Here is a 210,447-nt window from a genome sequence, read left to right on the forward strand (position 1 = left end):
ATTTTCAATGATCGCAAAGAAAATTTCCAAAATAATTTGAATAACAATAATATCAAAAAATGAAGCCGACTCGTGAAATGAGACGGCTTCTTCTTATAGGAGAATTTCTTGCAAAGAAAGGTTTTATAGTGAAAAATGGAGGATACAGAGGACTTATGGAAGCGGTTTCAAAAGGAGCGTTCCAAAAAGGAGGAATCGTATTAGGCTATACTTGCAAAAGCTTTGGTAGTACAGAAGGAAATGCTTATTTAACAGAAAATATTGTATGTGAAAACTTATTTGAAAGACTTGAAAAACTTATAAGCAATACAGATGTTTTTATCATCCAAAAAGGAGGAGTAGGTACATTGTCAGAGTTATTCTTAGCTTTAGATTCAATAAGAAAATTGTCAAAGAAAGAACGCCCTAGGATTTATCTAATAGGTGAACATTGGCATAAACTAAAAGATATATTAATATCATTTAATCTGCAAAATGATGTAGGATTACTGAAAATAGTTGAAAGTTTAAAAAAATTAAAAGAAAGTCTATAGGAATTGGATTAGTGAAAGAACAATTAAATTATTTTATTTTATTAACGAATTAAAAGTATTAGGTTATGAAAATTAAAGTTTTAGATTGCTCTATTATTAATAAATCAAAATCAAATCAAAAAATTATTTTTGATATAAAATTTTAGAGAGTGAAAAAGATGTTTTAGTAACAAAAATGATTTATCATTTAAGGTTTTATCTGTAAGACATATAAACCCTCCTATCGAAAATTTTTACCCTTTGATAGTTGATATTGACAATAGTCATAGTTTTGAAAAATATAAAGGTTTGGTCTTTACAGACGAGAAATAAATAACTTCTATAAACTTAACCGCTTTCTAATGAGAAAGCGGTTTATAATTTCCACATTTTTTGAAACAGATTTCGTTAAATATAAACGAATAATTGGGGCTCCCTCTATTAACCAAGTAACAAAACAGAGTTTTTTCACAAACAACCAAGCTTCTGAACAGAAGACAGTTACAAAAGTTAAAATAATGTAAGAGATTCTATATCAAATCATTCGAAAATTCGAATGATTTGGTGCAGAATTCAAATGATCCTTTTTAGAAAGAATTTACAAGAAAAAAGTATATTTAAACATCTGATTTTTTCAAAATGCTTCAAAAGAGAAAATGGTCTTTGATATTGATGAAAATAGAAATGAAAAAGATATAATTAAGTCTTGAATCTAGGTTCTCAGTTCTTGAATCTTTATTTTTTATGCAGAAATCTTACAGCAGAAATTACGGTTTTCTTCCAGCCTCTGTGGGTTGGAATTTTCTAAAACCAGCTTGGAATTTGCAAGTTCGGGATTGTTGTGAACTTCGTTTGGAGTATAAATCTTGTGTTTGTAACAAGACGATTATTGTTATAATCTTCAATAAAGAATTTCAGTTCCTGATAAATCGTTGTTGAAAGAATTTCTTTAGAACGGAAGTAATATGACTTCATGATCTTGTAAGATCCCTCCACAATGGAATTGGAAAATGTAACATCTTTCAAAGCAATCATCTTGTTGATATTGACCTGGCAATTTTTTTGATAAATTCGGCAATCGTTTTGTTGTTGTTTTCAGATCCACCATCTACAATAAGTTCAAGATTTTGATCTTTCAAATCTACATCAAATTCATTCTTGATGGCTTGCTTTACGGTTTTCATTCTGATCTTCGAGCATTTCTTGATAGAAAATATCCCAAGACAGAATCTTTCGAGAAAAGTTGTCGACTACGGTGTAAATGTAGAAGGTAATATTACACAAACTTTTATATTGGGAAATATCCATATGCCAAGTTTATTCACTATTTTTTTATGTTTCATTAAGGTGTTTATGAATGCTAAAGCATTTCATTCGATCGTTTTGCTTTGTAAGAGCCTTTCTTTCTAGGTTTCTTCTTAGGCTTTCTGACTTCTGAATATCCGAGTTTTCTAGCGTATTTGTACCAAGTTGGCTACTCCATAGATACTACTCCATCACGAATTGCGTTTCCCCCAAATGGAACAGATGCACTAAGTTTTGTGTTTGCTCAGATTCATATATTTTTGAGGACGGAAGTTTCTCTGTTGGAAATCTGCTTGGGTCTTCGTTTGAAGCATTGTCCAACCAAAGACGCGCTACAAGCAAATTTTCTATCGCTTAACCAAAACAAATATTGCCTTTTTGAAATCATCAAAAAACAAAGAATATCTTTTTTAGCAATAGGAAAATCTTCAGAAAGATTTTCGATCAGAGTTACAAAAAAATTTCGATTGGATTTAATGATTCTTCGGATATTTTCCTTTCCAAGAAGAGTAATCAACGTAATGTATATTCTGGCAAATTGAATGAATGCCTTTCGACTGAAATACAATCGGGGAATCAAGAAATACTTTGGTGTCTTCCAGATTATTCCGAATGCTTTTGGAAAATTCAGATCCAATATATTTTTCGGATTTTCATTTTTCCAATAATCAGAAGTAGAAGCCAGAATTTCTCTGATGAATCTTTGTGGCAAAACTTCATTCTGAACTCCTAAAGCATAACAGGTTTTGATATCCGTATGATACTTTCTATATTTTTCATCGTGTGTTTGGCAAAATCTATAATTCTCAAAATTATTATTTCAAATATTCGAATCCAAAACCAACAGGCTTCGAGCCCTGCAAGATTGTAAATCAAGCTAATTTGCTGAATATCATCACTAAGCGGTTCGAGTTCCTGTTAATAGGAGGAGCAAAAAGACTTACAGCAATGTAGGTCTTTTTTGTTTTATTCCACATCCGTTACTTTAACAAAATAATAACAACTCCAACACACCACAACACCATTATTTCATTACATTTGCAGTTTTGTATTTATTTACTTGAAAAATTAAATATTATTGAACCATTACAATAAATCTGCATACTTTTTGTTTATGCAATAGCTTGAAGAACAACAAATGTTAATTAACAGACCGCGATATTATCCCTTTTTAATTTTTATCCTCCTTTCCCATTTTGTACATGCCCAAAATGCAGCCAGCGGAAAAATTATAGACGCCAAAACCAATAAAGAAATTAGCGGCGTAGACGTTTTCATTAACGAAAGCAATAAGCCGGCAATTACAACAACTTCCGGTAACTTCATGGTTCAGTCGGACAGTATTATTTATAAGCTGAAGTTTTTAAGAAAAAATTATTCTTTAGAAACCGTAGATGTTACTCCTGAAAACGCCACTAATATTTTCGTAAAACTTTCACAGGAAAAAGTTAGCAATATCGAAGAAGTTGTCATCCACAACGAAAAACCGAAGTACAAAAATAAAAGGGAAAACCCGGCTTATGCCATCATGCAGAAAGTCTGGGCCAGGAAAAGAAATAACGGATTGGATAAATTCGATACGTATACTTATAAAGAGTATGAAAAAATCCAGTTTGACGCCAACAACCTGGACAGCGCCTTTATGAAACGGAAAATTTTCAATAAGCTTGAATTTATTTTCGATTATAAAGATTCTACCGCCAGCGGAAAAATAGGACTTCCCGTATTCCTGAACGAAGCCGTTTATGAGAACTACGGCGAAAACAAGCCCTCCAAAAGAACAAAAAGACTTTTGGTTGCACAAAAAACATCCGGATTTCAGGATAACCAGATCGTAACGCTTACTGCTAAAAACCTGTACCGTGATATTAATATCTATGATAATACTTTAAATTATTTCGACATCGGGTTTCCGAGTCCTGTGGGAGAAACGGGTTTCAGCACGTATGATTATAATTTAATTGACACCGTTTCTGTTCGCGGAGAAAATGCTTTTAAGATCAGGTATCAGCCGAAAAGAACGGAAGTTCTCGCCTTTCAAGGATATTTGTATATTGATACGGACAGCTATGCCGTGTTGGGCGCCACTTTAAAATCTACCCAGAAAATCAACGTTAATTTTATTAACGGAATTTCTACCGAACTGGAATACGATAATCCTGATGAAAACACCTTCTTGCCAAGAAAATTTGTTACGGAAATTGAAATGACGCCGTTCTCCAAAAAGAAAACTGCCAAAAGTATAGTTGCCAAACGTTCAGTCGATTATTCTGAATACGAATTCAATAAACCTCTTGAAGACAAAGTTTTCAAACGTACGGAAGAAGAATATTCCGATAGTTTTACAGACAAGGATGACGCTTACTGGCTTAAAGCCAGACCGGATTCTTTATCCAAATCCGAGCAGGGAATTTATGATATGCTTGACAAACTTCAGCAGACTCCGAAATTCAACAGAATAGTAAAGCTGTATGAAACATTGGGTTCAGGATATTATAATGTAAAAAAATTAGGTATTGATATAGGTCCGATATTCTCTGTTTACGGAAAAAATGAGGTAGAAGGCGACAGAATACGTTTGGGTGCAAGAACCTATTTCACAAGAAATGACCCATGGAGAGTACAATTTTATACAGCTTATGGCTTTAAAGACCAACAGGTAAAATACGGGGCAGAAGCAAGATTCATGTTTAACAGGGTCAACCGTTTTACAATTGGAGCAGGAACCCGAAGAGATGTTCTTCAGCTCGGAGTACAGCTTACCAACGACGATGGAATTATGGCCAGAACATTTGCTTCATCAACCATTTTTGCGAGGGGAGACAACGCTTCTTTAAGTTCTCTTAATCAGACAAATGTTTTTACCTCTATTGAGCCGTGGAAAAACTTCCAGATCCGACTCGACGGGACCATGCAGAGCATTAAATCTGCCAATCCGGACGGTTTCAGCCTGATGTACTATAAAGATGGTGCTTTAAGGAAAACAACAAACGATTCGCACTTTACGTTGAGTCTGATCGCAAGACCGGGCGCAAAATTTTCCCAAACCGGAATCGATCGTTATGAGCATGGAACTCTGGCTCCGACCATTGTGTTAAAATATACGAGAGGAATTGAAGGATTATTCGGATCAGACTTTAATTATAACAAACTGCAGTTCCTCTTTTACAAGCCGTTCTTAGTCGGAAGCTGGGGAAAGCTGCAGGTTAATTTCGAAGCCGGAAAGAACTTCGACACCGTTCCTCTGGCTTTACAGAATATAATCCCCGGAAACCAGTCGTACAGTCTTGCGCAGAATACTTTTGCCCAGCTGAATTATTATGAATTCGTAGCAGATACTTACTCTACACTTCACCTGGAACATCATTTCAATGGCAAGATTCTTTCCTTTATTCCATTAATTAAAAAACTGAAATTGAGAGAGATTGCTTTTATAAGAGGCGCTTACGGAACACTGAGCGACGCATCTAAAGCCATTAATGTAGAAGGATTTAAATACTCTGCTCCAACCGATCATATCTATTATGAATATGGATTCGGAATCGAAAATATCGGTTTTGGAAACCTGAGAATTTTCAGGGTAGATTTTAACTGGCGGGGCAACTATCTTGACCGTCCTGACATTTCCACCTTCGGCATCAAAGCTGGATTCCAGGTTAACTTCTAGAAAAAAATAAAATCTCCTTCGTAAAGGAGATTTTTTATTGTTAAGATTCTGCAGGATAATCTTTACATCCGTTACAATGTGCTACAATATAAACAATATTGCACGGAGGCCTTTCTCCTTCCGGGATACTGCAATAAATATTACATGGCAAACATTCTTTTACAGGAGCAATACCTCCTGTAACTTCTTTAAGATCCTGTCTTGTGATTTTCTTTAGATTTTTCATATCAGTTAAATTTTGTTTGATTGGATGTTAAATATAAGAAATATATTCGTTTCCAATTATGATTTGATAAAAATAAAAAACCTCAGCAATTTATTGCTGAGGCTGTTTTTATGAAAACGCGTATTAACTATGCGTTTGTTTCTACAGATACGTAAGATCTGTTATTTGCTTTCTTTCTGAAAACTACTTTACCATCTACTAAAGCGAACAAAGTGTGGTCTTTACCGATTCCCACGTTTGCACCTGGGTGGTGTTGCGTACCTCTTTGTCTAACAATAATATTACCGGCAATAGCTTCCTGACCACCGAAAATCTTTACCCCTAATCTTTTAGAGTGAGATTCTCTACCGTTTTTGGAACTACCAACTCCTTTCTTATGTGCCATTTTATTTTAAGGTTTTTTGGTTTAACAATTATTCTGCACTTTCAGCAGCTTCAGCATCTGCCTTTTTTGTTGTTTTTTTAGCAGGCTTTTCTGCTTTTTTAGCTCCTTCAAATCCTGTAATACCAGTAATCTGAATTTGAGTTAATGATTGTCTGTGACCGTTTTTCACTTTGTAACCTTTTCTTCTTTTCTTTTTGAAAATGATTACTTTATCAGCTTTTACATGGTCCAGGATCTCTGCCTCTACAGTGATTCCGCTTACAGCTGGGGCGCCTACAGTGATTGCTCCGTTTACAGTAAGAAGTACTTTATCGAAAGATACTTTACCTCCTTTGTCTCCTGATAAACGGTTTACAAACAACTTCTGGTCTTGCTCAACTTTGTATTGAAGCCCTGCTATTTCTACAATTGCAAACATTGTTTATAAAATTTTTAGTTATTCGAGGTGCAAATATAAGAAATATTTTCTAATCTCCTCAAATTCAATCCAATCTTTTTTAATTAAAATTTTAACTATGTTTTGAATAATTTATCACAATAAAGTGATATTATTTTCCGTTAAATAATATATCTTCGCTAAACCAAAATATTTTATATGAAAAGAAACTTTAATTTCCGTATCCTTGCGGGAGCAATTGCTGCACTTTCGTTGTCAGCATGTAACAACGACACACTGGAAACTCCGGTACAGCCAGAACAACAAATCGAAAGCCAGAAAATTGAACAGCCCAACGCATTAGAAAAAGTGTGTTATTATGTAGATCAAAACTGGAGTTCTTCTGCTGTTTTGCTGACGTATTTACAAAATTCCACGGACACAAATTTTATGAATTCGCAAATGACAAAAATTGCGAGTCTTTGGGGAAGGAGCAATCCCACACTCCGTTTTGTGAACGATCCTTCCAATTATAACTCCACGTATAATGCAATCTCCTACTCTTCGGGGAAAATTTACTATGGCTATGCGATTTACTATGACGCCAAATCTAAAGGCGGGGATATTGTTAACGCTATGATTTTAGCGCACGAATATGGCCACCAGCTGCAATATATCTTTGGGCTTCCCTCTGTTTATGAATCTACGGCGAGACCTAATGAGCTTGAAGCAGACGGGTTTGCCGGATATTATTTGAGAAGACCGAACGGCTACAACCAGACAAGCTTTACCCAAATTGCAGCAGCTTATGAGTTTGCTCAAAGCATCGGAGACTACCAGACGAATAGTCCGGGACACCACGGAACACCGCCACAAAGAAGATCCGCTGTACGTCTGGGTTTCCTTTTAGGACAATATGATCTTACCGCATCAGCATTTGATTATAATTTTTTCTATTATTATCAAGGCGTTTTAAACGGAACTTATAAAACCGCAAAAAATTCTCAATATCCAGAGCTTGATGCATACATGAGCCAATATCTTGATGAATTGAAAAAAATCCAGACAGGAGAAATTTCTGCTGAAGATTTCAAAAATTTAAAGTAACATTCATTTTCGATATATCTTTCTTAGAGGCAGGATAATTCCGGCCTCTTTTCTTTTAAAATATTTCATAAAGTTTATTTACTTTTGATGCATTATCTATAATATAATGAAAAGAGATCTCTATATTGATTTTGCAAAAGGGCTGGCAACACTCTCTATCATATTTATCCATACGGCTTTCTGGTCCGGACAATTTTATATTCCGGCAGAAGTAAGAGTATTTTCTTTGGTTTTTGATGTGGCACTTTTTTATGCATTAAGCGGTATAACTTCAGGCTCCAATATTGAAAAGACTTTTTACAGATTACTGAAACTGCAGATCACGTACATGATCTTCGTTACTTTTCTGTTTTTCCTTGATTATTTCTTTAAAATTTTTGGCCTGAATTTTTTCTCTCTGGAATGGTTAAAACATTTTTATTCCACCTTTGGATCAAAATATACAATTAACAGTATCTCTACCGTCCCACAATGGGAAAATCTCGGCAACTGGTATCTTCATCAATACACCAATGCAGATACTTTTCCCGTAGTCATGGGAAGTTTCTGGTATCTGAAAGTGTATTTTATTCTGACGGTTTTCGGAGTATTGATTTTACGGTTTTTCCCTAAACATATCAACTGGTTTATTGCTTTATGTGTTGCTTTAACACTACTGTTTAATATTTTCCCTGAAATATATCCTAACGGACAGGTAGGTTATGTTGCCTTTTATCTGGCCGTTTTTCTGATTGGCAATAGAATGAAAGGCAAAAAAGTACCCGGTAAAATGATTCCGGTTTTATACGCTTTGGTTGCGGTAGGGTTAATGTGGATGTTCTGGTATTATGGAAATGAGATCTTTTATAAGATCAACAGAAATAAATTCCCGCCTAAAATTCCGTACATTATCTGGGCGATGTTTTCTCTGGTAACGTTGTTCGTATTTTATAACCGGTTAAAAATTTCGGCTGAAAGCTTTGTAACGTATATTGGTAAAAACGCCATCTTTTTTTACTTTGCCCAGGGAATAAGTTCCTCGCTCGTTTATTTTTTGGTAGTTCCCTTAAAAGAAAAAATGTCTTGGTGGGTTTTAATGATACTAATTTATATCATTAATGTTTTTCTGGCATTCGGGATTTCAGCTGTATTAAAGAAAGTAGACAGCTTTGGATGGAATATTTTGGAAATACTAAGAAAAAAAACTGCTATTAAATAGCAGTTTTATTATTTTATTAGTCTCTTCTTCCACTCCTCGCTATCAATGCTATAATAACAATGAGAACAATAGCGCCACCAATAATATACACCGGGTTGGCGTACCATTCCGTAGTGGTGGTTGTACTGTTTTCCGTAGTAACTACCCCGCCGGCAGTATCTTGTGCAAACGAAAAAATAGACATGAATACTGAAAATGCAAATGCAAGCAGAGCGCTCATTTTACTTTTAATAGCTGTAACTGTTTCCATAATGTTTATATTTTTAATTGGTTTTAAAACAATAACAAAAAAAGTACCATCAAGTTTACATAATTCATAAAAAAGATGAATTTAAATGAAAATCTTCAAACAAAATAAACTTCTGTCATATCACAAAATATTTTAATTTTACACAAAATTTAAAGCATGTTTAAGTTGAAACTTCCTACCGACCCAAGGTGGGCAAATATTGCAGAAGGAAACATTGAAGAAATTTTAACGGATCATGCATGGTGTGAGCAGAAAGCGGCTACCAATGCAATCGGACTGATCACAATGCTACCCGAATATCCGGAAATCGTTACAGAACTTCTCGCCATTGCGCAGGAAGAGCTGGAACATTTCAGGCAGGTTCATGAGATTATTAAGAAGAGAGGATACACCTTTGGCCGTACCCGAAAAGATGATTATGTGAACGAACTGGTAAATTTCATCCAGAAAGGAGGAAACAGAGATGATCTTATTGTTGATAAAATGCTTTTCGCAGCCATGATTGAAGCCAGAAGCTGCGAACGGTTCAAAGTGCTTACAGAGAATATAAAAGATGAAGAGCTTAAAATATTCTACAGAGAATTAATGATTTCTGAAGCTAATCATTACACCACATTCATTGGGTTTGCAAGACAATTGGGTAATGAACAGAAAGTAAATGCAAGATGGGAAGAATGGCTGGAATATGAAGCCAAAATCATACAGTCTTACGGAAAAGGAGAAACTATCCACGGATAAACTATATTTAAGTTGAAAAAGCTGACGTTTGAAAATATTGCCAATTTCTTCCTGAAAAACTTCTTTCAGGGGCTTGTCATTATTGGTCCTATCGGATTGACAATGTTTGTAATCTGGTATGTGGTCACATCCATTGACAATATTATTCCGTCACTTGCCAAAGAAATCCCCGGACTGGTTTTTATTTCAACCATAGTGTTCACAGCAATTTTAGGATACTTAGGAAACAAATTTGTAGTTGGGCGGTTCTTTTTTGACGCGATGGATCGTCTTCTTGAAAAAACTCCGGGCGTAAAACACATTTATACTCCCACAAAAGACGTCATGTCTTCCTTTGTTGGAGATAAGAAAAAATTTAATGATCCGGTATGGGTAAAAACCAATGAAAATCCTGAAATCTGGAGAATCGGTTTTCTCACACAGAAAGAAATGGCAGATGTCGAAAAGCATAATTATGTTGCGGTGTATCTGCCGCATTCCTATGCTATTTCAGGATGGGTAATTGTTACGGAAGAAAAAAACATCAAACCGGTAGTGGGCATGACGGCTGCTTCAGCAATGAAATTTGCGGTAAGCGGCGGCGTAGCAGGTTTCCACTCGGATGATAATATCTTTAAAGCTCCGGAATAGCAAGGCTTTAAAACACATTATCTTTTGATGAATTTGAAATTATTTCAAATAAAAAATTCTTACAAAACAATCTAATAAATACTATCATGAACTTACCGTACGCGGAACCTTTCCGCATTAAAATGATTGAGGAAATCCGCCAATCAACAAGAGAAGAAAGAGAACAATGGCTTAAAGAAGCAAACTATAATTTATTTAATCTAAAATCTTCACAGGTTTTCATCGACCTTCTTACCGACTCCGGTACCGGAGCGATGTCCGACAGACAATGGGGCGCTTTGATGATGGGTGATGAAAGCTACGCAGGCTCACGTTCTTTTGAGCAGCTTCACCAGACCGTTCAGAATATCACAGGCTTTAAATATCTTTTACCTACGCATCAGGGAAGAGCTGCAGAAAATGTTTTATTTTCCGTTCTGGTAAAAGAAGGAGACGTAGTTCCAGGAAACTCTCATTTCGACACTACAAAAGGACACATCGAATTCAGAAAGGCCCATGCCATCGATTGTACAATAGACGAAGCGTTCGATATTAATGACCTTCATCCTTTTAAAGGAAATATTAACCTTGAAAAGCTGGAGGAAGTTTATAAAAAGTATCCTAAAGAAAATATCCCTTTCTGCCTTATTACCATCACCTGTAATTCTTCCGGTGGACAGCCTGTATCCTTGGAAAATATGAAAGCGGTAAAAGAACTTTCCGATAAATATGGAGTACCTGTTTTCTTTGATTCTGCGAGATTTGCAGAAAATGCGTATTTCATCAAGAAAAGAGAAGCAGGACAGGAGAACAGAAGCATCAAAGAAATCTGTAAAGAAATTTTTTCCTACGGTGACGGGATGACGATGAGTTCTAAAAAGGACGGCTTGGTAAATATCGGAGGCTTTATTGCTTTAAATAACGAAGAAGTTTTCAGAAAGGCTTCTAATTTCACAATTATTTATGAAGGTTTCATTACCTATGGAGGAATGGCCGGAAGAGATATGGCCGCATTGGCAGTTGGTCTTGATGAAGCGACAGAATTTGCTTATTTAGAAAGCCGAATTTCCCAGGTAGAATATCTTGGAAATAAATTAATAGAATACGGAATCCCTGTTCAAAAACCGATTGGTGGGCACGCTGTTTTCATTGATTCTTTGAATTTCCTTCCAAAAGTTGACCGTTCGGAATATCCTGCGCAAACGTTGGGACTTGAAATCTATAAAGAAGCGGGAATTAGAACCGTAGAAATCGGGACATTATTGGCCGACAGAGATCCTGAAACAAGAGAAAACCGTTATCCTAAGCTGGAATTGGTGCGTTTGGCCATCCCAAGAAGAACATATACCAACAACCATATGGATTATATTGCTGCCGCTATCAGGAACGTTTATGAAAGACGTGATGAAATTGCAAAAGGCTATAAAATAACCTGGGAACCGGATCTGTTGAGACATTTCACGGTTCAGCTTGAAGAAGCTTAAAAAAAAGCGGTTCGGGCTCAAAACGAAGTTTTGAGCCCGAACCTTTATAAAAGACTACGTAAGATTATTTCTTTGAAATTCTGTATAGTTTTCCGCTATCGGTTACTGCATATAAATTGCCGTCGCTGCCATTTAAAACATCTCTGAAACGCTCTTTTTCATCTGTTAAAAGCCTTTCTTCACCAACAACTTTATTATCTTTCATAACAATCCTGTTGATATGCTCTCCGCTGAGACAGCCGATCATCAGGTTTCCTTTCCATTCCTCAATATTTCCGGTATAAAATGTTACGCCGCTTGGAGAGATTACCGGATCCCAATAATAAACAGGCTGTTCGGTTCCTGCTTCTTGAGTAGTCCCGTTATTAATTTTTTCTCCGGAATATTCAATTCCGTAAGTGACATCTCCCCAACCGTAATTTTTTCCGGCTTTGATTAGATTAATTTCATCACCGCCTCTTGGCCCCATCTCAACATCCCAAAGGTTTCCGTTGGTGTCAATCGCCATTCCCTGAGGATTTCGGATTCCATATGCATAGATTTCAGGCTTAAATCCTGTTTTGCCGATAAATGGATTTCCCGGAGCCGGCATTCCATCTTTTGTAATCTTTAAGATCTTTCCTAAATAATTATCCGTGCGCTGGGCATACACTCTTGTCTGCTTATCGGACCGTTCTCCTGTGCTCACAAATAAATTTCCGTCTTTGTCGAAAGCCAATCTGCTGCCGTAATGCTTATCTCCATCATATGTTGGAGTTGCCCTGAATATCACCTTCACCCCAGAAATTGTTTTGAAATCCGGAGACAATTTTCCTTTTCCTACTGCGGTATGATTTCCTTTTTCATACGGTTCTGAAAAACTAAAGTAAATAATATTGTTGGTGGCGAAATCCGGATCTAAGGCTACATCTAGCATTCCTCCCTGACCTTTGGAATCAGCTTTTGGAAAACCTTCAATTTTTGATATTTGTTTTCCGTCAGTGGAAACAATATTCATATATCCTCTTTTATCGGTAATTAGTAGCCTTCCGTCCGGTAGATTAATAATTCCCCAAGGCTTCCCTAAATCTTTACTTAAGACTTCAACCTGATAAGGCGTTGAGGTTTTTACGGCCTTAATTCTTGTCTGGCCGGCAAAGGCAGGCTTATATTCCGGAGAGTTTGGCGCTTTTGTCTCAACGCTTCCGTCATTTCCTGCCTGCTGCGCATTAACTTTACCTTCCTTGCACGATGCAAGAATGAGAAAAAGACTAACTGCTGAAATGTAAAGTTTATTGATTTTCATATTCTTATGATTAAATGATTGTGCTGAAGAATGGAAAAATGATGCCAATGGATACAAAGGCAAGAAATATATAATGCATATTTATTTGCTGAAAACTTTACCGTTGTAAATCGTCTTTGAGGTATCGAATACTTTTCGTTGACAAATATATCTTTCGTATTTTTGTTAGATAAGATCACAATTTTCTATGCAATTCAAACTTCAATCAGAATATAAACCTACCGGAGACCAGCCGCAAGCTATTGAAAAGCTAACCGAAGGCGTTAAAATCGGTGAAAAATACCAGACCCTTCTCGGAGTTACCGGATCCGGGAAAACTTTTACCGTAGCGAATGTGGTTCAGAATGTTCAGAAGCCCACGCTTGTTCTGGCTCACAATAAAACACTGGCGGCACAATTATTCATGGAATTCAAGGAATTTTTTCCTGAGAATGCCGTTGAATATTTTGTCAGTTATTATGACTATTACCAGCCGGAAGCCTACATTGCCACTACCGGAACTTATATCGAAAAGGACCTCAGCATCAATGAAGAAGTCGAAAAATTAAGACTTTCTGCTACCGCAAGTCTGCTTTCGGGAAGAAGAGATGTTTTAATTGTAGCTTCGGTTTCATGTATTTATGGTATCGGAAATCCTACGGAATTTCATAAATCACTTATTTCTATCGCTATCGGAGAGAAAGTAACACGCACAGCACTGCTTCATTCTTTGGTTAATGCTTTATATTCCAGGACATTAAACGAGTTTCAAAGAGGGACTTTCCGTGTAAAAGGTGATGTTATTGATGTTTTTCCGGCTTACGCGGATAACGCTGTACGAATTCAGTTTTTTGGCGATGAAATCGAAAAAATTCAAAGCTTCGACCCTGTTTCCGGAAATGTAACTTCTAATTTTGAGCAGATTCAGATTTATCCGGCTAATCTTTTTGTAACCTCCAAAGAAACCCTGAATGGTGCCATTCGAAATATTCAGGACGATTTGGTAAAACAGGTTGATTTTTTCAATTCGATAGAAAAACCTTTAGAGGCTAAAAGATTACAGGAAAGAACTGAGCTGGATCTTGAAATGATTAAAGAATTAGGCTATTGTTCAGGAATAGAGAACTATTCCAGGTATCTTGACGGAAGATTGCCCGGCACAAGACCTTTCTGCCTTCTTGATTATTTTCCTAAAGATTATTTAATGGTAATTGATGAGAGCCACGTTACGGTTCCCCAGGTTCACGCGATGTATGGAGGCGACCGAAGCAGGAAAGAATCTCTGGTGGAATACGGTTTCAGGCTTCCTGCCGCGATGGACAACCGACCTTTAAAGTTTGAAGAATTTGAGGCAATACAGAACCAGGTTATTTATGTTTCGGCAACACCGGCAGATTATGAGCTGGAAAAAACCGGCGGAGCTTATATTGAGCAGATTATCCGTCCGACCGGTCTTCTGGATCCTATTATTGAGATAAGACCTACTGTTAATCAGATTGATGATTTGATGGAGGAAATTCAAAAAAGGGCAGACTTGGACGAAAGAGTTTTGGTAACTACCCTGACAAAGAAGATGGCGGAAGAATTAACCAAATATTTTACAAAATTCGGAATCAGAACAAGATATATCCACTCTGATGTTGAAACCCTGGAGCGTATTCAGATTATGCAGGACTTAAGAGTAGGTCTTTTTGATGTTTTGATTGGAGTCAATTTATTAAGGGAAGGTCTTGATTTGCCGGAAGTTTCATTGGTTGCCATTCTGGACGCCGATAAAGAAGGCATGCTGAGAAGCCGAAGATCTATGATTCAGACAGTGGGGCGTGCCGCAAGGAACCTTAATGGCCGAGCCATCATGTATGCCGATAAGATAACCAAATCTATGCAGGCCACCCTGGATGAAACTGAATACCGTAGAGCCAAACAAATGGAATATAATAAGCAGCATGGAAAAGTACCTGTTGCTTTAAATAAAAAGATATCTGAAAGTTTAGTGGGAAGAACCAAAGATTTCCCGGACGAAAAATACACTCAGAAAGAGATTCTTCAGAAGGTTGCCGAAGCCAAAGCAAGCTACACTTCCGAAGATATCGAAAAGGCAATTGCCCAAAAGCAGAAAGAAATGGAATCCGCCGCGAAAAACCTGGATTTCATTAAGGCCGCAAAATTAAGGGACGAAATTGCCGCTTTGAAAGGATAAATTTTCGGCGGCAGCTTTGCTGCCGCCGAAAATTTTATATTTGATAAAAAATTTGTACTCTTCTGCTTGGTTTTTTATCTTCTTGTAAGACCGGAACGAATTGGAGCTAATAAATCCATCAGTCCATTCAGTTTTATCTCATAAATAGTTGACAGCTGCATTCCCAGTTTTCCTTTCGGCATTCCCTGTCTCTGGAACCACTCCAGATAGCTTATCGGCAGATCTGCCAGTATTGTTCCCTGATACTTCCCAAAAGGCATTTTCACCTCACAAATTTCTTTCAATATTTCCGGGTTTATTCCGCTCTCCATCATCATACAATTAAATTTATTTTTTCTTCCAGCTCATCATCTTTATCCGGAAGCTTAAGATCCGGGGTATCATCATCTGAAAATTCATTCCTATATACCTGAATCAGAAGCAATGTTAAAGATATTAGAATCGGTCCGAAAACCAGCCCCATGAAGCCGAAAAGATTCATCCCCATAATAATTCCGAATACCGTATTTAATGGATGAATATCCTCTAATTTTTTTAAGAGGGTAAAACGCAAAACATTATCTGTTAATCCTACCACTACCATGCAATAGGCAGCCAGCCCCAATCCGGTTCCCGTATCGCCTTCTGCGATCATATAAATGCAGATCGGCACATAAATGATTGCTGCACCTACTACAGGAATCATAGACGCTGCAGCCGTTAAGGCAAACAGCAGTACAGGACTTGGTGCACCGAAAATAAAATATCCTACAAGAGCAACAACTCCCTGCCCAAGAGCGACTACGGGTATTCCAATCGCATTGGCCATGATGAGCTTTCTCATTTTTTCGCCTATCAGCGATACATTTGATCTTTTCAGCGGTGCAGAAGAGGATAGTATTCTTTCAAAAAATCTTGGTTTTTCGAGCATGAAATAAAGGATAAAATACATGGACATTACCACAGTTAGTGTATTAACAGTCCCACTCAGTGCTTTTGTAGAAAACTGTCCGACATTGTTTTTAAGCTTATCCATATTTTCCTTACTTAAAATATCAAATCCTATTTTTGAATAAATGTAAGTGTGGATTTTCTCAAGGAAGATATTAAACTTATCCATATATGCCTGAGCATTTCCAAGTTTTTCAATTAAAAGATCCCCGATAAAGTAAATAGGAAGAATAAGAACAATAAGGCTCGCAAACATTAAAGCCAGGGAAGAAGCCCAGGGCTTCCACTTTTTTTCTTCCTGAAGGTAAAAATTATACTTTCTGCAAACCACATAAATGGTGATAGCGCCTAACACAGATGGAATAAAAAGTGCAAGATTAAAACAGATCAAGCCTGCCAAAATAAGAATTATGGCAAGCAGCGCAACCTGCTTTATTTTTATACTGCTTATTTGTTCTTCTTTATTCATTATTTGTTTAATAATATTTGTCTTGGTTTTCCCAGGTAAGCACAGTATGTTGAATACATTACTGCAAGGATAAACGGAGCCGTAACAATAATTCCGATGCAGCACAGGATTAATCCCGCAGCACTGATCAGAAGCCCCAAAAGGGATGTACCTAAAAATGTACCATAATTGTCTTTTGCAATATTATATGTTTTGCTGAGTGCATCCATCGCCGTAGCATTTTCAAACAAGAGGATTGGATAACCCAATAAGAAAAGAGGAAAAACAAATAAGAAAGGAAGCCCGCACAATGCTATGGAAATTCCTAAAATAATATTTGTAATCAAACTGTAAACAAGAATATTACCAAAATTTTGCCTGTAGCCGATAAATAAATCCGAAAAATCAATACCGATCTTGCTATTGTATTTATTAGCAATATAGATAAGTCCTACATAAAGCGGAGACAACAAAACATTCAGAATAAATGAAAATGAATAATAGAAGGGAGCTCCCGGCCCATTCCAGTATTCATATTTATAAAAACTGCTGTCATCAAAATCATCAAAACTTCTGAAATCCCTGAAGCCTCCCCAGGAATTATATCCTGTAACGGATTGTACAATAGTATCGGCAATTATGGAAATTATCATCACTACAATCGCATAAAGGAAAATTCCTTTGTACATCTCAAAAGCATGAGTAATAATAGAGCCTGTATTTCTTTCCGGAACCGAGCCCTGCTGATCAAATTCATTAAATTCTGACATGGTATTATGTTTTAATGTTGTTTCTTCCAAATTTAATTTTTTTTGGCAGAAATTCATTAAAAAACTATGCGAAATTAATTTTTCTCTGAAAAAATGACCTTATAAAGTGAATAAATCATTGCATTCCAGAAAGGAAATGTGAACAAGCCTCCAACGAAAAATAAGGTAAATCCGATATATTTAAAAATCACGGCAACTATGACACAAACAAATATTTCCAGAAAATACATTTTCAAAGCTTTAAAATTCAAAGAAATTGATTCGAGGATTGTTCGGTTCATAAAAAACATCATTGGTGCTACAAAAATTGTAATGCAAACCCAGACAACAGGCAAAATTAAAGTATTGAAGATCATGGCATAGATCAAAAACCAAAAAAGTCCGTATGAAATATATCTGAAGAAATTTGTTCCGTTATAACCCGCCAGTAAATCGCTGATCTGCACCTTTTCATTCAGATCAATCTTTCTGAAAATCTGAAAGAGACCAAGATTTAAAGGATATAGAAAAACCAGCGTTCCCAGTAATGCATAGCTAAAATATCTAGAATTATCCGTTTGTCCAAGTTCCGCAGCTTTTGCCAGATATGCATCCATTCCGTTCTGATAGGCTTCGATAAGCTGTTGTTGCTGCTCCAGTACACCAAACCTTTCAGCAAAGAAAAACATCGATGTGAAAAATATGGCAAAGTAAAGTACTGAAAACATCAGCTGAAAAATCAGTGTCTTATTCCAATAGAAAAATGCCTGCTTCAGTATAAAATCAAGACCCGGTTTCTGTGGATATTTATTTTCCATTTAAAAATTTTGTGCAAAAGTAAACATCAATAATTACTTTTGCGGAATGTTTTCAACGAATCATCAAAAATTTATGGAAATGGATGAACTTTCACTTAATAAAGTTCCCTATTTTTTCATTATCGACTTTCTTGCGCAGAACGTTGAAGTATTTAAAGAAGATAAAATTGAAAAATCTGGTTTATTAATTGATTTTCAAAATTTTTCAAATGTAAAAAAACAACAGCCACTATCTAAAAATATTGAATGGAAATCATTCTCAGAGACGATGGAAAGCTTCAAAGTTGGTTTTGATAAAGTACAGAAGAATATTCACTTCGGAAACTCATACCTGGTAAATTATACCCGAAAAACAAAGATTGAGACAAATTTAACTCTTGAAGAAATTTTTTATCATTCTTCTGCCAAATACAAAGTTTTTTATAAAGATTTTTTTGTATTTTTTTCTCCTGAAACTTTCATAAAGATAATTGACCAAAAAATATTCACTTATCCTATGAAAGGGACGATTGATGCATCGGTGGAAAATGCTGCTGAGGTTTTAAGAAATGACATCAAGGAAAAAGCGGAACACTATACGGTTGTGGATCTTCTCAGGAATGATCTGAGTATGGTTGCTGATGATGTGAAGGTGGACAAATTCCAGTATATTGATTTCATTAAAACCAAGCAGAAGAATCTTTATGCTATGAGTTCTGAAATATCGGGAACTTTAAAGCCTGAATTTGAAGGAAAATTGGGCAGTATCATGAGAAAACTACTTCCCGCAGGTTCTATTTTAGGCGCTCCTAAACCGAAAACCCTGGAAATTATCCTTGATGCAGAAGAATATGACAGAGGTTATTATACCGGAGTATGCGGCTGGTTTGACGGCGAAAACCTGGATAGCTGCGTAATGATCCGTTTTATTGAAAGAGAAAACGATCAGCTGTATTTCAAGAGTGGCGGCGGAATTACCCACATGAGTAAGCTCGAAGACGAGTACGAAGAAATGAAAAATAAAATTTATGTACCAATTCATTGAAAGTATAAAAGTTGAAGATCAGGAAATCTTCTTATTGGAATTACACCAGAAGCGTGTAGATGCAACTTTCGCCCATTTTGGGAAAGAAGGAACAACAATCGACCTGGCTAAAATTTATAAGCACCTGGAACATGACGAGGATGGCCTTTTTAAATTTAGAATTGTGTACGACCTCGACAAAAAGATACGAACCCAGATGATTCCTTACGCCATACCGGAAATTGAAAGCTTTCAGCTGGTGGAAAACAACAGTTTTGACTATTCTTTTAAGTTTGAAGACCGAAAGGAACTTGAAAAAATGAAGATGAAAGCTAAGGCTGAAGAAATCATTATCGTTAAAAACAATCATATTACCGACACCTCTTATTCGAACATCCTTTTCTTAAGGGGAAAAGACTGGTTTACACCCAGTTCCTATCTTCTAAACGGAGTACAAAGGCAGCATCTTTTAAGAAAAAAACAAATAAAAGAGACGGAGATTACACTTCAGAATATCAAAGAATTCTCCCATTTCCAGATCATTAATGCCCTGAATGATATTGATGAAAATTTTATCTATCCCATCGACAGAATCATCAATTTACCCGGAAATGAAGAATATGAAGATATTTAGTTTTCTCTTAAAAAATTGAAATACGCTTTCTGTATATCTGCATTGTTTTTACCGTGCGTATTGACTTCCAATATTTTAGGCTGACTATCCGGTTTGAAGAAATTTTCAAGAACTCGGTCTAAAGTAATTTCATCATCCACTTTTGTATAAGAGAACCCGAAATGCTTTGCCAAAAATTCCGCATTTTTGTGGTGTTTGGTTGCAATAAACTCATCCAGTGTATTCTGATTGGCATTTCCCGGCCCCGGAATAATTTTAAAAATATTTCCTTCACCGTTATTAAAAATCATAATCCTTACAAACGGCGGAATATATTGGTTCCAAAGTCCGTTGGTATCGTAAAAGAAACTGAGATCTCCCGTAATCAATAAAGTAGGGTTTGGATTTTTTATGGCAAATCCCATCGCAGTAGAGGTTGAACCGTCAATTCCGCTTGTTCCTCTGTTACAGTAAATTTTTCTTTTCCCGTAATCAAAAAGCTGAGCATAGCGTATTGCAGAGCTGTTGCTGAAGTGTACATTATAATTTTCAGGAATCATCTGCGAAGTTTTATGGAAAAAATAAAAATCGGAAAAATCTACCGTATTGAGAAACTTCTCATGTTTTGCATCCTTTTTATCCCTCAGCACATCCCATAGATTAAAATATGGACTTGGTTCAAGATTAATAAATTTCAGCAATTTGGAGAAAAAAACTTCTGGCTTTACATCCAATTTTTCTGTCAGTGCAAAATAGGTATCCGGCTGCCATACTTCATCCAGATGCCAGTGCTGTTTTGGGTGTGCTTTCCTCAGAAACTGCTTTACTTTTTTAGAAACTACATTCTGCCCTACCGTAATCAGTAAATCAGGGGCATAGGTTTTAAAATCTTCTTCGGTAAAATTAAAAACATACCGGTCAATATGCCTGAAAAACTTCTCATGATGAAGGTTGGAATTGGCTTCACTTAGTACAACCACAGAATGATTTTTAACGAGTTGGGTAAGCTGATTCTCAAGCTCCGGGCTGTAATCTCTTGTTCCTACCAGAATCATGATTCTCTGGGAAGTATTCCATTCTGCCACTAATGTAGACGGAATTTCATATTCTTTCTGCCTGATTGTTTTTTCCACCGTAGGAAAGGTCGGCAGCTCTGAAACCAGCTCATAAAGAGGCTCTTCCAGAGGAATATTGATATGAACCGGGCCTTGTTTTTCAATACACAGTTCAATGGCTTTTTTTATCGTGTCAAAATTGAGATCTTCCGCATTTTCTTTACCATCCTCCAACAGCTGAAAATCTCCGTAAGAATGCTGATGAAAAAGATTATTCTGCCTGATGGTCTGTCCGTCGAAAATATCCACATAATCCATTGGTCTGTCAGCAGTTAATATCAAAAGTGGAATATTGGAATAAAATGCTTCCGTAACAGCAGGGTAATAATTGGCCGCTGCAGAACCGCTGGTACAGGTAACGGCTACCGGTTTTTTTTCACTCATTGCCATTCCAAGTCCTACAAAAGCAGCACTTCTTTCATCTACGATACTGTAACAGTTGAAGCGGTCTGTTTCGGAAAAATGGATCGCCAAAGGGGCGTTTCTGGATCCCGGGGAAATAATGATGTCTGAAATTCCGTACTGCTGAAGAAGATGCGCCAATATCTGAATACTTCTTTTGGAAGAATATTTTTTCATAGCACAAATTTAATTGATAAATAATTAACTGTAAAAAGATTTTCATTTAAAATCTGTAATTTAGCCATTCGTTAAATTTCTAAAAATGGATAAAATACCTAGTGTAGACCTGCGTGATTTCCTTTCGGGTGACCCGGAACGCAAACAGAAATTTGTAAATGAAATCGGAAAAGCTTATGAAGAAATTGGTTTTGTTGCCTTAAAAGGCCATTTTCTTGATGACAAATTGGTAGATGAATTGTATGGAGAGGTAAAAAACTTTTTTGACCTGCCCACGGAAACGAAACAAAAGTATGAGATTCCGGGAATTGGCGGACAGAGAGGCTATGTAGGATTCGGTAAGGAAACCGCAAAAGGCTTCAAAAAGGGTGACTTAAAAGAATTCTGGCATTTCGGCCAGTATGTATCTGAAGACTCCCAATACAAAGACGAGTATCCTGATAATGTAATTGTTGAGGAACTTCCAAAATTCAATGAAGTTGGGAAGGAAGCTTACCAGATGCTTGAAAAAACAGGGAAATATGTACTGAGAGCGTTGGCTTTGTATCTTGGTCTTGATGAATTTTATTTTGATGATAAAATTGCAGAAGGAAATTCTATTTTAAGGCCTATTCATTACCCTCCTATCACACAGGAACCGGACGACGCAGTGAGAGCTGCTGCGCACGGAGATATCAACCTCATTACATTACTAATGGGTTCTCAGGGAAAAGGGCTTCAGGTTCAGAATCATAAAGGCGAATGGATTGATGCGATTGCAGAACCGGATGAACTGATGATCAATGTAGGCGATATGTTGTCCAGACACACCAATAATAAGCTGAAATCTACCATACACCGGGTAGTAAACCCGCCGAGAGAGTTGTGGGGAACTTCACGATATTCCATCCCATTCTTTATGCATCCTGTAAGTTCGATGTCATTAAATGCATTGGAAAATTGTATTGATGAAAATCATCCTAAATTGTATGAAGATACAACAGCAGGAGAGTTTCTTCACGAGCGATTGATAGAATTAGGACTCATCAAAAAATAATAATAAACCGGGCTTTTGTCCGGTTTTTCTTTAACCTAAATTAAAATATTATAAATTTAAATTCATATAAAAATAATATACCACATATGTTTGACTTATTTATTTTTTAATTATCTTTACATAAATATCAAACTTTTAACTAAAACAATATGAAAAATTTAAAAAAACTAAGCAAAGGCCAATTAAAAAGTATTACAGGAGCAGGCATTACTCTTCCTGAACCGGAATATTGCATGTATGCATGCGGCAACGTCATCATCTGCGCAACGTGCAGTAAAGATTTCAAATGCCCGGTAGATGATACGATGTAATTGAATTCAGAAACATTTTTTCATAAAAGAAGCCGTTCCTTTTAGGAGCGGTTTTTATTAATCAAACAGTCTTAACTGCTGATCTTTCGAGCCTGTAAAATTTTTTGTAGTAAGTTTAGGAAATTCCTTGCCCTCAAAAAATTTCTTTCTTCCGATTTTAAAAGTATTGTGAATCATTTCTGCAATATTCCCTTCCCCTCTCTGCCGGTCAAAAAACTTTTTCTCGCCAAGCTTCCCACCACGCATCGAACGGATTAAATTTAAAACCTTCTGCGCACGATCCGGAAAAGCATTCTCAATCCAGTTTACAAAAACAGGCTCAACGGTGTCGTTGAGTCGTACAAGCGTATACCCGAAACTTTGCGCTCCGGCATCTGAAATTGCTTTTAAAATAGTAAGAGGCTCATCACTGTTCAGTCCAGGGATAATTGGCGCCACCATTATATTAACCGGAATACCATTTTCCGAAAGAATTTCTATAGCTTTTAATTTATTTTTCGCAGAGCTGGTCCGCGGTTCCATTTTTCTTCGCAGCTCCTCGTTGATGGTAGGAATACTTAAGGAAACCGACACAATATTCTGTTCAGCCATCGGCCTTAAAATGTCAAGATCCCGCAGTACCAAAGCGTTCTTCGTGAGGATGTTGACAGGATGCCTGTAATCAAGGCACACCTTCAGCAATTTTCTTGTAATTTCGAACTGCCGTTCTGCAGGCTGATAGCAGTCGGTATTTCCGGAAAGAAGAATCGGTTCGGGATGATAGCCTCTTTTCTGAAAGAATTTTTCCAATAGTTCAGGAGCATTTTTCTTCACCATAATTTTTCTCTCAAAATCAATCCCTGCACTGTATCCCCAATATTCATGAGTAGGTCTTGCAAAACAGTAAGAACAGCCGTGCTCACAACCTTGGTACGGATTCATGGAATATTCCATTGGGAGGTCTTCGCTTTTTACCTGATTTACAATTGTTTTCGGAAACACTTCCGTAAAAGAAGTTTTTACGGTTTCATAATCTTCATCTTCCGGCTCATAGGTATACCTGTCGAAACGGTTGATCACATTTCGCTGGGCGCCTTGTCCTTTTATGATATTTTCATTCTGCATTATTATGTAAAGTTAGATTGGAAATTCTGGAAAATAATCAATTTTAACAATAAAGTTTTCCACAAAAAAATCCGGCTGCCTAATGGTGCCGGATCACAAAATTGGATATATCGTGTTTTATTATTTTAATGCATAAAATTCAATACCGTGATAATCATCCTCTGCATTTCTATTATCAAAATGCCTGTGATAATCAGAATAAGAATCATTGTATTTTTTATCTTTTCTGTCTAGTATTTTTTTAATTCCGATGATACTTAATACTGCCAGAAGACCAACTCCACCTGCCAGTAAAACGCCAACTTCCTTTTTCATATTTCTTGATTTATTATGATGACTATTGCAAAAAGCATACCCAATATAACATGTTAAATATAAATTTTTGTTAATACGATTGATCAATTTATAAAATACCATATTGAGATGATTGGTTTAATTATTGTATCTTAAAAGAAAAATATTATTATGGAAGGCACAGGAAATATTGACAAAATGACAACACTGAGTCAGGTTATGACAAGACTCACACAAAGAGGTATCCACAGAGAGTTCAGAATGAATGATGACTGTGAAATGAAACTGGAAAACTCTGAGAAAGTATATCAGCCAAACGAGCTTACTATCATAAAAACGTACCGTTTCGAAGGACCAAGCAACCCAGATGATAATGCTGTTTTATATGTTGTGAAAGATTTGGATGGAAATTTAGGAATGATGATTGATTCTTATGGTGCGGGAAGCAATTATCCAAAAGAATTTGATAATTTCCTTCGTGAAGTTCCTATACTGGAAAGCGACGAATTTGATTTTGATTAATATAAAAGTCCGGAACTATTCAGTTTCGGATTTTTCTTTTTTCCGCAAGACTCCTTTTAGAAAGCCTTTCTTTTGTTTATCATTTTCTTTTACCTTTTCTGTTTCGGGATTCTTCTTCAAAGCTTGTCCAACTTCTTTGGCAGACGCTTTCATCTCTTTCACATCCTGTTTTACATTTTTTACAGTTGCAGCCGTTTTATCAACCGTTTTCTTGGCCTTGTCAATATTGATTCCTATTAATGTTTTCTTTAGTCCCTGCTCAATTCCTTTCCAGAAAAGATTGAAAAATGATTTGGTAGGATCTCTTTCCACATCTTCCACATCCACGTCTTCCGGAAGCTTTCCGGAATCAGATTTCACCAACAGGTTGGCAACCGCTGTAAGAAAACCTTTTTTCTCACGATTGTCTTTATCCAGAATGGTTACTTTAAGATCTTTATGTTTAAGATTGAATTTCCCGTTCAGTCCTTTGGGATTTCCCCTGAAATTAAAAAGCATTTCCTGAATAGTTCCGGTAGCCGTAACGTGAAGGTAAGGTCTGATAAACGGGTTGATTCCTGTAGCCGGAAGATTGGTTGTTCGCCCCGAAATCGCAAAACGGTCGTTCTGGTCTGCAACATCAAAATTCCAGTTTACCGCAAGCGGCGCCAGATTCATAAAAGAACAGTTGATTTTAATATCAACCCGGGTTGGATTTCCTTTGATTTTGGCAGAATTTAAATTTTTAACATTCATACTAAAATTACTGAAGGTCAATTTACCGGGGCCGGCACTTTCAGGCGTATCTTCTTCGTAGACTAATTTAGAATCTTTAAGGTTAAGATTATTAACAACCATCGGGATTTTTATGGATCTCAGCATTCTTGAATATAATGGCTTTTCCTTCGGATCATCTTCCGGAATTTTACTCCTGAAAATATTGGCATCTGCATTATGGATCATAACATTAGAAGCGCGTATGAGCTTCTGATCAGAAAACAGATCCCAGGTCCCGTTTGCCGTGATCTGACTCGCTTTAATATCATATAAATCGCTTTCTACAGGGATCATTCTGATAAACTGAGCTCTTGATACCAAAGGCTTCATTACAAATGAATTTACATTTACCGTATTTTGATTAAGCTTTAAAGATCCGGCGGTCATATTATAGAACTTGGTCCTATAACCGAAATTTTTAGTTGAAATGCTGTATTTGTTTATTTTTGCTTCAATTCCGGAATTATCTTTTTTGGTAATTAATTGAATATCATTAACCGTAGCATTCAGATCCTCAAAACTAAGCGGCTGATTATTTTTAGAATAAATAATATTTGAATTTTGTAACGCAACTTTTCTGATGATTATTGGAAACTGAATTCCTTTGAAATCCGGTTTTTTATGATTCAAAGACTTTCCTGTTCCTGCGGTGATTTTTCCTTTGACACGGCTCATCAGAATTTCATTGATATCAAGATTCATCTTTTTATCCGTAAAATCCCATTTATTAATCGTAAAACGGACATAATCCGTTACAAGATTCATTGAGGTCTTCTCAGGAGCACTCTCATTCGGAATAACAGAAATATTTTTTATTTCACCTTTTCTAGGATTTATAACAATACTTCCAAATTTAAAATCCTGGTGGTTGGAAAACAATACATCTCTTCCGGAAACCTGGAAATTTTTATATCCTACAGGAATGAGCTCTTCTCTTGTTTCTTTGTCAAATCTAAGCTGATTAACGTCAACGTTAAGATGTTTAGCATATAAAAGCTTATTACCATCAGGTTTCATTATCTGTACGGTAGCATTGCTCATTTTTATATTTTCCAGGTTCATCTCAAAGTCGGAAGGCTTCTTTACCTTAATAGGAATAACATCAGTAGTATAAACCAGGAGATTGGGTTCATAAAAACTTGCATTGGCAAGAGATAGCTTATTCTTTTTCAAAACAAGATCTTTGAACTCCATTTTTTTAATGGCAAACTGGAAAAGCTTATTTTTTTTAGGATAATATTTTTTAAACTGCTCAAAATCCAGTACGGGAACGAGCTGAAAATTGTTAATCGTCATTTGCCCGTCTGATGTTTTAATAGAGTCTATCTTGAGTGCATACACATCATCGGGACGAACGAAGAAATTCTTTCCTTTAATATCATATGTATCAAAAACAACGGGAAGTTTATCTTCCACAGATTCTTCGGTAAGCTGAAGATTTTCCACATACAGATCAAGATCCTGAACTGAAAGAAATTTTTGTTTGGTATGTTTGAAAATACTGATATTCCCATCATTGATCCTAATATTCTCAAATTTTACGGGGTTTCTCTTTTTCCCGGTTTTATCATCAACCGGTTTTGCGAGAATTACGTTGAGATTTGGTTTTGAAAGTAAAAGATCAGATGAACTGATCTGCTTATTGAATACCGCATCATAAATCCCGAAACGGCTTATTTTAAGTGTATCAATGGTGCCTTGAAGCCCTATTACGTTATTGTTTTGGGGATTTTTATTATTGACAGATATTTCCGTCGCAAGAATATTTCCCGAAAGCAAATCTACTTCAAGACTTTTATAGGAAACCTTATAATCGGTATTGTTTTTAATGTAATTGGGAAGTTGAGTCTTAAGCCAGATGTTAAGTCCGAAGTTCGCCAATAAAATGATCACCAACAAAACTCCCAGACCAACCAATAGCTTTTTTACCCACTTTTTCATGTTTACATATTTTGCTTATTTAAATCAGCTCCTGACATTGAGCTCTATAAAATACCCTTCATGGCCTCTTACATTCATGAACTCTCCCCCATCAAAACCGAGATACTGTCCTTTTATACCGGTAAGCTTTCCGGTAAATTCCGGTCTTTTATCAAGCGTAAAGGATGTTACTTTTTCAGGCTTTTCGAAAGGATAATCAAATCTCCAGAGCGTTTCGCCTTCACTGTAAAATTTCTGGAAATCATCAGGAAAATATTCTTTTATTTTCTGCTGGAAATCTGCCAGGTCAATATCATCTTCCAGGTCATCCTGGAGCATTTTTTTCCAGCTGGTTTTATCAGGAACATGCTGTTTGAGAGCAACTTCAATCATCCCTGCTTCATACCGATTCTCGGTTCTCGCAATAGGCAGAGCAAAAGTCGCGCCCTGATCAATCCATCTTGTAGGAATCTGCGTATTTCTTGTCACGCCCACCTTTACTTCTCCCGTATAAGCAAGATACACCGTATGAGGCTGAAGCTGAATTCCCTTTTCTATCTCCAAATCCCGTTCCGCAATTCCGAGATGTGCTGTGGAAAGTTCTGGACGGATGATTGTATCGCTTGCATAAGGACTTTCAAAAAAACAGTTTTTGCAGAAACCCATTCTGTAAATCGGTTTATTTTCCTGGCAGTTCACACATTGAAAACCCGTATGCTTTATCGTTAATTCTTTCCCGAATAATTCATTCATATGAATAAGATCACCGGAAAGATTTAGATAATACTGAATAGGCTCATCATTGAAGCTCGTCATTTTTAAAATTTGTCCCTGAAACTGCATATTGTGTATATTACTTTATAAAGTAAAAGTAATGATTATATTTTCAAAAAATAAATTTATATTTTTGCTCCAATAAAAAGTCACAAATGGTCTATCTTGTAACAGGCGGAAGCGGATTCATTGGTTCTCATCTGGTAGAACAATTATTAAAAAAGGGACATTCTGTCATAAACATTGACAATTTTGATGATTTTTACAATTATCAGATAAAAATTAAGAATACTTTAGATTCAATACAGAATTTTTCGGATTTTGAGTTTGTGGAAAAGCAGGAGGATATTGCAAGACTGATTTCCATGACGAAATCAGAACGATACACCTTATATTACCAGGACATCCGTGATAAGGAAGGACTTGAAAAAATCTTCCGGGAGCATTCTATCGACATGGTAATCCATCTTGCAGCTCTTGCCGGGGTACGTCCTTCCCTCGAAAGACCTTTGGAATACGAAGAAGTGAATATCCGCGGAACCATGAACCTCTGGGAACTCTGCAAAGAATTTAAGGTTAAAAAAGTTGTTGCTGCTTCTTCATCAAGCGTATACGGAAACAATGAAAAAATTCCCTTCGCTGAAACCGACAATGTAGACAATCCTATTTCTCCCTATGCAGCAACTAAAAAATGCGGTGAAATCTTAGGTCACGTGTATCATGATTTATATAAAATCGACATGATCCAGCTGCGTTTTTTCACGGTGTATGGCCCCAGACAAAGACCGGATCTTGCCATTCATAAATTCACAAAATTAATCTCAGAAGATCAGGAAGTCCCTTTCTACGGTGATGGTACAACAGCAAGAGATTATACTTTCATTGATGATATTATTGACGGAATATTGAAGTCAGTTCATTATTTAGAAACCCATTCCGATATCTATGAAATTATTAATCTCGGCGAAAGTGAAGTGATTACTCTTAATGAAATGCTGTCTGCTATAGAACAGACTTTAGGAAAATCTGCCATCCGAAAAAATCTGCCAATGCAGCCCGGAGATGTACTGAAAACCAACGCAGATATTACAAAAGCTATGACATTAATCGGCTATAAACCTGACACCAACTTCCAAAATGGCATAAAAATTTTTGTGGAATGGTTTTTGAGAAAATGACTGCAAACAGGCTGACATCACACCAGAACAAAGGTTTGTGATTCACCATGAACAAAAATTAATAAAAAGAATTGAAAATCAGGTGTAAAAAAGCATATAATATAAGCTATTTTTATACTTTTGCAAAAAAATTAGAAAATTATGTACTGGACATTAGAATTAGCCTCATATTTAAGTGACGCACCTTGGCCAATGACAAAAGCAGAGCTTATTGATTACGCAATCAGAACTGGTGCACCTATGGAAGTAGTGGAAAACCTTCAGGCAATTGAAGATGAAGGAGAGATTTACGAATCTATTGAAGAAGTTTGGAGTGATTATCCTACCGATGAAGACTTCCTTTGGAACGAAGACGAATATTAATTAAAAGCAATCAGGCTTTAGGCATCGCTTAGAGCTTTTTTGCCCTTTTTTATACATCAATTTTACACGAAAAGCGTGTTATTTAAAACGCTTAAAGCATACGCTTTAGGCATAAAGCAAAAAATTTATGAGTTTTTTAAACAAAGTTCTTAAAGGGTTTTTGGGAGACAAAAAAGCGCAGGACCTAAAAGAAGTAAAAAAAGTTGTAACAAAAATCAAAGCTGTTGAGCCTACTATTCAACAGTTGTCTGACGATGGCCTGAGAGAAAAAACTGCTGAATTTAAAGAGAGCATTAAATCTGCAACCGGCAAAATCACAGCTCAGATAGAACAGATACAAGAGCAGATAAAAAATTCGAAAAACGTTGACGAAAAAGAAGCGCTTTTTTCAAAAATTGAGGCTCTAAAAAAGGAATCATACGACATTGAGGAAAAAGTCCTCAGCCAGATTCTTCCTGAAGCTTTTGCTTTAGTAAAAGAAACAGCAAGAAGATGGGCACAAAACGGAGAAATCCGTGTAACTGCAACCGACTGGGACAGACAACTGGCTGCAACAGGTAAAGATTTCCTTGAAATCCAGGGAGATCAGGCGGTTTGGAAAAACTCATGGAATGCTGCCGGAACTCAGGTAAACTGGGATATGGTACACTATGATGTACAGTTTATCGGAGGGGTAATTCTTCACAGCGGTAAAATTGCCGAAATGGCAACCGGGGAAGGTAAAACCTTAGTAGGAACACTTCCTATTTTCTTAAACGCACTTCCGGGAAGAGGAGTTCATGTGGTAACAGTAAACGATTATCTTGCCAAAAGAGACTCGGCCTGGATGGGACCACTGTACCAATTCCACGGAATGTCAATCGACTGTATCGACAATCATCAGCCGAATTCAGACGGAAGAAGAAAAGCCTACAATTCCGATATTACTTACGGTACCAATAACGAATTCGGATTCGATTACCTGAGAGATAACATGGTAACTTCTCCTTCAGAGCTTGTACAAAGAGAACTGAACTTTGCCATTGTCGATGAGGTTGACTCCGTATTGGTAGATGACGCAAGAACGCCGCTCATTATCTCCGGTCCCGTTCCTCAGGGAGACAGACAGGAATTTGATGTGCTGAAACCGTCTATCGACAGAATTGTTGAAGTTCAGAAAAAAACCGTTTCTGCCATTTTTAATGAAGCGAAGAAACTAATAGCTGCAGGAAATACTAAAGAAGGAGGATTCAAATTGCTTCAGGCTTACAGAGGACTTCCTAAAAGCAGACAATTAATTAAATTTTTATCAGAAAGCGGAAACCGCGCATTGCTTCAGAAAGTGGAAGCACAATATATGCAGGACAACAACCGTGATATGCCGATTGTAGATAAAGATTTATATTTCGTAATCGAGGAAAAGAACAATCAGGTAGATCTTACTGACAAAGGTGTTGAGTACATGTCGCAGGGTAACTCTGATCCTAATTTCTTCGTTCTTCCTGATATAGGAACGGAAATCGCAGAGCTGGAAGCTAAAAATCTTTCAAAAGAAGAAGAGTTCGAGGCTAAAGAAAAATTATTCTCCGAATTTGCCGAAAAATCCGAAAGGGTTCACACAATGAGCCAATTGCTTAAAGCCTATACCTTATTTGAAAAAGATGATGAATATGTGGTAATTGACGGTGAGGTAAAAATCGTTGATGAGCAGACTGGCCGTATCATGGAAGGAAGACGTTATTCAGATGGTCTTCACCAGGCGATCGAAGCAAAAGAAAACGTAAAAATCGAAGCGGCTACACAAACGTTTGCCACCATTACCCTTCAGAACTATTTCCGTATGTACAACAAGCTTGCGGGGATGACGGGTACTGCTGAAACGGAAGCAGGTGAGCTTTGGGAAATTTATAAATTAGACGTTGTGGTAATTCCTACCAACCGTCCGATTTTAAGACATGATAAACAGGATCTGGTTTACAAAACCAACCGTGAAAAATACAATGCCGTCATTGAAGAAATTGAAAAACTTACTGCTGCCGGAAGACCAGTGTTGGTTGGTACAACTTCGGTTGAGATTTCTCAGTTATTATCAAAAGCACTCCAATTGAGAAAAATCCCGCATCAGGTATTGAATGCGAAACTTCACAAAAAGGAGGCAGAGATTGTTGCAGGAGCTGGACAGCCGGGCGTGGTAACCATTGCTACAAACATGGCCGGACGTGGTACGGATATTAAGCTGACTAAAGAAGTAAAAGAAGCAGGAGGTTTGGCGATTATCGGTACGGAAAGACATGATTCAAGACGTGTTGACAGACAGCTGAGAGGTAGAGCGGGACGTCAGGGAGACCCGGGAAGTTCACAGTTCTATGTATCTCTTGAAGATAACTTAATGCGTCTTTTCGGCTCTGAAAGAATTGCTAAAATGATGGACAGAATGGGTCACAAAGAAGGTGAAGTGATTCAGCATTCAATGATCTCTAAATCTATCGAAAGAGCGCAGAAAAAAGTAGAAGAAAACAACTTCGGGACAAGAAAGAGACTTCTTGAATACGATGACGTAATGAACAAACAGCGTGATGTAATCTACAAGAGAAGAAAGAATGCATTATTCGGAGATCACCTGAAGTACGATATCACGAATATGATTTTTGATGTTGCCAACTCCATCGTTGCTAAAGGTAAAGCTTCAGGTAGCTATAAAGATTTCGAATACGAGATCATCAAAACATTCACGATGGAATCTCCTGTTTCCGAAAATGATTTCAAGAGCAAAAGCATTCAGGATTTAACCAATATCCTTTTCAAAGCTGCTCAGGAAGATTATCAGATGAAATTGAATTTACTGAAAGAAAAATCTTTCCCGATTATTGAAAATGTATATCAAAATCAGGGGTCAATGTTCAAAATGATTCAGGTTCCTTTCACAGATGGCCACAAAACAATGACCATTGTTACCGATCTTAAAGAAGCTTACGAAACGCAATGCGACAGCTTGATCAACGATTTTGAGAAAAATATTACTTTATCAATCATTGATGAAAACTGGAAGCTTCACCTTCGTGAGATGGATGATTTAAGAAGATCTTCCCAGGGTGCTGTTTATGAGCAGAAAGATCCGCTGGTAATCTACAAGCAAGAATCTTTCCACTTATTCAGTGAAATGATCGACAAATTAAATAAAGAAATTATTTCATTCTTATACAAAGGAGAAATTCCAGCTTAAGAAAAATAATTTAATATACAAAAGCCGCTTCAGAATTGCATGGAGCGGCTTTTATTATTTGCTGTATATTAATATTATGATAAATATCAACTCGATTATTTATTTAGAATAATTAAAAACAATATATTTGCAAAAAATTTGAGTTTCATGAAAAATGTACTGATCTGCGCTTCGCTGTTAGGTTCTATGCTAACTTTTGCCCAGGAAAACGATACGATTAAGTCGAATAATATTGACGAGGTTATTGTAACGGGTTATATTACCAAAAACAGTGAATCGGCTAATAAAATGCCTCTAAAAGACATTGAAAATCCACAGGTATACAATACCGTAAATAAAAATGTCATTAAGGAACAGGTTGCAACCAATATTAATGATGCTTTAAAAAACGTAACAGGTATAGCAAGACTATGGGAATCCACAGGGAGAGGCAATGATGGTGGAGAATATTATACCATGAGAGGTTTTTCTTTACAGCCAACATTGCTAAACGGAATGCCTTCATTTAATAATGGAACTATTGATCCGGCTGGAATTGAAACAATAGAAGCCATAAAAGGACCTTCCGGGACATTATACGGAGGAAGCGTGATCTCTTACGGAGGTTTATTAAATGTTGTTACCAAAAGACCATACAATTATTTAGGAGGTGAAATTGGATATGTATTAGGAGGATATGGTTTAAACAGAGTTACAGCAGATGTCAATACTCCCATTGGAAAAAATTTATATGCAAGGATAAATGCGGCCTATCAAAAACAGAATTCTTTTCAGGATGCAGGTTCCTATGAATCAATTTATGTAGCACCTTCAGTAAAATACATTGTCAATGACCGGTTGACATTTACAGTAAATACTGAAATAAAGAAATCAGACGCTGTAAATGCTCCAATGATCTTTTTAAGCAGATACAGCCCACTTTCATTTAATTCAATTGATTTGTTTGAACAGAACTATAAAAAGTCATATACAAGCAATGATTTAAGTATTAAAAATACAACGTTTAACATCCAGGCGCAGGCCAATTACAAAATTTCAGATAATTGGACTTCCCAAACCATTGTTTCAAGAGGAAATACAAAAACGGACGGATACAACCAATACTTATGGGATTCTGCAAATGGTGACGAATTCACAAGATACATTTCAAAATTAGGTGGAGAAACCAACACAACAGGAATCCAGCAAAATTTCGTTGGAAACTTCAATATCGGAAAAGTTAAGAATAAGCTTTTATTTGGTTTAGATTATTTCCAAAGACAATTCTTATTAGGCGGTACAGGATGGGCAGGATTCGGAACGGTTTCTTTAGTTAACCAGACAGATACTAAGGCTGGAGAATTAAACCAGGCTGCGGTCAACACTGCATTGGCATCCACCCAAAATGCAATCGGTACCATGGAAACAAAAATATACAGTGCTTATATTTCAGATGTTGTATATATTCTTCCTAACTTATCTGCGATGCTTAGCGCAAGGGTTGACCATTTTACAGGAAACCCAACCGCATATGCCGTTGAAGAGTCAAAAGCAACAACTACTTTCTCTCCAAAATTAGGATTGGTATACCAGCCTATTCAGGATAAATTATCAATTTTCGCCAATTACATGAATGGCTTCCAAAATGTTGAACCCGTTCAGAATGTAGCTTCAGACGGAAGCAAGTATTTTGCTTATTTCGATCCCGAACATGCCAATCAGTGGGAAGTTGGGACAAAAGCAAGCTTGGTTAAAGATAAATTATCAATTACGGCAAGTTATTACAATATTAAAGTTAAGGACAAAGTAATGCCGGATCCTGCGAATGCCCAAAACAGTATCCAGGGAGGAGAAGTGGAAAGTAAAGGTTTCGAAGTAAGCGCTGTTGGAAGTCCTGTTAATGGCCTGAATATTATTGCCGGATTTAGCCACAATGACAGTGAAGTTACAGTGGGAGACCCTACTTATGTTGGATACCGTCCGGAAGAAGCAGGCCCTAAAAATCTTTTCAATTTCTGGGCAAACTATAAAATACAGGAAGGAGCGCTAAGAAATGTAGGAATTGGTTTCGGAGCCAATTCTGCCAGTGAGCATTATACTTTAAACAGGGCTTCAATAGGAACATTCGCTATCCCGAGTTATGCAGTTTTCAATGCTGCCCTTTCATATAATGAAGATAAATATAGTGTAATTCTGAAGCTGGATAATATTGCCAATAAAAAATATTTCTCAGGCTGGTCCACAGTAACACCACAACGATTAAGAACCGTATCATTAAGCTTAAGTTACAGATTCTAAAAATTTAAAGTTAACCCCATCGAGGGTTAACTTTTATTATGAGGAAGAAACATCATCATAAAAAGAAACCTTCATTTATAAAAAAATGGTCTGACAAACTGCACTTATGGTTGGGCTTGTCCGTTGGGATTATTGTTTTCATTGTTTCGCTGTCGGGAACCCTGTATGTTTTTAAGGATGAAATTCAGGATGTGCTTAGAAAAGATGTTATTTATGTAAAAGCTGAAACAATTACGCATCAACCACTTTCTATTGAAGTTCTGAAGGAAAAAGTTTCTCTGGAACTCAATGAAAAGTTTCCGGTCAGTTCTGTTGAAATTCCTTTAGATAAAAACAAATCTTACGAATTTTTATACTACGAAAAATATAAAAATGCATGGAATTATTTTGATGAGGTAAAGATCAATAAACTGGTATATGTAAATCCATATAACGGTGAGATTCTGGGTGTTTACAATGAAAAATACGACATATTTCCAATCCTGAAATCCATACACTGGAGTTTATTACTAAAAGCAGACTGGGGCAAATATGTTGTGGGAATCCCTGTTGTACTCTTTATCATCATGCTCATTACAGGAATCATTCTTTGGTGGCCTAAAAATAAAGCAGCAAGAAAAGGTCGGTTCCGATTCAACTGGAAAGATATTACCACATGGAAAAGAAAGAACTATGATCTCCACAATATTTTAGGATTTTATGCTTCATTCGTTGCTTTGATATTAAGTTTATCCGGTATTTACTTTTCTTTTCCGTGGGTTAAAAATGCTATCAACTTTTCATTATCCGGATCAGCAGAACTTCCCAAAGAAAAAGAAATTAAGTCTCACGGCACGTTATCATCTGTCAACAGATCTGTTTACGATCTTACTGCAGAAGAGACGAAAAAGTTATACGCTTCTTCATCAAGCTTCAGAATTCCGCTGAACGGAAAAAATAAAAAAGGAAAAGCGCTAAAAAACATTCCGGTTACCGTCTACGGAGAAAACGGAAGATTTGCCATCCGGAGCCAGGTTGTTTTTGACAAATATTCAGGAAAACTATTGATGAATAAACCTCATCAGCAATTAACCAACGCCGAAAAATACGCCAATGCCAATTATGACATCCATACCGGATCATACTTCGGTATCTTAGGGAAAATTATCTGGTTTATCACCGGTTTGATATGCACTTCGCTTCCCGTCACCGGATTTTTAATATGGCTGGCTAAAAAAAAGAAAAAAGGAATTAGAAAAATATCATGAAAAAGACCATTCTGGCAGTTGCTGCATTAGCCTCTGCAACGATTTTCGCACAGCAGAACGATACCGTACAGGTAAAAGATGTAGATGAAGTTGTCATGACCGCTTCAAGGAAAAAGGAAAGCATTAAGGAAATTCCGGGGTCTGTAACAATTGTTAATCAAAAGCAGATCCAGTCACAATTAACGGTAAATTCTGATATTACAAGCATTCTACAATACACAGTTCCGAGTTTGGCAACGAGTTCCGGACAGACTTCCAACACTGGACAAACCTTAAGAGGACGCCAGGTTTTGGTGCTGATTGACGGTATTCCGCAATCTACACCGCTTCGTAACGGCGCACGAGATCTTAGAGTCATTGACCCTTCCGTTATTGAAAGAATCGAAGTGATTAAAGGCGCTTCATCCATCTATGGAAACGGTGCAGACGGCGGTATTATCAATTACATTACGAGAAAAAACAACGGAGATAAGAAAGTCTCAGGAATTTCGCAGGCTGGTATTACAGGTCAGCCTTATGGTGGAACATTAGGATTCAGGGCAAGCCAGCTTTTATCCGGAAAAATTACCAAAAACTTTGATTATGTGGCTTCCTTCGCTTATGAAAGAACCGGCTACATGAAAGATGCAGAAGGGATAAACCTTAGTCCAACTTACAGCACCGCGAAAATGGATAATTACAACGGAATGCTGAAACTGGGATACAATTTTAACGAGAATAACAGGATTGAAGCCTCTTATATCGGATATGCCTCAAAATCGGATCTTAATTTAGGTCTTAAAACCGGAAAATACGGATTTATTCCAACCATTGGAGAAGGCCAGGGAAAAGGACTGGAAACCACACCGCAGGGAACACCCAGAAATCACAACGTGAAACTGAGCTATGACAATAAAAAAATCTGGCAGGGAACTTCACTAAACGTAAATCTATATCTTCAGGATTTCAGAACAGTGTACGGATACAGTGACACTTTCTTCAATGGCGGACAATCGAATGTCATTTCAAAAAAATACGGCGCAAGAGCCAATTTTGACACCCAACTCTGGAACGCAATTCATTCCCAGGCGGAAATGATTTACGGTATTGATGTTCTGAATGACCAGACGGTTCAGAAACTGGAAGACGGCCGTTACTGGACACCGGATATGAATATGACGAATATTGCTCCTTTTATGTTGATTAAAATTGATCTCATGAAAAAATTAACCATTAAAGGAGGGCTTCGTTATGAAAACATTCAAGTAAAAGTCGGCGATTTCAATACCCTGTCAACCATTAAAAATGACGGAACCTTCACCCAAAGTATTTTTGTAAAAGGCGGAGATCTTGAATACAATGCATTGGTAGGAAACGTAGGAGTTCGTTACAATATCAACCCGGCAATCAATATTTTCGGGAGTTTCTCACAGTCCTATTCCATTAATGAATTAGGAAGAATTTTAAGAACCTCAACTTCGGAAACCATCAATAATCTTGAAACAAAACCCATTATCGTCAACAATTATGAATTGGGAGCAACAGGACAAATTACAAAATGGCTCAATTATGAACTCACTTCTTATGTAAGCACTTCAAAACTGGGGGCAACTTTCATTCAAAGTCCGGATCGTGCGTTGACCATTCAGAGAGCTCCTGAAGTTGTATATGGCGTGGAAGGATTCCTACATTTTTCTCCAACAAGATGGATCAATTTTGGAGGAAGCTATAGCTGGATGGAAGGCATAACTTCTCCTAAAGATGATGGAGACTACTCTACCAAAATTAATAACAGTAGAATTTCCGCGCCTAAAGTTTTGGCTTATATTCAGGCAAGACCCATTGAAAAAATATCCGTAGGAATGGATATGCTTTATGCTTTTGAGCAGGACAGATTTCAGCCTAATGCTAAAACCGGACTGTTTGTGTACGGCGAAGGAAGAGTTCCCGCATATACTATTTTCAACTTTAAATCCAGCTATGATCTCAACAAAAACTGGAAACTGTCATTAGGAATCGAAAACCTATTTAACAAAATGTACCAGCCGGCAATTGCATGGTGGGCAGCAAGGGACAGTGATTTTACCAATGCTCCGGGAATGAGGGGCACATTCATCATTGAATATAAATTTTAATCTGATTCTGATTTACATTAAAACAAAGCGTTTCACTTTTAAATATTAGTGAAACGTTTTTATTTAGATTTAGTTAAAAACCTGATGAAAATCCTTAATTGTAAATATTCTAAATAAAAATTAAACCTTATCTTTGCCGCAATTAAGGATGAATATGAGGAAAAAGCATCACCATAAAAAAAAATCAAGCCCTTTTAAGAAATGGACCGGTAAGCTGCATTTGTGGTTCGGACTGGGCATTGGTTTTCTGATTTTCGTTATCTCAATCACGGGAGCATTGTATGTCTTCAAGGATGAAATAGAAAATTTTACAAGAAAAGATGTTATTTACCATAACGAACAGAATATAGACCAAAAACAAGTTCTTCCAATTCGTGTACTGGAAAAAGCCGTTGTAGAGCAGGTAAAAGAAAAATATCCGGTTCATTGGGTAAATATTCCGATTGATAAAAAGATGTCTTATCTTTTTTACTGGTATGAGCATGATCCTAAAGGCTGGAACTATTTTGACGAATTTCCCATCTATAAAGTAGCATACGTTAACCCTTACAATGGAAAGGTACTGAGAACCTACGACGAGAAAAACGGGTTTTTCCAGATCGTAAAAATGATCCACTGGAGTTATCTTCTCAAACAATCGTGGGGAACTTATCTGGTAGGAATTCCCGTGATTATATTCATCATCATGCTGATTTCCGGAATTATTCTTTGGTGGCCCAAAAATAAAGCCGCCAGAAAACAGCGCTTTTCTTTCAGATGGCAGAATGTAAAAGGCTGGAAAAGGAAAAACTATGATCTTCATAATGTGCTGGGTTTTTATGCCTCCATTTTTGCGCTGATCTTTTCAATAACAGGATTATTTTATGCTTTCTTTGTCGTTCAGGCAGCGATTTATTTTATTTTTTCCGGGGGTAAAACAGCTTATCCCGACTTCTCATCCATTAAAACAAAAGCTCCGATTGAATTAAGAACGGAAGGAACTTTAGATAAAATCAGCAATACCGTTAAAGCAAAATATCCTGATTCTTATGGTTTTTCTATTGATCTTGGCCACGAGCATATGGACGATCATGAGCACCCGAATTTTGAAGTTTATGTAAAACATTTATCCTACTCTTATCATAAAAGCAGCAGCCTCATTTTTGATGAAAACTCCGGAGAATTGCTTCATACCCACGATATGAAAGATAAAAATTTCGGTGAAAAAGCAGTAGGCGCCAACTATGATATCCACGTAGGATCTATTCTCGGACTTCCAACCAAAATTATCGCTTTCATCGTAAGCCTCATATGTGCCTCATTACCAGTAACCGGCTTTATGATCTGGTGGGGAAGAAGAAAAAAGAGAAAGATAAAAACAGCTTAATATTTTTTTAAAATAAATGCTGCTTAATCGTCTAATAATAATATCTTTTTTATAATTTTAGCCTTTTAGAATTATTAAGAGAGAAATGTCATTAGTAGATTTGTCAAAACAGGTTGCGCTGGGAATTGATATCGGCGGAACGAACACAAAATTTGGAGTGGTAAACCACAGAGGTGAAGTTTTGGAAAAAGGAAATATCCGGACCGATGCCTATCCTACCGTAGAAGAATATATCGATGCTTTATACGAGGCCGTTCATCCTCTGATAGAAAGCCACGGAAAAAACAAAAATTTTGATGGGATAGGAGTGGGAGCTCCAAATGCCAACTACTATAAAGGAACCATTGAGCAGGCCCCAAACCTTCCGTGGAAAGGAATCGTGCCCTTTACGGAGCTGATAAAAGCCAAATTCGGGCTGCCTTGTACCATAACCAATGATGCCAATGCTGCAGCCATCGGAGAAATGCTTTTCGGAGCAGCCAGAGGAATGAAGGACTTCATTATGATTACTCTGGGAACAGGTGTAGGAAGCGGTATTGTTGCCGGAGGAAAACTGATCTACGGACATGACGGGTTTGCCGGAGAATTGGGGCACACCATTGTAAAACCCGGCGGAAGAAAACACTGGAGTACAGGTTCCGAAGGAAGCCTTGAAGCGTATGCCTCTGCTACAGGAATTGCCATTACCGCAAAAAAAATGCGTGCTGAGTTTCCTGAGTCTCTGCTCAATCAATATCCTGAAGAATCTATAAATTCTAAAACCGTACACGAATGCGCATTGAAAGGTGACCCTATTTCCATTGAGGTCTTCCGGTACACCGGGCAGAAATTGGGCGAAGCATTGGCCAATTTTGTGATGTTTTCTTCTCCTGAAGCCATTCTTCTTTTCGGAGGTGTTATCAAAGCCGGAGATTTTATTTTAAAACCTACAAAACTTCATATGGAAAGAAATTTACTTCCTATTTTCAGAAATAAAGTGAAGCTGGTTTTCAGTGAGCTTGACGAAGCGGATGCTGCTATTTTAGGAGCAAGTGCGCTGGTTTGGGAGAAATAATTGAAAGTTATTTGAATAGATACGAGCATCCTTTTTAAGGGTGCTTTTTTTATAAATATTTTAGCGCAAAGAGGAATTATCATATCGCTGATTTTAGAAGGCAAAAGCAATAAATTGCAACGTTAAGCAAACATCAGCTTTATCAATCAGCTTGCTGATTAATTTTGGCTCGCTTAAAATACCATGCTTTTAAATAATCTTTGCGCTTAAAAAGCTTCCGCAGGTTAAAGGATCTCTTCTTCCAAAATAATTTGTCTGATCTATCAGCATCATTTAGATTTGAATCGGATGATGACACAAAAATTGAAAAAGTTTTCCTTATTTTTGATTAGTTTTTTTTCTCCATTATTCCTTAAAGAAAAAATATTCAAATACAATAATCAACTTAGAATGGATAACAATAACTTAGAACAAATTACTTTCGGAGGCGGATGTTTCTGGTGCGTGGAAAGCTGTTTCAACATGCTGAAAGGCGTACAGTCTGCTATTTCAGGATATTCCGGAGGACATAAAGACAATCCCACGTATGAAGAAGTATGCACAGGAGAAACAGGCCATGCAGAAGTAGTACAGATCACGTATGATCCGGCTGTCATTTCTTATGAACAATTGATGAATGTTTTCTTTTTCCTTCATGATCCTACACAGCTTAACAGACAGGGAAATGACATCGGTACCCAGTACCGTTCGGTAATTTATTATAAAGACGATGCTGAAAAAGCAAAAGCCGAACAAGCCATTGAAACTTCTAAACAGTCCGGAAGATGGCAGGGAACTTATGTAACGGAATTAACGAAATTCGACAAATTCTGGCCCGCAGAACAGTATCATCAAGGATACTATAATGAAAATCCTACACAGCCTTATTGCAGCGCGGTAGTTGGCCCTAAGATCCAGAAATTCAAAAAGCATTTCGGTGAATTGGGAATGCTGAACGAAGAATAAAACAAGAAGTTCAAGCCTTAAAGGTTTAGACAATAAAAATAAAGCGAAGAGAAATTGATCTCTTCGCTTTTCTAATAATAATTAATGATAAGTCTATCAATATCTTAATATCCCGGATTTTGGGTAAAATCTTTTGAAGCATCAATCGTTGCCTGAGGAATCGGGAAAATTCTTCTGTAAGGCTGGGATGCCGGTTTTGCCGTTCCTGGAAGATCAAATTTTCCGAATCTGATCATCGCCTTTCTTCGGTACATTTCCCAATAAAGCTCAAACCCGGATTCTCTGAATAATGTATTGGCATCAAGAGAAGTAAGGGCAACACCCGGAGCATTGTTCTTTAAAGCATCATTCGTTCTGCTGGTTCTTAGTTTATTAACATCTGCCAACGCTGCCGTTATATTTCCGCTTCTGAAATACGCTTCCGCTCTCATCATATAAATGGTTCCCAATCTGTACAAAGGAACGTCCATTCCGCTTGTACCGTTGTTTCCGTATCCCGGATCAAATTCAAATTTGAAATTTCGTACTCCTCTGTTGATCTGAGCCTGAGTAAATACGGCTTCAGAAGGATTATCAAAATTCAGTTCCGGAGTGAAATCGGCTGCGAGCGTCGTATTTTTCTCGGTGAATAATTTATACACTTTAATTCTTCCGTCTGAGGTCATATCAAAATTACCGTTTGAAAGAATTTTAGGCCCATACTGCTGCCCAACCTGCAAACCTCTGTTGAAATGGAACCATGGCTTTCCTGTTCCTTCCACTTTGCTTGTAGACGGCACGCTTACATCGGTTCCGTCATTTCTGAACCATGTTCCGTCTTCGTACTGATAAGATCTCTGGAAACGAGGATCATCATGATTTCCGTTCCATGAATAATAAAATTCAGGAGTTATACATGATGCGTTCGTTCCTCTGTTATCCGGAGAAGGTTTCTGAATTCTTTCCATGGACATATAAGCAAGGTCATTATCAGATCCTTTATCAGAACCTGCAAATTTCTTTTGAACAACCGAGAAGATCATTTCCTTGCTGTTGTCATTATTGATATCGAAATTGTGGAAATAATTGGATTCTAAACTAAACAACGGATTATTAATCAATAAATTGGAATATTGAATTACTTTATCCATATCCGTTCCTCCCCCATTCACAGCCTGTTCCGTAAAGTTGAACGAGCTTGCCGTTTTATTTTTAAGAACAGCCCTGTTCAGATACATATCTGCCAATAAAGCGTAAGCCGCCTGTTTTGTGAATCTTCCTGCATGGGTATTCTGCGTTTTAATATCTGCTAAATTCGGGATAAGACTTTCCACTTCTTTAATCAGCTCATCGATGGTCGTGTCAGCTTTTCTGATCTGGATCGGCGCATTGATATTGTCAGGATCTCTGTACGGAGCCTGCCCGAACAAATCAATCGTGGTATACGTGTAAAACGCTAATAATCCTTTTGCTTCAGCCAAAAACAATGCTTTGTTGCTCCCCGTACTTTTATTGGCACTTGAGATGGCCGTTAAAGATTTTGTAATTCCGAAATTCAGCTGGTTCCAGGTATTTTTTACCACGTCGCTGTTGGCATCCCAGGTAAACTCATGCATTGCTCTCCATTTTCCACCGTCTCCCCAGTCGCTTCCTCTTGTTGGTAAAAGCGCTTCATCCGTAGAATATTCCTGCAAAGCAAAAACGCTTCCGTGGTCTACAAAAGTTCCTTCTCCAAGCTGGCTGTAAGCCGCAGCCAAGGCCGCTTCAGGATCTGCCACTTCAGCACCCAGTACTTCATCGATTACTTTTTCATCCAGATTGGTACAGCCTGTTAAAGCCAATACCGCAACGGAGAGTATGATTTTATTGATTGTTAAAAATTTAGATTTCATAATTTTTTAGCTTAATTAAAATTTAACAGTTGCTCCCAGGATAAATGTCTTTGCAGACGGATAAGTGGTATAATCAATTCCCAGTGACTGATTTCCTCCCACCTGCTTATTGGTGTCAACAAGCGGATCATATCCGGAATAATTGGTAATGGTGAATAGATTCTGTGCGCTGATATACAAATTGATACTTTTCAGGAATTTCAATTGGTTCATATCGAAAGTATAGCCTAATCTTACATTATTCAGGCGAAGAAAATCTGATTTTTCAAGATACAAAGAAGACAGCTGCGGCTGATTGGTGAAGCTTGCTCCGGATTCGTAAAAACTTTTCAATACGTTTCTGTCTGAAGCTAAATTATTGATGTTAAGATCCAGTGCCGTGTTGTTTACCAGATAACCTCCGGTCTGCCCGATAAATGAAAAGGCGAAATCAAACTTTTTATATTTCATGTAAGAATTGATCCCGAAAGTGAAATTTGGAATAGCTCCTTCAAAGATCTTTCTGTCATTCTGATCGATTCTTCCGTCTGAATTCAGGTCTTCGTAAATGTATTTTCCGTTGGCATCAATTCCCAGGTAATTATACATGTAAAAAGCTCCCGCTTCATAGCCGTTTCTGTAAATATTGGCCGTAACCCCGGAAAGTCCCGGTCCCGAAACCTCTCCCGAATAAATAGCAGAAACCGGAAGGTCTTTCACCACATTATTTACCGTTGCCCCGTTTACATCAACATTCCATGTAAAGTTTTCATTTCGGATAACTTCTGAACCCAAAGAAAATTCAAAACCTTTATTAACGATTTTTGCGTCCACATTTCTCCATACGGTACTGGTTGGACTTAACGGGCTTGAAGGAATATTCAGGATAGGATCTTTTGTAGTTTTATGGTAATATTCCAATGAACCGTACAATTTGTTTCTCCATAAACTGAAATCTGCCCCGATATTGCTCTGCTCTACCACTTCCCATTTTAGATCAGGATTTACTGTTCTGTTAATAGAAACTCCGTTAATTAAATTTAAATTAGGATACAAATAATATCCTGAACTCTGTGTAAGAGAAGAACTTGCCTGCGTAATTTTGTTCGGAACTTCCTGGTTTCCGGTTTGTCCCCAGCTTCCTCTTAACTTTAACTCATTAATGATTTGGGAATCCTTCAGGAAATTCTCGTTCGAAACCGTCCAGCCCACAGCAACCGAAGGGAAATATCCGTATTTGTTGTTATTCCCAAAACGTGTAGAACCATCTGCTCGTAAGGAAGCCGTTAATAAATATTTTTTATCAAAATTATAATTAACCCTTCCAAAATAAGACTGCAATTCATTTTCCTGAGCATAGCCCGCACCCGGTACAAAAGCCGTTCCTGAATAGCCCGGATTAATTTCCGGAGCAATTCCTGTACCCTGAGCTGCAATATCTCTTACTCCGAAATACGTTCCCGTATTTTTGAATTTCTGATATGAGAATCCTCCAAGTACATTGAAATTATGCCTGTTGAGGTTAAAATCATACGTCAGATAATGTTCCAAAAGCACATTATAAGAATCCAGATTAGCCTGAACATACATTCCTTTAGGCGTTCTGTCGGTAACATTTGGATACATGGTTGTATTTCTTTCCGACATGGTTTTATCAACTCCTAAATTGAATTTATAATTAAGTCCCGGTAATATTCTCAACGTTGCTTCCGTATTTCCCAATATCCTGAAAGTATTGGTTTTATCATTATACACACTCAGTAAATACAAAGGATTGTAGTGAGCGTTCATATTGAAATTGGTGTAGTTTCCGTTTTCATCGTATACGGAACGGGTAGGATTCGCCATTAGGGCATGGATAATCAGCTGACCGTCTGAACCGGCATTTCCTCCGTTCGGAATTCCTGTTTCTTTGATGTCACTCGCCGTAAGATTTAGTTTTACCTTTAATCTTTTATTATCGAAGAAAGATTCTTCTGCATTAAGACGAGCCGTTGTTCTCTTAAAGCTGCTGTTCAAAACAATACCATCCTGATCCATATGAGAAAGGGATGCAAAATAGCTTCCTGTATCCGTCGCTTTCGAGAAGGAAACCGAGTGATTGGATGAAACGGCATTTCTGTAAATTTCATCCTGCCAGTCTGTATTTCCGCCGTGATCATATAATTTGTTGATTCCGGCTGCCCTGTATTCATCCGCTGTTAAAAGGTCAAGCTTTTTAATCACCGAAGAAAAACCTAAATAAGTATCGTAGGTGAAGATTGGCTCTCCTCTTTTTCCTCTTTTTGTCGTTACCAGAACAACCCCGTTTGATCCTCTTGCTCCATAGATCGCTGCAGCCGAAGCATCTTTTAATACCGTGATGGATTCTATATCAGAAGTATTTAAAAAGTTCAGCGGATTCTTAGCCTGTACATTTCCTAAACCCACATTCGGGCTTTGTGCACTTACCGGATCGTTATTTAACGGAACACCGTCTACAACGAATAAAGGTGTACTTCCGCTTCTGATAGAACCGATTCCTCTGATGGAAACATTTACTCCCGCTCCCGGTTCACCGCTGGTCTGTACAATACGTACCCCTGCGATTTTCCCCTGCATCAGATTATCTACAGAAATATTCATTCCTTCTTTGAAGTTCTCAGCTTTTAGTTGGCTGATGGCTCCTGTTAAATCAGATTTTTTCTGAGAGCCGTATCCTACCAGCGTTACTTCTTCAATAGCGGTTGTATCTTTTTTTGATTTCAGCTGAATCGAAACTGCAGTTCCTGAAATTTTCGTGGTCTGAATTTCATATCCGTCATAAGAAATGGATAAGGTCTGGCCAATATTCGCAGCAATTGTAAAATTCCCGGAATCATCAGTAGTCGCCTGAGCTCCGGTTTCAACAACAGTAACTGTTGCTCCTGCAATGGCAGCACCGTCCTGATCCGTTATATTTCCGGTAATGGTTTCGTTCACCTGGAAAGCTGTAATGTGGTTTGCCGAAAGATTTTCTGCGTAGGTCTGATTTGCCAACAGGAAAATCATCGCAACCGGAATTAGTTTTTTAAAACTAAAAGAGTTAATTTTGTGGTACATATCATTAAGTAAGTAATTACATGACGTTACATGCTTGATAAAAAGCCGCTGTTGTTGCCGCAACAGTGGTTTTCATTTCTGCCCGTCGTTAGTTTTTTATTTCGGGATACAAAGTAAAAACGTTTAACCTGAAATCATTTTAACATAATATTATCTTAAAATCAATAAAATATCAATTCCTTATTGATTATTTAAAATTGACATTTTTAATTTTCAGACACTTAATAATTCATCATGTCATAATCATTTACATAATTTTAAAGAACACTTAACATAATATATAAGCCGCCTAACATAAGACTTCATAATTTCGCCAAAGAAAATTGAAACAATGAAAAAGGTATTTTTCTTAGGATTGTATGTCATATCTATACAAGTTTTCCAGTCACAGACTCAGAATCTTAATAATTTAAAAATAAATCAGATACAGGTAATTGGTTCACACAACTCTTATAAAAAGGCAATTTTACCGGAAGTATATCATTATCTATCCCAAAAGGACTCATTGAATTTCCTGCCTAGGATTCAATATGAACATATTCCTATTCCTCAACAACTGGATCTGGGTTTAAGAAACCTCGAAATAGACGTTTACGCAGACAGCAAAGGCGGAAAATATGCACACCCTAAAATTCTGGATCTGGTAAAAACTTCCCTGCCTTTTGATCCGGAAGGTAAAATGAAAAAGCCCGGCTATAAAATGATTCATATTACAGACATTGATTACCAGACACAATATTATACATTGGAAGACTGCCTGAAAGATTTAAAAAAATGGTCCGACACGCATCCCGATCATGATCCGGTTTTTATTACCTTGGAACCAAAGGATGGAAATGCCAATCAGTTCGGAACAGAACCGGAACATTATACGTCAAAGCTTTTTGATGATCTTGACAACGAGCTTAAAAAATATTTAGGAAAAAATAAAATCATTACACCGGATGACATCCGCGGTTCTTATACAACGTTGAACGATGCTATTGTTAACAAAAACTGGCCGAAGGTGAAAGATGCGAAAGGCAAGTTTCTGTTTGTTCTCGACAACAACAGTGAAAACAGGGACCTTTATATGAAAGATCATCCTTCACTCAAGGGCAGAATGATTTTCACCAACTCTGAGCCGGGAACGGCTGAATCCGCGATATTGTTCAGAAACGACCCTAATCCCGAAATTGCAGAACTCGTAAAACAAGGATATATCATCAGAACCCGGGCAGATGCAGATACGATGGAAGCACGGAAAGAAGATTATTCCAGGTTTGAAAAGGCTAAAGAAAGCGGCGCACAGATCATTACAACAGATTATTATCAGCCAAGCAAACTGTTTAAATCCAGCTATAAAATCAGTTTTGACAATAATTCTTATGAAAGAAAAAATCCCGTGAACGGAAAATAGAGCATTTTTACCATTAGATTTATATTGAAAAGGCTTTCAGATCTATGAATGCCTTTTCTGCTTTTTTCGGTAAAGCATTTCCGTGTGTGGAATGTCATCTTCCAGATATTTCTTCCCGGTATCTTCAAAACCGAATTCACCATAGAATTTCAATAAATAATCCTGTGCAGAAATTCTGACTTCATCCGTATGGAAACGCGCTTCAATAGCTTCAAGTGCATAGGCTATGAGCTGTCTCCCCAGATTTTTCCCTCTTCCCTGTTCAGTAGTCAACACTCTTCCAATCGAGGCTTCAGGATATTTTATGTCTTTATCAAAAAGCCGGCAGTTCGCGAGAATTTCGCCGTCTTTCTCAGCCCAGATATGAACTGCCTTCTGGTCATAATCATCCAGATCAGGATACGGACAGTTCTGCTCTACTACAAAAACATTGATTCTTGCTTTTAATACATTGTACAATTCCGGAACAGTAAATTCTTCAAAAGTTTTGATCTTCCAGATAATATTACTCATCGAAACTTACATTATTATTTGCCAAGAATTCATTGGTTTTTTGAATGAAATCAAGGATTTCATCACAGCCTTCTTTTTTCTCTGCTGAGGTTACATAAATTTCCGGAAGATCTTCCCATGTTTTTTGCAGCTCAGTTTTATAATCTTCAACATTTTTTATGGCAGCATTGGGTTTCAGCTTATCTACTTTCGTGAAAACAATGGAAAAAGGAACACCACTTTCCCCGCACCATTGGATGAACTCCATATCAATGGCCTGAGGCTTGTGACGGGAATCTACGAGAACAAAAAGATTAACCAGATTTTTTCTGTTCAGAATATAGTTGGTAATCAGCTTTTCAAAATCTTTTCTGATTGACTTGGAAACTTTAGCGTACCCATATCCCGGTAAATCCGTAAGATACCAGCTTTCATTCACTAAAAAATGGTTGATGAGCTGTGTTTTTCCCGGTGTCTGGGAAGTTTTGGCGAGATCTTTATGATTCATCATCGCATTAATAAGCGAAGATTTTCCAACATTGGATCTTCCGATAAAAGCATATTCCGGAATATTGGGTTCCGGGCAGTCCTGCCATTTTCCGCTACTCTTTACGAATGTTGCTGTTTTAATAACCATTTTGAAAATATTTTTAAGAAAAACAAGCCATTAAGAAGATTCTTAATGGCTTATTTATATTTAATTTAAACTTTATCTTTTAACCAGCTGTAGAGAATTTCATTGAATTCATCCGGCTTTTCCATCATTGCTGCATGACCACATTGATCAATCCAAAATAAATCTGAATTCGGAATGAACTTGTGCATATCTTCAGCGACTTCAGGAGGAGTTACATTATCCTGTTTTCCCCAGATCAGGCAGGTTGGTGTAAGAATTTTCGGAAGATCGTGAAGCATATTGTGCTTGATTGCGCTTCTTGCCAGCATAACGGTTTTAATTCCTTTCATCCTGTCATTGACTACTGAGAAAACTTCGTCAACCAGGTCTTCCGTTGCAATTGCAGGGTCATAGAAAACCTCTTCCGTTTTTTTCCTGATATAAGAACGGTCATTTTTCCTTGGAAAGCTATCTCCGAAAGTTCTTTCATACAACCCGGAACTTCCAGTGAGAACAAGATTTTTAATGAGATCCGGCCTTGCTAATGTTAAGATAAGCCCTACATGCCCTCCCATTGAGTTTCCAACAATGGTTACAGGTGCATCTATATGCGTTTCAATAAACTTAGCGATATATTTTGCTAATGTTGTAAGATTTGTATTGAGTACCGGCAAATCGTAGATTGGCAACTGGGGAACATATACTTTGAATCCCCTGTCTGAAAAAAAATCAACCATCTTATCGAAATTGCTTAACCCACCCATTAAACCATGCAACAGCACCAATGGATGTCCTTCTCCCGCCTCAATGAAGGTGTATTTCTTTTCTTTTTTTGTACTAAATATCATAAAATGCCTTAATAAAGCCTTGCAAAAATACAAATTAAACCTCAAAAATATTTTGATAAGCCTAATTTAAAATAAAAATAATATACCAAACTCTTTTTTAAAGCATTTTTTCTTAACCACTTTGCTATGGCCTAAATAACAGTTTGACAAGAATCAGCATACCAGTTTAGTATATAGCTGAAATTCAATCACTAATAAAACTTATCAACATTAAGGCAAAAAGTGGGAAAAAGTGGGAACTTTTGGAAATTATTATATAAATTTGTCCCAAATGAAAAATTTCATTGGAACATATGAGTGTAAAATCGATGATAAAGGGCGTTTAAAGCTACCTTCTTCTCTGATTAAACAAATGGAAAACTTCGACGACAAAACGTTTGTAGTTAAAAGATCCGTGTTCCAATCCTGCCTGGAAGTTTACCCTATGAATGCGTGGGATAAAGTGATGGGCAAAATTAATAAACTAAACAGATTCATTAAAAAGAATGCTGATTTCATTAGAATGTTTACGGCAGGTGTAAAAACAGTAGAACTGGACAATGCAGGGAGACTTCAGATTTCAAAAGATTTGGTGACTTTCGCAAATCTTCAGAAAGATATTGTAATTACCAGCGCAGGAGAACTCTTCGAAATATGGGACAAAGATGCTTACGAAAAAGTAATTTCCACCAACGAAGAAGACTTTGCAAATCTTGCCGAAGATGTGATGGGCGCTTTCGATGAAGAATAAACGAAGCTGATTATTAATTAAAAAAGCTAAAAAACACAACTTAGACATGTATCATAACCCCGTTTTGTTGAAGCAAAGTGTTGATGATTTGGTGACGAATCCAGACGGAACATACGTGGACTGTACTTTTGGCGGCGGCGGCCATTCAAGAGAAATACTGAGCCGGCTCTCCGACAAAGGAAAACTTTTCAGCTTTGATCAGGATCTCGATGCGCTTAAAAACAAGATTGATGACCCAAGATTTACATTAATCAATCAGAATTTCAGATTTCTTGAAAACTCTCTGCTGATGCACGGCGTTTCTCAGGTAGATGGTATTCTGGCTGACCTTGGCGTTTCATCCCATCAATTTGATGAGGCAGACAGAGGCTTCTCCACAAGAAGCAATGCTCCATTGGATATGAGAATGAACGTGATGCAGAATCTTGATGCCAAAAGAGTTATCAATGATTATGAAGAGGAAGAGCTTGCGGATATATTTTACCACTACGGTGAGTTGAGAGAAGCAAGAAAGCTGGCACGAGATATTGTGCATCACAGAAAAACAAAAAGCATAGAAACAACGGAAGACCTTAAAAAACTTTTCAGCTATATTCCGCCGCATAAGGTAAATAAATTTTATGCCCAGTTATTTCAGGCAATCCGGATTGAAGTAAACCAGGAGCTGGAAGTCCTGAAAGAAATGCTGCTTCAGGCTTATAACGTTTTAAAACCCGAAGGCAGGCTGGTGGTGATTTCTTACCATTCTCTGGAAGACAGACTGGTAAAAAGATTCTTAAAAAACGGAATGTTTGAGGGAGAACCGGAAAGAGATATTTACGGGAATTATAAAAAAGCATTTGAACTGGTAAAAAGCAAAGCAATTATCCCGGATGATAAGGAAATTGAAGAAAACTCAAGAGCCAGAAGTGCTAAAATGAGAACAGGAATAAAAGTGTAAATGAATGGTGAATGATCAATAGTGAATGAGATTGACGTCCTTGACAGATAGATAAATAATTCCCAACCCCCTTCTCTGGAGAGGTGGCAAAAATTCAAAAGAATTTTTGACGGGGTGGTCAACACGAGTTAAATAATTAACAAATTAGAAAAAGTCTTTGGCAAAAAGAACAACATATCGTCCTCAAAAGAAACTTACTTTTATAGACATTATAAAAGGAAATTTCCTGAACCGGGATGAGATCAAGATCCATTACCGGTATTTTCTTTTGTTGTTTGTTCTGATGATGGCCATGATTTACAGCAATCATCTGGTTAATAAAAAGATCAAAATTGTTAATGCCTTAAAGGAAGAAACAGAAGAATATAAATCACGAAACGCTTATGCACAAAGCAAGCTGATCAAAGTAAAAATGGAATCGGAATTGGGGAAAGAAGTCGCCCGGGATTCTTTGATGACCCTGGAAAGCCATCCTCACAAATTGCTCATAAAACTGGATAGTACAAATGCAAAAACAAAATGAATACGATAACAAGCGTAAAAAAACGTTACGTTGGGGCTACCTCTTTGCAGTGGTAGCTTTGTGCGTGTTTGTCATGTTTTTAGCAAGGATTGTAATCCTTCAGAATACGAATGTTCAGGAAATTAAGGACGATTACATTAATAAAAATTATAGGGAAGCTACTCTTAAAGCTGCCCGTGGAAATCTTTTCGCTTCAGATGGCTCTATTCTCGCGACAACTGTCATGCGTTATGATATTTACCTTGATTTTAAAACAATGAAGGATACCGTTTACACAAATAATATTGGTGCATTGACGGATTCATTAAGCAAAATGTTCGGAAAACCAAGAGGCGAATTCAGGAAAAAGTTTGATGAGCAGAGAAAAAAGAAAAACCAATATTACACTTTGGTAAAAGGTCTTGATTTTGACCAATACGACAGAATCCGCAAGTTTCCAATTTTTAAAAGAGGTAAAAATAAAGGAGGCTTCATTGTTGACAGAAACTATAAAAGAGAGCTTGCCACTTCTGAAATCGGAGCAGGAACAATCGGGATGGATAATGGTGAGTACAGTTCCGGCCTTGAAGGTGCTTTCTCTAAATATTTAAGTGGAACCGACGGAAAAAGACTGGAACAGAGAATCAACTCCTCCCAGTGGAAACCGATTGACTTCTGGAAAGTTCAGGAACCAGTTGACGGAGAGGATGTGTACACAACATTGGACCTTAGAATTCAAGATATTGCACACTCGGCTTTACAAAAACAGCTGGTTAATTTCGAAGCAAAACACGGAACTGTCATTGTAATGGAAGTGGAAACAGGAAAGGTTCGCGCAATGGTGAACCTAAGAAGAAACGATGACGGAGAGTATGTAGATTCCTACAATTATGCTTTAAAAGACAATATCGAACCGGGATCTACCTTTAAAACCATTTCTCTTCTTGCTGCAATGGACGACGGATTCATTGATGAAAATACTACGGTAGATGTAGGAAACGGAATCTGGGTATATGCCAAACAAAGAATTTCAGATGGACATGGCGGCGGAACTTACGACATCAGTGATGTTCTGGCAAAGTCCAGCAACGTAGGATCTGCCAAGCTTATTACTAAATATTATGCTGAAAAGCCTCAGATTTTCCTTGATCATTTAAAGCGCTGGAAACTTTTTGATAAAATGGATATCGAACTTCCCGGTATTACAAAACCCAGAATTGTAACCCCGGAAAGCAAAAGATGGAATGCCGCAACACTAGCATCCATCGCCTACGGATATTCTACCAATATCAACTTATTACAGCTTACAACGTTCTACAACGGCGTTGCCAACAACGGAAAAATGCTGAAGCCTTTATTCATTGATAAAATCATGAAGGACGGAAAGGTTATGTATAATGCAAAACCAGAAGTAATGGTAAGCAGAATGGCATCCGACAAAGCCATTAAAATGATGACCCACGCTTTAACCAAGGCTGTGGAAAAAGGTACTGCAAAAAGTATTTTTACCCCAAATCTGAAAATGGCAGGAAAAACCGGAACCGCAAGATTCGAATACTGGCTTCCGGGACCTATGAAATACCGTTCCTCTTTTGCAGGCTTCTATCCTGCTGATAATCCGAAATATACCTGTTACGTGATGATCAGCGAACCCAATACCTCCAAAGGATTTTACGGAGCAACGGTTGCCGCACCTGTGTTTAAAGAAATTGCAGGAAAAACATTCCTGAAAACGCCACAAAACATTGAACGAGAAATGCTGGTTGATAAAAAGGTAAACCTCAATAAAATGGTTGAACCTAATGTAAAAGTAGCCGTCAACAATAAACAAATGCCCAATGTGGTAGGACTGATTGGGAAAAATGTCATTCCGCAGCTGGAAAATTTAGGATACCGTGTCGATTTTAAAGGCGTAGGAAGAATTAAAGAACAATTCCCATTGGAAGGGACAACCATCAGTAAAAACCAGAGAATTTATTTATCTCTGCAAAATTAAAAGAAAAGAGTCCCGAAGGGACGATTTAAAACAGAATAGGATAAAATCCTATTAAATAAGTATTAGGAATATAAAGCATCAGATAAATGCAATTAATAGAATTACTAAAGAGAATACCGGTTCTGGAAATTCAGGGTAACGAAAACCGTGAAATTTCACAATTGGTTTTCGACAGCAGAAAGGTTACGGAAAGCTCCCTGTATATTGCAGTGAGAGGAACAGTTGCGGATGGACATTCATTTATTGCATCTTCTGTTGAAAAAGGAGCAAAAGCCATTGTTTGTGAAGAATTCCCTGAAAATCTGGATGAAAGGATTACCTATGTTAAAGTAAAAGATTCGTCTAAGGCATTAGGACATCTGGCTTCCAATTTCTATGGAAACCCTTCTGAAAAACTAAAATTGATCGGCGTTACAGGCACCAACGGGAAAACCTCTGTTTCTACCCTGCTTTTTGATGTTTTTAAAAACTTAGGCTATGATTCAGCATTGCTTTCTACAGTTGAGATAAGAATTGCAGATCAGATCATTCCGGCAACACATACGACTCCCGATGTTATTACTATTAATAAGATTCTCGCTCAGGCGGTAGAAGAAGGGTGCGAATTTGCTTTCATGGAAGTAAGCTCCCACGGAATTGCCCAAAACAGGATTGAAGGGCTTCACTTTAAAATCGCAGGATTTACCAATCTTACCCACGATCATCTGGATTACCACAAAACTTTTGATGAATATTTAAAAACTAAAAAAAGGTTTTTTGATGAGCTGGATGCAAACGCTGTTGCCATTACCAATATTGATGATAAAAATGGTAATGTGATGCTTCAGAATACAAGGGCGACAAAAAAGTCTTATGCCCTGAAAACCATGGCCGATTATCATGGAAGATTACTGGAAGTGGATTTTAACGGCATGCTGCTGAATTTCAATGGGAAAGAATTTTGGACGACCTTAACAGGAAAGTTTAATGTTTACAATTTGTTGTTGGTTTTCGGAATTGCTTCCGAGATGGGTTTTGATTCAGATGAAATTTTACAGGCAATCAGCAAACTAAAAAGAGTTTCCGGAAGGTTTGAAACGTTCAAATCAGACGGTGGAATTATTTTCATTGTAGATTATGCCCATACTCCGGATGCTTTAGAAAATATTCTCAACAGTATTAACGACATCAGGACTAAAAATGAAAGACTGATCACTGTTTTTGGATGCGGAGGAGACAGGGATCATGCAAAAAGACCCGAAATGGGAAATATTGCCACCAAAAAATCAACGTTGGCAATAATCACTTCAGACAACCCGAGAACGGAAGATCCGGCAGCGATTATAAAAGAAATTGAAGCAGGTGTTGAACCTCAGAACTTCAGCAAGTACACTTCAATTCCAGATAGAAAAGAAGCCATTAAAATGGCCATAAAATTTGCAGAACCAAAAGATATTGTACTGGTAGCCGGAAAAGGTCACGAGACGTATCAGGAAATCAACGGTGTGAAACATCACTTTGATGATAAAGAAACAATTAATGAGCTTTGGAAATTAATGAGCAAGTAAATATAAATGATTATTGATAATTGATTAATGATGGAAAATAACTACAATCAGATTTTTGCTAAAAGAACAAAAACTTTAGCAATAAATATAATTAATAGTTTATCGGATTTGACATATTCTGATAAAGTATCAGTAATCAGAAAACAAATATTCCGTTCGGCTAGTTCTGTTGCAGCTAATTATAGAGCAATGTGCAGAGCAAGATCAGACAAAGAAAAATATGCTAAAATCTGCATAGTTGTAGAGGAAGCAGATGAAACAGTATTTTGGTTGGAAGTAATTCAGGAAGTTAATATAGCTTCAAAAATAATGATAGATGAACTTATGAATGAGTCTTTAGAGATTTTGAAAGTGACATCAACTTATAAGAACAAATTAAAGAGTAAGATTATTTAATATCCGTCAGATATTAATCATCAATTATCAAACATCAATAATTAAAAAATGCTATACTATCTATACGAATATTTAACCAACCACGGAATCCACATCCCAGGATTAGGATTGCTGAAGTACATCTCTTTCCGGGCGGGGATGGCGGTTCTGTTTTCTTTGACCATCGCTCTTATTTTTGGAAAAAGAATCATCAACTTTCTGAGAGCAAAACAGATGGGTGAGCTGGTACGTGATCTCGGTTTAGATGGGCAGAAGCAAAAAGAAGGTACACCAACAATGGGAGGCCTTATTATTATTCTTGCTACTTTGATTCCCGTATTGCTGTTTACAAAAATCACCAATATCTATATTGTTCTTCTCATCGTATCAGTAGTTTGGATGGGTGCGATCGGTTTTCTGGACGATTATCTTAAAAAAATAAAAAAGAACAAAGACGGCCTTAGTGGTAAATTCAAAATCGTAGGACAGGTGGGTTTAGGTTTAATTGTCGGAGTAACCATGTATTTCCACCCTGACATTACTGTTAAGAGAAAGTACGCGGATGCCAAAGTGGTAAACCGCAACAATGTAGAGCAAAACTTCATGCCAACAGAAAAAATTGCCGTTTCCACCGTTCCTTTTGCAAAAAATAATGAATTCGACTACAGTGGAATTTTGTTTTGGATGAATGATAAAGATGCTCATGAATGGGCGTGGGTTGTTTTTATTCCTATTGTAATTTTTATCGTAACGGCAGTTTCCAATGGTGCCAATATTACCGATGGAATTGATGGTCTCGCCGCAGGAACCAGTACGGTTATTTTACTCACACTGGGACTGTTTGCCTATCTTTCCGGAAACATCATATTTGCTGATTATCTGAACATTATGTTCCTCCCCAATATGGGTGAGACCACCATTTTTGTGGTCGCTATGGTGGGAGCCGTCATTGGTTTTTTCTGGTACAATACGTACCCTGCACAGGTGTTTATGGGAGATACCGGAAGTCTCATGCTGGGCGGCGTGATTGCGGTTTTAGCCATTATTTTAAGAAAAGAATTGATGATTCCTGTACTATGCGGAATCTTTTTAATAGAAAACATTTCCGTCATGCTTCAGGTAATTGTTTTCAAATACCGAAAAAGAAAATACGGGCTGGAATATGCCCAGAACAATAGATTATTCAGAATGTCACCCCTTCACCACCATTATCAGAAAGGCGGTTTTCACGAAAGTAAAATCGTTAACAGAATGATAATTATCGGGGTAATGTTAGCAATTGTATGTCTCATTACATTAAAGATGAGATAAATCGGCAGTATGCAATAAGCAATAAGCATCAGGCTTAAAGCTTATAGCCTACAGCATAAAGCAAAAAAGTATGAAAATAGTTGTTTTAGGAGGAGGAGAAAGCGGTTGCGGCGCTGCTTATTTGGCTAAAAAACAAGGTCTGGAAGTTTTTCTTTCAGACCAGGGATCTATTAAGGATCACTATAAGCAGTTTCTTACAGAGAATGAAATTGAATTTGAAGAGGAAAATCACAATGAACAAAGAATCCTGAATGCAGACTGGATTGTAAAAAGCCCGGGAATTCCTAAAAAGGCAGACATCATCCATAAGATCCATGATAAGGGAATAAGACTTTCTTCGGAAATTGAATTTGCCTCGGAATTTACCGATGCCAAAATCATAGCAATTACAGGAAGTAACGGCAAAACAACCACCACATCCTTAATCTACTATATCCTTAAAAACGACGGATTGAATGTAGGTCTAGGAGGAAACATCGGGTACAGCTTTGCCAAGCAGGTTGCCGACGAAAATTACGACTATTATGTATTGGAAGTAAGTTCATTTCAGCTGGATGATATTCAGAATTTCAGACCATACATTTCTTTATTGCTGAATCTGTCACAGGATCACCTGGATCAGTACAATTACAATTATGAAGAATATGCATTAGCCAAATTCAGAATAACCGAAAATCAGGAAAATGATAATTTCTTTATCTACAATAAAGATGATGAAATGAGCAAAAATATTCTTGAAAAACTGGAGGTTAAAGCGAAAATGATCCCTTTTTCCACCAAAGAAAAACTGTCTGAAGGAGCTTTTGTTGATGATGAAAATATTGTGGTTAAAATGAAAGACGAATTCTCAATGAAAATCGAGGAATTATCTCTTTTAGGGAATCATAATGTAGCCAACAGCCTTGCCGCATCCATTGCGGGTAAAATACTGGAAATCAACAACGAAAGCATTAGAAATTCATTAATGACATTTCAGGCCGTTGAACACAGGTTGGAATTCTTGACAGAGATTAATGGCGTAAAATACATCAATGACAGCAAGGCAACCAATGTCAATGCAACCTATTACGCTTTAGAAAGTATGAAAAATCCGACCGTATGGATTGTTGGCGGAATCGATAAAGGAAACGACTATACCGAAATTGAAGATTTAGTTAAGAGAAAAGTAAAAGCAATTGTATGCTTAGGAATTGATAATGAAAAAATTATAAAATTCTTTAGAGACAAAAAAGAATTTATTTACGATACTTCAAGCATGGAAGAAGCGGTAAAAATTTCAAAGTCTCTGGCCAAAAAAGGAGATACGGTCTTACTTTCACCATGTTGTGCAAGTTTTGATTTATTCAAAAGCTATGAAGACAGGGGACAACAATTTAAACAGCAGGTTTTAAAAGCAACTGGCAATTAGCCAAAAGCTAACAGCATTAAATATGAACGAACAAGATACAGAAAACAGATTTGAATTCCTGAAGGGCGATAAAGTACTTTGGATGGTCATTCTTGTGATCTCCATCTTCTCTATTTTCCCCGTATATTCTGCAAGCTCAAATCTGGAATATATCGTAAACAACGGGACCACCACCGGTCACGTCATCAAGCATATGTTCTTTGTAGTCTTAGGCCTTTCGATTATGAGAGTAGTAGGAATGGTAAAATATGAATATATTGGAAAGCTCAGCAGCATCTTGCTTGGTTTAATGATTATTCTCTTGATTGTCACAATGTTTACAGGACAGACCATCGATGGAGCAAGTGCCTCAAGATGGTTAAAAATTCCGGGAACACCGATTTCATTTCAGCCTTCTTCTTTTGCATTCCTCATGCTGATCATTTATCTCTGCAGGTATTTGACAAAAAAAATTACAAGAGAAAGATTGCCAATTGAAAACATCATGTATATTTTCGGGCCTATCCTGCTTGTTTTTATTCTCGTAGCAAAAGATAACGGATCTACGGCGCTAATGATTTTAATGGTTTCTGTTATTGTGTTGATTATAGGCCAGCTTCACTGGAAATATATTGCAGGATTTATATCCGCTTCTTTTATTGCCATTGTCTTGTTTTTAATTATTGCTTTAAATACAAATCTTATTGGTGGAAACCGGGTACACACCTGGATGAGCCGTATCGAAACATTTACATCAAGCAAAGCCAAATCAGCTGATGTAGATGATGAAAGTGTAAAAGCCAAAAACTATCAGGTCATGCAGGCTAAAGCAGCCATTGTTCATGGCGGAATCACAGGAATGGGACCCGGAAAAAGCGCTTTGAAGCAAATGCTTCCGCAGTCAGCCTCCGACTTTATCTTCGCAGTGATTGTTGAGGAATACGGATTAATAGGGGCCGCTTTTCTCATCAGTATGTACCTCATCATGATGATCAGAATTGTGATGATTGCCAGCAAGATGCCGGCTTTTTTCGGATCGTTGCTCGTACTCAGTCTTGGAGTGATGATCTTTGTACAGCTCTCGGTAAATATTGCGGTGGCAGTCAACCTCATTCCGGTAACGGGTCAGCCCTTGCCGTTGATCAGTTACGGAGGAACTTCCATGCTGGTAACCTATTTACAGTTGGGAATAATTTTAAATATAAGCTCCAGAATTCAGATTTATGATGAAGAAGGACTGGGCAAAAAACAAAGCATTGCCGAAATAAATGACATTGCTTAAAATGGGAGTCCCGAAGGGACGACATAATCAGAACAGGATGCAAATTCTGTCAAAATAAAATAAAAAAAATGAACAATCAGTCAGCCAACAGCCAGAAGCCAACAGCTATGCGTGTTTTATTATCCGGAGGCGGAACAGGAGGTCACATCTTCCCGGCCATTGCGATTGCAGACGAAATCAAAAAAAGATTTCCGGATGCAGAATTTTTGTTCATTGGAGCCAACGGCAAAATGGAAATGGAAAAAGTTCCTCAGGCCGGCTACAAAATAGAAGGCATCGATATTGCCGGGATCAACCGTGGAAATATCCTTTCCAATTTAAGATTGCCTTTTAAAATCTTAAAAAGTTTATCTAAATCTAAAAAGATCATTAAAAGTTTTGCTCCCGATTTCGCGATTGGAACAGGCGGTTTTGCAAGTGGACCGGCTTTGTATGAAGCAAGCAAACTGGGAATCCCGATTTTTATTCAGGAACAGAATGCACACGCAGGGGTAACGAATAAGATTTTAAGTAAAAAAGCAAAAGCCGTATTTACGGCCTATCCGAAGGTAGATGGTTTTCCGGCTGAGAAAATACACTTTCTGGGCAATCCTATTCGTTCCTCGATAGTTTCAGGAATGCAGGAAACAACTCTTGCCAAAGAAAAAATGGGTCTTGACAAAGATAAACTCACGATTTTATCCGTAGGCGGTTCTTTAGGATCAAGAACATTGAATAACGGATGGAAAGAAAATATTGAAAACATAAAACAAAAAGGGTATCAACTGATCTGGCAAACCGGAAAACTGGATTATAGCGAACTATCTTCCAGCCTCCAGCTTCCAACTTCCATCCAGCTAAAAGAATTTATTAAAGACATGGAAACAGCATATTCTGCGGCAGATGTTATTGTTTCCAGAGCGGGTGCCATTGCCATTTCAGAGCTGGCAGTGGCGCAGAAGCCTGTTTTGCTGGTTCCTTTTCCTTTTGCAGCAGAGGATCATCAAACCAAAAACGCCATGAATCTGGTGGAAAAGAATGCCGCAAGAATGGTAAAAGACTCTGAAATGCAGGAAAAATTCTGGAATACGCTTTCAGAGATCTGCGAAAATGAAAATATAAGAAAAGAAATGTCTCAGAATCTGCAATATTTTGCAAAGCCTAATGCGGCAAAAGGAATTGTGGATGAGATTTTAAAAGTGATTAAATAAAGGCTTGTCTTAAGATGCTATTTGAAATTAAGAATAATACTTAAAGTTAACAAGGCTTTATAATGTTAAGATTGAAAAATAAAGCAGTTAGTATTAGAGATGTCACCCTGAGCTTGTCGAAGGGCCAAATAAAACAACACAAATGAATGAAAATATATTATGTATATATTGTGAAATGTTCTGATAACTCTTATTATACAGGTTTTACCAATGACCTGGAGAGAAGAATTAATGAACATAATGGAGGAGTAAATCCGGCAAGTTATACACATACAAGAAGACCTGTAAAACTGGTTTTTTATAATGAATTTAATGATGTAAATCAAGCCATACAGTTTGAAAAACAAATTAAAGGATGGAACAGAAAAAAGAAAGAGGCTATAATAAATGATAACTGGGAATTATTACCTGAATTATCAAAAAATAAAATGAAAAAGTAAAGGCTTCGACAAGCTCAGCCTGACACCGTTAAAATTGATTATTAGTGGTTCATTAGAGCTTGTAGATTATAGCTTTTAAATAAAATAGTATTAGTGATGTTGCCCTAAGCAACTTAGGGAGTCTTTAAAGATTAAAATATAAAATGAACAACTTACAAACATATCAGAATTTTTACTTCGTGGGAATCGGAGGTATCGGCATGAGCGCTCTGGCACGGTATTTCCATGCTTCGGGCAAAAAAGTGTCTGGTTATGACAAAACCAACACCAAGCTTACCCAAGCTCTGATGAACGAAGGAATTGATATTGTTTTTAATGATCATATTGACGAAAAAATTACCTCCTTTCAAAAAGAAGATACGTTGGTAATTTATACGCCGGCGATTAAGACGTTAGGAATTCTGGATTATTTTAATAACCACCACTTTACAGTTTTAAAACGTGCAAAAGTGCTGGGATTAATTACTGAGAATACAGATTGTATTGCGGTTGCTGGAACCCACGGAAAGACAACGACTTCTACCCTGGTTTCGCATTTATGCAAAGAGGCAGATCTACCGTTTTCCTGCTTTTTAGGAGGAATTTCAGAGAACTTCAGATCCAATTTTCTCTATAACGGAGCTCAATATTCCGTAGTGGAAGCGGATGAATATGACCGAAGTTTTCTTAATCTTTCCCCGGATTGGGCGGTTATTACCTCAACTGATGCAGATCACCTTGATATTTATGGTGACAAAAATACCATCGAAGAAGGATTCAGGCAATTTGCGGCATTGGTTCAGGATGACAAACAGCTTTTCGTAAGAAAAGGAATTGATATCAGAAGGCCACACGTTACCTACGCAGTAAATGAAACAGCAGATTATTATTCGGATAACCTGCGTATGGAGAATGATACGATCTATTTTGATTTCCATACTCCGGAAGAAACAGTGAGAGATTTTGCATGGGAAATTCCGGGAATTCATAATGTAGAAAATGCTACTGTGGCGTTGGCAATCCTTCGCAATTTGGGAGTTGGTTTTGAGACTCTTAAAAACGCAATAGCCAATTTTAAAGGGATTAAAAGAAGATATACCAAGCACAGATATGAGACTGGTAAAATTTATATTGATGATTATGCTCACCATCCTACTGAAATTAATGCAGTGATGAGCTCGATCAGAACTTTTTACCCCGAAAAAAAACTGCTGGTAGTTTTCCAGCCGCACCTGTTCAGCAGAACAAGAGATTTTGCAGACGGTTTTGCAGAAAGTCTTAGTAAGGCCGATGAATTGATACTGCTTGATATTTATCCGGCAAGAGAACTTCAGGAAAATTTTGAAGGTATTACTTCAGACTGGCTCCTGGAAAAAGTGACTTTAGATAAAAAGGAAGTTTCAACACTACATGATGCTTTCAATAAGATAAAAGAAAAAGAATTTGATATCCTTCTCACCGTAGGCGCAGGGAATATCGATACGCTGTATGATCCTATCTGTGAGTGGATGGAGGAGAATTAATTTAAAAAACGCTAAGAACGTAAGAGAAATTTTTAGAAGATTCTAACTAGTTCGCAAAGGCGTTTCACTCAGCAAATGATAGCTGAAAATATCATTTAGGAATAGAAAAAACACACAAATGACAGAAAATGAAATATCAAATATTGTTTTTGATGCAGGCATGAAAGTGCATCGAAAACTTGGAATAGGGCTCTATGAAAATGTGTACGAGCAATGCTTAATTCACGAATTGAAAAATAGTGGACTTAGCATTGAGAGTCAAAAAGATATTAGTGTCAATTATGAAGGTTTGATCATTGAGAAAGCTTTCAGAGTGGATTTGTTGATTAATAATAAAGTAATTATAGAAATAAAAGCAGTTCCGGAAATTAATAAGTATCATTTCTTTCAACTTCTTAACTATTTAAGAATTACAGAAATGAAATTGGGAATGATTTTAAATTTCCATTCTACTTTATTTAAAGATGGAGTAAAAAGAGCAGTAAACAAATTATAAATAAGATTATTAAAGTATAAATTAAAGAAGTAAAATATTTTTCAGTTATCATTTGCTGAGTGAAACGCCCTCGCGAACGAAAAAATAACAGATAATTAAAAAACAAAACCTTACGATCATAGCGTTAAAAATTTAACCAGTATGAAAAATAAATACAGAATATTAAAAATTGCCGTCACAGTAATCATTCTCGGATTTCTGCTGAGCTTCTCTTTGAAGAAATTCAGTGGACAGAAGATTACGGACAATAAAATTTCTGTAAAAATGAGTGAGAAAACACCGGTTTATTTTATTGATGAAAAAGATATCCGGGAAATTGTAAAAAAAGAAAACCCATCCGGAAAGGTCGGAGAACTGAATATACCGGCGCTGGAAAAGAAAATTAATGCGCTTCCTGCAGTAGATAGTGCCAATGTATACCTTAATCTGAATGGAAAACTTAATCTGGACATCAAGCAGAGGGTTCCTGTTTTCAGGCTTAATAAAAATGGACGTGATTTCTATGTTGACGAAAAAGGAATAGAATTTCCCATCTCTAAAACATACTCTCATCCGTGCATGCTGGTAACGGGAGATGTTCAGAAGGACGAATATAAAAAATTAGCGGAGTTGGTGGAAAAGATCGATAAAGATGATTTCAGTAAGAAATATTTTATCGGCATTTCAAAAGATAATGGCGACTACAATTTGCTCACCAGCGAAGGAAATTATAAAGTGGAAATAGGAGATCTGGACAATATCGAGTTTAAAGTGAAAGGCTTTAAAACCTTTGTAGAAAAATTCCTGGTCTATCAGGATCCGGAAAAATACAGAATGGTCTCCGTGAAATATCAGAATCAGATTGTCACCACATTAAATCCCAATTTTAAAGAAAATGACAGTATTCTGAATGTAAGAAATAAAGAACTGGCAAAAGCTTCATTAGTTCCGGTAAAGAAAACCGATGATAAGCCAAAGCCAACTGAGATAAAAAAGACTAACAAACCAACCTCCTCTTCATTAAAACCAAAAACAGTAACCAAGCCAAGAGAAATAAAAAAAACAGAGAAGAAATCTACGGCAGCAAAGCCGAAAACAAAGGCGAAAATTAAAATAGAATAAAAAATCAAATCGATATAAACAATGGAAAATCAAGAGTATTCAGTAGGTCTGGACATCGGGACGACAAAAATTGTCGCGATTGTCGGAAGGAGGAATGCACACGGGAAAATAGAAGTTCTCGGTGTAGGGAAGGCTAAGAGTCTTGGTGTTCACAAAGGTATTGTGAATAATATTTCGCAGACCATTAATTCAATCAAGGCTGCTGTGTCTGAAGCACAGTCCAGCGCAGGAGTTCCTATCCGTAAAGTTACGGTGGGAATTGCAGGAAAACACATCCGTTCTCTGCAGCACTCCGATTATATTATGCGTGAACATCCAGACAAATTCATCACAGATGATGACATTGAAGCATTAAAAGATCAGGTCAAGAAGCTGGTCATGCTTCCGGGTGAAGAAATTATCCATGTACTTCCTCAGGAATATAAAGTAGACTCCGAAGGAGAAATCCAGGAACCCATCGGGATGCACGGAAAACGTCTGGAAGCCAATTTCCATGTTGTGGTAGGACAAATGGGAAGCATCCGAAACATTGCAAGATGCGTACGTGAAGCAGGTCTTGAAATGGAAGCGCTTACCCTCGAACCTCTAGCATCTTCAGAAGCTGTTTTAACGAAAGAAGAAAAAGAAGCCGGAGTCGCTATCGTAGATATCGGTGGCGGAACAACGGATATCGCTATTTTTAAAGATAATATTATTCGTCACACCTGTGTAATTCCTTACGGTGGCGGTATCATTACGGAAGATATTAAAGAAGGCTGTTCCATCATAGAAAAACATGCAGAACAGCTGAAAGTAAAATTCGGATCAGCAGTTCCGGAACTCGAAAAAGACAGCACGTATGTAACCATTCCGGGACTTCACGGAAGGCCGGATAAAGAGATTTCGCTTAAAACTTTAGCCCAGATCATCAATGCAAGAGTAGAAGAGATTCTGGAAATGGTCAATACGGAATTAAAAGCGTACGGTGCATTCGAACAAAAGAAAAAGCTTATTGCCGGAATCGTACTTACAGGAGGCGGATCCAATCTTAAGCACCTTCGTCAGCTGGCCAATTATACCACCGGGTTCGACAGCAGAATCGGTTTTGCCAATGAATACATCGCAAACGATAAAAATCAGTATCTTAAAGGACCTGAATTTGCTACTTCCATTGGTTTATTAATGGAAAGTTTAAAAATCAGGGATAAAAAACAGAATGCTGAACTTCAGGAGCCCGTTCAGGAACCTGTAGAAACAAAAGCTGAAACCACAGTACCTGTAGCTGAAACCATTCAGGAGAATGTACAGCAGGCAGAAGCCGTGCAGCCAGAGCATAACGTGAGCGAGCAGCAGTCTAAAAAAGCAGCAAAACTGACTTTCGGGCAGTCGCTCATGGAAAAAGTAAAAAAATTCTTTGAGGAAGTAGAATAAAATATAAATGATAAAATGATAAGCGATGTATGATCTTTTTCCTTATCAGTGATCATTAATCAATTATCAATAATAATTATAAAAGTATAGTTATGGAAAATATAGGGACACAGGGGTTTTCATTTGATTTGCCAAAAGGAAACTCATCAATAATAAAAGTGATTGGTGTTGGAGGCGGTGGAAACAACGCACTAAAACACATGTACGAAAAAGGAATCCACGGGGTAGATTTCGTAATCTGCAATACGGATGCCCAAACCTTGGATAATAACCCTGTTGCCAATAAGGTGCAGCTGGGAACTACTATTACAGAAGGCCTCGGAGCCGGTGCTGATCCTGAAGTGGGAGAAAAATCGGCTATCGAAAGCATCGAAGATATCAAAGCAGCAATGGGCCAGAATACGAAAATGGTATTCATCACTGCCGGAATGGGCGGTGGTACAGGAACCGGTGCTGCTCCCGTTATTGCCAAAGTGGCAAAAGATATGGGTATCCTTACAGTAGGAATTGTTACCGTGCCTTTCAGTTTTGAAGGAAAAAGAAGACTGGAGCAGGCGGAAAATGGTCTTGATAAATTAAGAAATAATGTAGATTCCCTGATCGTTATCAATAATGATAAATTAAGACAGCAGTTCGGAAATCTTGGTTTCAAGCAGGGGTTCTCAAAGGCCGATGAGGTATTGACCAATGCTGCTAAAGGTATGGCAGAGGTAATCACCGGATATTTTGATGTAAACATTGACTTTAGAGATGCTAAATCCGTGCTTCAAAATTCAGGGACAGCATTGATGTCTACCGGAGTGGCCTCAGGCGAAAATAAAGCAGAAGAAGCTGTTAAAAAAGCATTGGATTCCCCATTATTGAATGATAATAAAATCACCGGAGCTAAAAACGTTCTGCTCTTGATCCGAAGCGGTGTAGAAGAGGTAACGATGGATGAGATCGGGGTAATTATGGATCATATCCAGAAAGAAGCAGGAAATACTGCAGATATTATCTTCGGGGTAGGTTCTGATGAAGAGCTTGGAGATTCTGTAAGCGTTCTTGTAATTGCTACAGGTTTTTCAAATGACAATAAAAAATTCTCCGGGCCAACAGAAAAAATTAAAATCAGCCTTAACGATAGTTTTGATACTCCAAAAGAATCTCCTTTCAAAACAAGACAGGAAAGAGAAGATGCACCCGAACAGTCTTATGATTTTGGAGGCAAAAGCCTTTTCAGACTTGATGACGAAGACAATGATGCACCGTTCTTCAGTTCATCTTCTGAAAAAAAAATGACTATTGAAGAGGAACCTCCAAGAGCAGAAATAAAATTCACTGACAGAGAGGAAGATACAATTCATACACCGGAACAAAGCTGGAAAAATGAAGAAGAAGAGTCATTCAGCCTGTTTTCTCTTGATGAGGAACCGGAAGACCCGAATGATCTTGAAATAGAATCCTTCAAATTTGATTTTGATCAGAAAAAAGAGGAACCACAAACCGGAAATTCGTCCAATAGATCCTATTCAGAAGAAAAGCCTGTTGAATTCAGCTTTTTTGTAAATGAGTCGAAAAATACGGAGCCGAAGTCGGATTTCGGGCCAAAAGCGGAATTTGTTTCTTCCAATGAAGTAAACCAGCTTACGGAAGAGCCTCTTCAGAAAGTAGAGCATTTCTTTCAGCATCTGAAAGAAGAACCTGTTGCTGAAACTCAACCTGAAGCACAGGCTCCGAAACCCGTAGAAGAAGAGTTCACGTTTGTAAACAAAACGGTAGACCAGGAAAGAGTAACGGAACGCAGAAATAAGCTAAAAGAATTCAATTCACGTTACCAGAGCTTCGACAGCTCCAGCGAGTTTGAATCGGTTCCGGCTTTCAAAAGAAAAAATATCTCTATTGAAGGCACCAATGCTTCAGACCAGAACATCAATACCTATCTGTCTGAAAACAATGGAAATATGCAGATCAGAGAAAACAGATTTTTGAATAAAGACGTAGACTAAAAATATAACAATGTAGAGATGTACCAATGTAACAATTACTGTATATGCTGCAATTAAAAAAATAATATTGGTAAACTGTTACATTGATACATTGTTAAATTAATAAAGATGAGCTTAGAAAATACCATAAACGAAGCGATAAAAACGGCGATGAGAGCAAAAGACAAAGTGGCTCTGGATTCTCTTCGTGCCGTAAAATCTCAAATATTATTGCTTAAAACGGAAGCCAGAGGTGCAGAAGTTTCTGCAGAGCAGGAAATTGCTATTCTTCAAAGAATGGTAAAACAGCGTAAGGATTCTTCAGAACAGTTTACTGCACAAGGAAGAAATGATCTTGCGGAAGTGGAAGAAGCCCAGATGAAAATCATTGAACAGTTTCTTCCAAAACAGCTTTCTGCCCAAGAACTGGAAGCAGAAATGAAAAACATCATTGCCGAAACGGGCGCCGAATCTATAAAAGATTTGGGAAAAGTAATGGGAGTCGCTTCAAAATCTTTAACCGGAAAATCTGACGGAAAAAGCATCTCCGAGATGGCTAAAAAGCTGCTTTCTTAGTTGTTGGTTGACGGGTGCTTGTTGACAGGCCTTAAAACCATCAACTGTCAACCAAAAAACCATCAGCAATTTTTATAAGGATATTCAACCTTTGCATATCGATTTGATTAAGAAGCCCGGAACCTTTCCAGTTCCGGGCTTCATTTATTTTTTATCCTTAGGAAAAGCTCAAATCATAAGAATTGAACAATTAATTCTGAGGGAATTGGTTAAATACTTTTTTCATGGTATTGTTTTCAGAATCTCTTCAAAGATAATTGTTTTTTAATAAATTATGTAAATAAATGGTACATTTTAATTAAATAACTTATTTCGTGCATATTATTGTTGCTTTTCCCAAGGGAATACACGTTTAAACTTTTTCAAAACATTTATCATCAAATAAAGCCTTTGAAATTAAAATAAATATAATTGAAAATCAATCGATTAAATAAATTAGCGTAAAATAAACACAAATTAATTTTGATGATTAACTAAGAATACATTAATTTTGCGTAATAATAACGCAATAATGAAATATACATTAGAAAATATTGTTGAACGTAGTAAGAAAAATGAAGATCTAGAATTTCTTTTTTTCTGGGGACATACCGTTAAAGATGAAATTACAAAAGCCTGTTTCAGCCAGTGGTTTCCTGCAGAGTTTGAAGAAAACGCAATCATTTACAAAACAACACAACATTATATGATGGCTGGAAGGCAAAATTATTTAATGACCATGAAATTTTAGAGCAAATTTTAAAAGCAGAAATACCAAACCAGGCAAAAAGCTTGGGAAGAAAAGTAAAAAAATTTGATCTGGACATCTGGAACGAACATAAATATGAAATCGTTAAAAAGGGAAATTTTCTGAAATTTTCACAGAATGAAGGGTTTAAAGAATTCCTGCTTTCAACAGATAACAAAATATTAGTAGAGGCGAGCCCGTACGATACCATCTGGGGAATCGGAATGCTGGAAACAGATCCTAACACCAAAAATCCGGTACAATGGAACGGTGAAAATCTGCTGGGATTTGCATTAATGGAAGTGAGAGATGAATTAGGAATTAGTAATAAAAAAGAACAATAATGAACATTGAAATAATAAAAGGCGACATCACCAAAATTGAAGCAGATGCCATCGTTAATGCTGCCAATTCTTCCTTATTGGGCGGAGGCGGCGTAGACGGAGCCATTCATCGGGCAGGAGGAAAACAGATTCTTGATGCGTGTATAGAAATCCGAAACCGACAAGGCAAATGCAAAACAGGAGAAGCCGTGGTCACAACAGCCGGAAATCTTCCTGCAAAATATGTGATCCACACCGTTGGCCCGGTTTGGAATGGCGATGAGGAAAAATGCTCAAAATTACTGGCAAATTGCTATCAGAATTCACTAAAATTAGCAGAAAATCTTGGCCTTAAAATCATTGCTTTTCCCAACATCAGTACAGGAGTATACCGATTTCCGAAGGAACTGGCTGGCAAAATTGCAGTTGAAGAGGTAAAAAATTTCAAATCAGAAATTCTGGAAAAAGTAATTTTCGTTTGTTTTGATGAAGAAAATGAAGAGATTTATAGAAGATTATTAGATGAATAAATTAATGCTCATTTGCTGAGTGATAAGCCTTTGCGAACGAAAATATGCAAGGTAATTTTAAAATAGAATTTTCGTGAGCTTTGCGTTAAAAAAATAACGAACAAATGAAAAAACTAACCATATTAACCGGCGCCGGAATCAGTGCCGAAAGCGGAATAAAAACCTTCAGAGACGGAGATGGTCTTTGGGAAAATCACAACATCACGGACGTGGCCAGCCCGGAAGGATGGAGAAAAGACAGAGCCTTAGTGCTGGAATTTTACAACCAGAGACGCCGACAGCTTCATGAAGTAGAACCTAATGAAGCACACCGGTTATTAGCAGAACTGGAACAATATTTCGATGTTCAGATTATTACCCAGAATATTGATGATCTTCATGAAAGAGCAGGATCTACAAATATTTTACATTTACACGGCGAATTATTCAAATCCTGCCCATCCAACAATAAAAATCTGATATACGATCAGAAAGGCGACATCCATATCGGTGATAAAGCGGAAGACGGGGCACAATTACGGCCGTTCATCGTTTGGTTCGGGGAAGATGTTCCTTTGATGAAGGAAGCCACAAAAATGGCAAGAGAAGCCGATATTTTCTTGGTGATCGGAACTTCATTACAGGTATATCCGGCGGCTGGGCTGCTTCATGATATTAAAGACGACTGCCTTTTAATTGTCATTAATCCGAATGAAACCGGTTTCGGGTACGGACAAAGAGCGGTTGTAATGAAAGAGACTGCAACACAGGGCATGAAACTGCTCTTTGATAAACTGGTTAATCTTGCCTGATGGAAAATCTTATAAAAGCAGGAATTTTTGGAGTTTGTGTGGGTGATGCTTTAGGTGTTTCCGTAGAATTTAAAACCAGAGAAACTTAAAAAATGAAGATATTGAAAGTCTTTTGAAAAATCAAATATTAAACGATACCAATGGAAACAACAAAAAAATTTGATGTTAATGAAGTTAGTAATGATATTAAAAAATGTCTTAATCAGTTAGCTTCGATTGATTACATAGATAATATAGGAAATAGAAAATGGACAGCTTATATTTTAACGCATCTTAAAAAATTGGGCCATGAATATGGTTTTGAAGTGTGTCCTGATGATGATAATCAGAATTCAGGATGGTTATATGATTTAAACTGGTATAAGAATGAAGATGGATTTTTAACTGAGATTCCTTTTATCATGGAATCTGAATGGAGTTATAATCATGATCATATTAAATATGATTTTGAAAAGCTACTGCAAGCTGACGCGGAACTAAAACTGATGGTATGCTGTTGTAAAAGAGAAGGTGATCTTGAATATTTTAATGAATATTTTCCAAAAGCTATTCAAAAGTATAAAAAACAGTCTGCTTCAACATATATATTTGCTATTCTTAAAGATTGGGAGCCTTTTGAATTTATATTTTATAAATACAATTCTGCACGCAAAAAACTGATAGAAGATGAAAAATCAATATAAACAAATAAGCAAATTCCTAAGCCTGGTTCTGAGACATAAACCCGAAGTCATTGGGCTGAATTTAGATGAAAACGGCTGGGCAGACGTGAAAGAACTACAGGAAAAATGCGCAAAACAGAATCAGGATTTCACGCTGGAAGAATTGGATGAAATAGTTGAAACCAACGACAAGAAACGCTTTATTTATAATGAAGACAAAACAAAAATAAGAGCCAACCAAGGACATTCGATTGATATTGACCTGACTCTGAAACCTCAGCAGCCTCCCGAATTTCTGTACCACGGAACCGCTGAAAATAATGTTAAATCTATTTTAGAAAAAGGGATTGAGAAAAGAAGTCGTCAGCACGTGCATTTAAGCAGTGATAAGGATACCGCTGCCAAAGTCGGAATGCGACATGGAAAACCTGTTCTTCTCACGATCATGACAGGAAAAATGTACGAAAACGGTATTACATTTTATCTTTCCGAAAATAAGGTCTGGCTGACGGACTTTATAGATCCTGAATATATCATGATTCAATAAAAAAAGACTGTCTTTTCAGGCAGTCTTTTCAATATTTCTTATTTTGGTAATCCTCTTTTCCAGGCGATTTCCGCTCTTTTAACGGCTTTTTTCTCCTTCCAGTCCATGTATTTCTTTTTGAAATTTTTCTTCATGACATCATCAAATTTTCTCTGTACGGTAAGATTCCACAAAGAATGAGCTTTCACGGCCCAGGATTTATCCCAGGCTCTCAGGGAAATAGAGAAGCTTCCGTCCAGATACTTCATCCAGTGCCACCATCCGGTTGGCATAAACAAGGTATCGCCATGCTCAAGGAAACATTCAATGCCTTCTACACCATCCAAGGCAGGGAACTTTGTAAAATCAGGATTTTCGATATCATAATCTTCCAGCGCATACGTTGCATAAGGAATTTTATAGAGCCTTTCTTTCCATTTATAATCAAAAAGAAGAATATGTTTTCTTCCGTTGAAATGGGTATGGAAAATATGCGCCATATCAATATCATAATGAAGGAATGTCACAGATCCTTTTCCACCGAAAAACATGGAAGGATATTTATCAAGAAAACCTCCCATAAGATCTTTAGGGGAAATATAATCTGCAAGTAATTTTTTAGCGTGCTTGATAGGATCAAAAAAGAAAATTCTGAGATCTGTAGGTTCTCTTTGGATAAGATCCACATAATCTGTAAACTTCATTTTTGCGGCAGATGCATTAATGGGAGCGGCGGGATCAGCCTTGCTGCTGTCATATAACGGAACCTCTACATCTCCTACTACTTCCTTCATGTAATCCATGGTCCATTTTTGATAAGCAGGCCACTTTCTCGCCATATTCTTAATCACCACAGGTTTTCTGGGCTTAAGATATTTTTCAATGAACTCTTCTTTTGTAATGTCATCTACAATATCAATAGGCTTTAAATTGATTCCCATTTGTTTAAAATTTAATGTTACAAAATTATTAAATAAAAATATATGTTAACAGATTTAAGCTTTTTTTAATCTATGATTCAAATCATTTTTACCTATTTATTCTAAATAAAATCTTTTACATAATGAAATACCCTGTAAAGTTTACAGGGTATCAAAACACAATAATGAACAAAAAAGATCCATCTAGTGCTAATATAAAAACTGTATCCGATAAAGCTAATTCACAAAAAGTTAATAAAATATGATTAAAATATATATTTTAAAAATAATTTCCTAAAACATCAAATTGCTGATAAAACCATGAAACGAGAATGTTATTCTGACTTAAATTTTTTCTTTTTAAAAAAAATTTGAAGAGACTATTTAATTTCCAATCTGATACAGCAAATGAGTACTGTGCAAAAAATTCTTACCGAAGCACAATTTATTTCTTATTCAATGGAAATTATCACTATTTTTGTAGTGATAAGTATTTTTAACTTTTCTTATTTATATCAATCTTTATTGTGTAACAAAAAGCTTTAACGACTAACTAATAACATAAATAGTAAATTATGAAATTGAAAATTACTTTATTCGTCATGATTTTTTTCTCCGTTCTTTCTTTCGCACAGAAAACGGTTTCGGGAAAAATTACGGATGAAGACGGCCAGGCAATTCCCAGCGCCAGCGTTACCATAGAAGAACCAGGCAAAGATGCCATCCTTGCTTACGCTATTACGAATTCCAAGGGAGAGTACAAAGTAACTTTCACCTCTTCAGAGTCTAACGTGGATCTGAAGGTAAAGGCATTCAACCAAAGACCGATAACAAAGCAGATCAGCAACAGCGATCAGACCGCAAACTTCAAATTGCAGGGCGAAGCTACTGAAATCAAGGAAGTACAGCTGAAAACAAAAATGATTACGGCAAGAGGTGATACCATCGCTTATGACCTCAAAGCCTTTGACAGTAAAAGCGACAGAACCCTTGCTGATGTAATGAAAAAAATTCCGGGTATTGAAGTGAATACTGACGGAACCATTCTTTATCAGGGTAATGCCATCAACAAATTCTACGTTAACGGAAAAGACCTTATGGAAGGCGGCTACGGCACCATCAACAACTCGCTTCCAAAGGATGCCGTACAAAAAGTTGAAGTTCTTGAAAATCACCAGCCGGTAAAAATTCTTCAGGACAAAGTGCCTTCTGACCAGGCAGCGATCAACATCAAACTTAAAAATTCCGTTACCATGACGGGAAGAGGAGAAATAGGAACCGGCTTTGGAGATCCCTGGCTCTGGAACGTTAAGCTTACGCCCATGTTCTTCGGGCAGAAAAGCCAATGGGTAGTCAACTACAAGACCAACAATATGGGAGAGCAGGTGGAAAATGAAGGAAATATTCTTGCCTTCGGAAACAGGTTTGAGGGAAGAAGAATTAATGCCTCCCAGAATGACTGGCTGAATGTGGAAAACGCAAGCATCCCTAATCTTCCGGTAAAAAGATACCTGATGAATAACGTGCATTATCTGTCGGCTAACTATCTCACCAATATTGACAAGAAAAAAGAATGGGAGCTGAAAGCCAATGCCAACTACACCAATAATGCAGTGGAAAGAGAATCTACTTCCCAGACTACATTCTTCAACGGAACTTCCAATAATCTGAATATTTTCAATAATTTTTATACAGATAAGGCGAAAGGAGAATTAATATTCACCAAAAATGCAAAAAAGGGATTCTTTAAAAACACCACAAGCTTTTCCCAGTTTTGGAATGCAGACAGAGGTATTGTAAACAGAAGAGACGGCACCAATAGTATTCAAAGAAATGGAGAGGAGGCTTTGGAAGCTCCAACCACTTCGTTCCAAAACTCGTTAAGTACGATTGTTCCGTGGAAAGAAAAGATGGTGAATGTGTTGTCTTTCATAAGCTATCAGACAGACAGACAGGATCTGCGTGTTTCTCCTTCATCATACCTTGATATTCCTGGTTTTACGCCAGATCTTTCAAGCAGTTCAGTTGATCAGCGTTTAAGATTAAAAACATTTGAGGCAAACCATTCTGCCAATATTGGATTTTCTACAAAAGGCTGGACGTTCACGCCTGAAGTTGGATTTAATTTCGAATCAACGCATTTGGATTCTGATTTGTATAATATCACTTCCGATGCAGCGGCACCGCTTTCACAATATGGCAATGATCTTACCTACACCACTGCAACGCCTTATGGAAGCATAGGAGTAAATTATAAAAATGATGCCTGGATGTTGTATGCCAACTTCCCGGTGAATTCTAACAATATAAAAGCTGAGGATCCTCAAAGATCGGTATACCGTGAGCTCAATAAAGTAACCTTTGAACCGAGTATTTTTGCACAATACACTTTCGCATCATTCTGGAAAGCATCGGTAAACGCCAACATCAATAATAATTTTGGTGAAATCAATACAGCATATGCCGGTTTTCTTATGACTTCACCGGTAGGAATTAATGCAATGGATCCTAAGAACCCTATTCCCCAGAACAATAACAAATCTGCAGGAACAAGATTAGAGTACAGAAACCCGCTAAATAATATATTCTTTAATGTTAATTACCGATTTTCTGACGCCAAAAGGAACCTGATTTCCAATCCGACTATTATTTCAGGGTATACTGTTATGAGTTATCTTGTAAGAGATAATCATGTTCTTACTAATGGCTACAGTGCTGAAATCGGGAAATATTTCCCTAAATTTAAAACAAATGCTTCGTTAAGCTACAGCAATAACACAACAAAATCCGATGCGATCCTGGACAGCAGGTCTTACACCAATACCAACACAGGCCAGTCCTATGGAGTGAAATTTAATAATACGTATTTCAGCTGGATGAGCATAGATTATAATGCCCGTATTACAAAAACCAAGCAAACAAGTGAGGGAGATGTTGTTACCAACGCGACAACAACAGGATTCAACCATAATCTTGCATTATTCTTCTACCCTATCGAGAACCATACTGTAGGATTCAACTGGGATCAGACCGATACCGATACCCCGGATCAAAAGTACCGTAACGGTTTCTACGATGTTTCTTACCAGTTTACATGGGCTAAAAAGAAAATTGATTTTGAATTGAAATGGATGAACATCGCCAATAAAAAAGTATTTGAAACTTTTGAAATTGATGCTACCAGAACAACCGCCACCAGAATTCTCTTAAGACCAAGCCAGGTAATGTTTACCGTAAAATTCAACTTTAAATAACAGTAAAAACCAATCTCACTGAGGTTGGTTTTTTTATGATTTATTTCCTGTCAGCTTTCGCTTTCCTGCAAAGTGCTGTAAAAGTTCGGGAAACGGAGCTGTACGGTTGTTCCCTGATTTTCGTAGGAGCTTACAATAAGTTCGCCATGATGCATTCTTATAATATTTCTGGCCAAAGGCAGGCCGATTCCATACCCTTCATAGTTCTTTGTATTGGAAGCTCTGAAAAAAGGATCATAGATTTTATTCATCTCTTCCTGCGGGATACCGATTCCGTTATCTTTAACGATAATATAGACATCATTATCAGTAGCACCCAGAGATACTTTTACCTGCTGAAAATTTGAATATTTACATCCGTTCTGGATAATATTGGTAACGGCAAGATGAAGCAGCTGCTCGTTCCCCTGAACCTTTAACTTTTTAGGATTATCGGGCAGCATGCTGATATCGAGAAAAATATTGTTTCTAACATCAATTCTTCGTAAAGTTTCGATAACATCCCAGAGCAGCTGATCTATCCGTACTTTATCCATTTTCTGGATCTTGCCGTCGAAACCGGTTTGTGCGATCATTAAAAGCGCATTGATCTTTTTATCAAGTTTTTCGGCTTCATCAAGGATAATTCCGAGTGTTTCTTTATATTCAGAATTGGTTCTTGAGATGGAAAGTGCCACATCTGCCTCTCCCATGATCGATGTTAAAGGAGTTCTTAATTCATGTGAAACATTTCCGATGAGGTGGTTCTGGGTTTCAAAAGATGTTTCAATACGGTTCAGCATATCGTTGAATGTTTCCACCAGTTCGTTCAGTTCTTTATTATCCGGCTGCGGCTCCAATCGAAGGTGAAGGTTTTCGGAACTGATTTCTTTTACTTTTCCGGTAATTTTCAGGATCGGTTTAAATAATGTTTTAGACAAATAAAAAGAAAAAATCATGCTGAAAAACAATGAAAGCACAATACAGGTGATCAATGTTCTCTTCAGAAATCCGAGATAATATACCACATAATGATTTTTTGCTGAAGCAATTGCAATATAGCTTTTATCATCATGCCGAAAAGTCTGTCCGATATAATAAAATTCTTTGTCGTTGTAATTTGCCTCCCCTTTTCTGACGATATTTTTAAAAAAAGAAGACGGAATATGAATTTCCTGTGAAATTTTATTAAAATTAGAATCTGTGGGAACCGCAAAAACATAATCTCTTTCCATGGGAAGCTCCTCATCATTCAAACCGTTCAGGATGTAGTTTTCGGGAAGATCCAGATTGTCTTTGCTTTTTTCTACCTGGATGATGGTGGTCGTACGGATTTTCAGGAGTTCGTAAAATCGCTGATGAGAAAAATTAACAATAGAAAAATACACCAACCCACTGAACAGCAAAATAATAGCTGTAAAAACCAACATAAGGAGCACCATTGTTTTGGTCTGATTGGTAACGACTTTATTGAACATCTGCTACGGTTTTTTTAAAACATATCCCATTCCGATAACGGTATGGATGAGTTTGTTATCTTCCTGGTTATCCAGCTTTTTTCTTAGATAATTGACATAAACGTCAACAACATTTGTTCCGAGTTCGTAATTAACTCCCCAGACCGCATCCAGAATTTCTGCTCTGGAAATTACTTTCTCTGGATTATTGAGAAAATAAAGCAGCAGTTTATATTCTGTTGAGGTAAGTGAAATTTCCTCTCCGTTTCTTGTTACTTTTTTGGTATAATCATTAAGAATGAGATCCGAAAACTGGTAAATATGTTCCTGACCTGCTTCGGGTTCTTCAATTTCAGCAGTATTTCCGTGGGTACTTCTCCTTAAAAGTGATTTTACGCGGGCAACCAATTCAATAAATTTAAATGGTTTTACGAGATAATCATCTCCTCCGCTTTCCAATCCAAGGACAATATTTTCCGATGTTCCAAGTGCCGTTAGAAACAAGATGGGAACATGCTGATTGGTTTTCCTGATTTCTTTGCAGACATCGAGTCCATTCATTTCCGGGAGCATGATATCCAGAATAACGAGATCAAAATCATTGGACTGAACAAGCTGAACGCCTGTTTTCCCGTCAAACGCCACAGAAACTTCATACCCGCTTTCCTGAAGCCCTTTTTTAATAAAGGACACTACACTGGTTTCGTCTTCAATAAGAATAATCTTTTTCATGAGCACAAGGATTATACAAAAATAGAAAAAAGATTGGGAAGTGTGGGATTGAGATTAGTTCTGCTCTCCAAACAATATTCTTTTCTGCATTTAATATTCTGGAGATTTATCAAAGATAGTAAGTTCAGTACCTCTTTTAAAGGTAGATAACTCTTCTTTATTCAAATAAAAGGTGATGTTCCAGCGTTCTGATCACGATCAGTGTAAACGTCATAGTTCCATCCATCAGGAGAATCATTTGTAAATATAGTCTGTACCCAATTATAATCAGTATATTTATTTGATTCACTTTTAAAAATTAATTCAATTTCAAGCCCCCCTAATTTATTCCCTTCAGGCGATAAATTACTATACGCTCTATAATTTTTAACTTTAATCTTTATAATCACTATCATAGACTTTCACAGAAGAACCTTTCTGTAACGCCTCGGCTTCTAAATGCGCCACATGATAAAGTCCACTTGTAATTATCCCCTGTCTGAAGCCATCCCAGAAATTTCCTCCGGCAATGGTAGAAGAAATACCGACGCCGAGACCGCCAGTGACAATCATAGTGGCTTTCATATAATCGTGTTCCAATTTTCTTCTTTTCAAAAACTTAATTTTTTCTCAAAAACCTTTATTTTTTGGGTTAAGAGATGGACCCGAGCTTCTATTTTATTATAATTTAATTCTAAAATCTGTAATATTAAAATATTCTTCAACCGGGGCTCCTAATTTTGGGCTTATAGGATTGCTTATTCCATGTATTCTAATTATGGTATCTGAATCTTCAACAAGTTCTTTTTTAAATCTTACTTTATAATTATTAATTCTTGGAAATAAAATTGTTACAAAATCTTTTTGATTACTGTGATTTATGCCGTAATGGTTTTATAATATTAAACTCCCGCAGGATTATAATTATATAATCTTGATTCCCAAACAGCAAAACTTATAAATCCTAACTATTTAAAATGAGAATATTGTGTTTTATTTCTTTATTTTAAGACATAAAAAAAGCCCTCTTAAAAAAGAGAGCTGTATGCTGAATGTTTCAGCTAGTACCCCAGGCGGGACTTGAACCCGCACGCCAAAAGAGGCACAGGATTTTAAGTCCTGCGTGTCTACCAGTTCCACCACCAGGGCAGGCGTGGAGCGAAAAACGGGATTCGAACCCGCGACCCCAACCTTGGCAAGGTTGTGCTCTACCAGCTGAGCTATTTTCGCAAACTGTGCGGATGAAGGGACTCGAACCCCCACGCCTCTCGGCACCAGATCCTAAGTCTGGCGTGGCTACCAATTACACCACATCCGCGTGTTTTTTGTTTTACTGATTTTTAATGATCTTCTCTCGTTTTCAGTGGTGCAAAGATAGGATAAATTCTTTTACCTCCAAACTTTTCATAGGAAAAAATTAAAATTTTTACATTTTTTATTTCCGACCCGCTTTATTACATTTCATTTTATTACTTTTACATTCGTTAATTAATATGATATGGAATTACAAGGAACGGTAAAGAAACTTTTTGATGCTCAGACATTTGCGAGCGGTTTCCAAAAAAGAGAAATGGTTATTTTAACCCAGGAGCAGTATCCACAGCCGATAAACATAGAATTTTTGTCTGATAAGATCAGTTTATTGGATAATCTGAAAGAAGGCGAAAATGTAAAAGTAGGAATCAATATCAGAGGAAGAGAATGGGTTTCTCCGCAGGGTGAAACGAAATACTTTAATTCTATTACAGGATGGAGAGTAGAGAAGGTTTCGGATAACGCTTCAGAACCTACACAGGCTGCGCCTTCACAATCAGCATCTTCAGTTTCCAATGAAAATCCTTTCGCCGGGGACGATGATGATGATCTGCCTTTCTAATGATTAAAAAAATACGATTGAAATACAAATCCTGCTTTTTAAGTGGGATTTTTTTTCCTAAAAATGATTCGACTAGACGAAAATGAGATTTCTTTTCCCGATCCGGAGCTGTACGATGGCCACGAAGGGATCATTGCTTTTGGCGGAGACCTATCGGTAGAAAGAATATGGTTTGCTTATCAGCTGGGCATATTTCCCTGGTTTAATCCGGGGGAAGAAATTCTCTGGTGGTGTCCGGATCCAAGGTTTGTCCTTTTCCCCGAGGAAATTAAGGTTTCAAAATCCATGAAAAAAATACTGGATCGAAACGTCTTTACCTTCACTGAAAATACAAACTTCAGAGAAGTCATCAAAAATTGTCGGGATATCAGCCGTAAAGGACAATCCGGAACCTGGCTTTCGGATGAACTGATGGAGTCTTTCATCAAGCTTCATGATTATGGATTGGCAAAAAGTCTGGAAGTTTGGCAAAACGAAGAGCTGGTGGGCGGTTTTTATGGCCTTCAGATTGGCAATGTGTTCTGTGGGGAAAGTATGTTTTCCAAAGTAAGCAATGCTTCAAAAGCAGGATTTATTCATTTTGCCCAAACGTATCAAAACAAGCTGGAGCTTATCGACTGCCAGTCGCATACCGATCATCTGGAAAGCCTCGGTGCGAGAATGGTTCCCAAACGTGAATTTCTTAAAATTTTATATAAAAACAATGAACACAGATAGAGAAAAATGGATTCTTCTGATTCTTCTGAGTATGATCTGGGGATCGTCTTTTATTTTAATTAAAAAATCCCTGGAGCATTTCAATCCCTATCAGGTAGGGGCTTTAAGAGTACTGATTGCCGGAATCATCCTGACGCCGATTGCCATCTCAAAATACAAGCTTTTTCCTAAAAAACATCTGAAATGGCTTTTGCTGGCAGCTTTTACAGGAAATTTCATTCCGATGTTCCTTTTTCCTATCGCCGAAACGGAAGTCAGCAGCAGCATTGCCGGAATCGTAAATTCCATGATGCCGATTTTTGTGATTATCGTTGGTGCGCTGATATGGAAGTTTGGTACAACAAGGCGGCAGATTACAGGAACATTCATAAGTTTCACCGGCGTTTGTATCCTTGCATTCGGAGGAGATGCGGAAAGCGGAACATTTAAGCTGGTTCCCATTTTACTGCTGTTGCTGGCCACTTTATGCTATGCGGTGAGTACAACTACGGTAAAATCAAAATTAATGGATATTTCATCTACGGTATTGTCTGCATTTGTCTTTACATTTGTTCTTTTGTTGCCATCTGTAATTGCGCTTATTTTTACCGGATTTTTTTCAACCTTCAGCCTTGATAAGAATCATCTTACCGGACTAATGTTTGTAAGCTTACTGTCGATTTTCGGAACCGGACTGGCAATGATGATGAATTACCGTCTACTGAAAGTTTCCTCTCCTCTTTTTGCTTCTACGGTCACTCTGCTGATGCCTATTGTTGCGATTATCTGGGGAATTATAGATGGAGAAAAGCTTACCGCGCTCCAGTTTGCAGGAGCAGGAGTCATCATAGCCGGACTGATCTTCCTGAGAAGCAAACCTAAAGTTATCAACAAATAAATCCCGCAAAAATGCGGGATTTTTATATAAATTAGTTGATATTAACCTTCGGAATTTTTCTTTTTCACTCTGGCTTTTGCTTTTTTCACCTCATCTTTAATGAAAGGATATTTTTTCTGCATATCCGAAACCAAAGAAGGATCCAGTTCCAACGCCTGAAGCAGTACTTCTTTGCCTTTTTCCTGGTCTTTCAGGTTGAAATAGCAATTGCTGAGCTGATAATATAATTCTGCTCTGTGATGCGTTTTTACAGCTTTATTTAAAACCAGAATGGCTTCTTCATATTCGCCCAGCAGCATAAGCACTTCAGAGTAAGCGTACCAATTGTAAAATCTTGACGGTTCAGCATCCACAAGCTTTTTTAAGCAGGTAAGACTTTCTTCAAATTTTCCGGCATCAATAAATAAAAATGCCAGTCTTTTTTGATAATCAAGATTATTTTCATTCAGGTGAGTAGCTTCTCTTGCGAAATGTAAAGCTTCGGTCATCCCGCCCATTTCCTCATAAATATAGGATTGCTCCATCATTGCGAGATAAAACTGCGGGTCTTCCCGTAATGATTTCTGGAAAGCATTTAAAGCAACAATTGGTTGTTTTAGGGCTTTATAGCAAAGTCCGATTTTATAAAACGTAAATGCTTTGGTGTATTCCAGTTCAAGCATTTCTTCATAAACGGATATCGCTTTTTTATAATCTCCCAATGCTTCGTAGCAAGCCGCTTTATTGGCGTACACGCCTACTGAGCTTGAGTTGATAGCCAGTAAATAATCGTAGCCTTTAATGGCTTCGTCGTAATTTTTCCGGTTAAAGTAAAATTGTCCGTATTCAAACCAGGCAATTTCCGAATAGGCATATTCGTCAAGATATTCATTCAGGAAGGCAATTGCCTCATCACTCTTATTTAAATCTGAAAAGCAGACCATACAGTTTTCTAATGCATAATCATCAGTAGGGTCTTCTTTAAGGGCTTTTCTGTAATGTTTAAGAGCGTTAAAAGGATCTCCGAGATTTACATATTCATCTGCAATAAAGTTGTGAAGGAAATTCTCTTCTTCTTTCAGCTCTAATGCTTTTTTACAGATATCAATGGATTTTCTTGGGTTTCCTAAATTCGAATAATACTTTGCATAGCAAACCAGAAAGTCTGTGTTTTCCATAGAAGAACCTTTCAGCTCATCGATCAGCTCTTTAGCCGTATTATAATCTTCCCATTCCAAAAGAATTTCAAGCTTTTTGATCTTGATGTCTAAGGAATTCGGGTGAAGCTTGAGCCCGTAATTGACTGCAGTATCTGCATAATTAAAGTCTCCCAGCTCCAGGTAATAAACAATAATGTCTTCAAGCTCTTCTGTATCGAAGTAGAATTCATCATTATTTTCCATCATTTCCTCGAACTTTTTTACAAGTTCATTTCCAAAATATTCTTCCAATATAAAACAGTTTTAAGATTTAAGACCAGAGATATGAGATGTACTAATACTCGCTTCTGAAAATCTTAGTTTTAAATTTAATAATAAATACGATTAAAATGATGAAAAGGTTGTTAACTTTTATTAAATCAAGCTATTGATTTTAGCTATCATTTCATCACCTAACCGGTCGGCTTCCTCCTGAGATTTAGCCTCTGTATAAATTCTGATAATAGGCTCCGTATTTGATTTTCTTAAGTGGACCCAGTTATTTTCAAAATCTATTTTTACGCCGTCTACCGTTGAGACCTCTTCATTTTGATATTCTTTTTCCATTTTGGTTAAAATATCATCCACATTTATTTCCGGAGTAAGCTCTATTTTCTTTTTACCCATAAAATAGCTTGGGTAGCCGGCTCTAAGCTCAGAAACCGTCTTGTTTTCTTTGGCAAGATGCGTTAAAAATAAAGCAATTCCTACTAAAGAATCTCTTCCGTAATGAAGATCAGGATAGATAATTCCTCCGTTTCCTTCACCCCCGATCACGGCGTTTTTCTCCTTCATCAACGTCACCACATTTACCTCTCCTACTGCACTTGCAAAATATTCTGAGTTGTGGCTTTGCGCAACGTCTCTTAATGCACGGCTTGATGAAAGGTTGGAAACAGCTGCTCCGTTTTTATTTTTCAATAAATAATCTGCAACGGCCACCAAAGTATATTCTTCTCCGAACATTTCTCCTTTCTCATCAATCAGGGCCAATCTGTCTACGTCAGGATCCACAACAACTCCGAAATCTGCACCTTCTTTTTTTACCAAGCCGCAAATGTCTCCCAAATGTTCTTTCAACGGTTCAGGATTGTGCGGAAAATGGCCGGTTGGTTCGCAATATAGCTTTACCGTCTCACAACCCAGCTTATCCAATAACATCGGAATGGCGATTCCTCCTGTAGAATTTACCGCATCAAGAACGACTTTGAAGTTTTTAGCTTTAATAGCTTCCACATCTACCATCGGCAAATCCAAAATCTGCTGAATGTGAATATCAAAAGCATCGTCTCTTGTTTCATATTTGCCGAGATCATCTACTTCTGCATAATTGAAATCTTCGCTTTCAGCAAGGGCCAGAACTTCAGCTCCATTTTCTCCGCTGATGAACTCCCCCTTGTTATTCAGTAATTTCAGGGCGTTCCATTGTTTCGGGTTATGGGAAGCGGTAAGGATAATTCCGCCGTCGGCTTTCAGTTCCGGAACCATAATTTCCACCGTTGGTGTTGTGGAAAGCCCCAGATCGATAACATTAATTCCCAATCCCTGTAAAGTAGCGGTTACCAGAGAGGAAACCATTTGCCCGGAAATCCTTGCATCTCTACCAATAACGAGGGTAAGGTCCTTTTTATTGTTATTATTCTGAAGCCATGTTCCGAATGCGGAAGCAAATTTTACCACATCAAGCGGCGTAAGATTATCGTTTACTTTTCCTCCGATGGTTCCACGGATTCCTGAAATACTTTTTATTAGTGACATATTGGTTGATCTGATTATTCTATTAATTTTTGCAAAGATACTCAAATATAACTCTCTATAGAAAAGGAACCCTTTTCTTTACATTATTATAATATTTTTTTAAAAATCTAGGAGGAGGAAAGCGATATCCAAAATATAGTACACTAAAAGTATTGTTGTTGGTAATTTCTGAGCTAGAATCTTCTCTGTAGTAATTTGAACTCAAATTAAATTTTATCCCGAAAAAAGATGTTTCTGAATTATAGCCAAAGTACAATCCTGTTCCTGCCCTGGCTATTAAGTATCTATTATTTTGGGTATCTGAGTTTTGAAGATCATATCTATAAGTAGTCCATCTTATGCCCATCCCAGTAAAGATATATAGTCCAATATTCATTCTTGTTTTGATTACCCAATTGTAATGATAACCTAGATCAATGCCTAAATTAAATTGTGTTTCCCTACTCTTAACTTCCCCATTTTTATTTTTGAATAAAGAAATATTATATTGTAACTCAGGAATAAAACTTCCAGAGCTGTTATTTTGCCATTCTCGTTGGTAAAGAATACTTTTCAATGAAAAGTCTTTATTAAAAACATACGAAGTTCTTGCTCCAAAAGTTTGATACTTTAAATCTGGTAATTGAAAATATGGTTCTTTTCCTTTTTCCCAGTCAGGAAAAAAGTCTTGCATATTTTTAATATAAAAGCCTTTTGCATTTTTGTATTCAATTGTCTGAATAAACCTACCCGGAAAAAGTCTAAATTTAAAGTCTGTATATTTACTTTTCCCTTTTAGATCATTATCACTATTGCCAGGAAGAAAGCTCGGAGTAAAAGACATTGTAGCACTGATCAACTTATAATCAATTGAAAATGACGTACGCAAACTTTCGTTAATTGAAAATATGGTTTGAACATCTTTTGGGGAATCCTTGTAAAAGGCAACAAAATTTTCTGTATTTGTATTAAAACTTATTTTTACTGCTACCTTATCTTCATATGAAAGTAATTTTGCAGAATCTGATCTGCTTTGAGCACTGCTACCGATATAAGAAATTATTGCAGAAAACACAAAATATTTAATCATCATTTGTTTTACACAAAAATAATAAATATTTCAATATGTTATGAACAACCGCAGTCCTTGTCACAGTTTGTTCTCTTGGAGCTGAACTTTTTCGGTGCAAAATTCTTTCTAAGTATTCTGAACAATGAGTAACAGGCAAATGCTACCACAAGAAGAACGATAATATATTGTAAAAGTAGGGAAGAATCCATTATTTTAAGATTTGATATGCAAACATGGACACAAAATAGGCCAAACCTGTCATCATAACCACCTGTAAAGCTGTCCATTTCCAGCTTTTGGTTTCTCTGTAGACTACTGCAAGTGTAGAAACACACTGCATTGCAAATGCGTAAAAAAGAAGAACTGAAACCCCTGTTGCAAAACTAAACACCTTTTCGCCGTTCGGTTTTACATCTCTTCTCATTTTATCAATAACTTTCACCTCCGGTGCATCATCTTCAAGGCTGTACAGCGTAGACATTGTTCCTACAAAAACTTCCCTTGCGACAAAACTTGTCAGGATTCCAACACCCATCTTCCAGTCGTAACCCAGCGGTGCAATTACCGGCTCTATGCCTTTCCCCATTTTTGCTAAATAGGAATGATCCAGTTCAACATTAGTTGCTACCAACTGATCCGGCTTTTGTTTCGGTCCGAAATAGCTTAAAAACCAAATAATAATGCTTACAATGAAAATAATTTTTCCTGCTCCTGTAATAAAGTCCCACACTTTTCCCAGAACCATTTTAAAATCATATCCGAAAAGAGGTTTTTTGTACGTGGGCAAATCCATTACCAGATACGTTTTTCCTTTATTTTTAATGAACCTGTTAAGAACTGCGGCAGATAATAAAGCCACCACAAAACCCAAAAGATACATGGCCATTAATACCAATGCCTTATATTTTATTCCTAAAAACGTTTTGTCTGAGATGATCAGTCCGATAATGATGCTGTAAACAGGGAGCCTTGCAGAACACGTCATGAAAGGTGTTACCAGAATCGTCAACAATCTTTCTTTCAGGTTTTCAATATTCCTTGTTGAAATTACCGCAGGAATTGCACAGGCTGTCCCGGAAACCAGAGGAACGATACTTTTCCCGTTCAGTCCGAAAGGACGAAGAAGCCTGTCCATCAGAAAGACCACTCTTGCCATGTATCCCGAATCTTCCAACAGATAAAGAAAATATAGCAATATTCCAATTTGCGGTGCGAAGATGACAATCCCACCGATTCCCGGAACAATTCCGTTAGAGATGAGCGAGTTCAAAGGCCCTTCCGGCAGGTGTTCTCCTGTAAAGGCAGAAAGCCAGGCGAAAAGTTCATCGATCCAGTTCATCGGATATTCCGCAAGGAAGAATACGCTTTGGAAAATGATTAATAAAATCATCATAAAAACAACGTATCCCCAGAATTTATGAACCAGTACCTTATCCAGTTTCTCGGTTAATAATTCTTTAAACTGAGGTTTTTTCGAAATAACATTTGCTAAAATCCCATCAATATTCTGATACCGCCTTACAGTTTCCTGAACCTGTAATCTTTTAGGAACAAGGCTTTTAGAATCCGGTTCGTTGATTTGCTCAACCACGGAGTTGATTTTTCCTAAATCTGTTCCGAGGGACAAGGTAAGCCATGTTTTATATTCGTTGTCGATCCCTTTGTGTGTAGCAACTTTATGGATAAAATCTTTATGTTCGGAGGGTATTTCAAAAGATTGAGCAGAAGTTTTCAGGAAATTATTCTGGAAAACAGCTTCTTTCAGCTCTTCAATACCAATCTGTTCTTTTGCATTCGTACGGATGATTGTAATCCCTAAGGATTTTGAAAATGTATCAAGGTCAATTGAAATTCCTCTTCTTTCGGCCTGATCAATCTGGTTTACCACCAGAATCATCGGGATTCCCAGATCCTGGATCTGCTGGAACAGAAGCAGTCCTCTTTTTAGGCTTAATGCTTCAAGAATGTAGATTACTCCTGCGTAATCATTTTGGTTTTCCATCACAAACTTGGAAAAAATAGCTTCATCTTCCGAGCTTGGATAAATACTGTAAGATCCCGGAAGGTCTACAACTTCCACCTCTTCATTTTTATAAGTATAAAATCCGGAATGGCTGGCTACAGTAACCCCTGCATAGTTGCCTGTTTTCTGCTTTTTGTTGCAAAGCGCATTGAAAACCGTGGATTTTCCTACATTCGGATTCCCTACTAACAGTATTTGTTTTTTATTTCCCTGCATCAATTCAATTCTTCAACAATAATATACCTGCCCTCTTCTTCACGGAGTGCAATCCTGCTTTTCTCCTCTCCAAACTCAACATACATCGGGCCTTTGAAAGGGGCCTGATACAGAATCCTGAACGAGGTTTCCGGAAGAAGCCCCATTTCAATAATTTTGTTAGGCATTTTAAGGCTGTCGTTATCATACCCTAAAATCTTTCCCATCCTGTTTTTGGGAAATCCACTTAATTTATGTAAACCCATCTCTTTCAAAGCCAAAATTTTGTATGCAAATATACGTTATTTAAATTTAATCTAAATAGCATGTTGATATGAAAGAAATCAACCCAAATACAGAATTGCATTTGGGTTGATTCAATATAATTAGTTAAATATGAATGTCTATTTTTTCTTTTTATCTGTTGAGGAATAAGTAAGTTCTATTGGATTATCGTTGGCATTAAAAAAGTCTTTGTACATTTTTTCCTGTTTTTTCATCATATCTCCAATGGTACCGTCCATTCCCGGTATTGTTTTAGACATGATTTCCTGAGTCATCATGGGTCTTGCGGTAGCAAACGGATCTTTTTTGAAATCACTGAATGTTTTCTCGAATTTCTCTCTCGGCATATCTGTCACCTTCAAAGACATGTTGGAAATTTTTTCAGAATAAGAAAGTTCTTCCCAGTTCTGGACTTTTTTATTTCCCTGCAATGTCCAAGAATAATTTTTGCCTTCATCTTCAATTTTTACAATAAGTCCCGGAAGACCTGAAAATTTATACGGTCCATCCTGAAACGGAAGATCCGTACTGAACCATGCCGTCCATTTTCTTCCTCCGAAATCTGCAGTTGCCTTCTGAGCATTATAAGGACCTATTTTTTCTTTTTCATTGGAAATTTTCCAGTCGAATTTAATGGTTTCATTATAAGCAATCCCCATTGGTGTAAATCCGCTTGCTATTCTTTCGACATACTGCACTTTCATATCAGGATAATGCTTTACGATCTTTTCTGAAAATTTTGGCATCCTGATCGTTTTTGACAGATCCTTGAAAACGCCCGACTTCTGCATGGCTTCAACCTGTACTTTTATAATAGAATCCTGTCCTATTACGGTATAATCTCTGTAAACAGACCGATCTTTTGCGATATCCAGAACTGTAAGAACTTTTTCAAGTTTTGCAGAATCTTTCTTTGGCTTAAAGGTCAGTTCATAAAAAAAGCGGTTGGCCGTTTCTTTAGAATCTTGGTCCTGAGCACTTAAGAAAGCAAAAAGAGCGATAAAAAATATTGAAAATAGCTTTTTCATTGTTTTTCTGATGTTTTATATGGTATTAGTTGACAGCCTCCTGTTTTTGTTACAGTTTTTTGTATTTCTTTTTTTAAAATGCATATTCTAATCTGATTTTAATCTCTTTAATGACATTTTAATTCCATTCCAAAGAACTTCTAATCTGGTCGTTCTAGTTTTGTATCATCGAAAAAGATAAATACGAAACCTAAATCTCAACAATATGAATAAGACGATTTTAATAGCCACAGATTATTCTCTTGAATCTTTGAATATTCTTAAGAAGGTAATGAAAGAGAAAGATGCTAAGGAAGACCAAAATCAGTACAATATTCTTTTGGTTTCAGGATATGATACGGGAGATTCTATCAGAGATCTTCTTTTTAATACAAAAAGTACGATTTTCAATAAATTAAGGCCACAAGAATTTTGTGAAGCATATACTATTATTAAAAATAAATATCCTCACCTCATCAATAAAATCGTGTGTGATATTTTCACGGGAAGCTTCCAGAGAACTTTTAACAATTATGTAAAAGCTGAAAATATCGAGGAGGCTTACTATTCTCCGTCTATCAAAAGTAAAGGAAACGGAAAGTTTGATCTGATTCCTTATATCAGAAAATGCAAAGATCTTAAAAGCTACGAAATCTCTGTAGAACTTAAAAAACATCTGCCTGAAAAAGGAAGACTGGCGGAAATCTTTGTGGAAGTTTAAAATCAGACTCATAAAATTTTAAAAAATGTTAAGGAATTATAGTAACAGCAGGACGTTGGGAGACAACATAAGACTGGGAACGCTGACTGCCTTTACGGCAGGTACTATAAATATTGCTTCCCTGTTGATATTTCTTTCATTTACGTCCAACGTAACAGGGCATTATGCTATCCTAGCCGCAGAAATCAGTAAAGCCAACTGGTCGCAGGTTGCCGTAGTGGGAGGCTGGATTTTTCTTTTCTTCTTCGGAGGTTTTGTATCCAATTTTATGGTCATCAACTTCAACAGGAAAAGCAAATATTTCGCCCATGCCATGCCTTTGGTGCTTGAAATAGCCTGCCTTCTTTTTGTAGGAATCTACGGACAGTTTTATTACCGTAAAACGCTGGAGGAAACAGAATATCTGGTAGCTCTAATGTTATTTGCAACCGGGTTACAGAATGGTTTAACGGCAAGTATTTCCAACTTCTCCGTGAAAACGACCCACCTTACCGGTACTACCACCGATTTGGGAATCCTGTTTTCCATGTTTACCCAGAAACAGTTCAGGAAGAATGGGGAGCTGGTAGCAAGGGCGAAATTGCTGATGAGCATTATGCTTGCCTATGTTTTGGGAGCAGTATTTTCAGGTCTTACCTATTATTATTTGGAGTTTAGAGTTTTTTATGTAATCAGTCTGTGTTTATTGGTAGTGATCGGATACGATGCCTATAAAATCCACCTTAGACATTACAATACTCAATACAGATACAGCAAAATCTACAGAAAACCCAATTTTTTAGCTTTTCTGTACGATAAAATCCATGGAGGTGCCGGAATCAAACAAAAAGGAGAAAAGAAGAGAAAACTTATTTTCGAAGAATAAATGTTCTTATAAAAGAATTCCTATTTAAAGACAATACATATCAGTATTAATTTTGTGTAAACTAGCTGTGAATCAATCCTCTAATTGTGTACTGCAATTGGGGGATTGTGTTTTTAAGAAAATGCTTTACTGGAAGCTGTTTCCAACAAAATAAAAGCCCTGCAGGAATGTTGATATGTTGATAATTAAATTTTAATTCAGGGGTTTATTGTTTTAATTCTTATTCTGAATCCCTATTTTTGTAAGTTGATTTACTTTTTTTATGTCAGATATTATTCAGCTTTTACCGGATCATGTAGCCAACCAAATTGCAGCAGGAGAAGTGGTGCAAAGACCTGCGTCCATTGTAAAAGAACTTTTGGAAAATGCAATTGATGCCGATGCCACAAAGATTGAACTGATTGTAAGAGATGCCGGAAAAAACCTGATCCAGGTGGTGGATGACGGAAAAGGAATGTCTGAAACGGATGCAAGGATGGCTTTTGAGAGACATGCAACCTCTAAAATCAGAGGTACGGAAGATATTTTTAAAATTGCAACAAAAGGATTCCGTGGTGAGGCACTGGCTTCTATTGCAGCGGTATCCCAGGTAGAACTGAGAACAAAGCAGAAAGATGCCACCATAGGAACCAATATCTACATAGAAGGCGGAGTATTTCAGTTTCAGGATCCTGTTCAGACCGCAGACGGTTCCAACTTTTTAGTGAAAAATCTTTTTTATAATGTTCCTGCCAGAAGAAAGTTCCTTAAAAATAATAATATCGAATTCAGGCATGTTATTGATGAATTTCAACGGGTTGCCCTGGCACATGAAAATCTTGAGTTTTCCCTTTTTCATGACGATGAAGCGGTTTTCAGATTGAGAAAAGGAAGCCAGATGCAACGTATTGTGGATATTTTCGGGAGAAAACTTCAGCCCCAGCTCATTCCTATTAAAGAAGATATTATCTGGTGCAAGCTTCACGGATTTGTAGCTAAGCCGGAAGGTGCCAAAAAAACCAGAGGAGAACAGTTTCTTTTTGTAAACGGAAGATATTTTAAAAGTCCGTATTTCAATAAAGCGGTACAGGAAGCGTTTGAAGGACTGCTGTTGCCGGGATATATTCCTACATTTTTTCTTTTCCTGGAATTAGATCCTGAGAAAATTGATGTAAACATTCATCCGCAGAAAACAGAGGTTAAATTTGAAGATGAGCATCTGATCTTTGCATTGCTGCGTTCTACTATAAAAAGATCACTCGGAATTTACAACGTTGCGCCAAGCCTTGATTTTGAAAAAGATCCGCATCTGGATGAAATCATGCAGAAAACATTTCCAAGCAAAAGCAACGGTGGCGGAAACGGATTTATCAAAATGCCTGAAATCATTGTAGATAAAGATTATAATCCGTTTCTGGAAGAAAGAGGCGTAAAACAGGCAGAAATTCAGAATCTCGCCGAGATGTACCATCAGAACATTTCAGCCGAACCTTCAAAAATCAACCTCTTTGAAGATGAAGATTTTGATGAAGATCTTATGAGGCTTCCGAACGGCTACTGGTTATTTAATAAAGGAGATAAAACCTTAATGCTGGATCTGGGAAGAATGCACAGGCTGGTGGTCTCCGAAAATACAAAGCCCGTACGAAAAGGAACAACGAACAGCCATTCATTGCTTTTTTCTCTGGAATACCACATGAATGAAATTGAGAAAAACAAATATAAATCCATTAAGAAATTCCTTCCTGAATTAGGATTTGAAATGAGCATCGCCCATGAAAGCGTTCTGAGGATTGATGCCGTACCGGAAGGTTTAAAAGAAACCCAGGTGATGAAATTCCTGGAAAATCTTTTTGATATTCTGGAATACAAGACGGAAGAGGAGTTTGTGCAGTTTTACCAGAATCAGTGGAACAAAATGCAGTCGAAATCAAGATTTGATTTTATCTATAAAAAAGATGCGGAACAGCTAATAAAAGATTTTACGGCATTAGGATTCCCGGAATTTTTACCGAACGGGAAAAGATGCTTCTTTGAAGTTCCGTTTAATGATTTTAAAAATAAATTTTAAAGTATGTTTAATAGTATTCCTCCTATAACAAGAAATATTATCATCATCAATATAATTGTATTTATTGCGGTTGGTTTTATATTTCCTCAATTCTATGCTTCTTTGTCTGCATTCTATCCTTTTTCTCCCAATTTCAGGTCTTGGCAGATCATTACACATATGTTTATGCATGGAGGCTTCGCCCATATCCTTTTTAATATGCTTACACTATGGAGTTTCGGGCCGGTTCTTGAACAGGCTTTAGGAGAGAAAAAATATTTAATTTTATATTTTTTGAGCGGACTGGGCGCATTTTTCTTATTTAATCTATGGAATTTTTATGAGATCCAGCAACTTACTAATGATCTTACCAATGCCAGTGTTAATGTTGCAGATATTTTTTTAAAAGCAGATCTTAGTAAATTTAATTTTAATCCGGCACCTTACACAAATAATGAAGATGCTTATAATCTCTATATGGCATTAACATCACCAATGGTAGGAGCTTCCGGAGCAATTTTCGGGGTTGTGGCAGCTTTTGCTACGCTTTATCCTGATGCAAAAATCGGGATTATGTTTATTCCGATTCCTATGAAAGTTAAATATTTATTGCCAATTATTGTTATAGGTTCTGTCTGGCTTGGAATTTCCGGTAATGTAGGAGGTATTGCGCATCTGGCTCACGTAGGTGGAGCGTTAGTAGGATGGATTCTTGCAAAAATCTGGAGAAAGCATTTATATCGATTCAATTAAAAATTCGTGAAAATCATTCGTCTTATATTTTTCATTGTACACATAGGAATAGCCTTTCTATTGGTTGGAACTATTTTGAATGCCTATATACCCCCGAAAACATTTCCGTGGCTCAATCTGCTTTCTTTAGGTTTTCCCGTACTGATGATCGCATATGTTGTGCTCACTCTTTTTTGGATTATCAGCTGGAAAAAAAGAGCATTCGTTTTTTTACTTTTCGGGCTGCTGTTTTTCAAGCCGGTCATACGATGGATCAATTATACACCACAGAAAAATGAAACTCCCGATCTTAAAATTATTTCATTGAATGCTAAAGGCGGTTTATACGGAAAAGAGAATATTGAATCATTCGTTAATGCCCAGAATCCTGATGTCATTTTTTTACAGGAATACGGAGCAAACAAAAAGTATCATTTCAACAAATTGAAAGATCGTCCCGAAAGCCATATAATCACAATTTTCTCTAAGTACAGGATTGTAGAGCAAAAACAACTTATTGAAAGTGATTATGAGTATAACAATGCGTATGCATCACAAACCGACATTGAAATCAAAGGAAAAATATACCGGTTTATCAATGTTTATTTACAGCCTTTTAAGTTCCAAAAAAATATGGTAAAGCTTAACGGAAACAGTGAAGAAGATGAGCAGAAAGTAAAAGATGTAGTGAAAAGACTTATTCCAACCTTTAAAATGCACCAGGAACAGATCATTGCAATAAGAAAAAGCATTGATGAGTCTCCATATCCTGTTATTCTGGCCGGAGATTTTAACTCGGTTCCTAATTCTTACGAATATTATCATTTACCTGAAGGCTTACAAGACGCTTTTGTGGAAGCCGGAAAAGGAAGCGGTACCAGTTTCCATGATTATAAATTCCCAATAAGAATTGACTATATTTTCTCTTCGCCTTCAATAAAGCCGCTAAGCTATAAAGTAGACCGTTCCGTAAGACTCTCCGATCATTTTCCTGTTATTGCAACATTTAAATTCGAAAAATAAATTAATATTTAATTTTTGTTTAAATAATTCGGTCTGAATAGAATATCTCTGATAAAAACTTTTACAGGCTGCCATTTAATTACAGAAATTCTGTTAAATTAGTTCTCATGAAAAATGTGTTTTTTATCCTTTTTATTTTTTCAATCGTCTCATGCTCGAAAAAAGAGCCGCAGGATCTTTATCCGGCAGACAGCCCGAAGGCAAGCTATGATACAATGGCCATTGATTCTTTTTCAACCGGAGCCATATCGGTTGATGTTGCAGAACAGATCAGGATGTCTTCCCAAAAATACCAGGACTCTGTGAAAGAGGCACTGAAACTTCAGGAACAGGAGAAAAAAATCAAAGAAGAAATAGAGCAGGAAAACAAGAAAAAAGCAGAAGAAGAGAAAAAACAGAAGGCCTCCGAAACACCTGCCAGCGATGTGAAAAAGGAATAATATTTGAATTTCAATTAAAAATTTTATCAATACGTATGAAAAAAAACTTTTTATCAGGATTAATGATTGCAGCATTGATGATATCATGCACCAAATCAACATCAAAAACCGAAACGGTAGAAAATCCGGACGGAAGCGTTACAACCACCACCACCGTTTCAGAAAGCGGATTGGGAGTTGATACGGCAAAGATTAATGACGTAAAAGAAAAGACGGAATCCAGAATCAATGCAGCAGGAGAAAAGATAGACAATGCCGCAGAAGATGCCAAAAATAAAATTGATGCTACAGCGGATAAAGCTAAAGCAAACCTTCAGAAAGCAGGACAGGATATCAAAACCGAAGCGGATAAAGTAGGTAAAGATGTAAAAGATGCTGCTGCAAAAGGAGCCGGAAAAGTAGAAGATGGCGCAAAAAAACTTAAGGAAGATTTAAACAGATAAATAATACCCGTTAGACATTAAAATAAAACCGCAGTCCAGGGCTGCGGTTTTTGTTTAATTTTATTTATTATTAAGTTCAAGCAAAGGATCAATATATTCTCTGTCATTGCTTAATCTCGGCACTTTATTTTGTCCGCCCAGTTTACCCTTCGACTCCAGCCAGCAATAAAAAAGATTGGGCTTTGCAATGTGCACAATCGGCCTTTTAAGCGTCATATTGTTATAACGTTTCGCCTCATAATCAGAATTAATGGCTTTTAAATGATTATCGAAGATATCAATAAACCTTTCCAGATCATCCGGTACCCGACAAAATTCGAAAATCCATTCGTGGGCACCGCCTTCGTTTTCTTTCATAAAAACAGGAGCTCCCGTAAAATCTGAAATGGAAGCATTGGTTTCTTCACACGCTTTGGTAAGGGCAGATTCTACATTCGTAATCATTAATTCCTCTCCAAAAGCATTAATGTAATGCTTCGTTCTGCCGGTAATTTTGATCCTGAACGGACTGATTGAAGTAAATACTACCGTATCGCCAATAAGGTATCTCCAAAGGCCTCCATTCGTGGTAATGACCATGGCATAGTTTTTCCCGATTTCAACGTCTTCCAAGTTCACAACTTTCGGACTGGAAAGATGAAACTGATCCATCGGAATAAACTCATAGAAAATCCCGTAATCCAGCATCAGCAGCATTTCATCACTGTTTGACCGGTCCTGAATCCCGAAAAAACCTTCAGAAGCATTATAAATTTCGTAATAATTAATATTTTTCCCGATAATCTGTCTGTATTGCTCCCGGTACGGTTTAAAGCTGATTCCTCCGTGAAAGAAAACTTCCAGATTTGGCCACAATTCAGAAATATTGTTGATTCCAGCTTCAATTATAACACGTTGAAGAAGCACCATCATCCAACTAGGAACTCCCAGAATACTGCCTACATCTTCATTTTTAACTTCAGAGATTATCGCTTTCAGTTTGCTTTCCCACTCTCCCATCAGCGAAACCTTTTTGCTGGGTGTGGTTGTTATTTCTACCCAAAAAGGCAGATTATCAATAAGAATCGCGGAAAGATCGCCGAATTTAGTATTAAAATCCGCATACAGTTCCGAGCTTCCACCGAGCCGGAGATTTTTATAATTAAAAAGCTGGTTTTCCGGATGGTTGTTGGCATAGATGGAAACCATGTCTTTTCCTGCCTTCATGTGACAGTACTCCAGGCTTTCTGCGGAAATAGGAATGAATTTGCTCTTGGCATTGGTAGTCCCTGAAGATTTGGCGAAATGCTTTATATAACCAGGCCAGGTAATATCTTTTTGGCCCTGTCTTGCCTTTTCAATATAAGGTTCAATCTCCTCATAAGTGACGATCGGGACTTTGTTTTTAAAATCCTGATAGCTGGAAACAGAATTAAAGCCATACTTTTTGCCATACTCCGTATCTTCAGCATGAAACAGTTGGGAAAATAAAACCCCTTTTTGTGTTTCAATAGGATGATCTATAAAATTCTGAATCTGGTCTATTCTCTGACGAATAAACCAGTTGACCACAGTATTGAAAAGTGCTTTCGTTGCCATTCCAACAAATATAACAATATTTGCATTTTCAGAGAATACTTTATTATGTTAAAATAAAAAAACCGTTACTGATGGGTAACGGCTCGTGTTGATATATAATTTTTTTAGCAGTATTCGTCGTAAGCTGCCTGTAGATTTGCAGCAATTGCTCCTGCAGGATTTCCTTCGATATGATGTCTTTCCAGCATGTGTACTAATTCACCATCTTTGAAAAGCGCTACGCAAGGTGAGCTTGGCGGGAATGGAGCCAGGTGTTTTCTTGCTTCCACCACTGCTTCGGTATCGAAACCTGCAAAAACGGTAGTAAGATGATCCGGCTTTTTATCGCCTGTTAAAGAATATACCACTCCCGGTCTTGCCGCTCCGGCTGCACATCCGCAAACGGAGTTGATTACTAAAAGCGTCGTTCCCGGTTGTTTTAATGCTTCTTCTACCTGAGACGGAGTTGTCAGGTCTTCAAAACCTTTATCTGTAAGTTCAGCCTTCATTGGCATTACTAAATCTGTTGGATACATATTTTTGTTTTTAAATCAGGTACAAATTTAAGCAATTCTTTAGTTTTGTTCAATATATAAAAACTATTAGTCTCTTTGGTAAATGAAATGGTGAATAATTTTTCACGGCCAAGGACATTATTATTTAATCTCAAAATAAAATCCCTGTTCTTCCAGCTCTTTATATTTTTCCTGATTGAAAGTGAAAAGCTTTCCGGGTCTGCCGCTGCCTTCTTTTTTTACGTTTTCGGTTTCATTTAAAAGGCCGTAGCTCATTATTTTTTTTCGGAAATTTCGACGGTCAATCTCTTTTCCGACAATGGTTTTGTATAAATTTTCGAGGTCTGAAAAAGGAAATTCTTCATTCAATAAATTAAATCCTATCGGCTGATACTGAATTTTAGTACGAAGCCTTTTTAATGCCGTGTCAATGATGGTATGGTGATCAAAAGCGAGCTCCGGAAGCTCATTCACACTGAACCACTGGGCATCATCCGCATCGGAATCAGCAGAAAGTTTGTAATAAGAAGGGTTTACCAGTCCCAGATACGTCACGGAAACTACCCTGTTTCTAGGGTCGCGTCCCACATTTCCGAAAGTATAGAGCTGCTCCAGGAAATCCGGTCTTATGCCGGCTTCTTCATATAATTCTCTTTTCACTGCATCATCAAGGTTTTCATCATCCAAGACCAGTCCGCCGGGAAGCGCCCAGCCTCCTTTAAACGGTTCAATATTTCTTTTGATGAGAAGAACCTGAAGATCCTTTTTATCAAAATACCCGAAGACAACAGCGTCTACCGCTACTTTTATATCCTGTAACTTTTTTGGAGTGTTCATGATGCTGATTTGTGTTGTGATTACACAAAATTACAATTTAGAAAAAGAGTATCACATCAAAATAAAATTTATTTGAGTCTTATTTTTTATTACATTTATAAACAACATAAAACGAACTAATTATGAAAAAATTCTTACTTGCTGTTTTTGCAGCTTCGTTAATTATCTCCTGCGATAAAGTGAAAATGGATGTAAAAACTTCATCCGATACAACGGATTCTACAGCTCATGAAGAATGGAAACCCGTAGATTCCGCAACCGCTACAAAGGCCTGGATGGATTATGCAACTCCGGGCGAAATGCAACAAATGCTTGCCCAATCAGACGGAAACTGGGTCGGAGAAACAACCATGTGGATGGAAAACGGAAGCCTGCCTATGATGAGCAAATCTGAAGCAGCCAATAAAATGGTTTTTGACGGACGTTACCAGATGAGTACCCACAAAGGTGATATGATGGGAATGCCTTTTGAGGGAATCAGTATTGTCGGTTATGACAATTCAAAGAAAAAATTTGTAAGCTCATGGATCGATAACATGGGAACGGGAATTATGAATATGGAAGGTGTATGGAATGCTTCTACAAAATCTATAGAATTTAAAGGAAAAATGACCGATCCTTCAAGACCAGGAAAAGATTGTAATGTAAGGGAAGTCTTCACATTTGTAGATGATAACACCCAAAAAATGGAAATGTACGGTCCTGATCCTAAAACTGGAAAAGAGTTTAAAACTATGGAAATAAAATATACCCGTAAGAAATAAATAAGACTGCTTCCGTTGGAAGTGGTTTTATACATTTAAAAATTCATTAAAATTTAAATGAAGAGATATTTTTTGTTGTTAATTGTATTGTTAACGGGGTGCAATGGGGAAAAAAATTTTGCAGATAATATTACTTTGAACTTTCCGAAAGATGAGAAGCTGATTTTTCAAGAGTTTAATGATGATTTGACTCACCCGAGGCACATCACTGATCTATATTGGCGAAATTCGTCCTCATATTGATATAAAATATTACAAATATATTATGAAAATGAAGTTCAAGATTTAAAAACAAGAAAAAAGTTTGAAGATTCTATTGAATTGGTACAACAATCTTTCTTCAGACCAGAAAAGATTAAAATTCTTGAAACCAACGAAGTTTTCACAGACCCATTAAATAGTAAGAATTTATCAGTTCTTGTCAGAGAAAAAGATACAATTCCTCTTTATAAACAATATTACAAAACCAACGAAATAAAGAAATACAAGGCTTTTCCTGTAATTATAAAAAATATTTCCACTAAGATTTTGAAAATTCCTACTGATGCTAAAAGTGTTGATCTTTGGATTTTAAACAATACTCAATTTCGATATGTCAGAAATAGTAATTATATATTACGGGGAAGCGGGTTACAAAAAATTTCATATTTTGAATTAAAGCCTAATGAAATATTAGTTTATTCTTGTCCTTACTTTAAAAAAGGAAAGCATACAAAAGCAAAAATCGAATTTGGAACTGCCGAATCAAAAGAATTCGAAATTTCTGTTGATGAAAATATTATAAGAAAAATGCTTCATGAAGGATTTATTGAATAAAAAAATCCGCAGAAAAATCTGCGGATTTACTTTTATCTTTTGCCTTTACTTGGCTCATTTATTACTAATCATTCAACTTCAAAACAGCCATAAATGCTGATTGCGGTACTTCTACTCTACCGATCTGCTTCATTTTCTTTTTACCTTCTTTCTGCTTCTCCAAAAGTTTTCTCTTTCTGGAAATATCTCCTCCGTAACATTTTGCGGTAACGTCTTTTCTTAACGCTTTAATCGTTTCTCTTGCAATAACCTTTGTCCCCAATGCAGCCTGAACGGCAATATCGAACTGCTGTCTTGGGATCAGCTCACGAAGTTTTTCACACATTTTTTTACCGATGTGATAGGCATTGGAATCATGAATCAGGGAAGATAAAGCGTCTACCATATCCCCGTTGATCAGGATATCCATTTTTACAAGCTTGGAAGCCCTGAATCCGATCGGATGATAATCAAATGAGGCATACCCTTTTGAAATGGATTTTAAACGGTCATAAAAGTCGAAAACCACTTCTGCCAAAGGCATATTGAAAACCAATTCTACTCTTTCTGAAGTCAAGTAACTCTGGTTAACGATTTCTCCTCTTTTTTCAATACATAAGGTCATTACCGGACCAACAAAATCCGATTTCGTAATGATGGAAGCTTTAATGAAAGGCTCTTCTACCCTATCCATAATCGTAGGATCCATCATTTCGGAAGGGTTGTTGATCAAAATAGGAACTTCCGGCTCTCTTTTGGAATATCCGAAATAAGATACGTTCGGAACCGTTGTGATCACGTTCATGTTAAACTCACGGTCAAGACGTTCCTGTACGATTTCCATGTGAAGCATTCCCAAAAATCCGCATCGGAAACCAAAACCTAATGCTGCTGAACTTTCCGGTTCGAAAACAAGCGAAGCATCATTCAGTCTTAATTTTTCAAGAGAGAATCTTAATTCTTCAAAATCTTCGGAATCAATAGGATAAATACCGGCGAAAACCATTGGCTTTACTTCCTCAAACCCTTCAATCGGGCCATCTGCAGGATTTTCAAATGAAGTGATGGTATCTCCTACTTTTACTTCTCGGGCATCTTTTATCCCCGAAATCAAATATCCTACATCTCCACACTGGATCGTTTTTTTCGGAACCTGCTTCAGCTTCAGAGTCCCCACTTCATCAGCTCCGTATTCTTTTCCTGTTGCAAAGAATTTAACCTTTTCATTTTTGGAAATACTGCCGTTTACCACTTTGAAATAGGCTTCAATTCCTCTGAAAGGATTGTAAACCGAATCAAAAATTAGCGCCTGAAGCGGGCCGTCGGGATTTCCTACCGGAGCCGGAATTCTTTCAACGATTTGCTCAAGCAAATGATGAACTCCTTCTCCTGTTTTACCTGAAACTCTTAAAACATCTTCATATTCGCAGCCGATCAGGTTCATGATTTCATCGGTTACTTCTTCAGGATTTGCAGAAGGAAGATCGATTTTATTGAGAATTGGAATGATGGTTAGATCATTTTCCAAAGCTAAATATAAGTTACTAATAGTTTGCGCCTGAATACTTTGTGCTGCATCTACAATCAAAAGCGCCCCTTCACAGGCAGCAATGGAACGGGAAACCTCATAAGAGAAATCTACGTGTCCCGGTGTATCAATAAGATTTAAGGTATACTTTTCTCCTTTGTATTCATAATCCATCTGGATCGCGTGAGATTTGATAGTGATCCCACGTTCTTTCTCCAAATCCATATCATCCAGGGTCTGAGACTGCAATTCTCTTTGAGTCACCGTATTGGTATACTCCAGAAGACGATCTGCCAAGGTACTTTTACCGTGATCAATATGAGCGATTATGCAAAAATTTCGTATATTTTTCATTTAAGAATCTTGTAATTTGCAAAGATAATAAAATGCAGGATAATTCCTTGCTCTAATTTCAGAGGACAAAAATTAATCTACAATACGGTTTTTATTTGTAAGTTGATAAAACTGCTAATTACTTTGATTATCTGGATTTACCAAAATTTTCAGGTAAAATATATTCTCCTGTAAGTCTGTCAATTTCTACTCTGTAATATTTCGCATTTTGTTTGCGGATTTTTGTCGCGGCAACATCTATTACAGAAACAACGAGTCCTCCAATTGCACCTCCTACACCGGCATATACAGCGGTATTGGACTGCGGAAAAATTTCCTCCTCGGATGCGGTGATAAAATAGCCATCGCTCCCCTTCTCCATCTCAATAATATTCACTGGTGTTTTTTTATAAGCAATTCCATTATCAACAATTGCAAAAACATCTTTACTGAGATTATCATAACCATCCAGTCTTTTTACTCCTTTTATCACCCCGTCTTTATTCTTCCGTATTGTAAGTTCTTTATCGGGCTTTTGCTCGGCAAATGACTTATAATCTTTATAAACACCATCAATAAGAGGCTGAGAATAAACCGGTAATTGCTCAGATATTATTTTCTCATAGTTAGAAAGATCAGACTCAGAAACAGCAATATCAAGGCCTTGTTCAGAATATGAATCTTTTACAATATTTGCAATTTCTGAAGATATCCTGGCGGCTATAACTCTTGTGATATAAGCATGATCTTTCTGAGGATAATCTTTTGAAATCATGCTTTTCTTTAGGAAATAATAGTGATCTTTTCTTTTTAAAAATGTAGATATTCGCATCTCCAAATGACCTGTAAGGGTTCTTTCGGTTGGTATATCGCTAACTTTAAGATATTCCAGTATAAGGAAATATGGGGTATTTCCCTTATCCTTATTATTTTCTGAAAACCAGTCTGAGAACAATTTTTCAAGATCATCTTTTTCAAATTTTATCTCGTAAGGTTCTTTTCTATGGGATACTATTCCTATAAACTTATCTTCTCTTTTATCAAGTAAAGTAAGAGATTGAGCAATGTGGCTTTTGTCTTTTATCCCGCTTTTGAGTTCTATAAATTGATTTTTCTGAGCCTTAAATAAAGCTGAAATTACAAGTAAAGTTAATAAAATGCTCTTTTTCATGGTTAATTTTTCAAACAAAACTACGAATAACTTTAAATTAAACGACTCCCACAATAAATTGCAAGAGTCGTCCAACATTAAAAAAATAAACTATTATGGTTTTATCTTTGTCTTGTAGCGTTATTTCCGCGAGGTTTTCTTTCATTTACCTTTTCCCTCATCATACCCTCTGTTTGGAATAGCTTCAAGACTTTTTGGCAAGGAATCACCTGCTGCATTTTATCTGCATATTTTTTTCTGTTATCCAATAGCTTCTGGCCAACTTCAAAGCTTTGCTGAAGCTTAGCTTTTGCTTCTTCATCAGATAAATTATCAGGATTAAAATTAGAATTAAACTGGTTTTTGATCTGTTTCTGGCTTTCGAGATATTCGTTGTAAATATCTGTAAATTCTTCTTTATCACCAGGATCTATATCCAGATTATCCATTACCATATTATTTCTGAATTTAGTCAGAAGTGCTTTTCTTTCTTCCGGGGAAAGACTGTTGATGACCTCTTTTCTTTGTTTGGGGTCCATTTTCTTCCAGTCATAATCTGTTCTTTGGGCATTAAGACCAAACCCGTAGATTATTAAAAGCGTAAATAATATCTTTTTCATCTTTCTTTTTAATTATACAAATCCAAATAAACGTCCTGAGTTGAATTGCTTGCCAGTTCCGAAATTTCAGAACTTGTGAATGAATCCAGATATTCGTTCATCTGAGTTTCCTGCTTCTTGGAAGCTGATTTTACAGGCTGTGTCGCAGTCTTTTGTTGTTTCACCGTTTCTTTCTGTGCAATAAACTTATTATCAACCTGTGTTACAACTGTCTGATTATTATTTTCCACAGAAGTTAAATCTGACTGTAAGGTCTCATAAGCAATTTCGCTTTCCGTCTTTAGCTCACTATTATTTACAGCATAAGCAGCATTTTCATTTCTGTTTTCCTTTATTGATTCATTATCTGAATTGAAAACAAAAGTCGCTCCAAAAATCAATGCTAAAGATGCTGCAACAGCATATGCCCAGTTGAGTTTGAAAACCGGCGCTTGTTTACGTGAGATTACTTTATTTATTACATGATTCTGAACCTCATCATACATACCTTCAGAAACTGTATAAATATTTTTACGTTCCAGGTCTTCCAGATCAAACTCATTCAGCCCGCTCAATACTTTCCCCTGAATATTTTCAAATACATTTTCAGGTACCGTGTAAATATTTTTACGTTCTAATTTTTCTATGTCGAACTCTTTCATTGTCAGTTGTCTCAAAAATTATCTCTCGTAATTTTCTTTAATATATTCTTCAATTTTTTGTTTGGCATAATGATAATTGGTCTTTAGTGTTCCCACCGACATATCTACAATTTTAGATATTTCTTCGTAAGGTAAATCATCATAATACCGCATCATAAATACCAGTTTCTGCTTTTCAGGCAGGCTTTGTATGGCTTTCTGTAACAAAATCTGTATTTCTTCGGCATCTTCTCCTGTGTTATCTGCAACAAGATTCTGCATGTGATATTCCGGATCCTCATCAGTTTTCTGCATTTTTTTCATTTTATTTACCTGTTGCAACGCTTCATTGGTTGCAATCCTGTACAGCCATGTGTACAATTGGCTGTCATTCTTAAACTGATGAAAATTCTGATAAGCTTTAATAAAAGTCTCCTGCAAAGTGTCCTGAGCAAGATCTCCGTCCACAATAATTCTTCTTATGTGCCAATACAATCTGCTTTGATAAGCATCCATCAAAGCGCGAACTCCTTTTTCCTGAGTTCGTGGATGTTGCATCAACGAAATAATTTCCGCGTCCTTAATCTTCATAAGATGCTTTCATTGTTTTGGATTACAAAAATAATTGAAAGTTAAATTAAATATTCAATTTTTAGTCCAATATAACAATTATTTATAATATTTTCCGCTGCAAGAAACACTCAGGATGTAAATTTTTTTTCAATTACTCATCTTGTAATCGGCGATATCATGGCCGTTTTAATTTAGCCCTGTTCAGTTTCAGCGATAAATTAATGTTAATGAAACTAAAAATAATACCGATTGTTAAAAATTAAGTATAAAAAACAACTTTATAAATGCTCTCTCCTCTCCTATCTTCCTCCATAAAATATTATCTTTGTTTCATGCAAACAGTAATTATCGGTTCCGGAAATGTTGCCTATCATCTGGCAAAAGCTTTTGTTCTGAATAGAATTCCTCTGGCACAGATTTTTGGCAGAAATGAAAATGAACTGAGCAAAATCTCTGGTGAATTAAATATTCCGTATTCTACGGAAACGCTGCAGAAGGCAGATCTATATATAATCTGTGTAAGTGATCATTCGGTGGAAGATGTTTCCGGCACGATTACCACAAAAGACTGTCTTGTCGCCCATACTTCCGGGTCTCTGCCTAAAGAAATTCTGAAAGGAGACTACCGAAAAGCCAGCTTTTACCCTTTGCAGACTTTTTCAAAATCCAAAGCTTTGGATTATTCCAAAATTCCTTTTTTCATTGAAGCTGAAAATGAAGAAGACCGTAAAATCCTCTTTGAAATCGCCTCAAAAATTTCGGATAATGTGATGGAAAGCACCCATGAAAAAAGGAAATATATTCATCTCACTGCTGTTTTTGCCTGTAATTTTGTGAATCATCTCTTTGCAAGAGCCAAAGAAATTTCAGATTTGCAGGTCATTCCGTTCGATTATTTTTTACCGTTAATTGATGAAACCGTTCAGAAAATCCATGAAATAGATCCGAAATCTGCACAAACCGGGCCTGCTGTAAGAAACGATACAAGAGTGCTGCAATTGCATGAACAACTTTTACAGGGTGAAAGTCTTGAGATCTATAAAACAATGAATCTTTCTATCAAAAAGATGTATCAATTGCCATAATGTTTTAACTTTGAGAAAAACGAAACATGAATACCAACATTATCCGCTCTCTCATTACCGGAGCTGCAATCGTCACCACAGCACTTATTTTAGGCTCGAGTTTTAAAAACAGGAATTTAAAGCAAGATACGATATCCGTCACCGGCCTTGGCTCCAAAGATTTTATTTCAGATGAGATCAGCTGGAGCGGGAGTTTTGATGCCAGTGCTTTTGATGCGAAAGAAGCGTATAATATCATCTCACAGGATAAAGAAAAAGTAAAAGCTTTTTTCTACAGCAAAGGTTTCAAAGCAGGAGAATTTACTTTTGGTGGTGTTAACTTCTCAAGATCTTACCGTACGGTAATAACCAAAGAGTCTGACGGAACAGAAAAATCCGAGGATATTTTCGACGGTTATAAAGCTACCCAAAGTGTTTTTTTCAGGGCTAAAAAAAATCCTGCGTTAATGAAAAAGATTGAAAGTGTGATTGATAAAACGGCGGAACTCATCAACAATGGAGTACAATTTGCGCCATCTTCTCCACAATATACTTATTCCGACCTTGCTTCATTGAAACATAATTTAATTGAAGCAGGTGCGAAAGATGCCAGACAAAGGGCTGAAAAAATTGTAAAAAGCGCAGACGGAGATTTAGGTAAACTGAAAGATGCATCAATGGGTGTGTTTCAGATTACGGCAAAAGGATCTACTGATGAAGACAGCTATGGAGGAAATTTTGATACGTCCAGTAAAGAAAAGTCGGCAAGGATTACGGTAAGACTTACCTATAATCTTGATTAGATTAAACTTTTAATTAAAATGAGTTATAAAGAAAAGCTTAAAAATATTAAAGCATTTGTGTTTGATGTAGATGGTGTCTTTACAGACGGAAGCGTATATCTGCTGCCCGGAGGGAATATGTCCCGGGTGATGAATGTTCTGGACGGTTACGCTGTTGTTAAAGCGCTGAAAAATAATTACATAATCGGCGTTATTACGGGAGGAAATGACGAAATGGTGAAACACAGAATCAACTATCTTGGCATTGAAGATTATTATGCGAAATCCCATGATAAAATGGCTGATTTTGAAGATTTCAAAAAGAAACATCGGCTTAAAAATGAAGATATTCTGACGATGGGAGATGATATTCCTGATCTTCATATCATGAAAAATTCTGCCATTGCAGCCTGCCCGGAAAATGCCGTTCCTGAGATTAAAGAAATTGCAGCTTATATTTCACCGGTAAAAGGGGGCAGTGGCGCTGTACGCGACGTTATCGAACAGGTAATGAAGGTACAGGGAAAATGGCATGATGATAATACACAATCTATCTAACATACTTTGAATGAAACTATTACTGGCGTCACAATCTCCCAGAAGAAAAGAATTATTGTCGAGTCTCGGCTTTACTTTTGAGGTGGTAAAAATCGACTGTGAAGAAATTGTTCCTGAACATATACAAGTAGGAGAGTCCGCAGCTTATCTTTCTGAACTTAAAGCCAATGCATTCCGTTCTCTTGAAGATGGGGAAGTATTGCTTACAGCCGATACTGTAGTTGCCATTGACAATCAGTTTCTGGGTAAGCCGCAAGATGAGGAAGATGCCAAGAAAATGCTAAGACTGCTTTCCGGAAAGATCCATCAGGTTTATACCGGAATTACCATTAAAACCACTGAAAAAACCATTACAAAAACTGATGTTGCGGAAGTAGAGTTTGATGATCTTACGGACAATGAAATAGAATATTATATCCGCCAGTATCAGCCTTTTGACAAAGCAGGAAGCTATGGAATCCAGGAATGGCTCGGGATGGCAAAAATAAAAAGGTTAAACGGTAGTTTTTATACCATTATGGGACTTCCTACCCATTTGGTTTACAAAATTTTAAAAGAAATATAGCAAGTTCCCACATAAAATTTTATTATTTTTACAAAATTATTAAACCGCTTTATAATAAAAAGCGGAATAGTGAGTTATATTGAAATAATGAAAAAAAATATTTTATTCCTTTTAACACTTTGTATTGTTGCTTCCTGCGCTACGAAAACCAAGAAGCCGGAGCAGCGTTCAAAGTTTATGAAAGGATTTTCAACATACTATAATACATTATTTAACGCCAAAGATGCTTTAAATAATGAGTTTGAAACCAGAGATAAAGCCCATAAAGACAATTTCTATGCGCCTTATATTCCTATTCTCACCTATGAAGATCAGCCTCTGGGAAGCGACCTTGGACAGTCTGCTGCATTTGCAGAAAACTCCATGAAAATGGCTGAAGTAAACCGTCCTTCTGATAACTCTAATAAAAGAGGAGGACCTCCGGGAATGCCACCCGGAATGCCGGGAAATTCGATGTCCGGCGGAACGGGAACAGCTTCCGGAGATATGAACCAACCGGAACAAAAAGGTGCCTCCACACTCGAAATTGCAGAAGCCAAAGCCTTAAAGGCAATCAACAAATATTCTGTTATCAAACATGGTGAAGAACAGAATAAACAGATTTTTGATGCGTACATGATTCTGGCACAGGCAAGAATTTACAGGGGAAAATCGCTGGATGCTCTTGACGCCTTAAATTATGTTTTCACCCATATGAAGGATGATAAGAGAATTCCTCTGGCGAGAATTTACCAGGGTCTCGCTTACGACCAGATTAAAAATTACCATAAGGCCCATGAAACTTTTGCCAAGCTGAAAAGTGAAAAAATCAGTAAGGAATACGAAAAACTACTAAGCATCTATTATTCTGAATCACTATTGGACGCCGGAAAAAAACAGGAAGCAGTAAAAGAACTTGATGATGCCTTCGAACTGAACAGCAACCGCAAGCTTAAGAGCAGGATCGCTTACCTGAGAGGGCAGGTGTTGGAAAGCCTTAACCAGAACGAAAAAGCCAGAGAAAGCTTTATGGCAGCCTACAAATATGCCAATGATTTTGAATTTGAAGTAAAATCACAGATCGAGATTGCTAAAACCTTTAATGGAAACGGAGATTACAGCGGAGCAAGAAAATACCTGGAAGACATCAGTAAAAAAGGAACCTACGGATCAAGAAAAAATGAATTTTATTACGCACTGGGATTGATGGCTAACAAAGCCGGGAAAAAAGAAGAAGCTCAGGAGTATTTCAGAAAATCATTGAGAGAAAAGGTTTCCGACGGACAGGTCCGAGGTCTTGCATACTATGAAATAGGGAAGGGGTACCTCGATAAAAATGATTATATCGGTGCAGGAGCCTATTATGATTCAGCTTTAGCGGTAATGACGTATGAGCCTTCTAAAATTCTTCTTGCAGACCAGTCGGTGTACATTAAAAAGATCTCCAAAAACTATTACCTAATCAAGAAAAACGACAGTATTCTGAATCTTGCTAAAATGTCGCCGGAACAGAAAACAGACTTTTTCACCAAATACATCGCCAAAATAAAGGCAAAGGAAGAAAAAGAGGAACTGGAAAAAAGACGGGCGGAAAGAAGCAAAGGCTTTGATACGGGAGATTATAATTCAACGTCGATTTTTGCTAATAGTTCAAACACTTTTGAGGATTTCGGGGTCGCTTCAAAAGGCTTTTATTTCGGCAATACAGGAACGGTTTCCAAGGGAACGCAGACCTTTAAACAAACATGGGGAGAGCGTGCACTGATAGACAACTGGCGTTTTTCAAAGAAAATGGCAACCATTGAGGATATGAAAAACGATGCATTGGGAACAACTGCTGCGCCCAACCCGAGACGTTTTGAACCTGCCTTTTACATCGAGCAGATTCCTACCGATATGGCCAAGCTGGACCAGCTGAAGAAGGACAGGGATACGGCTTCGTTAGGTTTGGGTGTCATGTATCAGAATTACTTCACCAATACTCCTTTAGCAACAAAAACCCTTTACGATCTTGTTGATGTAAAACCTGAAGAAAAAGTCATGTTGCAGGCTTTGTATGAGATTTTCGCAATGAATTATGAGAAAAATCCGCAGGCTGCCGAAAGAGCAAGACAAATATTATTAAGAGATTATCCTTATACTTCATACGCTGAATTTGCCAGAAATCCGAAGAACAGTACTTTTGTAAAGTCTTCAGCAGATGTTGAGGGACAATACAAACAGGCTTACGCATTATATGAATCTGAAAAGTTTGCGGAAAGTAAAGATCTTATTGACAAGACCATCCAGGAATATCCAAAAGACGCCCTGATCCCGAAACTTTATCTTCTGAATGCCTTTAATTCCGGTAAATCGAGTGGGAAAGAAGTTATGATTCTTCAACTGGAGCAGATTGCTTTAAATTATGGTAAAACTCCTGAAGGCGAAAAAGCTAAAGAAATGCTTACATATCTTAAAAGTGACCTGAGCTTTCAGGCAACGGATAACAAGGGAAATATGATCCCTCAGAATTCCGGAAATATGGCAAATGGTGTTCCGCAGCAACCCAATCAGCAGAATAATGCAACAGCGGTTCCTCAGCAGCCGGGAAATAACTTCATGAACAATCCCCAACAAAGCCAGCCGATGAATAATAACAGTAATAAATCATCTAAAAGACAGAACAACAATCAGCAGCTGCAGCCTACCAATACTGTTCCTGCGAGACCTCAATAAAAATAAAGCGAAGATTATTCTTCGCTTTTATTTTTTTTCTTGACGCCATGAAAGTCTTTCAGATAAAAAGGTTCAAAATAGGCTACATCTTCAAATTCTTTCTTTTCCAGCTTTTCCATGGTTTTCCTGATAAGATATTGTGCAGAAGGGTAGACGTCTTCATTAAAATCAGCATTCGGAAGCTGTAAAATTTCTTTTGCTTTTCTTGCTCCGTCTCCCGCGAACAATATTTTTTTATCTTTAAATTCAATAAAAGAGTTTTCATCTAGAATTTTAGCTTCGGTCTCAGAAAGTTCCTTTCCGGTTTTACCGTCATAAACGGCCGTATAAACCTCCATTCTTCTTGCATCGACTAATGGAATAATAAGGTCATAGTTTTTGTCTAAAAAGGGCTCTATCATACTCTCCATTGAATTAACGGCGATTAAAGGAATTTTGAGTCCATAACAGAATCCCTTTGCCGAGGACGCCCCAATTCTCAATCCTGTGTAAGAACCCGGACCTCTTCCCAGGGAAACCGCTTCAATATCTTTCAACGAAATTTCTGCGCCTTCCAGAGCCCATTCTACGAAGGTATGCAGACTTTCAGACTGTTTATAGTTTTCAGAAACTTCTTCGGTAAGGCAAAGTAGTTTTTCATTATCTGAAATGGCTACTGAACAGTTTCTTGAGGAAGTTTCGAGATATAGGATTTTCATTTTTTTATTTATATACACTGGTGCAAATTTATGGCTTTATTTCCACACTTTGTCTGCTCCAAAGCTTCCACACGGATTTCTCTTTTTTCCAAATCTCCAGTAAACCTAGGATCATTTCAAAATTTTGATTTTTATAAATACCGGAAACTTTTATTTTTCTTCTTACAGAATAAATCTTCCTGTCTTTTTTAACTTCAGAAATTTCGATCTCAATAATGTTTGTATAGATTACTTTCTTTGAATTAAAATCCTTTTTAAAATCCTCAAAATTCTGTATCCAGCCATTTGAATGACCAAAAGAAACATCCGGACAGAGAATATTCAAAATTTTTTCGTCATTATTTTCCATTAGTTGATCCAACTGATGAATGCTTTCCGCCAGTTTTGGTTCGGAAGAAGAAATATTTATGGTCTGGGCATTCCACAAACAGCTAAAAACAATCAGAAAAAAGGAGAAAGCTATTTTCATTATTTTCGGTAAATCGTTCTCGGCTCTGCCTGAGCAGTAGGGTAGATGGTCATATCCGAAATACAGACATGTTTCGGAGCATTGATGCAATAGGCAATAGAATCTGCAATATCTTCCGCTTTTAAAGGCTCATAACCTGCATAAACGGTTGCTGCTCTTTCCTGGTCTCCTTTGAATCGTACTACTGAAAAGTCTGTCTCCACAGCTCCCGGCTGGATGTTTGTAACTTTAATTCCGAATTCGGTAAGCTCAATTCTCATTCCTTCCGAAATAACATCCACCGCTTTTTTGGTGGCACAATAGACAACGCCATTGGCATAAGTCTGTCTCGCCGCAACTGAGCTGATATTGACAATATGCCCTGAATTCCTTTCCTTCATTCCCGGAATAATCATTTTTGAAACATATAAAAGTCCTTTTACATTTCCGTCAATCATAGAATCCCAATCATCGGTTTTTCCGGCAGAAAGAGGATCGAGACCATGTGCATTTCCGGCATTGTTGATCAGGACATCAATATCTTTCCATTTGGCAGGAAGGGAATTAATCGCTTTTTCTAATTCTTCTAAATTGCGCACATCAAACTTTAAACTAAAAATTTCGGTAAATTGAGAAAGTTCCGTTTTCAATGATTCAAGAACTTCAGATCTTCTGCCACAGATGATGATTCTATTACCTTGTTTTGCGAGAAGTTCAGCTGTAGATTTTCCTATTCCGGAAGTTGCTCCGGTGACTAATATTGTTTTCATAAAAATTTAAATTTTAAATATACCAATATATAATCATTGATACATGGGTACATTATTTCATTCTTACATTAATTTAGTTGGAATCAAATGCTTCAAATGCATCCTGAATATGTTCAATGGTCAGGTTTTGTTTTTCATCAGGAAGAACAGAGATGATGTCAAACCGTACTTCATTCAACACATTAAATTCCTGTAAATAATAATCCGCAGCAGAAACCAGCAGCTTAATTTTTTTCTTATTCACCGATTCCTGAGGGAGATTAAAAACATCGGTAGACCGTGCTTTGACTTCGCAAATAATAATCAGGTTATCTTTTGCTGCAATAATATCGATTTCTGCTTTCTGATACCGAAAGTTTCTCGCAAGGATTTTATAGCCGTTTTTTAATAAAAAGTCAGCAGCGAGGTCTTCTGCTTTTTTTCCAAAATCATTGTGTTGTGCCATTGTTGGGTAGGAGAGTATGAGGGTTTGAGAGTATGAGAGTGTGAGAGTTTTAGGGCTATATTAAAAACATTAAATCTTAATTTTCAAATTTAATCTTAATCTTATCCTTAACCTCCATTATTATATTTCCCCCAATAATCAAAGGTCTGTTATCTTTAATATGACCGTTTGGAAATCCGAAAACTGTCGGGAAATCGTACTTTGAAATTCTATCTGAAATAAGCTGATAGGCAAAGTCATCAAAACTTTCATTGTACGCTGTATTTTCTTTCTCATTTCCCATATTGGTCATCCCGCCAATGATTAATCCTTTAATTTTTTTGAATATACCAGCGAGTTCCAGACTCATCATCATTCGGTCTAACCCATAAAAGTTTTCACCAATATCCTCAATAAAAAGGATTCTGTCTTTAAATTTAAATGAATAATCAGTCCCCAGAAGCGCATAAATCAGTGCTAAATTTCCTCCGACCAATTGACCTTGACATGAGCCTGTTTTATTAAAACGATGCGATTCTAAGCTATAATCCGGTATTTTTCCTTCCAAAATATCAAAAATCAATTCGTAGCTTTCTTCCGTAACCCCGAAACCTGATGTTTTTACCGTTTGTCCATGAATAGATGAATATCTTTTTTTCAATAAATAACTTTGAATAACAGTATTATCGGAATATCCGATATACCATTTCGGGTTTTCGGAAAAATTTTTAAGATCAATACTTTCCAACAGGTGCTGACAGCCGTAACCGCCTCTGGACGCCCAAACAGCAGCAATCTCATTGTCATTTAATGCCCAGTTGATATCCTGAATTCTTTGTTCTTCGGTTCCTGCGTAATTATAGCCTTTTGAAAAGCTGCTGTAAAGATGTTCTCCTAAAACAGGTTCATACCCCTTGTTCCGGATCATTTCAATTCCTTTTTCCAGCTGTAAAGCTTCTACCGCGCCTGCTGGAGATATGATCGCTATTTTGTCACCTTTTTTTAAGGATTTAGGGTAAATTATTTTTTTCATCGTTCTCTGTGGTATTTTACTTCGGTTTTTTCGGCTTCTTCCAGTCTTTTGTCAAACTGATTGAATTTTTTAAAGCTTTGCAGAAAAATAAAGAAACTGAAGATAATGAGTATTCCGCCTACAATTCTTCTGATTCTGTTGGCTAATTTCTGTGTCAATTTATCGTGAAACTGCTTGGCAAGAAATATTTTTGCCAGGTCGATGCAGAGGTAAGTGGCAATAACAATACCAATGTATAAAACAAAATTGCCGGTATCCGGATACTGATTTCTTACTGAGATTACCGTTACCAGCCAAAAGAGGATGACTCCCACATTCAGAAGATTAAAGAAAAAGCCATTCATGAATGTTTTAAAATAATTCTGACTGATAAATTTCTCTTCTCCCGGAATATGCATTTTCGTCCTCGTCACCATCATTACGACTCCATAGACAAAGATGAGAATGGCTGTTATTCTGTAAAAACCCGGATGTTTGTCAATTAAAGTTACAATATCGGCACTTGCATAGTAGGCTGCGAGAATACAGAGCAGATCTGCAGATATTACCCCGATATCCAAAGCTAATGCGTGTTTTGGTCCTCTGGAAAAGCTGGTTTCTATTAAAAGGAAAAAAATAGGTCCTATGAAAACCAGACTCAGCATGAATCCTAATACGATGGCAGATAATATAAGTTCAAACATCAAGTAATATTTTAAATGAAAACCTGAATTTTCATTCCATTTGTACAAATGTAAACTTTATGATTTAATTATTCAATAACTATGGATTTAAGAAAGGTAATATTTAAAATAATTTCATTTAAATAATTATTGTTTTTAACTATAAAAATAAAATCCGTTTCACTATAAAGCAAAACGGAACTTATTATTAAAATTTTTAATCATTACTCAACAATTTTAAAATCAAGCTGCTTCTGAATGAGATTTGCTTTTACGACTTTAATCTGCACCTGATCCCCCAGCTGATAGCGTTTCCCGTGTCTCATTCCGTATACGGCGTGGGTTTTGGCATCATATGAATACGAATCGTCCACAAGATCTCTTAATTTAATCAGACCTTCTGCACCATTTTCAGGAATTTCCACCCAGAAACCAAATTCCGCAACGCCGGAAATAACGCCTGTAAAAGTCTCTCCCAGATGTTTTTCCATAAATTTCACCTGCATGAATTTGATGGAATCCCTTTCCGCATCAGCAGCCAGACGCTCCATCGAACTGCAGTGTTTCGCTTTCTCTTCGAGCTCGGCTTTATTCGGGGATTTTCCTCCGTCCAGATAATGCTGCAGCAAACGGTGTGCAATAAGATCCGGATAACGACGGATAGGCGAGGTGAAGTGCGTATAAAAATCGAAACCAAGTCCGTAGTGTCCGATTGGTTCTGTAGAATACACCGCTTTGCTCATGCTTCTCATGGCAAGCGTTTCAATCATATTTTCTTCGCCTTTGCCTTTTACATCATGCAATAATCTATTCAACGATTCGGCAACTTTTTTACTGTTGGCCAGATCCATTTTATATCCGAACGTTGAAACAAAATCTCTCAACGATTCCAGTTTTGCAGGATCCGGATCATCGTGAACCCTGTAAATAAAGGTATTTTGGGTAATATCTCCTTTTTTGTTCAGGGAAATAAATTCCGAAACTTTTTTATTGGCAAGCAGCATGAATTCCTCAATCAGGTGGTTGGAGTCTTTACTGATTTTAAAATACACGCCAACCGGTTCGTTGTTTTCATCAAGATTGAACCGTACTTCACTTCTGTCAAAGGTAATCGCACCTTTACTTATTCTTTCTGCACGCATGATTTTTGCCAACCTGTCCAGCACATTGATTTCTTCCTGAAGATCACCTTCTTTTGTTTCAATTCTCTCCTGAGCTTCCTCATAGGTGAATCTTCTGTCTGAATGAATCACCGTTCTGCCAAACCATTGTTTTTTAATTTTGGCATCATCATCCAATTCAAAAACCGCTGAAAATGTGAATTTATCTTCATTCGGACGAAGTGAACACACATCATTACTCAACACTTCGGGAAGCATCGGTACAACACGATCTACCAGATAAACGGAGGTTGCTCTCTGATACGCTTCATCATCAAGAATAGTTCCGGGAACTACGTAATGCGATACATCGGCAATATGAACCCCGATTTCCCAGTTTCCGTTTTCCAGCTTTCTGATGGATAAAGCATCATCAAAATCTTTAGCATCTTTAGGGTCGATGGTAAAAGTGGTGATCCCTCTCATATCCCAGCGTTTTGCCACTTCTTCTTCGTTAATGCTTCTGTCTATCTTATCGGCATCGCGTTCTACTTCTTCCGGGAATTGGTACGGCAGCCCGTATTCGGCAAGAATAGAGTGGATCTCTGTCTCGTGTTCTCCCGGAGCTCCCAATACCTGGATAATTTCTCCTTCCGGATTTTTATCGCCTGGTTTCCATTCGGTCATTTTTACAACCACTTTATCACCGTCATTAGCACCGCCAAAGTTTCCTTTCGGGATAAAAATATCAGTATTGATGGTCTTTTTATCGCAAACCACAAATCCGAAATCTTTATGAGCAACCACCTGCAGCGTTCCCACAAATTCTGTTCTTCCTCTTTCTAGCACTTCCAGAACGGAACCTTCCAGTTTTTTTCCTTTATAAGTGTAGGTTACAATTAAAACTTTGTCACCCTGTAAAGCATCCTTTACGTTTTTGGAGTGGATGAAGATATCATCTTCCAAACCTTCAACATTAACATAGGCATTTCCTGACTGGTTGAAATCGATAATTCCCGTCAATGTTCCTTTGATATTAAGGTTGACGATATATTTTCCTTTTTCGGCTTCTTTAATTCGTTCGGCAGCCTGCAGCTTATGCAGCGCCTGGATAACAAGCTCGCGTTGTCTTGGATTTTTATAGTCTATTCCTTCAGCAATCTGCTTATAATTATAGACTTTTGTTGAATTTTCATTCATAAAACGCAGAATCAGTCTTCCGATTTCCTGCAGTTTATGATCATTTTTCTGACTTATATATTTTCTTTTTTTTGGCATTTTTTATAATTTTATTTTAACAGGTTTAATGAATATCATTATTCATTCTGTGAGCATTCACTTATATGAATAGCCGGAATCGTTATGAAATATTCATTAAACAATAGACTGTATGAAATGAGATATGTCTGAACTCATTTACAGCAACATCAATTTTCTTTCCAAATTTATCAGTGACGGAACTTTTAGTTTTGCATAAATTTAATACAAAAAATGGAGAAGAGTATGGAAAAACCTTTTATTAAATCTTTTTAAATATAACATAAATATAATAAAGGTTCAATGGAAATGAAAGGATGGTAAATCCTTCCGGACATTGCAAATATACAAAATAAAAAATAAATAAGGCTTGCAATTTGATTTACAAGCCCTTATATTTAGCAGTATGCGATTTTATCAACTCTGTTCTGGTGTCTTCCGCCTTCGAAATCTGTGGAGAGAAATTTATCAACGATTTCTATGGTCAGCTCTTTTGAAATGAATCTAGCAGGAATTGAAATCATATTGGCATCATTATGCTGTCTTGCCAGTGAAGCGATCTCCGGCATCCAGCAAAGGGCACAACGAATCTTCTGATGCTTATTGGCCGTGATCTGAACTCCGTTTCCGCTTCCGCAAAATAAGATTCCCAACTCATTTTCCCCGTTTTCTACGGATGTCGCCGCGGGATGAACAAAGTCCGGATAATCCACACTGTCTGTGGAGAACGTTCCAAAATCCTGAACCTCAAACTTTTCTGATAAATAGTTTTTCACAATCTCTTTATATTCGAAGCCTGCGTGGTCTGCGGCAATGGCAATTTTTCTTTTCATAACCGTTTATTTAGTCTTTTTTTAGATTTTATTTCACAGCAAAGGTAAGAATAATAACATTCTTGTTAGTCTTTCGGGAGTAAATTGTGAAAAGCATTGTGAATAACTGTGGATAACTCCGGTAAAATAAATGTTTCGTAACATTAGAAAAATTTGTAATGAAAACTATAACCAAAAAAAATGTTAAAATTTTCAAAAAATTTTTGTGCAGGAATTCTTAAGTTTTTCCATAAATCGGTTATCCATAAAGTAAATTGGGGAAAAGTTATCAATAATTGTTAGTAACAGAGTGAAAAATCAGATTTACAATCTTTTATAATGTAAATAAAATGTGAATTGAATATAAAATTACGTGTGATGAAATTTATTCAAAAAACTTATCCCCTAAATTCACAACACTCAACAACAATAGCGTATTCTTTTTTTTAAAGAGAAAAAAATTGTTGATAGCTGAATGTTGGGTCTGCGAAAAACTTTTCTGAAAACTTTTCAAAAGTTGCCGCGATTCAAAAATTTTAAAATCTTACATTTGTGAAAAGAAAATTCAACGATATGGATGGAGCCGTCTGGCCGCAGGTTTGTATAATGCTGCAGTAACAGTCGGTTGCCTAAGACCGAGAAATAATATACAAGTACATATGAAAACAATCAATGATTTCAATTTTAACGGTAAGAAAGCACTGGTAAGGGTAGATTTCAATGTTCCGCAGGACGACCAGCTGAAAGTAACCGACAATACCCGTATTGCAGCCGTAAAGCCAACGGTGGACAAAATCCTGGAGGATGGAGGAGCGGTGATTCTTATGGCGCACTTGGGAAGACCAAAAGGAGAGGTGAAGGATGAATTTTCACTGAAGCATATTGTGGAAGAAGTATCCAATGTATTGGGTCATCAGGTAAAGTTCGTTGACGAATGCATAGGAGAGAAGGCTGAGCAGGCTGCAAAAGATCTTAATGCCGGTGAGATTCTTTTACTCGAGAATCTGCGTTTTCATAAAGAAGAGGAAAAAGGTGATGAGGCGTTCGCAGAGAACCTTTCAAAATTAGGAGATGCCTACGTAAATGATGCCTTCGGAACAGCGCACAGGGCACATGCTTCTACTGCTGTAATAGCCCAGTTTTTTCCTTCAACTAAATTTTTCGGTTTATTGATGGCTAAAGAACTTCAGGCGATCGATAAAGTTCTAAAATCTGGGGAACGTCCTGTTACTGCGATACTTGGAGGATCTAAAGTTTCTACTAAAATTACAATTATCGAAAATATACTGCCGGCTGTAGATAATCTGATTATCGGTGGTGGGATGGCTTTCACTTTTATTAAGGCATTGGGCGGAAAGATCGGAACCTCTCTTGTAGAAGAAGATAAATTGCCTTTAGCGCTTGAAATTTTAGGAAAGGCTAAAGAACACAATGTAAAAGTGTATCTTCCATCTGATACGATTATTGCAGAAAGTTTCAGCAATGATGCCGATAGAAAGGAATCTGACATTTATGCTATTCCGGAAGGCTGGATGGGTCTTGACGCGGGGCCGAAGTCCAGAGATCAGTTTAATGATGTATTACTGGATTCCAGAACAATTTTATGGAATGGACCGATCGGAGTTTTCGAAATGTCAAACTTTGCAGCAGGAACAGTAGCTTTAGGAGACAGTATTGCTGAAGCAACAAAACTTGGAGCTTTCTCTTTAGTTGGGGGAGGAGACAGCGTTGCTTTTGTGAAGCAGTTCGGTTATGGTGAGAAAGTTAGCTATGTATCTACCGGTGGCGGAGCAATGCTTGAAAGTCTGGAAGGATTGGAGCTTCCCGGTGTTGCTGCGATCAATAAATAGAAATTTATTAAATAAATTTAAAACCCGGCAAAAATCTGCCGGGTTTTATTTTGGATATTCTTAATCAAGGTTATGAAAAAATTTTCTAAGCGATTCTCAGCGGCTTTAAATGGAAAATGTAAAATCAAATATTATTCAGATTTTCTTACTTACTAACAATTTTTCAAGAAAATGCATAAAAAATGACCTTCAGAAATAGGTCAAATTTCCATTTTCTATTTTTTTTCGATAATGTATATCAAACTTGAAAATTCGTTCGAAAAAAGGGCTTTTACGTTAGAAATCGTTCCGAAGATCATTGCTTTAAGCCAAAAAAGGGAAGATTTTTGATATTTTTCGCTTAACATGGAGATGTAGTATGAATCAAGAACCAATGGTTTTATTTTTCTCAATTTCCAGTTCGGCTTTTTTGCAATGAGATTTTCCATTCCTTTTTTTGTAAAATGGTAAATGTGTCTTGGCACATCATAAGCTGCCCAGAATTCTTTATAGTGTTTTCCATCGTAAGAAGTAGGGTTGGGAACCGCAATAATCAACAGTCCCTTTTCTTTTAATTTCCTGTTAAAGATTTCCAGCATTTCATCCTGATTTTCGATGTGTTCGAATACGTGCCAAAGCGTAATGGCATCCAGGCTGTGATCTTCAATGGTATTGATATCATCCAGAATGACAGCTTTCGATAATTTTCTTGCTGCAGCATTTCTGGCATCTGCATCCGGTTCATATCCGAAAACTTCAAAATCATTTTCTATGTATTTAACAAATTCTCCGGCACCGCATCCATAATCCAGCACTTTTGAATTTTTAGGGATTCTGTCCAACAGAATTGTTTTCTTGTACTGTAAATTGAAGGATTGTAAAAATTTGTATAATTTTTCTTTCAGACTTCCGGAATCCTGGTGATGGGAAATATAATCTTCGCTTTCATAATATTTTGAAATATTGGATGGAATAGGAGATGTTTTATACACTCCTTTGGTTTCCGTTTCTTTAATTTCAAATATTTCCTGGGAAAGAAAATGATCTTTAATTTTCATTGTTATGTGATTCTTTATAAAAAAAGTTAAGGTATTCTAAACTTTAAAAGGCTTAAAAATACCTTAATTTCTATTCAAATTTCATTTATGTTTCACGTGAAACATTTATTAATTAACGTCCTAAATAGACCAGTAAAACGTTGATATCAGCAGGTGAAACCCCGCTGATTCTTCCTGCCTGAGCAATAGTTTTTGGTCTTACATTTGACATTTTTTGCTTGGCCTCTGCAGAAAGACTGGATATTTTGGTATAATCAAAATCTTCAGGAATTTTGATATTTTCCAGCCTGTTCAGTTTAGCTACATTTTCTTTTTCCTTTTCGATATAGCCTTTATACTTGATATTGATTTCAGCCTGCTCTCTTACTTCATCATCATATTTCGATGCATTTTCTCTGATGGCATCTATATGTTCAAGTTTTTCCAGCGTCATATTCGGTCTTGTAAGAATTTGTGCCGCTCTGTATGCCTGATCTACAGGACTGCTTTCAATAGTTTCCAGAATAGGGTTAATCATTCCGGGCTTTAAAGAAGTTTCGCGAAGGAAATTCTCAAGTTCTTCACTTTGAGCCACTTTTTCTTCAACTCTTTTTAAACGATCTTCTTTTGCAAGTCCTAACTCAAATGCCTTTTGGGTTAATCTGATATCTGCGTTATCCTGTCTCAGCAATAGCCTGTATTCAGCTCTGGAAGTAAACATCCTATAAGGCTCTTCTGTTCCTTTTGTAATCAAATCATCAATTAGAACACCGATATATGCTTCATCTCTGTTAAGGATGAATTCATCTTTTTCGTGTACTTTATTGTGGGCATTGATCCCTGCAATAAGACCTTGTCCAGCTGCTTCTTCATATCCCGTTGTTCCGTTGATCTGGCCGGCAAAATATAAATTATCAATGAGTTTTGTCTCTAACGTATGCTTCAACTGGGTAGGAGGGAAGTAGTCATATTCAATAGCATAACCCGGGCGGAATACTTTTACATTTTCAAATCCTGGAATATGTTTCATCGCTTTAATTTGTACATCTTCGGGAAGAGAAGAGCTGAAACCATTAACATAGATTTCCACTGTTTTCCACCCTTCCGGTTCTACGAATAGCTGGTGCCTGTTTCTTTCTGCAAAGCGGTTGATTTTATCTTCAATACTAGGGCAGTATCTTGGACCTAAACTTTGGATCGTACCATTAAACATCGGGCTTCTGTCAAATCCTTCACGTAAAATATCATGTACAGTTTCGTTGGTGTAAACAATATGACAGCTTAATTGTCTGGTTAATTTAGGAGTATCTAAGTAGCTGAATTTTTGAGGGTTTTCATCTCCTTTCTGCTCTTCCATTTTAGAATAATCCAGGCTTCTTCCGTCTACACGCGGTGGTGTACCGGTTTTCATTCTTCCGGCTTCAAAACCTAAAGAAACGAGCTGCTCTGTAATTCCGAAAGCTCTTGGTTCGCCCATTCTTCCGCCTCCTAGCTGCTTGTCTCCAACATGGATTAACCCGTTAAGAAAAGTACCATTCGTAAGAACTACGGAGTGTGCTTTGATTTCGATTCCTAATGAAGTAACAACGCCTGTTACTTTATTATTTTCTACAATAAGCTGCTTCACCATATCCTGGAAAAAATCCAGATTCGGAGTATTTTCTAATGCTAAACGCCATTCTTCTGCAAACAACATTCTGTCGTTTTGAGTCCTGGGTGACCACATGGCAGGACCTTTAGAGAGGTTAAGCATTTTAAATTGGATGGCAGATTTATCCGCTACAATTCCGGAATATCCTCCCATTGCATCAATCTCACGGACGATCTGTCCTTTGGCAATACCTCCCATTGCGGGGTTGCAGCTCATTTGCCCGATGGTCTGCATATTCATTGTAATAAGCAGTGTTTTTGATCCGAGGTTGGCTGCAGCAGCGGCTGCCTCACATCCTGCATGACCTGCACCGACTACAATTACATCATATATTTCTGAAATCATCTTTTTCGCTTGTTTTAAGCCTCAAATTTTAATCTTTTTATAAAATGTTTCACGTGAAACATTGGATTGAATTACGGCCTGAAATCGCCTGTAATACGCTTTTTTTAGCCCCGATCGCAGCATTTGTCTGAGCTCATTTTCTTTTTGAAAAAAAAGAAAATGGCGAGTGCGGAGAGCGGGATCAAGCTCCTGAAAAAATAGAGAATCTAAAACATATTGTTTCATAAGTGCTGCTCTGTTTCAATTGCCGTATTTTGCTAAATAATAATCTTCTTTGCTTCGCATCAGCTGTTCTTCTTCTTCGGATTTGTCTTTATATCCTGAAAGGTGAAGGACACCATGTGCCAAAACTCTTCTCAGTTCTTCTTCATAATCTTTTGAAAGGGTAGAAGCGTTATCTGAAATGCGCTGCAAAGATACGAAAATCTCCCCGCTTATCGTTCTTCCTTTCACATAGTCGAAAGTAATGATGTCGGTATAGTAATCATGCTGCAGATAATCCTGATTTACTTTCAGCAGATATTCATCGTCACAGAAGATATAATTGATTTCTCCAAGCTTTTTACCTTCTGAAAGAATGATGTCTTCCAGCCATGTTTTGTAGTCGGTATTAACCGTTTCGTGTAAATTTTCGTAAAAGAATTGTATCATTGTATTAAAACCAGTGTCCTAAAATTACACTGAATATGCCTTTTTGGTTGTTTTTGAGTGAGTGACTGAAGTTTATTTTAATTTGTCCGAACGGAGATTTGTATCCCGCGGTAAGTCCAATAGAGCTATAATTTAATTTTACCGCATCTTCAAAGCTGATATCGTCCGAGAGATTGGCAAAAGAAAAGTTCCCGCTGATGAAATAGTTTTTATTGAACTTAAACTGAAGATCATTGCAGATCAAGACCACATTGTTACTATTCAGCTGCCCGAAGTAGAATCCCGGAAAGCTTCTGAAATTAACGATATTTTGTTCGAATATTCCACCGAGCCGGTATTGATAAAAGTTAGGAAGGTTTTCTCCTATGGTAATTCCTCCATAAAGATTTAGACGGTAAGCAAATTGCTTGGAAAGCGGGATATTGATTCTGATGTCTGCTTTTACCTGGACGAGTCTTTTCTCTACTTCGGATTTCATCAGATCGATTACCTTACCTTCTGCATTAATATAAATACCACGGGTAGGGAAGTCCTTATCATTTTGGGTATCACTTTTTAAAAATACATACGGATTCAGAAAACGATTATAGCGTTTATTGGTTCCATTGGCTTCTGCTTCAAAATAATCATGGCTGATTCCTGTTCCCACTGCAAATTTATCCCTCCAGATCGACTGAATATACGCCTCATTGCGAAGCCACATCCATTGATCTACTTCATAATTATTGATATCCTTCAGATCAAAACTCATTCCTGATGAGTAAATCCCAAATCCCGGAATGTAACCGTTGTCGATAAAGTAGTTAAGATAATATCTTGGCTTGTCACCCACAACAACATCCAGCGAGAGGTTTGAATTTCTGAACAGGAGACGTTTAGCAGAATAGTTGACAAGAAGCCCGGTTTTGAAAATTTCATCGTAATGCAGCCCAAATTTGAGAAAGTGGCGTGAGTTATCTTCAGTGACATATAATTTCAGATAATTGACATCATTTTCAGAGATAATATCATAATTAATAAATTTATAGTTATTCGTAGCAACCAGCTTATCTATTTTTTTATTAATGCTTCCGTAAGTTTGTAGAGAGGGAAGGCGAAGTCCCATTTTCCCGAGAACATAGTTTTTACCGTAAATTCGGCCTCCTTCTATGGCAACGCTATCTATCTTATAAACGTTGGAATATATTGGATTTATGTGCTGTCTGAGGCGGTCAAACGGACGTTTTGGCAATTCATCCAGAATTTTCGAATATTTTATTCCTTCCGCATAACCGCTGTCGAGAATTTTTTTCTTTTCATCATAACTTGTAGCAGTCATGCCCGTAAGGTTGGGTTTGATATTGATGTCTGTGAATTTATATTGTCTTCTGGTATCTTTTTTAATTCCGAAATCAATAACCTGATTCAGTATGGAAATGATATTCCCTAGGTCTTCCCTTTTGGATAAATCCTGGTTGAGATCTACCCCGATTACAATATCGATTCCTTTATCTTTTAACGGCTTTGAAGGATAGTTTACCGTCATCGCTCCGTCTATATAAATGCTGTCTCCAATTTTTACGGGATCCATCAAAGAAGGAAATGCCGAGCTGGCCATAATCGACTGTACCAGATCTCCTTTTTCAAAAATCTGCATATTTCCACTTTCCAGGTTGGTAGCAACACACATGAAAGGAATCGGCAGTTTTGAAAAATCATCAATATTGGATACATTTTTAAAGAGCTCTTTTAAAAGATAAACATTTTTCTGTCCGGTACTGATAGAGGAGGGAAGGGATATTTTCCCATTTTTCAATGGTATGGTAAGGAGGTATTTATCAACTGATTTATTAAAAAAAGTGGTTTCCTGTCTTGTGGCTTTAGGATCCGTGATTAATGAATAAAAATCCGTATCCATGACAATCTTTTCTATTTCCTTTCCGGAATATCCTGATGCATATAACCCGCCCACAATTGCTCCCATACTGGTTCCGGCAATATAATCTACTTTTACGCCTAATGAATCCAGCACTTTAAGTACTCCGACATGAGAAAATCCTTTAGCACCTCCTCCTGCAAGCGATAATCCTATTCTTGGATTTTTAGGAATTACAAGACCTTTCTTTACCTGGGAATGGAGGAAAAATATTTGGAATACCAATAAAAGGATCAGGAGCTTTCTCATAGGTTAGTCTTTTACATAAATCCGTTTCACGCGGGGAGAAATGGAGGTTAATACTTCATAGGTTATCGTTTTGCAGTAGTCTGCGAATTCTTTAAGGGTTGGTTTTGCGTTGAATACCGTAACCGTATCCCCTTCTTTTACATTAGAAATATGGTCTACATTGATCATCATCATATCCATGCAGATATTGCCGACAATAGGTGCCAAAGTTTTATGGATTCCCACATTTCCCACTTGGTTTCCTATCAGCCGTGGAATACCATCTGCGTAACCAACAGGTATTGTCGCTATTTTTGTAGGATGATCTGTTTTAAATCTTCTGCTGTAGCCTACTGATTCTCCGTCTCCCACAATGGATATTTGTGAAATTACTGTTTTAAAACTTACGACGGATCGCAATTGTTTATTTATTTCACTATTTTGTGATTCTCCCAGCATTCCGATGCCTATTCTTACCATATCATACTGATGATCTGTATAGTTGGTAATTCCTGAAGAGTTCAAGATATGGCGTATAGGAGTGTAGCCCAGATTTTCAATTAAATAATTTGAATTTCTCTCAAATGTATTCAGCTGATGCAAAGTAAATTCTTTTTCAGAAGGAAGATCTGATGATGATAAATGGCTGAATATACTTTGTACTTTTAAATTCTTTTCAGCTAAAGTTCTGCTTAGTTCATCCAGCTCAGAATCCTTAAAACCAAGACGGTGCATTCCCGTTTCCAGTTTGATATGAATGGGATATTTTTTATCATATCCGGATTTTTTTACGGCTTCATAAAACTGTTCCAATACCCTGAGGCTGTAGATCTCAGGTTCCAGATTATAAGCAATCACGGTATCATAACTGTGTTGCTCAGGATTCATAACAACAATTGGTACCGTAATTCCTTTTTTTCGCAGCTCGACACCTTCATCTACAAAAGCTACTCCTAAATAATCAATATGATGATGTTGCAGGAATTCGGAAATTTCATAGCTTCCGAGACCGTATGCATTGGCCTTTACCATAGCCATCATTTTAGTGGCAGGTTTAAGTAAGGATTTATGATAATTAATATTATGAAGAATCGCATTGAGATTAATTTCAAGAACCGTATCATGTTTCCTGAGTTCAAGAATATCTTTAAGCTTCTCTATTTCAAACTTTCTCGCCCCTTTTAACAGAATAATCTGGTTTTCAATTTCCGTAAGATGTTTACTGTCAATTAATTCCCTAGTGTTAATATAAGTAGAGGTTTTAGATTTAAATAACTCACTATAGTTGGAAATTTCATTACCAATCAGGAAAACAGAATCAAATCTTTGCTCATTTACCAGTTCGGAAACTTCTTCATACAATTCTCTCGAATTTGAATTTACTCCAACAATATCCGTTAAGACCAGAGACTTTTTAGGTTTATTGTATTCATTTAAGAACTGTAATGCTGTTTTTAAAGAATCCAGATCCAGATTAAAAGAATCATTAATAACAATATTATTTTTAATTCCTTCAATGGCTTCGAGTCTCATTTCTACAGCTTTCAGCGCATTGATTTTTTCGATGATCTTATCATTGCTGATCTCTAATTCTTTTAAAACAGTTAAAAGTGCAAGAGCATTGATTAATGTTGCCTCGTCCCTTTGATTAACGGGAAAACTTATCTGCTCGTTAAAATATTGGACAACAACATCTTCTTCTCTGGAAAGATTATTTTTGAAATGTACATCATTATGCTCCTTAAAACCGTAAGTAATTAATCTCTTTGTTGAATAAAGTTCTTTTATTTTACTGTCAACCAATATATTATCACCATTATAAATAATGACTTTGGAATTTCTGAACAGCTTTATTTTTTCATCAACCAATTGTTCTTCAAAAGTAAAATTGGCGAGGTGTGCGGTTCCAATATGGGTGAGCAATCCGATCTGAGGATGAAAGATATTTTCCTGCTTTTCCATTTCATCCGGTTTAGAGATCCCTACTTCAAAAATTCCCAACTCATGAGAATCATTAATCTGAAGTAATGATAACGGAAGACCTATTTGTGAGTTGAAACTTTTGGGACTTTTTACCGTCGTGAATTCATTCCACAGACATTGGTACAGCCATTCTTTTAAAATGGTTTTACCATTGCTTCCGGTAATTCCAATAGATTTTATATAAGCATTTTCGAAATGGTATTTTGCAAGCTTTTGAAGAAATACAACAGCATTTTCGGTAATAATCCAGGTAATATTTTCATAATTAGGATAATGATTTTCGGAAATAATTACTTGTATTCCCCTGTCAATAGCTGCTTCAATAAATTTTTCTCCTGAATTTTTATGCGTATTGATGGCAATAAATGCCGTATTTTTAGTAGAATAAATAATTCTGCTGTCGAAAGCTATATTTTTTATCAAAAGTTTTCCGTCACCAATAACGTGCGCATTGGCGATTTCTGCAATCTGATGTACTGTATAATTCATTGGTGCCTGTTCTGCTGATTGTAAGCAGGAAACAAATAAGCAAAGGCCTGATCAAATAATTGCTTATATTTCCGGCTTCTTTTTGGCCTAATTTACTGTTTTTTCTTCTTCAAAAGTACTTCATCAATAAAAACCCGGCGGCTTACCGCTTCATAGCTTTCCGTTTCGCCAAGTTCTACCAGGTCATTTCCGTTGGATATTCTCATGGAATAATTGGCAAGATTTCCGGTCCTTCTACAGATTGCGTGCACTTTGGTGACATATTCCGCAGTAGCCATAAGATTGGGCATAGGTCCGAATGGTCTTCCTAAAAAGTCCATATCCAGGCCTGCAATTACCACCCGGATTCCGCTGTCTGCCAGTTGATTGGCTACATCTACAATGCCCTCATCAAAAAACTGTGCTTCATCAATTCCTACTACATCACAATTGGAAGCCAGCAAAATAATTTCATTAGGATTTTCTACCGGTGTACTTCGTATTTTGTTTTGATTATGAGAAATTACTTCTTCTTCAGAATACCTCGTATCCAGTTTCGGTTTAAAAATCTCCACATTCTGCCCCGCCATTTCTGCTCTTCTCAGCCTCCTGATCAACTCTTCGGTTTTTCCGGAAAACATAGAGCCACAAATAACTTCCATCCAACCACTTTGTTTGGAATGATTAATTGTATTTTCTAAAAACATTTGTTAAATTAGCCGTATATTTTTAACATCAAAAGTAAGCAATTTTTTAACAAGATTCTTATATGCAAAACATCCAAGATTTAAAGGAAAAGATTTTTTTTGAATCCAAGAATATGATCGCTATTCTGGATAAAATAAGCAATGTAGACGAATTAATTTCCCGGCAGGATCTTGTAGATGAACTTGCAAACCGGATCTCGTTTCTCAAGTTGCTTGAAAAAAACCTGGAGTATTTTGAAAATGAAAATTTTTCTTCAACAGAAAAAAATAGTGAAAACTTTTTATCTCAGCCTTTCATTGAAAGCAATTATGAAGTAGAAGAGGAAGAAGCTATTTTTAATAATCAACTCAATGAAATTGGTGAAAATCAAGAATATCGGGTTACAGAAGAAGAAGCTATTTTCAACAATCAGCTTAATGAAATTGTTGAAGAAGAGCTTCATGAGACGCTGGTCAACTTTGTTGAGGAAAATACAGATTCTGAAACCATTATATCAAACGATACACAAGTAGATAAAGATGTTTTTAATGAGCAGCTGGAAGAAATTGATGAACACAACATTCCTGAAAATACCGACGAAACATTGAATTTTATCGATGAAGAAAGAGGTTTAGCATTTGCTAAACCTGAAAATGACGATGATATTGATGAAAATATGTTCAGCAGAGAACATACGGAAGAAGAAGCTGTTTTTAATAATCAGCTTAATGAAATTGATGAATTTGAAAATGAAGTTTCTGATGATCAGGGAGATCTGAATGATTTTGATGAAGAAGAAAACATCAGGAATAATTTTGATTCCGATATTAAAAATGAAGAAAAAACTGAAATCACAGAGACCATTCCAGGCATTTTTGATACGGAACCAATTGATGAAGACCTGCTGATTGAAGAAAATGAGGCCGATTTTACGGTTTCCGAAGCGATGATCGAACACGGAGAAATGGCTGCCGATACTTCAAACGTGGAAAGTATTGTAACGGAAATAAGGCACGAAGCTGCCGTGGAAGAAAAGCAGGAGACAATTCTGGCAGAGATTAACGACCGACGAAAAATTGTTGAGATTGACAGGCCTGCCCCTGAAAAAGAAAAAGATAAACCAGCTTCTGATGAAAGTTTTGAAAATTTAGAAGCGTATCAGCAGGAGAAAAAGATTAAACTGGCACATATCAAAGGTTTGAAAGCTGTTCAGACCCTTTTTGATGATGACCATCTGGAAAGAACACTGCCATCAGAGAAAACACCCCCTGCAGAGAAAAAAGAAGATTCGGGAAGTATTTTGAAAACGAATATTCCGACAGATTTTATGGAGGCGGAAAAGAAAAAACCGGAATTCAAACTGGATTTGAACGACCGTATTGCCTTCTCGAAAATGCTTTTCGGCGGAAGCCAGTCTGAACTCAATGAAGTAGTAAATAATCTGAATAGTTTCAGAACATTAGAAGAGGCAAAAGAATACCTGAGCGATCTTTATTATGCCAAAAAATGGAGTAAGGTAGATGAGTATGCACAAAGACTCTGGATCTTGGTAGAAAACAAATTTTTATAACGTAAATTTTGAGCGGAATTCTATATTTTGTTCCCACACCGATCGGGAACCTTGAGGATATGACTTACAGAGCGGTAAGTATTTTAAAAGAAGTGGATTATATACTATGTGAAGACACCAGAACTTCCGGAATTCTTCTGAAGCATTTCGAGATTTCCAAACCTTTAAAATCGTATCATCTTCATAACGAGCATCAGGCAACGGATAAAGTGATCACTGATCTGAAAAGCGGGCAGAATATTGCCATTATCACCGATGCAGGAACTCCCGGAATCTCGGATCCCGGTTATTTACTGGCAAAAGCAGGCGCAGATCATCATATCGATATGATCTGTCTTCCTGGAGCCACTGCTTTTGTGCCGGCTTTAGTAGTTTCCGGACTTCCCAATAACGAATTTCTTTTCGCAGGATTTCTGCCGCAGAAAAAAGGCAGGCAAACCAAACTGAAACAGCTGGCAGAAGAAAGAAAGACGATTGTTCTTTATGAAAGCCCGCATAAAATCAATACTACGCTGGAACAGATCAAAGAATTTTTCGGGGAAAACACGAAAGTGAGCCTGAGCAGGGAAATCTCAAAAAAGTTTGAAGAAACCAAACGCGGAACAATTATTGAACTTATTGAATTTTCTAAAAGCAAAACCCTAAAAGGTGAGATCGTTCTCATCGTAAATAATTCCATTTAATTGAAAAAACTAATTTTCGTGCTGTTTTCGTCGGTTTGCCTCGGACAGACGGATCAGTATAAACAGATACTCTTAACAAAAAAACTGGGCAAAGAAGTACGTTCCTACACGAAAGGTTACGGAATGATCGGTGATGCCAAAACCGGAACATCCGGAATCGTAGATTCTTTAGGAAATATTACTTTTAATTATCCCTCAAAAAGCGAAGTTTCCAGGATTTGGAAAGACAGGTTTATCCTTAAGGTTAAATCAGGGAATTCTATAGGAAAGACAGCTCTTATTGATGAAAAAGGAAAAGAACTTATTCCTTTGGATAACTTTAAATTCAGGACCTGGGAAAATAAAGACCGCCTGATCTATACAAAACAGGGAAAAGAATGTGTTTATGACTTCAACGGAAAACAGATGATCCCTTTGTCCGAAAAAATAGAATTCGGCAGCGAAAACAGGTTTTTTGTTAAGATAAACGGAAGCTGGTTTATTTACGATTTTGATGGCAAACAGGTTTCAGACAGAGCGTTTACAACCGATCTTAGGTTTTACAAAGGCCGCACTTATATTTCTACGGGTGAAAAATCTGGTGAAATTATTGATAATAACGGCAAAACCGTAACAACTATTTCTGATCATAACGTTGACAATATCAATGCGTTTCCTTTCTTAGTAACACTTGATATCACAAGAAACCGGTACGGAATTATTGATGAAAAAGAGAAAGTTATTACAGATGAAATCTATGATCAGGCTTTCGTGGGAAGAGAATATATCTATCTTACCAAAGATGACAGAGTAAGTATTTTTTCAAAGAAGGAAGGGAAAATTTATGATCTTGATTATCAATATGTAAATCCCCTTTTCAACGGTTTGTTTAAAACATCTCAGGATCAGAACAATCCTAAAGCTGCGGTGGTACGCCTGTCAGGAGAAGTCATTTTTCCTAAAGAATATGACCGGGTGGAAGGACTTACCATCGCCGGAGAAAAATATATTTATCTGCGAAAGGATGATGAAGAAACCATTGTAGACAAAAATTTTAAAAATATACTGAAAGAAGAATATGAAATTGAAAAGATATTTCCAAATACCATCATTTTAAATAAAGATAATATCTACTACAAATTTTCACCAAAAGACGGACAATATACAGAACTGAAAGGTTTAAAAGAGATTAAACAGCAAGAAATGTATCCTATGATTGTGGGAAAAAATATTGACAATTTTTACGGAGTTCTTAATGAAAACGGGAAAGAGGTTATTCCTTTTATTTATGATGATATCATTACCTTTTCGGGAGCCAATGAATTTGTGATCAAAAAAGACAATAAATTCGGAATTTCAAACCACAAAAATGAACCTTTGGCAGAAGTAGTTTTTGATAAATATATTCAGGAGAAAAAAGGAATAAAATTGATGAAAGGAAAGGATTTTCAGTTTATTTATTTTACAGAACAGAATGAAAAGAATTTTATTGAATAATCATATTATGATAAAAAACAGAGAATAAATTTATTAAAAATGGGATTTAAAATGCAATGAATAACATTTTGTAATATCTTTGCGCACTGTTTATTCGTATAAAATTAAATAATGTATATATTAGCCAACCTTCAAAAGGCTAATTAGTTAAAGAAAATAATTGTCATATATGAAACTATTAGAAGGAAAAGTAGCGCTAATAACGGGAGCTACAAGAGGAATCGGAAAAGGAATCGCTGAAATGTATGCCCAGCAGGGAGCAAAAATCGCTTTCACTTATGCCGGATCTGTTGATAAAGCTAGGGAATTAGAAGAAACTTTAAGTTCTGTAACTCAAATTAAAGGATATCAGTCTGATGCTTCAGATTTTGATGCCGCTCAGACACTGGTAGAAGAAGTTCTGAAAGAATTTGGGAAAATTGATATCCTGATCAACAATGCCGGTATCACAAAAGATAATCTGCTGCTGAGAATGTCAAAAGAAGATTGGGATATGGTAATCAAAGTAAATCTGGATTCTGTATTTAATCTTACAAAAGCGGTAATCAAACCGATGATGAAGGCAAAAGAAGGATCAATTATCAATATGACTTCCGTAGTGGGGATCAGCGGAAACGCGGGGCAGGCGAATTATGCAGCCTCAAAAGCGGGTGTTATCGGATTTACAAAATCGGTGGCTCTTGAATTGGGTTCCAGAAATATCCGCTGCAATGCGATTGCTCCGGGCTTTATCCAGACTGAAATGACGGATGCGCTTGATGATAAAGCAAAAGACAAATGGAACGAAGCAATTCCTATGAAAAAACTGGGTCAGACAAAAGATATTGCCAATGCCTGCGTATTTTTAGGAAGTGAAATGGCATCGTACATCACAGGTCAGACTTTGAATGTAGACGGTGGTTTATTAACATAAAAAAATGAAGTCAGTATATTCTGTTACTGCACTTTTATCAATCATATTGATCATCGGTCTGGTATATATTTCTTATTTTAATGTATATCAGACCGATGATTATATTTATGCGTATACTACCAAAAAATTAGGATTTCTTGGAAACATGCAGGAATTCTACCTGAATTGGGGAGGGCGCTATTTCGGATATGGCTACAATATGCTGATTCCGCTTTCTCAAGATCCGGAAAATATTTTGCCTAAAATTTATCCTGTTTTTCTCATTTTTTCTTTTATAGTTGTTTCAGCGCTGAATTTCAAAGAGTTTTTTAAATATTCCTGGCTTCACACTATCGGTAGAGGGCTCGTCTTATTTTTATTTTATACTGTTATTTTAACGAATATTTCGGAGCATCTCTTTTGGTTTACCGGATCTAATATCTATTTTTTGCCGGTGATTATATCGGGACTTTTGGTGTTTTTCTGCAAGAAATATAACGATACAAGTAAAAGTATGTGGTATTACATGGCTCTGTTGTTTATTTTTATCTTAATGGGCTCCAATGAAATTCTTGCACTGATTGTATTTGGGATTATTGTATATTGGAATACTCAAAATAAGTCGGCCAGAGCAAGAACAATGTTAATTGTTGGATTATCAGGCCTGTTAATTTCATTTCTTGCTCCGGGAAATTTTCAGAGAATGACGGAATCTCAGGATGCTTTTTACCTGAAATGGTTTAAAAGAATCATATATTTCGGCGCAGATACAAGCTATATTTTTATTAAAACAGCTATTATAATTCCATTATTTATTAAAATTTTTGAAAAAGAAGTGGCCGAAATAGCAGTCCGGTATGATTTCAAAAAGCGTATAATGTTCTGGATGATTTCTTTTTTACCCTTGCTGTTCTTAGGATTTATCATGAACAGTATCGGAAGACAGTTCGAAAATATTATCTTTTTCTGGCTCCTAAGTTCATCAGTAATCATTTATGCAAAAATTAATTGGATCAAAAAATGCTGGATTTTTAGCCTGATCTTTATTTTGCTCCCACAAACCAATTTTTTTCCTGAAAAATACAAAAATTTCAATCTCAGCTTTAATATTAATACCATTGCTAAAGAGATATTGTATACAGATCTAAGAGCTTATGACAAAGAAATAAGCAAAAGAATCCATACTTTAAAAACAGCACCGTCAGATTCTGTTGTTTTAGATAAAATAAAAACAGTGCCTCTTGTATTATATTTTGATGAAATGTCTTCTGTAAATGAGAACAGAGATTATGTAAGCATGCAGCTGGAAAAATATTTTAACAAAAAATACATCAGGACGAAATAATATTTATTTTTCTCCGAGAATTTTATCATAAAACTGTTTTACCTGAAGATCTCCAAATCCGAAAATTCCCAGTTCATTTCGAAATTTTTCAAAAACAGCAATGAAATTCATTGTTCCGTCTTGCATTAAATTTCTGACAAAAGTTTCCGGATTAATATTCTGATAAGCATCTATTAGTTTCTGCAAAAAATGAAAGCAGTCTGATGGATGCAGAGAGAGCTGTTTTAATGTATTGCGGTCATTACTTTGATATGCTTTCCACAAATCGCACCCCAGATCAATATCTTTCTGATAAAATAAAATTTTTGACTCTAAGGCCTCTTGTAAATCCACATCGTTTGAATCTGAAAATCCTTCCCAATTATTTCCTGATGAATTTTTTGGAAAAACTCTGTAAATTTTTATGTTTCTGTCTTTGGGAAGTAAGGTCAGGCAAAACCACATATTTACCTGGCAAAAAAGATCATCTTCAAACCAGAGATTTACTTCAGAATGAGCAGGAATATTTTTCATTTTTTCAAATTCCGAAACAACCTTCTGATAGTAATTCACTTTTTCATCAGAATAATTTTCGGAAATAAATGCTGCCCGTATTTTCCATAATTCATCAGGATAATCAGCTTGCAGAGGTCCTGTAACTAACGCTTCTCTACAGATTATTATCTCGCCGGAAATTGCTGTTTGCTTCAGTTTCCCAGCAAGATAATCTCCGTTGGTTATATTAAATATAGTATTCAAATGCTAATCTTTAAAAACCTGGTTTTCCTGCTCCTGAACTCTGATAAAAGTAGTTCTTTTAGACAATTCTTTCAACGTTGAAGCTCCAACATAGGTACAGGTAGATCGTACCCCTCCCAAAATATCTTTTACCGTTTCCGAAACCGGACCTTTATAAGAAACCTTTACGGTTTTTCCTTCCGATGCCCTGTATTCTGCAACACCTCCGGAATGTTTATCCATCGCCGTCTTGGAACTCATTCCATAAAAGAGACGGAATTTTTTTCCATTTTCTTCAACAATTTCACCGCCGCTTTCATCATGTCCTGCAAACATCCCGCCCAACATCACAAAATCTGCTCCACCGCCAAAAGCTTTAGCCACATCTCCCGGAACTTTACATCCGCCATCTGCGATAATATGCCCCTTCAATCCATGCGCTGCGTCGGCACATTCAATAATTGCCGAAAGCTGCGGATATCCCACACCGGTCTTTACGCGGGTTGTACATACAGATCCCGGACCGATTCCCACTTTAATAATATCGGCACCTACCAGAAGAAGTTCTTCCACCATTTCTCCGGTAACCACATTGCCGGCAATGATGATTTTATCAGGGAAATTGGCTCTTGCACTCTTCACAAATTCAACGAAATGCTCGGAATAGCCATTGGCTACATCAATACAGAGAAATTCGATTTTAGGATGCTTTTCAAGGATGATACGGATCTTTTCTTCATCAGATTTACCGGTTCCGGTGCTCAATGCAATATACTGATAGATGCTGTCCGGCTGCGAATCCAGAAAAGCAGTCCATTCTTCAGGTGTATAGTGTTTGTGAACTGCGGTAATGATTTTATCCCGGGCAAGCTCCACCGCCATCTCAAAGGTTCCTACCGTATCCATATTAGCGGCAATTACGGGAACACCGCTCCATTTTTTTCGGGTGTGCCTGAAGGTAAATTCTCTTTCCAGATCAACTTCAGAACGGGATTTTAATGTAGAACGTTTCGGACGGAACATTACATCCTTGAAACCCAGCTTTATATCATATTCTATTCTCATAATTTGGAAATTATATTTAAATAAAAATAAGGAAAAAGATTGATTGTAAATCTTAAAACTCGCTTAGATTAATAGGAATTCCTTATAAATCTATATTCTGCAACCAATTTACAAGAAGAAATATGATTAATCACCTAAAAAGCATCAAGAACGAAGCAAAAAGGTCGGATGTCAATGAGAATAGGGTCATTAATGAGCCAAAAAAGCTGGTTAATCATGCCGAAAGGCTTGATCATCAGTATCAGGAAATGAATTTCGTATGAAATTAAGAAGAATTCCTGTATATATATTTAAAAAAGCAATACATTTGAAGCCATGGATTTTCCTGTAACCTTTAACATTTTTGGTAAAACAATCCTCGCCCATCCGCTTTTTGAAGCGGCAGGAATTTTCATCGGTATGCGCTATTATTTTTATTTAAAAAGAAAGTCCGCTGAAAAGATGTCTTTCAATACTTCTGCAGCTGTTTTAATAGGAGCTACAGCGGGAGCCTTAATAGGTTCCAAACTTATTGGAAATTTGGAAAATCCATACACTCTTTTTGAAAATTTTAGCTTCAAAAGATTTTGGACAAATAATACGATTGTTGGCGGACTGGCTTTTGGGTTAATTGGAGTAGAATGGGCAAAAAAAATTGTCGGCCATAAAGAAAGCACAGGAGATCTGATTGTTTTTCCATTAATTCTGGCAATGATTATCGGGAGAATAGGCTGCTTCCTCACAGGAATTCATGAAGAAACATACGGTATCCCTACAGATTCTTTTTTTGGAATGCATCTGGGAGATCAGTATCTGAGACATCCTGTTGCTTTATATGAAATTGCTTTCCTTATTGTTTTGTGGATTGTTTTAAAAATAATTAAGAATAAAAATAAATTTCCATCAGGATTTATCTTTCAGTTATTTATGATCTGTTACTTCAGCTTCAGATTTATGCTGGATTTTATCAAGCCTAAGGTAGAAATCACTGCAGGAGTCGGAACCATACAGTTGGTTTGTGTTGCCGTGATTTTTTACTATTTCTTTAAGCTCAGATCAACAAAAGTTGTAAATTCACTTTAAATAAAACTCATGAAACTACTAACATTACTTGAAGTTGGGAATCTGGATCTCGTCGGATTAGTTATATTCGTTATTGCTATTGTTCTAGTTGTACTTTTTGTTATATCAGTTTTTGTAGCAGCTTTTGTACAGATTATTTACGAATGGAATAATGAAAAAAAGTTTTCAAAAGGACAGTTTTGGAAGACCGTTTTGATATCAATGCTTGTGGGAGGGCTCATCAGCGGTTTTGTTTGTGGAGGAATGTAAAAACAGTAAGAATGGATTTGTTGATTTTAATAATAACAGCACTTTTTATATTCGGAGGAACTATTTTTGGAATTTCATTTATAGTTGGAAAAATTACTGAAGCTATTTTTCATTGGAAGAATAAAAATTTTTCAAAGAAGCAATTTTGGCAAACCGTCACTATTTCCATGCTTATCTGTTTGATAATTAGCGGAATGATTTGCGGAGGAATTTTATAAATTAAGAATTATTATGCCCGTTAGAAACTATACCTATTACGATTATACCATCAGTCTTTGCCCGGAATGCCTGAAAAGAGTAGGCGCAAAGATCATTATAGAAGATGAAGCTGTTTTCATGACGAAAAGATGTCCCGATCACGGATTTTTTAAAACAAAAATTGCTTCTGATGTTCAGTATTATAAAAACATAAGAAATTACAATAAAGCATCAGAAATTCCTGTACATTTTGGAACCGACGTAGAATATGGCTGTCCTTACGATTGTGGTTTATGTGTTGATCATGAACAACATAGCTGCCTTTCCATTGTGGAAGTAACGGATCGATGCAATCTTACCTGTCCCACCTGTTACGCCATGTCGTCTCCGCATTATGGAAGCCACAGAAGTCTGGAAGAGATTGAAGCCATGTTTGATATTATTGTTAAAAATGAAGGTGAACCGGATGTTGTGCAGATCAGCGGAGGAGAACCGACCATTCATCCACAATTTTTTAAAATCATGGATATTGCGAAGTCGAAACCGATTAAACATCTAATGCTGAATACCAACGGGGTGCGGATTGCCAATGATCCGGGATTTGCAGAAAAACTGGCTGCCTATGCTCCGGAATTTGAAATTTATCTTCAGTTTGATTCCTTTAAACCGGAAGTGCTTGAAGATTTCAGAGGAAAAGATTTGACGGATGTCCGTTTGAAAGCGTTGGAAAAATTGAATGCCCTGAATCTTTCAACAACACTCGTAATTGTTCTTCAGAAAGGTAAAAATATTGACGAAATCGGAAAAATTATTGAATTTGCGTTAAAACAGAAATGTGTCCGCGGAATTACCTTTCAGCCTGTAGAAATTGCCGGAAGAAACCGGGAAGATTCTGCTCACGAAAAAATAACCCTTACCGAAGTAAGACAGGAAATATTAAACCAATTTCCGCTTCTCAATTCGGATGATATTATTCCGGTTCCGTGTAATCCCGATGCTTTGGCCATGGGATATATTCTGAAACTGGAAGGAGAAACCATTCCTTTAACACGATACATCAATCCTGCTGATCTCCTGAATAATGAAACCCGAAATACCATTGTTTACGAACAGGATACCGGATTGCAGATGCAGCTTTTGGATATTTTCAGCACCGGAATTTCTGTAGATAAAGTGAAACCTAAAGTGAACCAGTTATTGTGCTGTCTTCCTGACGTTTCCGCACCCAATCTGGATTACGATAACCTGTTCAGAATTATCATCATGAACTTTATGGATGCCCATGATTTTGATGTACGGGCGGTAAAGAAATCCTGCGTTCATATCGTCAATAAAGACCTGAAAATGATTCCTTTTGAAACCATGAATCTTTTTTACAGGGATGATAAAAGGAAGTATTTGGAGGAATTAAGGAAGGAGGATAGAGTTTTGTTCTAATCTGTATATTTTTATTAATCGATTATTATATATTTTAATTTAGTTCTTCTCTATAGGATTTATAGTCAATGTAGAATTAGTGTTAGAATTTTTGATTAAATTATTAATTTTAATTTGCTGCATTTTTTTTCTATCAATATATTTGACAGACTTGTTAAATATAACATTTTTATCTTTTGATATTATTTGTAATAAACTGTAATGAAAATTATTATCATTATCAAAAACTTCAAGAATTAATCCAGGTAGACCAGAAAATTTATATGGACCATCAGAAATACCGATTTCATTTGTGTACCAAGCAGTATAATTTCTTCCGCGAAATGTTGTTTCTGCCTTTTGACAGTTGTAGCCTAATATTTGTTTTTTTTCGTCAATTAATTTCCATTCCATAATTGGAATAGATTCCATATATCCAATATTTATTTTATCTATTAATTCACTAAATATCATTTCACCTTTATCAAAATCTTTAAATATAACATGGTTTACTTTAAACATAGGACCTGCGGGAAGTTGAATTATTTTTTGATTTGCTATGATAGAATCGATTTTAAATTTATTTTCATTTTGAAAGATAGAACGCTTATCTCCCAAATATAAACAGACAATATCATTATCAAATTTATTTTCTCTTAAATTCGACTTGTATTTAAGATTATAAATAATTTGAATATTTGATTTAAAATTTATTATTTGTGAAGATAATAATGAGAAACTAAAAAAAAATAGAAAGTATGTGATTTTATGCTTATACATATTGTATACTGTTAAAATAAATAAGTAAAAAATTTATATATTAAGAATGAAATAAAAAAGGGCCCATATCATTAAGTAATAACATGGCCCCATAATATGTATGTGATCAATTTTAATAATTAAGCCATACCTGTACCTGAACCAGTACACGTTGGCTCCATACCAACATATGTTCCTGGTTGGGCTGGAACAAATGTATAATAATTATGATCACTCTTTAAATATATATATGTTCCATATACGAAACAAGTTCCGTTTGCTGTTTGAATTGCCCCCATACCATATTCGTAGTCATAATCAGGAGAAGGCCTTTCTATTCCTCTAAATGTAGTTTCTTTTATAGAAGGTTTATCTTCAATGATTATTGAAGGTGTATTTTTTACAATTCCAGTATTCGCACTCATAAAACTAGCAATACCTAAAAATGCTGATAAAAAAAATTTTTTCATGATAGTTATAAAAATTATTATTAATATGGGTTAAAGTTTATACACATTATACCCTATTAGGTGTATTAAATATTTAATACACCAAAAATAAAAAATAAAATTAATAATTTATATAAAAATCACCATATTTAGAATAATTTTTTTAATGTGTCCATATACTCATACGCCGTAAGATCGAATTTTACAGGTACAATGGAAATGTATCCATTCGCCAGAGCTGTTTCGTCTGCATCTTCAGATTCATCCATATTATTAAAGTATCCTGTGAGCCAGTAATATTTTTTACCGTGAGGATTTACCCTTTCGTCAAAGCTTTCTTCCCATTTGGCATGAGCCTGTTTGCAGACTTTCACCCCTTTAATTTCTTCCTTCTGAAGTTTCGGGATGTTTACATTTAGAACAACGCCTTTTGGCATTGGATTTTCCAATGTTCTTTTAACAATATTCTGAATATATTCTTTCGCCTGTGTAAAATCTGCTTCCCAGCTGAAATCCAGCAATGAGAATCCGATAGCCGGGAGATTCTCTACACCTGCTTCTACCGCTGCAGACATTGTCCCTGAATAGATCACATTAATTGAAGAATTGGCACCATGGTTGATCCCGGAAACCACAATATCCGGCCTTCTCGGCAAAATCTTATCAAGAGCCATCTTTACACAATCTACAGGGGTGCCGCTGCAGGAAAAATCTTTTTGCGGGCCCTCCAGATGCACTTCTTCGTAGCTGAGGGTAGAATTGATGGTAATGGCATGACCTTTACCGCTTTGTGGAGAGTTAGGTGCTACTACAACGACTTCTCCGATTTCGTTCATAAAACTTACAAGATTTCTGATACCAGGTGCTGTAATCCCGTCGTCATTTGTAACCAGAATAAGTGGTTTTTCCATATTAAAATTTAATTTTAACAAAAATACTTAAAACTATCTGATATTTATAAAGAAGGTATTAAATTTGATAATTTGTAACAGTTAATTAAAAATTACAACTTATTAAAATACTTTTTTAAAAAATTAATAAAATACATTACAGATTTATGTGGAAAAATTTTAAGCTAAATAAATTTTTACTCCTCATTCCATTAACAAGTCTAATGTTTTGTTTCAACTCGCCTAAAAATGATGATGAAAAGATGCAGACGATAATGGTGAGCGTAAAAAACACACTTTCTTATTTACACTATAGCCCAAAACCTATTAACGATGCGTATTCAAAAGATGTTTATAAGCATTACTTCGAATTGGTAGATCCGGGTAAAAGATACTTCCTGCAATCGGATATGGATGAATTCGCAAAGCACGAAACCAAACTTGATGATTATATTAACTTGGGAGATCTTACCTTTTACAAACTTACAGTTGACAGATTATACCAGCGTGCAGATGAAATTGACAAAATGACGCAGGATATTTTCAGCAAACCGATCAACCTTCATGAAGACGAATCTCTGATCCTTGAGCCGAAAATTAAAAAAGCACCTGCAAGCAAAGAGGAAATGTATAATGAGTGGAAAAAATTCATTAAATACAATATTCTTCAGGAAATTGAATCCATGAACAGCAAAGAGGAAGCGCAGAAGGAAAAGAAAGATTCTGTTCAGAAATACAAGCTGAAAGATACGATCAAGTACGAGCCTATAGCGCAGGATCAGAAAATTAAAAAAGCAACGGATGAGGTAAAAGATCTTGTTAAAGAAACATTTACAAGGTTCAAAAAGAGAAAGAAAATGGATTGGTTTACCGTTTATATGAATGCCTATACCGAAGTTTTCGATCCGCACACCAATTATTATTCACCGAAAGACAAAGAAGATTTTGATACACAATTTAAAGGATCAGTCATAGGAATTGGAGCTATTATTCAAGAAAAAAAGGGAAATCTTTATCTAGGTGCGCTTACCATTGGTGCCCCGGCCTGGAAGTCCAAACAGCTTTCCGAAGGAGATAAAATTTTAAAAGTAAAATCCAAGCCGAAGGAAGACGCTGTCAATGTCGTGGGAATGCTTTCCGACGAAGCGGTACGTTTGATTAGAGGGGAGAAAGGTACACCGGTAACCCTTACGGTTCAGAAGAAAGACGGAACAATAAAAGACGTAACCATGATCCGGGAAGAAGTAGCCATTGAAGATACTTTTGCGAGAAGTATTGTGGTAAACTCTCCGAACGGTAAAAAATACGGATTCATTAACTTACCGAGTTTCAATGCTAATTTTGAAGATGTTAATGGCAGAAATGCTTCTGATGATATTAAAAATGAGATCATTAAGCTGAAACAGCAGAATATTGAAGGGATTGTTCTGGATCTTAGAAATAATGGAGGAGGTTCTCTTACTGAAGTAGGAGATATTATGGGGCTTTTCATGGATGCAGGGCCTTATGTTCAGGTAAAGGATGGTAACGGAAAAATTCAGACCTTAAAAAATAAACAGGAAGCACCGATCTGGACAGGTCCGTTGGTGATCATGCAAAATGAGCTTTCCGCTTCTGCATCTGAAATTCTTGCAGGGGTAATGCAGGATTACGGAAGAGCAATGATTATAGGTTCTCCGCAGTCATTCGGAAAAGGGACGGTTCAGACTTTTGTGGATCTTAACAGATTCTTGAATACGGAAGATGATTTCGGATCTTTAAAGCTTACCATCCAAAAGTTTTATAGAATTACCGGTGAATCTACTCAGAGAAAAGGTATTGTTTCCGATATACAAATGAAAGATTTCTTTACCTATGCTGAAATAGGGGAAAGATATGATGATTATGCCTTGGCTTGGGATAAAATTCCTTCCACCAATTTCCAGAAGCTTAATTATTTCAATATTCAGGCCTTGGAAAAAGCAAGTGCCGACAGGATGGCTAAAAATGCCAAATACCAGCTTCTTTTGGAATCTGCACAATGGAGAGAACAACTGGATAAAGAAGAATCTATTACTTTGAATATTGATAAGTTCAATGAGGTTACAAAACAAAGAAAAGCCCAGATTGAAAAATTCAAATCATTAACTAAATTTGAAAACGGACTTCAGTTTGTGATGTATCCTAGTGAAATAGAAAGAGAGAAAAAAGACGAAGCTTTCAAAAAGAAATCTGAAATCTGGATCAAAAATCTGAAAAAAGACCTTTACCTTCAGGAAGCCATGAACATTATTGCCGATATGAACGTAAAATCTTAAATAAATTTACCGGTACAACCGATAACAAAAATCAAAAAAACCGTTGCTTGAGGTTCTTCTCGAAGGCAACGGTTTTTTTATTGAATAAGCAGTAATTATTTAATCTCCACACATCCCACTCTTCCTCCCGCATTTCCCGTAGGCTGCGTATGAAAGTCGTCCGCCGAAGCATGAATAATCAATCCTTTTCCGATAATGTTTTTAGACTCATCTGTACATCCGAGACACCATTTGTCGGTCTTAAAGGTCAGCATGGCATTTCCGTTCTGGTCAGCGGTAAGATTTCCGATATCTCCCATGTGGAAATGTTCGGCTCCCCATTTCCCGTGATCGTCCTTCGCAGGATTCCAGTGTCCTCCTGTAGAAGTTCCGTCCGCTGCAGAGCAGTCTCCTTTCTCATGAATATGTACCGCATGAATTCCCGGAGTAAGATTGGTTATATCCAGCTTCATCACAACTTCATTTCCCTTTTGCGTAAATTTTGCCGTTCCGCCGGTTTGCGTGTTACTTTTAGATAGTACCTGGTAAGTGTTTGTCGTTCCGCACGAAACTACAAATAGGGCACCTGCTGCCAGTAATGATAATGTTTTAGCTTTCATTTTTTTAAATGATTTAAGTGATTGTAGGTTAAAATTAACAAAACATTTACGGATAGGCCTTATGATTTCAGGATCTTTTTGAAAATAATAGTAAAAGATTCTTTTTCTAAATAATAACTAAGCAAAAAAAATAAAAACCAATAGTTGGAGATTCCCCTCCTTTGGAGGGGTGGCAAAAATTCAGGAAAATTTTTGACGGGGTGGTTTAATCATGACAAAAAGCAGCGCTCCCTGCCTTCAGACCAAACCAACCATTCAGAAATCAAATTCTACCGTTCGGTAAGAAAAATTTATCTTCACTAAAATTTCATCTTATTTTTGAACCGAAAATATAAGCTATGAAAACAAAACTATTATTGCTCTTTACTCTTTTATCTTTTGCGTTAAGTATGGCACAGACGAAGATTTCAGGAAGGGTAACCTATAAAAATAAAGGCGTTGCTGAGGTAAATGTAACCTTAAAAGACACCTACGACGGAGCAACAACAGACTCCAACGGAAACTTTTCTTTTGAAACTTCTGAAAAAGGTAATAAGAGCTTGATATTCACGCATCCAAAATATATCGAAGTAGAAAGATCAATTCTCATTGAAAATCAGGAAGTTTCCGTGAATGCTGAGCTGAAGGAGCAGATCAATGAAATTGATGCCGTTGTCGTATCGGCAGGTTCTATTGAGGCGAGCGATAAAAAAAGAGCGACGGCACTTCTCACCCCGATTGATATTTATACAACCGCAGGAGCAGACGGACAGATTTCTTCGGCGTTAACTTATCTTCCGGGTGTTCAGAAAGTAGGTGAAACAGAAGGTCTTTTTATCCGTGGCGGCACAGGAACAGAATCCAGGATTTTCATGGATGGAAGCCTTATCAATAATTATTTCTCGAATTCGGTTCCGGGAATTGCAGGAAGAGATCGTTTCAATACTTCACTTTTTAAAGGAAATGTGTTCTCAAGCGGCGGATATTCTGCACTGTACGGACAGGCGCTTTCCGGGGCACTGATGCTGGAAAGTGTCGATCTTCCGGATCAGAGTTCTTACGATGTCGGCGTTTCACCCATCTTCTTAAATGCAGGATTTCAAAAGCTTACGGATAGTAAAAATTCATCTTTCGGGGCAAGCGTAGGATATTCCAATCTAAAGCTGATGCAGGATGCTATTAACTTCAATACCAATTTCTTAGAAGCTCCCCAAAGCTTCAACGGTGATTTTAATTTCAGAATCAAAACAAAATCCGGAGGTTTCTTTAAATATTACGGGATGTACGATTCCAACAGGATGGGAGTAAAGACCCAAAGCCTGGAGCCGCAAGAGTATGATTGGTCTCTGGTAAAATTAAAAGGAAAAAACACGTATCACAATTTGTCATTCAAACAAAAGTTCGGGAAATATTTGCTAAATGTGGGAACTTCTTATTCCTTCAACCGTTCGGATCTTGATTTTTCAACCGAAAAGAATGATGTTGAAAATGGCAAAACAAAACTTTTAACGGATGGGAATTATATTAATTTTAAAACCGTTTTAGAAAGGAAAGTAAATAAAATCAGTGCGTTTCGCGGAGGATTTGAATTAAACGGAACCAGTGAAAAACTCAGCTTTGATGAATTTGTTCAGAAACATTACAAAGACCTGATTTCTTCTGCGTTTGTAGAAACAGACTTAGGATTCAGCAATCATTTGTCAGCCAAAATAGGAGTAAGAGCAGAATACTCGTCGTATCTTGAAAAAAGCAATATTGCTCCGCGTCTGGCTTTAGCCTACCGTTTTGCAAAAGACTGGACTACCTCTTTCGCGTATGGTATTTTTTATCAGAATCCGGAAAGCAGATACATCAACGGACCGGCTCAGCTGGATTTTCAGAAAGCGCAGCATTATATTTTCCAGGTGCAGCGAACATCGGAAGGCAGAAGCCTCAGGTTTGAAGCCTTTTATAAAAAATATGATGACCTGATTAAAGTCAAAAACCTAAGCTATATTGAAGGGCAGAACCAATATGTACAAACTGCGGATAACAATAATGGCTACGGTTTTGCAAAAGGACTGGAACTATTCTGGAGAGACAAAAAAACATTTGAAAATATCGATTACTGGATCAGTTATTCTTACCTGGATTCCAAAAGGGATTTTATGAATTATCCGGTAAGCTTAAAACCCAACTTCGCCTCCGAACATACGCTTTCGGCTGTAGCCAAAAGATTTGTACCAAAATGGAAGACAGGCTTTAACCTTTCTTATACCTATGCTAAGGGTCGTCCGTATTATGATATTGCAACACAGAATGTAAATGGCGAACCGGAATATTTTGTAAGAAACGAAGGTCGTTTAAAAGATTACAATGCCTTGAATTTCAGTGTTAATTATCTGCCGAATTTAGGGAAGAAAGATGCGAAAGCATTTACGGTGCTTGTCCTGAGTGTTTCTAATATATTGGGTTCAAAAAATGTATACGGCTATAATTTCTCAATGGATGGAAGCAGAAGCTCCGCAGTGGTACCTCCGGTAAATACTTTTGTTTTTATAGGAGCTTTCATCAGCTTTGGAGTTGATAAAACACAGGATGCTATTAATAATAATCTATAAATTAATCAAAAAATATATTTAAAGACAATACTATTAACTTTAAAAAAAATTAGAAAAATGAAAAAATATCTATTTACCATCGCTTTAAGTATGATGAGCTTAACCGCTTTCGCTCAGGCAGATTATGAAAAAATAATGTCTGATAAAATTACAAAACTCGAAACGACCATGTCTGTCGATCAGTTTCAGGCATTGGCTAATGATTTCGACAGAATCGGGAAAAAAGAAACAAAGCAATGGCTGCCTTCCTATTATGCCGCACTGGCTTACCTTCAGAAAGGGCGAATGCAGATGCAGTCCGGTAAAATGTCTGAGCTTTCAGTAAATGCCAATGCTGCCGATAAATACCTTGACCAGGCAGAAGCCATTGCCGGGAAAGACAATTCTGAAATACATCTTCTGAGAAAAATGGCCTATTCCCTGAGAATGATGGAAAATCCAGCAGAACGATACATGACAGACGGAATGAAAGCCATGGAAGAGCTGAAGAAAGCGGAAACTCTCGATCCGAATAATCCGAGAGTGGCCCTCATTAAAGCAGAAGACACCTATTTTACTCCTGAACAATACGGCGGAAGCAAAGAAAAAGGACTTCAGCAGTTTAAGGAAGCACTCGAAAAATTCAAAACATTTAAACCGAAGACCGCTTTAGACCCGAACTGGGGGAAAGCCGAAGCAGAATATTTTCTAAGCGGAGCCGCAAAATAAATTCATAAGCCTTCTCTCAGGAGGAGGCTTTTGATTTTCACACAGGAAAACATTTCTGTGAAAAATAATTTTTAATATTTTTAAGAAGTCCCAAACTGAGGCAGGGAAACTGATTATGAAAAGAAAGAACTTTATCACTTTATGCTGGATATCACTGGCAACATCCATGTTTTTCTTTTTTGTTTTTACAGATGAGAAAACCCTGGAGAATTTTATGCTTACCATTGCCATATCATCCATGTACTCTTTTGTTTTAGGTGCAGGAAACGGGCTGATCAATGACTTTCTCAACAAGAAATTCCCATGGTCGGAAGCAACTACGAAAAGGGCTGTAATCAGCATTGTTTCCATTTTATCGGCTAATATCATTCTGGTGTATTTCTGTAATTACATGAATTTTGTCGTTTTCCAGAAAGCAGCCACTACAGAAGAATATTTTACCGGGAAATACAATTATATCAACTGGTTTACCATTAATATTGCATTGCTGATTTCAGCTTTCCTCCACGCAAAAGGTTTCATGGAAGAGCTGAAAAAGACTTCAAAAAAGGAAGTGGTGGAGCAGAAGCTTATCGCAAAATCTGCCAATGCCCAGTTTGAAAGTCTTAAAAACCAGCTTGATCCGCATTTTTTATTTAATTCCCTTAATGTTTTAAGTTCCCTTATTGATGAAAATCCAAGACAGGCCCAGAAGTTTACCGCTTCCATGTCAAAGATTTACAGATATGTTCTGGAACAGAAAGACAAAGAATTGGTAACGGTGGAAGATGAACTGGAATTTGCAAAAACCTACTGCGAACTTTTGAAAACAAGATTTGAAGACAGTGTGGATTTTATTTTCGATGTTAAAAAAGAAGACTACAGACGATTTGTTGTTCCGTTATCGCTTCAGCTGCTGTTGGAAAACTGTATCAAGCACAATTTTGCAACATCATCAAAACCGCTTATCATTAAAATTTACTCCGAAAATGACACGCTGTGTATTGAAAATAACCTTCAGGTACGGGAGCAAATTAAAGAAAGTTCCGGAATAGGGCTGGCCAATATTGTACAGCGGTATGCTCTTCTTACAAAGAAAAATGTTTTTATTGAAAAATCTGAAGATTACTTTAAAGTAAAGCTTCCGGTACTGTCTGCAAAACCAAATGTTGTCACCGAAAAGACAAATGATGAAGACCAGGCTTACGAAAGGGCACAGAAAAGAGTAAAAGAGCTTAAAAGCTTTTACGGAAACCTGATCTCTTACTGCATTATCATTCCTTTTTTAATTATTCTTAACCTTATTACTTCACCTCGCAATATCTGGTTCTATTGGCCGATGCTGGGATGGGGAATCGGGTTGGTTGCTCACGGAATGAGTGTCTTTGCCATTGGAAAAAGCTGGGAAGAAAAGAAAATCCGGGAAATTTTAGAAAAACAGAATCATTTTAAAAATTAAATATCATGAATCCTATCAGCAAAGATGACATCAGATACAAAGAAGCGGAAAAACGCGTCAAAAAAATAAAGAACTTCTATGTTTTTGCGTTTGTTTATTTCGCCGTGAATATTTTTATCCTGATCATGAATTACAGGCAATTAAAGCCGGGAGAGACCATCTGGCACCTGAAATACTTTTCTCTTCCCTTATTCTGGGGAATCGGGCTTATCGGTTATGCCATCAATGTTTTTGTACCGGGAGCTATTTTAGGAAGAAACTGGGAAGAAAAGAAAATAAAAAAACTGATGGAAGAAGAAAAAGCAGCACAGAATAAATACAACAAATGATGGAAACACTACAGATCTTGTTTGCCGCTTCTATGGGAGCTTGGTTTTTAAGTGAAATTCTTTATAAGAATATTTTAAAATCAGGGCAGAATGACAAAAAAGGAAAAGACCAGTCTACCCTGAATATTCTGTGGCTGGCTATTCCGCTATCCATTGCATCGTCTGTAACCATTTCATACCTCATAAAATTTCCGATTTCCGGTGAAAAATGGATCTATTATGCAGGGGTCGTTCTTGTCTGGACAGGAATTATTTTGAGGTTTATCATCATCCGGTCATTAGGAAAATATTTTACCGTTGATGTAACGATACGGGAAGACCACAAAATTAAAAAAGAAGGCTTCTACAAATATGTAAGGCATCCTTCTTACGCTTTTTCGCTGCTGACGTCAGTTGGTCTCGGATTGTATTTAAACAACTTGTTTTCACTGATTTTGGCATTTGCCATACCGTTTATTGCTTTCAGTTACAGAATTACAGTTGAAGAAAGAACATTAATTGAGCAGTTCGGGGAAGAATACCTGGAATACCGAAGAAAAACAAGAAAATTAATTCCGTTTATTTATTAATCTCATTAAATATCAGCGAGAGAAATTTATTTAATCGTAACGCTTTAGACCAAAGAAAACAAAATCCCGATTCTCCATTGAGTCGGGATTTTTACAATTCAGAATAAATATTCTACGGTTCGGTCACATAAAATTGATTGAAGGCTTGTTTCCTTCCTACATTTGTCTAAACAAAAACAAACAATTAATCTTAAAAATAAAAATTATGGAAACTTTCACCAACAAAGAAGAACTGGCGTACCAAAAGGCATCTAGAAGAGTAAAAGAATTAAAAGGATTTTATGGAAATCTTACTTCCTATTGCCTGGTTATTTCATTTTTAGCAGTGTTAAACCTTATCACTTCACCGGAATACTTATGGTTTTTATGGCCAATGTTAGGCTGGGGAATCGGAATTGCAGCGCATGCAGCCAATACCTTCGGGATAAGCAAAGACTGGGAAGAAAAAAAGATCAGAGAACTGATGGAAGAAGAAAGAAGAAATACAAAAACACTTTAAATTTTATTATTATTAAAACTTTCACTGAAATTAAATTATGTCAGTTGGCTTAAAAATAATTAACTGAATTTCTTAATGTTACATTTATTCAAACAACCTTTAAAAATTAATACAATGAACTACAATCAGGCACAACAGAGAGTACACGATTTAAAAAAATTCTATAAAAACCTCTTATGGTTCGGAATAGTTGCCGCAATCATTTTCGCAGATGATATTTTTAAAAAAGGATTTCACCTTTCACTTTGGAACGGATCAATCATCCTGACAATCTGGGGAATTATTTTAACCGTTAAAGCCGTAAAGCTGTTCATTTTCGATTCGGAATGGGAACAGGGCATCATCGAAAAAGAAATGAAAAGAACAAAAGAGCCGATTCAGTTTTAGAAACTGATAACTTTTGATTATTTTTAAATGCTAAAACTAAATCTGGAACTCAAAAAATGATAAAAACAGTCATTATCGAAGACGAAAAACCGGCTTCAAGGAAATTGGAAAGAATGCTAAGTGAATTTCCTGATATTGAATTGGTTGCCAAAATAGAATCTGTAGAAGAAGGTGTTGCCTGGTTTTCAGAAAACGAACATCCGCAGCTTATTTTTTCTGATATTGTACTGGGAGACGGCTTGTCATTCGATATTTTTGAAAAAATCCCTACCAAAGCTTTTATCATTTATACAACGGCATTCGATCAATATACCCTGAAAGCATTTAAACTCAACAGCATCGATTACCTTTTAAAACCTATTTTGGAAGAAGATCTCGGTGTGGCCATTGAAAAATTCAAATCGTTCATTCCTTCGGAAAATTCTGTTAATTCACAGGAAATAAAGCAGTTAATCAAGAAAGATAAGACAACGCTTTCCAGGATTCTGGTAAAGATTGGCTACAATCTTAAAATTGTACAGACTCATGAAGTGAGCTGCTTTTACAGTGAAAATAAAATTGTGTATCTGCAGACCCAGGAACGTGCTTTTCCTTCAGATTTTACATTGGATGAATTGGAAGATATCTTGGATGATAAAAAATTTTTCAGGGTGAACCGGCAGTTTATCATCAATTCAGATTATATTAAAAATATCCACACCTCGCCCAACTATAAAGTAGAACTGGAGTTTCAGCCTAAAGAAGAAATTACGGTAAGCCGCGACCGTGTGAAGGATTTTAAAGACTGGCTGGTGAGTTAGTAAGAGGATAGGAAGATAATAGAGAAAAGAGAATAGACTTTCTTTTATCCTAAAAACTTTAAACCCTGAACTTTAAACTGAAAACCACCAACTACTTGTAATCAATCCGGTTAGCTTCCGTATCTTCAAGCTGTTTTACAATAGAAGGCGGGATTTCTTCACTGTCAATCGGAAAGCTGATAGAATCGGTAATGAATGTCTTCCGGTCTGCTTTCTGAAAAATTTCGAAAAGAGCAATCGGCTCCTGGTTAAAACTGATACACGTACTTATAAAATGCAATTCATGGAGCTTGTATTCTGGATTTTTAAGCTTTTCCTTGATATCTTTTATCCTTGAGATAAAATGACGCTGCCGAATGAACGTATTGCTGTTCATGATGATAAAAACATAATCTGAATAAGCCGTCACTTTGCCAAAATACTTATGACGGTCGCCACCGCTTCTTTCAATGAAATATTCTCCCGAAGTTTCGGATTTATAAATCTCTGTGGCAGATCTCCAGATGCGGTCTTCTTTAGCCAGAAGAGGACTTTCGGGAAGGTTTCTGTTGTAAGAATACCAGCAGCCGACCAATTTATCCAGCAGTTCCGTATTGGGCTTTACATTATTCATATCAATCCGCAAATCATTAAAATTAAATGATTCCGTATTGGAATTAATAAAATCAATATAATTGGAATATCCTAAAACCCTTACAATCTGGCTTAATTTGGCAAGATTCGGTTTGCTGATAACCGCATTTTTATCCTGACTGTATTTTTTTAATTTATTAATGATGATATGTTCATACAGATAATTGGAGCCTAAAATATCGGGATCTTTCTTAATCCCTTTTCCCTGATTTTCAGCACTGATGAGGTCATTCAGTTCATCAACAATATAAGACCATTCAGTTTTGGAAACATCTTCCCAATGGCTTTTTTTCAGGAAGTGCATGGCCAGAAAATTCATCAGTTTTTCTAAATGCTGCAGATCTTCTTTTTTCATTAAGTTAAATTATAAGACTAATATAAGATTATTTTAAAACATAATAATACCATTGCAAGACTTTTATATGAATGTTTCCTGCGATATTTGAATAGAAACAAAATCTAAACAAATGGAAACAAAATTCATCTTACAGAATGATCCGCTTTGGAAAAGGCTTCAGAATTTTTCATTAGACCATCCGGATGCTGATTTTCCCTTTTCTAAAAAACTGGCGAAAGAAGAAAACTGGACGAACTCCTTTACGGCGAAAGCGATCGAAGAATACAAAAAGTTCGTTTATCTCTGCTGTTCATTGCCGAACGGGGCTTCACCGAGTGAAATTGTTGATAAAGTATGGCATCTGCATTTGGTGTATACCCAAAATTACTGGGAAGAATTCTGTCCCGGTATTCTGCAAAGGAAACTGCATCATCATCCGTCGCAAGGAGGGCAAAAGGAAAATGAAAAACATAAAATGTGGTTTAATGAAACCTTAGAAAGCTATCGTGAAATCTTTCAGCAGGAACCGCCGGAAGAGATCTGGAAGCCTGATGTAAAGCCTTCCAACAAGAATAATAAATCATACTTCGGTAAAATTGTGCTTTTGGTTCTTGGTGCTTTCGTTATTTATTCCTGTTCTGAAAATAGCAACAACGGATTAGGAATATTTTTTATACTGATTGTTTCCTTCGTAGTTATTGTGCTGATTATAAAAGCATTCACTAAAAACAACGGATCAAATAAAAATAATACCGAAACAGGAGGCGACGGAACATTCTTTTATAGCTGCGGAAACGACAGTTCCCACGGAGACGGAGGAAGCTCTTCAGGCTGCAGCAGTTCCTGCGGAAGCAGCTGTGGGGGAGGTTGCGGCGGCTGTGGCGGCGGAGATTAATTTTTACATTCCAAAAGCAATGAAAAGAATACTCATCCATACCATTCCTGTGATCATCAGCTTTATCTGGCTTATTGCCGTCAACAATACCCTAAATCCATTCTCTTTGAAAGGCCCTTATTTTCTCAGATTTTATCTGATTTTTATCTTTATGTTTTACAGTTTGATATTGATTTTAAAATATTTCAAGTATAAGATTTCCGAAACAGAGGTTTATGGTTTAGTCTCAATTATTTTAGTAGGAATTATCAAGCTTTTTATTGGAATTTATTTAGGAAAACCTTTCGGATTTTTAATTGCAATTTTACTGTCTGAATTAATTGTATTGGTGATTATTACGCGATCTTATTTCAGGCGTCAATCAAAGTGAAACTACTTAATTTTTCTAAAAAGAAACCCGAAACAAATGCTCCGGGTTTTATCATATTATAATTACAATTTCATTTTTTCTGCTCTATATCGGTTGATCAGGAAATAGGTGAGCGCAACCAGCAAAATGCCTAATGTGAGCTGTGATTTTTCGGGATTAACAATCTCCTGGTAAAGATGATATCCGAAAAATGAAGATACTAAAGCAATGATTAATTGTTGTGCGTACGAATACTTGTTTTCTAAGATGGTTTTCATAATGATATTTTTTATTGTTATTTACAGAGTAAGTATAACAAACCAAAATATGTTACAGAAAATTTATTTCTTTATGAAATTACACCGCTTCCCAACAATTCTTCTCCATCGTACCACGCTGCAAACTGTCCTTCGGCAATGGCAGACTGCAGCTCTTCAAATTCAATATAAAAAGCATCGTCAAACTGATACAGTTTTGCTTTCTGCAAAGGCTGTCTGTAACGGAATCTTGCCATCACTTCCATCGATTCTCCGCTTTTTAACTTCAGATCTTCGCGCACCCAATGCAATTCGGAATTATCAATTTTCAACGCTTTTTTCAGCAATCCCGGAAATTGATGTCCTTCTCCCACAAAAAGAATATTGTTTTCCATATCCCTGGAGACGATAAAACAGCTCTCTTTGTGACCACCTATTCCAAGGCCTTTACTTTGCCCGATCGTGAAAAACTGCGCGCCCTGATGTTTCCCGATTACTTTTCCGTCAGCTTTTTTATAATTGATTTTTCGGCTTAAAAATTCAAGCTCTTTCTGTTTAGATGAAAATTTTGGTGTTTCCTGGGAAAAAAGCGGGGATTCTTTAAAAATTTCCACGATTTCTCCTTCTTTCGGAACCAATTGCTGCTGAAGGAACTGAGGAAGGCTTACTTTTCCGATAAAGCATAATCCCTGGGAATCTTTTTTATCAGCCGTTACCAATCCGATTTCCTTGGCAATTTCCCTTACCTGAGGCTTTGTCAGTTCCCCGATCGGGAATAACGCTTTAGAAAGCTGATCCTGATTAAGCTGGCATAAAAAGTAAGACTGGTCTTTATTGTTGTCTTTTCCGGCTAATAAATGAAAAACTTCATTGCCGTTTTCATCGATAGCGGAATCTACTCTGGCATAATGTCCGGTTGCTACCTTATCTGCACCAAGTGATAATGCTGTTTTCAGAAAAACATCGAATTTTACTTCGCGGTTGCATAACACATCAGGATTCGGAGTTCTTCCTTTTTGATATTCATCGAACATATAATCCACGATTCTTTCTTTATACAGCTCGCTCATATCGATTACCTGGAAAGGAATTCCCAGTTTCTGGGCAACCATCAGCGCATCATTGCTGTCTTCGATCCACGGACATTCATCTTCCAGTGTTACCGAAGCATCATTCCAGTTTCTCATAAAAAGAGCTACGACTTCGTGCCCTTGCTGTTGCAGCAGATACGCCGCCACACTGGAATCTACGCCTCCTGAGAGGCCTACTACTATTTTCATTCTATTCAATTTACGAAACTCTTAACGGGAGTTCTTAGTTTGACGCTGCAAAAGTACAATTAAAAAGATTCGCAAAAAAGTTATAATTTTAAACATCGACAAAAACAATATTTACATGAAAAAGTTTATAATCCCTTTATTTCTGCTTATTTCCGGATCTGTATTCTGTCAGGTAGCCGTTGGAGCCTCGCCGGAAAATAATAACCGCTGGACCTTTGGAGGCGGAATCGGTTTAGGCTTTGGAAGCAATAATTACTTTAACCTTTCAGCTGCTCCGAGAGTAGGATACAGGCTAACTAATGATTTGGAAGGCGGAGTTTTGGGAAGTGTGTCGTGGCAAAAATCCAACGCGTACAGCTCAACCATGTTCGGAGCAGGACCATTCCTGAATTATTATATCGGAAGAACTTTTTTTGTAAGTGCTATTTATCAACATTATTTTATCAACTATAAAGATAAGTTGTATGATTTTAAAACCAATGAAAATGAAGAGGCTTTGTATCTGGGAGGGGGTTATATGCAAAGAATCGGGAATAATTCGTACTTACAGTTGGGGTTGATGTATAATGTGCTGTGGAAAAAAAACTCCAGTATTTTTTCGAGTGGCCTGGTTCCGAATATAGGTTTTGTGGTGGGGCTTTGATATAAATAAGTAAGTATTTTATCAAATCAGCGATATCTGCAAAGTCTTCTTGAGATTATATTTATCTCCCATAGATTGCACAGATTCCGTAGATTAAATTATTTTTAATTAACGCAAAGATGTAATTATTCAAGCGTTAATTTTAGTTAGCAAGGGCAAATAAATTTGCTTCGCGAAGCTTGAATATCGCTTCGTCAAACCAACTTGATTTAAACTTTGCTCTTCATAGCGTTAGAAAGTATTTATTCTCCCGCTGATCTCACAGATTTCACAGATTAAATTCATGATTAAATTTTCAGGTTTTATAAATGCTGTGAAATCCGAGCAATCTGTGGGACTTAAGTATTAATTAAAAATAAAAAAAGCATCAGAAAAAATTCCGATGCTTTCATTATAATTAAATTATTTATTTAAGATTGAGAAGACTTTTCTGCCGATTTTTTTGGTTTTGAAGTCTTTCCGGTTAATCCGTCTTTTGCCTCATTGACATCAAGAACAACGGTTTCTCCTTCATTCAATTGCTTATTTACCAACATTTCAGCTAATAAATCCTCAATATATTTCTGGATGGCACGTTTCAATGGTCTTGCGCCGAAGTCTTTATCCCAGCCTTTTTCAGAAATAAAATCTTTCGCTTCCTCAGTTAATTCTACTTTATATCCTAATTTCTCAAGGCGGTTATATAATTTTCCAAGCTCAAGATCGATGATTTTCTTAATATCGCTCTGCTCAAGAGAATTAAAGATAATAATGTCATCAATTCTATTCAGGAATTCAGGAGCAAACGCTTTTTTAAGAGCATTTTCAATAGTGCTTCGGGCTCTTGTATCAGAGCTTGATTTTTTAGCAGAAGTACCGAATCCTACACCGTCTCCGAAATCTTTAAGATCTCTTGTACCAATATTTGAAGTTAAGATGATAATTGTATTTCTGAAGTCAATTTTTCTTCCTAAACTGTCGGTAACGTGACCTTCATCCAAAATCTGTAATAAGATATTAAATACATCAGGATGCGCTTTTTCAATCTCATCAAGAAGCACCACAGCATAAGGTTTTCTTCTTACCGCTTCTGTTAATTGTCCGCCTTCTTCGTATCCTACATATCCCGGAGGCGCACCCACTAATCTTGAGACTGCGAATTTTTCCATGTATTCACTCATGTCAATTCTGATTAATGCTTCATCAGAATCGAAGAGTTCTCTTGCCATTACTTTAGCCAGCTCGGTTTTACCAACTCCGGTTGTTCCTAAGAAAATAAAGGTACCAATCGGGCGGTTCGGATCTTTAAGACCTGCTCTGTTTCTCTGGATTGCTTTAACAACCTTTTTCACAGCATCTTCCTGACCGATTACTTTTCCGTTGAGGTTTCCATCCATTCCGGCAAGCTTATCAAGCTCGTTTTTACCTACTTTCGTTACAGGAACTCCGCTCATCATAGAAACCACTTCCGCTACATTCTCCTCCGTTACGGTTTCTTTTTTCTCTTTCACATCTTTATCCCACTTGTCCTGAGCAGAATTAAGCTCCATCTGAAGTCTTTCTTCTTCATCTTTCAGCTTTCTTGCTTCAAGATAATCCTGTGCTTTTACTGCCTTCTGTTTCAATTCCTTAATATCTTCGATTTTCTTTTCAAAATCAATGATTTCAGTAGGAACTTTCATGTTTTTAATATAAACACGGGAGCCGGCTTCATCCATTGCGTCAATTGCCTTATCCGGTAAAAAGCGGTCTGTAATATATCTTGATGTAAGATTTACACAGGCTAAAATTGCTTCTTCTGTATATACAACATTATGATGTTCTTCGTACTTATCTTTAATCTGATTCAGGATCTGAACGGTTTCATCAATAGAAGTAGGCTCCACCATTACTTTCTGGAATCTTCTCTCTAAAGCACCGTCTTTTTCGATGTATTGACGGTATTCATCCAGAGTTGTAGCCCCGATGCATTGAATCTCACCTCTTGCCAAAGCAGGTTTAAACATATTGGACGCATCTAAACTTCCTGTTGAACTTCCCGCACCAACGATGGTATGAAGCTCATCAATGAATAAGATCACATCTCTGTTCTTTTCCAGCTCAGTCATGATTGCTTTCATTCTTTCCTCAAACTGACCACGGTATTTTGTTCCGGCAACTAAACTTGCCAGATCCAGCGTGATGACTCTCTTATTGAAAAGAACTCTGGAAACTTTTTTCTGTTGAATTCTTAATGCTAAACCTTCCGCAATTGCAGATTTACCAACTCCCGGCTCCCCGATAAGAAGCGGATTATTTTTCTTTCTGCGGGATAAGATCTGGGAAACCCTTTCAATCTCTTTCTCACGGCCGATAACAGGGTCCAGTTTCCCGTCTCTTGCCAGAGAAGTGAGGTCTCTTCCGAAATTATCCAGAGTAGGGGTTTTGCTTTTTGCAGAGCCTAAATTTCCTGTAGGCTTTCTCATTTGCTCAAAATCCTCTCTTTCATCATCGTCATCATAAGCACTCATTTGCGGTGCCTGTCCGGAATTTTTCAGCATGGTCTGGTATTCCTTTGAAACTCCTTCATAGTCAATGTCATAAGCTCCTAGAATATTTGAAGTAGGATCCTCATATTTGTAAAGAATGCCCAAAAGCAAATGAACGGTATTAATCTCATTGCTTTTATATTGTCTGCATTCAAGTTCTGCACGTTTAACGGCATGATCTGCCATTTTAGTGAAAGAAATATTAGTAACCTCTTCAGATATAGGATTAAGACTTGCTGTATTTAAAGTTTCAATTTTTCTTCTGATCTGTGTTAAATCCGCATTAAGGTTTTGAAGGATTTCTTTTGCAGAGTTTTCCGTTTTTATAATACCTAAAAGTAGATGTTCTGTATTAAGAAATTCACTTTTCAGCCTTTTCGCTTCGCTTTTGCTTTGTTTGAACACCTGGCTCAAACCTTGTGAAAACTTATAATCCATAATATATCTCATTAGAATAAAAGCAGCATTGCCATTTATTCATTATCTAAATTACAAATATTTTACCAAAAACCAATAAATGACTTTATGGCAGAAAAAATTTTATTATCTTCCTGAAAATGATTAAGTTTGTGATCTTCTAAAATTCTCTCATGAACCCCGAAACGGCTGCCTATATCGGCTATTCTGCATCCCTGTTTATTGTATTGAGCTTCATCCTGAAAGATGTAAGAAAAATAAGGATTGTCAATATGATAGGGTGTATTTGTTTTGTCATTTATGGTATTTTCAACGGAATGCTCTGGCCGGTCATTATTCCCAACGGACTAATTTGTTTTATACAGATTTATTATCTTCTGTCCGATAAAATCAAAAGATGAACAGAAGAAAAATTATTATTTCTGCCTTTAGTAATCTTAATACAGATCAGCGTATCGAGAAGGTTTGTAAAACCATTCATGATAATGGTTATTCCATTGAATTGATTGGAAATACGTGGGCTGGAAGTGAAAAACTATCACGGTCTTATCCGGTTTCAAGAATACAACTGATTTCGAACAGCTTAAAAACCGCTTATTTTGAATTCAACTGGAAATTGTATTGGGAACTTAAAAAAAAGGCTGATAAGGAAACAATTCTTTACGCCAATGATCTGGATGCTCTGTTGCCTAATTATTTAATTGCTAAACAAAAACAGATTCCGCTGATTTTTGACAGTCATGAAATTTTTTCCGAAATGCCGGCAATTCAGGGCAAAATGTCACAAAAATTGTGGCGATATGTAGAGAAAAGCATACTTCCTAACCTCCGTTTTATGATTACAGCAAGTTCGGGCTATGCAAGGTGGTTTAAAGAACGATATGGAGTTGAGGCGGCTGTTGTGCAGAATGCACCCCGGAAACTTAATTTCAGTTTTGAAATTCCTGAAAACAATCCTAAAATAATTTTATATCAGGGAGTGATCAATCCATTCCGCGGTATAGATAAAGCCATTCTGGCCATGCATCATCTGGATCATGTGATTTTTAAAATTGCAGGCGACGGGCCCCGAAAGAAGGAGTATGAACAATTGGTCATAAACGAAAATCTTCAGGACAAGGTTTTGTTTTTAGGTAAACTCTCACCGGAAGATTTAAGGAATGTCACACTTACGGCAGATTGCGGAATGAGCATTGAAGAAAATGGAGGACAAAGCTATTATTACTCACTTCCCAATAAAGTGCTGGACTCTATTCAGGCACGGATTCCTTTAATATTGTCGGATCTTCCTGAAATGAAGAATATCAGGAATCAATATGATATTGGTGAAATTATAAAGGATCATCAGCCGGAAAATATTGCGGATGCGATTCGGACTGTTTTAAATAAAGGAAGACAAAATTATTTATCTGAACTGGAAAAAGCGGCTCATGTTCTGTGCTGGGAAAATGAAGAAGTAAAATTGCTGGAGGTTGTAAAAAAAGCATCTCTAGTTAATCTATTTTAATATTTAAAAGAATGTCTGCGGACCCTAGCCCTGATTGTCGCGACATCCTTTTACAGTTCGGGATCCGCTTTGCGGAGCCCGAACTGTAAAAGATACAGCAGAAAGCGGGAAAAGCTTCAGATAAATTAAAAATTTAGAATTAAAAACAGAATTTCCAGTCAGTTCTCATGATATTGATAATAAAATAATCTTTTTAAATTGGTTATCTTTGCCGAAAGAAATTAATCAAAATGACCATTAAGGAAAAACAGCAGGAAATAATCGATGAATTTGCTTTTCTTGACGACTGGGAACAGAAATATGAATACATCATAGATCTGGGCAAAGAACTGAAGGGGCTTCCTGACGATAAGAAGACAGAAGAAAACCTGATTAAAGGCTGCCAGAGTAAAGTCTGGATCGATGCAGAGTTCAGAGAAGACAGATTGTATTTCAATGCAGATTCCGACGGGATTTTGCCAAAAGGAATTGTTTCTCTTTTGGTAAGCATATACAGCGGACATACTACCCAGGAAATTTTGGACTCCGATTTTGATTTTATTTCACAGATCGGGCTTCAGGAGTTTTTGTCTCCTTCAAGAGCCAACGGATTAATGGCGATGACCAAACAGATTAAATTTTACGCTGTTGCCTACCAATTGAAATCGTAATTGTGACACGGATTTTAGCATATCGTTTTTCCGCTTTTGGTGATGTTGCCATGACGGTTCCGGTATTCCGGGAGTTTCTGGAACAAAATCCTGATGTAGAAATCATCATGGTTTCCAGAAGTAATTTTGAAGCCTTATTTGCGGATATCCCGAATGTTATATTTAAAGGAGTCAACCTTGATGACTACAAAGGTTTTTTTGGCCTCAACAGGCTGGCCAATGAACTTATCAAAGAGTTTCATCCTAACCTTATCGCCAACCTTCATGATGTGATCAGAACGAAAATCCTGGATAAAATTTATAGTACGAAAGGATTTAAGGTTTTTAAAATCAATAAAGGAAAAGAAGAAAAAGAACATTTGACGGATATTTGGAATCTGAATAAAATTCAGCTCAAAAGAACAGTAGAGCGATATGCCGATGTTTTTCGTGAAATGGGTTTTCAGGTGACACTTTCTCATGAGTTAAGACCTGCAAAATTCAATAAAGCTGGAATTGGTTTCGCTCCTTTCGCACAGCATAAAGGAAAAATGCTTCCTCTGGAAAAGTCCTATGAGCTGGCGAAAATATTATCTCTAAAAAATACCGTTTATTTTTTCGGTGGTGGGAAAGCGGAAGCCGAAATACTGGAAAAATGGGAAAAAGAAATCCCCAATACCCGAAACCTCGCAGGTAAACTGAATCTTACAGAGGAACTGGATACAATTGCAAAGTTAGAATTGATGATCTCTATGGATTCCGCAAATATGCATCTTGCCAGTCTTGTGGGAACACGGTGTGTTTCCGTTTGGGGGCAGACTCATCCTTACGCCGGATTTTTGGGATTCGGACAAAGTGAGGAGGATGTGGTTCAGGTAAAGGATCTTACATGCAGGCCGTGTTCTGTTTTTGGAGATAAAGAATGCTTCCGCGGTGACTGGGCTTGCCTGGAAGAGCTTAATATACAGAAGATTGTTGAGAAGATTTAATAATCTGTTTAAATAATGATTCTATAACTATCATTGGCACAGTATTTTAATATTTGTTTAAAAAAAGAGTTATGAAAGTATACAAAAAGATCGGGATAGCTGTTATCGTTGGAATGTTTGTAACGTCCTGTGTTGCGGTAAAATCTAATGGGAACAACGGATTACCTCCGGGACAAGTGAAGAAAATAACAGGAGCTAAATCGGCAAGAAATTATGCTCCGGGACATAATAAATAAATTAAGCTATAAAAAGAAACGTTCAGATCTCTGAGCGTTTTATTTTAGTTAAATTTTAAGGTGTATAAAACAAAAAAATCTCCCTTAAAAAAGAGAGATTTCTGTGGGTCCTGAGGGATTCGAACCCCCGACCCTCTGGGTGTAAACCAGATGCTCTGAACCAACTGAGCTAAGAACCCGAATTTTTTTAAAAGGTTTCGTTTCCTTTTCTGTGGGTCCTGAGGGATTCGAACCCCCGACCCTCTGGGTGTAAACCAGATGCTCTGAACCAACTGAGCTAAGAACCCTCTTTATCGTTGTTTCCTCGATTAGAGTGGTGCAAATATACGACTTATTCGGAAATCTCCAAATTTTTTTCTAAAAATTCTCCCACTACAAAATTACTTCCGCCGATAAAAATCATTTCATCATTTCTACAATTCTCTTTTGCAGCGAGATACGCTTCCTGTACCGAATTGAAAATTTTGTAAGAAATTTTTGCTTCCTGCAGCAAATCTTCATATTCCTGTGGTGGTCTGCCCCGTTGAATGGAAGGTTTTGCAAAATAAAACATGGCATTTGCAGACAAAATCTTCATCACATCATCTATCTTTTTGTCATTGACAAACCCTAAAACAATATGCTTATGCTTATTAATAGAACTGAGCTGGGCAAAAACATATTCCAGTCCGGCCTGATTATGTGCCGTATCACAAATGGTAAGCGGATTCTGTGAGAACTCAAACCATCGTCCGATGAAGCCTGTATTTTGATGAACCTTTAAAAGTCCTTCTTCAATATTTTTTTCAGAAACAACGAAATCAGTTTTTCGTAATTCTTCAATTAATGCTAAAACAACACGGATGTTTTTCTTTTGATAATTTCCTTTAAGATCAGAGGATAAATCCGTTTCCAGCAGGGTAGCATCTATAAACAGGGCATTTTCCCTGTCGGCTTTATCTTTAATGAGGTTTTTTACCACTTCATTTTCATCTCCTGAGATGATAGGAATATGGGATTTGATAATTCCGGCTTTCTCAACGGCGATTTCTTCAATTGTGTCTCCTAAAATATTCTGATGATCCAGCTGAACATTGGTAATGGCCGAAACCAGCGGCAGGATAATATTGGTAGAATCAAGCCTTCCGCCTAAGCCTACCTCAATAATGGCTACATCAACCTGTTGCTGATAAAAATATTCAAAAGCCATAATGGTGGTGAACTCAAAAAAAGAAGGTTGAATATCTTCTGGCAGATTTTTCAGTTTTTTGATAAAGTGATACACAAATTCTTTATCACATTTTTTACCATTGATTTTGATACGTTCCGTAAAATCAGTGAGGTGGGGCGAATTATAAAGACCCGTTTTATATCCGGATTCCTGTAGAACAGAAGCCAGCATATTGCTGGTGGATCCTTTCCCGTTGGTTCCTCCGATGTGGATGCATCTGATCTTTTCCTGGGGATTTCCGAAGAAATCACAGAGCTTTCTGATATTGTCTAACCCGGGTTTATATGCTTTCTGTCCATCAATCTGATAGTTTGGAGCCTGTACGAACAGCCATTCTACGGCTTCCTGATATTGCGCGGTTGTCATGGTGCAAAATTCTCAAAAGTTTGATTAAAATAAAACAATAATTTTGCGAAACTGTAACTTTTTTATTTTTGTCTCGTCTAATAGGGAAAAATCGGAATTATGAAAAAAGTTTTGACTATTATTTTGGGATTATCTTGCCTGGCTGTCAGCGCCCAGAAAAAGTGGTCTTTGCGGGAATGTGTGGATTATGCAACCAAACACAATCTTCAGGTAATCCAAAATGAATATTCGAAACAAATACAGGATCTCAACCTGAAAATTGCCAGAAAAAATTATCTTCCTTCCGTATCCGCTAATGTAGGAAACAGTGTTAGTTTCGGGCAGGCTTCTTTGGGAACAGGAAGTATCAGGAATGACAGGTTCAGCAATAATGCCAATTTGGGGGCAGATATCCTGGTTTATAACAACGGCAGACTTGAAAAAACCATCAGAAAGACCGAATTTGACGTAGAAGCAAGTCAATACGATATAGAGACGATCAAAAATGATATTTCACTTCAAATTGCACAACAGTATCTGACAACTTTACTCAACAAAGAAATTGTTAAAATTTCCCAGGCAGCTGTTGAAAATGCCCAAAAGCAGTACGACCGGTCTAAAATTACCACCGAAGTAGGAACAACGGCTCAAACGGTTCTGGCAGAGGCAGAAGCAGGTCTTGCAAGAGAGAAGCAAAATCTTAAAACCGCTGAAATCAATGTGGGAAGAAGTTTATTTGCATTGGCTCAGCTTCTTCAGCTTCAGGATTATAAGGATTTTGATGTTGAAGATGTTAATGTACCTGATCAGTTGGCGCCGCAACTAATAGCTGTAGATGAAGTTTTAGCAACAGCGTATGAAACCCAGCCGCAGGTAAAAGCTGCAGAAAGCAGAATCCGGTCGGCAGAAGCACAAACTGAAGTTACGAGAACCGCTTTCTGGCCTACTGTAACGGCTAGCGCGGGAATCGGAAGTTTTTATAACAACCTTTTGAATACAAGAACAACAGGGTACGATCAGTTCGGAAATCCCATTGCGGAGCCTACATTCTTCAATCAGTATAAAGATAATTTCGGGCAGAATATTGGAGTCTCAGTGAATATCCCTATTTTTAATAAAGGAATAACCAAACTTCAGGTAGAGCAGTCGAAGCTTCAGGAAAGTATTGCAAAAACAACCATGCAGCAACAAAAACAGATAGTGCGCGAAAATGTTCAAAAAGCTCAGTTTGACGTGGATGCGAATTATGAAATTTATTTATCAGCAGTTCAGGCCGAGAAAAGTACAAAACTGGCTCTTGATTTTGCCGATAAAAGCTATGCGGCAGGAAGATCTACGATCTACGATGTCAATATTGCAAGAAACAACTATGCCAATGCGCAGGGATCTGTGGCTCAGGCAAAATATAATTATCTTTTCAGTCTTAAATTGTTGAATTTCTATGCAGGAATTCCACTAAGTTTGTAAAATGTCTATACAATCGTTAGAAAAATATTTACCCCAAAATACATTACAATATTTAAAAATCTGGTTTGCAGATTATTACATCCACATAAAAATTACAAGAAACAGGAATTCCAAGCTTGGAGATTACCGTAAACTTCCGGATAATTCCCATGAAATCACCATTAATTCCACACTGGTTCCGGAGCTGTTTTTTTTCGTGCTTACTCATGAGCTTGCTCATCTTATCGCTTTCGAAAGATATGGCAGAAGAATATCTCCACACGGTAACGAATGGAAAGAAACCTTCAAACAGATGCTGTTGCAGAGTATTGATGTTTATGATGAAAATCTGAAACCCATCATTGTAAAATTTTCCCAATCTCCAAAAGCGAACTTCATGGCAAGCCCGGATCTCGTCAAGTATTTCCATATTGAAAAACAGGATGATGCGCTTGTATTTATTGAAAATCTCCAAAAAGGCGATTTCTTTATTTACCGAAATGAGAAGTATTTATTGGAAGGTCTTATCAAAAAAAACTATCTTTGTAAGAACCTGGCTACGGGAAGGAAGTATTCTTTCAAGCCTTTGGCAAGGGTAGAGAAATATACTTAATAATGTCAAAATCAAATAGATATTGCGTGATTATGGCGGGAGGAATCGGCAGTAGATTCTGGCCGTTAAGTACGCAAAAGTTTCCGAAACAGTTTCAGGATATTTTAGGCGTGGGACGCACCATGATCCAACAGACGTATGACAGGATCAGCAAGATCATTCCTGATGCAAATATTTTTGTAATTACCAATAAAGAATATGTTGAGCTTTCGCATCAGCAACTGCCGGAAATTCCCCAGGAAAATATTGTTGGAGAGCCTTTGTTGAAAAATACAGCGCCTTGCAATCTTTATATGGCCAACAAAATTGCTGAAATTGATCCCGATGCCACCATGATTGTTCTGCCGGCTGACCATCTTATTTTAAAAGAAGAAACTTTTCTTCAGAAAGTGGAAGTGGCTTTTGATCTGGCCGCTAAAAATGATTACCTGGTTACCCTCGGCATTACGCCTACGAGACCGGATACCGGATACGGATACATCCAGTTTGTGGATAAACATGATTCTGATTATTACAAAGTAAAAACTTTTACGGAAAAACCAATCCTTGAAATCGCAAAAAGTTTTCTTGAAAGCGGAGATTTCCTTTGGAATGCCGGAATATTTATATGGAATGTTAAAAGTATTCAACATGCTTTCGAAAAATATCTCCCGGAAATGGCCCAGCACTTCATGGCTTGCGAATACAATGCTGAAGGGGAGCAAAGCTGTATTGAACTGATTTATCCTAAACTACAGAAAATCTCAATTGATAACGGGATTTTGGAAAAAGCTAAAAATGTTTATGTAATTCCTGCGGATCTTGGATGGAGTGACCTGGGAACATGGACATCCGTGTTTGAAAATACGGAAAAAGACGAAAACCAGAATGCCACAAAGCAAAAGCATATTTTAACCTACAATGCGGAGGGGAATATTATCAATATAAAAAACAGTAACAAAGCGGTTATTGTAGATTCTCTGAAAGATTTTATTATCGTAGATACAGAAAAGGTTCTGCTCATCTGCCCTAAAGAGCATGATCAGCTGATCAAGGATTATGTACTGGATCTGAAAAACCTTAAAAAAGGAGATAAGTTCATGTAAAATAATTCGAATTGATCTTCGTTCTTTATTTATGATAAATTTTACATACAGACTTGCTGCGTTCATTTGCTTTTTATCCGGAATAGCACTGTCTGCTCAGGAAAAAAAACAGTTTCCCGGAGTTTCATCAATTTTACAGAATATAATTCCTGATGCAAAAAATGATTCGTGGATGCTGATTCATAAAAGCTACGGGAAAGATAACATTATAAAACAGTCAGGACAAAAAAAAGATTTTGAATCTCAACCTTCAGGATTCAATATAGGAATCGCTGATGAAGATGCGTTCTACTATATCGTGGATGTATCAAAGGGTACCCCGGAATATATTACCGATCTTACAGCACTTAAGAAATTTGTCGGTAAAGTGGATAATATTCAGGATGCAGCAGTTTTTGCCGTAACGGAAGGGTATATTATCGATGAAGAATTCAGAGATCTGGCGGCCAATTATTACCAGGATTCAGCCAACTATTACTTGGATTTAGGAAAACTCACATCAAAAGAATGTCCCTATCAGAAAAAGCATTTTACCTTAACAATTCCGAAATCCGGGCAAACAATTTTAAACGTAAAAGAAAACGGATCTTATATAGAGCTCTATAATAAAAAATGCACCAACAATCCGAGGCTGCTCAAACTTGAAAAAAAAGAAGAACCAAAAGATGAGCCTAAAAAATCAAACAAATCTACAAAACGGAGATAAGTTTTACGAAACGGAACGACTGATTCTGCGTCCTATGGCTGTAGAAGATGCAGAGTTTATCCTGGAGCTTTATAACAGTCCCAAGTTTATCAGGTATATTGGTGACCGCTATATCAGGACGGTTGCTGATGCGGAAAATTATATTGAAAAAAGATTTCTTCCTCAATTTGAAAAGCTGGGTTTCGGGAATTATTTAATTTTAACCAAAGAAGGAAATCACAAAATCGGAGGTGTGGGCATATTTGAAAGAGATGGCCTTGAAGTCGTTGATATCGGATTTTCTCTCTTGGAAGGATTTGAAGGAAAAGGATATGCTTACGAAGCAGCTTTAAAAATAAAATCGGTTGGGATGAATGATTTTGGCTTAACAAAGCTTTCAGCAATTACTACAAAAGATAATGCTTCTTCCCAAAAATTAATTGAAAAGTTAGGTTTAAAGTTTCAGCGTTTTGTAAAAATTCCGAACGATCCCGAAGAACTGATGTACTACGAAACAGAATAATTTTATGGTTCTTGTCTTGATTGTCATGCTGAAAGCATCCAGGTATAGTATTGTAAAATAGTATGGATTTTGAAAGGCTTGAGATTAGATGCTTTCAGCATACACTTAGATTAACTATCCTTCCAAAATCTGTTCGGCCGCAGTCTTCGAGGTTACTTTTTCAATCACTCTTTCACAAATTCCTTTTTCATCAAAAATAAAGGTCGTTCTCACAATTCCCATATACGTTTTGCCGAAAGTCGTTTTTTCCTGCCAAACCCCGAATTTCTCAAGAATTTCATGGCTTTCATCAGCAATGAGATCATATGGGAAAGCAAACTTGCTGTGGAAGTTTTTCTGCTTCTTTACCGAATCGCCACTGATTCCCAATAGTTGAAAACCGGCCTTTTCCAGTTTTGAGTAATTATCACTCAGGTTACAGGCTTCTACTGTGCAGGTTGGAGTATTCGCCTGCGGATAAAAGAAAATCACCAGTTTTTTTCCGATTAATTGTTCAGAACGTACCGTTTCTCCATCCTGATTGAGTCCTTCAAATTGAGGTAATTTGTCGCCAACTTTAAGCATAATGTTTATTTTTGTTCAAATTTAATGGTTACATGACAAAAAAGCAAAGAGCTGAACTCGTTCAGAGAGAATTGGAAAAATTGTATCCCCAAGTACCTATTCCTTTGGATCATACCGATCCGTATACTCTAATGGTTGCGGTGGCACTTTCGGCACAGACTACCGATAAAAAAGTGAACCAGGTTACTCCGGAGCTGTTCCGGGTTGCAGGGACCCCCGAAAAGATGGCGCAATTGGAAGTGGAAGAAATAAGGGAGCTGATCAAAGAAATCGGGTTATCCAATACAAAGGCCAGAAACCTGAAAAGAATGGCAGAACTGCTTTTGGAAAGACATAATGGGGTAGTGCCGCAAACGTATGAAGAACTTGAAGCATTGCCTGGCGTCGGTCACAAAACGGCTTCAGTAGTAATGAGCCAGGGTTTCGGATTTCCTGCATTTCCGGTGGACACCCATATTCATCGTTTGATGACACAGTGGAAACTGACTTCCGGAAAAAACGTCGTAGAAACAGAAAAAGATGCAAAAGCAATATGGCCGGAAAGTGTTTGGAATAAACTCCATCTTCAGATTATTTTCTACGGAAGAGAATATTCTCCGGCAAGAGGAAAAGGAGAGAAAGATTTTATTACGAAAATGCTGTTTGAAAAATAATGAAGCATACAAATTCCCCTCCTTTGGAGGGGTGGCGAAAATTCGAGAGAATTTTTGACGGGGTGGTTAAAAAGAGAACTATACGTCAAGCAACCTGCGATGATAATTAACCTGTCCCAAATGATAGCTTAAATGCCCGAACAAATGAATCAGGAAATATTCTGTGGTCATAGAATAACCCAGAGGCTGTTCAGGATACTCTTTCTGAAGATCCTCTGCAGATAGCTTTTCAAGCGTAAGGGCTACCGTTTCAATCGTCTTATCGATCTGCTGAATCAGTTTGGTTCTCAAAATATCTTTTAAAGAAAATTCAAGCTCTCTGTTTCGTATATAGCCTGAATTTCCAAGCATCATTCCAATATAATGGTTGAGGTTTCCAATCAAATGAAGACAAAGGTTTCCGGCAGAATTAGAAATATTTTTGTCTGTTTTCCAGATATTTACTTCATCTTGATAAGAATCAATTTCTGTTCTTAATTTATTTAAATCTCTTTTGAAAAGGGACAGTAAGCTTTGTTTCATTTATTTGATTTTTGTTCTGAAATATCCTTGAAAAAATTTAGTAACCGACGAATCAATTTTAGTTTTATACTTTATAAATCCGTAAATGCTGTCGTTTCTTTTAAATTTCGACTTATCAAGAGTCAAATTCTGATAAACGGGAGAAGAATTTATAAATTTGACTTCACCTTTTCGAGTTTTGGGATCAATATCTCTGATCAAAAATTGATCCTCAGAAACCTTTATCAAGACACCGTTTCCAAAATATCCGTTATAATTATTCAGCCAAATGCTAAGAGTATCATTTTTGTACTGTGCAGAACATTTATAATCGTCAAATGTAAAGAATTGTAATCTTTTTCTTCTTTCTAAAAACATCTCATAATAATAATCTTCTTGTACAATAAATGCCGTCCTTGATGTACTTTCAATTTTTTCACTTTTATATAATATTAGCTCAGGATATTTTGAAATGAGTTTAAATGTATCATTTTTATTCAATTTTTTATCAATCTTAAATTTTTCAAACTTCTCCATTTTACTTTTTCCGGATTCACAGCTTAAAAAGAGTATCCCCAAAGCAAAAATTATGATGAAGTAAATGGGCCTCATCATGGTTACTTAAAATATCTAAACAAAAAGGCACAAAAAAGATTCATGATTTCAATTTTTAATGAGGAATTTCTTCAATAAGAATTTTATTTCCCGATTTATCATAATAAATACAGGTAAACTGATCAAGATCCACAATCCACTTCTCAATTCCTGTCCGGGCACAGTCTTCGCAGAATTTCATATAATCCGTTTCACCCCGCTGATGGCTTTTCAGTTGGTTAACAAATAATTCTTTATCAACCGTGTTTTCAACGGTTAGCTCATCATACTGAGGTTGGGATTTTGTGGTGTAGCCATTCTCTCCGACATATTCCGTATGACTGTCTTTTACCCAGGTTTCGAAAGACCGTACTCCGAATTCTTTTATCTCTTGAATGTAAACCGGAAAATCTGCTCCCGATTTTACTTTGGCGTGTGCCGCTTCAATCTGTTCTACGGTAAACATTTTTATTTGTATTTTTTTAAACTTGATTTTAGTGCAAAAGAGGCAAATAATTTTAAAAATATTTAATTAAAGTCAATTAAAAGTTTTCAAAAGCGTATGTTTTCTTTTAAATTCTATTGATTTTTCTCAAGAATTTTATCTAAATCTTTGTTTCTTTTACGGTAAAAATTACTTATTTCTGCTTTTGCGCCCACAATTCCATTTTCCGGTTCAGGACATCCAGAGGAAGACAGCCCTGATTCAGGATTTCATCATGAAACTTGGCCAGACTAAATTCGCTTCCCAGCTCTTTCTGATATTTTTCCCTCAGCTCACGAATTCTTAAAGATCCTATTTTATACCCTAAAGCTTGTCCCGGCATGGCCATATAGCGTTCTACTTCAGCCGTTGCGCCGCCTTCATCATAAGAAATATTACTTAAAAAGTATTTGATTGCCTCTTCTCTTGTCATTCTTCCGGTATGAAGGCCGGTATCAACCACCAATCTTACAGCTCTCAGCATTTGATCACTTAAATAGCCCATTTTCTGATAAGGGTCCGTATACAACCCGAATTCAGGGCCTAAAGTCTCACAGTAATGCGCCCATCCTTCACCATACGCACCAAACCATCCGAATCTCATGAATTTGGGGAGTCTGGTGTTTTCCTGCTGCAAAGAAACCTGGTAGTGATGTCCCGGAATTGCCTCATGCAAAAATAAAGACTCCATTCCGGAAGTTACATTGAATTTTGAAGGATCCGGAAGCGGAACATAGAAAATTCCCGGTCTTTTTCCATCCGGTGTTCCCTGTATATATTCGGCGCTCGCACTGGCTTCCCTGAATTTTTCGGTCTGTCTGATCTCAAATTTCGTCTTTGGAGTTACAGAAAACATCGTTTTCAGCTTAGGAGTAATTTTCGTTAAAATTCCATTAAAAGCATCCAGTGCTTCTTTTGATGTTTTGTAAGGCATCGCTTTCGGATCTGTTTTTACATAGCTGATGAATTCTTCAAGTGTTCCGCTAAAGCCCACCTGCTGTTTTACTTTTTCCATCTCGGCACGAAGCATGGCAACCTGCTGAAGCCCGATTTTATTGATTTCTTCTGGCGTTTTATCGGTAGTGGTCCAGCTTTTAGCATAATACTGATATATTTCTTTTCCATTGGGAAGACTGTTGTAGCCATCTGTATCTCTTGCTTTTGGCAGGTATTCTTTTTCTAAAAAATCTCCCATTTTTGTATAAGCCGGAATGATCTTCTGGGTAATGGCATCTTTATACAATTTTGAAAACCTATCTTTTTGCTCTTTGCTGAAATCTTTCGGAAAATTTCGTATCGGTCCGTAAAAAATATTTTTATCCAGATCTGCCGTGATGATTTCTTCAGCTCTCATTTGTGGGATCATCTTGGCAACCAGTTTTTTAGGCAAGACCATTTTATTGCTGATCCCTTCCCGGAAATTATCCGTCGCAGCATTCATCCAGTCCGGAAACTTTTCCATTCTTTTAAGCCAGTCGCTGTAGTCTTTTTCGGTTTTAAAGGGCTGGCTTCCTTCTCCGCTTCCGTACAGCGGAAAGTTCAGCGGCAGTCCGCCAAACTGAGTAAAAGGGATATATTCGGGATGATAATCATACGCCTGGATTTTATCTTTCAGGGTAAAATTCAGGACATCATACACTACTTTATCTTCATCGGAAAGGTTTTTATAATCCACATTTTCAAGCTGCTTTTCTACAGATCGATAAAAAGCCACTTCCCCGGAAATAAAATCTTTATCAATGGTAATGGGAAGCTGGTCATTATATCGTAAGTCACCCTGCGCAGTGGCATCAAGCGGATAAAGTTTCAGGTATTGCTCATAATAATTGGAAGCAATAGAATCAAGATTAGAAGGGGTAACCTTGGTTAAAGGAGAATCAGATTTTTTGCAGGAAGCAAGACTCAGCACCAGGCTAAAACCTATAATACTTTTTGATATAATATGTTTCATTCTTCGGAATTCTTTATAAAAAACAAATGTAAATATTTAAAGTATAAAAGCGGTAAAAGATTTCTGCATGGGTAGTGCTTATTTAAAGCCGGGCTTTATTTGATTAAACTATAATTATCCGGAATGATTGTGGTTTGGTGTTTGTATAATGTATTCTTAAAATTATTCAACAATCATCATAAATAACGATTTTAAAAAAATAATTTTCAAAAAATTTTTCACGTTCAATCTATTTTTTATCTTTGTTGAAAACGTTTAACAATCATATTATTACAGCTCTTTTTTAAGAAATAATGAAAGGGATTTTAAAAATTTACCATCCGGACGAAACGCTAAAGTACAATATCAGAAACACTTATTGTAAAGCGGTTTACAGCAACCAACAGCATTTTTTAGAGGTTGAGATCATCACGGATGACGGTCTGGATCATGTGGAGGATGATTCTCTGCAGTACAACTTTCCTCAGCTTTCACTTGAAGTTTTTGATTTTCCTATCGAATCTGCGGAAATAGAAGGGAAAACGATTACCATTAATGATTCTGATGAAGATACTTTCACCGAAGTAGATCTTTTTGATGATGAAGAAGCTTTTATCTACGATAATGAGCTGCTGTTTGATAAAAATGAGAAAGGCGAGCTTCAGGTAGTTTGGAAAGGAACCATTGATGATTTTTATACCGGATCCGATACACCGATTCCTTTCAGGCTGAAATGTGAATTTAGTCAGGATGATATAGAAGTAGACGAAGATTAATTGTAATCTCCGCCTTCTTCTCCGAAATTTTATAGCAGATTTCTTTTCAGATTTTTTTGGAAAGAAATTTGCTGTTGCTGAAAAGAACAGTTTTTAATGTGTTTTAAGCTTTTTTTAAGATACCATTTCATAATATTCCACTACATTTGTCGTTACAACTCTTATAAAAATACAGATTAATGCTGATAACGGAACTTACTCAGATTTTGTTTGCACAAGTTGCTGCACCTACGGTGGCGGCGGAAGATTTAGAATTTTCATTTTGGAAAATCATGTTTCATGGGGGAGCTTTTGCCAAAATAGTCATGGTGACCGTGCTCCTTTTGGGTGTATTTTCCGTTTACCTGTTCTTTGAACGTTTTTTCTTTATCAAAAGGCTTACTTCTAAAACAGATGCCAACTTCATGGATAATATTGAAGACTTTATCAAAGAAGGAAAAATAGAATCTGCATTGGACTACTGCAAAAGACAGAACTCTCCGGAAGGAAGAATCCTGGAAAAAGGAATTTCAAGGCTGGGAAGGCCGGTGTCCGATATTGTAAGCGCAATGGAATCTCAGGCACAGGTGGAGGTCGCTAATATGGAGAAAAACCTGAATCTTCTGGCGGTAGTTCCTAGTATTGCTCCGATGCTGGGACTTTTGGGAACGGTAATCGGGATGATCATCGCTTTCTTTAATCTTTCCCATGCAAGCGGCTCTTTTTCGCCCAAAACTTTATCAGAAGGTATTTATACGGCGTTGGGGCAAACTGCAGTAGGTCTTGCAGTAGCCATTCCGGCTAACTTTTTCTACAATTTATTATTAACAAGAATTGATAAATTTGTATTGAAAGCACAGAACATGTCCGGAGAATTTTTAGATCTTATCAACAAACCTTTATAATCTTCATATGAAACCGCAAGGTTCCGTCTGATCATTAAAAATTAGTAAAAATAAACAGATGAAAATTCAGAGAAGAAATAAAGCAAATCCCGAGTTCAGTCTTGCAGCGATGACCGATGTTATCCTGTTGATGCTGATCTTCTTTATGGTAACATCATCCGCCGCCAATCAAAGTGCCATTGATGTGAAATTACCAAAAACGGGAGCTGTTGAAGATAATATTCCTAATCCTTTAACGGTAAGTATCAAACCGGACGGATCTTATTTTGTAGACGACAGTCCTGTAGAAAAAGCACAGCTTGAACAAACGATCGTGAATAAACTGGCGAGCCAGACGAATAAATCGTTTACCATCCGTGCAGACGAAAATACCATGCATAAAGACGTTGTTTTTGCCATGGAAATTGCTGAAAAGTATAAATTCAATATTGCTATTGCGACAGTTAAAGATAAATAACAATTCCGAAACTCTCTGAAATGATCTTTTTAAAATGAGAAGCCATATTATAGACAAAAACGAACAGAATAGAGACCGGGTAAAAAGTGCATTGCTTTCTATCCTGATCTGGTCTGCCATCTTATTGTTTGTTTTTTTATATAAGTTGAAACCAGAGTTGGATGAGCAGCCTGAAATTATAACAACCATGCTAGTGAATTTCGGAGACAACCGAAATGGGAGCGGAGCAGAAGAGCCTGCCGACCAGCCGGGAAGCCTTGCAGCAGCAACGGAAAATGTTACTGATCCTGCAGAAGCCACAGTTCCTGAAACCAAAACGGTCTTAAAACCCGAGCCTCAGCCTGAAACCCAAAAATCTGAAGCAAAAGAAAAAATCATTACCGGGAACAATTCGAAAATAACTGTACCTAAAAAAGAAGAATCCAAAGCGGAAACTAAAAAATCTGCAGCAAGCACAAGCGCTGCTAAAAATACCAAGAAATCCGGAGCGGTAACCTCCAATTCAAAAACAGGAAATGGTGACGGAAAAGGAACGGCAGCCATTGGAAATCTCATCAGAGGACGAGGAACTAAAGCCGGAAGCCAGGGAGACGGAGACGGCATCGGAAATGCAGGAGATCCTTTGGGCGGAGACGGAAACGGCGACAGTAAAGTCGGGATCGACAGAAAGCTTGTAGGCTTCATACCGGGAACTATGGGAAGAGGAGGAGCGCAGCCGGCCAACAGCTGTACGGCAAGTGGGACAATCACCATATCTTATACGGTTGATAAAGCCGGAAATGTAGTGTCTGCAAGAAGATCAGGAGGAACTTCCGATCCGTGCATCACTTCAAATGCCATATCATGGGTAAAGAAATATGTAAAGGCTGAAAGAGCCAGTGTTTCTTCTACCGGAACTTATAAAATCACTTTCTAACTTACAAAAGCACTTATTCAAGTGCTTTTTTTATTTCTGAAATTCTGTTGATTACCGGAAGTGCAAAAATACCGCTGGTCTGAAGATACAGTTCGTAAAATGTTTTTGCTTTGTCAAGAAAGTCATTATTCGCTTCTGTTTTTCCTTTAAAATAAAAAAGATTGCCCAGCATTTCATAATAATCTTTGTGGTCTCTTTCCTGTCTTTCGTTGACAATTTCAATCAATTCTTCTTTTGTTCTGGAAGAAATCTCCGTGAAGCTCACCTTGAAAATATCCCTCATCAAAGAATCGAAATCCAGTTCTTTCTGCATTAAACTTTCTTCAGGCTTATCCAGGATCAGCTTTTCCAGTGCCTGGCTTAATTGTCTTATAAGTCTTAAAGTAAATTCTTTATCTGTGATCATCTTTTTCTTTATTTAAAAATTTATCAATTTCTGGGTTTGAGTCTGTTTTATATATAAAATGGATAGCTCCTTCTTTGCTTCGATAAATTTTAGAAGCTAATTTTATACCGATAACAGTTGCTAAAAGAAGAATTACAATAGCAATAACAAGGGTGAAATTATTGGGCTTCAAAAAATATATTGCCGAAATGGCTGCTCCAATCAAAAAAATAGAAACAAATATTTGTAATCCGCCGATTAACTCTGCCGAATTTTCAAAAATATTTCGCTTATCATTTTTCATAATTAAGCAAAAAACAAATAAGCCAATGCAATAGAAGTAATAATTCCCACCAGATCGGCCAGAAGCATGGCAATGACGGTGTATCGTGTGTTTTTCACAGCTACTGCCCCGAAATAAACGGCAATTACATAAAACGTCGTATCTGAGCTTCCCTGAAGTACGGCGGCCAGTTTACCCTGGAAGCTGTCGGCTCCGAAAGTGGTCATCGTATCGACCATCATTCCTCTCGCACCGGATCCTGAAAGCGGCTTGATCAAAGCGGTTGGAAGTCCGTCAACAAATCTCGCATCAAGATTTGCATTATAGGCTACCCATTTCATCCCGTCAATAATCACATCAAAAACTCCGGAAGTTCTTAATAAAGAAATCGCGATCAGCATTCCTACCAAATAGGGAATAATTTTCACGCAAGTGGTGAAACCTTCTTTCGCTCCTTCAATAAAAGCATCAAAAACATTGATTTTTTTATAGACTGCACCAAGAACAATCGCAAGGAAAATAAAAAGAATCAAACCATTACTCAGTACTTTGCTGAAATCATCAAGCTGATCCTTACTCAACTGTACAAGATACAAAACCAGTAACGCAATAATCGCCGAAATTCCTCCGACATAAGCGATCACAACAGGTCGTAAAAGATTGATTTTCTGATATAAAGATACAATGATCATCGCCGCAAGTGTTGCCGCAAACGTTGCAATCATACACGGCAGGAAAATATCCGTCGGGGTTTTTGAACCCATTGAAGCGCGGATTGCAATAATTGACACCGGAATTAAGGTCATCCCACCTGCGTGGAGGCACAAAAACATAATTTGTGAGTTGCTCGCCGTATCTTTATGAGGATTTAATGTCTGTAAACTTTCCATTGCTTTTAATCCGAAAGGCGTTGCTGCATTGTCGAGACCGAGAAGATTTGCGCTGAAATTCATCAGCATATGTCCGAAAGCAGGATGGTTTTTAGGAATTTCAGGGAAAAGTTTTGAGAAAAAAGGTTGAATTAACCGGCTCAATAGATTGATACCGCCTGCTTTTTCTGCAATACTCATGAATCCCATGAATAAGGTCATGATGCCAATCAATCCAAGGCAAATTTTTACTGCCGTTTCAGAAGTTCCGATTACACCATCTGCCTCTTGGATGCGGTACACTTTTACGTCCTGCTGCAAAGAATCGGTCTTATAATGAATCCGGTTCTCTGTAAAATCCGGCTTTTGAGCCAGACTGTCTTTTACCAACGGAGAAAGCGTGTTCATTTTATGTGTTGCAATCTGCACCGTATCACCTCCTTTGCCCACCACCATATCATTAAATATGGTTTTATAATGGCTTGATGAAATGTATTTTATACTGGCAATGGCAATGGCAATAATAATAAAAGCCGACCAAATTCTGCTTAGAACCATCTGATTAAATTAAAAATTTTAGAAAAGATAATAAATTATGAGTAAAACTTGAAAAAACTTTTATTTCTTTGAACCATTAAGATTCAATAAGAAATTAAGAATATTGAAGGAAAGCCTAAAAATCAGAATGATTTATCTTAATTAAGCTTAAAACCTTAATTCTCCTTAATGGTTTAAATTTATTTTTCATCCAGATACACCAGAAATCCCTCAAAATCATCATCCAGATTTTTCAGTACTTTAGCATCTTTCATCTTCTTTTCCAGCCCGTCAATAAAAAAGCTTTTTTCGAAAAACTGGCGATGGATCCCGGGAAGCAGCTCCATGAAATAATCCATCCCGAATTTATTGTTGTGAAGATCCATTTTGGTTTCAAGCGGTTTGTTGGGAAACAGTTCTTCGTGAAGACCGGTCATTCGTTTACAAAAAGAAAGGGCTTTCTCTGGTGAGGAAATTTTACAGCAATACATCATGATAAAGCAGCACCATAAAGCATGTCTGAAAGCATTTCCAATTCCATTGGTAGAAGCTGTTTTCGGGAATTTTTTCTGCGCAATGGAATAGGCCTGAAGTGTCGCATGAAAACTTAATAAGGAGAAAAGAGGATGAGGAAGAACAAGCGACAAAAGACGCATGATCTTTTTAAGGCTCATGCTCCTGATTGTGTTGAAAAATATACTGAACGTTCTCATCAATAAAAAATCTCTCTCCGAATCAGAGAGAGATTGTTGTATTTCGTTAAAAATTAAGCTTTTACAGTAAGCAGATTTACAGTTTTAGAAACGGTATCTTTAATTTCGGTTCTTTTCACAATAAAATCTACGAATCCTTTTTCCTGAAGAAATTCCGAAGTCTGGAAACCTTCCGGCAAATCTCTTCCGATGGTTTCACGGATAACTCTTGGTCCTGCAAACCCGATCAGTGCGCCCGGTTCAGCCATGATGATGTCGGCTGTCATTGCGAAAGACGCCGTAATTCCTCCAAAAGTAGGGTCACAAAGATAAGCAATGTATAAAAGCCCAGCTTCCGAAAGCTGAGCCAGCTTTGCCTGAACTTTTGCCAACTGCATCAGAGAGTATGTTGCCTCTTGCATTCTCGCTCCACCGGATTGGCAGATGATCATATACGGAAGCTTTTTCTGGATACAATAATCTACGGCTCTCCTGATTTTTTCTCCCATTACGGAACCTAAAGAACCTCCAATAAAAGCAAAATCCATACAGGAAACCACCATTTCAGTTCCTTTTACGGTTCCGACAGCATTTCTGATGGAGTCGGTTAGCTTCGTTTTAGCCTTAACTTCTTTCAGCCGGTCTGCGTATGGTTTTGTGTCTTTAAAGTTCAGAATATCAATGCTTTCAACATTAGCGTCCAGTTCTGTGAATTTACCTTCATCAAAAAGAATGTCAAAAAATTCCGCACTTCCTATTCTTACATGAAATCCGTCTTCAGGAGAAACGTAATTGTTTCTTCTCAGTTCGTCATGTTCCACGATTTTTCCTGACGGTGTCTGATGCCAAAGACCTTTTGGTACGTCTTTCTTTTGATCAGTAGAGGTCGTAATATTTTGTGCTTTTCTCTTAAACCACTCGAATGCCATATTGTTTATATATTGATGAAAAATAAATGATAAGTGATGGAAGACGGTTAATTAGAATTAATTATCTATCACATCACTTATCATTAATAATTTTATTTAAGCGTATTTACGTTATTTAAATCTTCAAATGCCTGAACAAGTCTCTTCGAGAATGTTTCTTCTCCTTTTCTTACCCAGACTCTCGGATCGTAGAATTTCTTATTCGGTTTTTCTTCCCCTTCAGGATTTCCGATCTGAGCTCTCAGGTAATCAATATTGTTAACCATGTAATCTCTGATGCCTTCTGTGTAAGCAAACTGCAGATCCGTATCGATATTCATTTTAATGACACCATAATCAATAGCTTCTCTGATTTCTTCCAGAGTAGATCCGGAACCGCCGTGGAATACGAAATTGATAGGTTTTGCCGCTGTTCCGAATTTTTCCTGAACATATTTCTGGGAATTATCCAGAATTTTCGGCGTTAGAACAACGTTTCCTGGCTTATAAACCCCGTGTACATTTCCGAAAGCAGCCGCAATCGTAAAGTTTTCTGAAATAGCTTTTAATTTTTCGTAGGTATAAGCTACATCTTCAGGCTGGGTATATAATTTTGAATTATCAACGTCAGAATTGTCAACACCATCTTCTTCACCTCCTGTAACACCAATTTCCACTTCAAGAGTCATTTGCAATTTTGCCATTCTCTCAAAATATTTTGCGGAAATTTCAAGGTTTTCTTCTAAAGATTCTTCAGAAAGATCCAGCATGTGAGAAGAATACAGTGATTTTCCTGTCTGCTTGTAAAATTCTTCGTTGGCATCCATCAATCCGTCGATCCAAGGCAATAATTTTTTTGCGCAGTGGTCAGTATGAAGAATTACAGTAGCTCCGTATGCTTCTGCAAGGGTGTGAATATGTTTTGCTCCGGCGATTGCTCCTAAAATAGCCGCTTTCTGACCGTCATTGCTTAATCCTTTTCCTGCATTGTAAGCAGCACCTCCGTTAGAGAACTGAATAATTACAGGTGAGTTTAGTTTCGCTGCAGTTTCCATAACCGCATTTACGTTGCTTGAACCAATTACGTTTACTGCCGGTAATGCAAATTTGTTTTCTTTAGCATGCTGAAAAATATCAGTAACTAATTGACCTGTGGCAACTCCTGCCGGGAAAATTCTGCTCATGTTTTACTTTTTAATATAAATTATTAGGGTTTGTAAAATTCCTGTAAAGGTAATCATTTTTGCTTAATTCTTAATTTCTTTTATCTCTACCCCAAAGCAGCTTCTGACGAATGGTTTCGTAAAAGCTGAGATCATTCGGCTGTACGAGAAGAATCTGGAAATCGGCTTTTTTAATGATGATTTCCTTATCTGTTTCAATATGTATCAGCCGGGAGTCTAATGAAAGCGAATACTGTGGTACACGGCTTTCCACTTTGAATTTAATTTCTACCTTATCATTCACTACCAATGGTCTCACATTGAGGTTATGCGGAGCGATGGGTGTAATCACAAAGTTTTCGTTGTTCGGAGAAATGATGGGTCCGCCGCTGCTTAAGGAATATGCGGTAGAGCCGGTAGGAGTGGAGACAATAACGCCGTCACCCCAAAACACGTTGAGAAATTCATTGTTAATATAAGAATCTACCGTAATCATAGAGGTGGTTTCTTTTCTGGAAACGGTAACGTCGTTCAGCGCATAGGGAAAAAAGTCTTCTATTTCCGGAGATGTCACTTCAATAACGGAGCGACGGCTGGTTTTCACATCTCCTTTTAAAATGGAATCCAATGCATTAAATGCTTCTTCTTTGGTAAAACTCGCGAGGAATCCAAGTCTTCCTGTATTTACTCCTACAATGGGAATTTCCAGGTCTTCAATAAAGGTTAAAGAATTAACAATAGTTCCGTCCCCACCAAAAGTAAAGAAAAGATCTACTTCTTTATCCAGAAGATCCTGTTTGCAATTAAAGGTTTCGAAAATTTTTGAGAACTGAAGTGCTTCAGCCATTTCATCATATAAAACAGATTTTACGCCTCTGCTTTCAAGCTCGGAAATGAATTTGCTTAAATATAAAAAGGTATCTAAATCTTTTTTCTGGGAATATATGGCTGCCTTCATTGGTTTTTATATTTCTATAAATTTTTGGAAAAACCCGAATCTGTCCTGAAGAAGATCTGATTTTTCATCAGAATAATACTTTTGTACAATCCGATAGTCATACCGGTCGAATGTTTCATCAATAGAACTCAGATTTTCATTGCTGATTTTGATGGTCACCTGGATTACATCATCAGACATATTGCTGATAAAGGCTCCGTAGAATTTGGAATTGTTACTTTCCACAATATTGGCGATCTCCGTCATTGAATATTTTCTGGAAGGGGTCTCGATGGTGAGAATGGCCCCGGATTCGGAAAAAAGCGGATATTTCGACAAATCCTGAAAGATGTCTTCGCAGCTTATATAGCCGAGGTATTTTTCATTTTTGTTGATAACAGGAATAATGTTGGCATTGAAGGTGTAAAACAACCTGATGCTGTCCATAATATTGTTGTCTTCAAGAATGGCAAAGCGCTCAATCTGATGCTCAAGGTCTTTGAGGGTGCCTTCTTCTTCATAAAGAAAATCTTCTGCAAGAGCCCCGTAAAAATGGTGGGATTTTTTGATGAAAATATGAGAATATCCAAACGCTTCCAGCGTATCTCTTGCTGATTCTATGGAGTCAGTCAGGCTAAAGCATGGAAAGTCTTTTGAGATATATTCCTTGATAAACATTGTGCTAATTTATAAAAAATTAAACGAAACTTTTTCCGAATGTCAAACTTTTTTTCTCTAAAAAATAAAAAAATGATTTTAAAATTTGTTTGTGACAAAAAATTGGGTATCTTTGTCGCCTTTCATTTTTACTTTTTATTAGATTTATTTCAAACTGCACTGTCTTTTAGGCATATGCAGTTTTTTCATTTCAGGGCTTTTACAAACTCCCACATTACAATTCCGCCACAAACACTCACGTTGAGTGAATGCTTGGTTCCCAGCTGAGGAATTTCAATAAATGAATCAATATGAGCCAATGCCTCATCGCTGATTCCTTCTACTTCATTCCCCAAAATCATGGCATATTTTTTAGAAGAATCAATAGTAAAATCCGTAATCATTTTACTGTCTGTTGTCTGTTCAATCCCGATCACTTCAAATCCTTCTGATTTTAACTCATTAATAACGGTGATTATATCATTTTCATATTTCCAGTCAACGCTTTCTGTTGCTCCCAGTGCTGCTTTGTGAATTTCACGATGCGGTGGCTGAGGGGTGATTCCGCAGAGGATTATCTTTTGGATAAGGAAAGCATCCGCAGTTCTGAAAGTTGCCCCTACATTATGCATGCTTCTGATATTGTCCAGAACAACAATTAACGGAATTTTTTCTACCGTCTTAAAGGTTTCCACATCAATTCTGTTGAGCTCTTCCAGTTTTAATTTCTGTACCAATGTATTTTTTATTAATGGTTTATAAATATGTACGATTTCTAAATGCTTCCAGATTTGTTATTTTTCTGAACACATGATCTGATGAACGCTTCTTTCAATATTCTGCGCAATAGTCTCCATCGGAATATCATTTTCATCATTATTGAACGGATCTTCAATTTCTTCGGCGATCATCTCAAGGCTCATTAAAACATAATAGACAAAAACCGTAAGCGGAATCATGAAAAGACCGATAGAAATCACATAAGCTACAGGCAAGGCCAGGACATATAAAATGATAAACTTCTTGACAAAAGAGGAATATGAATAGGGAATAGGGGTGTTTTTAATACGTTCACAGCCGCCGCATACATCCAGGAAGCCCGAAAGCTGCGTATCCAGATAAAGCATTTCCACATCTGAAATTTTACCTTCTTTTTTAAGCTGATTAAGTTTGTGCGTCAGCAGGATCACAATTTCACTGGGACCGTGATGCTTGATGTATTCTTCAATTTCAGAATAATCTTCATCCAAAGCAAGTCGTGTAGATTCTTTTGAAAGATGCTTAGCCAGAAAGTGTGGAAAAAATTTCAGGTATCTGGCAATCTGATCGGCATTTTTCCGGTCGTCGGCAAGAATCGTATTGATCTTAATGGCAAAATTCCTTGAATCGTTGACAAGTTTTCCCCAGAGCTTTCTGCCTTCCCACCATCGGTCGTAAGCTGTATTGGTTCTGAAAACCAGCAACAGCGAAAGCACAAAACCCAAAAGAGAATGAATCATGCTTACATTACTGATGGGCGATTTGGAAGAAAGATGAAGGTATTCTACCTCAAGATATTCAATTCCCCAGGAATATAATCCTACCAGAACCATAGTCGGAAACAGGATTTTCAGGGTGTCGCTTTTATGAAGGCTGAAAAGGATTTTCAGGAAATGTTTGGTATTGTAAACTCTCATACGATCGGTTGGTGCTACAAATATAAAATTTTCGTTTTATCCTGACCTTATTTAAATATTGAAGATGCAGAATAAATGGATGATTAATTTAACGCTATGTTCGCAGTGATTTTTATGTATAAAGATGTTTTTCGAGCGCAAGGGCGTTTCACTCAGCTAAGGCTTACGCTATCATTTGCTGAACATAAACTGAAGGTTTACGAACGAAGTTTAACCCTTGCGCTCGGAAGAATGTTCATGAAACAAGGTAAACCTTACCGAACATAGCGTTTAAAATTATAGCCATATTAAATTTACATAGGATCAATTTTATAAAAATCTGTTACATTATACCTTTAAATTTTATCAAAATTCAAAAAAGCCTTACTTTTATTCGCAAATAAAAACACCACGTCAAATGATTCTTGGAAACGTAGATATTGTCACTGATATCAGCAAAGAAGATTTTCAGAACAATTATTTTAAAAAGCATAAACCTCTGCTCATCAGAAATTTTGCAAGCCGATGGGAGGCTTTTGATAAATGGAACTTTGATTTTATCCGCGAAAAGGCCGGCGAACAGGATGTTCCGCTGTATGATAACAAACCTGCCGATGCATCCAAGAGTTCCGATGCTCCTGTCACCCACATGAAAATGAAGGATTATATCGACACCATCAGAAATAAACCTTCCGATCTGCGTATTTTCTTTTACATTATTACCGACCGTCTTCCGGAACTGCTTAAAAATTTCACCTACCCTGATTTGGGCATGAAGTTTTTTAAAAGACTACCTACGCTGTTTTTCGGAGGTGGTGAAGCACATGTGCTGATGCATTATGATGTGGATTTGGGAGATTTTCTGCATATTCATTTTGAAGGGAAAAAGAGAATTCTGCTGTTTGATCAGAAACAATCTGTCTATTTATATAAAGTACCGTTGTCAGTCCATACGATCTACGAAGTGGATTACGAAAATCCTGACTATGAAAAGTTTCCGGCGTTGAAATATGCGCAAGGCTACGAAATTTTTATGGAACATGGTGATGCGCTTTTTATTCCGGGAGGTTTCTGGCATTTCAACAGGTATCTTGAGCCCGGATTTTCGATGTCGCTTCGTGCACTGCCCAACAAGCCTGCCGTTTTTGCCAATATGCTGTATCATGTATTTGTTATGCGGTATACGGATAAGTTTATGCGAAAACTTTTTAAAGCGAAATGGGTGAATTACAAGCAGAAATGGGCGTATGAGAAGAGCTCGGAGGCTTTGGCTAAACATGAAGGATAATTTTCGCGGATTCACGTTTCACGGATAATTATGTTTAATTTCAATAATGTATTTAATTAATATACAAGGATCATGAAATTACTTTACTTAAGTTTATTTTTTACATTTTCAATTTCTCTTTTTAACTGTCAAAGTCGTTATAGTCCGATTAAAATGAATAAAGAACTTACAACCCTTACAAAATCAAAACTTGTTTTGCAAAGTGAAATTAATTCTTTGATTTCCGAAGGAAAATGCAAATATTTGATAAAAGAAAGAAATTATGCTGCTCCTGTTGGTCTAACTGCAAAGCGGGATTTGAAAAATGCAGCAAAAGGAATTGATGAATGGGTAGAATTGGATAAAGGAAATGCATATGTACTTACAAATTACAAATGGATATTAATTGATAATTTTGGCTCATCACAATTACATGTAGATTTTGATACTTTATATTGTAATGAATAGGTTCAAATAAAGGCGATATTTATTTAACGTAAATAGGCTCAATCATCCGAGAGAATCTGTGAAATTTGTGGGAAAAATACAAAGCTCTTTACTCCTTCTATTTTATTTCCTATTTTTACCGACCAATTTTTAAGACAGAATTTTAATGGCTAAGACGAAAAAAGAAACTCCGCTAATGACACAGTACAATACCATCAAGGCGAAATATCCTGATGCGCTTTTACTTTTCAGAGTGGGAGATTTTTATGAAACGTTTGGCCAGGATGCCATTAGAACATCTCAAATTTTAGGAATCGTGCTCACCAAAAGAGCCAACGGTGAAGGACATATCGAACTGGCGGGATTTCCGCATCATTCCGTAGACTCTTATCTGCCGAAACTGGTGAGAGCCGGGATGAGAGTTGCCATCTGCGATCAGCTGGAAGATCCGAAAATGGTCAAAGGAATTGTAAAAAGAGGAGTAACGGAATTGGTTACGCCGGGGGTTACCTTTAATGATCAGGTTCTTAATTCAAAGAAGAATAACTTTCTGCTTTCCCTGCATAAAGAAAAAGAAAAATTCGGGATTGCACTGGTGGATATTTCCACAGGAGAATTTCTGGTGAGCGAAGGAAATCTGGAAAAGCTGCTACATATTGTTCATACATTTGATCCAAGTGAAATCATTTATCAAAGAAGTGTTCAGATTCCGGAACAGATTAAAAACAGAAGTGCTTTCAAGCTTGAAGACTGGGCCTATCAGTATAATTTTGCTTACGAAAAGCTTACCAATCATTTTAAAACCAATTCATTAAAAGGTTTCGGTATTGAAAACCAGCAACTGGCCGTTACCGCAGCAGGAGCGATTTTTGCTTATTTGGTTGAAGATACACATCACAATTTGTTATCTCACATCACGAAAATTCAGATTATTCCGCAGGAAGATTTCCTGATGATGGATAACTTTACGCTAAGAAACCTTGAAATTGTCTACCCAAGCAATTCGCAGGGAAAATCTTTGCTAGATATTATCGACAGAACTTCCACACCGATGGGAGGAAGACTGTTGAGAAGAAGAATTATTTTACCACTAAAATCCGTTAACGAGATCAACAGAAGACTTGCTTTAATTGATTTTTTAAACGAAAATGATCAGTTGAAATATGAAATTTCGCAGCTGTTGAAATCAATTTCGGATCTGGACCGGTTAATGGGAAAACTGGCAGCAGAAAAAATTTCTCCGAAAGAACTGGGGTACCTTCGTCAAAGCCTTATTAATATTCATAAAATCAAAGGGTTGCTTCATCCTCATGCCGATGTGTTGGCGTGGCTGGATCCGTTGTATGATCAGGAAGAATTAATCAAATGTCTTCAAAATCACCTGAATGACGAATTACCGGTGAATCTTGCCAAAGGAAATGTGATTAAAGAAGGAATATCCGAAGAGCTGGACAGGTTAAGAGGATTGCAGTCGAAAGGCCGCGGCTTCCTTGATGAAATGTGTCAGCGTGAAATTGAAAGAACCGGAATTTCCAGTCTTAAGATTGATTTTAATAATGTTTTCGGATATTATATCGAAGTAAGAAATACGCATAAAGACAAAGTTCCGGCAGACTGGCTCAGAAAGCAGACGCTGGTGAATGCCGAAAGGTATATTACCGAAGAGCTCAAAGAATACGAAAACCAGATTCTGGGTGCAGAGGAGAAAATCGGGGTTTTGGAAAATGAGCTGTACCGGAAAGTTTGCGGAGATACCATCATTTATATGGATCAGATTCAGCAGAATTCAAATATTATTGCGCAGCTGGATGTGGCGGTTGGGTTATCCGAGCTTGCTGTTTCTGAAAGCTATACCAAACCTGTTTTAAACGAAAGTTTTGCGATTGATCTTAAAGAAGCACGCCACCCGATTATCGAGAATGCACTTCCGTTAGGAGAAAAATATATTCCGAATGATATTTATCTGGATAAAGATTCTCAACAGATCATTATGGTAACGGGACCGAATATGGCGGGTAAATCAGCGATTCTCCGTCAGACGGCGATTGTCTGCCTGATGGCGCAGATCGGAAGTTTTGTTCCGGCGAAATATGCTGAAATAGGGATTCTGGATAAAATTTTCACCAGAGTCGGAGCTACGGATAATATTTCGGCAGGAGAATCGACTTTCATGGTTGAAATGAACGAGGCTGCCAATATCCTTAATAATATTTCGGAACGAAGCCTCATCCTTTTGGATGAAATAGGGCGCGGAACTTCCACCTACGATGGGGTTTCCATCGCATGGGCCATCGCAGAATACCTTCATCAGCATCCTACGCAGGCCAAAACCTTATTTGCTACCCATTACCATGAGCTGAATGAAATGACGGTGAATTTTGAGCGTGTAAAAAATTTCCATGTTTCCATTCAGGAGAATAAAGGCAATATTATCTTTTTAAGAAAACTGATTCCGGGCGGAAGCGAGCACAGCTTCGGGATTCACGTCGCCAAACTGGCGGGAATGCCCGCAAAAGTAGTGAACAGAGCCAATGAAATCCTGAAAACGCTGGAAGCCAGCCGTACCCAGGGCAGCTCTTCAGAAAGCATCAAAAGGGTAACGGAAGAAAACATGCAGCTTTCTTTTTTTCAATTGGATGATCCCGTTCTGGAAAATATCCGGGAGGAACTTACAAAGATTGATATCAATACTTTAACACCGATAGAAGCTTTAATGAAATTAAATGCGATCAAAAAAATGATTGGAGGCTAAGATTTAGCTATTTTTTTATCGAAGAGATGGTTAAAGGAATTCGAAATCTACAACGGAGTTTTTCACCATTTAATTCTCCGGGAATCCATTTGTCTTTAATTTTTAAAATAGCTCTTTCTGCTTCTCTGTTAAAACTTTCATTGGATCCGGAAGCTTTTACATCTACTATTGAACCTTCTTTGTCAACAACAAAATTAATTTGGCATGTTTCTGTTTCTGCATTACTGATGATTTTTCGCATTCTGAAATTTTCAACAATCATTTTTTTCAGCACTGTCATTCCTAATGGGAATACAGCCACTTTTTCTGATTCAATTTTTGCTCTGCCATTTTTTTCAACCATCAAAAGTTCATTAAGTTCAGTAGTTGGTACGGATTGTTCTTGGGCAGGAATATAAATGCAGAAAAGGATACAGAAGATTGTTATTATTTTCACGGGTAAAGTTTTGATAAAGATTTAGTACTATTGATTTAATGTAATTCTTCGTATTATTCAAACTGCATTTTTATTGGCAACTGAAAAATATACCGCACGGGAACGTCATCTTTTTCGCGGGAACCCAGGATTTCTTAAGGCTTCTGACCATACTTATCTGGTAAAATAGGATAGACAGACAAATTAAAAGTCTTTTCATGATTAATTTTTGCCAAATATAAATATTTAAACTGAGTTTTAGGATTTCTTCAATGTCAATGGAAAAGTGTAAAGATATCGTACTGGTTCGCCATTCACTGTGGCGGGTTTCCATTTCACAAATAATCTTCTCACCGCTGTTTCTGCAGCATCAGAATGTTTCTTATCGCTTCCTGTTGCTGTTACAAATCGTACATATCCGTTTTTTTCAACAATGAAATATACCCTTGTATCAATACTTTTGGATTTTACATTGATAATATCCATTTTTTCCACAAACTGTCTTTTGAAATTTTCTATTCCGCCAGGGAATTCGGGAGCAGTATCTGCTTTGGTAACAACATCATCAATCTTCATTTTCTTTTTTAAAATTTCATAATCAGGCAGTTGCGAAACAGAGGCGTATTCGGATTGTGAAAATAGAAAAGTGCTGAAAAACAATGCTGAAAATAAGATGACCTTCTTCATATTATACAATATATTTGATGGTTTCAGGACAGCAAAAATAACACCGAGAAATTGTTTGACAGAATAAGAACATGTTAATTTTGGTTGATTCGTTATAAGTTTCGGCGCCGCAGGCGCCGAAACCAAGATATATCTTCCACCGGAAATATATCTTCCATAGGTTTTAAACAAAAAAAAGAAAATCAAAACTCATAAATACTTTAAAAATTCAATATCATTGCAGCAAATAATCATCAGAATGATCAAATTAAAATTTAACCTAATTTATTTCCTCGTCAGCCTATTCGTTTTTATCATCGAAGTGTTGATTGCTACAGTATTCAGCAATATATTTTTCGTAAGGGCTTACCTGGGTGATGTATTGGTTGTTATGCTGCTTTTTACGCTCGTAAAATCATTCATAATCATTAAAAACAATCAGAACCTTATTCTGGGAATCTTCCTGTTTTCCTGTCTGGTAGAATGGGCGCAATACTTTCACATTGCCGAAAAGCTTGGGTTACAGCCGGGAAGCATTATGTATATTATCGTCGGAAATTCTTTTTCGTGGATCGATATTGTGTGCTACGCCGCGGGATGTCTGCTGCTGTTTCTTTTTGTTCCCAAAAAATAAACAGCTTACCTTCCGAAACTGTCGTATTTATCTTCCGCGTATTTAATGAAACGGTTGAGTAAGGCTACATTTTCTTTTTCCAGAGGTGAAAGGTCATTGTCTACATTATCAGAAACCGGAATGTACCAGTCGGTCTGCTCAAAAAAATTACGGTATGTTGCTTTTTTGAAGGAATAACCGTGACGTGCAAACACGGAATTTTTAATGATTTCCATATCCAGCTTGCGGAGATTTTTGAGGTCTTTTTCCGTTAATTTCTGTTTGGATGCGTTGATGTTGAAAACGGCATCAGAAGCAATTCTGTTTTTCGATGCAGTGTAGGTTTCCGTTTTTCCTGTTTCCTCATCGGTATATTTTTCGACAAAACTTTTTGGGTTTTCCCAGTCGATGAGGTCGTTATCTGGGCTGAGCATAAAGTTCGGGTTATAAACAAACTCTTTTTTTACCAGCTTTACTATTTTCGACGGCGCTTTTACGGCAGTTTTGTTGAATGCATTCCACGTTCCGGTAAGGCTGTCATTGCTCAGTTTCACTTCAAATCTTCCGTCTGTTTTATCATTTCCAGGTTCATCCAGGATGAAAGATTTTGCTGCTTCATTAAAGACACCGCGGAAAGGGCGTTGGTTTCCGTCTACAATACTTTGTCCGTACACGCTGTCTTTGGTGATCCTGTTAATTTTCAGGACTATTCTTTTAAAAACTTCACCTTCGTAATCTTCACCGATTTCCGGCGTAATCATTTCTTTTCCGGCAAAATCTCCCATGTAAATTCCATAGTATTCTTTATGAATTTCAGGAACAGCAACAGAATCCTGCTTTGCGGTCAGACTGTCTTTTTTTTCATTAGGGTTTTGGGTTTCTTTTTTACAGCCTGCTAAACTTATCATCAGGGAAGCAGTCAAAAATAATTTTAAATTTTTCATATGCAATTGTTGTTTATTTGATGTATTGATTTAAAGGTATTTTTTATTAATCAAATATTCAATGAATATAAGGTTTGGAATCCAGCCCAGCCATGCTATGATCTGGTAGACATCCATCGGATTCGGATGAAATAAATATACGATGATTATTTTCCACATTCTTAGTGTAACTGCAGAAAGGGAAAGCGCAAAACTCCGCCACATCCATTGCTGATGTTCCTTAAAATTTTTCTGCCGGGCCAATTGATAGGCTTTGAAAGTTGAAAACCACCATAAAAAGCCTAACAGTACAAATGAAATCTTAGAATAGATGCCGCCGTTCGCAAATATTCCCATATAAATTCCGGATGGTGCCGCAAAAATAAGAATTAGAAAAATGTAAAATTTTCCGATATTTTTATGAAAATTTTTTATTTCGAAATCTTTCCTCAGAATGGCTAAAAAACCACTGAGCAGGACAAAAATGCTTGTGTAAACATGGGTGTAAAAGAAATAAAGATATTCCGGTCGTTCAGAAACTTCTGTCTGTTTGATCATCAGGAAACTAACCTCTCTTTTCACCGGAATATATTCCATAGTGATTTTCAGCATCAGCCAAAAGAAATATCCGAATCCTATTATCAATAGGAATTTCAGGAATCTGGGAATATTTTTTTTGACTGAAAGCATTACAGATTTAATTTTCCACAATCATACTTATAGGTAATCTAAACTTAGATTTTATAGGTTTTCCGTCAAACAGTGCAGGAGTCCATTTATTTTTTGACATAATTTTTATTACGCGTTCCATCTCTTTATTCATGGAAGGATTATCTCCTACAATTTTAATATCTGTAACATTACCCTCTTCAGAAATTGTAAGTAAGGCTTCAGATTGTACTTTTCCTTGTGCATGTATTTTCTCTCCTCTGAATAATTTCATAAACTCATTTCGAAAGCCATTAATATTTCCTTGATATTCAGCAGGTTTACTGAATTCATTAATAACGATTTCTTTTCGGATAGGTTCTTTGGGATGAGAGATTTCTTGTGCACATATTGTCGAAAAAGTTACAAAGGCAAAGCACGCAGTTATTTTTTTCATAGTATATTAATTATAAATTGTTCAAATCCTGCGCAATCAGCCAAGCTTCACTCCAGCATGCCTGGAAATTAAAGCCTCCGGTTACGGCATCAATATTCAGAACTTCTCCTGCGATATAAAAATTGGGTAAAATTTTAGAAGACATATTTTTAAAGTTAATTTCTTTTAAATCAACACCGCCGGCCGTTACAAATTCATCTTTAAACGTTGATTTTCCGGTAACCTGAAATTTCTTTTTGCAAAGATTTTCAATAATTCTGTCCATTTCTTTTTTTGAAATGTTGGCTACCTGTTTATTGAGGTCGGTAGATGAAACTTCCAGGATTCTTTGCCAGAACCGGTTCGTGATATCAAAAACTTTCGATTGTCCGATTGTCTTTTTAGGATTGGATTGTTTGAATTGCTGGAATATTTCTTCCGCGTCATCCGGAGATTTTGAAATAAAATTAACCTCTACTTCAAAATTGTATTTCATTTTCGCAAGATTCACAGCCTCCCATGCAGAAATTTTAAGAATTGCCGGCCCCGAAAGCCCCCAATGCGTAATCAGCAATGGCCCGCTTTCTTCCGTTTTTAATTTAGGAATGGAGGTTTCTGCCATTTCAAAGCTTGTTCCCGCGAGGTCTTTCAACAAATTATCTTTAATATTAAAAGTAAAAAGAGAAGGAACCAGATCAATTATGTTATGTCCTAAACTTTCAATTATTTTTAAAGATTTTGGAGAACTCCCGGTGGTATAGATGATATAGTCTCCTTCAAAATCTCCCAGACTGGTTTTTACCACATATCTTTCACCCTGTTTTTCAATTTCTTTGACCGAGCATCTGGTCTTTACTTCTACATTTTTTTGCTTAATTTCTTCAAGCATTGCATCAATGATCGTCTGCGAAGAATTACTTTCTGGGAAAACACGGTTGTCGCCTTCAATCTTTAACGAAACTTTTCGGTTTTCAAACCATTCCATCGTATCTCCCGGCTGAAAACGGGTAAAAACACTCAGCAATTCCTTATTTCCGCGTGGATAAAACTGCACCAGCTCTCTCGGGTCAAAACAGGCATGGGTAACATTACAACGGCCTCCTCCCGAAATTTTTACCTTCTGGAGAACATCCGAATTCTGTTCGAGAATAGTGATCTTATACTTCGTTGCGTCCAGGTTGGCGGCACAGAAAAATCCTGCAGCGCCACCTCCAATGATGATGATGTCTTTCATATTCTTTGTAATCCTATGCTCAGGATTATTTTTGCAAAACTACAATTTTTATAAACCATCTTATTTGAGTAATTTTGAAGAATGTAATTTTTTGAATTATAGCCTCGAAAAATTATCAACCGTAAAAGTCATTAAAGTAGCTTTTAACATTAGAGAAAACATGTGAGTTATGAAATCTTTGATTTTCAGCTTCTGTGAGCTTCTGAATAATATATTTAGATTAATTTGTTCTGAAGATCTTTATGACTTTTGTGGTAAAAATAAATTGATATTTAAAATAAAGTTTAAATGATATTCTACCATAAATTTGAAGTACGCTGGAGTGATCTTGATGCGAACAAACATTTGGCCAATTCATCCTATGTGCAGTATTGTGCACAGGCAAGGATGGCATTCATGACCAAAGAAAAAATGGGGGTAACCCAATTGAGCAGATGGGGAATCGGGCCAGTGATCCTGCATGAGCGCTATTCGTTTTTTAAAGAAATTTATGCCGATCAGACGGTAATTGTAAGTGTTGAAATTGACGGATGTTCAGAAGATTCTTCCATCTACAGATTTCTTCATAAGTTTTATACGCCGGACGGAGTGCATTGTGCCACTTCCGAAGCAACGGGAGTCTGGATCGATATGATGCTCAGAAAAATGACCACGCCGCCGGATGATGTTGTGGAAGCGATGAACAAATATAAAACCGCCGAAACAGAAGTGCTTTCTAGAGAAGATTTTAAAAAGTTTCCTTTCCATCCGCATAATATTGATCCGGCCGAATTTACGGTTTGAAGTTTTGGGTTTAAAGTTTAAAATTACTCATTACTAATTATTCATTACTTATATAAAAAAGATATGTTTGAAGATAAATCACAGGAATTAACGCCCATCTCCAAATTAGGAGAATTCGGTTTGATAAAGCATTTAACAGAGCAATTTTCTTTATCTAATAGTTCTTCTGAACTTGGAGTAGGGGATGATGCCGCAGTCATCAATCCTGAAAATAAAAAAGTTGTCCTCACAACAGATGTGCTGGCTGAAGGTGTCCATTTCAATTTGGGATATGTTCCGTTGAAACACCTGGGCTATAAAGCAGTTGTAGTTAACCTAAGCGACATTGCTGCAATGAATGCCACTCCGACTCAGATTCTCGTTTCGCTGGCTGTTTCCAACCGTTTCCCGGTGGAAGCATTAGAAGAGATTTATTCCGGAATTCAAGCAGCCTGCTCAAGGTATAAAGTTGACTTAATTGGCGGAGATACAACGAGTTCCAATGCTGGTCTTGTCATGAGTATTACGGCAATCGGAATAGAGAACGAAGAAAATATTGTAAAACGCAGCGGTGCTAAATCCAATGATCTGCTTGTGGTAACCGGTGACTTGGGTGGCGCTTATATGGGACTTCAGATTTTGGAAAGAGAACATGCGGTTTTCCTAGCCAATCCTAATATGCAGCCTGAAATGGAGGGCTACGATTATATTCTGGAAAGACAGCTGAAACCGGAAGCAAGAACTGATGTAAAAGGTATTTTGGAGCAGCTGGATATTAAACCGACTTCGATGATCGATATTTCGGATGGACTGGCTTCGGAAATACTTCATCTTTCAGATCAGTCCGGAGTAGGATTCAGATTGTATGAAGAAAAAATCCCTATGGACAGCCTTACGATTTCCACAGCAGATGAATTCAATCTAAATCCTGTGGTAACGGCTTTAAGCGGAGGCGAAGATTATGAATTGTTATTCACCATTTCTCCAAACGATTTTGATAAAATTAAAAATCATCCGGATTTTACCATCATCGGACATGCCATTGAAAAAGAAGACGGAAATTTTATGGTGGCAAGAGGATCAAATCAATTGATTGCCTTGACGGCGCAGGGCTGGGATGCGTTTTTAAACTCAAATTAGAATGCTGACTTTTACGGTTCTACCGACTTTAATTATTGTTACATTTTTAATAGTAACACTTTATAAGCACTTTATTAAAAAACAGCCTCAGAATTTAAAAGATACATTCAGGGTTATTTTATTTTTTTCTGTAGTATGGGCCTTAATCTATTATTGGGTTTTTAGCTGAAACATATCAAAACTTCAGTTCTAAGCACCTGTAAATAAAAAACTTTGTCAAAGTTCTGAACTTTGACAAAGTTGATTCCAGTTAAAATATTCTGATATTTTACGCTTTCACAATATTCAGGATTACTTCCATTGCCTTTTGCATGCTTTCCAGAGCTACATATTCATATGGCCCGTGAAAATTAATTCCTCCCGCAAAAATATTCGGACAAGGTAATCCCATATAAGACAGCTGTGCTCCGTCTGTTCCGCCTCGGATGGCTTTGATTTTCGGTTCGATTCCGGCTTCTTTCATTGCCGCAGCAGCACGCTCGATGATGTACATTTTGCCTTCAAACTGCTGCTTCATGTTTCTGTATTGCTCTTTAATTTCAATTTCAGCAGTGCCTTCCCCATGTTTTTGATTAAATTCAGCAACTTTTTCCTCGATGAACTTCTTTCTGGCCTCAAATTTATCAGCATCATGATCTCGGATGATATACTGAAGTTTAGCTTCAGAAATATCGGCATTCAAATCCATCAAATGATAGAACCCGTCAAATCCTTTTGTCGTGGCCGGAGTTTCATTGGCAGGAAGCATTTGGGCAAATTCAGAAGCGAGTAAAGCGGCATTTATCATTTTACCATAAGCATATCCGGGGTGAACACTTAATCCGTGGATTTTCACCACTGCTCCTGCTGCATTGAAGTTTTCATATTCCAGTTCGCCAACTTCACCGCCATCCATTGTGTAGGCAAATTGTGCCCCGAATTTCGCCACATCAAATTTATGCGCTCCTCTTCCGATTTCCTCATCCGGCGTAAATCCTACCGCAATTCTTCCATGCTTGATTTCAGGATGTGCAATTAAATATTCCGCAGCGGTTACAATTTCCGCGCAGCCGGCTTTATCATCTGCTCCTAATAATGTGTTTCCGTCCGTTGTAATCAGGGTCTGGCCAACGTATTTTTTTAAGCTTTGAAATTTTGAAGAGGATAAGGTAAATCCGGTTGTCTGATTTAAAACAAGATCACTTCCGTCATAGTTTTCCCAAACCTGAGGCTTCACATTTTCCCCGCTGAAATCAGGTGAAGTATCATAATGTGAAATAAAACCGATGGTCGGCTGGTCATTATTCTCAAGATTTGAAGGAACATACCCCATGATATACCCATTCTCATCAATGGATACCTCTTCAAGACCGATTGTTTTCAGCTCTTCCGCAATGTAATTGGCGATGTCCCACTGTCTTTTCGTAGAAGGAGTGGTCTCGCTTTCTGCATCGCTGGTTGAATATATTTTTACATACGTAAGAAAACGGTTCAGTAACTTTTCTTTCCATAACGGGTTGAATTCTATTGCGCTCATTATTAGTATAAATTTGTGGGCAAAGTTAACGAATTTGAGTTTCAGAATGGCTTAATTGTAAGCGGATATAAACAATCGAATTTATAAATGATATATAAATATTTGAGAATCAAAATAATGGTAGATTTGTTTGTCAAGAAACTAAATAGTTTAGTTTTATTATATTTGAGAAAATCTAAAAGTATACAATGTTCCTTACTGAATGTCCACGTGACGCAATGCAGGGTTGGGGAGAGTTCATCCCCACAGATAAAAAAATAGATTATATCAACTCCCTGATGGATGTTGGTTTTGATGTGCTGGATTGCCTGAGCTTCGTTTCTCCCAAGGCCATTCCGCAAATGGCCGATTCTGCTGAAGTGGCCGAAAATATCGATAAATCCAGATCCAACACCAAAGTTTCTGCGATTGTTGCTAATTACAGAGGAGCTGAGAAAGCATTAAAACATCAGTCCGTAGACATTATAGGATTCCCGTTTTCTATCTCGGAGACTTTTCAGCACAGGAATACCAATAAAAGCCAGGAAGAAGCATTTAATGAAATTATCAGAATGCTTGAACTGGTAAAACGTGAAAACCGACAGCTGAATATTTATTTTTCAATGGCCTTTGGAAATCCTTACGGAGAAATGTGGAAGTGGGAAGATGTATGCTTCTGGGCTCAGCGGTTTTCGGAAATAGGAATTAAAGATATCTTACTTTCTGATACTACGGGAGTTGCAACGCCTGAAACCATCACCCTTTTGTTTGAAAAGATCCCTGCAAAATATCCGGAAATCAATTTTGGAGGACATTTTCATAACCGCTACGAAGATTCTTATTCTAAATTAAAAGCAGCGTATGATCAGGGCTGCAGAAGGTTCGACAGTGCCATCAAAGGAATCGGAGGATGCCCGATGGCAAAAGATGATCTGGTAGGAAATATGCCGACTGAACAGGTAATCAATTTTATGAGTGTGGAAAAAGCAGAACACAAACTGAATCTGCTGAACTTTGAAAGCGCTTACAATAAGGCAAAGGATATTTTCCATTTTTAAAGAAAAGATATCCTGATAGTATAGCGAGGTCATCCTGAGCTTGTCGAAGGACTTTATTATATTAAAATCAATAGGAGCGGGCTTTAGCCCGCTTTACTATGCAGAACCAATTAGCTTTAGCCTAAACATAAAACAAATCAATAAAATATGTCACCCATCATCTCCCCATCCGAATTAAAAAGACTTCCGACAGAAAACCTTGTCCTTCTTGATGCACGGGTAGGAAAAGACGTGTACCGGAATTATCTTGATAAACATATCAAAGGAGCACGGTTTATTGATCTGGATAAAGATCTGGCAGAAATTGGTGAAAATGCCGCATTCGGAGGGAGGCATCCGCTTCCGGCCATTAAAAAATTTGCGCAGAAACTTTCAGAACTTGGAATTTCCGAAAAATCCCATATCGTTATTTATGATGATAAAAATGGTGCTAATGCTGCGGCACGAGTATGGTGGATGCTGAAAGCTTTCGGATTGGAAAAGGTGCAGGTGTTGGATGGCGGTTTTCAGAATGCTGAAAAACAAAATGTTGAATTCTCTTCCGGTGAAGAAGCTTTTGAAAAATCGGACCTCATTAAACATGAAAACTGGCTTCTTTCAATCTCAACACTGGAAGAGGTTGAAAATGAATTAATAAATGGCAATTCAACGGTAATTGATGTTCGTGATGCATATCGTTACAAAGGGGAATCTGAGCCGATAGATCTCGTTGCCGGACATATTCCGGGAGCAATCAATATTCCTTTTTCTGAAAATCTTGATGAAAACGGGAATTTCCTTGCTCCTGAAATTTTAAGGGAGAAATATGTCAAATTATTGGAAGGTAAACCTGAAAATCTAATCATTCACTGCGGTTCCGGGGTGACGGCTTGCCATACAATTTTAGCTTTGCATCATGCTGGTTTTAGAATCCCGTCTCTATATGTAGGTTCCTGGAGTGAATGGAGCAGAAGGGAAGGAAAAGAAATTGCAAAAGAAATATAAAAACTTTCACAGATCAATCTGTGAAAGCTTGAGGTTGGTTAATTAAAGGTTATCCGTTTTACTTTGCGACACCCAACGCGGCAAAATAATATTGAAAAGAGTTGATTTCCAATGCGAAAACCCCGTCATTTCCAATCATGTTAATGGGTCTCCAGAAACTGCCGTCAAAAAAGCTGATTAGCCCCTGATAAGAATTTAAACCATTCGGTTCGGTAACGCCCCATGGATTTCTCAGGATAATATAATTTTTGTTGTTGAATGTAGACCACCCTAAAACGGTATAAGCATGGTTTCCTACGATATTTGACCCTGTATAATCTTTTCCTGACCCATACGTCCATGCAACCATGGGATTAAAGGTTTTAAAGCTCATGGAATTTTCCCTTACTATCCCGAAAAGATCAAGTCCTGTTCTTGATGAGGTGTAGTAATAATACGGCGTTTTGTTTGTGAGCTGTGCAACAGCTTTTGCAGGATCTCCGTAAGCGGTTTGGGAAATATCCGGTTTGTCATGATTTACATTCGTAATCCATTTTGCAAATGCTTTTTCATACACGGCAGGCCATATTTCCCCAGCATCATTGCTTCTGCAGTATACAGGATTGTTGGAAGCGTTAATGATCGTATTGTCAGTTACTTCCACAAGTCTCGTTGCCGCATCTTTTCCTCCTCCTTTTGTAAAAAACTGAATGGCATTGGAGCGGTCGGTTTCTCCTGTTCCGGTTGCCCTTACCTTATGTTCAATAGTATAAGGAGTTGCCCATGCAATTGCTGCAATTGCTGCGATGAAATAGCAGTTTCCTACTGCTCCCTGAACCGGGTCATTGTATTCGGTAACATCATTGAAAAAATTTCCTCTGTCGCTCCACGATGTTCCTGCTGGCGTCCATCCGTTTGCATTTCCCTGACCGAAAATGATGTTTTTAATGGAAGGAGTAATCAGCCTGTTGTTAATGGTATTGTTCAATTTCGGGATATTCAGTACCACTTTCACATCGCCTTTGTCCAGTCTCGCATTTTTTACAGAAATGGTATTCAGATTTTTGATACCTGTTGCGGAAAGATCATTCAGTGTTTTAATGTTTGAAAGGTTTACAGATTCCAGTTTATCGGTTGATCTCACTTTAATGTCTTCAGATTTCAGGGCACGTACGGCATTATCCTTCGTAAGTTCCAGTCCGGCATACAAAGGTGAATTAAATTTGATATCGAAAAGTTCTGAATAGTTTGTTTCCAGGGTTTCTTCCAGGATCTGATACGATTTTGCATCTTTCCAGTCGAATTTTCTTCCTGTAATGGCTTCGGTTAATGCATAAGGGTTGATAACTCCTACAAACATTTCTTTAGGTGCTTGGTCCATGATAATTGGTTTTAAAGGTTAAGGTTATTATTAACATAGTTTTGAAAATCAGTACGGTACAGTTCTAAAAATCGGTTGAATAAAGAAATTCCAAAATCATCATCGGGAGCAATTATGATTTTCTTTGAATTAACTTCGATCATTCTTTGGCTTCCCCCCACCAAGGCCTGGTTATTTTGAGAATTCTCTTTTTTATTGAATAAAGAAAGAAGCTGAAGAAAAATTTCCGTATCAAATTTCTTTTGTTCAGATACAATCATTTTTTCATCGGTGTCATATCCTTTGAAGATTTTCAGTTCGGCAATTCCGTTCTCTTCGGAAAACGTAATCTGATATCGGTACGCATACTGCGGAGGAACACTTCCGTTATTAAATGATACGATGATTGTATTGGCTTTCATACTGTTGATTTCTGAAGCCAAAGTTATACGGGTTTGATATTCTGTGTGTTAGTAATTTTACGAAATGTGTATGGGAAAAAAACGGAAATAAAAAAGCTGTCTCTAAATGAAACAGCTGTTATTTAATAATGTTAAATTGAAAATTTTTTAGCAAGCAATTAAAGCATGCCCAGCTCAAATTTGGCCTCTTCGCTCATCATGTCCTTATTCCAGCTTGGTTCGAAGGTAAGCTCCAGGTCAACACTTTTTACATTTTCCACTTCTGCTACTTTATCTTTTACTTCCTGAGGAAGTGTTTCTGCAACCGGGCAATTGGGAGTCGTAAGGGTCATGATGATCTTAACATCCGCATCATCGGAAATCTGAACATCATAAACCAGTCCTAATTCATAGATATCTACCGGAATTTCAGGGTCATATACGGTTTTCAAGACGTTGATGATCTCTTCACCAATGTCAGCAATCTGATCGTCTGTAAATTTCATTTTTTAATCTAAATTGATGTACCTTTTCAACAAATCTTCCTGGCGCATGCGCCGGAAAATATTTGCCAAAGTTAAGACATCTTTTTCACAATAGTCTACTATTCTTTGCAAGTCTTTCTCTATGTAGTAGATTGATGAAACCATTGAGCCGTCGATATCATCTTTCGGAGTAGGAACTTTAAAAATATGAGCCAGTAATTCCAGGGAAACAAAACTCTTGTAGTCCCCGAATTTCCAAAGTTCCATGGTATCAAGGTGAGGAATTTCCCAGGGTTTTTTTCCAAACATCTGAAATGGTACCGGAGGCATCATTCCATTAATCAGGAACCTTCTGGCAATCCAGGGAAAATCAAATTCTTTTCCATTGTGTGCACACAGAATTACTTCACGAAGCCGCGGACTATTAAAAATTTCTCCGAATTCCAGTAATATCTTTTTTTCGTCATGCCCGGCAAAACTTTTAATTTTTAAAGTATCATTCTTTTCGAGCATCCCGATCGTAATACAGATAATCTTCCCGAATTCTGCCATAATGCCTGCTTTTTCCGAATAAAAATCCTGTGCGGAAATTTCATCTTTTCTCTGAAATTTTGTTTTTTTATCCCAAAGCATACGTTCAGATTCAGGCAGCTCTTCCCAAGATCCCGAACCCGGAACGGTTTCAATATCAATAAATAAAACTCTTTCTAAAGGTATGTGCTGTATCATTTGTTTTTTATTTATCCTACCTGCATCCCGTTTTTCACGGGCGATGAAGGGGTTAGTAAGGTAACGTCCTTTTTATCTTCTCCATAAACTCCTAAAACCAGACATTCACTGAAGAAATTGGCAATCTGTTTTTTAGGAAAATTAACAACGGCCAAAACCTGCAACCCGATTAATTCTTCTTTACTGTATAATGACGTAATCTGTGCAGATGATTTTTTAATTCCCAAATCTCCAAAGTCTATTTCCAGCTGATAAGATGGATTTCTGGCTTTCTCAAAGTCATTGGCTGAAACTATGGTTCCGCATCTGATATCAATTTTTTCAAAATCTGTCCAGGAGATTTCAGGTTTTACTGTCATGATGTGATTTATTATTCTATTTCTCTTTTTCTTTTGGAGATTTAACAAAAGTATTAAAATAATAAAACTTACATAATGTTGATTAATAAATTTTACGCTTAATAATCAGTTGGTTAGGATTTGTTGAAAAAAAATTAAGATTTCCGTGCAAGATTTATCCGAAAACGGAATTTATAAGATGAGTACTCAATGATAATGTTTAATGCTAAAATTTAAGATAATGAAGATAAAAAAAGTACTTCATTTCCTGATGCTTGCTGTTTTTGCCGTATCCGGAATGTCATTGATATCGTGCCTTGAAGACCAGTATACACCAATTCCTGTAAAACTAAGTGACGTTGACGGAAATTACAAAGCAAGGCTGGCAACCTTCCAAGGAGGGAAAATAAATGAAAAACTAACTGACTTCAATGCTAAAGACAGCCTGATCACTTTCAAAGATTTTCCGGCCAGAGAAGTGGTAAAGACGGTCATAACAGATCCGGCGAAAGCCGATACTGTTTTAGCACACTTGGGTAAAGTAGAATATAAAATAAAATTCAAATCCAAGCTGAATACCGGGCAGAATGTGGTAGAACTTGCTTTAGAGCCTCAGGTAATGGTTTTCCAGATTCCTGTTGAAGGGGTAATAAAAAATGTTTCCGTGAAGATGACAGCAAAGCAGAAAGGTTTTTATGTAGGATATGACACTTCCCTGAGATTTGCCTGGGAAGCGGAAAAAATAACTGTCGGAGGGACAGATGTTGCCCCTTATCAGGTTATAAAATATGAAGTTCCCATCAGTATTAAGAATTAATAGTAGTTTTTTACAGATAGGCCGGCCTCAATTTGAGGCTGTCTATCTTTGTATTATGTTAAATGGATGATGGTCGGTGTGATGCCATAATAGTCAATGAAAGAAAATAACGAGCAGGTTTTGGTAAGCCGTCTTTTACAAAAAGAAGAAGCGGCCTGGAGAGAGCTTTTTGAAGCTTATTCAGGTAGTCTTGCCTATGTATGTTCGAGATATATCATTGACAGGGATCAGGTAAATGACGTTTTGCAGAACAGCTTTATCAAAATGTTTCGGTCTATTGATGCTTTTGAATACAGAGGATATGGTTCTCTGAAAGCATGGATCACCAGAATTGCAGTCAATGAATCTTTACAACATATTAAACAAAATGCAGGTTTCAAAATTATAGCTGATGAAACCGATATTCCGGATATTGAAATGGAAGAAGAGCCTGATCTGGACGAAATTTCACAGCAGGAAATTATGGAAATGATCAAGACACTTCCTGATGGGTACAGAACGGTTTTCAACCTTTTTGTTTTTGAGGAAAAAAGTCATAAAGAAATTGCAGAGATCCTGGGAATTGCAGAAAATTCTTCAGCATCGCAGTTTCACAGGGCAAAATCAATGCTTGCCCGGAAAATAAAAGAATATAAAATGTCTAAAACAGCGCAATATGAGTAATGAATGGTTAAATGATCTGCGCAGAAAAATGGAAGATCACACAGAAGATGTTCCTGATGGATTGTGGAAAAATATCAGGGAAGAACTATTTGTGGAAGACGAGAACAACGGCATTCCCGGTTCCGTTCCGAACGATCTCAAAGCGCAGAAGGCTGTTATTGAATTTAACCGGCCGTTAATGTATCGTATTGTCGGTGTTGCTGCGACGGCTATTATATTCATGATTCTGGGCGGGCTATTTGATTTTACCGGAAAAAAAGATAAACCTGAAATTAAAGAAGAATATACGGCAAAGGAAAATGCTCAGAACGAGCCGATTGCTGATTATATCGAAAAAAAATCAATTAAATACATTGATATACAAGATTTTAGTTCTATTCAAAAAGGGCAAGAAAATCAGGGTTTAATACAAGACTATTTTAAAGATTATTTACCGACTGTCAAACTTTCATCAGGAATTAATCAGGTTAGCAAATCAGAAATTAATCTCCAAAATAAAACTTTTGCTGAAAATAAACCAGCTCAGCAAGAAAACGCGGGAGCTACTACGGAAAATCCGCTTTTTGAAGAAACAGCGGAGACCTATCCTTTGATGACAAAAGAAGAAAGAAAAAAGAAGGAAGAAGCTGAAAAAACGAAAAATCTGGCATTCAACAAAGCAAAAAGAAACTGGATACTGGGCTTGGGAACCGGTAATGCCACATCAAATTCTACCGATCAGTTCCCGGGTTATGCATCACTCACCGGAGCTACACCCTCTCTTCCTGAAATGTGGAGTCTGGGATCCGGCGAAGATCCGCTGATGTCCATTCTTCTGGCTAATCAGGATAAAAAAGTTGATGCCACCATCAGGCACAAAACACCCGTTACTTTTGGGGTTTCTGTTTACAAAAATGTAGGCAAAAAATGGAGCATCGGGACAGGGATCAATTATACTAAGCTTTCCGCAGAGCTTACGTCCGGAAGCCAGTCGGATTTCATTAGCAGTGAGCAGAATATTCATTATGTAGGAATTCCGGTTCAGGTAAATTATAATGTTGTCCAAAAAGGAGCCTTTACGGGCTATATCACAGGAGGAGGTGCAGTTGAAAAAGCAGTTTCCGGCAATATCAAGACGAAATATATTGTAGACGGCTCGGTAAAGCAGGAACTCAAAGAAGATATTCGTGAAAAACCGGTTCAGGTTTCTGTGAATTCGGCTGTAGGAGTTCAGTTTAAGGTGGTAAAATACATCGGCATTTATGCCGAGCCCGGACTTGGTTATCATTTTAAAGATAACAGTTCGCTAAAAACGATTTATAAAGAAAACCCTTTGAATTTTAATCTAAAGTTCGGAGTCAGAATAGCATTGGATTAAAATAATTTAAATCACAAAAATAATTGTATATGAAAACAAAACTAATTTTTTTAAGCTTTTTATTGTTAAGTTTTTTACAGGTGAAAGCACAGCAATGCACCCCTGAAATTACCAGTCCGAGACTGGGAACCCTGTTTCCGGAAAAAATCGTTTTCTGCAATACGGAGACGGAAACCCTTTCTACCACCCAAACATATGGAACGTACCAATGGTACAGACAACAGTGGGACTGGCAGACCCCCAATAACAATCCGTGGGTAGCAATTCCCGGTGCGACCTCACAAACTTTAACCATCAACGGTAATGATGATATGCTGTATTATTTCAAAGTTGAAGTAACACAAAATGACTGTACTGCTGAAAGCACTGCGGTTCTTGCAGACGGCTATGCGTACGGACTTCCATTTATGATGGCAGACTTCCAGCCGGGAACTTTTGAGGAAACCGCACCCGGAGTGTATAACGTCTGTGACGGAGCATCAGTGCAGCTTAATGACGGTTTCCCACAGCTTTACGGTACGCATACGTGGTTTAAATGCCTTCCCGGAAGCAATCCTCCTTTACCAACTGACCCTTGTATCATTGCAGGGGAGACCGGAGACTCATATACCGCTGTCAATTCCGGAACTTTCGGATTTTATGCCTGTACGGAATATTGTCCGGATCAGTGCGAGATGCTGAGTGATTTTGCATTTATCACCTTAAACTTCGGAACATTTAGTTTCTGCTCCAATCTCGGAACGGGAGAAACAAAACCAAAGGAAAATAATCTCAGCGTTTATCCGAATCCTGCATCACAGGTTATTTACATCGGAAAAGAATCTGATAAGAAGTATCCTGAAGTTTCGATCATTGATATGTCAGGGAAGCTGATCCTGCAAAAAAAGGATCACCAGTTCTCTGAGGCTATTGACGTAAGTGCCATCGTTCCGGGAACGTATTTTATTGTTTCTAAATCTGCGAAAGGAAAAGTGTATAAGAATAAATTTATCAAGAAGTAAATTTTTTGAGATCTTTTGGATTGAATTGATTGAAAGGCCCGGAGTTGATTCCGGGCTTTTCTTTTATACTTAAATATTGCGCTCATCGATTAGAAAAAATATTTTATTTTTGCATCAAAACACAGACGATGCTGATTAAAATTTATGGAAGTGCAATACACGGCGTCTCGGCGCAAACCATTACGATTGAAGTTAATGTAGACACAGGAGGAGTCGGCTATCACCTCGTTGGACTTCCCGACAACGCCATCAAAGAAAGCAGTTACAGAATTTCCGCCGCGCTGAAAAATGTCGGTTATAAAATTCCCGGAAAGAAAATTACGATTAATATGGCTCCCGCCGATCTTCGTAAAGAAGGAGCTGCCTATGATCTGAGCATTGCCATCGGAATTCTTGCTGCCTCCGACCAGATTCTTGCCGAAAATATCCAGGACTATATCATTATGGGAGAACTTTCTCTCGATGGAACCTTACAGCCGGTAAAAGGGGTTTTACCGATTGCCATACAAGCGAGGGAAGAAGGTTTTAAAGGAATCATTCTTCCGAAACAAAATACGCGTGAAGCGGCTATTGTAAACAATCTCAATGTTTTTGCTGCCGAAAATATAAAAGAAGTCATTGATTTCTTTAACGAAAGAAAACCGCTGGAAAAAATTGAAATCGATACGAGAAAAGAATTCCAGGAAAAAATTAATGACTTCCCGTTTGATTTTTCAGAAGTGAAAGGGCAGGAGACCGCAAAACGGGCAATGGAAGTTGCAGCAGCGGGCGGACATAATATTATTTTAATCGGGCCTCCGGGAAGCGGAAAAACAATGCTTGCCAAGAGGGTTCCCAGCATTTTGCCTCCGCTCAGTTTAAAGGAAGCACTGGAAACAACAAAAATCCATTCCGTAGCCGGGAAAATGGGTACGGAAACTTCGCTGATGACGGTTCGTCCATTCCGTGCACCGCATCATACGATCTCTGATGTGGCGCTTGTCGGCGGCGGTGGTTATCCGCAACCCGGTGAAATTTCGCTGGCACACAACGGCGTATTGTTTCTGGATGAAATGCCTGAATTTAAAAGAACCGTGCTGGAAGTGATGCGGCAGCCTCTGGAAGACCGGGAAGTGACCATTTCCCGTGCGAAATTTACGGTAAACTATCCCGCAAGTTTTATGCTGGTTGCCTCCATGAATCCAAGTCCGAGCGGATTTTTCCCTGATGATCCCAATAATACTTCCACGGTGTACGAGATGCAGCGGTATATGAATAAGCTTTCCGGGCCGCTTCTGGATAGGATTGATATTCATATTGAAGTGCAGAAAGTGGAGTTTGAACAACTGGCAGAACGAAGAAAAGGTGAAAAAAGTGAAGATATCAGAAAACGTGTTTTGGTAGCCCGCGAAATTCAAAGAGAGCGCTATAAAGACTTGAAAATAAGCTATAACGCACAAATAGGCCCTAAAGAAATTGAACAATATTGTAATCTGGATGAAACTTCCTTCAGCCTCATCAAGACCGCCATGGAAAAGCTGAATCTTTCGGCAAGAGCCTACGATCGCATCCTCAAAGTAGCCCGAACTATCGCCGATCTGGAAGAATCTGAAAGTATTCTTTCATATCATGTCTCGGAAGCGATACAGTATAGGAGTTTGGATAGGGAGTTTTGGAATGGGTAGGAATTTATTATTAAAATACGTCAAGTTTTGACGTTGTTGTGATTGATATTTGCAATCAGAGACAGCATATGGCCATATGAATATTGTCTAAACTTTTAACCAAAAAATAATTAAAATGATTTTTACAAATGATTTTTTTGCCACAGGTTCAACCCTTCCAAATGATGATTTAGTTCAGTTAGTAGACAGTAATACGTCTGAAAATGTTAATTATAAAAAAATTAATGCATGGTATTATGACGTAGGACCTGTAATTGCAGACGGAATTATTATAAGAAAAAGATATGATATTCCTACTGGCACTTATGAATATTATGCATTAACAAGCTTTCTATCAGGAAAACCAATCAATATTGAATTATTTGGAGCAAAGGGCAATTCCAGGACAGATGACACTCTTGCCTTTATCAATGCTGCAAAATTTGTTAATGGGCTTCCTGATTTTGTTTCTGTAGATATAAATGATTCAAATGAAAATTGGTCTCTGGAAAAGCAATCGGTTACCATAGTTGGAAATAGTCCCATCGGATATAAGATCTTAGATACAATTAAATTTGAAAAACCTGTTAATTTCTTAGTCGATACAATTTTCTACAGAGGCGAAAAAAATAAGGCTGCCTTAATTTTTCAGAATAGCCATAAGAACGTAATTGATACTAATGTGACGGCAAAGCCAGGTGCAGAGTTTACTTCCGAAGATTATATCGGGGTCTGGATTCAAGGAGCTGCTTATTCAAAAATAAAAGTAGGCGCTTCTTTCTTCACAAAAGGTATAGTTTGTGAGGCTAACAAAGTTCCGGGATTATTTGAAGGATTTGCCTGGAATGATATTGAACTCAAATCATTACAAAGTAATCTGGAATCTTTTGTAATCAGAAATACAAATGATGGCTGGGCAAATGCAAATAGAGTAACAGGAGGAGAGTTTGGCTCATTTCGGGGGCAGATTAATGAAAGCCAGCCAATCAACAGAAAAAGAGCTTTTATTAAGTTTGAGAAAGACGGACTTTCTTCAGGGTGTAATTCTTGGTTGTTTTTAAATCAGTCATTTGAAGGGAAACTTCTGGGGATTAATGAAAATGAACTTGTAGAAACGCTTTGCTTTGATTTTTCCGCGGCTCCATGTTATGGAATTTCTATTGTGGAACCAAGAATTGAAAATGTAAACGATAACAGAGCCGGCATATTTCATACAGGATCTCAGTTTGAATTCAAATCTAATCAATATACTTCAGTAACAGATTTTACTGATCAAAATAACATACGGTATATTGGTGAAAATCCAATTGTGCTATTGGACGAAAATTTAAATGATGATTTCAAGATCAACAGGATGATTAATAATTACAGGCATACTTATGTGAAAAAGTTGGAACCGTATAATGACAGAACGGGCCTTTTTCCAGATGCTTATTATGCTAATAGATTTTGTCAGATTTTTAAAATCAATAGTCACAATACAAGGCTTTGGGTAAAATGGTACAGAAAGTCAGAAATTGTACTGTTTGATGAAAATAAAGACATAATTAATGATCTTACCAAACTTACTCAACAAATTTCTTTGTTTGATTACAGGCCGCAAGATTATTATATTCCTGATAATGGTCCAGCACTTACTAATAAAACAATACTTATTGGAAATGAATCAAACAGTGATTTCGTTAATAGCATGACATTTATTGAAGAAGCTAAATATGTAGGAATTATTCAGCAGCCATATCCGAATTCAAGGCTTAAAGTAATGCTAAATCAGAATGATAAAGGAAAAATAGAAAAGGTGAAGTTCTTAGGAGTAGCTACCGATACTTACCCAACAATTAATAATCCATCTGATATGGCTAGGTTTAGTTTTAATACAGGTGAAAAGTTTTATGATTACACAACATTTCAGACGTCAGTTATAAAAAAATCAGGTGTTAATGCTGCTGTATCGGGCTATACTGTAGATACAGTTGCCGGTTCCAGGAAATTTATTATTAATACCGGTGCAATAAACGAAATAGCGGAAGGACATCTATTTTATTTAACAGCAAATGGAGGGAACAGATTTTTCAGAATTACAGAATTAAACGGGAATATTATTACAACTGATTTACCATCAGATGTTACATTAAGCGGTACAGCCATTACCTTCCCGGTTTGCACATTTGAAACGTATTAATTCCACTTTAATAGAGACACAGAAGCCGTCTCACAACTGAGGCGGTTTTTTTTATTAAAAAAAGTTGTAATATTAGCGAGTATTTTGTATATTTATCTGGTAATCAGTCATATAT

206 protein-coding genes, 5 tRNA genes and 1 pseudogene are annotated in these 210,447 nt (G+C 37.0%); 115 read left to right on the forward strand and 97 right to left on the reverse strand.

Annotated elements, in window-relative coordinates; translation table 11 throughout:
• Positions 1 to 59: 59 nt before the first annotated feature.
• Positions 60 to 533 (forward strand): LOG family protein, encoded by a 474-nt coding sequence (locus tag BUA76_RS11055; RefSeq protein ID WP_072884873.1) that lies wholly within the window; start codon positions 60 to 62, stop codon positions 531 to 533.
• A 783-nt stretch (positions 534 to 1,316) separates the two neighbouring features.
• Here the strand turns inward: BUA76_RS11055 and BUA76_RS11060 are convergent.
• The 3 genes from BUA76_RS11060 to BUA76_RS19260 form a co-directional block, all read right to left on the reverse strand.
• A complete protein-coding gene (locus BUA76_RS11060) occupies positions 1,317 to 1,547 on the reverse strand; it encodes a hypothetical protein (RefSeq protein WP_072884874.1) in 231 nt (76 codons plus the stop codon).
• Complete coding sequence (locus BUA76_RS19255) at positions 1,544 to 1,696, reverse strand: hypothetical protein (protein WP_178337332.1); 153 nt, start codon at positions 1,694 to 1,696, stop codon at positions 1,544 to 1,546. The genes BUA76_RS11060 and BUA76_RS19255 overlap by 4 nt, the downstream gene beginning before the upstream one ends.
• 371 nt (positions 1,697 to 2,067) lie before the next feature.
• Positions 2,068 to 2,529, reverse strand: a complete 462-nt coding sequence (locus BUA76_RS19260) for a hypothetical protein (protein ID WP_072884875.1) — start codon at positions 2,527 to 2,529, stop codon at positions 2,068 to 2,070.
• Positions 2,530 to 2,955: 426 nt separating this feature from the next.
• On the opposite strand from BUA76_RS19260, the gene BUA76_RS11070 reads away from it, so the two are divergent.
• Positions 2,956 to 5,484, forward strand: a complete 2,529-nt coding sequence (locus tag BUA76_RS11070) for a DUF5686 family protein (RefSeq protein ID WP_072884876.1) — start codon at positions 2,956 to 2,958, stop codon at positions 5,482 to 5,484.
• Positions 5,485 to 5,524: 40 nt separating this feature from the next.
• Here the strand turns inward: BUA76_RS11070 and BUA76_RS19265 are convergent, their stop codons facing one another.
• The 3 genes and pseudogenes from BUA76_RS19265 to rplU form a co-directional block, all read right to left on the reverse strand.
• On the reverse strand, positions 5,525 to 5,710 hold the full coding sequence (locus BUA76_RS19265; protein ID WP_072884877.1) for a bacteriocin-like protein: 186 nt from the start codon (positions 5,708 to 5,710) through the stop codon (positions 5,525 to 5,527).
• A 127-nt stretch (positions 5,711 to 5,837) separates the two neighbouring features.
• Positions 5,838 to 6,095, reverse strand: a complete 258-nt coding sequence (gene rpmA, locus BUA76_RS11080) for a 50S ribosomal protein L27 (protein ID WP_029298240.1) — start codon at positions 6,093 to 6,095, stop codon at positions 5,838 to 5,840.
• 55 nt (positions 6,096 to 6,150) lie between these two features.
• Positions 6,151 to 6,513 (reverse strand): annotated as a pseudogene (rplU, locus tag BUA76_RS11085) (50S ribosomal protein L21); the annotation flags it as partial.
• Positions 6,514 to 6,690: 177 nt separating this feature from the next.
• On the opposite strand from rplU, the gene BUA76_RS11090 reads away from it, so the two are divergent.
• Both BUA76_RS11090 and BUA76_RS11095 read left to right on the forward strand, forming a co-directional pair.
• Entirely contained in the window at positions 6,691 to 7,578 is an 888-nt protein-coding gene (locus tag BUA76_RS11090) for a neutral zinc metallopeptidase (RefSeq protein WP_072884879.1), read from the forward strand.
• Positions 7,579 to 7,684: 106 nt separating this feature from the next.
• Entirely contained in the window at positions 7,685 to 8,776 is a 1,092-nt protein-coding gene (locus BUA76_RS11095; RefSeq protein ID WP_072884880.1) for an acyltransferase family protein, read from the forward strand.
• Between the two features lie 16 nt (positions 8,777 to 8,792).
• Here the strand turns inward: BUA76_RS11095 and BUA76_RS11100 are convergent, their stop codons facing one another.
• Positions 8,793 to 9,026: a hypothetical protein gene (locus BUA76_RS11100; RefSeq protein ID WP_072884881.1), complete on the reverse strand. Its 234-nt coding sequence runs from the start codon at positions 9,024 to 9,026 to the stop codon at positions 8,793 to 8,795.
• Positions 9,027 to 9,182: 156 nt separating this feature from the next.
• Here BUA76_RS11100 and miaE point away from each other — a divergent pair, with 156 nt between their 5' ends.
• The 3 genes from miaE to BUA76_RS11115 all read left to right on the forward strand — a co-directional run bounded on the left by miaE (position 9,183) and on the right by BUA76_RS11115 (position 11,857).
• Positions 9,183 to 9,764: a MiaE family protein gene (gene miaE / locus BUA76_RS11105; RefSeq protein ID WP_072884882.1), complete on the forward strand. Its 582-nt coding sequence runs from the start codon at positions 9,183 to 9,185 to the stop codon at positions 9,762 to 9,764.
• A gap of 12 nt (positions 9,765 to 9,776) precedes the next feature.
• Positions 9,777 to 10,394, forward strand: a complete 618-nt coding sequence (locus tag BUA76_RS11110; protein WP_072884883.1) for a DUF502 domain-containing protein — start codon at positions 9,777 to 9,779, stop codon at positions 10,392 to 10,394.
• 86 nt (positions 10,395 to 10,480) lie between these two features.
• Complete coding sequence (locus BUA76_RS11115; protein ID WP_072884884.1) at positions 10,481 to 11,857, forward strand: tryptophanase; 1,377 nt, start codon at positions 10,481 to 10,483, stop codon at positions 11,855 to 11,857.
• A 64-nt stretch (positions 11,858 to 11,921) separates the two neighbouring features.
• Here the strand turns inward: BUA76_RS11115 and BUA76_RS11120 are convergent, their stop codons facing one another.
• Complete coding sequence (locus BUA76_RS11120) at positions 11,922 to 13,142, reverse strand: PQQ-dependent sugar dehydrogenase (RefSeq protein ID WP_072884885.1); 1,221 nt, start codon at positions 13,140 to 13,142, stop codon at positions 11,922 to 11,924.
• A 187-nt stretch (positions 13,143 to 13,329) separates the two neighbouring features.
• On the opposite strand from BUA76_RS11120, the gene uvrB reads away from it, so the two are divergent.
• Positions 13,330 to 15,321 carry an excinuclease ABC subunit UvrB gene (gene uvrB / locus BUA76_RS11125; RefSeq protein ID WP_072884886.1) on the forward strand — a complete coding sequence of 664 codons (1,992 nt, stop codon included), beginning with the start codon at positions 13,330 to 13,332 and terminating at the stop codon, positions 15,319 to 15,321.
• 74 nt (positions 15,322 to 15,395) lie between these two features.
• Here the strand turns inward: uvrB and BUA76_RS11130 are convergent, their stop codons facing one another.
• The 4 genes from BUA76_RS11130 to BUA76_RS11145 form a co-directional block, all read right to left on the reverse strand.
• Positions 15,396 to 15,620 carry a DUF3820 family protein gene (locus BUA76_RS11130; protein WP_072885062.1) on the reverse strand — a complete coding sequence of 75 codons (225 nt, stop codon included), beginning with the start codon at positions 15,618 to 15,620 and terminating at the stop codon, positions 15,396 to 15,398.
• Between the two features lie 14 nt (positions 15,621 to 15,634).
• Positions 15,635 to 16,720 carry an AI-2E family transporter gene (locus tag BUA76_RS11135; protein ID WP_072884887.1) on the reverse strand — a complete coding sequence of 362 codons (1,086 nt, stop codon included), beginning with the start codon at positions 16,718 to 16,720 and terminating at the stop codon, positions 15,635 to 15,637.
• Positions 16,720 to 17,469, reverse strand: coding sequence for a beta-carotene 15,15'-monooxygenase (locus tag BUA76_RS11140; protein WP_072885063.1), 750 nt, complete (start codon positions 17,467 to 17,469; stop codon positions 16,720 to 16,722). Before BUA76_RS11140 ends, BUA76_RS11135 begins: the two co-directional genes overlap by 1 nt.
• A 74-nt stretch (positions 17,470 to 17,543) precedes the next feature.
• Positions 17,544 to 18,266, reverse strand: a complete 723-nt coding sequence (locus BUA76_RS11145; RefSeq protein WP_072884888.1) for a hypothetical protein — start codon at positions 18,264 to 18,266, stop codon at positions 17,544 to 17,546.
• Between the two features lie 46 nt (positions 18,267 to 18,312).
• Between BUA76_RS11145 and BUA76_RS11150 the strand changes: the two genes are divergently transcribed.
• On the forward strand, positions 18,313 to 19,290 hold the full coding sequence (locus BUA76_RS11150; RefSeq protein ID WP_072884889.1) for an aminodeoxychorismate synthase component I: 978 nt from the start codon (positions 18,313 to 18,315) through the stop codon (positions 19,288 to 19,290).
• Positions 19,274 to 19,903, forward strand: coding sequence for an aminotransferase class IV (locus BUA76_RS11155; protein WP_072884890.1), 630 nt, complete (start codon positions 19,274 to 19,276; stop codon positions 19,901 to 19,903). The genes BUA76_RS11150 and BUA76_RS11155 overlap by 17 nt, the downstream gene beginning before the upstream one ends.
• Here the strand turns inward: BUA76_RS11155 and menD are convergent.
• Positions 19,900 to 21,576, reverse strand: coding sequence for a 2-succinyl-5-enolpyruvyl-6-hydroxy-3-cyclohexene-1-carboxylic-acid synthase (menD, locus tag BUA76_RS11160; protein WP_072884891.1), 1,677 nt, complete (start codon positions 21,574 to 21,576; stop codon positions 19,900 to 19,902). The two genes, BUA76_RS11155 and menD, sit on opposite strands and share 4 nt — an antisense overlap.
• Before the next feature lie 85 nt (positions 21,577 to 21,661).
• Here menD and BUA76_RS11165 point away from each other — a divergent pair, with 85 nt between their 5' ends.
• Both BUA76_RS11165 and BUA76_RS19270 read left to right on the forward strand, forming a co-directional pair.
• A complete protein-coding gene (locus BUA76_RS11165; RefSeq protein WP_072884892.1) occupies positions 21,662 to 22,612 on the forward strand; it encodes an isopenicillin N synthase family dioxygenase in 951 nt (316 codons plus the stop codon).
• A gap of 149 nt (positions 22,613 to 22,761) precedes the next feature.
• A complete protein-coding gene (locus tag BUA76_RS19270; RefSeq protein WP_178337333.1) occupies positions 22,762 to 22,923 on the forward strand; it encodes a bacteriocin-like protein in 162 nt (53 codons plus the stop codon).
• Between the two features lie 57 nt (positions 22,924 to 22,980).
• Here BUA76_RS19270 and BUA76_RS11170 read toward each other — a convergent pair whose 3' ends face one another.
• Complete coding sequence (locus BUA76_RS11170; RefSeq protein ID WP_072884893.1) at positions 22,981 to 24,027, reverse strand: PA0069 family radical SAM protein; 1,047 nt, start codon at positions 24,025 to 24,027, stop codon at positions 22,981 to 22,983.
• Between the two features lie 120 nt (positions 24,028 to 24,147).
• Positions 24,148 to 24,342, reverse strand: coding sequence for a hypothetical protein (locus BUA76_RS11175; RefSeq protein ID WP_072884894.1), 195 nt, complete (start codon positions 24,340 to 24,342; stop codon positions 24,148 to 24,150).
• Positions 24,343 to 24,492: 150 nt separating this feature from the next.
• Here BUA76_RS11175 and BUA76_RS11180 point away from each other — a divergent pair, with 150 nt between their 5' ends.
• Positions 24,493 to 24,843 carry a hypothetical protein gene (locus BUA76_RS11180; protein WP_072884895.1) on the forward strand — a complete coding sequence of 117 codons (351 nt, stop codon included), beginning with the start codon at positions 24,493 to 24,495 and terminating at the stop codon, positions 24,841 to 24,843.
• 15 nt (positions 24,844 to 24,858) lie between these two features.
• Here the strand turns inward: BUA76_RS11180 and BUA76_RS11185 are convergent, their stop codons facing one another.
• Positions 24,859 to 27,540: a hypothetical protein gene (locus tag BUA76_RS11185; RefSeq protein ID WP_072884896.1), complete on the reverse strand. Its 2,682-nt coding sequence runs from the start codon at positions 27,538 to 27,540 to the stop codon at positions 24,859 to 24,861.
• A 24-nt stretch (positions 27,541 to 27,564) separates the two neighbouring features.
• Complete coding sequence (locus BUA76_RS11190) at positions 27,565 to 28,362, reverse strand: DUF2797 domain-containing protein (RefSeq protein WP_072884897.1); 798 nt, start codon at positions 28,360 to 28,362, stop codon at positions 27,565 to 27,567.
• A gap of 86 nt (positions 28,363 to 28,448) precedes the next feature.
• On the opposite strand from BUA76_RS11190, the gene BUA76_RS11195 reads away from it, so the two are divergent.
• From BUA76_RS11195 to msrA, 9 genes are all read left to right on the forward strand, one after another.
• Positions 28,449 to 29,471: a GDP-mannose 4,6-dehydratase gene (locus BUA76_RS11195; RefSeq protein WP_072884898.1), complete on the forward strand. Its 1,023-nt coding sequence runs from the start codon at positions 28,449 to 28,451 to the stop codon at positions 29,469 to 29,471.
• Between the two features lie 141 nt (positions 29,472 to 29,612).
• Positions 29,613 to 29,834, forward strand: a complete 222-nt coding sequence (locus tag BUA76_RS11200) for a DUF2795 domain-containing protein (RefSeq protein ID WP_002662059.1) — start codon at positions 29,613 to 29,615, stop codon at positions 29,832 to 29,834.
• Positions 29,835 to 29,961: 127 nt separating this feature from the next.
• Positions 29,962 to 33,036 (forward strand): preprotein translocase subunit SecA, encoded by a 3,075-nt coding sequence (gene secA, locus BUA76_RS11205; protein WP_072884899.1) that lies wholly within the window; start codon positions 29,962 to 29,964, stop codon positions 33,034 to 33,036.
• Between the two features lie 147 nt (positions 33,037 to 33,183).
• Complete coding sequence (locus BUA76_RS11210; RefSeq protein ID WP_072884900.1) at positions 33,184 to 35,313, forward strand: TonB-dependent siderophore receptor; 2,130 nt, start codon at positions 33,184 to 33,186, stop codon at positions 35,311 to 35,313.
• Positions 35,314 to 35,351: 38 nt separating this feature from the next.
• Complete coding sequence (locus tag BUA76_RS11215) at positions 35,352 to 36,560, forward strand: PepSY-associated TM helix domain-containing protein (RefSeq protein ID WP_072884901.1); 1,209 nt, start codon at positions 35,352 to 35,354, stop codon at positions 36,558 to 36,560.
• Entirely contained in the window at positions 36,557 to 38,674 is a 2,118-nt protein-coding gene (locus tag BUA76_RS11220; RefSeq protein ID WP_072884902.1) for a TonB-dependent receptor, read from the forward strand. The genes BUA76_RS11215 and BUA76_RS11220 overlap by 4 nt, the downstream gene beginning before the upstream one ends.
• 154 nt (positions 38,675 to 38,828) lie before the next feature.
• The gene (locus tag BUA76_RS11225; RefSeq protein ID WP_072884903.1) at positions 38,829 to 40,040 is read left to right on the forward strand and encodes a PepSY-associated TM helix domain-containing protein; all 1,212 of its coding nucleotides are present in this window, start codon (positions 38,829 to 38,831) and stop codon (positions 40,038 to 40,040) included.
• An 85-nt stretch (positions 40,041 to 40,125) separates the two neighbouring features.
• On the forward strand, positions 40,126 to 41,094 hold the full coding sequence (locus tag BUA76_RS11230) for an ROK family protein (RefSeq protein ID WP_072884904.1): 969 nt from the start codon (positions 40,126 to 40,128) through the stop codon (positions 41,092 to 41,094).
• A gap of 390 nt (positions 41,095 to 41,484) precedes the next feature.
• Entirely contained in the window at positions 41,485 to 42,039 is a 555-nt protein-coding gene (msrA, locus tag BUA76_RS11235) for a peptide-methionine (S)-S-oxide reductase MsrA (RefSeq protein ID WP_228408484.1), read from the forward strand.
• 104 nt (positions 42,040 to 42,143) lie between these two features.
• Here the strand turns inward: msrA and BUA76_RS11240 are convergent, their stop codons facing one another.
• Together BUA76_RS11240 and BUA76_RS11245 are read right to left on the reverse strand one after the other, a co-directional pair.
• Entirely contained in the window at positions 42,144 to 43,910 is a 1,767-nt protein-coding gene (locus BUA76_RS11240) for a RagB/SusD family nutrient uptake outer membrane protein (RefSeq protein ID WP_072884905.1), read from the reverse strand.
• A gap of 15 nt (positions 43,911 to 43,925) precedes the next feature.
• Positions 43,926 to 46,970 (reverse strand): SusC/RagA family TonB-linked outer membrane protein, encoded by a 3,045-nt coding sequence (locus BUA76_RS11245; protein WP_072884906.1) that lies wholly within the window; start codon positions 46,968 to 46,970, stop codon positions 43,926 to 43,928.
• Between the two features lie 331 nt (positions 46,971 to 47,301).
• Here BUA76_RS11245 and BUA76_RS11250 point away from each other — a divergent pair, with 331 nt between their 5' ends.
• Positions 47,302 to 48,369, forward strand: coding sequence for a phosphatidylinositol-specific phospholipase C1-like protein (locus tag BUA76_RS11250; RefSeq protein WP_072884907.1), 1,068 nt, complete (start codon positions 47,302 to 47,304; stop codon positions 48,367 to 48,369).
• Between the two features lie 42 nt (positions 48,370 to 48,411).
• Here BUA76_RS11250 and BUA76_RS11255 read toward each other — a convergent pair whose 3' ends face one another.
• The 3 genes from BUA76_RS11255 to BUA76_RS11265 form a co-directional block, all read right to left on the reverse strand.
• A complete protein-coding gene (locus tag BUA76_RS11255) occupies positions 48,412 to 48,882 on the reverse strand; it encodes a GNAT family N-acetyltransferase (protein WP_072884908.1) in 471 nt (156 codons plus the stop codon).
• Positions 48,875 to 49,498 carry a ribosome biogenesis GTP-binding protein YihA/YsxC gene (yihA, locus tag BUA76_RS11260; protein ID WP_072884909.1) on the reverse strand — a complete coding sequence of 208 codons (624 nt, stop codon included), beginning with the start codon at positions 49,496 to 49,498 and terminating at the stop codon, positions 48,875 to 48,877. Before yihA ends, BUA76_RS11255 begins: the two co-directional genes overlap by 8 nt.
• Positions 49,499 to 49,563: 65 nt before the next feature.
• Entirely contained in the window at positions 49,564 to 50,325 is a 762-nt protein-coding gene (locus BUA76_RS11265) for an alpha/beta fold hydrolase (RefSeq protein ID WP_072884910.1), read from the reverse strand.
• Between the two features lie 271 nt (positions 50,326 to 50,596).
• Here BUA76_RS11265 and mraZ point away from each other — a divergent pair, with 271 nt between their 5' ends.
• The 23 genes from mraZ (at position 50,597) to BUA76_RS11375 (ending at position 72,657) form a co-directional block, all read left to right on the forward strand.
• Positions 50,597 to 51,055, forward strand: coding sequence for a division/cell wall cluster transcriptional repressor MraZ (gene mraZ, locus BUA76_RS11270; protein WP_072884911.1), 459 nt, complete (start codon positions 50,597 to 50,599; stop codon positions 51,053 to 51,055).
• A 46-nt stretch (positions 51,056 to 51,101) separates the two neighbouring features.
• Complete coding sequence (gene rsmH, locus BUA76_RS11275) at positions 51,102 to 51,995, forward strand: 16S rRNA (cytosine(1402)-N(4))-methyltransferase RsmH (protein ID WP_072884912.1); 894 nt, start codon at positions 51,102 to 51,104, stop codon at positions 51,993 to 51,995.
• A 157-nt stretch (positions 51,996 to 52,152) separates the two neighbouring features.
• The gene (locus tag BUA76_RS11280; RefSeq protein ID WP_072884913.1) at positions 52,153 to 52,518 is read left to right on the forward strand and encodes an FtsL-like putative cell division protein; all 366 of its coding nucleotides are present in this window, start codon (positions 52,153 to 52,155) and stop codon (positions 52,516 to 52,518) included.
• A complete protein-coding gene (locus BUA76_RS11285) occupies positions 52,502 to 54,493 on the forward strand; it encodes a penicillin-binding transpeptidase domain-containing protein (protein WP_072884914.1) in 1,992 nt (663 codons plus the stop codon). The genes BUA76_RS11280 and BUA76_RS11285 overlap by 17 nt, the downstream gene beginning before the upstream one ends.
• Positions 54,494 to 54,579: 86 nt before the next feature.
• Complete coding sequence (locus BUA76_RS11290) at positions 54,580 to 56,040, forward strand: UDP-N-acetylmuramoyl-L-alanyl-D-glutamate--2,6-diaminopimelate ligase (RefSeq protein ID WP_072884915.1); 1,461 nt, start codon at positions 54,580 to 54,582, stop codon at positions 56,038 to 56,040.
• Positions 56,041 to 56,070: 30 nt separating this feature from the next.
• Positions 56,071 to 56,436, forward strand: a complete 366-nt coding sequence (locus tag BUA76_RS11295; RefSeq protein ID WP_072885065.1) for a four helix bundle protein — start codon at positions 56,071 to 56,073, stop codon at positions 56,434 to 56,436.
• Positions 56,437 to 56,484: 48 nt separating this feature from the next.
• Complete coding sequence (gene mraY, locus BUA76_RS11300) at positions 56,485 to 57,726, forward strand: phospho-N-acetylmuramoyl-pentapeptide-transferase (RefSeq protein ID WP_072884916.1); 1,242 nt, start codon at positions 56,485 to 56,487, stop codon at positions 57,724 to 57,726.
• 70 nt (positions 57,727 to 57,796) lie between these two features.
• The gene (murD, locus tag BUA76_RS11305; RefSeq protein ID WP_072884917.1) at positions 57,797 to 59,134 is read left to right on the forward strand and encodes a UDP-N-acetylmuramoyl-L-alanine--D-glutamate ligase; all 1,338 of its coding nucleotides are present in this window, start codon (positions 57,797 to 57,799) and stop codon (positions 59,132 to 59,134) included.
• A 22-nt stretch (positions 59,135 to 59,156) separates the two neighbouring features.
• Positions 59,157 to 60,395, forward strand: a complete 1,239-nt coding sequence (locus tag BUA76_RS11310; protein ID WP_072884918.1) for an FtsW/RodA/SpoVE family cell cycle protein — start codon at positions 59,157 to 59,159, stop codon at positions 60,393 to 60,395.
• A 68-nt stretch (positions 60,396 to 60,463) separates the two neighbouring features.
• A complete protein-coding gene (murG, locus tag BUA76_RS11315; protein ID WP_072884919.1) occupies positions 60,464 to 61,585 on the forward strand; it encodes an undecaprenyldiphospho-muramoylpentapeptide beta-N-acetylglucosaminyltransferase in 1,122 nt (373 codons plus the stop codon).
• A 146-nt stretch (positions 61,586 to 61,731) separates the two neighbouring features.
• Complete coding sequence (locus tag BUA76_RS11320) at positions 61,732 to 62,025, forward strand: GIY-YIG nuclease family protein (protein WP_072884920.1); 294 nt, start codon at positions 61,732 to 61,734, stop codon at positions 62,023 to 62,025.
• 143 nt (positions 62,026 to 62,168) lie between these two features.
• The gene (gene murC / locus BUA76_RS11325) at positions 62,169 to 63,527 is read left to right on the forward strand and encodes a UDP-N-acetylmuramate--L-alanine ligase (RefSeq protein WP_072884921.1); all 1,359 of its coding nucleotides are present in this window, start codon (positions 62,169 to 62,171) and stop codon (positions 63,525 to 63,527) included.
• Positions 63,528 to 63,645: 118 nt separating this feature from the next.
• Positions 63,646 to 64,023, forward strand: coding sequence for a GxxExxY protein (locus BUA76_RS11330; protein ID WP_072884922.1), 378 nt, complete (start codon positions 63,646 to 63,648; stop codon positions 64,021 to 64,023).
• 141 nt (positions 64,024 to 64,164) lie between these two features.
• Positions 64,165 to 65,124, forward strand: a complete 960-nt coding sequence (locus BUA76_RS11335; RefSeq protein WP_072884923.1) for a cell division protein FtsQ/DivIB — start codon at positions 64,165 to 64,167, stop codon at positions 65,122 to 65,124.
• Positions 65,125 to 65,145: 21 nt separating this feature from the next.
• Positions 65,146 to 66,534, forward strand: coding sequence for a cell division protein FtsA (ftsA, locus tag BUA76_RS11340; protein WP_072884924.1), 1,389 nt, complete (start codon positions 65,146 to 65,148; stop codon positions 66,532 to 66,534).
• Between the two features lie 92 nt (positions 66,535 to 66,626).
• Positions 66,627 to 68,522, forward strand: coding sequence for a cell division protein FtsZ (gene ftsZ, locus BUA76_RS11345; RefSeq protein WP_072884925.1), 1,896 nt, complete (start codon positions 66,627 to 66,629; stop codon positions 68,520 to 68,522).
• Between the two features lie 108 nt (positions 68,523 to 68,630).
• Complete coding sequence (locus BUA76_RS11350) at positions 68,631 to 69,077, forward strand: GatB/YqeY domain-containing protein (protein WP_072884926.1); 447 nt, start codon at positions 68,631 to 68,633, stop codon at positions 69,075 to 69,077.
• 511 nt (positions 69,078 to 69,588) lie between these two features.
• A complete protein-coding gene (locus BUA76_RS19510) occupies positions 69,589 to 69,807 on the forward strand; it encodes an NADAR family protein (protein ID WP_317041295.1) in 219 nt (72 codons plus the stop codon).
• A 5-nt stretch (positions 69,808 to 69,812) separates the two neighbouring features.
• Complete coding sequence (locus BUA76_RS19515) at positions 69,813 to 70,148, forward strand: NADAR family protein (RefSeq protein WP_317041296.1); 336 nt, start codon at positions 69,813 to 69,815, stop codon at positions 70,146 to 70,148.
• The gene (locus BUA76_RS11360) at positions 70,148 to 70,657 is read left to right on the forward strand and encodes an O-acetyl-ADP-ribose deacetylase (RefSeq protein WP_072884927.1); all 510 of its coding nucleotides are present in this window, start codon (positions 70,148 to 70,150) and stop codon (positions 70,655 to 70,657) included. Before BUA76_RS19515 ends, BUA76_RS11360 begins: the two co-directional genes overlap by 1 nt.
• Positions 70,658 to 70,761: 104 nt before the next feature.
• Complete coding sequence (locus BUA76_RS11365) at positions 70,762 to 71,448, forward strand: SIR2 family NAD-dependent protein deacylase (RefSeq protein WP_072884928.1); 687 nt, start codon at positions 70,762 to 70,764, stop codon at positions 71,446 to 71,448.
• 140 nt (positions 71,449 to 71,588) lie between these two features.
• The gene (locus tag BUA76_RS11370) at positions 71,589 to 72,131 is read left to right on the forward strand and encodes a hypothetical protein (protein WP_072884929.1); all 543 of its coding nucleotides are present in this window, start codon (positions 71,589 to 71,591) and stop codon (positions 72,129 to 72,131) included.
• Complete coding sequence (locus BUA76_RS11375; RefSeq protein WP_072884930.1) at positions 72,115 to 72,657, forward strand: RNA 2'-phosphotransferase; 543 nt, start codon at positions 72,115 to 72,117, stop codon at positions 72,655 to 72,657. The genes BUA76_RS11370 and BUA76_RS11375 overlap by 17 nt, the downstream gene beginning before the upstream one ends.
• A 38-nt stretch (positions 72,658 to 72,695) precedes the next feature.
• Here BUA76_RS11375 and BUA76_RS11380 read toward each other — a convergent pair whose 3' ends face one another.
• On the reverse strand, positions 72,696 to 73,577 hold the full coding sequence (locus BUA76_RS11380) for a cupin-like domain-containing protein (protein ID WP_072884931.1): 882 nt from the start codon (positions 73,575 to 73,577) through the stop codon (positions 72,696 to 72,698).
• Positions 73,578 to 74,131: 554 nt separating this feature from the next.
• On the opposite strand from BUA76_RS11380, the gene BUA76_RS11385 reads away from it, so the two are divergent.
• The gene (locus tag BUA76_RS11385; RefSeq protein ID WP_072884932.1) at positions 74,132 to 76,810 is read left to right on the forward strand and encodes a carboxypeptidase-like regulatory domain-containing protein; all 2,679 of its coding nucleotides are present in this window, start codon (positions 74,132 to 74,134) and stop codon (positions 76,808 to 76,810) included.
• Positions 76,811 to 76,860: 50 nt separating this feature from the next.
• Here the strand turns inward: BUA76_RS11385 and BUA76_RS11390 are convergent, their stop codons facing one another.
• The 6 genes from BUA76_RS11390 to BUA76_RS11420 all read right to left on the reverse strand — a co-directional run bounded on the left by BUA76_RS11390 (position 76,861) and on the right by BUA76_RS11420 (position 80,275).
• Entirely contained in the window at positions 76,861 to 78,267 is a 1,407-nt protein-coding gene (locus BUA76_RS11390; RefSeq protein ID WP_072884933.1) for a sensor histidine kinase, read from the reverse strand.
• Positions 78,268 to 78,270: 3 nt separating this feature from the next.
• On the reverse strand, positions 78,271 to 78,978 hold the full coding sequence (locus BUA76_RS11395; RefSeq protein ID WP_072884934.1) for a response regulator transcription factor: 708 nt from the start codon (positions 78,976 to 78,978) through the stop codon (positions 78,271 to 78,273).
• 372 nt (positions 78,979 to 79,350) lie between these two features.
• Positions 79,351 to 79,530 (reverse strand): hypothetical protein, encoded by a 180-nt coding sequence (locus tag BUA76_RS11405; protein ID WP_143149904.1) that lies wholly within the window; start codon positions 79,528 to 79,530, stop codon positions 79,351 to 79,353.
• 492 nt (positions 79,531 to 80,022) lie between these two features.
• Positions 80,023 to 80,106, reverse strand: a tRNA-Leu gene (locus tag BUA76_RS11410).
• 5 nt (positions 80,107 to 80,111) lie between these two features.
• A tRNA-Gly gene (locus tag BUA76_RS11415) sits at positions 80,112 to 80,187 on the reverse strand.
• Between the two features lie 6 nt (positions 80,188 to 80,193).
• A tRNA-Leu gene (locus tag BUA76_RS11420) sits at positions 80,194 to 80,275 on the reverse strand.
• Positions 80,276 to 80,455: 180 nt separating this feature from the next.
• On the opposite strand from BUA76_RS11420, the gene BUA76_RS11425 reads away from it, so the two are divergent.
• The 3 genes from BUA76_RS11425 (at position 80,456) to BUA76_RS11435 (ending at position 82,427) form a co-directional block, all read left to right on the forward strand.
• Positions 80,456 to 80,833: a DUF3127 domain-containing protein gene (locus BUA76_RS11425; RefSeq protein ID WP_066438267.1), complete on the forward strand. Its 378-nt coding sequence runs from the start codon at positions 80,456 to 80,458 to the stop codon at positions 80,831 to 80,833.
• A 63-nt stretch (positions 80,834 to 80,896) separates the two neighbouring features.
• On the forward strand, positions 80,897 to 81,550 hold the full coding sequence (gene aat, locus BUA76_RS11430; RefSeq protein WP_072884937.1) for a leucyl/phenylalanyl-tRNA--protein transferase: 654 nt from the start codon (positions 80,897 to 80,899) through the stop codon (positions 81,548 to 81,550).
• The gene (locus BUA76_RS11435; RefSeq protein ID WP_072884938.1) at positions 81,537 to 82,427 is read left to right on the forward strand and encodes a DMT family transporter; all 891 of its coding nucleotides are present in this window, start codon (positions 81,537 to 81,539) and stop codon (positions 82,425 to 82,427) included. The genes aat and BUA76_RS11435 overlap by 14 nt, the downstream gene beginning before the upstream one ends.
• Positions 82,428 to 82,468: 41 nt before the next feature.
• On the opposite strand, the gene BUA76_RS11440 is transcribed toward BUA76_RS11435, so the two are convergent.
• The 6 genes from BUA76_RS11440 to BUA76_RS11465 all read right to left on the reverse strand — a co-directional run bounded on the left by BUA76_RS11440 (position 82,469) and on the right by BUA76_RS11465 (position 89,945).
• On the reverse strand, positions 82,469 to 83,857 hold the full coding sequence (locus tag BUA76_RS11440; protein WP_072884939.1) for a tetratricopeptide repeat protein: 1,389 nt from the start codon (positions 83,855 to 83,857) through the stop codon (positions 82,469 to 82,471).
• 123 nt (positions 83,858 to 83,980) lie between these two features.
• A complete protein-coding gene (glmM, locus tag BUA76_RS11445; RefSeq protein ID WP_072884940.1) occupies positions 83,981 to 85,363 on the reverse strand; it encodes a phosphoglucosamine mutase in 1,383 nt (460 codons plus the stop codon).
• A 55-nt stretch (positions 85,364 to 85,418) separates the two neighbouring features.
• On the reverse strand, positions 85,419 to 86,435 hold the full coding sequence (locus tag BUA76_RS11450) for a DUF4421 family protein (protein WP_083573218.1): 1,017 nt from the start codon (positions 86,433 to 86,435) through the stop codon (positions 85,419 to 85,421).
• Positions 86,436 to 86,622: 187 nt separating this feature from the next.
• Positions 86,623 to 88,653: a ferrous iron transport protein B gene (gene feoB / locus BUA76_RS11455; protein ID WP_072884942.1), complete on the reverse strand. Its 2,031-nt coding sequence runs from the start codon at positions 88,651 to 88,653 to the stop codon at positions 86,623 to 86,625.
• Complete coding sequence (locus BUA76_RS11460; RefSeq protein ID WP_066438285.1) at positions 88,653 to 88,898, reverse strand: FeoA family protein; 246 nt, start codon at positions 88,896 to 88,898, stop codon at positions 88,653 to 88,655. The genes feoB and BUA76_RS11460 overlap by 1 nt, the downstream gene beginning before the upstream one ends.
• Positions 88,899 to 89,036: 138 nt before the next feature.
• Entirely contained in the window at positions 89,037 to 89,945 is a 909-nt protein-coding gene (locus tag BUA76_RS11465) for a GLPGLI family protein (protein WP_072884943.1), read from the reverse strand.
• Positions 89,946 to 90,150: 205 nt separating this feature from the next.
• On the opposite strand from BUA76_RS11465, the gene BUA76_RS11470 reads away from it, so the two are divergent.
• The 7 genes from BUA76_RS11470 to BUA76_RS11500 all read left to right on the forward strand — a co-directional run bounded on the left by BUA76_RS11470 (position 90,151) and on the right by BUA76_RS11500 (position 96,177).
• Positions 90,151 to 90,645, forward strand: a complete 495-nt coding sequence (locus BUA76_RS11470) for a hypothetical protein (RefSeq protein ID WP_072884944.1) — start codon at positions 90,151 to 90,153, stop codon at positions 90,643 to 90,645.
• A 25-nt stretch (positions 90,646 to 90,670) separates the two neighbouring features.
• The gene (locus BUA76_RS11475) at positions 90,671 to 91,510 is read left to right on the forward strand and encodes a YoaK family protein (protein ID WP_072884945.1); all 840 of its coding nucleotides are present in this window, start codon (positions 90,671 to 90,673) and stop codon (positions 91,508 to 91,510) included.
• A gap of 262 nt (positions 91,511 to 91,772) precedes the next feature.
• Complete coding sequence (gene mutL, locus BUA76_RS11480; protein WP_072884946.1) at positions 91,773 to 93,560, forward strand: DNA mismatch repair endonuclease MutL; 1,788 nt, start codon at positions 91,773 to 91,775, stop codon at positions 93,558 to 93,560.
• A gap of 3 nt (positions 93,561 to 93,563) precedes the next feature.
• Positions 93,564 to 94,292, forward strand: a complete 729-nt coding sequence (locus BUA76_RS11485) for a rhomboid family intramembrane serine protease (protein ID WP_072884947.1) — start codon at positions 93,564 to 93,566, stop codon at positions 94,290 to 94,292.
• A 6-nt stretch (positions 94,293 to 94,298) separates the two neighbouring features.
• The gene (locus BUA76_RS11490; protein ID WP_072884948.1) at positions 94,299 to 95,294 is read left to right on the forward strand and encodes an endonuclease/exonuclease/phosphatase family protein; all 996 of its coding nucleotides are present in this window, start codon (positions 94,299 to 94,301) and stop codon (positions 95,292 to 95,294) included.
• Positions 95,295 to 95,401: 107 nt separating this feature from the next.
• Complete coding sequence (locus tag BUA76_RS11495) at positions 95,402 to 95,734, forward strand: hypothetical protein (RefSeq protein WP_072884949.1); 333 nt, start codon at positions 95,402 to 95,404, stop codon at positions 95,732 to 95,734.
• Between the two features lie 35 nt (positions 95,735 to 95,769).
• Positions 95,770 to 96,177, forward strand: a complete 408-nt coding sequence (locus tag BUA76_RS11500) for a hypothetical protein (protein ID WP_072884950.1) — start codon at positions 95,770 to 95,772, stop codon at positions 96,175 to 96,177.
• A 60-nt stretch (positions 96,178 to 96,237) separates the two neighbouring features.
• On the opposite strand, the gene BUA76_RS11505 is transcribed toward BUA76_RS11500, so the two are convergent.
• The 3 genes from BUA76_RS11505 to BUA76_RS11515 form a co-directional block, all read right to left on the reverse strand.
• Positions 96,238 to 97,755, reverse strand: coding sequence for a GH3 auxin-responsive promoter family protein (locus tag BUA76_RS11505; protein ID WP_072884951.1), 1,518 nt, complete (start codon positions 97,753 to 97,755; stop codon positions 96,238 to 96,240).
• Positions 97,756 to 97,859: 104 nt separating this feature from the next.
• Positions 97,860 to 98,270: a BrxA/BrxB family bacilliredoxin gene (locus BUA76_RS11510; protein ID WP_072884952.1), complete on the reverse strand. Its 411-nt coding sequence runs from the start codon at positions 98,268 to 98,270 to the stop codon at positions 97,860 to 97,862.
• A 120-nt stretch (positions 98,271 to 98,390) separates the two neighbouring features.
• Complete coding sequence (locus BUA76_RS11515; RefSeq protein ID WP_072884953.1) at positions 98,391 to 99,086, reverse strand: NUDIX hydrolase; 696 nt, start codon at positions 99,084 to 99,086, stop codon at positions 98,391 to 98,393.
• 122 nt (positions 99,087 to 99,208) lie between these two features.
• On the opposite strand from BUA76_RS11515, the gene BUA76_RS11520 reads away from it, so the two are divergent.
• Both BUA76_RS11520 and BUA76_RS11525 read left to right on the forward strand, forming a co-directional pair.
• Positions 99,209 to 99,850 carry a DUF1579 domain-containing protein gene (locus tag BUA76_RS11520; protein ID WP_072884954.1) on the forward strand — a complete coding sequence of 214 codons (642 nt, stop codon included), beginning with the start codon at positions 99,209 to 99,211 and terminating at the stop codon, positions 99,848 to 99,850.
• A 321-nt stretch (positions 99,851 to 100,171) separates the two neighbouring features.
• On the forward strand, positions 100,172 to 100,666 hold the full coding sequence (locus BUA76_RS11525) for a hypothetical protein (RefSeq protein ID WP_072884955.1): 495 nt from the start codon (positions 100,172 to 100,174) through the stop codon (positions 100,664 to 100,666).
• A 64-nt stretch (positions 100,667 to 100,730) separates the two neighbouring features.
• Here the strand turns inward: BUA76_RS11525 and lepA are convergent, their stop codons facing one another.
• The 5 genes from lepA to BUA76_RS11550 all read right to left on the reverse strand — a co-directional run bounded on the left by lepA (position 100,731) and on the right by BUA76_RS11550 (position 105,487).
• The gene (gene lepA, locus BUA76_RS11530; RefSeq protein ID WP_072884956.1) at positions 100,731 to 102,527 is read right to left on the reverse strand and encodes a translation elongation factor 4; all 1,797 of its coding nucleotides are present in this window, start codon (positions 102,525 to 102,527) and stop codon (positions 100,731 to 100,733) included.
• A 127-nt stretch (positions 102,528 to 102,654) separates the two neighbouring features.
• A complete protein-coding gene (locus tag BUA76_RS11535; protein ID WP_072884957.1) occupies positions 102,655 to 103,677 on the reverse strand; it encodes a hypothetical protein in 1,023 nt (340 codons plus the stop codon).
• Between the two features lie 101 nt (positions 103,678 to 103,778).
• The gene (locus BUA76_RS11540) at positions 103,779 to 104,276 is read right to left on the reverse strand and encodes a hypothetical protein (RefSeq protein ID WP_072884958.1); all 498 of its coding nucleotides are present in this window, start codon (positions 104,274 to 104,276) and stop codon (positions 103,779 to 103,781) included.
• Between the two features lie 8 nt (positions 104,277 to 104,284).
• Positions 104,285 to 104,917, reverse strand: a complete 633-nt coding sequence (locus tag BUA76_RS11545; protein WP_083573219.1) for a hypothetical protein — start codon at positions 104,915 to 104,917, stop codon at positions 104,285 to 104,287.
• Between the two features lie 18 nt (positions 104,918 to 104,935).
• Positions 104,936 to 105,487, reverse strand: coding sequence for an RNA polymerase sigma factor (locus BUA76_RS11550; RefSeq protein ID WP_072884959.1), 552 nt, complete (start codon positions 105,485 to 105,487; stop codon positions 104,936 to 104,938).
• A gap of 314 nt (positions 105,488 to 105,801) precedes the next feature.
• Here BUA76_RS11550 and BUA76_RS11555 point away from each other — a divergent pair, with 314 nt between their 5' ends.
• The 5 genes from BUA76_RS11555 to porW all read left to right on the forward strand — a co-directional run bounded on the left by BUA76_RS11555 (position 105,802) and on the right by porW (position 111,132).
• Positions 105,802 to 106,554, forward strand: a complete 753-nt coding sequence (locus BUA76_RS11555; RefSeq protein WP_072884960.1) for a Rossmann-like and DUF2520 domain-containing protein — start codon at positions 105,802 to 105,804, stop codon at positions 106,552 to 106,554.
• Positions 106,555 to 106,580: 26 nt separating this feature from the next.
• The gene (locus tag BUA76_RS11560; RefSeq protein ID WP_072884961.1) at positions 106,581 to 107,336 is read left to right on the forward strand and encodes an SIMPL domain-containing protein; all 756 of its coding nucleotides are present in this window, start codon (positions 106,581 to 106,583) and stop codon (positions 107,334 to 107,336) included.
• Positions 107,337 to 107,354: 18 nt separating this feature from the next.
• The gene (locus tag BUA76_RS11565; RefSeq protein ID WP_072884962.1) at positions 107,355 to 107,873 is read left to right on the forward strand and encodes a KdsC family phosphatase; all 519 of its coding nucleotides are present in this window, start codon (positions 107,355 to 107,357) and stop codon (positions 107,871 to 107,873) included.
• 10 nt (positions 107,874 to 107,883) lie between these two features.
• Positions 107,884 to 108,438: a Maf family nucleotide pyrophosphatase gene (locus tag BUA76_RS11570; RefSeq protein ID WP_072884963.1), complete on the forward strand. Its 555-nt coding sequence runs from the start codon at positions 107,884 to 107,886 to the stop codon at positions 108,436 to 108,438.
• An 87-nt stretch (positions 108,439 to 108,525) separates the two neighbouring features.
• Positions 108,526 to 111,132 carry a type IX secretion system periplasmic lipoprotein PorW/SprE gene (gene porW, locus BUA76_RS11575; protein ID WP_072884964.1) on the forward strand — a complete coding sequence of 869 codons (2,607 nt, stop codon included), beginning with the start codon at positions 108,526 to 108,528 and terminating at the stop codon, positions 111,130 to 111,132.
• Between the two features lie 14 nt (positions 111,133 to 111,146).
• Here porW and tsaB read toward each other — a convergent pair whose 3' ends face one another.
• The 8 genes from tsaB to rpiB form a co-directional block, all read right to left on the reverse strand.
• The gene (tsaB, locus tag BUA76_RS11580) at positions 111,147 to 111,830 is read right to left on the reverse strand and encodes a tRNA (adenosine(37)-N6)-threonylcarbamoyltransferase complex dimerization subunit type 1 TsaB (protein WP_072884965.1); all 684 of its coding nucleotides are present in this window, start codon (positions 111,828 to 111,830) and stop codon (positions 111,147 to 111,149) included.
• Positions 111,831 to 111,858: 28 nt separating this feature from the next.
• On the reverse strand, positions 111,859 to 112,299 hold the full coding sequence (locus tag BUA76_RS11585) for a nuclear transport factor 2 family protein (protein WP_072884966.1): 441 nt from the start codon (positions 112,297 to 112,299) through the stop codon (positions 111,859 to 111,861).
• A complete protein-coding gene (locus tag BUA76_RS11590) occupies positions 112,299 to 113,048 on the reverse strand; it encodes an SDR family NAD(P)-dependent oxidoreductase (RefSeq protein WP_072884967.1) in 750 nt (249 codons plus the stop codon). Before BUA76_RS11590 ends, BUA76_RS11585 begins: the two co-directional genes overlap by 1 nt.
• A gap of 73 nt (positions 113,049 to 113,121) precedes the next feature.
• Positions 113,122 to 113,493: a YraN family protein gene (locus BUA76_RS11595; protein WP_072884968.1), complete on the reverse strand. Its 372-nt coding sequence runs from the start codon at positions 113,491 to 113,493 to the stop codon at positions 113,122 to 113,124.
• Between the two features lie 76 nt (positions 113,494 to 113,569).
• Positions 113,570 to 114,505 (reverse strand): S66 peptidase family protein, encoded by a 936-nt coding sequence (locus BUA76_RS11600; RefSeq protein WP_072884969.1) that lies wholly within the window; start codon positions 114,503 to 114,505, stop codon positions 113,570 to 113,572.
• Positions 114,502 to 115,188, reverse strand: a complete 687-nt coding sequence (locus BUA76_RS11605) for a LysE family translocator (protein WP_072884970.1) — start codon at positions 115,186 to 115,188, stop codon at positions 114,502 to 114,504. The genes BUA76_RS11600 and BUA76_RS11605 overlap by 4 nt, the downstream gene beginning before the upstream one ends.
• Before the next feature lie 203 nt (positions 115,189 to 115,391).
• Positions 115,392 to 117,545, reverse strand: a complete 2,154-nt coding sequence (gene rnr, locus BUA76_RS11610) for a ribonuclease R (protein WP_072884971.1) — start codon at positions 117,543 to 117,545, stop codon at positions 115,392 to 115,394.
• 377 nt (positions 117,546 to 117,922) lie between these two features.
• On the reverse strand, positions 117,923 to 118,357 hold the full coding sequence (gene rpiB / locus BUA76_RS11615; RefSeq protein ID WP_072884972.1) for a ribose 5-phosphate isomerase B: 435 nt from the start codon (positions 118,355 to 118,357) through the stop codon (positions 117,923 to 117,925).
• Between the two features lie 638 nt (positions 118,358 to 118,995).
• On the opposite strand from rpiB, the gene BUA76_RS11620 reads away from it, so the two are divergent.
• Positions 118,996 to 120,186 carry a phosphoglycerate kinase gene (locus BUA76_RS11620; protein WP_072884973.1) on the forward strand — a complete coding sequence of 397 codons (1,191 nt, stop codon included), beginning with the start codon at positions 118,996 to 118,998 and terminating at the stop codon, positions 120,184 to 120,186.
• Positions 120,187 to 120,401: 215 nt separating this feature from the next.
• Here the strand turns inward: BUA76_RS11620 and BUA76_RS11625 are convergent, their stop codons facing one another.
• The 6 genes from BUA76_RS11625 to BUA76_RS11655 form a co-directional block, all read right to left on the reverse strand.
• Positions 120,402 to 121,223 (reverse strand): class I SAM-dependent methyltransferase, encoded by an 822-nt coding sequence (locus BUA76_RS11625; RefSeq protein WP_072884974.1) that lies wholly within the window; start codon positions 121,221 to 121,223, stop codon positions 120,402 to 120,404.
• Positions 121,224 to 121,335: 112 nt separating this feature from the next.
• Positions 121,336 to 123,198 (reverse strand): tRNA uridine-5-carboxymethylaminomethyl(34) synthesis enzyme MnmG, encoded by a 1,863-nt coding sequence (gene mnmG / locus BUA76_RS11630; RefSeq protein WP_072884975.1) that lies wholly within the window; start codon positions 123,196 to 123,198, stop codon positions 121,336 to 121,338.
• 240 nt (positions 123,199 to 123,438) lie between these two features.
• A complete protein-coding gene (gene ybeY / locus BUA76_RS11640; protein WP_072884977.1) occupies positions 123,439 to 123,849 on the reverse strand; it encodes an rRNA maturation RNase YbeY in 411 nt (136 codons plus the stop codon).
• Between the two features lie 4 nt (positions 123,850 to 123,853).
• Positions 123,854 to 126,013, reverse strand: coding sequence for a patatin-like phospholipase family protein (locus BUA76_RS11645; RefSeq protein ID WP_072884978.1), 2,160 nt, complete (start codon positions 126,011 to 126,013; stop codon positions 123,854 to 123,856).
• A gap of 3 nt (positions 126,014 to 126,016) precedes the next feature.
• Positions 126,017 to 128,464, reverse strand: coding sequence for a bifunctional UDP-N-acetylmuramoyl-tripeptide:D-alanyl-D-alanine ligase/alanine racemase (locus BUA76_RS11650; RefSeq protein ID WP_072884979.1), 2,448 nt, complete (start codon positions 128,462 to 128,464; stop codon positions 126,017 to 126,019).
• Positions 128,465 to 128,556: 92 nt separating this feature from the next.
• Entirely contained in the window at positions 128,557 to 129,150 is a 594-nt protein-coding gene (locus BUA76_RS11655) for a thymidine kinase (RefSeq protein WP_072884980.1), read from the reverse strand.
• A 62-nt stretch (positions 129,151 to 129,212) separates the two neighbouring features.
• Here BUA76_RS11655 and BUA76_RS11660 point away from each other — a divergent pair, with 62 nt between their 5' ends.
• From BUA76_RS11660 to BUA76_RS11680, 5 genes are all read left to right on the forward strand, one after another.
• The gene (locus tag BUA76_RS11660; RefSeq protein WP_072884981.1) at positions 129,213 to 130,700 is read left to right on the forward strand and encodes a ring-infected erythrocyte surface antigen domain-containing protein; all 1,488 of its coding nucleotides are present in this window, start codon (positions 129,213 to 129,215) and stop codon (positions 130,698 to 130,700) included.
• Between the two features lie 8 nt (positions 130,701 to 130,708).
• Positions 130,709 to 131,383: a 16S rRNA (cytidine(1402)-2'-O)-methyltransferase gene (rsmI, locus tag BUA76_RS11665; RefSeq protein ID WP_072884982.1), complete on the forward strand. Its 675-nt coding sequence runs from the start codon at positions 130,709 to 130,711 to the stop codon at positions 131,381 to 131,383.
• A complete protein-coding gene (locus BUA76_RS11670; protein ID WP_072884983.1) occupies positions 131,384 to 132,859 on the forward strand; it encodes a WG repeat-containing protein in 1,476 nt (491 codons plus the stop codon). It begins immediately after the preceding gene.
• A 169-nt stretch (positions 132,860 to 133,028) separates the two neighbouring features.
• Positions 133,029 to 133,772, forward strand: coding sequence for a 3-oxoacyl-[acyl-carrier-protein] reductase (gene fabG, locus BUA76_RS11675; RefSeq protein WP_072884984.1), 744 nt, complete (start codon positions 133,029 to 133,031; stop codon positions 133,770 to 133,772).
• A 4-nt stretch (positions 133,773 to 133,776) separates the two neighbouring features.
• Positions 133,777 to 135,096, forward strand: coding sequence for a DUF6056 family protein (locus BUA76_RS11680; protein WP_072884985.1), 1,320 nt, complete (start codon positions 133,777 to 133,779; stop codon positions 135,094 to 135,096).
• Between the two features lie 3 nt (positions 135,097 to 135,099).
• On the opposite strand, the gene BUA76_RS11685 is transcribed toward BUA76_RS11680, so the two are convergent.
• Both BUA76_RS11685 and BUA76_RS11690 read right to left on the reverse strand, forming a co-directional pair.
• Positions 135,100 to 135,834: a DUF1835 domain-containing protein gene (locus tag BUA76_RS11685; protein ID WP_083573220.1), complete on the reverse strand. Its 735-nt coding sequence runs from the start codon at positions 135,832 to 135,834 to the stop codon at positions 135,100 to 135,102.
• Positions 135,835 to 135,837: 3 nt separating this feature from the next.
• Positions 135,838 to 136,878, reverse strand: a complete 1,041-nt coding sequence (locus BUA76_RS11690; RefSeq protein ID WP_072884986.1) for a GMP reductase — start codon at positions 136,876 to 136,878, stop codon at positions 135,838 to 135,840.
• 122 nt (positions 136,879 to 137,000) lie between these two features.
• Between BUA76_RS11690 and BUA76_RS19275 the strand changes: the two genes are divergently transcribed.
• From BUA76_RS19275 to BUA76_RS11710, 5 genes are read left to right on the forward strand one after another with little or no spacing between them, the layout of a single operon-like run.
• Positions 137,001 to 137,141, forward strand: a complete 141-nt coding sequence (locus BUA76_RS19275; protein ID WP_178337334.1) for a hypothetical protein — start codon at positions 137,001 to 137,003, stop codon at positions 137,139 to 137,141.
• Between the two features lie 52 nt (positions 137,142 to 137,193).
• Positions 137,194 to 137,940 (forward strand): prolipoprotein diacylglyceryl transferase, encoded by a 747-nt coding sequence (locus BUA76_RS11695; protein ID WP_072884987.1) that lies wholly within the window; start codon positions 137,194 to 137,196, stop codon positions 137,938 to 137,940.
• 9 nt (positions 137,941 to 137,949) lie between these two features.
• Positions 137,950 to 138,189 carry a hypothetical protein gene (locus tag BUA76_RS11700; protein ID WP_072884988.1) on the forward strand — a complete coding sequence of 80 codons (240 nt, stop codon included), beginning with the start codon at positions 137,950 to 137,952 and terminating at the stop codon, positions 138,187 to 138,189.
• Positions 138,190 to 138,200: 11 nt separating this feature from the next.
• Entirely contained in the window at positions 138,201 to 138,407 is a 207-nt protein-coding gene (locus BUA76_RS11705) for a hypothetical protein (protein WP_072884989.1), read from the forward strand.
• Between the two features lie 13 nt (positions 138,408 to 138,420).
• Positions 138,421 to 139,824, forward strand: coding sequence for a radical SAM protein (locus BUA76_RS11710; RefSeq protein WP_072884990.1), 1,404 nt, complete (start codon positions 138,421 to 138,423; stop codon positions 139,822 to 139,824).
• 39 nt (positions 139,825 to 139,863) lie between these two features.
• Here the strand turns inward: BUA76_RS11710 and BUA76_RS11715 are convergent, their stop codons facing one another.
• The 3 genes from BUA76_RS11715 to surE all read right to left on the reverse strand — a co-directional run bounded on the left by BUA76_RS11715 (position 139,864) and on the right by surE (position 141,922).
• Positions 139,864 to 140,583, reverse strand: a complete 720-nt coding sequence (locus BUA76_RS11715) for a GLPGLI family protein (RefSeq protein ID WP_072884991.1) — start codon at positions 140,581 to 140,583, stop codon at positions 139,864 to 139,866.
• 119 nt (positions 140,584 to 140,702) lie between these two features.
• A complete protein-coding gene (locus BUA76_RS11720) occupies positions 140,703 to 141,032 on the reverse strand; it encodes a hypothetical protein (protein WP_072884992.1) in 330 nt (109 codons plus the stop codon).
• 128 nt (positions 141,033 to 141,160) lie between these two features.
• Positions 141,161 to 141,922 carry a 5'/3'-nucleotidase SurE gene (surE, locus tag BUA76_RS11725; protein WP_072884993.1) on the reverse strand — a complete coding sequence of 254 codons (762 nt, stop codon included), beginning with the start codon at positions 141,920 to 141,922 and terminating at the stop codon, positions 141,161 to 141,163.
• Positions 141,923 to 142,068: 146 nt separating this feature from the next.
• Here surE and BUA76_RS11730 point away from each other — a divergent pair, with 146 nt between their 5' ends.
• Complete coding sequence (locus BUA76_RS11730; protein ID WP_072884994.1) at positions 142,069 to 144,198, forward strand: carboxy terminal-processing peptidase; 2,130 nt, start codon at positions 142,069 to 142,071, stop codon at positions 144,196 to 144,198.
• 95 nt (positions 144,199 to 144,293) lie between these two features.
• On the opposite strand, the gene BUA76_RS11735 is transcribed toward BUA76_RS11730, so the two are convergent.
• Positions 144,294 to 144,797: a superoxide dismutase family protein gene (locus BUA76_RS11735; RefSeq protein ID WP_072884995.1), complete on the reverse strand. Its 504-nt coding sequence runs from the start codon at positions 144,795 to 144,797 to the stop codon at positions 144,294 to 144,296.
• Between the two features lie 338 nt (positions 144,798 to 145,135).
• On the opposite strand from BUA76_RS11735, the gene BUA76_RS11740 reads away from it, so the two are divergent.
• The 8 genes from BUA76_RS11740 to BUA76_RS11775 all read left to right on the forward strand — a co-directional run bounded on the left by BUA76_RS11740 (position 145,136) and on the right by BUA76_RS11775 (position 152,106).
• Positions 145,136 to 147,376, forward strand: a complete 2,241-nt coding sequence (locus BUA76_RS11740) for a TonB-dependent receptor (RefSeq protein ID WP_072884996.1) — start codon at positions 145,136 to 145,138, stop codon at positions 147,374 to 147,376.
• A 57-nt stretch (positions 147,377 to 147,433) separates the two neighbouring features.
• Positions 147,434 to 148,084 carry a hypothetical protein gene (locus BUA76_RS11745; protein ID WP_072884997.1) on the forward strand — a complete coding sequence of 217 codons (651 nt, stop codon included), beginning with the start codon at positions 147,434 to 147,436 and terminating at the stop codon, positions 148,082 to 148,084.
• Between the two features lie 115 nt (positions 148,085 to 148,199).
• On the forward strand, positions 148,200 to 149,522 hold the full coding sequence (locus tag BUA76_RS11750; protein WP_072884998.1) for a 2TM domain-containing protein: 1,323 nt from the start codon (positions 148,200 to 148,202) through the stop codon (positions 149,520 to 149,522).
• Between the two features lie 5 nt (positions 149,523 to 149,527).
• Positions 149,528 to 149,851, forward strand: coding sequence for a 2TM domain-containing protein (locus tag BUA76_RS11755; protein WP_072884999.1), 324 nt, complete (start codon positions 149,528 to 149,530; stop codon positions 149,849 to 149,851).
• Positions 149,848 to 150,420 carry a methyltransferase family protein gene (locus BUA76_RS11760; protein ID WP_228408485.1) on the forward strand — a complete coding sequence of 191 codons (573 nt, stop codon included), beginning with the start codon at positions 149,848 to 149,850 and terminating at the stop codon, positions 150,418 to 150,420. The genes BUA76_RS11755 and BUA76_RS11760 overlap by 4 nt, the downstream gene beginning before the upstream one ends.
• Before the next feature lie 205 nt (positions 150,421 to 150,625).
• Positions 150,626 to 150,919, forward strand: coding sequence for a 2TM domain-containing protein (locus tag BUA76_RS11765; protein WP_072885000.1), 294 nt, complete (start codon positions 150,626 to 150,628; stop codon positions 150,917 to 150,919).
• Between the two features lie 114 nt (positions 150,920 to 151,033).
• The gene (locus tag BUA76_RS11770; protein ID WP_072885001.1) at positions 151,034 to 151,306 is read left to right on the forward strand and encodes a 2TM domain-containing protein; all 273 of its coding nucleotides are present in this window, start codon (positions 151,034 to 151,036) and stop codon (positions 151,304 to 151,306) included.
• A gap of 56 nt (positions 151,307 to 151,362) precedes the next feature.
• Positions 151,363 to 152,106 carry a LytR/AlgR family response regulator transcription factor gene (locus tag BUA76_RS11775; RefSeq protein WP_083573222.1) on the forward strand — a complete coding sequence of 248 codons (744 nt, stop codon included), beginning with the start codon at positions 151,363 to 151,365 and terminating at the stop codon, positions 152,104 to 152,106.
• Positions 152,107 to 152,197: 91 nt separating this feature from the next.
• Here the strand turns inward: BUA76_RS11775 and BUA76_RS11780 are convergent, their stop codons facing one another.
• The gene (locus BUA76_RS11780; protein ID WP_072885002.1) at positions 152,198 to 153,094 is read right to left on the reverse strand and encodes a hypothetical protein; all 897 of its coding nucleotides are present in this window, start codon (positions 153,092 to 153,094) and stop codon (positions 152,198 to 152,200) included.
• Between the two features lie 112 nt (positions 153,095 to 153,206).
• On the opposite strand from BUA76_RS11780, the gene BUA76_RS11785 reads away from it, so the two are divergent.
• Positions 153,207 to 153,971, forward strand: a complete 765-nt coding sequence (locus BUA76_RS11785) for a glycine-rich domain-containing protein (RefSeq protein WP_072885003.1) — start codon at positions 153,207 to 153,209, stop codon at positions 153,969 to 153,971.
• A 432-nt stretch (positions 153,972 to 154,403) separates the two neighbouring features.
• On the opposite strand, the gene BUA76_RS11795 is transcribed toward BUA76_RS11785, so the two are convergent.
• On the reverse strand, positions 154,404 to 154,598 hold the full coding sequence (locus tag BUA76_RS11795; protein ID WP_072885005.1) for a hypothetical protein: 195 nt from the start codon (positions 154,596 to 154,598) through the stop codon (positions 154,404 to 154,406).
• Between the two features lie 71 nt (positions 154,599 to 154,669).
• Positions 154,670 to 155,857, reverse strand: coding sequence for a tRNA 2-thiouridine(34) synthase MnmA (mnmA, locus tag BUA76_RS11800; RefSeq protein WP_072885006.1), 1,188 nt, complete (start codon positions 155,855 to 155,857; stop codon positions 154,670 to 154,672).
• Positions 155,858 to 155,972: 115 nt separating this feature from the next.
• Here mnmA and BUA76_RS11805 point away from each other — a divergent pair, with 115 nt between their 5' ends.
• Positions 155,973 to 156,500, forward strand: a complete 528-nt coding sequence (locus BUA76_RS11805) for a hypothetical protein (RefSeq protein ID WP_072885007.1) — start codon at positions 155,973 to 155,975, stop codon at positions 156,498 to 156,500.
• 410 nt (positions 156,501 to 156,910) lie between these two features.
• Here BUA76_RS11805 and BUA76_RS11810 read toward each other — a convergent pair whose 3' ends face one another.
• Positions 156,911 to 159,445, reverse strand: a complete 2,535-nt coding sequence (locus BUA76_RS11810; RefSeq protein WP_072885070.1) for an ATP-dependent Clp protease ATP-binding subunit — start codon at positions 159,443 to 159,445, stop codon at positions 156,911 to 156,913.
• A gap of 152 nt (positions 159,446 to 159,597) precedes the next feature.
• Between BUA76_RS11810 and BUA76_RS11815 the strand changes: the two genes are divergently transcribed.
• From BUA76_RS11815 to BUA76_RS19280, 5 genes are all read left to right on the forward strand, one after another.
• On the forward strand, positions 159,598 to 159,825 hold the full coding sequence (locus BUA76_RS11815; RefSeq protein ID WP_072885008.1) for a uroporphyrinogen decarboxylase: 228 nt from the start codon (positions 159,598 to 159,600) through the stop codon (positions 159,823 to 159,825).
• On the forward strand, positions 159,822 to 160,931 hold the full coding sequence (locus BUA76_RS11820) for a glycosyltransferase (protein ID WP_072885009.1): 1,110 nt from the start codon (positions 159,822 to 159,824) through the stop codon (positions 160,929 to 160,931). Before BUA76_RS11815 ends, BUA76_RS11820 begins: the two co-directional genes overlap by 4 nt.
• A gap of 230 nt (positions 160,932 to 161,161) precedes the next feature.
• Positions 161,162 to 161,581: a SufE family protein gene (locus BUA76_RS11825; protein WP_072885010.1), complete on the forward strand. Its 420-nt coding sequence runs from the start codon at positions 161,162 to 161,164 to the stop codon at positions 161,579 to 161,581.
• A 2-nt stretch (positions 161,582 to 161,583) separates the two neighbouring features.
• Positions 161,584 to 162,549 (forward strand): glycosyltransferase family 9 protein, encoded by a 966-nt coding sequence (locus BUA76_RS11830; RefSeq protein WP_228408486.1) that lies wholly within the window; start codon positions 161,584 to 161,586, stop codon positions 162,547 to 162,549.
• A 71-nt stretch (positions 162,550 to 162,620) separates the two neighbouring features.
• Positions 162,621 to 162,785 carry a hypothetical protein gene (locus BUA76_RS19280; RefSeq protein WP_178337335.1) on the forward strand — a complete coding sequence of 55 codons (165 nt, stop codon included), beginning with the start codon at positions 162,621 to 162,623 and terminating at the stop codon, positions 162,783 to 162,785.
• 104 nt (positions 162,786 to 162,889) lie between these two features.
• On the opposite strand, the gene BUA76_RS11835 is transcribed toward BUA76_RS19280, so the two are convergent.
• The 3 genes from BUA76_RS11835 to BUA76_RS11845 form a co-directional block, all read right to left on the reverse strand.
• Positions 162,890 to 162,964, reverse strand: a tRNA-Val gene (locus BUA76_RS11835).
• A gap of 33 nt (positions 162,965 to 162,997) precedes the next feature.
• A tRNA-Val gene (locus tag BUA76_RS11840) sits at positions 162,998 to 163,072 on the reverse strand.
• Between the two features lie 44 nt (positions 163,073 to 163,116).
• Positions 163,117 to 164,361 (reverse strand): bifunctional folylpolyglutamate synthase/dihydrofolate synthase, encoded by a 1,245-nt coding sequence (locus BUA76_RS11845; RefSeq protein WP_072885012.1) that lies wholly within the window; start codon positions 164,359 to 164,361, stop codon positions 163,117 to 163,119.
• A gap of 99 nt (positions 164,362 to 164,460) precedes the next feature.
• Here BUA76_RS11845 and BUA76_RS11850 point away from each other — a divergent pair, with 99 nt between their 5' ends.
• The 5 genes from BUA76_RS11850 to BUA76_RS11870 are packed head-to-tail and all read left to right on the forward strand — an operon-like array spanning position 164,461 to position 168,692.
• On the forward strand, positions 164,461 to 165,807 hold the full coding sequence (locus tag BUA76_RS11850; RefSeq protein WP_072885013.1) for a TolC family protein: 1,347 nt from the start codon (positions 164,461 to 164,463) through the stop codon (positions 165,805 to 165,807).
• A gap of 1 nt (position 165,808) precedes the next feature.
• Positions 165,809 to 166,399: a SprT-like domain-containing protein gene (locus tag BUA76_RS11855; protein WP_072885014.1), complete on the forward strand. Its 591-nt coding sequence runs from the start codon at positions 165,809 to 165,811 to the stop codon at positions 166,397 to 166,399.
• A 2-nt stretch (positions 166,400 to 166,401) separates the two neighbouring features.
• Complete coding sequence (locus tag BUA76_RS11860; protein ID WP_072885015.1) at positions 166,402 to 167,484, forward strand: mannose-1-phosphate guanylyltransferase; 1,083 nt, start codon at positions 166,402 to 166,404, stop codon at positions 167,482 to 167,484.
• Between the two features lie 31 nt (positions 167,485 to 167,515).
• Entirely contained in the window at positions 167,516 to 168,190 is a 675-nt protein-coding gene (locus BUA76_RS11865) for a hypothetical protein (protein WP_072885016.1), read from the forward strand.
• A complete protein-coding gene (locus tag BUA76_RS11870; protein WP_072885017.1) occupies positions 168,150 to 168,692 on the forward strand; it encodes a GNAT family N-acetyltransferase in 543 nt (180 codons plus the stop codon). Before BUA76_RS11865 ends, BUA76_RS11870 begins: the two co-directional genes overlap by 41 nt.
• Before the next feature lie 114 nt (positions 168,693 to 168,806).
• Here the strand turns inward: BUA76_RS11870 and bcp are convergent, their stop codons facing one another.
• Positions 168,807 to 169,256 carry a thioredoxin-dependent thiol peroxidase gene (bcp, locus tag BUA76_RS11875; protein ID WP_072885018.1) on the reverse strand — a complete coding sequence of 150 codons (450 nt, stop codon included), beginning with the start codon at positions 169,254 to 169,256 and terminating at the stop codon, positions 168,807 to 168,809.
• Positions 169,257 to 169,288: 32 nt separating this feature from the next.
• On the opposite strand from bcp, the gene BUA76_RS11880 reads away from it, so the two are divergent.
• Positions 169,289 to 169,909, forward strand: a complete 621-nt coding sequence (locus BUA76_RS11880) for an endonuclease III domain-containing protein (RefSeq protein ID WP_072885019.1) — start codon at positions 169,289 to 169,291, stop codon at positions 169,907 to 169,909.
• A gap of 78 nt (positions 169,910 to 169,987) precedes the next feature.
• On the opposite strand, the gene BUA76_RS11885 is transcribed toward BUA76_RS11880, so the two are convergent.
• From BUA76_RS11885 to BUA76_RS11900, 4 genes are all read right to left on the reverse strand, one after another.
• Entirely contained in the window at positions 169,988 to 170,431 is a 444-nt protein-coding gene (locus BUA76_RS11885; protein ID WP_072885020.1) for a DinB family protein, read from the reverse strand.
• Positions 170,432 to 170,947 (reverse strand): hypothetical protein, encoded by a 516-nt coding sequence (locus BUA76_RS11890; RefSeq protein ID WP_143149905.1) that lies wholly within the window; start codon positions 170,945 to 170,947, stop codon positions 170,432 to 170,434.
• 133 nt (positions 170,948 to 171,080) lie between these two features.
• Entirely contained in the window at positions 171,081 to 171,470 is a 390-nt protein-coding gene (locus BUA76_RS11895) for a DUF1398 domain-containing protein (RefSeq protein WP_072885022.1), read from the reverse strand.
• Positions 171,471 to 171,642: 172 nt separating this feature from the next.
• Positions 171,643 to 173,439, reverse strand: coding sequence for a DUF885 domain-containing protein (locus BUA76_RS11900; protein ID WP_072885023.1), 1,797 nt, complete (start codon positions 173,437 to 173,439; stop codon positions 171,643 to 171,645).
• 293 nt (positions 173,440 to 173,732) lie between these two features.
• Here BUA76_RS11900 and BUA76_RS11905 point away from each other — a divergent pair, with 293 nt between their 5' ends.
• The 4 genes from BUA76_RS11905 (at position 173,733) to BUA76_RS11920 (ending at position 176,451) form a co-directional block, all read left to right on the forward strand.
• Positions 173,733 to 174,194, forward strand: a complete 462-nt coding sequence (locus BUA76_RS11905) for a hypothetical protein (RefSeq protein ID WP_072885024.1) — start codon at positions 173,733 to 173,735, stop codon at positions 174,192 to 174,194.
• Between the two features lie 179 nt (positions 174,195 to 174,373).
• Positions 174,374 to 175,078 (forward strand): MotA/TolQ/ExbB proton channel family protein, encoded by a 705-nt coding sequence (locus BUA76_RS11910; protein WP_072885025.1) that lies wholly within the window; start codon positions 174,374 to 174,376, stop codon positions 175,076 to 175,078.
• 58 nt (positions 175,079 to 175,136) lie between these two features.
• Positions 175,137 to 175,535 carry an ExbD/TolR family protein gene (locus tag BUA76_RS11915; protein ID WP_072885026.1) on the forward strand — a complete coding sequence of 133 codons (399 nt, stop codon included), beginning with the start codon at positions 175,137 to 175,139 and terminating at the stop codon, positions 175,533 to 175,535.
• Positions 175,536 to 175,569: 34 nt separating this feature from the next.
• Positions 175,570 to 176,451 (forward strand): ferric siderophore ABC transporter substrate-binding protein, encoded by an 882-nt coding sequence (locus BUA76_RS11920; RefSeq protein ID WP_072885027.1) that lies wholly within the window; start codon positions 175,570 to 175,572, stop codon positions 176,449 to 176,451.
• A 13-nt stretch (positions 176,452 to 176,464) separates the two neighbouring features.
• Here BUA76_RS11920 and BUA76_RS11925 read toward each other — a convergent pair whose 3' ends face one another.
• The 10 genes from BUA76_RS11925 to BUA76_RS11970 form a co-directional block, all read right to left on the reverse strand.
• Positions 176,465 to 176,857, reverse strand: coding sequence for a hypothetical protein (locus BUA76_RS11925; protein WP_072885028.1), 393 nt, complete (start codon positions 176,855 to 176,857; stop codon positions 176,465 to 176,467).
• Entirely contained in the window at positions 176,844 to 177,140 is a 297-nt protein-coding gene (locus tag BUA76_RS11930; protein ID WP_072885029.1) for a hypothetical protein, read from the reverse strand. Before BUA76_RS11930 ends, BUA76_RS11925 begins: the two co-directional genes overlap by 14 nt.
• Positions 177,141 to 177,142: 2 nt before the next feature.
• The gene (locus BUA76_RS11935) at positions 177,143 to 178,546 is read right to left on the reverse strand and encodes a nucleoside recognition domain-containing protein (RefSeq protein ID WP_072885030.1); all 1,404 of its coding nucleotides are present in this window, start codon (positions 178,544 to 178,546) and stop codon (positions 177,143 to 177,145) included.
• 179 nt (positions 178,547 to 178,725) lie between these two features.
• Positions 178,726 to 179,238: a DUF6973 domain-containing protein gene (locus BUA76_RS11940; protein ID WP_072885031.1), complete on the reverse strand. Its 513-nt coding sequence runs from the start codon at positions 179,236 to 179,238 to the stop codon at positions 178,726 to 178,728.
• A gap of 53 nt (positions 179,239 to 179,291) precedes the next feature.
• Positions 179,292 to 180,146: an acetyl-CoA carboxylase, carboxyltransferase subunit beta gene (gene accD / locus BUA76_RS11945; protein ID WP_072885032.1), complete on the reverse strand. Its 855-nt coding sequence runs from the start codon at positions 180,144 to 180,146 to the stop codon at positions 179,292 to 179,294.
• Between the two features lie 92 nt (positions 180,147 to 180,238).
• Positions 180,239 to 181,309, reverse strand: coding sequence for a class II fructose-bisphosphate aldolase (fbaA, locus tag BUA76_RS11950; protein WP_072885033.1), 1,071 nt, complete (start codon positions 181,307 to 181,309; stop codon positions 180,239 to 180,241).
• Between the two features lie 70 nt (positions 181,310 to 181,379).
• Positions 181,380 to 182,246: an NAD kinase gene (locus BUA76_RS11955; protein ID WP_072885034.1), complete on the reverse strand. Its 867-nt coding sequence runs from the start codon at positions 182,244 to 182,246 to the stop codon at positions 181,380 to 181,382.
• A gap of 6 nt (positions 182,247 to 182,252) precedes the next feature.
• Positions 182,253 to 182,903, reverse strand: a complete 651-nt coding sequence (locus tag BUA76_RS11960) for a CBS domain-containing protein (protein ID WP_072885035.1) — start codon at positions 182,901 to 182,903, stop codon at positions 182,253 to 182,255.
• Positions 182,904 to 183,088: 185 nt separating this feature from the next.
• The gene (locus BUA76_RS11965) at positions 183,089 to 183,619 is read right to left on the reverse strand and encodes an RNA methyltransferase (RefSeq protein ID WP_072885036.1); all 531 of its coding nucleotides are present in this window, start codon (positions 183,617 to 183,619) and stop codon (positions 183,089 to 183,091) included.
• Positions 183,620 to 183,676: 57 nt separating this feature from the next.
• Positions 183,677 to 184,558, reverse strand: a complete 882-nt coding sequence (locus BUA76_RS11970) for a bestrophin family protein (RefSeq protein ID WP_072885037.1) — start codon at positions 184,556 to 184,558, stop codon at positions 183,677 to 183,679.
• A 397-nt stretch (positions 184,559 to 184,955) separates the two neighbouring features.
• On the opposite strand from BUA76_RS11970, the gene BUA76_RS11975 reads away from it, so the two are divergent.
• The 3 genes from BUA76_RS11975 (at position 184,956) to mutS (ending at position 189,003) form a co-directional block, all read left to right on the forward strand.
• Positions 184,956 to 185,825, forward strand: coding sequence for a cupin-like domain-containing protein (locus BUA76_RS11975; protein ID WP_072885038.1), 870 nt, complete (start codon positions 184,956 to 184,958; stop codon positions 185,823 to 185,825).
• A 153-nt stretch (positions 185,826 to 185,978) separates the two neighbouring features.
• On the forward strand, positions 185,979 to 186,272 hold the full coding sequence (locus BUA76_RS11980; protein ID WP_228408487.1) for a hypothetical protein: 294 nt from the start codon (positions 185,979 to 185,981) through the stop codon (positions 186,270 to 186,272).
• 145 nt (positions 186,273 to 186,417) lie between these two features.
• A complete protein-coding gene (gene mutS / locus BUA76_RS11985; protein WP_072885040.1) occupies positions 186,418 to 189,003 on the forward strand; it encodes a DNA mismatch repair protein MutS in 2,586 nt (861 codons plus the stop codon).
• A 7-nt stretch (positions 189,004 to 189,010) separates the two neighbouring features.
• On the opposite strand, the gene BUA76_RS11990 is transcribed toward mutS, so the two are convergent.
• Together BUA76_RS11990 and BUA76_RS11995 are read right to left on the reverse strand one after the other, a co-directional pair.
• On the reverse strand, positions 189,011 to 189,439 hold the full coding sequence (locus BUA76_RS11990; RefSeq protein ID WP_072885041.1) for an energy transducer TonB: 429 nt from the start codon (positions 189,437 to 189,439) through the stop codon (positions 189,011 to 189,013).
• 237 nt (positions 189,440 to 189,676) lie between these two features.
• Complete coding sequence (locus BUA76_RS11995; protein WP_143149906.1) at positions 189,677 to 190,105, reverse strand: energy transducer TonB; 429 nt, start codon at positions 190,103 to 190,105, stop codon at positions 189,677 to 189,679.
• 238 nt (positions 190,106 to 190,343) lie between these two features.
• On the opposite strand from BUA76_RS11995, the gene BUA76_RS12000 reads away from it, so the two are divergent.
• Complete coding sequence (locus tag BUA76_RS12000; RefSeq protein WP_072885043.1) at positions 190,344 to 190,718, forward strand: ribosomal maturation YjgA family protein; 375 nt, start codon at positions 190,344 to 190,346, stop codon at positions 190,716 to 190,718.
• Between the two features lie 5 nt (positions 190,719 to 190,723).
• Here BUA76_RS12000 and BUA76_RS12005 read toward each other — a convergent pair whose 3' ends face one another.
• The 4 genes from BUA76_RS12005 to BUA76_RS12020 are packed head-to-tail and all read right to left on the reverse strand — an operon-like array spanning position 190,724 to position 193,938.
• The gene (locus tag BUA76_RS12005; RefSeq protein ID WP_072885044.1) at positions 190,724 to 191,641 is read right to left on the reverse strand and encodes a YARHG domain-containing protein; all 918 of its coding nucleotides are present in this window, start codon (positions 191,639 to 191,641) and stop codon (positions 190,724 to 190,726) included.
• 30 nt (positions 191,642 to 191,671) lie between these two features.
• Complete coding sequence (locus tag BUA76_RS12010; RefSeq protein ID WP_072885071.1) at positions 191,672 to 192,310, reverse strand: DUF2306 domain-containing protein; 639 nt, start codon at positions 192,308 to 192,310, stop codon at positions 191,672 to 191,674.
• A gap of 7 nt (positions 192,311 to 192,317) precedes the next feature.
• Positions 192,318 to 192,725 carry an energy transducer TonB gene (locus BUA76_RS12015; RefSeq protein ID WP_072885045.1) on the reverse strand — a complete coding sequence of 136 codons (408 nt, stop codon included), beginning with the start codon at positions 192,723 to 192,725 and terminating at the stop codon, positions 192,318 to 192,320.
• Positions 192,726 to 192,735: 10 nt separating this feature from the next.
• Positions 192,736 to 193,938, reverse strand: a complete 1,203-nt coding sequence (locus tag BUA76_RS12020) for a BaiN/RdsA family NAD(P)/FAD-dependent oxidoreductase (RefSeq protein WP_072885046.1) — start codon at positions 193,936 to 193,938, stop codon at positions 192,736 to 192,738.
• A 288-nt stretch (positions 193,939 to 194,226) separates the two neighbouring features.
• Between BUA76_RS12020 and BUA76_RS12025 the strand changes: the two genes are divergently transcribed.
• A complete protein-coding gene (locus BUA76_RS12025) occupies positions 194,227 to 194,721 on the forward strand; it encodes an acyl-CoA thioesterase (RefSeq protein WP_072885047.1) in 495 nt (164 codons plus the stop codon).
• A gap of 63 nt (positions 194,722 to 194,784) precedes the next feature.
• Positions 194,785 to 195,840, forward strand: a complete 1,056-nt coding sequence (gene thiL, locus BUA76_RS12030; protein WP_072885048.1) for a thiamine-phosphate kinase — start codon at positions 194,785 to 194,787, stop codon at positions 195,838 to 195,840.
• A gap of 268 nt (positions 195,841 to 196,108) precedes the next feature.
• On the opposite strand, the gene pepT is transcribed toward thiL, so the two are convergent.
• Entirely contained in the window at positions 196,109 to 197,356 is a 1,248-nt protein-coding gene (gene pepT / locus BUA76_RS12035; RefSeq protein ID WP_072885049.1) for a peptidase T, read from the reverse strand.
• Between the two features lie 188 nt (positions 197,357 to 197,544).
• Between pepT and BUA76_RS12040 the strand changes: the two genes are divergently transcribed.
• Both BUA76_RS12040 and BUA76_RS12045 read left to right on the forward strand, forming a co-directional pair.
• Positions 197,545 to 198,393, forward strand: coding sequence for a hydroxymethylglutaryl-CoA lyase (locus tag BUA76_RS12040; RefSeq protein ID WP_072885050.1), 849 nt, complete (start codon positions 197,545 to 197,547; stop codon positions 198,391 to 198,393).
• Between the two features lie 147 nt (positions 198,394 to 198,540).
• Entirely contained in the window at positions 198,541 to 199,377 is an 837-nt protein-coding gene (locus BUA76_RS12045) for a sulfurtransferase (protein WP_072885051.1), read from the forward strand.
• A gap of 58 nt (positions 199,378 to 199,435) precedes the next feature.
• Here BUA76_RS12045 and BUA76_RS12050 read toward each other — a convergent pair whose 3' ends face one another.
• The 5 genes from BUA76_RS12050 to BUA76_RS12070 all read right to left on the reverse strand — a co-directional run bounded on the left by BUA76_RS12050 (position 199,436) and on the right by BUA76_RS12070 (position 202,690).
• Positions 199,436 to 200,737 carry a C2 family cysteine protease gene (locus BUA76_RS12050; protein ID WP_072885052.1) on the reverse strand — a complete coding sequence of 434 codons (1,302 nt, stop codon included), beginning with the start codon at positions 200,735 to 200,737 and terminating at the stop codon, positions 199,436 to 199,438.
• Between the two features lie 11 nt (positions 200,738 to 200,748).
• Positions 200,749 to 201,138 (reverse strand): hypothetical protein, encoded by a 390-nt coding sequence (locus BUA76_RS12055; RefSeq protein WP_072885053.1) that lies wholly within the window; start codon positions 201,136 to 201,138, stop codon positions 200,749 to 200,751.
• A 158-nt stretch (positions 201,139 to 201,296) separates the two neighbouring features.
• Positions 201,297 to 201,623: an SUF system Fe-S cluster assembly protein gene (locus tag BUA76_RS12060; protein ID WP_029296148.1), complete on the reverse strand. Its 327-nt coding sequence runs from the start codon at positions 201,621 to 201,623 to the stop codon at positions 201,297 to 201,299.
• Positions 201,624 to 201,626: 3 nt separating this feature from the next.
• On the reverse strand, positions 201,627 to 202,331 hold the full coding sequence (locus BUA76_RS12065; RefSeq protein WP_072885054.1) for a ribonuclease H-like domain-containing protein: 705 nt from the start codon (positions 202,329 to 202,331) through the stop codon (positions 201,627 to 201,629).
• Positions 202,332 to 202,342: 11 nt separating this feature from the next.
• On the reverse strand, positions 202,343 to 202,690 hold the full coding sequence (locus BUA76_RS12070; RefSeq protein ID WP_072885055.1) for a tRNA-binding protein: 348 nt from the start codon (positions 202,688 to 202,690) through the stop codon (positions 202,343 to 202,345).
• Between the two features lie 220 nt (positions 202,691 to 202,910).
• Between BUA76_RS12070 and BUA76_RS12075 the strand changes: the two genes are divergently transcribed.
• From BUA76_RS12075 to BUA76_RS12100, 6 genes are all read left to right on the forward strand, one after another.
• Entirely contained in the window at positions 202,911 to 203,486 is a 576-nt protein-coding gene (locus tag BUA76_RS12075; RefSeq protein ID WP_072885056.1) for a DUF4840 domain-containing protein, read from the forward strand.
• A gap of 96 nt (positions 203,487 to 203,582) precedes the next feature.
• Entirely contained in the window at positions 203,583 to 204,149 is a 567-nt protein-coding gene (locus BUA76_RS12080) for an RNA polymerase sigma factor (protein ID WP_072885057.1), read from the forward strand.
• On the forward strand, positions 204,142 to 205,506 hold the full coding sequence (locus BUA76_RS12085) for an outer membrane beta-barrel protein (RefSeq protein ID WP_072885058.1): 1,365 nt from the start codon (positions 204,142 to 204,144) through the stop codon (positions 205,504 to 205,506). Before BUA76_RS12080 ends, BUA76_RS12085 begins: the two co-directional genes overlap by 8 nt.
• Positions 205,507 to 205,535: 29 nt before the next feature.
• Positions 205,536 to 206,507: a T9SS type A sorting domain-containing protein gene (locus tag BUA76_RS12090; RefSeq protein WP_072885059.1), complete on the forward strand. Its 972-nt coding sequence runs from the start codon at positions 205,536 to 205,538 to the stop codon at positions 206,505 to 206,507.
• A 128-nt stretch (positions 206,508 to 206,635) separates the two neighbouring features.
• Positions 206,636 to 208,171, forward strand: coding sequence for a YifB family Mg chelatase-like AAA ATPase (locus BUA76_RS12095; RefSeq protein WP_072885060.1), 1,536 nt, complete (start codon positions 206,636 to 206,638; stop codon positions 208,169 to 208,171).
• 115 nt (positions 208,172 to 208,286) lie between these two features.
• Positions 208,287 to 210,332 carry a hypothetical protein gene (locus tag BUA76_RS12100; protein ID WP_072885061.1) on the forward strand — a complete coding sequence of 682 codons (2,046 nt, stop codon included), beginning with the start codon at positions 208,287 to 208,289 and terminating at the stop codon, positions 210,330 to 210,332.
• Positions 210,333 to 210,447 lie beyond the last annotated feature (115 nt).

This window comes from Chryseobacterium takakiae (assembly GCF_900129385.1).
Lineage (GTDB): Bacteria > Bacteroidota > Bacteroidia > Flavobacteriales > Weeksellaceae > Chryseobacterium > Chryseobacterium takakiae.

Excerpts from the sequence above, each read along its gene's own strand:
- BUA76_RS11055 (WP_072884873.1), top strand. The coding sequence starts at position 60 with ATGAAGCCGACTCGTGAAATGAGACGGCTTCTTCTTATAGGAGAATTT.
- BUA76_RS11060 (WP_072884874.1), bottom strand. The coding sequence starts at position 1,547 with ATGATTGCTTTGAAAGATGTTACATTTTCCAATTCCATTGTGGAGGGA.
- BUA76_RS19255 (WP_178337332.1), bottom strand. The coding sequence starts at position 1,696 with ATGAAAACCGTAAAGCAAGCCATCAAGAATGAATTTGATGTAGATTTG.
- BUA76_RS11070 (WP_072884876.1), top strand. The coding sequence starts at position 2,956 with ATGTTAATTAACAGACCGCGATATTATCCCTTTTTAATTTTTATCCTC.
- BUA76_RS19265 (WP_072884877.1), bottom strand. The coding sequence starts at position 5,710 with ATGAAAAATCTAAAGAAAATCACAAGACAGGATCTTAAAGAAGTTACA.
- rpmA (WP_029298240.1), bottom strand. The coding sequence starts at position 6,095 with ATGGCACATAAGAAAGGAGTTGGTAGTTCCAAAAACGGTAGAGAATCT.
- BUA76_RS11090 (WP_072884879.1), top strand. The coding sequence starts at position 6,691 with ATGAAAAGAAACTTTAATTTCCGTATCCTTGCGGGAGCAATTGCTGCA.
- BUA76_RS11095 (WP_072884880.1), top strand. The coding sequence starts at position 7,685 with ATGAAAAGAGATCTCTATATTGATTTTGCAAAAGGGCTGGCAACACTC.
- BUA76_RS11100 (WP_072884881.1), bottom strand. The coding sequence starts at position 9,026 with ATGGAAACAGTTACAGCTATTAAAAGTAAAATGAGCGCTCTGCTTGCA.
- miaE (WP_072884882.1), top strand. The coding sequence starts at position 9,183 with ATGTTTAAGTTGAAACTTCCTACCGACCCAAGGTGGGCAAATATTGCA.
- BUA76_RS11115 (WP_072884884.1), top strand. The coding sequence starts at position 10,481 with ATGAACTTACCGTACGCGGAACCTTTCCGCATTAAAATGATTGAGGAA.
- BUA76_RS11120 (WP_072884885.1), bottom strand. The coding sequence starts at position 13,142 with ATGAAAATCAATAAACTTTACATTTCAGCAGTTAGTCTTTTTCTCATT.
- uvrB (WP_072884886.1), top strand. The coding sequence starts at position 13,330 with ATGCAATTCAAACTTCAATCAGAATATAAACCTACCGGAGACCAGCCG.
- BUA76_RS11135 (WP_072884887.1), bottom strand. The coding sequence starts at position 16,720 with ATGAATAAAGAAGAACAAATAAGCAGTATAAAAATAAAGCAGGTTGCG.
- BUA76_RS11140 (WP_072885063.1), bottom strand. The coding sequence starts at position 17,469 with ATGTCAGAATTTAATGAATTTGATCAGCAGGGCTCGGTTCCGGAAAGA.
- BUA76_RS11145 (WP_072884888.1), bottom strand. The coding sequence starts at position 18,266 with ATGGAAAATAAATATCCACAGAAACCGGGTCTTGATTTTATACTGAAG.
- BUA76_RS11150 (WP_072884889.1), top strand. The coding sequence starts at position 18,313 with ATGTTTTCAACGAATCATCAAAAATTTATGGAAATGGATGAACTTTCA.
- BUA76_RS11155 (WP_072884890.1), top strand. The coding sequence starts at position 19,274 with ATGTACCAATTCATTGAAAGTATAAAAGTTGAAGATCAGGAAATCTTC.
- menD (WP_072884891.1), bottom strand. The coding sequence starts at position 21,576 with ATGAAAAAATATTCTTCCAAAAGAAGTATTCAGATATTGGCGCATCTT.
- BUA76_RS11165 (WP_072884892.1), top strand. The coding sequence starts at position 21,662 with ATGGATAAAATACCTAGTGTAGACCTGCGTGATTTCCTTTCGGGTGAC.
- BUA76_RS19270 (WP_178337333.1), top strand. The coding sequence starts at position 22,762 with ATGAAAAATTTAAAAAAACTAAGCAAAGGCCAATTAAAAAGTATTACA.
- BUA76_RS11170 (WP_072884893.1), bottom strand. The coding sequence starts at position 24,027 with ATGCAGAATGAAAATATCATAAAAGGACAAGGCGCCCAGCGAAATGTG.
- BUA76_RS11175 (WP_072884894.1), bottom strand. The coding sequence starts at position 24,342 with ATGAAAAAGGAAGTTGGCGTTTTACTGGCAGGTGGAGTTGGTCTTCTG.
- BUA76_RS11180 (WP_072884895.1), top strand. The coding sequence starts at position 24,493 with ATGGAAGGCACAGGAAATATTGACAAAATGACAACACTGAGTCAGGTT.
- BUA76_RS11185 (WP_072884896.1), bottom strand. The coding sequence starts at position 27,540 with ATGAAAAAGTGGGTAAAAAAGCTATTGGTTGGTCTGGGAGTTTTGTTG.
- BUA76_RS11190 (WP_072884897.1), bottom strand. The coding sequence starts at position 28,362 with ATGCAGTTTCAGGGACAAATTTTAAAAATGACGAGCTTCAATGATGAG.
- BUA76_RS11195 (WP_072884898.1), top strand. The coding sequence starts at position 28,449 with ATGGTCTATCTTGTAACAGGCGGAAGCGGATTCATTGGTTCTCATCTG.
- BUA76_RS11200 (WP_002662059.1), top strand. The coding sequence starts at position 29,613 with ATGTACTGGACATTAGAATTAGCCTCATATTTAAGTGACGCACCTTGG.
- secA (WP_072884899.1), top strand. The coding sequence starts at position 29,962 with ATGAGTTTTTTAAACAAAGTTCTTAAAGGGTTTTTGGGAGACAAAAAA.
- BUA76_RS11210 (WP_072884900.1), top strand. The coding sequence starts at position 33,184 with ATGAAAAATGTACTGATCTGCGCTTCGCTGTTAGGTTCTATGCTAACT.
- BUA76_RS11215 (WP_072884901.1), top strand. The coding sequence starts at position 35,352 with ATGAGGAAGAAACATCATCATAAAAAGAAACCTTCATTTATAAAAAAA.
- BUA76_RS11220 (WP_072884902.1), top strand. The coding sequence starts at position 36,557 with ATGAAAAAGACCATTCTGGCAGTTGCTGCATTAGCCTCTGCAACGATT.
- BUA76_RS11225 (WP_072884903.1), top strand. The coding sequence starts at position 38,829 with ATGAGGAAAAAGCATCACCATAAAAAAAAATCAAGCCCTTTTAAGAAA.
- BUA76_RS11230 (WP_072884904.1), top strand. The coding sequence starts at position 40,126 with ATGTCATTAGTAGATTTGTCAAAACAGGTTGCGCTGGGAATTGATATC.
- msrA (WP_228408484.1), top strand. The coding sequence starts at position 41,485 with ATGGATAACAATAACTTAGAACAAATTACTTTCGGAGGCGGATGTTTC.
- BUA76_RS11240 (WP_072884905.1), bottom strand. The coding sequence starts at position 43,910 with ATGAAATCTAAATTTTTAACAATCAATAAAATCATACTCTCCGTTGCG.
- BUA76_RS11245 (WP_072884906.1), bottom strand. The coding sequence starts at position 46,970 with ATGTACCACAAAATTAACTCTTTTAGTTTTAAAAAACTAATTCCGGTT.
- BUA76_RS11250 (WP_072884907.1), top strand. The coding sequence starts at position 47,302 with ATGAAAAAGGTATTTTTCTTAGGATTGTATGTCATATCTATACAAGTT.
- BUA76_RS11255 (WP_072884908.1), bottom strand. The coding sequence starts at position 48,882 with ATGAGTAATATTATCTGGAAGATCAAAACTTTTGAAGAATTTACTGTT.
- yihA (WP_072884909.1), bottom strand. The coding sequence starts at position 49,498 with ATGGTTATTAAAACAGCAACATTCGTAAAGAGTAGCGGAAAATGGCAG.
- BUA76_RS11265 (WP_072884910.1), bottom strand. The coding sequence starts at position 50,325 with ATGATATTTAGTACAAAAAAAGAAAAGAAATACACCTTCATTGAGGCG.
- mraZ (WP_072884911.1), top strand. The coding sequence starts at position 50,597 with ATGAAAAATTTCATTGGAACATATGAGTGTAAAATCGATGATAAAGGG.
- rsmH (WP_072884912.1), top strand. The coding sequence starts at position 51,102 with ATGTATCATAACCCCGTTTTGTTGAAGCAAAGTGTTGATGATTTGGTG.
- BUA76_RS11285 (WP_072884914.1), top strand. The coding sequence starts at position 52,502 with ATGCAAAAACAAAATGAATACGATAACAAGCGTAAAAAAACGTTACGT.
- BUA76_RS11290 (WP_072884915.1), top strand. The coding sequence starts at position 54,580 with ATGCAATTAATAGAATTACTAAAGAGAATACCGGTTCTGGAAATTCAG.
- BUA76_RS11295 (WP_072885065.1), top strand. The coding sequence starts at position 56,071 with ATGGAAAATAACTACAATCAGATTTTTGCTAAAAGAACAAAAACTTTA.
- mraY (WP_072884916.1), top strand. The coding sequence starts at position 56,485 with ATGCTATACTATCTATACGAATATTTAACCAACCACGGAATCCACATC.
- murD (WP_072884917.1), top strand. The coding sequence starts at position 57,797 with ATGAAAATAGTTGTTTTAGGAGGAGGAGAAAGCGGTTGCGGCGCTGCT.
- BUA76_RS11310 (WP_072884918.1), top strand. The coding sequence starts at position 59,157 with ATGAACGAACAAGATACAGAAAACAGATTTGAATTCCTGAAGGGCGAT.
- murG (WP_072884919.1), top strand. The coding sequence starts at position 60,464 with ATGAACAATCAGTCAGCCAACAGCCAGAAGCCAACAGCTATGCGTGTT.
- BUA76_RS11320 (WP_072884920.1), top strand. The coding sequence starts at position 61,732 with ATGAAAATATATTATGTATATATTGTGAAATGTTCTGATAACTCTTAT.
- murC (WP_072884921.1), top strand. The coding sequence starts at position 62,169 with ATGAACAACTTACAAACATATCAGAATTTTTACTTCGTGGGAATCGGA.
- BUA76_RS11330 (WP_072884922.1), top strand. The coding sequence starts at position 63,646 with ATGACAGAAAATGAAATATCAAATATTGTTTTTGATGCAGGCATGAAA.
- BUA76_RS11335 (WP_072884923.1), top strand. The coding sequence starts at position 64,165 with ATGAAAAATAAATACAGAATATTAAAAATTGCCGTCACAGTAATCATT.
- ftsA (WP_072884924.1), top strand. The coding sequence starts at position 65,146 with ATGGAAAATCAAGAGTATTCAGTAGGTCTGGACATCGGGACGACAAAA.
- ftsZ (WP_072884925.1), top strand. The coding sequence starts at position 66,627 with ATGGAAAATATAGGGACACAGGGGTTTTCATTTGATTTGCCAAAAGGA.
- BUA76_RS11350 (WP_072884926.1), top strand. The coding sequence starts at position 68,631 with ATGAGCTTAGAAAATACCATAAACGAAGCGATAAAAACGGCGATGAGA.
- BUA76_RS19510 (WP_317041295.1), top strand. The coding sequence starts at position 69,589 with ATGAAATATACATTAGAAAATATTGTTGAACGTAGTAAGAAAAATGAA.
- BUA76_RS11360 (WP_072884927.1), top strand. The coding sequence starts at position 70,148 with ATGAACATTGAAATAATAAAAGGCGACATCACCAAAATTGAAGCAGAT.
- BUA76_RS11365 (WP_072884928.1), top strand. The coding sequence starts at position 70,762 with ATGAAAAAACTAACCATATTAACCGGCGCCGGAATCAGTGCCGAAAGC.
- BUA76_RS11370 (WP_072884929.1), top strand. The coding sequence starts at position 71,589 with ATGGAAACAACAAAAAAATTTGATGTTAATGAAGTTAGTAATGATATT.
- BUA76_RS11375 (WP_072884930.1), top strand. The coding sequence starts at position 72,115 with ATGAAAAATCAATATAAACAAATAAGCAAATTCCTAAGCCTGGTTCTG.
- BUA76_RS11380 (WP_072884931.1), bottom strand. The coding sequence starts at position 73,577 with ATGGGAATCAATTTAAAGCCTATTGATATTGTAGATGACATTACAAAA.
- BUA76_RS11385 (WP_072884932.1), top strand. The coding sequence starts at position 74,132 with ATGAAATTGAAAATTACTTTATTCGTCATGATTTTTTTCTCCGTTCTT.
- BUA76_RS11390 (WP_072884933.1), bottom strand. The coding sequence starts at position 78,267 with ATGTTCAATAAAGTCGTTACCAATCAGACCAAAACAATGGTGCTCCTT.
- BUA76_RS11395 (WP_072884934.1), bottom strand. The coding sequence starts at position 78,978 with ATGAAAAAGATTATTCTTATTGAAGACGAAACCAGTGTAGTGTCCTTT.
- BUA76_RS11405 (WP_143149904.1), bottom strand. The coding sequence starts at position 79,530 with ATGATTGTCACTGGCGGTCTCGGCGTCGGTATTTCTTCTACCATTGCC.
- BUA76_RS11425 (WP_066438267.1), top strand. The coding sequence starts at position 80,456 with ATGGAATTACAAGGAACGGTAAAGAAACTTTTTGATGCTCAGACATTT.
- aat (WP_072884937.1), top strand. The coding sequence starts at position 80,897 with ATGATTCGACTAGACGAAAATGAGATTTCTTTTCCCGATCCGGAGCTG.
- BUA76_RS11435 (WP_072884938.1), top strand. The coding sequence starts at position 81,537 with ATGAACACAGATAGAGAAAAATGGATTCTTCTGATTCTTCTGAGTATG.
- glmM (WP_072884940.1), bottom strand. The coding sequence starts at position 85,363 with ATGTCACTAATAAAAAGTATTTCAGGAATCCGTGGAACCATCGGAGGA.
- BUA76_RS11450 (WP_083573218.1), bottom strand. The coding sequence starts at position 86,435 with ATGATGATTAAATATTTTGTGTTTTCTGCAATAATTTCTTATATCGGT.
- feoB (WP_072884942.1), bottom strand. The coding sequence starts at position 88,653 with ATGCAGGGAAATAAAAAACAAATACTGTTAGTAGGGAATCCGAATGTA.
- BUA76_RS11460 (WP_066438285.1), bottom strand. The coding sequence starts at position 88,898 with ATGGGTTTACATAAATTAAGTGGATTTCCCAAAAACAGGATGGGAAAG.
- BUA76_RS11465 (WP_072884943.1), bottom strand. The coding sequence starts at position 89,945 with ATGAAAAAGCTATTTTCAATATTTTTTATCGCTCTTTTTGCTTTCTTA.
- BUA76_RS11470 (WP_072884944.1), top strand. The coding sequence starts at position 90,151 with ATGAATAAGACGATTTTAATAGCCACAGATTATTCTCTTGAATCTTTG.
- BUA76_RS11475 (WP_072884945.1), top strand. The coding sequence starts at position 90,671 with ATGTTAAGGAATTATAGTAACAGCAGGACGTTGGGAGACAACATAAGA.
- mutL (WP_072884946.1), top strand. The coding sequence starts at position 91,773 with ATGTCAGATATTATTCAGCTTTTACCGGATCATGTAGCCAACCAAATT.
- BUA76_RS11485 (WP_072884947.1), top strand. The coding sequence starts at position 93,564 with ATGTTTAATAGTATTCCTCCTATAACAAGAAATATTATCATCATCAAT.
- BUA76_RS11495 (WP_072884949.1), top strand. The coding sequence starts at position 95,402 with ATGAAAAATGTGTTTTTTATCCTTTTTATTTTTTCAATCGTCTCATGC.
- BUA76_RS11500 (WP_072884950.1), top strand. The coding sequence starts at position 95,770 with ATGAAAAAAAACTTTTTATCAGGATTAATGATTGCAGCATTGATGATA.
- BUA76_RS11505 (WP_072884951.1), bottom strand. The coding sequence starts at position 97,755 with ATGGCAACGAAAGCACTTTTCAATACTGTGGTCAACTGGTTTATTCGT.
- BUA76_RS11510 (WP_072884952.1), bottom strand. The coding sequence starts at position 98,270 with ATGTATCCAACAGATTTAGTAATGCCAATGAAGGCTGAACTTACAGAT.
- BUA76_RS11515 (WP_072884953.1), bottom strand. The coding sequence starts at position 99,086 with ATGAACACTCCAAAAAAGTTACAGGATATAAAAGTAGCGGTAGACGCT.
- BUA76_RS11520 (WP_072884954.1), top strand. The coding sequence starts at position 99,209 with ATGAAAAAATTCTTACTTGCTGTTTTTGCAGCTTCGTTAATTATCTCC.
- lepA (WP_072884956.1), bottom strand. The coding sequence starts at position 102,527 with ATGAAAAATATACGAAATTTTTGCATAATCGCTCATATTGATCACGGT.
- BUA76_RS11535 (WP_072884957.1), bottom strand. The coding sequence starts at position 103,677 with ATGAAAAAGAGCATTTTATTAACTTTACTTGTAATTTCAGCTTTATTT.
- BUA76_RS11540 (WP_072884958.1), bottom strand. The coding sequence starts at position 104,276 with ATGAAAAAGATATTATTTACGCTTTTAATAATCTACGGGTTTGGTCTT.
- BUA76_RS11545 (WP_083573219.1), bottom strand. The coding sequence starts at position 104,917 with ATGAAAGAGTTCGACATAGAAAAATTAGAACGTAAAAATATTTACACG.
- BUA76_RS11550 (WP_072884959.1), bottom strand. The coding sequence starts at position 105,487 with ATGAAGATTAAGGACGCGGAAATTATTTCGTTGATGCAACATCCACGA.
- BUA76_RS11555 (WP_072884960.1), top strand. The coding sequence starts at position 105,802 with ATGCAAACAGTAATTATCGGTTCCGGAAATGTTGCCTATCATCTGGCA.
- BUA76_RS11560 (WP_072884961.1), top strand. The coding sequence starts at position 106,581 with ATGAATACCAACATTATCCGCTCTCTCATTACCGGAGCTGCAATCGTC.
- BUA76_RS11565 (WP_072884962.1), top strand. The coding sequence starts at position 107,355 with ATGAGTTATAAAGAAAAGCTTAAAAATATTAAAGCATTTGTGTTTGAT.
- BUA76_RS11570 (WP_072884963.1), top strand. The coding sequence starts at position 107,884 with ATGAAACTATTACTGGCGTCACAATCTCCCAGAAGAAAAGAATTATTG.
- porW (WP_072884964.1), top strand. The coding sequence starts at position 108,526 with ATGAAAAAAAATATTTTATTCCTTTTAACACTTTGTATTGTTGCTTCC.
- tsaB (WP_072884965.1), bottom strand. The coding sequence starts at position 111,830 with ATGAAAATCCTATATCTCGAAACTTCCTCAAGAAACTGTTCAGTAGCC.
- BUA76_RS11585 (WP_072884966.1), bottom strand. The coding sequence starts at position 112,299 with ATGAAAATAGCTTTCTCCTTTTTTCTGATTGTTTTTAGCTGTTTGTGG.
- BUA76_RS11590 (WP_072884967.1), bottom strand. The coding sequence starts at position 113,048 with ATGAAAACAATATTAGTCACCGGAGCAACTTCCGGAATAGGAAAATCT.
- BUA76_RS11595 (WP_072884968.1), bottom strand. The coding sequence starts at position 113,493 with ATGGCACAACACAATGATTTTGGAAAAAAAGCAGAAGACCTCGCTGCT.
- BUA76_RS11600 (WP_072884969.1), bottom strand. The coding sequence starts at position 114,505 with ATGAAAAAAATAATTTACCCTAAATCCTTAAAAAAAGGTGACAAAATA.
- BUA76_RS11605 (WP_072884970.1), bottom strand. The coding sequence starts at position 115,188 with ATGTTTGAACTTATATTATCTGCCATCGTATTAGGATTCATGCTGAGT.
- rnr (WP_072884971.1), bottom strand. The coding sequence starts at position 117,545 with ATGCCAAAAAAAAGAAAATATATAAGTCAGAAAAATGATCATAAACTG.
- rpiB (WP_072884972.1), bottom strand. The coding sequence starts at position 118,357 with ATGAAAAGAAAAATTGCCATTGCCGCAGACCACGCAGGCTTCGAATAT.
- BUA76_RS11620 (WP_072884973.1), top strand. The coding sequence starts at position 118,996 with ATGAAAACAATCAATGATTTCAATTTTAACGGTAAGAAAGCACTGGTA.
- BUA76_RS11625 (WP_072884974.1), bottom strand. The coding sequence starts at position 121,223 with ATGAAAATTAAAGATCATTTTCTTTCCCAGGAAATATTTGAAATTAAA.
- mnmG (WP_072884975.1), bottom strand. The coding sequence starts at position 123,198 with ATGATTTCAGAAATATATGATGTAATTGTAGTCGGTGCAGGTCATGCA.
- ybeY (WP_072884977.1), bottom strand. The coding sequence starts at position 123,849 with ATGATACAATTCTTTTACGAAAATTTACACGAAACGGTTAATACCGAC.
- BUA76_RS11645 (WP_072884978.1), bottom strand. The coding sequence starts at position 126,013 with ATGAGAAAGCTCCTGATCCTTTTATTGGTATTCCAAATATTTTTCCTC.
- BUA76_RS11650 (WP_072884979.1), bottom strand. The coding sequence starts at position 128,464 with ATGAATTATACAGTACATCAGATTGCAGAAATCGCCAATGCGCACGTT.
- BUA76_RS11655 (WP_072884980.1), bottom strand. The coding sequence starts at position 129,150 with ATGTTTTTAGAAAATACAATTAATCATTCCAAACAAAGTGGTTGGATG.
- BUA76_RS11660 (WP_072884981.1), top strand. The coding sequence starts at position 129,213 with ATGCAAAACATCCAAGATTTAAAGGAAAAGATTTTTTTTGAATCCAAG.
- fabG (WP_072884984.1), top strand. The coding sequence starts at position 133,029 with ATGAAACTATTAGAAGGAAAAGTAGCGCTAATAACGGGAGCTACAAGA.
- BUA76_RS11680 (WP_072884985.1), top strand. The coding sequence starts at position 133,777 with ATGAAGTCAGTATATTCTGTTACTGCACTTTTATCAATCATATTGATC.
- BUA76_RS11690 (WP_072884986.1), bottom strand. The coding sequence starts at position 136,878 with ATGAGAATAGAATATGATATAAAGCTGGGTTTCAAGGATGTAATGTTC.
- BUA76_RS19275 (WP_178337334.1), top strand. The coding sequence starts at position 137,001 with ATGATTAATCACCTAAAAAGCATCAAGAACGAAGCAAAAAGGTCGGAT.
- BUA76_RS11695 (WP_072884987.1), top strand. The coding sequence starts at position 137,194 with ATGGATTTTCCTGTAACCTTTAACATTTTTGGTAAAACAATCCTCGCC.
- BUA76_RS11700 (WP_072884988.1), top strand. The coding sequence starts at position 137,950 with ATGAAACTACTAACATTACTTGAAGTTGGGAATCTGGATCTCGTCGGA.
- BUA76_RS11705 (WP_072884989.1), top strand. The coding sequence starts at position 138,201 with ATGGATTTGTTGATTTTAATAATAACAGCACTTTTTATATTCGGAGGA.
- BUA76_RS11710 (WP_072884990.1), top strand. The coding sequence starts at position 138,421 with ATGCCCGTTAGAAACTATACCTATTACGATTATACCATCAGTCTTTGC.
- BUA76_RS11715 (WP_072884991.1), bottom strand. The coding sequence starts at position 140,583 with ATGTATAAGCATAAAATCACATACTTTCTATTTTTTTTTAGTTTCTCA.
- BUA76_RS11720 (WP_072884992.1), bottom strand. The coding sequence starts at position 141,032 with ATGAAAAAATTTTTTTTATCAGCATTTTTAGGTATTGCTAGTTTTATG.
- surE (WP_072884993.1), bottom strand. The coding sequence starts at position 141,922 with ATGGAAAAACCACTTATTCTGGTTACAAATGACGACGGGATTACAGCA.
- BUA76_RS11730 (WP_072884994.1), top strand. The coding sequence starts at position 142,069 with ATGTGGAAAAATTTTAAGCTAAATAAATTTTTACTCCTCATTCCATTA.
- BUA76_RS11735 (WP_072884995.1), bottom strand. The coding sequence starts at position 144,797 with ATGAAAGCTAAAACATTATCATTACTGGCAGCAGGTGCCCTATTTGTA.
- BUA76_RS11740 (WP_072884996.1), top strand. The coding sequence starts at position 145,136 with ATGAAAACAAAACTATTATTGCTCTTTACTCTTTTATCTTTTGCGTTA.
- BUA76_RS11745 (WP_072884997.1), top strand. The coding sequence starts at position 147,434 with ATGAAAAAATATCTATTTACCATCGCTTTAAGTATGATGAGCTTAACC.
- BUA76_RS11750 (WP_072884998.1), top strand. The coding sequence starts at position 148,200 with ATGAAAAGAAAGAACTTTATCACTTTATGCTGGATATCACTGGCAACA.
- BUA76_RS11755 (WP_072884999.1), top strand. The coding sequence starts at position 149,528 with ATGAATCCTATCAGCAAAGATGACATCAGATACAAAGAAGCGGAAAAA.
- BUA76_RS11760 (WP_228408485.1), top strand. The coding sequence starts at position 149,848 with ATGATGGAAACACTACAGATCTTGTTTGCCGCTTCTATGGGAGCTTGG.
- BUA76_RS11765 (WP_072885000.1), top strand. The coding sequence starts at position 150,626 with ATGGAAACTTTCACCAACAAAGAAGAACTGGCGTACCAAAAGGCATCT.
- BUA76_RS11770 (WP_072885001.1), top strand. The coding sequence starts at position 151,034 with ATGAACTACAATCAGGCACAACAGAGAGTACACGATTTAAAAAAATTC.
- BUA76_RS11775 (WP_083573222.1), top strand. The coding sequence starts at position 151,363 with ATGATAAAAACAGTCATTATCGAAGACGAAAAACCGGCTTCAAGGAAA.
- BUA76_RS11780 (WP_072885002.1), bottom strand. The coding sequence starts at position 153,094 with ATGAAAAAAGAAGATCTGCAGCATTTAGAAAAACTGATGAATTTTCTG.
- BUA76_RS11785 (WP_072885003.1), top strand. The coding sequence starts at position 153,207 with ATGGAAACAAAATTCATCTTACAGAATGATCCGCTTTGGAAAAGGCTT.
- BUA76_RS11795 (WP_072885005.1), bottom strand. The coding sequence starts at position 154,598 with ATGAAAACCATCTTAGAAAACAAGTATTCGTACGCACAACAATTAATC.
- mnmA (WP_072885006.1), bottom strand. The coding sequence starts at position 155,857 with ATGAAAATAGTAGTAGGCCTCTCAGGAGGCGTAGATTCCAGTGTGGCG.
- BUA76_RS11805 (WP_072885007.1), top strand. The coding sequence starts at position 155,973 with ATGAAAAAGTTTATAATCCCTTTATTTCTGCTTATTTCCGGATCTGTA.
- BUA76_RS11810 (WP_072885070.1), bottom strand. The coding sequence starts at position 159,445 with ATGGATTATAAGTTTTCACAAGGTTTGAGCCAGGTGTTCAAACAAAGC.
- BUA76_RS11815 (WP_072885008.1), top strand. The coding sequence starts at position 159,598 with ATGAACCCCGAAACGGCTGCCTATATCGGCTATTCTGCATCCCTGTTT.
- BUA76_RS11820 (WP_072885009.1), top strand. The coding sequence starts at position 159,822 with ATGAACAGAAGAAAAATTATTATTTCTGCCTTTAGTAATCTTAATACA.
- BUA76_RS11825 (WP_072885010.1), top strand. The coding sequence starts at position 161,162 with ATGACCATTAAGGAAAAACAGCAGGAAATAATCGATGAATTTGCTTTT.
- BUA76_RS19280 (WP_178337335.1), top strand. The coding sequence starts at position 162,621 with ATGAAAGTATACAAAAAGATCGGGATAGCTGTTATCGTTGGAATGTTT.
- BUA76_RS11845 (WP_072885012.1), bottom strand. The coding sequence starts at position 164,361 with ATGACAACCGCGCAATATCAGGAAGCCGTAGAATGGCTGTTCGTACAG.
- BUA76_RS11850 (WP_072885013.1), top strand. The coding sequence starts at position 164,461 with ATGAAAAAAGTTTTGACTATTATTTTGGGATTATCTTGCCTGGCTGTC.
- BUA76_RS11855 (WP_072885014.1), top strand. The coding sequence starts at position 165,809 with ATGTCTATACAATCGTTAGAAAAATATTTACCCCAAAATACATTACAA.
- BUA76_RS11860 (WP_072885015.1), top strand. The coding sequence starts at position 166,402 with ATGTCAAAATCAAATAGATATTGCGTGATTATGGCGGGAGGAATCGGC.
- BUA76_RS11865 (WP_072885016.1), top strand. The coding sequence starts at position 167,516 with ATGATAAATTTTACATACAGACTTGCTGCGTTCATTTGCTTTTTATCC.
- BUA76_RS11870 (WP_072885017.1), top strand. The coding sequence starts at position 168,150 with ATGAGCCTAAAAAATCAAACAAATCTACAAAACGGAGATAAGTTTTAC.
- bcp (WP_072885018.1), bottom strand. The coding sequence starts at position 169,256 with ATGCTTAAAGTTGGCGACAAATTACCTCAATTTGAAGGACTCAATCAG.
- BUA76_RS11880 (WP_072885019.1), top strand. The coding sequence starts at position 169,289 with ATGACAAAAAAGCAAAGAGCTGAACTCGTTCAGAGAGAATTGGAAAAA.
- BUA76_RS11885 (WP_072885020.1), bottom strand. The coding sequence starts at position 170,431 with ATGAAACAAAGCTTACTGTCCCTTTTCAAAAGAGATTTAAATAAATTA.
- BUA76_RS11890 (WP_143149905.1), bottom strand. The coding sequence starts at position 170,947 with ATGGAGAAGTTTGAAAAATTTAAGATTGATAAAAAATTGAATAAAAAT.
- BUA76_RS11895 (WP_072885022.1), bottom strand. The coding sequence starts at position 171,470 with ATGTTTACCGTAGAACAGATTGAAGCGGCACACGCCAAAGTAAAATCG.
- BUA76_RS11900 (WP_072885023.1), bottom strand. The coding sequence starts at position 173,439 with ATGAAACATATTATATCAAAAAGTATTATAGGTTTTAGCCTGGTGCTG.
- BUA76_RS11905 (WP_072885024.1), top strand. The coding sequence starts at position 173,733 with ATGAAAGGGATTTTAAAAATTTACCATCCGGACGAAACGCTAAAGTAC.
- BUA76_RS11910 (WP_072885025.1), top strand. The coding sequence starts at position 174,374 with ATGCTGATAACGGAACTTACTCAGATTTTGTTTGCACAAGTTGCTGCA.
- BUA76_RS11915 (WP_072885026.1), top strand. The coding sequence starts at position 175,137 with ATGAAAATTCAGAGAAGAAATAAAGCAAATCCCGAGTTCAGTCTTGCA.
- BUA76_RS11920 (WP_072885027.1), top strand. The coding sequence starts at position 175,570 with ATGAGAAGCCATATTATAGACAAAAACGAACAGAATAGAGACCGGGTA.
- BUA76_RS11925 (WP_072885028.1), bottom strand. The coding sequence starts at position 176,857 with ATGATCACAGATAAAGAATTTACTTTAAGACTTATAAGACAATTAAGC.
- BUA76_RS11930 (WP_072885029.1), bottom strand. The coding sequence starts at position 177,140 with ATGAAAAATGATAAGCGAAATATTTTTGAAAATTCGGCAGAGTTAATC.
- BUA76_RS11935 (WP_072885030.1), bottom strand. The coding sequence starts at position 178,546 with ATGGTTCTAAGCAGAATTTGGTCGGCTTTTATTATTATTGCCATTGCC.
- BUA76_RS11940 (WP_072885031.1), bottom strand. The coding sequence starts at position 179,238 with ATGAGAACGTTCAGTATATTTTTCAACACAATCAGGAGCATGAGCCTT.
- accD (WP_072885032.1), bottom strand. The coding sequence starts at position 180,146 with ATGGCATTCGAGTGGTTTAAGAGAAAAGCACAAAATATTACGACCTCT.
- fbaA (WP_072885033.1), bottom strand. The coding sequence starts at position 181,309 with ATGAGCAGAATTTTCCCGGCAGGAGTTGCCACAGGTCAATTAGTTACT.
- BUA76_RS11955 (WP_072885034.1), bottom strand. The coding sequence starts at position 182,246 with ATGAAGGCAGCCATATATTCCCAGAAAAAAGATTTAGATACCTTTTTA.
- BUA76_RS11960 (WP_072885035.1), bottom strand. The coding sequence starts at position 182,903 with ATGTTTATCAAGGAATATATCTCAAAAGACTTTCCATGCTTTAGCCTG.
- BUA76_RS11970 (WP_072885037.1), bottom strand. The coding sequence starts at position 184,558 with ATGAGAGTTTACAATACCAAACATTTCCTGAAAATCCTTTTCAGCCTT.
- BUA76_RS11975 (WP_072885038.1), top strand. The coding sequence starts at position 184,956 with ATGATTCTTGGAAACGTAGATATTGTCACTGATATCAGCAAAGAAGAT.
- BUA76_RS11980 (WP_228408487.1), top strand. The coding sequence starts at position 185,979 with ATGAATAAAGAACTTACAACCCTTACAAAATCAAAACTTGTTTTGCAA.
- mutS (WP_072885040.1), top strand. The coding sequence starts at position 186,418 with ATGGCTAAGACGAAAAAAGAAACTCCGCTAATGACACAGTACAATACC.
- BUA76_RS11995 (WP_143149906.1), bottom strand. The coding sequence starts at position 190,105 with ATGAAGAAGGTCATCTTATTTTCAGCATTGTTTTTCAGCACTTTTCTA.
- BUA76_RS12000 (WP_072885043.1), top strand. The coding sequence starts at position 190,344 with ATGATCAAATTAAAATTTAACCTAATTTATTTCCTCGTCAGCCTATTC.
- BUA76_RS12005 (WP_072885044.1), bottom strand. The coding sequence starts at position 191,641 with ATGAAAAATTTAAAATTATTTTTGACTGCTTCCCTGATGATAAGTTTA.
- BUA76_RS12010 (WP_072885071.1), bottom strand. The coding sequence starts at position 192,310 with ATGCTTTCAGTCAAAAAAAATATTCCCAGATTCCTGAAATTCCTATTG.
- BUA76_RS12015 (WP_072885045.1), bottom strand. The coding sequence starts at position 192,725 with ATGAAAAAAATAACTGCGTGCTTTGCCTTTGTAACTTTTTCGACAATA.
- BUA76_RS12020 (WP_072885046.1), bottom strand. The coding sequence starts at position 193,938 with ATGAAAGACATCATCATCATTGGAGGTGGCGCTGCAGGATTTTTCTGT.
- BUA76_RS12025 (WP_072885047.1), top strand. The coding sequence starts at position 194,227 with ATGATATTCTACCATAAATTTGAAGTACGCTGGAGTGATCTTGATGCG.
- thiL (WP_072885048.1), top strand. The coding sequence starts at position 194,785 with ATGTTTGAAGATAAATCACAGGAATTAACGCCCATCTCCAAATTAGGA.
- pepT (WP_072885049.1), bottom strand. The coding sequence starts at position 197,356 with ATGAGCGCAATAGAATTCAACCCGTTATGGAAAGAAAAGTTACTGAAC.
- BUA76_RS12040 (WP_072885050.1), top strand. The coding sequence starts at position 197,545 with ATGTTCCTTACTGAATGTCCACGTGACGCAATGCAGGGTTGGGGAGAG.
- BUA76_RS12045 (WP_072885051.1), top strand. The coding sequence starts at position 198,541 with ATGTCACCCATCATCTCCCCATCCGAATTAAAAAGACTTCCGACAGAA.
- BUA76_RS12050 (WP_072885052.1), bottom strand. The coding sequence starts at position 200,737 with ATGGACCAAGCACCTAAAGAAATGTTTGTAGGAGTTATCAACCCTTAT.
- BUA76_RS12055 (WP_072885053.1), bottom strand. The coding sequence starts at position 201,138 with ATGAAAGCCAATACAATCATCGTATCATTTAATAACGGAAGTGTTCCT.
- BUA76_RS12060 (WP_029296148.1), bottom strand. The coding sequence starts at position 201,623 with ATGAAATTTACAGACGATCAGATTGCTGACATTGGTGAAGAGATCATC.
- BUA76_RS12065 (WP_072885054.1), bottom strand. The coding sequence starts at position 202,331 with ATGATACAGCACATACCTTTAGAAAGAGTTTTATTTATTGATATTGAA.
- BUA76_RS12070 (WP_072885055.1), bottom strand. The coding sequence starts at position 202,690 with ATGACAGTAAAACCTGAAATCTCCTGGACAGATTTTGAAAAAATTGAT.
- BUA76_RS12075 (WP_072885056.1), top strand. The coding sequence starts at position 202,911 with ATGAAGATAAAAAAAGTACTTCATTTCCTGATGCTTGCTGTTTTTGCC.
- BUA76_RS12080 (WP_072885057.1), top strand. The coding sequence starts at position 203,583 with ATGAAAGAAAATAACGAGCAGGTTTTGGTAAGCCGTCTTTTACAAAAA.
- BUA76_RS12085 (WP_072885058.1), top strand. The coding sequence starts at position 204,142 with ATGAGTAATGAATGGTTAAATGATCTGCGCAGAAAAATGGAAGATCAC.
- BUA76_RS12090 (WP_072885059.1), top strand. The coding sequence starts at position 205,536 with ATGAAAACAAAACTAATTTTTTTAAGCTTTTTATTGTTAAGTTTTTTA.
- BUA76_RS12095 (WP_072885060.1), top strand. The coding sequence starts at position 206,636 with ATGCTGATTAAAATTTATGGAAGTGCAATACACGGCGTCTCGGCGCAA.
- BUA76_RS12100 (WP_072885061.1), top strand. The coding sequence starts at position 208,287 with ATGATTTTTACAAATGATTTTTTTGCCACAGGTTCAACCCTTCCAAAT.